The sequence below is a fragment of the Nonomuraea sp. B5E05 genome (assembly GCF_039880665.1).
GTDB lineage: Bacteria > Actinomycetota > Actinomycetes > Streptosporangiales > Streptosporangiaceae > Nonomuraea.
This window is the reverse complement of record NZ_JBDPMJ010000008.1, coordinates 171,279-369,049: the sequence shown is the minus strand read 5'-3', so window position 1 is coordinate 369,049 and position 197,771 is coordinate 171,279. Positions and strand designations below refer to the sequence as shown.

Here is a 197,771-nt window from a genome sequence, read left to right as displayed (position 1 = left end):
CCCGCGCCGACCCCGCTCAGCGGAACGTCTGCTGGAGACCCAGCAGCCGCCGGGCGCCCACCTTGTCCAGATATTCCTGGTGGTCCTTGACCCCGAACACGTACTCGTCCAGGTACTCCTTGGTACGGTCCTGGGCGGCGAGATCCCGGTACTCCACCAGCCGCTCCCGGTCGTAGGCGTAGTGTCCCGGGGAGGACAGCGGATAGGAGCCGTAGGGCGCGTGGGCGACGTGGTCCACGATCGCGCCGGGGATGGACACCAGGCGCGGGTCGGGGGCCGGAGCGTACTCGTCGAGGATCTCGTCCGAGCTGATGATGACGTGGTCGCTCGCCTTCGCCATCACGTCCTCGAACCGCCGCTGGCCGAAGATCTGCGCGTTGCCCTTCCGGTCGGTGACCTGCGCGTGGAACAGTCCGTAATCCGCCCGCAGCGCGGGAATCGTGGTCACGGTACGCCCGGTGTACGGATCGGTCGTCGTCCGGACGTCCTTGTTGACCTTGGGCAGGTCGGTGCCCTCGTACAGCGGGGGAAGCGGCAGGAACGGCAGCATGCTCGCGCCGGCGCGGAAGCCGTAGACGATGTACGCCTCGTCCCCCTCGACGATCTCGATCGACTGGCTCTCCGCGGCCCGGCGGTAGTTCGGCGCCATGCCGAGGAACTCCAGCCCGACATAGGACACGTGCAGCCGTTTGACACAGCCGGCGGCGATGAGCATGTCCACGGGCGGACCCGCGCTCGGCGTCGGGATCAGCTCCAGGTCCCTGGCCCCGCGCCGGATCAGCGCGTTCACCAGCGCCATCGGGCCGTTGTGGGAGTGCACGCCGCCCAGCGCGATCGTGGCTCCGTCGGGGATGCCGGCGACCGCTTCCTCGGGGGTCGTCACCTTGTTCGCGCTCATCGCCTGAACTCCTTAGCCGCGGCGTCGCCGCCGGTGGTCGCCTCGCCGAGCAGCCGCGTCCCGGTGACGCGCTTCAGCTCGGCCCTCCTGATCTTGCCGCCCTCGTCGACCGGCAGGTCGCTCACGAACTCGACCTCGCGTGGCCGCTTGTAGCCGGCCAGCCGTTCGGCGCAGTAGTCGAGGACCTGCTGCTCCGTCAGCGCCGCATCCGGCGCCCGCTGCACCAGCGCCTTGACCGACTCGCCGAACCGCTCGTGCGGCACGCCGATCACCGCGGCGCGGGCCACGCCCGGGCAGGCCTGCAGCACCGCCTCGACCTCACCGGCGTACACGTTCTGCGCCCCCGACCGGATGACGCCCTGCGCCCGGTCGGCGAGGTAGATGTAGCCGCGCTCGTCCCGCCAGGCCATGTCGCCGAGCCGGAGCCAGCCGTCCTTGAGCACCGCGCGGGTCACCTCCGGCTGACTCCAGTAGCCGGAGAACACGCTGGCCGCCCGGATCCGCATCTCGCCGGTCTCCCGTTCGGCCACCTCGCGGTCCTCGGCGTCGAAGATCTTGACCTCGGCGAACGCGGCGGGCCGGCCCACCGGGACGATCGAGGTGGCCTCGGTGCGCAGGAAGTTACGGTGGTCGTCCGGGGTGAGCAGCGCCACGAAACCCCCCGCCTCCGTCGCCCCGAACGCGTGGTAGAACTCCAGGTCCAACGCCTCCGCCAGGGACCGGATGAGGCTCCACGACACCGACGCGCCGCCGTACCCGACCAGTTTGAGCGCGCTCGCGCGCGTGAGGTCGAGCTCGGGCAGCGCCCGCACCAGGTCGACCAGCATGGTCGGCACCAGGAAGGCGTGCTCGACCCCGAACCTGTCGATGTCGTCGACGAACGCGGCCGGGTCGAAGCGCCTGCGCAGCAGCAGCGGGACGCCGAGGTAGGCGGTGGTCGTCACGAAGGACGCGCCGACCCCCAGCGTCAGCGGCACCGAGATCCAGGTGGGGCCGCCGCGCGGCACGTTGACCTCGCACAGGTAGTTGGCCGTGCTGGCGAGCTGCTGGTCGTGCGTGGCCATGCAGCCCTTGGACGCGCCGGTGGTGCCGCTGGTGTAGCGCAGCGAGCGCAGCTCGTCGCCCGTGCCCGTCTCGGGCACCTCGCCCGGGTCGCCGGAGGCGACCAGGTGCGCGAATGATCCTTGCTCGTCGTCGCCCAGGCCGATGCTGTAGATGCCGCGAATGCCCGGCACCTGCGTGGCCGCCTCGACCGCGGCGGCGGTGTCACAGATGATGGCGGACGCGCCCGAGTGGGTGAGGATGCGGGCGATCTCGGGTGCGGTCAGCCGGGTGTTGATCCCCACGGTGACCAGGTTGGCCTTCCACGCGCCGTGGAAGGCCGTCACGATGTGATGGCAGTTGGACATCACCAGCGCGATCCTCTCCTGCGCGCGGTATCCGAGCCCGATCAGCGCGTTGGCCAGCCGGTTGGTCTCGATGTCCAGCTCGGCCCAGGACAGCTGGGCCTGGTCGCAGATGACTGCGGGCAGCGGGCCTCGTCGTACCGCGTTCTGCCGCAGCAGGTTCTCGATTCGCATGCGTGTCCGTTCGTCGGTCAGCGGCCGAGTGCCCGCTCGACCAGGTCGGCGATGAGGTCGGGGCGCTCGATGTGGACGTTGTGCCCCGCGCCGGGCAGTACGGTGACCGAGTGCCCGAGCACCTCGGCCATGTCCGCCGGGTCGATGCCGGGATCGCGGTCACCGCAGGCCAGCTCGACCGGGCAGGTCACCCGGCGCATGCGGGCGGCCAGCTCGGGACCGGTGGCCGGGCCGGCCTTGGCGATGCCCGGATCGCCGGAGAGCCCGTAGCCGCCGTCGCGGGCCGTGACCCCGGTGGCGCGATCCTCGTCGGTGAACGGGGGCCCGGTCATCCCGGACACCCGCCCGAACAGCTCGCGCGCCTGCTCCTCGCCGGGGAAGACCCGGACCGGCCGCTCGGCCGTCGCGGCCCGCCGGGCCAGCTCCTCCTCGGTCCAGGCGACCTTCATCGCGACCACCGCGAGGGAGCCGACCGTGATGCCGCGGGTCCGGTCGGCGAGGGTCATCCCGATCATCCCGCCGAGCGAGTGGCCCACGACGGTCACCGGGCCCTGGACTCCGGTGAACGCGCCGGCCACGGCGTCGACTACCGCGTCGGCGTAACTCTCCGGCGAGTAGTCCTGACGATGGCCGGAGCGGCCGTGCCCCGGCAGGTCGGCGACCAGCCACCGGCATCGGGTGCCGCGCTCGCCGAGCCGCTGCAGCACCGGTCTCCAGACGGCTCCGGACGCGCCGGAGCCGTGCAGGAAGAGCACCGCGGGGCCGTCCTCGCCGCCGGACTCCAGATATACGTCGGCCATCACGCCTCCGCCTTCGTTCGCGCGAGAAACTGAAGCGCCACCTCGACGAACTCGGCCGAGCGCTCGATCTGCGGATAGTGACCGCTGCCGTCGATCGTCTCGGTCCGCACGTCAGGGATCTGCGCCGCCAGTTCCTGCCAGGTCAGCGGCGGCACCAGCCGGTCGTGCTGCCCCCGGACGAGGAGGGTGGGCACGGCGACGCGCCCGTAGTCGCGGGCGGGCGGGCGCACATGCGGCCGTCGTTCGCCGCTGTCACGTCCCGGCGCGCGCAGGCTGCCCGCCGCGGCGGTCTCCCACGCGCCCGGCACCATGCAGTACTCATGACGGCGGCGCAGGTAGTCCTCGTTGTGCTTCCAGCGCGGGTCGTGGAAGAGCACGTCCATCGACGGGCGCAGGCCGTCGATGGTGCCGTCGAAGTTCTCCAGTACGGCGCGGGCCTGCGCCACCGGGGCGGCCAGTCCGGTGCCCACCACGACCATCGAGCGGATCGGCCACTGGGGCGACGGCCGGTTGGCGACGTCGAGCAGCATCCGCCCGCTGAGTGAGGTGCCGATGAAGTCGGCCGAGTCGATGCGCAGGGTGCGCAGCACGCCGGCGACCTGCCGCAGCATGAGCCGGCGCTGGCCGCCGAAGTCGCGCAGCTTGTCGCTGTGCCCGAAGCCGACGAAGTCGAGCGCCAGCACGCGATGGTGCTCGGCCAGCGCCGGGACGCAGTTCTCCCAGGTGAGCCGTGCGGAGGCGCCGTACTCGCCGCCGTGCAGGAGGATCAGCGGAGGACCGTCCCCGGCTTCCAGATAGTGGGTCGTGCAGCCGTCGGCGACGACGTACCGATCGTTGAAGCTCATGAGCGCTCAGACCACGGCGGGGTAGCGGCGCAGCACACCATCGCGATCGACCTGGGTCCGGAGCAGGGTGAGCTCCTCGTCGCTGGGGGCGCCGACGGTCTGTACGTCGTCGGCGACCAGCAGCTCGAATCCGGTCGCCGCCTGGATCTTCTCGATGCTGCTCCACGGGTGGACCTTGATCAGGCGCATCCGCTTGCTCTCCGGCTCGAAGTCGAACACGCCCAAGGGGGTGAACACCCGCCGGGGACCGTCGGACTCCGGGCGGAAGACCTTGGAGCGGGCGTCGCCGCCGTCGAGCCAGCCGGCGCCGCTGACGAAGTCGACCTTGTCGACGAAGATCTTCGGCGTGTGGTGCTGGGTGTAGATGTAGCTGGTCTTGAAACCGCCGAGGAAGATCAGGCCGATGGTGCCGGGGCCGCGCACCTTCGGTCTGTGCCAGTCGCCGATCATGGCCATGTTCAGGTTGCCGTGCTTGTCGATCTGCATGCCGCCGAGGAACGCGAAGTCGAAGCGCATCGCGGTCTCGAAGTCCACGACGTCGTCGAGGCTGAAGTGATATTCGCTGGTCACGAGGTTGCGGTAGTCGGCCGAGGACTCGGTCAACCGCTGGATCTTCGGGTTCATGGCGCCGCTGCCCCCGCAGAAGAAGGACAGGTTGGGCGCGTGCGTGAGCTGCGCCAGGCGCAGCCCGGCGGCGGGAATGTGCGATGCGGCGCCCACGGAGCCGAAGGCACCGTCGGCCATCTCGTGCGAGATGGAGATCGCCATCATCTCCGCCCAGGTGTAGGTCGCCTCCGGCACGTGGCCCCCAATCGGGTTCAAGCGACAGCGCAGCGCATCGCGCTGGACATCTCGCCGCGACAAGTACTTGTCAGAGCGGCGAGTCGCATTTATCGTACAGTAAGTCCGTAATTTGTAACAATGCTCTCGTGGCGGTGGTCCTGTCAAGGGTCATCGCGCCCTGGCCGGTGGCTACCGCGCAGGAGGAAGAACGATGACCCGACCCGCTATCGAGCGAATCCTGCACGGCCTTGTCGACCTGCACTGCCACTCCGGGCCCAACCCGCTGCCACGCGCGTTCGACCACGTCCAGGCCGCCAAGGACGGCGAGCGGCTGGGCATGCGCGCCTTCCTGGCGAAGTCCCATCACCACAACACGGTGATGGACCTCCTCGCAATGGGTGACCGCCTGGCCGGCGTGAGCACCGCCGTCTACGGCGGCATCGCGCTGAACAACCAGGTCGGCGGCATCAACCCGCACGCCGTGGAGATGTGCCTGCGGATGGGCGGACGATGCGTCTGGTTCCCCACCATCTCCTCCCGCGCGCACGTCGCACACCACAAGGCCGGCGGCGGCTTCCCCAAGCCGACGATCCCGCTGACCACGACCCAGGTCGACGTCCGCGGCCCCGACGGCGAGCTGATCCCCGAGGTCGGCCAGGTCATCAAGGTCGTCGCCGAGACTGGGGCGCTGCTCTCAGCCGGGCACATGGCCCCCGACGACATCCGGGAGGTCTTCACCGCCGCGCGCGACGCGGGAGTCCGGCGGCTGGTGGTCAGCCATCCGAACTTCGTGATCGGCTCCGACCCCGCGCAGTGCAAGGACTTCATCGAACTCGGCGCCTACATCGAGCACGAGACCAGCATGTACGACTCCGAGGTCGCCCAGGCGCGCGGCGGCCCGGACCTGCTGATGGACTGGATCGAACGGATCGGGCCTGAGCACACCGTGCTCGCCTCCGACCTGGGCCAGGTCGGCCGCCCGATGCCCGTCGACTCCTTCATCCGGGTCGGGTCCGCCCTGCTGGATCTCGGGCTGCCCGAGAAGGACCTGCGGCAGATGGTCCGCGTCAACCCGTCGTACCTGCTCGGCCTGGACGACTGACCGTAAGGACGAATCACATGTACAGCCCCAACGATCCTCGTGCGGCACTCAACACGAGCACGACCACGAGCACGACGGATCCGCACGCCCCCATCGCCGCGCTCGCCACCTACGAGTTCCTGGCGCTGCCGCCGGACGAGGTCACGGAGCTCGGCAGCAGGACCTGGTACGTGCGCGCCCAGAACTTCGTGCTCGCCTTCACCCGCCTGGTCGCCGGTGACACGCTGCGCCGCGACGCGACCGCGCAGCGGGAGGAGTACGTCATCGTCCTGCCCCATGACGACATCACGATCGACGTGACGGCCGGCGCCGAAAGCCAGGAGATGACCGGGCGCGGCGTGGTCATCGTGCCGCCCGGCGACAGCCACCTCAGCTCCCACGGCGACGCCGACCTGGTCCGTCTGTTCGACGTGCGGACCACCGACCTCCTCGCGCGCTGCGGCAACGCTGCGGCGTACGCCGAGGACCATCCGCGCGTCGCCCTGCTGGAGCCGTGGCCCGACCCGCCCGCCGGACACCGCCTGCGCGTCTACCGGAACGCCGACTTCCCGCTGGAGCCCGGCCGGTTCGGCCGCATCTTCCGGTCCAGCGCGTTCATGGTCAACTTCGGCGACCCCAGGAACGGCCCGCGCAATCCCGACCGGCTCTCCCCCCATCACCACGACGACTTCGAACAGTGCTCGCTGACCGTCGCCGGCGACTACATCCATCACGTCCGCACGCCCTGGACGTCGAAGCGCTCGCAGTGGCGCGCCGACGAGCACGCGGCCCTCGGCAGCCCCTCGGTCGCGATCATCCCGCCGCCCACCGAGCACACCAGTCAGGCGGTCGGCGAGGGCGACCACCTGCTCATCGACATCTTCAGCCCACCGCGCGCGGACTTCTCCGCCAAGGCCGGATGGGTGCTCAACGCCGATGAGTACCCCGCCCCCGAGCACATCTCGCCGGCATGACCTTCTTCGCGAACGCCTCCGCGCAGGCACCACGGCTGGGCACCTGGATCAAGCTGGCGACCACCGAGAGCGTCGACATCATGGCCGACGCCGGATTCGACTTCGTGGTCATCGATCTCGAACACGCCCCGCTCGATCTCACCCTCGCGGCCCGGATGATCGACCTCGCCACGGCCCACGGCGTCGACCCCCTGGTCCGCGTGCCCGATCACCAGGGCTCGACCATCCAGCGGGTCCTCGACGCCGGCGCGCGGGGCATCCTGGTCCCCCACGTCGACTCAGTGGCCGACGCCGAACGGGTGGTCGCGGCCACCCGCTTCCCGCCCCTCGGCCGGCGGGGCGCGGGCGGAACCAGCCGAGCCGGCCGATGGGGGCTGACGCCCCGGGACGAGTACATCCGGGTCGGCAACGAGGACGTCGTCTGCATCCCCCAGTTGGAGAGCCCGGACGCCATCGACGCCGCCGCCGGCATCCTCGCGGTGCCGGGGATCGACGCGGTGTTCCTGGGCGCCGGCGACCTGTCCGTCTCCCTCGGGCTCCGCGTGAACGATCCCGTGGTCAAGGAGTCGCTCGACCGGGCGCGGGCCGCCGCCGCGGCTGCGGGCAAGCCCTGCGGCGCGGCCTGCGTGGACGCGCCCTCGGCCGTCCGGACCGCGGCGCTCGGCCACCAGTTCCTCATCATGGGCAACGACGCCACCATGCTCGCCCGCACGGCCCATTCGATGGCGCGGGCGTTCCGTGAGCAGATCGGCGGCGATTCATGATCGTCGGTAGCTGGCGGCTGGTCGACTACGTGATGGAGGGAGAGCCCGACGACGGCGCGCGCCCCCTCGGGGACAAGCCCCTCGGCCTGCTCATCTACGGGCCCGACGGCCACATGTCGGTGCAGTACATGGCCGGCGACCGTCCGCCGCTGGCGTCGGCCAACTGGCGCTGGGCCACCGACGCGGAGAAGCTCGCCGCCGTACGGACCTACGGCGCGTACGGCGGACGCTACGAATGGGCCGGCGACCGCGTCGTCCACCAGGTGGAGGCCGCCATCTACCCCAACTGGATCGGCGCCGAGCTGGTCCGGCTCGCCGTCGTGGACGGGGACCGGCTGATCCTGCGCGCCGAGCGAACCCCCGGCCGGCCGCCCACCCCCATCCTCACCTGGGAGCGCATCCGATGACCCTGATCGACGGCCACGCGCACCTGGTGACCGACGACCCGGCCTACCCGTTCGACCCGCCCGGCGGCACGGTCGCCGAAGCCGTACGGAAGGACCCGATGACCGCGGAGCGGCTGCTCGCCGCGCTGCGGGAGCACGGGTTGTCGGGCGCGATCGCCGTCCAGCGCGCGCACGTGTACGGCTACGACAACAGCTACGTGGTGGACTCGGCGGCCCGGTACCCCGACCGGCTCGCCGCCATGTGCGTGCTCGACGCGCAGGCGCCGGACGCGGCGGAGATGGTGCGCCACTGGGCGAAGCGCGGTGCCGTGGCCGTCCGCCTCACCTCGCCGGGCGGTAACCAGCACGGCGGCACGCCCGGCACCGGGTGGTTCGCCGGCGCGCAGGCCCGCCGGGTGTGGCGGCAGGCGAGCGAGCTGGGGCTGTCGATGTGCCTGCACATCTACCGCTGGAACCGCGACGTGAGCCTGCGGGCGCTCGCCTCGGTGACCCGCGAGTTCCCCGGCACGCCGGTCGTCGTCGATCACATCGGGAGCGTCGAGACGGACCGCGCCGCCCCCTACCCGGGGGCCGACGGGCTGCTCGCGCTGGCCGACCTGCCGCAGGTCCTCGTCAAGGTGACGACGCTCAACCTCGCGAGGAACATCTCGGCGGGGATCAAGCCGTCGGTCGTGGTCGAGTGGCTGGTCTCCCGGTTCGGCGCCGAGCGGGTGCTGTGGGGGTCGGACGTCACCCAGACCCCCGGCGCGTACGCGGACATGGTGCGGATCGCCCGCGAGTCGGTCTCCGGCCTGTCCGACCGGGACGCCGCCCTGGTCCTCGGCGGCACGTCCGCCTCGCTCTACCGCGTCGGAACACCATGACGGGCGGCCGCGTGCCTCTCGTGGACACTCATGTCCACCTGTTCACCCGCGCGCTGCCTCTCGCGGCGCGGGCGTGGACCCGGCCCGAGGGCGAGCTGACGGCGCAGACGTTCCTGTCGATGATGGACGAGCACGGCGTCGGCTACGGCGTGGTCTCCGCGATGAGCCTGCTCGGGGACCTGAACGACTACACGATCGGCGCGTTGCGCGAGCACGGGCGGCTGCGCGGGACCGTCATCGTCGACCCCGCCACCGATCGGTACGTCCTGGAACGGATGAAGGCGGACGGCGTGGTGGGCGTGCGGTTCCAGTGGCGGCGGCTCGCGGACCTGCCGGATCTCACCGACCCGGCGTACCGGCGGCTGCTGTTCCGGGTCGCGGACCTCGACTGGCACGTCGAGGTGAACATCGAGGGCGAGCGGTTGCCGCCGGTGCTCGACCGGCTGACCGCCTCCGGGGTGAAGGTCGTCGTCGACCACTTCGGCGATCCTGACCGGGAATCCGGCTACGCCGGAGCCGGTGGCGCGGCGCTGCTGCGGGCCCTCGGCACCGGCAGGGTGTGGGTGAAGCTGTCCGCGGGCTACCGCTTCGGCGTCGGCCCCGACACCCTGGCCGGCCACGCGGCTACCCTGATCGAGGCCGCCGGGCCGGAGCACGTCTTCTGGGGCAGCGACGCCCCGTTCGTCGGCGCCCGCCGGCAGGTCACCTATCGCGACGCCGTGAACTCCTTCGCCCACCTCGTGCCCGACGCCGGACTGCGCCGCCGGATCTCACTGGCCGCGCACGCCTTCTACTTCGGCTGAGCACGTACGGCGTCCGAGCCGAACGAAGCCGAGCCGCCCCGGCACCGGCCGGGGCGGCTCTCGCCGGTCACTTCGGGGGCGGGGTGTGGCTCTGCAGATGCTCCGAGAACCCGGCGAAGTCGGCGGCGAGTTGCTCGGCGCTCCACCCACCGTCGCGATACGTGACGAACGCCTCCTTGGGATGCGCCCAGATCGCGAACCGGTCGCCGCCGAACCCGATGTACTGCCCGGTGACGCCGGCCGACTCGTCGGAGGCCAGGTAGACGACGAGCGGCGCCACGTCCTCAACCTTGCCGATGCCGCGCCGGCGCAGGTCGGCCGGGACCGGCCCGCCGGCCTCGACCGAGGCGACCACCTCGGTCAGGGCCGGGATGGTCGCGGCCATCCTGGTCAGCGCGGTGGGCACGATCGCGTTCACGGTCACGCCCAGCTTCGCCGTCTCGATCGACCACACCCGCACCATGCTGATGATGGCCGCCTTGGACGCGGCGTACGCCGTCTGCCCGAAGCTGCCGTACTGACCGGCCGGTGAGCCGACCAGGATCAGCCGGCCACCGCCGCCCTGCTCACGGAACCGGCGCACCGCGGCGCGACCGCAGGTGAAGGTGCCGCGTACGTGGCTGTCCACCACGAGGTCGAACTCCTCGTCCGTGACCTTGGCCAGGGTCCGGTCACGCAGCGCGCCGGCGTTCGTGCACATCACGTCCAGGCGGCCGAACTCGGAGACCGCCCGCCGCACCAGCGCGTCGGCCGACTCCGTGGGGCCGACCGCGCACACCTCGGCGACGGCACGACCTCCGGCTGCGGTGATCGCCTCGACGGTCTCCTTGGCGACGTCGGCGTCGATGTCGTTGACCACCACGGCGGCACCGGCCGCGCCCAGCGCCTCGGCGTACGCGCGGCCGAGGCCACGCCCTGATCCGGTGACGATGGCCACCTTGTCGTTGAGCCGCATGGGCTTCCTTTCTGCGTTATTTGCTGATCTTCACTGAGGCGAAGTCATAGTCACCGATCACCGGCGCGTCGAGTCCGGTCACTCCCTTGCGGTAGGCCGCCACGTAGGTCACGCCGCACACCGGAATCACCGGCGGCCCGGCCTCCACGACCTTCTTGATGATCTCCTGCATCGGCGCCTTGCGTTCCTCGACGTCCTCGCTGGCCCGCGCCTTCGCCAGCAGCTCGCCGACCCCGTCAAGGGAGAAGCCGCCCGGGTTGTACGAGCCGCCCTTCATGTAGAAGTCCTGGACGAACTGGGTCGGGTCGGGCCGCCCGGCCTGCACCAGCGCCACGGTGGCGGTGAACTTGCCGGTCCGGCGGGCGCTGATCATCTGCTGGAACTCCAGCACCTTGATCGTGGCCTTGATGCCCACCTCCTTCAGCTGTGCCTGCAGCGCCTGGGCCAGCACCTGGTACGACGTGTTGGGGCCGACCTCCAGCGTCAGCTCCATGCCGTCCGGGAAGCCGGCCTCGGCCAGGAGCTGCTTGGACTTCTCCGGGTCGTGATAGGAGGACACGTCGTTCAGCTCGGGCACGTTCGCCCAGAAGCCCTCCTGGAACGGCTGCACCACGCCGACACAGGTGTTCTCGAACAGGTTCTTGTTGAGCGACTCACGATCGATGGCGTACAGCAGCGCCTGCCTGACCTTCGGGTTCTTGAGCTCCGGCTGCTTGGTGTTCAGCAGGATCCCGTTGAAGGTGGTGTTGGGGGCCTTGATCACCGTCATGCCCGCCGCCTCGGACTCCTCGATCTGGTCCGGCTTGATCGAGGTGCCGTCGGCCTGCCCCGATTTCACCGCACGCAGCCGGGTCGTCTCATCGGAGTAGACGGTCATCTCCACGCCGCCGATGGTCGTCTCGGCGGCGTTCCAGTAGTCCTCGAACTTCTTGAAGGAGACCTTTCCCTCCTCCAGCGAGGTGAGCTCGAAGGCTCCGGTGCCGACCGGCTTGGACGGGAGACTCGGATCGTCGAGCGCACCGGGCGCGACCACGATGCCGGCCTCACCGGCGAGCACGCTGATCATGTAACCGGCAGGCTCGGAGAACGTCAGTTTCAGCTCGGTCGGGCTGACCGCCTCGACCTTGTCGAGGACCGACAGCGCCGACGCGAGGTTGCCGCTCTTCTTGAACGCCTCCAGCGACGCCTTGGCGGCCTCGGCGTTGAAGTCCTCACCGTTGTGGAACTTCACCCCCTCGCGCAGCTTGAGCGTGATCACCTTGTTGTCGTCCGAGAACGTCCACTCCGTCGCCAGACCCGGCTCGATCTCACCGGCCATGCTCCGGCCGATCAGGGATTCGTAGACCACGTCGAGGAACACCGGGTCGAGCGGGGCGGCCTTACGGGGGTCGAAGGAGGTGGGGTTGCCCGGCACGGCCCAGCGCAGGACGGCCGCACCGTCGGGAGCGCCGGCGGCGTTCGACGACGGCTGGTCGGTCGTCCCGGCGCCACAGCCGGAGAGGGCGAGACCGGTGGCGAGGACCACGCCGGCCGATTTGACTGCTGCTCGTTTCACGGCTTTGCCTCCATATTTCAGAAGCGAGCTTGGCTGGTTTGACTGGTGACCCGCCCGCACCAGGTCCTCCGTTGTGAGCCGCGGGCTAGTCGGCCCACAAGCGCTTGCTGGCGATCGCGGCGCCTTCGGACAGCGCGGCGAGCTTCGCCCACACGATCTCCTCGTGGCCCACGCGCGATCCGATTCCGCAGTCGGTCCCCGCCTGCAGGTTCTCCTTGCCCACCACGCCGGCGAAGTTCGTCAGCCGTTCGGCGATCAGTTCCGGATGCTCGACCAGGTCGGTGGCGTGGCTGACCACGCCGGGCACCAGGATCTTGCCCTCGGGCAGTTTGATGTCCTCCCACACCCGCCACTCATGTGCGTGCCGGACATTTCCTGACTCGATGGCGTAAGCCTGTGTGTTGACCTTGATCAGCAGATCCGCGATGTGTTCGAGGCCGATGTCGTGCGTGTGCGGCCGGTGACCGCTGCCCCAGCAGGTGTGCATCCGGATCTGCTCGGCCGGCAGCCCGTCGATGCTGTGGTTGATCACCTCGACCGCGAACTCGAGGTAGCGGCGCAACTCCTCGACCGTCCACTCAGGATGGAACTGCCAGGTGGTCGCGAACTCGGGCTCGTCGATCTGCAGCACCAGCCCGGCGTCGGTGACCGCCCGGTACTCCTCGCGGAGCGCCTCCGCGACCGCGAACATGTACTCTTCCTCGCTCGCGTAGTGCTCGTTCCGCGCGCCCGCGCCCAGGCTGAGCGGCCCCAGCGCGGCGATGAAGCCGTCCACCTCCTTGCCCTCGACGGCCGTCTTCATCGCTGCGATGTCGGCGGCGATGGCGTCCTGGCCGATGTACGTGATCGGCGAGGTGCACACCCGGCCCGACGTCGGCATCTTCGGTACGGCGCCGGGGGTCGCGAAGCCGGGCCTGACCGGGCCACCGGATCCCGACAACCACAGGCCGGAGGCGTAGGTGCCCGGGAAGTCCGCCTTGTCGCGCGCGGCGACGTACTCGCGCTTCGGCGGGACACTCGGGTCGATGGGCAGCACCTCCCAGCCCGTCACCCGGGCGTGGATGTAGCCGCTGTAGCCGGCCATGTTCGCCGCCTTGACGTACTCGCCGTCGTTGACGGTGTCGATGCCGCACTCCATCTGACGGGCGACGACCTCGGCCACCGCGCCCGGCAGGCGCGCGTCGATGGCCTCCCGATCACCCTGGGCGATCAGATCGTCCAGGTCCCCGGGACGCGGCAGATTGCCGCCGTGCGAGGTGAGGATCCGGTTTTCGCGCCTCATGCGAGTCTCCTAGCCACGATGTCTTCTCCCGCGCCGACGCGCAGGAACTTCTGCAGTTGGTGCCGGGCGCTCGACTGCGCGACCCAGCCGGGTCTGATGGCGAAGCTGTACGTCACCTCCGCGACGTACAGGTCACCGTGGGAGTCCAGGGCGATCCCGTGCGGTGCGATGAAATTGCCGGTCGCCGTACGATCCGTCGTGGAGTCCCCCCACCGCTCGGCCACGCGCCCGTGCGGATCCAGCACGGTCAGGCGGGCGGGCTGGTCCTGCTCCGCCTCCCCGTGCACGAAGGAGCGCTTGCCCTCCGGCCGCCACAGTTCGACGACGTACACCGAGCCGTCCGGGGCGATGGTGAGGTCGCACGGGCGCCGGAGGTCCGTCCACTCCTCGATGAAGCGGCCCTCGGGGGTGAAGATCTGGATCCGGTCGTTCTCCCGGTCGCCGACGAACACCCGCCCGTCCGGCGCGATGTCCAGGCAGTGCGGCAGATGGAACTGCCCGGGGCCGGTGCCGGGCTCGCCCCACGAGCCGATCAGGTCACCGGACGCCGTGAACCTGTGCACCCGGCTGTTGCCGTACCCGTCGCTCACGTAGAGGTCGCCGTCCGGGGCGACGGCCAGGTTGGTGGGGCGGTTGAACGGCCCGCCCGCGTACCGGACGCCCTCGACGCTGTGCACGCGCACCGGACGGCCGGATGCGAACCCGGTGTCCGACGCCACGCCGGCCGTGCCCAGCGTCATGAGCAGGTCACCCTCGGGGGTGAACTTGCGGACCGTGTGGTCGCCCGCGTCGACGCAGTAGACGCCGCCGTCCGGCCCGACGGTCAGCCCGTGCGGCGTGGTGAACAGGCCCTTTCCCCAGCTGCGTACGAAGGTGCCGTCGCGCTCGTACACGATGACCTGGCCGTCGAAGCGGGTGAACAGGTAGACGCGGTCGGCGGCGTCGACGTCCACCGCGGCCACGTCCGCGTGCTGGAGGCCCTCCGGCAGCCGCTCCCAGTCGCCGTCGACCTCGAACCGGCGCGCGTGCCCGCGCGTCACCGCCGTCATGACGCCGCCCCGGAGCGCGGCGCCGGCAGCCAACCCCACGGGTGTGTCCCCCAGCCGGGCGCGATCAGCGCGCCGGCCCGTACGGTCTGCACCGGCCGCAGGCCGAAGCCGCCGTGGAACACCTCCTGCCTGGTGTCGACGAACTCGAAGTCGCCCTCGACCAGGTCGAGCACCGTCAGGTCGGCTTCCCGGCCGACCGCGATCGCGCCGAGCTCATGCTCGGCGCGGATCGCCCGCGCCGCGTTCGCCGTGGTCATCCGGACCACCTCGGACAGGGTGTAGCCCACGGCCATGAACTTCGCCATGCACTCCAGCAGGGAGTGGAAGGTCTCGCCCGCCGCCGTCAGGTCACTGCTGATGGTGTCGGGCAGGAGGCCGATCGCGCGTTGCTCGCTCGCGACCCGGTAGCCGAAGTTCCCCCTGCCCAGCGCCGAGTCCAGGGTGATGCCGCGCTCCCGGGCGGCGAGCAGGGCGGGCATCATCCGGTCCGCCGCGTCCATCACGCCACCGTGGTTCGGCGTGCACAGATGGGTGAGGATGTCGCCCGCGTCGAGCTGTTCGATGGCGAAGCGGGTGGCCGGTTCGAGCAGGTGCGGATCGGGCCGCCGCCGCGCGGACAGGTCGCCGATGTGCACCATCAGCGGGACCCCGTGCTCCCTGGCCACCGCCTTGGTCGCGGACACGATGTCCTTGCCGTGCGTGGCGACCAGCGGTCCGACCAGCCGCAGCTTGATCCCCTGGACCAGCTCCGGGTTGGCGGCGACGCACCTGGCGATCGCGACCGGGTCGATCTCGGCCAGGTCGTTGACATCGATCATGGTGGGCATGGTGTGCGCGTAGCTGCCGATGTTCAGGTACGGGATGACCCGCGTCCTGGCGTTCGGCTGGATGTAGGCGGAGAAGACGCCGATGTTGGCGACGCCGACGGATCCGGCGTCGACCAGCGTGGTGACTCCCGAACGCACGCCGATGTCGTCGGGGTCGCAGCCTTCCATGCCCACGCCGGGGGTGATCGCCCCGTGCGCGACGTGCGTGTGGATGTCGATCAGGCCGGGGACGACGTAGCGCCCGGAGCCGCTCGCGTCGATCACCCGGCGCGCCGAGTCCGCCGGGATGTCCTCCCGCACCGCCGTGACCCGGCCGCCGGTCACGGCGATGTCCATGACGCCGTCAAGCCCCTGCCCGGGGTCCAGGACCCGGCCGCCCTTGATCAACAGGTCGCACCGGGTGGCCTGGTCGTCGCTCATCAGTCCTCCTGTCAGTGCCGCGGATCGCGGCGTGTCCCGCTCAGCGGGCCGGTGATGTGCTGTTGGCTTGCTCGTCAGGGGTGTGCCGGGTCAGAAGTGCTCCCAGCCCGAGGGCAACGCGGACATCTGCACGGCCCAGGCCTGTTCCAGCGTCTCGGCCGAGCCGGCGAGCCCGATCCGGTCCAGCACCTCGTGGGCGTCGGCGCCGGGCCGGCGTACCGGATGGCCCAGTCGTGGCGGGTTGCCGTGCACCCGGATGGCGATGCCCGGCATCACCACCTCGCCGGCCTCCTCGGAGATCTGGGTGACGGTGAGCCCTTGGGACCGGGCCCACGGGTCGGCCATCAACTCCGCGAGCGTCGTGACCGGGTGCGCGCCCAGCCCCGCCTCGGTGAGGCGGCCGGTCCACTCGCTTGCGGTGGCGGTACGGAAGGCGGTCTGCAGGGCCGCCGCCACCGCGTCGTCGTCGGACCCGTCGAGGCCGGACAGCGCCTGCTCCAGGCCGGGAACCTCGCGGAGCACCGGCAGGGACCGCCGGGTCGCCCCGAGGAAGAACCATCGATCGGCCGCCTGGTAGAACCGGTGCCACGCACTGAGCCCGAGAGCCTCCGGCCCGCTCGGCTCTGCCGCGCGCTCACCTCCAGGAACGTTCCCACCTGGTGTGACGGCCCGGAGCTCGTGTGCGGGGCGCACCGCGAAGCTCGCCTGCTGGTAGCCGCCCGTCTGGGTGAGTGAGGTGCGCACCTGCTGGCCTGCGTCGGTCAGCTCGCGATGATAGATGCCCACTGCCGCGGCGAAGGCGGCCATGGCGCCGGTGCCGTAGTCGAGGACGTTGTAGGGGCCCAGCACGGCCGGCCGGCCGTCGCCGCCCGCCCGGGTCATGATTCCGGTCGCCGCCTGGCCCTGGGTCTCGTACCCCCGGCGGCCCGCCCATGGCCCGCCGTAGCCGTAACAGCTGACGGAGACGTAGACGATGTCCGGGCGGCGGGCCCGGACGTGCTCGTAGCCCAGGCCGTAGCGTTCGGCGGTCCGCTCGGGGAAGTTGTGGGTCAGGACGTCCGCTTCGTCGATGAGCCGCCAGAGAATCTGCTGGCCCTGGCTCGACTTCACGTCCACGAGGATCGTCTGCTTGCCGCGGTTGACGAACCCGTGCGCGCCGACGCGCCGCTGCGGCGAGTTGATCTTCACGACGTCGGCCCCGAACTCGACCAGGATCCGTCCCGCGCTCGGCCCGGCCAGGATCTGGGTGAGGTCGACGACCCGCCGCCCCGCGTAGGGCAGCGCGACGGGACCAGCAATCGAATCGGCAACCGGACCAGCCTCGACGCGCGGCGGGTGAGCGGGGGACGCGCCGCCAGGCGACGCGACTTCGGCACTCGGCGGGTCGGCGGGCGACGCGAGCTCGGCGAGGATCTCGGCACGGTCCGCGTCGGGCAGGTGCCGGGGCCTGCCGGGCAGCGCGGGGGTGGCCGACAGCCACACCGCCGAGCCGGGCATCGCCGTCGCGCCCAGCTCAGGATCGTCGACCACGACGACCTGTCCGGAGGCGCGCGCGTGGTCGTTCTCCAGCCATTCGGCGAGCGTCCGGACGGCGGCGAGCGGAACGCCCGCCACCCCGGCGAGCTCCTCCCACTCGCCCGCCGGGCGAGTCAGGAACAGCGCGGTGAGCCGGTCGTGCAGCAGCCGGCGCAGCTCCGGGTCGCGATCCAGCCGGGCGCGGTCGGTCAGGCCCTCGCCCACCCAGGCCGTCACCCCCGCCGCGTCGAGGAACCAGACGAGGAATCGGGGCGTCGCGCCGATCGGGTTGAACTGCACGTACCTGCCGTCCGAGCAGCGGTACGTGCCGCTGCCGTTGGAGCTGATCGCCCGCTCCGGGGGCAGTCCCCGAGCGACCGGGTAGGCGCCGCTCCCCCCGATGGCCTCGAACATCGCGTCGAACAGCGGGACCTCGACCCGGTCGCCACGCCCGGTGCGCTGCCGGGCGGTCAGGCTCGCCACGATGGCGAACGCGCCGCAGAACGCCGCGAAGTTGGACGCCACGGGAATCGCGGTGTAGGTCGGCCGGGTGTCGTCCCAGCCGTCCGGCGCGTGACCGGCCCGGATCCGGCAGTTGCCGGTGGCGGCCGCGATGACGCCCTCCCAGCCGGGGACCCCGGCACGCGGATCGTCGGCCGCGAAGCCCGGCAGGGAGCAGTAGACGAGCCGGGGGTTGGCGGCGCGCAGCTCCTCCCAGCCGAGCCCGAGCCGGTCCATCACCCCCGGCCGGAAGTTCTCGATGAGGACGTCGGCCCGCCGGACGAGGTCGCGGGCGACGCCGAGGTCCGCCGCGTCCTTCAGGTCAAGGCTGATGCGCCGCTTGCCCCGGTTGAAGAACGCGTCATCTACCGGGGGTGTGACGCCAGGACGGTCGACGTGCACGACGTCGGCTCCCTGGTCGGCGAGCATGACCGCGGCCAGCGGCCCGGCGACGTGGTGACCGAAGTCGACGACACGGATCCCTTGGAGAGCTCCCGGCCGTTGCTTGGAGGTGCTCATCGCGATGTCTCCTGGGGCTCGGTGACCGGCGCGACGGCCGGCTGGTGCAGGACACAGGCCACGCTGTGCTGGGCGCCGATCCGCAGCAGCGGCGGGTCCTGGTGCGCGCACTCGTCCTGGGCGACCGGGCAGCGGGTGCGGAAGCGGCAGCCCGTCGGGGGGTTCGCCGGATCGGGCAGCTCGCCGCGCAGCACGGTGCGGCGCCGGGACCGCTGCACCTCCGGGTCGGGCACGGGCACCGCCGACAGCAGCGCCTTGGTGTACGGGTGCCGCGGGTCGGTCGCGACCTGCTCCGCGGTGCCTTCCTCGACGATCCGGCCCAGGTACATCACCGCGATCCGGTGCGACAGGTGCCTGACCGTGGCGAAGTCGTGGGACACGAGGACCATCGCCTGCCCGGTGTCCTGCTGGATCGACAGCAGCAGGTTGAGGATCTCCGAGCGGGTCGACAGGTCCAGCGCGGAGGTCGGTTCGTCGGCGACGAGGACGCTCGGCGAGAGCGCCAGCGCGCGGGCGATGCAGACCCGCTGCCGCTGCCCGCCGGACAACTCGTCCGGATATCTGTCGACGAACGCCGGATCGAGGGTGGCCCGGCCGAGCAGCTGGGCGGCGCGCTCGCGCATCTCGCCCCGGCCGATCCTGCCGTGGACCAGGAGTGGCTCGGCGACGGCGTGGCCGATCGTCTTGGTCGGGTCGAGGGCGCCGTACGGATCCTGGAAGATGACCTGGAGCCGGCCGCGCATCTCCTTGAGCTCGCTGCCGCGCGCTTTGCTGACGTCCTTGCCCTCCACCTCGACCGTGCCCTGGTCGGGCTTGAGCAGCCGGGCCATCAGCCGGCCCACCGTCGTCTTGCCCGATCCGGACTCGCCCACGATGCCGACCGTGGTGCCGGCCCGTACCTCCAGGTCGACTCCGTCGACGGCGCGGACGCTCTCCAGCGTCCGGCCCAGCATGCTGCGGCGCAGCGGGAACGACTTGGTCAGGCCGCGCACGCGCAAGACCACTTGATCCTCAGCCACGGACGGCCCCCTTCAGAATCAGGTCACCGGAGGCGACGCGCCCGCACCGGGTGCGGCGATCGTCGCCGATGGTGGTGTCGGCCTGTGGTCGCCGGCAGACGTCGTCGACGCTGTGCACGCAGCGGGGCTCGAACCGGCAGCCGCCGGGGAACTGCCCCGCCGACGGGACCCTGCCCGGGATGACCGTCAGGCTGGTCCTGGCCCGGCCCGCCTGCGGCACGGCGGCGAGCAGCGCGCTGGAGTACGGGTGCCGCGGCTCGTGGAAGAGCCGGTCGACGGGGGTCCGCTCGGCCATGTGACCGGCGTACATGACGACCACGTCGTCGCAGAAGTCCGCGACCACGCCGAGATCGTGGGTGACCAGCAGGACGGCCAGATCGAGGTCGCGCCGCAGATCGCGCAGCAGCTCCAGGATCTCGGCCTGGATCGTGACGTCCAGGGCGGTGGTCGGCTCGTCGGCGATCAGCAGCTTCGGGTCGCAGGCGATGGCGGCCGCGATCATGACGCGTTGCTGCATGCCGCCGCTCATCTCGTGCGGGTAGGACCCGAGCCTGCGTTCGGCGTTCGGGATGCCCACCCGGCTCAGCAGCTGTCCTGCCTGCTGGAGTGCCACCGACCGCCGCTCACCCAGGTGCAGCCGGCGCGCCTCGGCGATCTGGTCGCCGACGGTCATCGTCGGGTTGAGGCTGCTCATCGGCTCCTGGAACACCATGCCGACCGGCCCGCCCCGGATCCGGCGGAGCTCCCGCCGGCTGCAGTTGAGCAGGTCGACCCCGTCGAAGCGGATCGAGCCCGCCGCGACCCGGACGGCCGCGGGCAGCAGGCCCAGGATCGCCATGGAGGTCAGCGACTTGCCGCAGCCGGACTCGCCGATCAGGGCGACCGCCTGCCCCCTCCGTACCTCGAAGGTGACGTCCTCGACCAGCCCCGGCTGCCCGGCACCGCCGGGCAGATCGATGGTGAGGCCCTCGACGGACAGCAACGGCTCGGCGGCGTCGCTTCGTTGTCCCGGTCGTGCTGTCATGTCCGCCTCCTGACTCCGACGGCGTCGCGGATCGAGTCACCGATCGTGTTGAACGCGAGCACGGTCAGCACCATCGCGATTCCGGGCGGCACCACCGAGAAGGGCGAGTGGAACTGGTTGGTGTACGCGGATTTGAGCATCGAGCCCCAGCTGGCGTCGGGTGGCTGGACGCCCAGGCCGATGAAGCTCAGGCTGGCCTCGGCCAGGAGCGCGACGCCCATCAGGATCGTGACCTGAACCAGCAGCGGAGCGGCGATGTTGGGCAGGATGTGCACCCACAGGGTGCGCCGGGTGGACGAGCCGATGGCCACCGCCGAGTCGACGAAGGTCTCCTCCGCGACGGCCAGCGTCGCGCCGCGTACGACTCTGAACAGGCCGGGCGCGAAGATGATGCCGACCGCGAGCATGGCGTTGACCAGCCCCGGGCCGAGCACCGCGACGATGGCCAGCGCCCCGACCAGCGCCGGCAGGCTGAGGATCGTGTCGGCCAGCCGGCCCGCGACGGCGTCGACGACACCGCGGCGCAGGCCGGCCCACAACCCGAGCGGCAGGCCGATGAGCAGCGCCACGCCCACCGAGATGAGCGGGGCGATGACGGCGATGCGCGAGGCCTGGATGATCCGGCTCGCGACGTCGCGCCCGAACTCGTCGGTGCCGAGGGGATGCGTCCAGCTGAGCTCGGCGAACCTGTTGCCGAGGTTCTGCGCCTCCGGGTCGTGCGGGGAGACGAACGGACCGGCGATCGCCAGGAAGACGAGGAGGGCGATGAAGGCGACGGCGACCGCGCCGGCCGGCCGGCGCAGAATCGTCAGGACGACGTGCCGCGCGGGGCGCGAGCTCTTGGCGGCGGCGGGCGTGGGAGTCGTGGTCGTGGTGGTGGTGGTCATGCCGTACGCACCTTCGGGTTGATCCAGCCGTAGGCCAGGTCCACGATGAGGTTGATCGCCACCACGACCACGGCGCTGAACAGGACGTAGCCCTGGATCATCGGGTAGTTCCGTTGCAGCACCGAGTTGATGGCCAGGGAGCCGAGGCCGGAGATGCCGAACACGGCCTCCACCACGATGACTCCCCCGAGCAGTCGTCCGGTCTGCAGGCCGAGTACGGTCACGACGGGGATGGCCGCGTTGCGCAGGATGTGCCTGCGGACCAGCCAGGGTCCCGACGCGCCCCGGGCCCGTGCCGTGCGTACGTACGGGCGGGTGAGCACGTCGGCGACGCAGCCCCGGGTGTGTCTGGCGAGTTCGGCCGAGGTGGCCAGGCCGAGTGACGTGGCCGGGAGGATCACGTGGGAGAGCCACACCCCGAATCCCTCCCTGATGTCGACGTATCCGGTCGCCGGTAGCCAGGGGTTGGCCAGGGCGAACAGCGATACGAGCACCATCGCAAGCCAGAAGCTGGGCATCGCGATGCCGAGCGTGGCCAGGGCCGACACGGCCCGGTCGATCCAGCTGCCCTGGGTCAGGCCCGCGATGATCCCGGCCGTCACGCCGATCACGACCGCGACACCCATCGCCATCAGAGTGATGATCACGGTCGGCGGCGCCGCCTCGAGGATCGTCGAGGCGACCGGCCGGTTGCTGAACAGCGAGTTACCGAGGTCTCCTTGCAGCACGCCGGAGAACCAGCTGACGTACTGCTCCAGGACGGGCTTGTCCAGGCCGAGCTCGGCGCGGATCCTGGCCACTTCGGCCACCGTGGCGTTCTCACCTGCGATCACCTCGGCGACGTCGCCGGGGATCATCTGGACCAGCAAGAAGGTGAGTATCGAAACAAGCCACAAGACCAGCAGACCGCCGCCGAGCCGACGCATCACCATGCCTGCGCTCACCGCCACCTCCGTCCAGCACCGCGCGGAACGAAGACTGTGCTGGAGCCGGGCGAGACACTCGCAGGGTCCGTTGGTGTCACATGCATTCACCGCGCCGTTGTCCGATAATGGGACAAAATGTGCAATAGTTGTAAACGCCATGCTGCCCTGCGGCTACGTGGGCGTCAAGAGGGAGCCGTTGCGTAAATGGGCGGTTTCGGGATCGTTACCGGGCATCCGTCGAAGGCGGTGACCACCCGAAATGCCGGTCCCTCGGATGGCGGCGGGCGCAGGCCGGTTTCCACGTATAGCCGACCGGACGAGGGAGCACCCTGGGCCACACCACAGCATGGACACGTACTCTTTGTCCTCACACACATGGCAACCCCGGCGTTCGACCTTAGGATTCGCTCATGGCCGCAGAGTCACCCTTCACCGGCCTGACCAGTGTCACCAGCGGTTCCACCGTGATCACCCAGGAGAACCGGACGCTCCGCGACCTGGTGGAGATCTACCGTCACCTGTCCGGCCTGGCTCTCCAGGACGCCGACATCGGCACGGTCGCCCACCTCGTCGCCCACCGGACCGACGTCACGGTGGCCGTCATCAGCCAGAAGATGGGCATCCTCGCCGCGGCCTCCCCCGGCGAGAGCCACGAAAGCGCCATCCAGTACGTCCACGACCATCTGATCCATCCACGGCTGGCGCACATGCTCGCCGACGCCGGAAAGTCCCGCCACCCGCTCCGGCTGCCGGACCCGGCGCGCGGCCGGGCCCGCGTCGTGGCCCCGATCCTGGTCGGCGGCACCGTGCCCGCCTATCTCGTCTCGCTCGTCGGAGCGGCACCGGACCAGGGCGAGGACATCGACCTGATGATCGCCGAGCATGCCGCGACGATCTGCGGGGTGATCCTGGCCCGCGAGCGCGTCATCTTCTCGGCGGCCAGCCAGGTGCGTGACGACCTCATCGAAGGGCTGCTGTCCGGGTCCGGCCGGGACCACGACGAGGTCGTCCGCTGGGCGCAACATCTCGGCTACGACAGCGAGCGCGACCACCGCGTCCTGTCGATCATCATCGAACCGCCCGCGGGCGACACCCAGCGCAGCGCCCTGGTCGCCGAACGCGCCGCGGGCGCGACCGCGCGCCTGTTCACCGCCCAGTCCCCGGACGCGATCACCTCCGTCCGTACGGACGAGGTGGTCGTGGTGCTGACCGAGAGCACCACCCCGGGCTCCACCACCAGGGCCGAGCAGCTCGGCACCCTGTGCGTGCAACGCCTCGGGGCGCTGTTCCCCGACGTCGGCGTGTCCATCGGCGTCGGCGGCGCCTTCCGCGAACCGGCGCACATCGCCCGCTCGTACGAGGAGGCACGCAGGACCACCGAGGTGATCCGGCGGCTCGGCCAGCGCGGCGCCGTGGTCGCCTTCGACAAACTGGGCATCGGTCGCCTGCTGCTCCAGGTGCCCGACATCGAGACGCTGCGCGAGTTCGCCACGGACATCCTCGGCGAGGTGCTGCGCCACGAGAGGAAGCACCATTCGGAGTTCATCGCCACGCTGATGTGCTACTTCAGGGAGAACAACAGCCCGCAACGGGCGTCGAAGCTGCTGCACGTGCATCCCAACACGGTCACCTACCGGATCCACCGGATCGAGGAGATCACCGGACTGGACCTGAACGCCTATCGTGACCGCCTCGCCGCGCAGGTGGCCCTGGAGATCATCGACGCCCTCGACGTCAGTGCTTGACCTCGGGGGACGAATCGCCCGCCGTCACGACGGCCGCGGCGGAGTAGACGATGCCGGCGCCGGTCGACGAGTCGATGTAGCGCGGAATCCAGCCCTCGTCGTCGTCGACCGGGGTCGCACCCCACCCGTAACAGACGTGGAAGCCGGTCGAGGTGCTGACCCGGAACAGGAACATGTTGTCCGACAGCCGGCGTCCGGGGCTGACGAAGGCGTCCATCTCTCTCCTGGCCAGGTCCCAGGCGATCTCCACCTCCTCCAGCGTCGTCACCTCGATCATCAGGTGTTCGAGCCGGAGGTCGTCGCCCCCTTCGAGCAGGGCGATGCTGTGGTGGCGGGGATTGCACCGCAGGAACCACATCTCGCCGAGGTGCGCGCCGAGATTGATCGCGTCGGACACCTTCATGCCCATCACGCCGGCGTAGAAGTCGAGCCCCCGCTGGAGGTCCGGCAGCCGCAGCACGACGAAGCCCAGGCCGAGCGCGCCGGTGACCGTCCGCGACGTCGGCCGCCGGCCCTGGTAGGAGCCCGCCCTCTCCTCCTGGCCGACGAAGAACTCGTGCCGCAGGCCGAAGGGGTCGTCGAAGAAGATGAGCCGCTCGACGGAGCGCTCGGCCGCCAGCCGCGCCGAACCCTCCGTCACCTCGAACCCGGCGGCGCTCAGGTGGGCCGCGACGCCCTCCAGTGACTCCTCGGCGCCGATCTCCCAGCCGAGGTAGAGCAGCCGGTCGGAGTCTCCCGGGTGGATCGCGAGGCGGTGGGACCGGTCGCACCAGCGCACCCGGACCGTGCCGTCGGGCAGCCGGTAGGTCTCGAAGCCGAAGACGCGCGGGCCGAAGCCCAGCCAATCCTCCCCCGACGCGGACTGAACGCCGAGGTATCCGATGCTTCGCATGCCGCATCTCCTCGCACTTCGCGCACACAAGGTGCGCCACGACAAGAATACGCGGCCGGGGAAACGCGGCACCGCCGCTCAGGTCAGGGCGGCGCACAGCACCGGCTCGATGTCCGCCGCCGCCTCCTCCCCGTAAGCCTCGCGCAGGCGGGCCACGTCGGTGTCGGCGTCGATGACCCACTCCTGGGCGCCGTTCGTCTCCAGCACCAGCGTGGCGACGAGCGCCCCGAGCTGGGCGGCCCGCTCCAGCCCCAGCCCGCCGTTCCCGCCGGCCAGGAAACCGGCCCGGAACCCGTCGCCGACGCCGGTCGGGTCGGCGATCGTCCGGGCCGGCACCACCCCGACGTGCAGCGCGGTGCCGTCGCGGCCGACGATGTCGACGCCTCGGTCGGACAGGGTGGTCACCCGCAGGCCGACCCGGCCGGTGATCTCGTCGGAGTCCCAGCCGGTCTTGCGGATCAGCAGTTCCAGTTCGTACTCGTTGGTGAACAGGTAGGTGGCGCCGTCGACCAGAGAGCGGCACTGGTCACCGTCGAGGCGGGGCAGCTGCTGCGACGGGTCCGCGGCGAACGGCACACCCAGCGACCTGGCCTCCTCGGTCTGCGCGACCATCGCGTCCGGATCGCTGGCGCACACCATGACCAGCTCGGTGCCGTACCGCTCCACGATGGGGGCGAGTGCGATGTTCTTGGTCTCCGTCATCGCCCCCGGGTAGAAGGACGCGAGCTGGCACTGGTCGTCATCGGTCGTGCAGGTGAAGCGCGGGGTGTGGGCCGACTCCACGGTGAGGACCCCGCCGCAGTCGACGCCGTGCCGTTCGAGGATCGCCCGATAGCCGGCGAAGTCGGCGCCGACGGCTCCCACGAGCACCGGGCGTTGTCCCAGGACTCCCATGCCGAAGGCGATGTTCGCGCCGACCCCGCCCCGGTGGACGACGAGATCGTCGACCAGGAAGCTCAGTGACACCCGGTTGAGCCGGTCGGCCACGAGATGGTCCGCGAAGCGGCCCGGAAAGTGCATCAGGTGGTCGGTGGCGATCGATCCGATCACCGCGGTCGTCCCTGCGGGCACGGTTACTCCTCAGTGGATGTGGTCAGAAGACGATCGTGGTGCGGCCGTTCACCAGGACGCGGTCCTCGCAGTGCCAGGCCACGGCTCGCGCCAGCACGGTCCGCTCGATGTCCGCGCCGCGCCGCGTCAGCTCGCGCACGCTCGCGCGGTGCGACACCCGGACGACGTCCTGCTCGATGATCGGCCCCTCGTCGAGCTCCTCGGTGGCGTAGTGCGCGCTCGCCCCGATGAGCTTCACGCCGCGCTCCTTCGCCTGTTCGTACGGCCCGGCGCCGGCGAACGCGGGCAGGAAGGAATGGTGGATGTTGATCACCGGGACGCCGATCCGGTCCAGGAAGTCGCCCGAGAGAACCTGCATGTAGCGGGCCAGGACGAGCAGATCGACCCGGCCCCGCAGGAGGTCGAGCTGGCGCCGCTCGGCCTCCGGTTTGGTCGCCCTGGTCACCGGGACGTGCTCGAACGGCACCCCGAAAGCGGCCACCTCGCCGGCGAGGTCCGGATGGTTGGAGACCACCTGGCACACCTCGATGGGCAACTCACCCCGACGGGCCCGCCACAGCAGATCCAGCAGGCAGTGGTCGTACCGTGACACGAAGAGCGCCACCCGGGTCGGCGCGGAGACGGCGCGGAAACGGAAGTCCGCGCCGAGCCGGACCGCGACCTCCTCCCGGAACTCGCGCTCCAGCCGGGGCAGCTCCTTGTCCAGTCCGGGCAGGTGGAACACGACGCGCAGGAAGAACCGGCCGCCCGCGGGCCCGGTGGAGTCCTGGTCGGACTGCACGATGTTGGCCCCACGCCGATACAGGAACGACGAGACGCAGGCGACGATGCCCGGCCGGTCGGTGCAGGAGACGACCAGCCGGCCGACGTCGGGGGCCGTTCCGGTCACAGCGTGGCGGGGACGGCGTCGGCGGACAGCGCGGCCGCCCGGCGGAGCACGTCGGCCCGATCGGTCCGCTCCCACGGCAGGTCGAGGTCCGTACGCCCGAAGTGCCCGTAGGCGGCGGTCTGGCCGTAGATGGGGCTGTGCAGTCCGAGATACGTGCGGAACGCGGCGGGGCGCAGGTCGAAGTGCTCGGCCACCAGGGTCCGGATCAGCGACCGGCTCACCCGCTCGGTGCCGAACGTCTCGACGAGCACCGAGACCGGCCTGGCCACCCCGATGGCGTACGCGACCTGCACCTCCACCCGGCGGGCGAGGCCGGCGGCGACCACGTTCTTGGCGACGTGACGCGCCGCGTAGGCCGCGGACCTGTCGACCTTGGAGGGGTCTTTGCCGGAGAAGGCGCCGCCGCCGTGCCGGGCGAATCCCCCATAGGTGTCCACGATGATCTTGCGTCCGGTGAGGCCGGCGTCACCCACCGGGCCGCCGATCACGAACCTGCCGGTGGGGTTGACCAGCAGGCTGCGGTGGAGCGCGTCGGCGTCGTACAGCTCGGCCGGCAGCTCCGGGATGACGACGTGCCGCCAGAGGTCCTCGCGGATCCGCTCCAGCGTGGCCTCCTCGGCGTGCTGGGTCGAGATCAGCACCTGCTCCACGCCGACCGGGACGTCACCCTGGTAGCGGACCGACACCTGGGTCTTGCCGTCCGGGCGCAGGTAGCCGAGCGTCCCGTCCTTACGCACGGCGGCGAGCCTGCGGGACAGGCGGTGCGCCAGCGCGATCGGCATCGGCATGAGCTCGGGCGTCTCGTCGGTGGCGTAGCCGAACATCATGCCCTGGTCACCGGCACCGGCGCGGTCGAACTCGTCGCCCGAGCGGTCGCTGCGATGCTCGTGCGCCAGGTCGACGCCCTGCGCGATGTCGGGTGACTGCTTGTCGAGCGCCACGAGGACGGCACACGAGTGACCGTCGAAGCCGTAGGCGCCGTCGTCGTAGCCGATCCTGTTGACGGTGTCCCGGACGATCTGCGTGTAGTCGAGCAGCTTCGGCGTGGTGATCTCCCCTGCCAGGACGACCATGCCGGTGGTGATCAGGGTCTCGCAGGCGACCCGGGAGCAGGGATCGAGGGTCAGGGCCGCGTCCAGCACGGCGTCGGAGATCGCGTCGGCGATCTTGTCCGGGTGGCCCTCGGTCACGGACTCGGAGGTGAACACGTAGTCGTCGTCGATCATTGCGCGGGCTCCTCGTGCGATGGGTTGAGCAGGTTCAGGGGGTGGGCGCCGGTCAGCTCGGACCGCACGGCGGCGGCTCCGGCGACCATGGCCGCGAGCTTGGCCCTGGCGACGGGCGCGGAGATGTTACGCAGCCCGCAGTCGGGGTTGATGACCAGCCGTTCGGCCGGGACGAGGCCGAGCGCGGTGCGGATCCTGGACGCGACCGCCTCCGGGGTTTCCACGTCAGAGGACTTGACGTCGATGACGCCGAGCCCGATCGTGCGGTCCCAGCCGAACTTGTCGATCACCGGCAGATCCGCGTAGCCCTTGCGCGCGAACTCCAGCACGAGCTGGTCCACCTCGGCGTCGAGCACGGCGGGGAACAGGAAGTCGTAGTGCCCCTCCCACGAGGGGCGCGCGTAGCGGTTGCCGTAACAGACGTGCAGCGCCCAGGTGACGTCGACGCCCTCGGTGACGATGTTGACGGCCTCGATCGCCGTCTTCACCTCGCCGGGGTAGCCGGCCAGGAAGGGCTCGTCGATCTGCAGCAGCCGCGCACCGCGCGCGGCCAGGGCGCGCGCCTCTGCGTTGAGCACGCGCGCGATCGCCGGCACGAGCTCGGCGGGGTCGTCGTACGCCTCGTTCCGCACCCGCCGCGACAGCGAGAACGGCCCGGTGAAGGAGAACTTGACCGGGTCCGAGGTCTGCTCGGCGGTGAAGGAGAAGTCGTCGGCCAGCATCAGCGGCGCCGTGTCCGTGACCGACAGCCGCTCGGTGACCCTGGCGTCGTAGTAGTCGAAGTAGAAGTCCTTCGCCGTCTGCGGGATGTCGATGCCCGGCATCCTGGCGAGGAAGTAGTCGATGTCGTTGTCGCGGCGCAGCTCGCCGTCGGACACGATGTCGATGCCGGCCAGCTCCTGGTCCCGGAGCGCCGCCTTGATCGCCATGTCGTGCAGGTCCCGGAGCTGCGCGTAGCTCATCCGGCCGCGGTAGTAGTCGGTTTTCAACCGTTCCATCCACTCCGGGACGGGGTAGGAGCCGACGACGCTGGTGGGGAGCAGCGGCAGCCCGCTCATCAGGTCGGACATCAGTCCCTCACCTGCGCCGTCATCGTGACGATGTTGCCGCCCACCCGGTGTGCGAAGGGCACGTAGCGCACGTCGAAGCCGTTGCGCCGGCCCACGTGCGCCAGCAGTGGCCCGTTCACCCAGTTGACGACGGACCCCTCGTACTTGCCGGGGCCCCGGAAGTTGGTCCGGTACGCCTGCACGTCGGTGACGAACAGGTCATGGCAGACGAGCCTGCCGAACGGATGCAGCAGTTTCAGGCTGTCGGCGAAGCTCGCCACCGCCCCGTTGTTGACGTGCATGCGGATGTCGGCGCCTGATTCGAGCAGCGGCCGCAGCAGCTCACCGCTCATCTCCGGCGCGAGGGCGTAGAGGTCGAGCCCGGCCAACGGGACGTACCTCTCCTCCAGCCTGACCAGGTCCCACACCGCCCGCCAAAAGGCGACGGCGGCGTCCACGTCGGCGAACCGGGCCGGATCGACCTCGGCCAGCAGCCCCGGCCCGAGCCGCAGCAGCTTGTGCACCAGGACCGGCAGCTCGTCCACCGCGGCCCCTGCCGACTCGGCGAGCCCGGCCACGCCGGCGTCGTCGAGGTAGGCGCGGACCTGCACGCCGTAGGTCCGCCCGCCCAGCTGGGCGACCTCGTCGGTCGGCAGGTTGTCATAGACGTTGGAGACGTAGACGAGGAAGACCTTGTACTTCAGGAAGCCGAGCGAGGTGCACGGCGCCGTAGCGTCCAGCACGAACGAGCTGATCCGTGCCCGGTGCTCGCCCACCGCCTCGCGGGCCAGGTCGAGCACATGCTGGGAGTAGTCGCACATCATGTAGTGCAGGCGCCGGTAGTAGTCGCGCCCGTGCTCGACGTCGAGAGCGCGGAACTCGTCGAGGAAGACCTTCGCCTGACTGCCGTTGCCCACCCCGAGCTCGACGACGTAGAGCTCCTCGGGCAGGGCGTCGCCGTCGGCCAGCGCGTCCCAGACCTCGAAGAGGTCACGGATCACGTCCCGCGCGGCGTCGTGGTTGTGCGCGTCGCTCTCCCCGCCCGGCAGCGCCTGCTCGTATCCCCGGCCAGTGGACTTCTCCCAGAGGTCCAGGTCCTTCCAGTAGCGGGCGTTGAACTCCCAGACGCAACTGCCGCTGCCCGGCCCCCAGTCCTCCAGCGGGACCCGGCCGCTCTCCCGCTCCCGCCGCAGGGCGGCGGTGACCTCCTCAAGGGACATGCCGGCACTGCGTCGTACGTCGACCGCGATCTCGATGGCGTCGTCCCGGACGCCCAGGGGCACGATGGCGGGGCCGGGTCCCGCGCTCAGTTGTGGGCACAGCAGGATCGGCCTGACGTCGACCACCTCGCGGAAGTTCGACTTGTACTGGACCCAGTCGCACACGAGCCGGACTTTGCCGAGGTCCGTGACCTCCCGCAACGCCTCGACAACGGGCGCGAGCGAGGTCATGAGGTCCAGGGGACTCGTACCGCTGAGTTTGGCGTGGGGCCGGAAGTCAACGAGCATGACCGATGCCCTCCATGGGGTGGTGGTGGTTGTGATCGGGAAGCGCGGCCGGCGGCTGGGGGATGCCGGCCCGCCGCAGGATGTCGGGCACGCCGTGCTCGAAGCCGAGCGCCATGAGGTGCACGCCCGCGACGCCGGGGATCGTGGCGAGCCGCTGGACGGCCTCCACGCACATCCGGATCCCCTCCTCGGCGACCCGATCGGTGGGAACCCCGCGCAACCTCCGGTCGACCTCGTCGGGAACGTGCACGCCGGGCACGGCGGTGCGCATGTACTCCAGGGCACGCAGCGAGCGGATGGGGCCGACGCCGGCGATGACCTTGCAGTGGTCGGTCACGCCGAGATCCCGCAGGCCCGCCATCCAGCGCTCGAACACCTCGAAGTCGAACACGTACTGCGTCTGGACGAAGCCCGCGCCCGCGCTCACCTTCTTGGCCAGCCGGCGGGCCCGGAACCGCAGCGGCGGTGCGAACGGGTTCTCCACCGTGCCGATCAACCAGGCCGGGCGGGCGGAGACGGCCTCGCCGGAGATGAGCACGCCGTCGTCCCGAAGGGTGCGCGCGGTCCAGACGAGTTGCACCCCGTCGAGATCGAAGACCGGCTTGGCCTCGGGATGGTCGCCGAACCGGGGATGGTCGCCGGTCAGCAGCAGCACGTTCGGGATGCCGAGGGCGCCCGCCGCAAGCAGGTCCGACTGCAGGGCCATGCGATTACGGTCGCGGCAGGTCAGCTGCATCACCGGCTCGACGCCGGCGCGCTGGGCGAGCAGGCTGCCGGCCAGGCTCGACATCCGGACGTTCGCCCCCTGGTTGTCGGTGACGTTCGCGGCGTCGACCCAGCCCCGCAGCAGATCCGCCTTACGCGTGACCGCCTCCGCGTCGGCCCCTCTGGGCGGGCCGATCTCGGCGGTGACGGCGAACCTGCCGGCTTCGAACGCGGCACGCAGCCCGCTCATCGCGGGCTCAACCCCAGCTCGCGTCGCAGCAGCGGGCGGGGTTCGTCCTCGCTGTACGCCACAGCCAGCCCGTCGTCACGCCCCTGCCAGTAATTCACCCACGAGCTGCGGTCCCATTCGCGGTGATCGACCGGGCGCTGCAGCAGATCCAGGTCGGCGCCGTGCCCCGCGCCCTGCGCCCGCTCGATCGCGGTCACCCAGACGCAGACCAGATCGGGATGCACCTCACAGCGGCCGTCGGCCGCCACGCCCCCGCAGGGGCCGTTGCGCAGCTGCTTCGGGCAGGTCATCGGGCAGGTGTAGCCGGTGTCGGGCAGCGCGCACTGGCCGCACATGCGGCATCCGTACAGCTGCTCCTTCGCCACCCGCTCCACCCGGGTGAACCACCCGTAGGCCGGCCGCCTGCGTTCGAGCCAGGCCGCGAGCCTCCGGTACAGGTGGTTGGCGGCGAGGACACGGTGCAGGCCGTAGCTGAGCCGCGCCCCGGCCCGGGGGACCACAGGGCGAGGCCAACCGCCACCGCCCGCACACTGCTCGCCGAAGCCCACGATCTACTCCCTCTGGCTGAACGGCTCACCGCCGACGCCGGTGAATGTCGTTCAACCGCTGAGATCGAGGCTGCCAGAGCGCTCAACGCGTGTCTTAGGCCCGCGCACCAACGCTGAAGGGCCGTTCATTGTGACGACCCACAGGGCAGCTCAGGAGTCGAGCACCGCGGCGACGGCCTCGGGCGGGGAACGCCGCCCGGGATTCCCTCTCGCGGGCGACGGCTCGATCACGATTGCCGGCTTCTGAGCACCATGCCGGGGGTGACGCCGCGGAAGTTTCCTGATTCCACGGTGATGACGCCGTTGACCAGTACGTAGTCGATGCCGCTTGGCGCGGCGGGAGTGGCGAAGGTGGCGTTCTCGCCGATGGTTGCCTCGTCGAAGATGACGATGTCGGCGTGGTTGCCTGTTCGCAGCACTCCTCGGTCCGTCAGGCCCATGATCGCTGCCGGTACCGCGGTCATCTTCCTCAGCGCGGTCTCCAGCGGCAGCGCCTGCTTGTCTCTGACGTACTCACCGAGGACCTTGGGGAACGCGCTGTAGTTACGCGGATGACAGGGCGCGAGCCACGGCTGGTTGAAGCCGTCGGTGCAGATCGAGACGTACGGCAGGGCGAGATAACGCTTGACCGACTCGTCGCTGGAACTGATGTCGGTGCCCATCAGGGTGTCCTGGCTCTCGAAGGGGAGCATTTCCAGGATGAGGTCGGCGACGCCTTCCGGTGTCGCTTCAACGCCGCGGGCTTTCAAGATCCCCGACAGCGTTATGCCTTGCCAGCGCTTCTGAGAGGTGTCGGTCCAGTCGAAGACGACTACGAGGTCGCCGTTGCCGTTGTGGTAGCGGGTGATGCGGTCGAGGATGGCGGCTTTGATCTGTTCCGGGTCCTGGCGGTCTTTCTCGATGAGGAGTTCGCTGGGGATGAAGATGGACGGGTTCCAGCCGAAGAACGTGTAGGGGTACTGGTCGCCGGCGACGTCGAGGCCGTCGGCCCTGGCTGCTTCGATCGCGGCGATGACCGCTGCGGTCTTCCACTGGTTACAGGCGCCGTCGGTCTTGAGGTGGGACAGCTGGATCTGGACGCCGGAGTCGCGGCCGATCCTGATGGCCTCCTCGACCGCGGCGAGCAGGTCGTCCCCCTCACTGCGCATGTGGCTGGCGTAGAAGCCGCCGTGCCCGGCCACCACGGATGCGCACGCGGTCAACTCGGCCGTCCTGGTGGAGAGGCCGGGGATGTACTCCAGCCCGGTCGACATTCCGAACGCGCCGTCCGCCAGTCCCTTCCCGACCATGGCCAGGAGGGTCTGGAGCTGGGCCTCGGTCACCTTGCGCCGGCCGTCGGGGATTCCGCACGCCATACGGGCATAGCCGTGTGCCACGAGCGTGCCGAAGTTCACCGCGGGCGGCTGGGCATCGAGGCGGGCGAGCAGCTCGCCGGGAGGCATCTTGGCCATGCCGCAGTTCCCGGCGAGCACGGTCGTGATGCCCTGCCGCAGATAGTTCTGAAACAGCAGGTAGGAAGGGTGGTCGAACAGGTCGAGATCGGTATGTGTGTGCAGATCGATGAACCCTGGGCAGACGATCCGTCCCGCCGCCTCGATCACCTCCGTATCGGGTCCGATCTCTACAGCGTCATCGCCCACATAGCTGACCCGGCCGCCGGTGATCACCAGAGTTGTGCCGTACGGCCGGGCGGGGTCCATGGTGATGACCTTGCCGCCGCGGATGACGATGTCCGTCATGTGAGCTCCTTAGCTGGGATACCGAGTTGTTCCGCGGTGAAGCGGGCGAGCACCTCGCGTGCCGTACTCGACGACTTGTAACCGAGGGTCGTGCGAAGGGCGAGGCTCTCGGCGATCGCGGTGAACCGTTCGCGCACCTCGGGGAGCGGCGCGACCGGGTGCAGCGTGCCGTTCTCGACACCGGCGGTGAACACGGCGAGTACGGCATCGGCCCAGCGCTGCGACATCCGGACGCACTCGTCGAGGAAGGCAGGATGACGCCTGACTCTGCCCCAGACCTCCAGCCACAGCAGGTACTCCTCGAAGGTGCCCTGGTCACGGGGGATACTGAGCTCGAGCAGATGGCGTACGTGCTCGACGGTTCCCGCGTCGTCATCGAGGAGCCGCTGCAGGGTGGCGTGCAACTGATCGCCGGCCCAGCGGAACGCGGCCAGAAGCGCCTCGTCCTTGCTTCGGAAGTAATAGTGGATGCTGGCCTTGGAGACGCCTGCCTCGCGAGCGATGTCGGCGATGCGGGTGGCGTCGATCCCGCGCTGAGCCATGATCTTGCAAGCGGCCCGCCGGATCCGGTCCTCTGGACTGTCAGGAACGGGGTCGAGGCTGCCCTGCCCCTTCCAGGCCGCCGCGAGTTCGTGGAGCAGGGCCGCGTCCTCACCGCCCGCATGGAGCGTGGTTTCTATCCGCTTGGTCATCCGCCAGGCCCTGCGGTAGCCGGTGCCGAGCGCCTCCGCCACCCGGTTTGGCCTGGTCTTTCCCGGTGCGTCCACGATGAGGACGACCGCGTCCAGCCAATCTTCGAGGGGTACGGGCGAGCCGGCGAACGGCGTGCTCGCGGTCGGGTAGACGTGCGCGCCGCAACTGTCGCACGCGTAGGCGCGGCGGCGTGAGATGCGATGGAAGGAGCGTTCGGCGTCGCATCGCCTGCAGCGCGGCTTGCCGCCGCCGGGTGCGTGGACCGTGGCCCAGAGCAGCGCCAGCGCGGCATCCCCCTTACTTGTCTCTAGTGAAATCTGCACTCACCGTTCTCTAGGCAAATACAAGGAGATTTATCCCTTGACATGCCATATTTCCGAATGGAACTGTTTGCCGCATTAAACATGTACCTGTAGAAGCATCACAAGGGGGACCCGAATGAGTGAGGCCCCGGCCGCGCGGTTCATCACCGAGCTCACCTGGGACGCGCTGCCCCCCGAGGTGATCGAACGGGCCGTCATGTGCCTGACCGACACGCTCGCCGCCATGATTGCCGGACGTACGACCACGTCTTCGCTCGTCGCCGACGACCTCGCGCGGACCTGGTGGCCGGCCGGCTCCGCGACCTCGGTCATCAGCGGGAAGCGGCTGGGCACCCCCGGCGCCGCGTTCGCCAACGCGGTCGCGGCCAACGCCGTGGACGTGGACGACTGCGGCATCTACACCTGGGGACACCCGGGCGCCCAGATCGTACCGACCGCGCTGGCGCTGGCCGAAGAACACCACCTCACCGGTCGCGAACTCATCACCGCGATCGTCGTCGGCTACGAGATCGCCTTCCGCGCCGGGCGCTGCGTCAACAAGGAGCAGAGCGAGGTCCGCTCGGCGGAGCGCACCTACCGGGCCTGTGGTTCCTGGGGTGCCGTGGCCTGCGCCGCGATCGCCTGCCACGTCCTCGGTCTCGACCAGAAGACGACGACGCACGCGCTGGGCATCGCGGAATACGACTCGCCACACCTGCCGATGATGCGCGCGATCGACACTCCCGGCATGGTCAAGCACGGCGTCGGGTTCGGTGCGCTCACCGGCCTCCTGTCCACCGAACTGGCCAAGCGTGGCTTCACCGGCATCCAGCCCAGCCTCGACCTTGAGGAGTTCCGCCCGTTCACCGACGACCTGGGCGCGGACTACTACCTGCCCCGCGGCATCACCTTCAAGCGGTACTCCAGCTGCGCCTGGACCCATCCGGCGCTGCTGGCGGTCGAGGAACTACACAAGAAGAACCCGCTGACACCGGAGACCATCGAACGCGTCGTCGTCGAGACCTACCCCGATGCCGTACGGCTGGGCACCCGGATGCCGGAGACGACCGAGGAAGCACAGTTCAACATGGCGTGGCCGGTCGCGGCGATGCTGGCGGACGGCCGGGTCGGCCCTGATCAGATGGCGGACGCACGGCTGGCCGATCCGCTGATCGGGGGCCTGGCCAGGCGGGTCGAGGTCGTCGTATCAGAGGAACTCAGCCGCCTCTACTACCTGTCGGAGGTGAACGATCCGGAGGGCAGCGACTCGGCGATCGTCACGGTCACGCTGACCGACGGCACCGTGCTCACCTCCGGCCGGGTCGACCACGTTCTCTACCCGGAACCTGGGTGGACGCCGGAGGAGATCCGGGAGAAGTTCACCTGGCTGGCCACCGACCGGCTGGAACCCGCGTCGATCCCGCGGCTGCTGGAAGGTCTGACGAACGTGGAGTTCGCCGACGACAGCGCCGCCCTCATGGGCGACCTGGCGTCGTCTTTGACACCGCAGCGAGGAGCCCTCTGATGAAGCCGGCGAAGATTCTCACCACCGTTGCCGGGCTGATCGTCGCGCTCAGCGCGTGCGGCGGCCTGGCGTCCAGCCCGCCCGCTCCCGAAGTGGCCGCATCTTCTGCCGCGCCCGCAGGAGCAGCCGACCCCGAGGCGCAGAAGCTGCTTCCCGAGCGGATCAAGTCGGCCGGCGTACTCAAGGTCGCCAGCAACATCCCGTATCCACCGTGGGAGATGTACACCACGGCCGGAGGGAAGCAGCCGACCGGCATCGACTACGACCTGAGCCAGGCGATCGGCGCGAAGCTCGGTGTCAAGGCATCTTTCGATCAGACCGCGTTCGACGCGATCATCCCGTCGCTGCTGGCCGGTAAGGCCGACATCATGATGGCCGGCACCTTCGACACCCCCAAGCGGCGCGAATCGCTGAACTTCGTCGACTACGCCAAGGACGGGTACTCCATGCTCGTCGCCAAGGGCAACCCGCAAGGGCTGAAGGACGTTGCCGACCTGTCAGGTAAGACCGTGGCGGTGCAGTCCTCCACCTCGGAGGAGGCCTCGATCGACAAGCTCAGCAAGAAGTTCAAGGCCGAGGGCAAGCCGGGTGTCGAGGTCCTCCGCTTCCCCGGCGACAGTGAGGCGTTCCTGGCCATCAAGAGCGGCAAGGCGGCGGCCAGGGTCCAGGCGACCTCCGCCGCCGCGTACGCGGTCAAGACCTTCGAGAACGGCGCCGCCTTCGAACTCGTCGACGCCCCCTCGGTCACCGCGGAGTTCGGCGGCGGCATGGAGGGCATCGGCGTCAACAAGACCGACACCGAACTCCTCAAGGCCGTCCAGGCCGCACTTCAGTCGCTGATCGACGACGGCACCTACCTCAAGATCCTCACCAAGTACGGCGTGCAGGACATCGCCGTACAGAAGGCAGAGGTCAACCAAGGTGAGTAGCTCAGGAGACCGGCCGCCACCCGCGGCCGTAGTGCCGATCCGCCGTTACGGCCGGTGGGCGGCGGCGATCCTCATCGCGTACCTCCTGTTCTCGCTCGGCTGGTCGCTGCTGCGTAACCCCAACCTCGACCTGCCGACGATCGGGCAGTATCTCTTCGCGCCCTCGATCATGTACGGGCTCGTCGTCACGATCCAGCTAACCGTCATCGCGATGGTCATCGGTGTCGTCGGCGGTGTGGCTCTCGCGGTGATGCGGCTGTCGGGCAACCCGGTGCTGGCCGCGGTCGCCTGGGGTTACATCTGGTTCTTCCGCGGCACACCACTGCTGGTCCAGATCATCTTCTGGGGATTCCTCGGCGCGCTTTACCCCAACCTGGTGCTCGAAATCCCGCTCACCGGCATCGTGTTCGCCTCCGTGCCCACGAACGCGGTCGTCGGCGCGGCCACCGCGGCCATCATCGCGCTGGCCACGCACGAGGCGGCCTACTGTGCCGAACTCGTCCGCGCGGCGATCATCTCGGTCGACTCCGGGCAGCGCGAGGCGGCCATGTCGCTCGGCATGCCAAGTGCGCGCCGCATGCGGTTCGTCATCCTGCCGCAGGCCATGCGGGTGCTCATCCCGTCCCTGGGCAACGAGTCGATCTCCATGCTCAAGATGACCGCGCTCGTCTCCGTCATCTCCGGTCTCGACCTGATGACCAGCGTCCAGCAGATCTACCAGCAGAACTTCAAAATCATCCCGCTGCTGGTCGTCGCGTCCCTCTGGTATCTGCTGCTGACCTCGGTACTCAGCGTCGGCCAGCACTACGTCGAGCGATACTTCGGCCGCGGCTTCAGCGATGCCGCCGTCCGCCGTAAACCGCGCCGGCCGGTCGAGGACGCGCCCGTTGTCGTAAGAGAGCCGGTTCATCCTGATCAACCGATGGTCCGGGCCGAGCAGGTTTGGAAGTGGTTCGGCGCCACCGACGTGCTCAAAGGCGTCGACCTCACCGTCTACCCACGGCAGACCTTCGTCCTCCTCGGTCCGTCGGGAAGCGGCAAGTCGACCCTGCTGCGCTGCGTCAACGCCCTGGAGCAGATCGACGCCGGCGTACTGGAGGTCGAAGGCGACCGGATCGGCGTACGGCGTGACGGGGAGCGCCTGCATGAGATGACCGAGGCCCAGATCTGCGCCCAGCGGGTACGCATCGGCATGGTCTTCCAGCGGTTCAACCTGTTCCCGCACATGACCGCGATCGAGAACGTCACTCTCGGCCCCCGGCGCGTACTCGGCCTGTCCCGCGACCAGGCCGAGGCCGAGGCCGTCCGGCTGCTGACCCGGGTCGGCCTCGCCGACAAACTGGACAACTACCCGGCCCAGCTCTCCGGCGGCCAGCAGCAGCGCGTCGCCATCGCCCGTGCCCTGGCCATGAAGCCGCACCTCATGCTGTTCGACGAGCCCACCTCGGCCCTCGACCCCGAACTCGTCGGCGAAGTACTCGACGTCATGAAGGTCCTGGCCAGGAACGGCATGACGATGATCGTGGCCACGCACGAGATCGGCTTCGCCAAGGAAGTGGCCGACCAGGTCGCCGTACTCGACGGCGGCGTCATCATCGAGTCAGGCCCACCCGCGGAATGCCTGGTCAACCCCAAGGAAGAGCGCACCAAGGCGTTCCTGTCCAAAGTCCTGGAGCTGTAGCCGTGCCTGAAATCCTCATCGTCGGCGCCGGAGTAGTGGGCGCGTCCACCGCGTTCCACCTGGCCGCACAGGAGTCTGTGAAGGGAAGCTCGGTCACCGTGCTCGACGCACGGCACGCCGGCGAGGGCATGAGCAGCCGCTCATCGGCTCTGGTCCGCATGCACTACACCTTCGACCAGGAGGTACGGCTCGCCGTCGACAGCCTGACCTACTTCCGCGAATGGGCAGAGCGGATCGGCCGTCCCCCGGTCTTCCGTGAATGCGGTTTCATCCGGATCGTCGGCCCAGGCGAGGAGGAGCAGCTCAGGAAGAACGTCGAAATGCAGGTGGCCTGCGGAGCGGAGGCCGAGGTCATCACCGCTGCCGACGTCCTGGAGCTCGAGCCCGGCTGGCAGGTGGACGACGTGGTGGCCGCCGCGTACGAGCCCAGGGCCGGGTACGGCGACGGCGCCGTTGTCGCCGGCGACTTTCTTGCCAGAGCCAGGGAACTGGGCGTCGGTTACCGCCCCAACACCCCGGTCCGCGCCCTCATCGAAGAAGGCGGCCGAGTACGCGGCGTCACCACCGACGACGGTGACATCCTGGCCGACCTCGTCATCCTCGCCACCGGCGTCTGGACTCGCCCGCTTCTCCAGGGCATCGGTGTCGACCTGCCCATCGAATCCGAGTACCACGAGGTGGCCGTCCTGCGTGACGGCGGCAACGGCGCCGCCAGCCGTACGGCCTGCATCGACTCGGGGACCGGTACCTACTTCAGACCGGAGCCCGGGGCGGGCCTGCTCCTCGGCGAGTTCACCGGCCCCAGGGACGGCATCGACCCGGACGACTTCCCTCAGGTACCCGGTGACCTGGCCGTCGAGATGGTCGGCCGCGCCGCCCGCCGCATCCCCGCCCTGGCCGAGGCCGGCATCGCCGGCGGGGTCACCGGCGTCTACGACCTCACCCCCGACGCCCGCCCCCTGCTCGGGCCCACGTCAGGGCTGGAAGGACTGATCGTCGCCGCGGGCTTCTCCGGCATGGGCTTCAAGATCTGCCCCGCCGTCGGCCGCGCCCTCGCCGAACTGGCCCTGGACCGGACCCAGACCATCGACATCTCCGCCTTCAATCCCGACCGCTTCGCTGAGGGGAAGCCGATCACGCCGCTGTACGGATACTCCGACGACTGACCGGACCGACGTCGGCTTCGCCAAGCTGACACTCTGCGATCGTCGCCGGCGCGGTCTGTACCTTCGACCACGTGACTTCGTCGACCCGGCCCCTCGTCTCTCGGATGGTCATGGCCTCCTCGATAACGAAGCCCACTCCGATCATGCGGGCCAACACGGCGTCCTTCTGGGCGCGCAGCACATCGTCGACCTTCTCTTCGATCGTGACGAGATAGTCGGTGATCTCGTTCATGGTCAGCTGCATCGCAAGCTGCGCCATAACCGCTGCAGCAGTAGCCAGAAGCGCCGGGTTGGGCGCAACCGATCCGGGCCCCTTCGCGATCTGGAGCCACGACTTGATCGAGCCCGGCCGCCCCACCATGGCATGGCTGACGCCTGGAGTCTTGCTTTCCATCAACCCGCATCTCTCGGCAAGCTACGCGGACTCCTTGGTCAGCTTCACCCAGCGACCTGAGTTGGCGGCAATCTCGGAACCTGCCTGTGCGGCTCCAGCCCCGATACCGAGGACGCCGCCCGCTACGACGGGCGGCCACTCGACTCTTCTGGCGCCGACGCTGGGCCCGCGGCGTTCGGTGTTCCCCTCGAGTACGTTCCCGGGGCGATCGGACGGCCGCCGCGTCCGCAGGTCCAGAAGGCGGGGCAGGTCAGCGGCGGCGGGAGGCGCAATTCACACAGGTCTTGATGGCCGGGAGGACTTTCAGGCGCTCGATGGGGATGCGTTGCCCGCACCTCGCGCAGGTCCCGTAGGTGCCATCGCGTAGCCGCTCGGAAGCGAGGTCCAGTTCGGCGAGGTGTGTCAGGGCCTGATCGAGAAGGGCCTGGACGTGGGCCCGCTCGAACGCCGTGGACGTGCCCTCTGGGTCGTGCTCGTCGTCGGAGGCCGTCAGCGCCGACGATGTGACGATCCCGTCCCGGTCGCGGCCCAGCAGGGCGATACGGTCCGTGGTTCTGCGGCGGTCGGCGTCGAGCAGTTCGTGTATGGTCGCCTGCTCGGAGAGGGAAAGCGCGGCGTCCCGACGGTGTTCGGTCATCACGGCTCCTCACCTTCCCCACCAGATTATTCGCCGCCCTTCCCTGGAGATGACCTGGGCAGGGGTGGTCCTGGGCCTTTCGCCCGCGAATGCCACGGCCGCGGCCGAAACGCCCCAGAGCTCGGCCGCCAGGTCACGGCCAGCGCACCTCCGGGGTGCGTTCCACGAACTGCGCGTACCGCTCGAACGCCCGCTCAACCTCTGCCCGGTCGCTTCCGCGGAGCGGTGAGAGCGGCTGCACGGCGATCCGTACCCGGCTCTTCGTGAGGGTGCGTTTCCAGATGGCCACGACCCGGCCGGCGCGCACCACCGTGGACTGGAAGATCCCGTTGTTACCGGGGATGATGGCCGCCTTGTGCTCGTCGGCGACCATGAGTGAGCGGTCTTTGTAGCCCAGCAGGTATTCGTCGAACCCCGGCAGCACGAGCACCTCGTCGTCGCCCGCCGGGGAAGGGGCGGTGTCGAGGAGCGCCGCGTCGACGTACGTCTCCACCCCGTCGACGGTCACCCGGGCCAGCGCGTCGCCGGCCACGGCGATGCCGCGTTTGGCGTCGGCCGCGGTCAGGCCGGCCCAGCCCGCGAAGTCTTGCCTTGTGGTCGGTCCACGGCCGCGGAAGTAACGCAGGGCGATGGTGCCCAGCGCCTCGTCGCGCTCTGGCCGGTGCGGGTCGGGAACCCACTCGTCGAGCAGCACGAAGCTCTGCTCGTTGCCGATGTTGGGGGCGATGCACAGCAGGCCCCGCTGGCTGGCGTACCACAGCAGGTGGTAGCCGCGCTGGCCACTGGTGTCGATGCCCTTGCCGGCCAGCACGGCCAGGCACTCCGACCGGCTCAGCCGCCCGCCGCCGGTCAGGGCCGCGCCCAGCACCTCCATGGCCTGAACGGCGGTCTCCTCGGAGAGGCCGAGGTATTCGCGCCGCCGCGCCGCACCGCTCAGCACCCGGACGCCCATCAATTCGACCATCCAGCGGGCGTCGCGGGACGGGACGAAATGGATGGTGCCGCGCATCGGCCACGTGCGCAGCGCCTCACGCCGCTCCAGCGCGGCGGTGACGTCGGCGGCGGTGCATCCGGGCAGTCTCACGCCGAACGACCACAGACCGCTGGCCAGGTCTTGCGCCTGCATCGCCCCGAGCCAGCTCACCACCTCGGCCACGCCCGTCGCCCGCCCGGCACCACCGGGCGACGCTCGTAGCAGCAGGCTGGACATCCGCAGGCCGAGCACCTGCTGGGGGGAGAGTTCCACGGGTCAACCGTATCCTTCGCCGCCGACAATCCCGCCGATGTGATCGCCTGTCGTCTCACCAGGAAGGGGGTGTGCGGGCGGGTCTTACGGGCGGGCGGCCTGAACCCCTGGGTGTACGTCAGGCCGCCCGCGGCCCCGCCGGCCGGGCTCGACCCCCGACCGGCGGGACTGCTCATCGAGCCTGGCCGACGAGCAGGCGGCGCCACCACTCGTGCGCCTCCTCACGGCGCCACCATTCAGCCGTCCAGGACACGGGCGGCACGCCCCGGCGGGAAAGGGTCCGGCGGCGGATCTGGTAGACGCCGGCGCAGGAGACCAACTCGTAGGCGGTCATCTGGCAGGAGCAGGTGTGCGCGACGACCCGGCCGGGCCCGAGACCCTGCCCGATCCACCGCAGCGCCGTACACCCGGAGCGCGGCACGGCCGGATGCGGCGAAATCCCCGGGCAGTCCTCGTCCGTGAGGACATCAGGCGGAGCGAGATCGACGGCGGACGCGGTCACCGCATGGTCCGTACGAACCGGCACCTCTGCTCGGCGATGCCCTCCTGGGCCGCGATGGCCTGGCACAACCCCACCAGATCGTCGGCATCGACCGTACGGTGCGCGCCCGCGTCCTCAACGGCCCGGGGAAACGGCCGCTCGCGCGTCGCCCACAACCGCCCGGCGTCGCTGCGCATGATCCGCCACCCGGCGAACACCGGACGAGCGGCGGCTACGGCCCTATCCTCTCGAGTGGCACTCAGCACGATTGTTCGTGCGAGATCGTGCCGGTCGGCGTATCCGCTCTTCGGTTTCGAGAATCTGGAGCGCCGCTATATATCCTCGGCCCTCTCTCCGATGTTCAACCCGCGGTTGATGGCGAGCTTCGTACGAACGGGCGGGACTCCGATCTCACGGAGTCCCGCCCGTTCTCGTTGCCGCTCGCTGGTTGTGGACCAGTCGTAGATCGTGATCGAGGTCAGGGGGTCATGAGGCGCTCGCTTTCCGGTTGCTGGGGTCCTGGAAGCCGGTCAGGCCGGGGGTGTCGTCCGTGGTCAGGACGATCTGGTTGAGCACCAGCCCTGCCTCACGAGGCGCCAGCGAGATCGTGTGCTCGCCCGGCTCGAGCGCCAGCGCGGCGGCGGCGACGCTCGTGCTGCCGTACCAGGTCTCGAACCCGGTCTCCGGCCCGGACTTGCTCGAGTGGTATCTCCACTTCCCGTCGACGAGCACGTGGTAGGAGTCGGCGTCGGGGTTCGGGTTGCTGGTGTTGGCGAACAGGTAGTACGTGCCACCGGTCCGGATGTCGACGGTGAACTCGAGCCGCGGTGGTGCTCCCGCCGCGGAGCTTCCGTTGACCTTCTCCGCCGGGCCGGCCTTGAACAGCGCCTCGGCCTGGGCCGTCGTGGTCGCCAGCCAGTTCGCCTTGGCGCCGGCGTCGGCCGGCGGGACGACCTGGAGGCCGTTACGGGCCAGCGCCCAGGTGTGCGTCCCGTTGTTGCTGTCGGTGGCGCGAGCGGCGGCACTGTTCTCGAGCGCGTCGGCCGCGTCGATGACCGCCAGGCCGTCCTGCTCCTGGTACGGGCCGGTCGGCGCGTCGTCGGCCCTGCCCACCGTGACGGGCGCCACCCAGGCCTGCCCGCCACCGGCGGTGATGGAGAGTTCGGCCTTCCCCACCCTGTGCCCGGTGACCTGGATGCGACCGTCCTTCACGGCGACCGACGCGGCGGTCGTGTTGTCGGACTCCGCGGCCTCCACGTCCCGCACGCCCTCGACCGTGCTCGTCTCGCCCACCGACGTCTGGATCGCGGGCAGCCGGTGGAGCTCCGGCATCGTGCGCGGAAGGGGCGCCACGATGGCCTTCTGGGGTGCGGCGATGTTGTTCGGGCTCTCGGGCGGGCCGACCAGGCCGTCACCGGCCGCGCCGGCGCGGGTCTCGATGATGATCCGGTCGAAGAGGATCGCCGCGTCCGAACGGTAGACCACGAGGTCGTGCCAGCCCGGTGTGGTCACGTCGACGGTGAACTGCAGGGGTTCGATGGCATGCATGATGTTGAATCCCCAGGGGCTGGTGCTCGTGCCGGCGACGGAGTTGCCGCGCAGCAGGCTGGGGGTTTGCTTGTCGAGCCCGATCGCCGTGCGTGCGGTTCGCGGCGTGCCCTCGTCGTCCGTGCCTTCGTTCAGCGTCGGAATGCGGTAGAAGGTCCCGGTGAACTTTCCGGTGGAGGTGAAGTGGACCCGGTATCTCAGGCGGGCGGTCGTCTCGAAGCCGGAGTCGACCCGGGGCGCGATCTCCGGGAAGCTGCCCATCGATGCCCCGCGCTGGCCCACGCCCTCGAGTGGCGCCCAGCGGCTGCCGTCGGCGCCGGGCACGTTCTCGGAGAAGTGCTCGGCCTCGATGGCCACGTATCCGCCGGCCTCCAGGTGCGCCTTCTCGGCGGCACGGTGCAACTCCACGGCCGCCCGCTCCGCCTTGACCGTGAACGTCGCGACCGGGTCGCCGACCTTGGCCCCGTCGACGGCGTTGAAGACCCGGATCGTCCCCGTCGTGGCCGGGTTCTTCTCGGCGACCGTCACCGTGACGCGTTGCTCTGTCGCGGTCTTGCCCGAGCGCCGGGAAAGGGTGATCCACGGAGCGTCCGCCTCGGCGACCCACTCCTGCGGGGCGGCCACGTCGTCCCGGGAGAACACGTCGAAGAACCGCTTGTCGTCGGGCGCGGCCGAGTTGAACGTCAGCGTGCCGCGGCCAGGCTCCTTGCTTCCCTCGGCGGCGGCGCCCACCGCGTCGGTCGGTGTGGCCACCCGGGCATACCGGTCGTTGGTGAGCATGACGGCGCCCTCGTTCGGGAAGCCTTCGGGATGGCTGTGGCCGATGGCGTCGTCCCACTTGCCGTCGCTGATCGTGTTCCAGTAGTCCTCGTCGGTGAAAATGCGCTGACGGGCCTGCTTGGAGAGCAACTCGTAACTCCCCGCGCTGGCGTAACGGCCTTGGGCGGCGGCGAGCTGGTTCTTCCAGTAATAGCCGATCTGCTCGGCCATGTTGCGGTAGGACCGGACTCGGTGGAGCACCTGCTGATAGAACGCGGAGCGATGGCGGGGGTCGAGTTTCGCGGAAACGCGCTCGAGAATCGCCACCAGTTCGTTGGACTCGTTGATGTAGCGCTGGAGCTCATCCCCGTCCGAGGTGGCGCTGAACGGGAAGACCTGACCGTTGTGGATCCTTCCCGAGTCGGCGTTGGACGAGTTGACCTCCCCCCACGACTCGGCGCGCTTGGTGCTCTCGAGCACGTCGAACCGTTTCAGCGCGTCGACGACCGCGGCGGCGTCGCCGCCCCTCAGCCGGAAGTCTCTCTGCACGTGCTCGGTGAGGAACTTCTTGCCGATGTTCGTGTCGTCGTAGCCCTCGACGTGCCACGCGAGCTTGGCGAACAGGTCGAGCTTGATCTCGCCGGGCTTGATGTCCCCGACGTTGAGGATCCAGTAGCGTCCCGCACCGGAATTCCACGCCCGACGCAGTTGCTGCACCATCAGGGACATGGGCGTCGAGTTCAGCCACAGGTAGCTCTTCGGCTCGCCCCAGTAGGAGTTGTGATAGTAGACGCCGTTGCCGCCGGACCTGGCCGCTTCGGCCCGCGTGGGCACCTGGCGCAGATAACCGTGGTTGTCCTCGGCCCACATCAGGGTCACGTCGCCGGGGATGTGCTCCTTCAGCCCGGCGTTGTAGAGATCGTTCATCTCCTTGTAGGGGATGAACACCTGCGGCACGGCGTCGGCTCTGCCATAGATCTCTGCGATCAGCTTGCGCTGCTCGCGAATGACGTCGGCCAGCATCTCGATCTTGTCCTTGAACCCGTACGGGTTGCCGGGCGTGAACACCGGATCGCTGTCGTGCACACCGCGGATGCCCAGGGCGAGGATGTTCTCGAATGCGGCGTTGGCGACCACGCGCTGGCGCCAGTACTCCAGGATCGCGGGTTTGTTGATCGAGTAGTCGAAGGCGGCCACGGCGTCCGGGCCCTTGATGTCCCACGCGTCCTTGTTGCGGTCGTACCACTGTCGCCACTCGCCCTCGTTGTTGCGCAACATCAGCTCCGCGTGGGAGGAGGACGCGACCACGCCGAACGCCGCCGCCTCGCGAGCGTTGACCGGTGTTCCGTTGTCGTACGTCCCGGTGTCGGTGACCGCGTTGAACGCCGTCGACGCCAGGTGCATCGCCGGCCAGAGCGTGTTCAGCCTGAGCCGCAACATCAGCTCGAAGACGTGCCGGTAGTAGTTGACCTCAGGCGTGCCCTTGCCGGTGGGGAACTTCTTCTTCGCCCACGCGACGGTGCGTTCCTCATCGTTGACGAAGATTCCGCGGTATTTGACGTCCGGCCCGTCGTCGACCCTGGCCTTGCCTTTGACCTTGATGTCGTCGCGCTGCCTGACCGGCACGTCGCCGTACCAGTACCACGGCGAGACCCCGATCTCCTCGGAGACCGAGTAGATCCCGTAGATCGTCCCGCGGGCGTCGCTGCCCGCGATCACCAGGGCCTTGCCGACCCCGGGGACCGGGTTCTTGACGGTCTTGGCCGCGTACGCCTCCCACCTGCCCTCGATCCCGGCGGCCTCGTCGAATTTGCCGGCTTCTACGATCTCGTCGATCAGCCGGCTCTGACCGAGCTGGCCGACGATGATCGCGGTCTTCTGGCCCGCGGCCTCGGTCAGCAGGGCCGGCGTCTTCCTCCGGTCGGCCTTCGCCAGCCGTGCTTCCTTGGCCGGCTCGTCGTCGACGAACAGGCTCTGCACCTCACCGGGATCGATCGCCCCGGTCACCATGGCGACGTCCTGACGTAAGTCCTGGACCGCGCGACGCACCTGCTTGTAGTCCCGATCGGCGTGGTCGCCGCCATAGGACGGGTCGATCAGGATCGGCGCGGTCGTGCGGCCGTCGAAGATGGTGAAGTCGGTCGATGCCGCCTGTGCCGGCGTCACCGCCACCGACGTCAGCGACGCGGTCAGCAGAGCGCCGGTCGTCACAACCGCGGACCACCGCCTGACCCGACTGCCGATCGTGTGCTGCTCGTGCTGCACAGCTTGACCTTTTCGCCCGGGCTGCGACATCCCTCGCTCCTCTCGCCCGACACGTCACCGTGTGGCCGGCATGATCGCAACGTAGGTATGACGCGACAATTTCTGCAAGGTGTTGCCAGAATTTCCATATTCGTGGCTAGATGCGTTCGTGCAGCCCACCATCTTCGACGTCGCGCAAGCCGCCGGCGTGGCCGCGTCGACGGTCTCCCGGGCGTTCAACAAGCCCGGCCGGGTCAACGAGGCGACGCGACAGCGGATCGTCGCGGCCGCCGCGCAGCTCGGCTATCAGCACAGACCGCAGAACCGCGCTCTTGCGGGTCTGCGCCACCGCACCATCGCCATGGTGCTGTCCGACATCACCAACCCCCACTTCTTCGAGCTGATCCGCGGCGCCGAGCAGCGCGCGCGGGCGTCCGACGCCACTCTGGTGATCGTCAACGCCGAGGAATCCCGGCGCATCGAGGAGAACCAGATCCGCGACCTGGCCACCGGCGTGGACGGGTTCGTGCTGGCTTCCAGCCGGCTGGGCAACGAGGTCCTGCGCGACCTCGCCAAAGTGCACCGGATCGTCCTGTTCAACCGAGAGCTGCCCGGGTTGACCAGCGTGACGTTCGACACCGTCACCGGCTGCCAGCAGATCCTGGAGCACCTGGCCTCGCTCGGGCACCGGAGCTTCACCTACTGCGCCGGGCCACCCGGCTCCTGGATGGGTGCGACGCGCTGGGCGGCGCTGAGCGGCGGGGCCGAAGCGCAGGGTCTGACGGCCCACCGGATCGGTCCGTACGCCCCCAACGTCGCGGGCGGCGGGGCCGCCGCCGACGGAGCACTGCGCACCGAGGCGACGGCGGTCATCGCTCACAACGACCTCCTGGCGATCGGCATCATCAGGCGCCTCGCCCAGCGCGGTGTTCGTGTCCCGGCCGACATCAGCGTGATCGGGTTCGACGACATCTTCGCCGCCGACTTCGTCCATCCTTCGTTGAGCACTCTGGCCGGGCCCGGCTCGCACGCCGGCCGGCTCGCCGTGGAGCTCCTGATCGAGCAGCTCGCCGCACGATCACCACGCGAGGGCGAGGCGATCCGCCTGCCCACCGAGCTGGTGATCCGCGGGTCGTCCGGCCCGGTGGAACGCCGCGACTGAGCGGCCCGGCCGTGGCAGGCCGACGCTAGCCGGTCAGCACCGACTGCACGGACTTCGTCACCATGTCGGCGGCGTCGTGTGCGGGCAGGCGTCCCGCGCGTACCTCGCTCGCCGCTCCGTGCAGGATGTAGTGGACGAGGCTCACCAGCCAGGTGGTGGGAAGATCGGCGCGGAAGACGCCTTGTTCCTGGCCGCGGCGGATGAGGTCGGCCATGCGCCGGGCGGGTTCTGCGTGCAGTTCGCGCACCCGCCCTGCGGGGAGGACCGCCTCGGCGGCGGCCAGCAGCGCCGCTGACTCGGCCACGATCTCCCAGCTCGACGCCAGCAGGCGGGTCATGGCTTCGTGGGCGTCCCCCGTCAGGTCGAGGGACGACAGGGTTTCGTCGCCGGCTCGCAACGCGTCCATGAGTGCCGCTTCGACCAGGTCGGCCCGGGTGCGGAAGTGCCCGTAGAGGGTCATCCGCCCGACTCCGGCGGCCTGCGCGATGTCGTCCGTGGTCGTGTTCGGGTCCGAACTCAGCGATGCGCGCGCCGCGGACACGATGCGGGCGATGTTGCGCTCGGCATCGGCGCGACGTCTGGAGCGCGCGGAGGGTGCAGCCATACCACCAGTTTAACTCGTATGCGCATATACAGGTTATAGTGACGGCTAGATCTCGTATATGAGAGTACGAGTTGTTCTCATGGAGGAAACCGATGGCCCAACCAGCGGTACGCCAGACCTCATCCCACGAGCCGCATCCGGCGCGGTGGCGCATCCTCGGCTTCCTCGGGGTGGCCCAGCTCATGCTGATCCTCGACGTCACCGTCGTGGCCATCGCACTGCCCCACATCGGGACGGACCTCGAGCTCAGCCGCGAGGCGCTGACCTGGACGGTCAGCGCCTACACGCTCACCTTCGGCGGACTGATGCTGCTCGGCGGACGCATCACGGACCTCGTGGGAGCCAAGCGGGTCGTGCTCGCCGGGCTGCTCCTGTTCGCCGCCGCTTCGCTGGTCACCGGGCTGGCCGGGTCCGCAGGCATGCTGGTGGGCGGTCGCGTGGCGCAGGGCGTCGGGGCGGCGCTCCTGTCGCCCTCCGCCCTGTCGCTGGTGGTGGCGCTGTTCGACGGAGAGGAGCGGAACAAGGCTCTGGGTGTCTGGTCCGCGCTCGGCGGCGGCGGCGCCGCCCTCGGCGTCCTCCTCGGCGGCCTGCTCACCGCGGGCCCAGGGTGGTCGTGGGTCTTCTACGTCAACGTGCCCATCGGGCTCGTGATCGCCGCAGTGCTCGCCACTCTGCTGCCGGCCCGGCCGGCCGCGTCCGCCGACCGGCCACGGCTCGACGCCCTCGGCGCGATCCTGGTGACGGCCTCGTCCGCGTCGTTGATCTACGCCCTCATCGCCGCAGGCGAACGGGGTTGGCTCAGTGCGCTCACTGGATGGCTCGTCCTGGCGGCCGCCGTCGGCTACGTGCTGTTCGTGCTGTGGCAGCGGCGGGCCCGCTCGCCCCTGATGGACGTCCGGCTGCTGGCCAGGCGGCCTGTGGCGACCGGCGCTTTCCTCATCCTGCTGGCCACGGCGCTGATGATCGCCGTGTTCTTCCTGGGCACCTTCTACTTCCAGCACGCCGTGGGGTACGGCGCCCTGCAGGCAGGGCTGCTGTTCCTGCCCGTGGCACTGGCGACGATGCTCGGCGCCAACCTGACCGGACGCCTGCTCGGCCGGTGGGGTGGACGCCGGCTGGCCGTCACGGGCCTGACGGTCGCGGCGATCGGCATGGCCGTGCCGGCGGTCTCGATGAACACGGTCACCGTCGTGGTCGGCGTGGCCGTCGCGGCGGCGGGCACCGGCGCGATGTTCGTCATCGCCTCAGCGACCGCACTCGGCCAGGTGGCGCCCCACGAAGCCGGGGTCGCCTCCGGCATCGTGAGCACCTTCCACGAGTTCGGCGCCTCCATCGGAGCCGCGGTCGTGTCGAGCGTCGCAGCCGCGAGCCTGGTCGGGACCACGTTGAGCGGCTTCACCAACGGGTTCATCGTGGCGGCCGTCTCAGCAGCGGTCGGCGCCGTCGCTGTCGCGCTGCTGACACCCGGCCGCACGGACCGACAGGCCTGAATCCTGCCGGAAATCGCCTCGACGCCGGGTGAATACCGTGGCCTCTGCGGGCAAGAGCCTTCGAGACGAAGGTAGTGACCGACGTCAGCTCATATCCGCGACGGAGGCCGAGCCGGGTCGTACACCCAAGTGAGGGAGCATCTGCCGCGGAGTGGCTTGCGCTTCAGGGGGCCGCTCATGAAAACGGACCGCACACCCGCACGTGCGGAGCATGACGCACGCCCGTCCCTGACGCTGGGTGTGGAAGAGGAGTTCGTCCTGCTGGACCGCTCCGACGGGCGTCCGGCCGACCGGGCGCCCGCGATCCTGGCCCTGCTCGACGGCGAGCCGCGGGTCAAGCATGAATTCCTGCGCTACCAGCTGGAGACCGTCACCGGCGTGTGCACGGATCTGGGCCAGGTGGGGCAGGAACTGGTGCGGACTCGACGGCTGGCCGCCCGCGCGGCGGCCGAACTGGACTGCCATCTGGTCGCCACCGGCATGGCACCGCAGCCTGGTCCCTGCCCGTGCCCGGTCACGGCCGATCCCCGCTATCTGCGGCTGATGGCCCGCTACGGTTCCCTGGTCGAGGGGCCTGGCACCTGCGGTTGCCATGTGCACATCGGCGTGCCTTCACGGGAGCTGGGCGTGCGGGTCCTGGCGCGGTTGCGGCCCTACCTCGCCACGCTGCTGGCGCTCAGCGTCAACTCTCCCGTCGCCGACGGCCGCGACACCGGCTGGGCGAGCAGTCGCTACCCCTGGTGGACCCGCAGACCCTCGGCGGTGCCTCCCCGGGTGTGGCGATCCGCGGCCGCCTATGACGCCACCGTACGCCGCCTGATCCTCCACGGGGATGCGCTGGACGAGCGAGGTGTCTACTTCCACGCTCGCCTGTCACCGCGCTACCCCACGGTGGAGGTGCGCATCATGGACGTCTGCCTCACGGTCGAGGACACCGTCCTGGTCGCCGGACTGGCACGGGCCCTGGTCGCGTCGGCGATCGACGACGAGAGGCGCGGCGTGCCGGTCAGGGTCGTCAGCGGCCGGCGGATCGCCGCCGACCTGCGCGCCGCCGCCCGGCACGGCCTGGCCGCGCGCGCCGCCGATCCGTGCACCGGATTCCCGGCGCCGCACCACCATCTGGCGGATGCCGTCCTGAACCGCCTGCCCGAACCCGAGCCGATCGCCGGCCTGCTCCGCTGCCTCGCCCTTCGCGGTACGGGTGCCGACAGACAGCGCGCGATGCTGGCCCGTGCCGACACGCCACAACGCTTCGCCCAGTTCCTCGCCGAGGCCACCCTGCGGTGAATCCGCGCCGTCCACGGACCCGGCCTGGGCATCTTGCTTGCGGCACATCGCGCCGCACACGACGGCGCATGTGCCGCGGCCTATCTCAGGCCACCGACGGACAGCCCTCCGCGCCAGTGCCGTTGAAGGGTGAAGAAGGCGATGACGAGGGGGACGACCGACACGAGCGCGCCCATGATGATGAGGCTCCAGAGGGAGGTGCTGCCCGCATTGTTCGCCGAGGCGATTCCCTGCCAGAGGCCGAGTCCGACGGTGACGGGGAAAAGGCGGTTGTCGGAGAGCATGGCCAGGGGCAGGAAGTAGTTGTTCCAGGATGCCACGGCGGACAGGAGCAGCACGGTGACCACCGCAGGCCGCATCAGCGGGAACGCGACCTGGACGAACGTTCGTATCTCACCCGCGCCATCGGCCCGCGCCGCGTCCAGGATCTCGTCGGGAACCGCGTCGCGCGCGTACACGTGCATCAGATAGACCCCGAAGGGGTTGAGAAGTGAGGGGAGGATCACCGCCCAGATCGTGTTCGTCAGTCCGAGCTGGGAGAACATCATGAAGGTCGGAATCACCAGGGCCGTTGCGGGCACCATCAGCGCGCCGAGCACGAGTGCGAAGCTGAAGCGTCTGGCGGCGAATCGGTATTTGGCGAATCCGTAGCCGGCCATGACGGCCAGGATCGTGGCGCCGACCCCGCCCGCGAATGCGTACAACGTGGAGTTGAGTATCCACCTGCCGTAGATCCCGTTGTCGTAGGTGAACAGCTGCCGGAGGTTGCCGAGATAGTCGATCTCGGTGGCGAACCACAGGGTGTTGCCGCCGCCGAACAGGCCGGGGGCGTCTTTGGAGCTGTTGACGATGACCCACCAGAACGGCACGAGAAAGTACACGACCAGAAAGCCGAGAAGCACCTGCAGAGGGAGATGGCGTTGTGGCCGGCGGCGGGCGGCGGCGCGGGAGCGGTCATTCGTCACAGGAAGCTCCTTCGCTTGCGGGTGAAGAACAGGAAGGCGTAGACGCCGACGAACACGATCCCGCCGAGAGCGAAGGAGATCGCCGATCCGTAGTTGAAGTTCGCGAGTGAGAACGCCTGCTGATAGGCGTACATGTTGGGGGTGAAGTCCGGTCCGATCGTGCCGGCCGCGAGCGACCGCAGAATCTGTGGTTCGTTGAAGAACTGCAGGGTGCCGATGAGCGAGAAGACCAGGATCAGGATCAGCGCCGGGGCGATCAGCGGAATCTTGATCCGCAGCGCGATCTGCCATTTGCCGGCGCCGTCCATGCGGGCGGCCTCATAGAGTGCCGGGTCGATGCCCTGGAGCGCCGCGTACAGGATGATCATGTAGTAGCCGGCCCACTGCCAGGTCACGATGTTGACCAGTCCGTAGAAGATCAGGTTGCTGCTGAGGAAGTCAGGCGGGGTGGCGCCGAACAACCCGAAGACGTCGGTGAGCGGCCCGAAGCTCTTGCTGTACAGGAACCCCCACATGACGGCCCCGATGACCGTGGGAATCGCGTAGGGGAGAAAGATCATGAGGCGGGAGAAGCGGGTGAACAGGGAGGTCACCGCATCGAGGATCAGGGCCATCGCGAGTGCGGCGATGATCTGTATCGGAATGGAGACCAGCGAGAAGCGGACGACGAACCACGATCCTGACAGGAAGCTCGGGTCGCTGAACGCCTTCACGTAATTGTCGAGGAAGACGAAGCTGGTGCCGCCGATCAGCTTCTTCTGAAAGAGACTGAGGTACAACGCGTACCCGAGCGGCGCGATGAGCAGAGCGAGGAAGACGATTCCGAATGGCCCGACGAAGAGCCACCCCATCAGATGCTCGCGGAGGCGTACCGTGCCGCGGGTTCTGCGTGTCTTCTCCTGGGCGGGTGGTGTGCTCTTCTCGATCAGAATGGTCACGTTGGGCTCCGGAATGTCGGTGCTGGCAGATCACGGGTGGGCCGGCCGGCCGAAGACGGGCCCGGCCCACCCTGCTCGTCACTTGACGGTGAAACCTTGTTCCTGGGCGTAGCCCGCCACGTCCTCCTGAAGCCGGTCGGCCGCCTGCGCACCCGTGTCGGAACCCTTGATGAGGGCACTGACCTGCTTGGTCATGGCGTCGAAGTAGTACTGGCCGAACGGGCTGTAGGTGACACCCTTGTAGGCGTTCGCCGCGGGGACGTAGACCTCCTTGTTCGCCTGCTGGCCATCGAAGAAGGCCACCTTCAAGTTCACGAACTCGGGGTCGTTGAGCGCTTTGAGGTTCAGCGGGAAAATGATCTGGTTGGTCCAGCCGTGGGTGAGCGACTCCTTGTCGGCGTAGAGGCCGTACGCCGCCTTCGCCGCGAGTTCGGGGTTCTTCGCCTGGCTCGTCACGGAGAAGGCTGACCCGCCCCAGTTCACCTGCACCGGGTTGTCGGCATCCCACTGCGGCAGCGGCGCCACCGCGAACTTGCCGGTGTCCTCGCCCTTGCCGACGCCCGCGCCGGTGAGGTAGCCGGGCGCCCAGGCCGCCGAGATGTACGTCGCGTACTTCCCGTTGATCACTCCGGAGATGTACTCGGGCGTGAACTGGTCCTGTGTCCCGACCAGCCCCTTGCGCGCGAGGCCCGCCCAGTAGTCGAGCACGTCCTTGGAGGCCTGGTCGTTCAGCGCGATGCCGATCGTGCTCTGCTGCGCCGGGTCGTAGGTGAACGGCACGGCGCCCTTCTGGATCTGCAGCGCCATCGTGAGGGCTGACACGTTCGCGGCGAAGTCACCGAACTGCGGGCCACCCGCGTCCTTCATCTTCTGGGCCGCCTGCTCGTACTCGGCCCACGTCTTCGGCGGCTTGATGTCGTACTTGTCGAAGATGTCCTTGCGGTAGATCATCGCCATCGGGCCGCCGTCGACCGGGACGCCGTAGACCGCGTCACCGACGGAGACGTCCTTCCACGCGCCCTCGCTGTAGTCGGCCTTGACGCCGTCGAAGCCGTACTTCTTGATGTCGACGAGCGCGTTCTGGATCTGGAAGGTCGGGATCCGGTCCATCTCGATCATGATCACGTCGGGTGCGCCGGTGCCCGCCGAGATGGCCGTCTGGAACTTGTCGTACTCGTCACTGCCCTGGCCGACGTTGGTCCAGCAGACCTGCACCTCGCTGTTCTGCTTGTTGAAGTTGTCGACGACGAGTTGCATGTTGGGATACCAGCCCCACATCGTCACGACCGGCAGGTCCTTCTTGGGGATCGTGTTCGTGCAGTTGCTCGCGCCGCTTCCGCTCGCGTCGCTTGCTCCTCCTTGCTCGCTGGAGGAGCAGGAGGCGAGCGCGGTCGCGGCGGCGAGCATGGCTGCCGCGACAAGGAGCCTTTTCTTCTTCATTGGCATGTTTCCCTCTGGATCGCAGCGCACGGAGGTTCCTGCGCTGCCGCTGAGATCGAGCGATCGACCGGGACGGGGCACAGGTGACGCGACCTGCGCCCCGCCCGTTCGTGTCGCCCCTTTGTGAGCGCTAACATCATCGACGTCCGACGGCGCCCGGGAAGGCCGGCCTAGCGCTTGAACAGGCGTGGCGCCAGGTCGATGAGGTTCTTCTGCCACACGTCCCAGCCGTGCGGCCCCGGGGTGACCCCGTCGAACTCGTACCTGATGCCGAGGTCGTTCAGGGTGGCCAGGGACGTCGCGAACGACGGGTACACGAAGTCCGTCTGGTCGCCGACGTACAGGCGCAACAGCTTGGTCCCGTTGTTGATCGCCTCCGCGTCGACGCCCGCGCCGCTGCCGAAGCCGGCCGAGAACGCCGCCACATAGGCGAACCTGCCCGGGTGTGCCTTGAGCACCCCGAACGTCTGCCCGCCTCCCATCGACAGGCCGGCGAGGGCCTGCTGGGACGGGTCGCTGGAGACGTTGTAGCGGTCACGGACAGCAGGAACGATGTTCTCCAGCAGTTCCTTGTTGAAGTCGGACACGTTGCCGTTGCCCATCACGACCACCATCGGCACCAGGTCCCCGTCGAGGAACTGGTGGTCGAGGATCTGCTTGGCGCGTCCCATCTCCACCCAGTCCGTGTAGTTCTGTCCGCCACCGTGCTGGAGGTGGAAGACGGGGTACGGCTCCGCGCGGTCCGGGTCGTATCCAGGCGGGGTCCACACCAACGCGGTCCGGTCCTCATTCGCCACGCCGCTCCGGTACGTCATGCTCTCGACCTTGCCGCCCTTGCCGGCGGGAACGTCCGAGAGCAGGCGCGCCCTCTCGCCAGGGACGAAGAAGGTGCTCCACGTCGGCTCCGAGGTCACCTTCGTCGGGTTCGACGCGTCCTTGACCGCGACCCGATCCACCATCAGCCGGTAGTAGTAGAACCACGGGTCGAGCGGGCCCACGGTCGCTCGCCACCGGTCTCCCGCGCGGGACAGCGGGATGCGCAGCCAGCTCCCGTTGGGAGCCCAGTTCGCCCACACCGTGACGTGCTGGGCGTCCTGGAAGTCCGTGGTGGTCTCGAAGGTGACGAAGCCGTCCTCGGCCACGAACGGCGTCGGAGTGGTGCCGGGCGCCGGCGGGGTGAACTCGCCCTTCAGCCGGCCGTGACCGTCGCTCGGGCCGTGATCCGACACCTTACGGAACAACCGCGGCACGAAGTCGATCAGGTTCTCCTGCCAGGCGTTCCAGTTGGCCCCGGCGTCGGGGTTGACACCGTCGAACTCGTACCTGACATGGGCGCGGTCCAGCGCCTTCGTCAGGCGGTTGGTCGCGTTGTACGCGGGATCCGTCACGTTCCCCGTGTACAGGCGCAGCAGCTTGACGTGGCGGTTGATCGTGTTCGCGTTCGCCCGGCCGACGCCGTCCGCCAGGAGGCCCGAGAACGAGCCGGCGTAGGCGAACCGGGTCGGGCGGGTCAGGGCGGCACGCAGCGCCCGCGTCCCACCCTCGGTCACACCGGCGATCGCCTGATGCGCGGGGTCGTGGTGGACTCGGTAGCGGTCCGCGACCGCCTTCCGGAGATCCTCCACCTCCTTGTCACCGGCGGACCCGTGACCGTCGCTGATCACGACCACCATCGGCTCCATGTCCCGCTGAGCCGACAGATTGTCGAAGATCTGCTTGGCCCGGCCGAGGTCGAGCCAGTCGGTCGCGCTCACACCGTCGCCGGACTGCAGGAAGAGCACCGGATAGGCCTTGGGGCCCTGGGCCGGGTAGCCCGGCGGCGTCCACACCAGAGCCGACTTCTCCTGCTTCCCGGCCCGGTAGGTCAGGGTCTCGACCTTGCCTCCCTGGCCCTCGGGCACGTCCGCCAGCAGGCGCACAGCGTCGCCCGGCACGAAGAAGGTGCTCCAGAGGGGCTTGGACGCCACCTTGGTGTTGTTCGTCGGGTCCTTGAGGCCCGTGTCATCGGCCGTGACCTGGTAGGAGTACAGGCCTGGCTTGAGCGGGCCGAGGACTCCCGAGAAGACGTCGCCCCTGCGGGTCAGGCCGAACTCCGCCCAGGTGGCTGAGGGGCCGAAGTTCCCCTCGATGACGACCTGCCCCGCGCCGGCCTCGATGGCGGCAGCCGGGACGCTGAACGACGCGTAGCCGTCCTCGGAGACGGTGAGCCATGGCGTGTCGGCCGCCACCGGCCCCGGCGCGAGCAACACCGCCGCGATCGCCATGACGCCGGCGGCGATCGCCGAGGTGAGCCGGCGCACGCCCAGGGGGCGCGACCTGCCGTGATAAGGTAAAAATGGCATGCAGAAACTCCCTTGATGGCCTGGCCACGGATGGTTACCTGCGGGCCGGCCTAGATCAGCGATGGCTGTGTTATGGGTCTGTTTCCACCACCTCCGTCCGTAATGGGGGTCAGCTTGCCCACCTGACGTTCGTTGCCGCGAACGTCAGGTGCGCCGAGACGTCACACCTGTGGGTGGCGTCACGCTTTCACAAACTTCTCGGTGCCGCGGTCGAGCCGCGCACCACCAGGCGGGTCGGGAGCACGATCTGGCCGGGGCCCTCCCAATCGCCGCGCACCAGCGACTTCAACATGCGCGCGGCCTCGTTCCCGAGCAGATACATCGACTGGTCCACCGTGGTCAGGCCCGGCTCGGCCAGCGCGGAGTCCGGGATGTTGTCGAAGCCGGCCACCGACAGGTCGCCGGGAACGTCGAGCCCCAGGTCTCTTGCGACCTCCAGCGTTTTCAGCGCCATGCCGTCGTTCGCCGCGAAGATCGCCGTCGGGCGGTCCGCCCTGTCCAGCAGCGCCCGCGCGAGCGGCGCCGCCGACTCGGGAGTGAAGTCCCCTCTCGCGATCAGCTCCGGATCGACGGGGATGCCGGCATCGGTCAGCGCCCTCCGGTAGCCCTCCTCGCGCGCCACCGCGGAGGCCAGGCTGGAGCGGCCGGCGATGAAGGCGATCCGCCGGTGCCCCAAGTCAAGGAGATGCTCGACCACCGCGGTGGCACCGGCGAGATTGTCGGCCGTCACCGACGGCGCCGTCGAGCCCATCGCCGGATCGATGACCACGACCGGGGTGCCGCTCCGCACCTCGCCCGAGGGTGTGACGACGATGGAGCCGTCCGTGAGCGTGCCCGCCAGGCGGGCCAGATGCCGCTGCTCCCAGCCCTCGGAATAGGACCCGTAAAGGTCGCTGTTGGCGTAGATGATCAGGTCGAAGCCCGACTGGCTCAGCTCGTCCATCACGCCCTTGAGCACCTCGGCCGTGTAGGACTGGAAGCTGTGGGTCACCAGCCCCAGGACGTTCGTACGGCTCCGCCGCAGGCTCGTCGCCACCAGACTCGACTCGTAGCCGAGCTGCTCGATGGCCGAACGGACCTGTGCGATCGTTCTCGCGCTGACGCCGTAGCGCCCGTTGACCACCCGCGACACGGTGGCGGTGGAGACGCCCGCCGATCGTGCGACATCGCTCATCGTCACCGGTGCGCCACCCTCGGCCATGCCGCCCTCACCAGTTGCAATCGTTATCGGTTACGTTTGCAGCGTCACGGTAAGCGATCAGGATTGCAGAAACAAGACCTTTTCGGACGGCCGTACATCAGGTATAACGTTGGCCGGATCGCACGGGCGCCCTGGGCGGTGATGTCGCTGCGGCAGTCGAGGACGGCGGCCGGGCGCTAGCGTTGCAGGCGCACGGGAGCGCTCGGCGCGTTGCGCCGGACGAGCCAGGCCTCGGTGATGTGTGTGAACATCGCTTCGGCGGCGCCGTCGGGGTCGTGGGCGGCGATGCGCTCGTAGATCCGGCGATGGCCCTGATTGGACGCCACGCACAGAGCGCGTTCCGGCTTGCCCATGTAGCGGGCGGTGTTGATCACCTGGCTCTCCAGCGCTCGCACCACGCCCCGGGCGATGCGGTTGCCGGACGCCTGCATGATCACGTCGTGGAAGGCACGGTCGTGGTCGGCGTAGGTGACGTGGTCGTCCACGAGGTCGTCCATCCGGTCCACGAGCGCGCGCAGCCGCTCGACGGTCTCCTCGCCGGCCACGCGGGCGGCGAGGTGGGCCATGTCGGACTCGAGCAGCCGGCGGGTGACGACGAGGTCGTCGAGGATGCCCAGGCTCTCGTCCATGTCGATGGTCGCGGCGAGCACGAGCTCGTCGAGCATGTCCCACTTCGTGGGCGGGGTGACCATGGTGCCCGCGCCCTGGCGGACCTGGACGAGCCCTTTCTCCTGGAGGATCTTCACGGCCTCGCGCACGACGGTCCGGCTCACCGAGAAGGTCTCGCACAACACGGGCTCGGGGGGAAGGGGCGTGCCCGACGGGTGCACGCCGCGGACGATGCGCTCGACGAGCTCCGCCGTCACCGCCTTGGCGAGGCTGGCCGGCCGCCGGACCCATGCGGGCGGGGCGGAGGCGCTGCCGGGCGATTCCTGCGATGTCGTCATGGCCCCCTCCAGTGCCTCGACCGGCGCCAGTATAGGGCATTCCTGTTGACGTCATACGTCATACGAGTTACGTTTCCGTGGCAGACGGCCGAGGACGCCGGCCGCGTTCTGGAGAGTGAACAGCCATGAAGCAGCGAAGACTATGGGCGGCCGTCCTCGTCACAGGACTGGCCGTGACCGGCTGCGGGAGCGCCGCACCGACACAGCCCTCGTCCGGGGACACCACGAGCACGATCGTGGTCTGGGACTGGAAATCCGGCGAACCCGGCGTGGCCTCCTACCTGGAGAAGGCCAAGGCCGATTTCGCCAGGAAACATCCCGACGTCACCGTCGAGTTCGTGGCCCAGCCGTTCGACCAGTACTACACGCTCCTCGGGGCGGCCACCCAGTCGGGGAAGGGCCCCGACGTCATGCTGTTCAACGGCGGCGGGCAGATCCGCGACCGGGTGAACACGCTGCTGCCGCTGGACCGGTACGTCGCCGACGACAGGCAGCGGCTGGCGGGCTGGGACGCCTTCAGCAAGGACGGCACGATCTATGCCGCCCCGGTGACGTTGCAGGGCCACCCGATCTACTACAACAAGACGATCTACCAGAAGGCCGGGCTGGACCCCGCGAACCCGCCGAAGACGTGGAACGAGTTCGTCAGCGGCTGCGCAGCCGTCAAGAAGACGGCCGGCGCCAGGTGCCTCGCCCTCGGCAACAAGGAGGGCTTCGGCATCCAGTTCTTCATGTCGGGGCTCGGACCGGGCATCCTGACGCCCAAGGAGTACGACGACTGGATCGCCGGGAAGCGCGACTGGACCTCTCCCCACGTGAAGGAGATCTTCAACCTGTGGAAGAAGGTCAACGACGACGGCCTGAACAACGACGGGCCCAACTCCACCGCGCTGTTCAACGACGCCTTCGCCCTCTTCAACACCGGTAAGGCCGCCACCATCATCGGGCTGATGTCGGATGTCGGGCATTGGAAGGACTTCGGCGAGTTCCTGGGCGCCGGCCAGGTCGGCGTCATGACGGCCCCGGTGGTCACCGGCGAGGCCACGCCCGTCCTTCCCTACGACGGAGGCATCGGCTACGCGGTCGCCAAGTCGGCCAAGAACCCCGCGCTGGCAGCCGACCTGGTGCGGTCGCTGACCTCGACCGACGCTCTGACCGCCTTCTACACCGGCGCCGGCGCGATCACCTCCGACACCACGATCGACGTGTCGCAGGGCGCTCCCGCCGTGGCGGCGATCGTGCCCCAGATCAAGACCGGCAAGCCCGCCCTGCACGTCGCGCTGTCCAGCAAGACCCTGGAGCTGATGGGCAGGTTGTCCCAGCAGCTTCTGAGCGGGTCGGCGAGCGTCGACGACGTGGTGAGGCAACTGGCCGCCTCGGACAAGGCGAGTTGATCGCGTGCCGATCGGAGGTCCCCCGGGGGCGCGGGCCGAGCGTTTCGCGCCCTTCGTCCTGGTGGCTCCAGCCGTACTGATCATCGTGGCCCTGCGGTTGTGGCCGCTGGTGCTGGGCGTCAACTTCTCCTTCACCGGAGACGGCGAGCGCAACGGGATGCCCGTCGGCTTCGACAACTACGCCGAACTGCTGAACGACCCGTTGTTCCGCACCGCACTGGGCAATGTCGGACTGCTGGTGCTCCTGCTTCCCTTCGCGGTCGCGATCCCCGGCCTGCTGGCGACGTTCATCTATCTGCGGGTGCCCGGGCATCGGCTCTTCCGCGGCGTCTACTTCTTCCCCGCCGTGCTCTCACCGGTGATCGTCGGTGCCATCTTCAACCTGATGCTCGGCTTCGACGGCCCGTTGAACACCGCCCTGGGACAGATCGGCCTCGGCCCCGTCGACTGGCTCGGCGACCCGGGCCTGGCCATGTTCACGGTCATCGGCGTGCACGTCTGGGCGACGTTCGGGATGGCCCTGGTGGTCTTCCTCGCCGGATTCTCCACCCTGGACGCCGCGCTCCTGGACGCCGCCCGGATGGACGGCGCGTCACTTCCCCAGACCATCTGGCATGTCATCGTCCCGGGCCTGTCGCGCACCATCCAGTTCGTCTTCGTGACCACCATGATCGGAATGCTGACCTCGATGTTCGGCCTGCTGTACGTGATGACCAGCGGAGGACCTGAAGGTTCGACGTACCTGCCGGAGTTCTACGTCTGGATCCAGCAGGGACAGATGAACCGCCCGGCACTCGCCTCGGCCGCGTCGACGGTGTTGTTCCTCATCATGCTCGTGGTCGGAATCCTTCAGGTGGCGGTGCTGCGCCGGGCGGGGAGGGAGGACTGATGCGCGGCATGCGCCTGGGCAGGTGGCTGGCCGCCGTCCCGATGGCGCTCCTCGCGCTGGCGACCGTCTACCCCCTCGTGTTCACCACCAACGTCGCCATGAAGACCCGGCGGGAGTACATCTTCGACCGGTTCTCCCCGGCGAGCTCACTGCACCTGGAGAACATCGCCGCGGCGTGGAACAGCGTCGGCATGGCGCGCTACTTCGCCAACTCGCTCTTCGTGGTGACGGCCGCGGTCATCCTGCTGCTGCTCTTCGGGTCGATGGCCGGCTTCGCACTGGCTCAGTTGCGTTTCCGCGGCTCCTCAGTGTTGTTCCTCGGCTGCCTGGCGGCGTTGTTCGTCCCGTTCCAGGTGATCATGGTGCCGCTGACCCGGGTCATGGCGGCCGGAGGCCTCATCGACACCTACCCCGGACTGATTCTGACCTACGTCGCGCAGTTCCTCCCCTTCACCGTCTTCCTGATGACCAGCCACTACCGGACCATCCCCGTGGAGATCGTCCACGCCGCGAAGATCGACGGGAACTCCACCTACGGCGTCTACCGGCGCATCATGATCCCGCTCGGCGCTCCGGCCCTGCTGTCGGTCGGCATCCTCGACGCCCTGTTCTGCTGGAACGACGTGCTCATCTCCCTGCTGATGACGCCGTCCCCGGAGCATCGCACCCTCATGGTCGGGGTCACCGCGCTACGCGGCCAGTACTCGGACAACATCCCCCAGTTCGCCTCGGGAGTCCTGATCGCCGCGGTACCCGTCCTGTTGATCTATCTCTTCCTGCAACGCCAGATCGCCGACGGTGTCACCGCCGGTTCCACGAAGGGCTGACATGCGCATCTCGGGGTATCGGACGCTCACGACAGTGCATGAATGGGGCCGCACCGTCGGCGACGCCAACGGCGTCCACGCCGACGGGAACGTGCCGGTGCCGATCATCATGGTGGACACCGACGAAGGCATCACCGGCGTCGGCCTCGGGCCGCACGCGCACCTCGACACCGTCTTCGCCGCCATCGAGGGAGAGGATCCGCGCGGCGTGACGGCGCTCTACGACCGCATGCTGCGGCAGACGTTCAAGGCCGGTCACGCGGGCGCCGTGTTCGGGACCATCGGCGCACTCGACACCGCTCTGTGGGACATCAAGGCACAGGCCGCCGGCGAACCGCTCTGGCGTCTGCTGGGCGGTCGCGACAGGCGGGTCCCCGCCTACGCCTCCGGCCTCGACATCAGCCTGACCGACGAGGAACTCGCCTCCCTCTACCAGGGGTACGCCCGGCACGGGCTGCGGGCGGCCAAGCTCAAGGGCGGCCTCGACCTCGAACGCGACCGGCACCGCCTCACCCTCGTACGAGAGGTCCTGGCCGAGGCCGGGCACGGATCGCGGCCGGGTCTGATGCTCGACGTGAACGAGTCCTGGACCCGCAAGCAGGCGGTCCGGCACGTCTGCGAGCTGGAACGCACCCTGGACCTGGTGTGGATCGAAGAGCCGGTCCGGCGGTGGGACGCCGAAGGTCTCGTCACCGTCGGCCGCGGGATCCGCGCCTCGGTCGCCACGGGCGAGAACCTCACCGGGCTCGATCAGTACCGGCCGCTGCTGGCGGCGGGGGCCGTCGACATCGTCCAGACGGCCGCCGTCTGGGGGATCACCCATTTCCTGCGCGTATCCGCTCTGGCGCACGCCCACGACCTGCCGGTCAGCCCGATCGGCACCACCCCGATCGGCCTGCTGCACTCCGCGACGTCGGTGCCGAACCACCTGGTCAGCGAACTGCAGGACCTGCGGCCACCGCTCGGGGTGTCCCTCGATCTGACCGTCGAGGACGGCGCGTTCATCCTCGGCGACTCCGCGGGGCTGGGCCTCACGATCGACGAGGACACCATCGCCTCGCTCACCCGCCGGTCCGGCGACGCCTTGGAGGCCGACACCCCCAACGTCCGGCCCGAGCACGCCGGAAGACGCCTGCTGACCGTGGCCGATCACGGCGCCGGCCCACCCTCCAGCCCTTGACCCCGCACGACCGACGAGCCTCAGGTGCGGGTCCGCCGTTGGTCGGCGCCGCCATCGCGGGACCGGCCGACGGAGCCTGGCTCCGTCGGCCGGTTGACCTGCGTGCCCGCGGCACCTGGTCAGGAGGCGTCGCAGGAAAGGGTGGGCGTGGCCGGGGAGCCGCCCGCGGTGAAGCCGAACGTGGTGGTGCCGTTGGGGGCGATCGAGCCGTTGTAGGCCTCGTTGCGTACGGTCACGCCGGCTCCGGAGCCGGAGCGGACGCCGTTCCACAGGCTGCTGATCGTCTGCCCGCCCGGCCAGGTCCAGCCGACCGTCCAGCCGTTGACGGCGCTGCCGCCGGCGCGGACGGTCACGGTGGACTGGAAACCGCCGGACCAGGAGTTGACGGTCTCCATCGTGGCCGTGCATCCACCGGGTGCGGGGGTCGGCGATGAGGAGCTCCCGAACTGGGAGAAGAATTTCCACACCTCCGCCTTGGTCCAGGTCGTGACGCCGTTGTCGGTGTAGGTGCCGTCCACGGGGGCCGGCGTGTGGCCGTTGTCGAACGCGGCCCAGACGACCGGATAACCGGCCCGGCACCCGGAGTAGGTGGTGACGATGTGGCCGCGGCTGCCCGAACTCGGCTCGGGCGGGTTCTGCGCGGTACAGCCGTTGTTCCGGACGAACCTGTCACGCAGCGCCCGTCCCTGCGCGATGCCGAGCACGGTGTCTCCGAGGCCGTGCAACCCCATGTACGCGACCGGCTGGGTTCCGCCGCTGCACCCGCTGAGCTGCGCGCCGGAGAAGACCGCGACCGCCCGGAAGACCTCCGGCCGCGAGCACGCGAGAGAGAAGCTCATGCCGCCGCCGTAGCTGAAACCGGTGGCGAAGCGCTGCGAGGTGTCGACGCAGAGGTCCGCCTCGATGAGCCGGATCAGGTCGTCGACGAAGGTGACGTCCTCACCGTTGTTGTTCGCCCAGCCGTTGTTGAAGCCCTGGGGCGCGACGAAGATCGCGCCGTTGCCCGACAGCTGCCTGAGGCCGTAGAAGGACCAGGGGTATCCGCTGGCTCCGCCGGAGTCGACGTCGGCGGCGGTGCCGCCCAGCCAGTGGAAGCCGAAGATCAACCGGTAGGGGGTGCCGTTGTCGTAGCCGTCGGGCAGCCTGAGGATGTAGGAGCGGTTCTTGCCGCTGGTCTGGATCGAGTGCGTGCCGCTGTTCAGCGTCGGGGTCTTGCCGCATCCGGCGGTCGTCGCGAGGGCGCCGGCGGGCGCCGCGGCGGCGCCGGCGTCGCTGCTCATCGCCGCACCGCCCGTGGCCAGTACGAGAAGCGCCGCGGCGGCGACCGCGATGGTGGTGAAAAGGGAGCCGCGTCCTGACATCACGTAACTCCGTTCTTGGTGCGGATGGCGATCCGTGTGGATGGGGGAACCATTCGCTGCTCCCTTGTCCGGCGAGAGCATCGGCCGGTTCGGGACTACTGGAATGAGGAGCCGCCGGTGAACTGCCACCAGTTCACGTTGAACAGGTAGCCGCTGCCGCCGGTGTAGCTGAAGTACAGGTCACGGGTGCCCGTCGCGCCGTTCACCGGGCAGGTGACCGTCGTCCACGCCTGCCAGCCGCCGGTGCCCGGCACGGTGCACGTCCCCACCAGCGTGCCGTTGACCCCGTCCAGGCGGAGCTCCATGCGGCCGCCGCTGGTCGCCGAGGCCACCCGCGCGCTGAAGGACCTCGCGCCGGAGCCGAAGGCGACGCCCTTGACCTTGATGTGGTCCCCGTTCTCGATCCACCCGACGTTCATGCCGCCCTCGCCGGCGGGTTCGGTCTCCACGCCGGACGCCCAGGCGATCGTCTCGGCCTCCTGGCGGGCGTAGGGGTTCAACGTGCCCACCTGGGGCGCTCCGGCCGTGGTCATGGTGATCGTGGGGATGCTTCCGTCGGCGTTGTAGGTGAACTTCTCGACGGCCACCGAGCGGGTGAAGCCGCCACCGCCCGGCAGGGCGCCGTTGTGGTAGAAGAAGTAGGATCCGCCGTTGTAGTCGATGACACCGGGGTGGTTGGTGAAGCTGCTGCCCTGGGTGGGCATGACGGTCCCGCGGTAGGTCCAGGGGCCGGTGGGGCCGGGCGCCGTCGAATAGGCGACGAACTCCGAGCAACATCTCGCGGCGAAGACGTTGTAGTAGAGGCCGTTGCGCTTGTAGACCCAGGGGCCCTCCTCGTACAGGGTGGGACGGTTGCTGTCGCCGGTGCGGGTGCCGAAGCCCGCGGTGGTGAGCGGGATCTGGGTGGGGCTGCCGGAGTAGGAGATCATGTCGGCGTTGAGCCTGACGTACCAGAGGTTGGGGTTGCCCCAGTACAGATAGGCCTGCCCGTTGTCGTCGATGAAGACGCTGGGGTCGATCTCGCCGTTCCTGACGAGGGGGCGGCCTATGGCATCCGTGAAGGGCCCGGTGGGGCTGGTGGAGACCCCGACGCCGATGGCCATCTGGCCGCTCGCCCGGTCCTTCACGGGGACGTACCAGTAGAACTTGCCGTTCCTGTGGACGGCCTGGCCCGCCCACGCGTCCGCGCTCGCCCAGCTGAAGGTGGCCACGCTCATCGGCGAGCCGTGGTCGGTCCAGTTCACCAGGTCCGCGGACGACCAGACCCGCCACTCCTTCATGGTGAACCACGTCGAGCCGTCTTCGTCGTGTCCCGTGTAGAGGTAGACCCGGCCGTTGTGCACCAGCGGAGCGGGGTCGGCGGTGTAGATCGTCTGGACGATCGGGTTGTCCGCCCTGGCCGTGCCCGGGATCGCCGTCACGACGCAGAGCAGCGCCACGATCGCCACCGCACAGCGCCTCGCCATGACGCCGAACCGAAGGGGGGATGCGACTTTCATGGTCACCTTCCGAAGTCGGGCGGGCATGGGTACGAGGCGCGGTGGGTCAGGTCATGGGTACGCCACGTTCACTGTTAGCGCTAACAAACCGTCGAGCTCTCCCTGGGGCCGTGGGAAGTGGTGGCGCAACGGAGCAAATACGAGACGGAAAGCTACTGTCAAGAGCGCCTTAACGTGCAGCTGACCGGCGGAGGCGGCGCCCCAGCGCACTCACCTCGGACGATCGGGTCCGGGCGCAGCCCAGCAGCGAGAGCGTCGCCATGAAACTTTCAGCCGAGCCCCCACCCGGGCGGACCGAAATCATCGAGGCCGCGAGTCACACGTTGAGCCAGGATGACCGGCGCGGACGCGGGCAGGCGTTCCCGAAACATTTCACTACATCCTTGACAATTTTCGGAGAGCTTCCCACACTGAGTGCCCAAGGTGATCTCCCTGACCAGGTCGGTGACCCTCAGCAGGGGGACTGCCGTCCGACGCCTGTGGTGTGCGTCCCCACCGGGGCGCGGCGTCGGTCCCGCGGGATTCCTTCCCCATGGTTCGCTCTTGGAGGCTCAAGCATGCGTGTCAACGCCATGTCCCCACCCCCCGCCAGACGGTCGCCCGGCGCGCGCCGCCGGGCACTGATCACCGGTGCGATCGGCGCGATCGGCCTGGCCACAGCCCTGACGACGGCGATTCCCGCCAATGCCGCGGAGAGCACGCTGGGCGCGGCCGCCGCGCAGAGCGGCCGCTACTTCGGCACCGCCATCGCCGCGCAGAAGCTCGGCGACTCCCAGTACACGTCGATCGCCAACCGCGAGTTCGACATGGTGACGGCCGAGAACGAGATGAAGATCGACGCCACCGAGCCCAACCGGGGGCAGTTCAACTTCACCAACGGGGACCGGATCTACAACTGGGCCGTGCAGAACGGCAAGCGGGTGCGCGGGCACACCCTGGCCTGGCACAACCAGCAGCCGGGTTGGATGCAGGCGCTTTCGGGCGGCTCGCTGCGCCAGGCGATGATCGACCACATCAACGGCGTCATGAATCACTACAAGGGCAAGATCTACGCCTGGGACGTGGTCAACGAGGCCTACGCCGACGGCAACTCCGGCGGCCGGCGTGACTCCAACCTCCAGCGCACCGGCAACGACTGGATCGAGGTGGCCTTCCGCACCGCACGCGCCGCCGACCCGGCCGCCAAGCTGTGCTACAACGACTACAACATCGACAACTGGTCCTGGGCCAAGACGCAGGGCGTCTACAACATGGTCAGGGACTTCAAGGCCCGCGGCGTGCCGATCGACTGCGTCGGCCTGCAATCGCACTTCAACAGCAACAGCCCCTACAACAGCAACTACCGCACGACCATCCAGAGCTTCGCCGCGCTGGGGGTCGACGTGCAGATCACCGAGCTGGACATCCAGGGCGGCTCGGCCACCACGTACGCCAACGTCGTCAACGACTGCCTGGCGGTGCCGCGCTGTACCGGCATCTCGGTCTGGGGGGTTCGCGACACTGACTCCTGGCTCGGCTCCGGCGCCTCCGCGCTGCTCTTCGACGGCAACGGCAACAAGAAGGCCGCCTACACCGCGGTGCTCAACGCGCTGAACGGCGGCGACACGACGCCGCCTCCCGGCGGGGGCGACGAGGGGCAGATCAGGGGCACGGCCTCCGGCCGCTGCGTGGACGTACCCAATTCCAGCACCACCGACGGCACCGCGGTGCATCTGTGGGACTGCCACGGTCAGAGCAACCAGCAGTGGACACAGACCTCGTCCGGAGAGCTGAGGTCCGGCGGCAAGTGCCTGGACGCCGGAGGCTCAGGCAACGGCGCCAGGATCCAGATCTACTCCTGCTGGGGTGGCGACAACCAGAAGTGGCGCGTCAACTCCGACGGCACGATCGTGGGCGTGCAGTCCGGGCTGTGCCTGGACGCCGCCGGCTCCGGCAACGGCGCGGCGCTGCAGTTGTACAGCTGCTGGGGCGGCGACAACCAGAAGTGGACCTACAACGCGGGCACCGCGTGAGCCTCACCGACCAGCAATCTGACGTCTGGGCCTGCTGACCCGGACCGGCTCCACCTGCTGGCCGCACTCCTCGTGCGACCCTTCCTCGGCCCCGGTGGGGAGGCCGAGGAAGGCTGAGCCACGCCCGGCCGAGGCGGCCGGGTGTGGCTCGACAACGTTCGGCGCCCCGAGGCGGCAATTTAACCCGCGTTCCGCCGCAACTTACCGTGGCGGCAACCATGGAGCCTGTGAAACTTTCACCGGCACGTGCAGCGCGAAACCGCAGGCGGGAAGGGGCTTCAATGGCATCGCCCCGGCCGGCGAGGCCCGCCCCTCGTTGACGCCGTGCCGGACCGTCGGCTGTACTCCGCGACAACGTGCTCAACGGATCCGTCCACCGCTTTCCGCGGAAGGATGTTAACGCTAACAGACGTGACCGGCGGCGGCCGGTCACCACCCCCCTCCAAGGAGCCCCATGTCCTTGAGCCGCCGTCAGCTCTTACAGGCCGCAGGAGCGACCACCGCGCTCACGGTCGCCGGCCAGGTAGCCGGCGCCTCCCCCGCCCTGGCCGCTCTCCCATGGGCCAGATCCGACATCGGCGTCTCGGCCCACGCGTTCGACCTCGGCCAGGTCCGGCTGACCTCGGGCCGCCTGCTGGACAATCAGAACCGCACCCTGAACTACCTGCGCTTCGTCGACGTCGACCGGCTGCTGTACGTCTTCCGGGCCAACCACCGCCTGTCCACCAACGGGGCGACGGCCAACGGGGGCTGGGACGCGCCCAGCTTCCCGTTCCGGTCCCACATGCAGGGCCATTTCCTGACGGCGTGGGCGCAGGCCTACGCCGTGCTCGGCGACACCACCTGCCGGGACAAGGCCGAGCACATGGTCGCCGAACTGGCCAGATGCCAGGCCAACAACGGCGCCGCCGGGTTCACCAGCGGCTACCTGTCCGGCTTCCCCGAGTCCGACATCACCGCCGTGGAGAACCGCACCCTGACCAACGGCAACGTGCCCTACTACTGCATCCACAAGACCCTGGCCGGGCTGCTGGACGTGTGGCGGCTGATCGGCGACACCCAGGCCAGGACCGTGCTGCTGGCCCTGGCCGGATGGGTGGACACCCGCACGTCGCGGCTCGGCTCAAGCCAGATGCAGGCCATGCTCGGCACCGAGTTCGGGGGCATGAACGCCGTGCTGACGGACGTGTACCAGATGACCGGCGACTCCCGCTGGCTGGCCACGGCCCAGCGCTTCGACCACGCGGCCGTGTTCAACCCGCTGGCCGCGAACCAGGACCGGCTCAACGGCTTGCACGCCAACACCCAGGTGCCCAAGTGGATCGGGGCGGCCCGGGAGTACAAGGCGACGGGCACCACCCGTTACCGCGACATCGCCGCCAACGCCTGGTCCATCACCGTCGGCGCGCACACGTACGTGAACGGCGCCAACAGCCAGGCCGAGCACTTCCGCGCCCCCGACGCGATCGCCGCCCACCTGACCAGGGACACCGGCGAGGCGTGCAACACCTACAACATGCTCAAGCTGACCCGGGAGTTGTGGCTGCTGTCGCCGACCCGGGCCGACTACTTCGACTACTACGAGAACGCCCTGCTCAACCACCTGATCGGGCAGCAGGATCCGACTGACGCACGCGGGCACGTCACCTACTTCACTCCGCTCAACCCGGGCGGACGCCGCGGTGTCGGCCCGGCCTGGGGCGGCGGCACGTGGAGCACGGACTACAACTCCTTCTGGTGCTGCCAGGGCACCGGGATCGAGACCAACACCAAGCTGATGGATTCGATCTACTTCCACAACGGCACCACGCTGTTCGTGAACCTGTTCGCGCCCTCCACACTCGACTGGAGCCAACGCGGCATCACGGTCACGCAGACCACCTCCTATCCGGTCAGCGACACCACGTCGCTGCGGGTCACCGGTGACGCGAGCGGATCGTGGACGATGCGCATCCGCATCCCGGCCTGGACCCAGGGCGCCACCATCAGCGTCAACGGCGTGCAGCAGAACATCTCCGTCACCCCCGGCGCGTACGCCGATCTCACTCGATCGTGGACGCCGGGCGACACCGTGACCGTACGACTGCCCATGCGGGTGGTCATGAAGGCCGCCAACGACAACCCGAACGTGCAGGCCGTCACCTACGGCCCGGTCGTGTTGTCAGGCGACTACGGCAACAGCAGCCTGTCGTCGGCCCCCACCCTGGCCCCCTCGTCGATCAGCCGGACCAGCACCTCGTCCCTGGCCTTCACGGCCACCGCCGACGGGGCGTCGGTGCGGCTGGGGCCGTTCTACGACGCCCATGACCACAACTACGTCGTCTACTGGAACACCGGTGGTCACGGCGGCACCGGCGAGGCCACCTTCCGGCTGCTCAACGCGGCCAGCGGGCTGGCCCTCGGCATCCAGAACATGTCCACCGCCGACGGCGGCCTGGCCCTCCAGTGGACGGACAACGGCACCGCCGACCACGACTGGGTTCCGGTCGTCGACGGCAACGCCCTGCGACTGCGCAACGCGCACAGCGGCAAGGTGCTCGGCGTCGAGAACATGTCCACCGCCGACAACGCCCGGGTGCTCCAGTGGGGTGACAACGGCACCGCCGACCACCGCTGGACGATCTCGGACGTCGGCGACGGCTCCGTCAAGATCCGCAACGTCCACAGCTCCAAGCTGCTCGGCATCCAGAACGGATCGACCGCCAACGGCGCCCAGGCGGTCCAGGACTCCGACAACGGGAGCGCGGACAACCAGTGGCGCTTCGTGCCCAACGGCGCGCGGCGCATGCAGAACGTGGGCACCGGGATGGTGCTCGGCGTCACCGGCATGTCCATGGCCGACGGCGCGCTCGTCATCCAGTGGGGCGACACCGGCACCGCCGACCACCTGTGGACGGCGATCGTCGACACCGGCGGCTACCTGCGGCTGCGCAACTCCAACAGTCAGAAGGTGCTGGGCGTGGAGAACATGGGCACCGCCGCGGGGTCGCGTGCCGTGCAGTGGGCCGACAGCGGCACCGCCGACCATCGCTGGCGGCTGCGCCACGGGTCGGCAGCCGCCTTCCGGATCCAGTGCGCCAACGGCGGCCGGGTCCTCGGTCTCGCCGGCACCTCCCAGGGCGCGCAGGTCGTGCTCGCCGACGACAACGGCTCGAACACCAACCTCTGGAGGTTCCTGTGAGACGCGTGCTCGCGGTCCTCTCGTCCCTGCTTCTTCTCGTGGGCGTGCTCGTCACACCCCCGGCGTCAGCGGCGACGGTCGACACCAACGCGTGGTACGTCCTGGTCAACCGCAACAGCGGCAAGGCCCTCGACGTCTACAACCTCGCCACCAACGACGGCGCCCGCATCACCCAGTGGTCCCGCAACAACGGCAACCAGCAGCAGTGGCAGTTCGTCGACTCCGGCGGCGGCTACTACCGCATCAAGTCCCGCCACTCCGGCAAGGTCCTGGACGTCCACAACTGGTCCACCGCCAACGGCGGCGCGATCGTGCAATGGGCCGACCACAACGGCACCAACCAGCAGTGGCGGCTGGCCGACAGCTCCGACGGCTACGTGAGGTTCATCTCGCGCCACAGCAACAAGGCCCTCGAAGTGCAGGGCGCCTCCACCGCCGACGGCGCCAACATCGTCCAGTACGACGACTGGGGCGGCGCCAACCAGCAGTGGCAGCTCGCCCGGGTCGACGGCGGCAACCCGGACCCTGGCGGCACCTACACCAACCCGGTCGTCTGGCAGGACTTCGCCGACGGCGACATCATCCGGGTCGGCGACGCCTACTACTACTCGGCCTCGACGATGCACTACTCGCCGGGCGCGCCGATCCTGCGCTCCTACAACCTGGTCGACTGGGAGTACGCCGGCCATTCGGTGCCGAGGCTCGACTTCGGCTCGGGCGCCTACGACCTCAACGGCGGCCGGGCGTACGTGAAGGGCATCTGGGCCTCGACCCTGAACTACCGGCCCAGCAACAGCACCTACTACTGGATCGGCTGCGTCGAGTTCAACAGGACCTACGTCTACACCGCCTCCGCCGTGGACGGCACGTGGACCAAGCGCTCGCAGATCAACAACTGCTACTACGACGCGGGCCTGCTGGTCGACACCGACGACACCATGTACGTCGCCTACGGCAACGGCACCATCAGCGTCGCCCAGCTCTCGGCCGACGGGCTCAGCCAGGTGCGCGCCCAGCAGGTGTTCCAGACCCCGAGCAGCGTCGGCACGCTGGAGGGCGCCCGCTTCTACAAGCGCAACGGCTACTACTACATCTGGCTGACCCGCCCCGCCAACGGCCAGTACGTGCTCCGCTCCACCTCGCCGTGGGGCCCGTACGAGATGCGGCAGGTCCTGCTCGACATGCCCGGCCCCATCTCCGGAGGCGGCGTGCCCCACCAGGGCGGGCTCGTCCAGACCCAGAACGGCGCCTGGTACTACATGTCGTTCGTCGACGCCTACCCCGGCGGCCGCGTCCCCGCACTCGCGCCGATCACCTGGACCAACGACTGGCCCACCGTGCAGACCGTCAACGGCGGCTGGGGTGTCAACTACCCGAAGCCGGACATCCAGACCAGCAGGACCGTGGCGCCCATGATCGGCCCCGACACCTTCACCTCGGGCGGTCTCGGCCACCGCTGGGAATGGAATCACAATCCCGACACCAGCCGCTTCTCCACCGGCAACGGCCTGCGTCTGCAGACCGCGACCGTCACAGGCGACCTCTACAACGCCCGTAACACCCTGACCCACCGCATCCAGGGCCCGTCGTCGACGGCGACGATCGAGCTCGACTACTCGCAGATGGCCGACGGCGACCGCGCCGGGCTCGCCATGCTGCGCGACCAGTCGGCCTGGATCGGTGTCAAACGCGACAACGGCGCCAACCGGGTCGTGATGACGAACGGGCTGACCATGAACAGTTCGTGGCAGACCACCGGCACCGGGACCGAGGCGGCGAGCGCGAACGTCTCAGGTGGCCGGATCTGGTTGCGGGTCAACGCGGACATCCGGCCCGGTTCCGGCAGGCAGGCCCGCTTCTCCTACAGCACCGACGGCAGCACCTTCGTCAGCCTCGGGCCGGCCTTCACGTTGAACAACGCCTGGCAGTTCTTCATGGGCTACCGCTTCGGGATCTTCAACTACGCGACCCGGTCCCTCGGCGGCGCGGTCACCGTGCGCCGCTTCGATCTCACCACCCCCTGACGCAACACGTCGACACACAGGAAGGCACCAACCACCCATGGCGAAATCCAGATCACTGTCCGTTCTCGCGGCGGTGGCCACCTTACTGGCGAGCCTGCTCGTCGCCCTTCAGGCCCAGTCAGCCAACGCGGCCACCGTGGACACCAACGCGTGGTACGTCCTGGTCAACCGCAACAGCGGCAAGGCCCTCGACGTCTACAACCTCGCCACCAACGACGGCGCCCGCATCACCCAGTGGTCCCGCAACAACGGCAACCAGCAGCAGTGGCAGTTCGTCGACTCCGGCGGCGGCTACTACCGCATCAAGTCCCGCCACTCCGGCAAGGTCCTGGACGTCCACAACTGGTCCACCGCCAACGGCGGCGCGATCGTGCAATGGGCCGACCACAACGGCACCAACCAGCAGTGGCGGCTGGCCGACAGCTCCGACGGCTACGTGAGGTTCATCTCGCGCCACAGCAACAAGGCCCTCGAAGTGCAGGGCGCCTCCACCGCCGACGGCGCCAACATCGTCCAGTACGACGACTGGGGCGGCGCCAACCAGCAGTGGCAGCTCGCCCGGGTGGACGGCGGCGACCCCGGCGACCCCGGCGACCCCGGCGAGTGCGACCTTCCGTCGAGCTACCGCTGGACCTCGACGGGAGCGCTGGCGACGCCGAGGTCGGGCTGGGTCTCGCTCAAGGACTTCACCGTCGCCCCCTACAACGGCAGGCACCTGGTCTACGCGACCACGCACGACACCGGCACGCGGTGGGGCTCGATGAACTTCAGCCCGTTCAGCAACTGGTCGGAGATGGCCTCGGCCAGCCAGAACGCCATGTCCTCCAGCACCGTCGCGCCCACCCTGTTCTACTTCGCCCCGAGGAACATCTGGGTGCTCGCCTACCAGTGGGGCAGCACACCCTTCTCCTACCGGACCTCGACCGACCCCACCAACCCGAACGGCTGGTCGGCGGAGCAGCCGCTCTTCACCGGCAGCATCTCCGGCTCCGGCACCGGGCCCATCGACCAGACGCTCATCGGTGACGGCACGAACATGTACCTGTTCTTCGCCGGCGACAACGGCAGGATCTACCGGGCGAGCATGCCGATCGGGAACTTCCCCGGCAACTTCGGCTCGTCCTCGACGGTGATCATGAGCGACTCGACGAACAACCTGTTCGAAGGCGTTCAGGTCTACAAGCTGCAGGGCCAGAACAAGTACCTGATGCTCGTCGAGGCGATCGGCTCGCAGGGCCGCTACTTCCGCTCGTTCACGGCGACCAGCCTGAACGGTTCGTGGACGCCGCAGGCCGCCAGCGAGGGCAACCCGTTCGCCGGCAAGGCCAACAGCGGCGCCACCTGGACCAACGACATCAGCCACGGCGAGCTGGTCCGTGCCAGCGCCGATCAGACCTTCACCGTTGATCCCTGCAACCTGCAGTTGCTCTACCAGGGCCGCAGCCCCAACTCCGGCGGCGACTACGGCCTGCTGCCCTACCGTCCGGGCCTGCTGACCCTGCAGCGCTGACGGCGTGACCCGGGCTCGGATGGTCCTGGCGTTCACGGCCCCATCGGATGGGCGCCGTCACGGCACACGATCAGGACCATGAGGGCCCGGGCGGCGGGCTCGGTGCACGGCCGAGCCCGCCCGGGTCCCCGTACCCCGTGATTAGACTGCCGCCATGACCACGGAGTCGTCCCCCCTCACCATCGCCCAGCTCGCCGAGCTGGCGGGCGTGTCCACCGCGACGGTCTCCAAGGTCGTGAACGGCCGGTCCGAGGTGTCGTCCGAAACCCGCGCCGCCGTGGAGGAGCTCATCCGGCGGCACGGCTACCGGCGACAGCGCCGCCGCTCCACGCCGACGGCCCTGGTCGAGCTGGTCTTCCACGCGCTGGAGGGCGACTATCCCGTCGAGATCACCAAAGGTGTGGCGCGGGTCGCGCGGGAGCACGAGCTCACGGTGGGGATATCGGACCTGTGTTGTGACCGCAGCGCCGCGGACGCCTGGCTGGAGGGCGTGTTACGACGCCGCCCGAGTGGTGTGATCGCGGTGTTCTCCGGCCTGACGGAAACCCAGCACGAACAGCTCGCGCGCCGCGAGATCCCGCTCGTCCTGCTGGATCCGGCCGACGCTCCCGCGCGGAACATCCCCTCGGTGGGCGCGGGCAACTGGAACGGCGGGCTCACGGCCACCCGCCACCTCCTGGAGCTCGGGCATCGCCGCATCGGCATCATCACCGGGCCCGACTCCGCGCTGTCCAGCCGGGCCCGTCTCGACGGCTATCGCACCGCCCTGGACATGGCCGGCGTGCCCGTCGATCCGGAGCTGGTCGGCCGGGGGGACTTCCTGATCGAGGGCGGCCTGGCCGAGGCGCACCGCATGCTGCGCCTGCCCGACCGGCCGACTGCGATCTTCGCCACGAACGACGGCCAGGCCATCGGCGTCTACCACGCGGCCCACCAGCTCGGCCTGCGCGTCCCGGACGATCTCAGCGTGATCGGCTTCGACGACATGCCTTCGATGCGATGGGCCATCCCACCGTTGACCACCGTTCGCCAGCCCCTCGCCGAGATGGCCGCCGCGGCCACCTCCATGGTGCTGAAGCTGGCCGGCGGCGAGCAGCCGGCACGAAGCCGCGTCGAACTGGCCACCGACCTCGTCGTACGCGAGAGCACCGCGCCTCCCCCGCGCCCGCCCGCCTAGTCCTCCGGCGGCGGCGCGGCACGGTCGAAGTACCAGGCGGCGATCTGGGTGCGCGAGGTGAAGCCGAGCTTGGTCAGGATGTGTTCCACATGTCCCTCCGCTGTGCGGGTCGAGATGACCAGCCGGGCGGCGATCTCCTTGTTGCGCACACCCTGCGCGATGAGGCCGGCCACCTCCAGCTCGCGCGGAGTCAGCTCCGTCGTCTCCACCCGCTGTCTCGGCGCGGCCTCCTTATCGGCCTCGACGTCGGCCTCGACCGGATCTGCCGGGTCCTCCAAGGCGTAGGCGACGGCCTCGTCGAAGTCGAGACCGGCCCCCTGCTCGGCAGCCGCCTCGAACGCCGCTTCGCCCAGCCGTTCGCGCACCGCCGCCTCGCACTCCCGATGCGCGCCGGCGTAGAGCTGAAAGCCGGGCAACAACAACCCCAGCATCTCGCGGATCGACGCGGCGGCGCCGAGCAGGCGGGCGGCCCGATCATCGCGTCCTTGCGCGGCCGTCGCCCAGGCCAGGGACTCGATGGCCCATGCCGCGCCGTAACGGTATCCGATGGCGCGGCCGATGCGGATGCTCGTACGGAACAACTCCAGCGCGGCCGCCGTCTCCCCCGCCAGCCACCGTTCGACGCCGCTGACCCACACCCCCATGGAGATCTCTCCCTGCGCCCCGGCGTCCTCCGCCGTCTTCCGGCATCGGGCCGCGAACGCGGCGGCACGTGGGTCACGTCCGAAGGCGGCGGCCAGGGCCAGGTAGAAGGCGGGCAGGAACGGGCCCTGCAACACGTCCTGCTCGGGGAGTGCGCCGGCATTCTCCTCGTACCAGCGGACGGCCTCGTTCAGCTGGTCGACCGCACCGCGATAATCGCCGAGCAGGAAGGCGACCCGGCCCGACAGGCACTGCTCCATCGCCCGCGCGCTGCCGTCATGCCAGTCACGGGCCAGCGCGGAGCAGTCGGCGATCAGCGGGGTCGCCACGTCGACCTTCCCCTGCATCAGGGCGAACAGTGCTGCCGTCGCCAGTGCCCTGAACCGCGCCGGTCGCGCGCCCCGCACCAGCTGGAGCGCGCGGTCGAGCCAGTAACGCGCCTCGTTGAAGCCGCCCGAGTAGACCCAGTAGCCATAGAGATTGGTGATGATCTCCAGCCCGGTCTCGGCCAGGGCGGGATCGCCGAGCGAGGTCTCCAGCGCCACCCGGAAGTTGGGCATCTCGCGGACCACGCTGGCGTAGTGGTCGACCTGCAGAGGGGTGAACCAGCCGGCCTGCGTGCGCTCGCTCAGCCGCCGGTAGTGATCCAGGTGGCGCCGGCGGACCTCCGCCTCGGAACCGCCGGCGAGGTGTCGCTCCAAGCCGTACTGGCGGAGCAACTCCAGCATCCCGTAGCGCAGCTGAGCGCCGCTGCGCTCAGAGGTCAGCACGGACTTGTCGATGAGCGCCGCGAGCAACGGCAGGAGCTCCTCACGTGCCAGCCCGTCGCCCGAGCACACCTCCTCGGCCGCGTCCAGGTCGAAGCCGCCGGAGAAGACGGTGAGACGCTGCCAGAGCGTCTGCTCCTGGGGCGAGCACAGCTCGAAGCTCCAGGCCACCGTCGCGCCGAGCGTCTGGTGCCTGGGCACGGCGGTCCGGTAGCCCCGCGTGAAGAGATCCAGGTGATCGCCCAGCCGCTCGACGATCTGGTCGAGGGAGAGGACCCGCAGTTGCACCGCCGCCAGTTCGATGGCCAGCGGGATGCCGTCGACGAGGCGGCACAGCTCGGCCGCACCGTCGTGGTCGGCCACCAGCTCGAACGACGGGTCGATGCCTCTGGCGCGTTCCAGGAACAGCGCTACGGCCTCGCACCGGCCCGTGCCGGCGGCCGCCGGCCCGTGACCGTCCGGCGGCAGTGACAGTGGTGGCACGACATAACGGACTTCGGACGGGACGCCCAGCGCTTCCCGGCTGGTCGCCAGGATCCGCACCTCGGGGACCGCTCTTATCAGCGCGTCGGCGAAGGCGGCGCACGCGTCGATCAGGTGCTCGCAGTTGTCCAGCACCAGCAGCGTCTGCTTACCACGCAAACGGCCGACCAACGCGTCCAGGGAGGTACGTGACGTGCTGTCATGCACGCCCAGGGTTTCTGCCACCGCGCGGGCCAGCAGCTTGCCATCCTGCAGCGAGGCCAGTTGCACCAGCCACACGCCGTTGGAGAAGGCCCGGCGCATGGTGGCCGCCATGTAGACGGCCAGGCGGGTCTTGCCCACCCCGCCAGGGCCCGTGAGCGTCAGCAGCCGCGTGGACGACAGCAGCCGCTTGATGTCGGCGGCCTCGCGTCGGCGCCCGACGATGTCCTTACTGTCGGCCGGAAGGTTGTCGGTCGCCCGCCTCGACGCCGTCCGTGAAGCCACGATTCATCCTATCAATGCAGTTCAGCTACGCTTTTTCCGCAAACCGCCCTGTCCCGCCGCACTACCCGGTACGCGGTCCCCTACATACGTAGACGGGACCCAAATAGGCAATTCCACCGTTATGCCCCGTAACGGGCCGACGGACGATGGAGATGTCAGGAATCCGTACAGGTCACAGGGAGTGGGCGCCATGGACAGGTTCGAGAGCGAGGCGCCTCGCCGCATCCGGAGAGAGAAGCGGCGTCATGCCACGTACCGGCCATCGCATCGTCACCCGCGAACGCTGCCCCTGCGGGTCTGCGCCGGCTGCGCCCAGCGCGGCGGGCGCCGCCAGGCGTCGTGGCTCTTCCCCCCCGTCGTCGCTTCGGTGCCGCAGGCGCGGCACAGCGTGGGCGCCCAGGCGCGGCAGTGGGGATTCGCCGATGAGAGCACCACCGCCGAACTGCTCGTCTCCGAGGTGCTCGCCAACGCGCTCGCCCACACGGAGGAGCCGGTGCGCGTCCGCATGAGCGAGGGGGACGGCACTCTGCGGGTGGAGGTCGAAGAGCACGGCGCGTCCACGCCGCTGCCTCCCGCCCGGCTGTCCGGTCCTGACGAGGAGAGCGGGCGAGGCCTGTTCCTGCTGGAAACGTTGTCCCGCGAGTGGGGCGTCGACGGCACGAGGACGGGCAAGGTCGTCTGGTTCGAGGTCGCCGGCGAGTTCGGAGCCGAAGCCGCCGCGTGAGAAAGCCGTGGCGTATGCGTATTTCCACGGTGTCGGGAGCGGCTTCGCGACCGGCATGCTGAGATTCAGGATCAAGTGGAGGATTTCATGACCACAGCTGATGACTGCGGCGAGATCGTCACCCTCGTCGCGCGGATGGAACACCTGGTGAAGCGGATGCGGGCACAGAATCGGCAGTTCGTCACCGATGCCTCGCACGAGCTGGGCACTCCCCTGGCCGGCCTCCGGTTGCGGCTGGAGGAAGCGCGCATGCATCCCGGCCAGACCGACCTGGGCGACCTCGTCCGCCACGCCCTGCGGGAGGTGGACCGGATCCAGGCCATCATCGGCGACATGCTGATGCTCGCCAGGCTCGACGCCGGATCCCCGGAACCGCTCCTCGCCATCGACGTGGCCGATCTCGTCAAGGAGGAGGTCGGCAAGCGGCCCCATGTCCTGCCCATCCACCTCGACCTGGAGGAGGGCCTGATCGTGGGAGGCGTCAGCGGCACCCTCGCGCGCCTGCTCGGCAACCTGCTGGACAATGCCGAACGGCATGGCAGGTCGGCGGTGCGGGTGTCGGTTCACAGCGAGGGCGGCGAGGTCATGGTCATGGTCGACGACGACGGCCTGGGCGTTCCTTCGCAGGAGCGCGAACGGGTCTTCAACCACTTCGCCAGGACCGACAGCGCCCGCAGCCGCGGCCACGGCGGTTCCGGGCTCGGCCTGCCCATCGCCCTGGCCATCGCCGAAGCCCACAGCGGCACGCTGACCGCCCAGGAATCGGACATGGGCGGCGCCCGGTTCGTGCTGCGCCTTCCCCTGCTGTGCGTCGACGCGATGACGAGCGAAGTGGCATGAGAGCCTTTGCCGGCTTGACCGCATACGACGTTTGTTCTCCATAGCAGAATTAGGTACGCCTCCGCGGAACAGGCGGCTTAACGTGTCCCCATGTTGAGCGCATCTACGCACGTAGACGGCTCGATCCACGGCCCGGACCACGCCGTGGAGCCGTGATGGGAGGCAAGCCATGGACCCGTTCGTGTCCGCGGTGCGGCTAGCCGGAGCGATCCGTGCCCGCGAGCTCAGCCCGGCCGAGGTCGCCACCGTCTACCTGGACCGGATCGACCGGCTCGATCCGGAGATCAACGCGATCGTCTGGCGCAACGACGAGGAGGTCATGACCGCCGCCCGCGCGGCCGAGCGAGCGCTGATGTCCGGCGACCGGATCGGACCGTTCCACGGGGTCCCGATACCGGTCAAGGACCTGACGTCGGTGGCGGGACAGCCCAACACGATGGGGTCGCGAGGCGTCTCCGACGCCCCGAGGACGGCGAACGACCTGGTCATCGACCGGCTCCTCGACGCCGGCTTCATTCTCATGGGGCGGACCAACACCCCCGAGATGGGCACCCTGCCCGACACGGAGAACGCCCGCTACGGGCGGACCGCCAATCCGTGGGACCTCACCCGATCTCCCGCGGGTTCGAGTGGCGGTGCGGCCGCCGCCGTGGCGGCGGGCATGGCCCCCGTGGCCCACGGCAACGACGGCGGCGGATCGCTCCGCATGCCGGCCTCCGCCTGCGGCCTGGTCGGGCTGAAGCCCAGCCGGGCGCGGATCCCGCAACACGCCCAGTCATGGTGGGAGTACTGCACCACCGAGGGGGTCATCTGCCGCTACGTCGAGGACGCCGCGACGATACTGGACGCGCTCTGCGCCCCCGATCCGCTCGCCTGGTTCCAGGCGCCCGTCCACGACCGCCCGTTCGCGGCGGAAGTGGGACGCGGGACGGAGCGGTTGCGGGTCGGCCTGCTCCTCGACGCCCCCACCGGGCTGCCGGTCGATCCCGAATGCGTCAACAGCGCCCTGGCTGCCGGCGCCCTGCTCGAAGAGCTGGGTCACGAGGTCTTCCCCGTCAGTCCGTTCCTCCTCAGCCCTGAAGGCGCGCATGCCTACGTGGAGAAGGTCATCGCCGCCTCGCTCTATGTCCACCCCTTCGACGACCCGGAGGCCGCCGAGCCGTACAACCGGCACCGGTGGGAACGTGTGCGGGGCATCGACGCCGGCCAGTACGTGCAGGCGGTGGCGCGGCTGCAGGCCGAATCGCGGCAGGTGGTCGCCCAGTGGCGACGCGACTTCGATGTGCTGCTCACTCCCACCATGGCCGGCCCCCCACCACGCCTCGGCACTGTGCTGGACGACGCCAACCGGCATCCGGAAACGGCGATGCCCAGCGCCCTGGCCATGGTCTCCTTCACCGCGGTGGCCAGCGTCACGGGCCTGCCGGCGATCAGTCTTCCTGTCCACGTCGCCGCCGACGGGCTGCCCATCGGCGCGCAGTTGATCGGCGCGCCGTTCGACGAGGCCACGCTGATCCGCCTGGCCGCCGGCATGCAGGCGATGGCGGGCTGGCCCGCCGTCCGCCCACCCCGCTACAGCTCCTGAACCGCTCTCCCCCACGCTCAACCGTCTCCCCGACGGAAGCATGGCCACATCAAGGAATCACCGACATGGTCAACACTCCAAGGTATTCCCGCACCTCCTTCCTCGGCCTCCTGCTCACCGCCTGCCTCGCCCTGGCGGCATGCGGCACGACCACTGCGCGAAGCGGCGCGGACACCTCGTCGAGCACGTCCGCCGCCGTGCTCGACGCCGCCACGAAAGCCGTCGAAGACGGCTACGCCGGGGACTACTCCGAGCCGCCGACGTCGGGACCGAAGCCCGCGACAGGCAGGAACATCTGGGTGATCACCGCGTGGCAGCAGGTCCGCGCGCTGGCCTACCAGGCCGAACAACTCACCGAGGCGGCCACCGCGCTGGGGTGGAAAGCACACACGTGCGACGGCCTGAACAACGTCAACGGCGGCATGGCCACCTGCGTCCGCCAGGCCACGGCGGCGGGCGCCGACGGCATCGTGCTGGTCTCGGTGGACTGCGCCCCTGTACGGCAGGCCCTCGTGGAGGCGAGGAAGGCCGGCGTGAAGATCGCCTCTTTCAGCGGGTTCGACTGCGACGACCCGACGCAGGACGGCAGCTCACCGCTCTTCGACGCCCCGGCCGGCTACAGCGCGGCCATGCCGGACCTGGCCGCCTTCTACACCCGGCTGGGCACGATGAGAGCCGATCTGGCCATCGCCGAGACCCAGGGCAAGGCCAAGGTGCTGCACATCGCCTTCCACGGCATCGCGTTCGGCGAGTACGTGGCCAAGGGGTTCGCGGACCGGATCGCCGCCTGCGGCGGCTGTGAGATCGTCAGCACGGTCAAGATCGCGCCCGCGGACGTCCCGAACATCCGGCAGAAGTTCGAGACCGCGTTGGTGCAGGTGCCGCAGGCCAACGTCGTCGCGGTCGACGTCGACCACTTCTTCGTGGCGGGCATCCAGCCCGCGTTGGTGTCCAGCCCCCGCAAGGACCTGGTGGTGATCGGCAACGAGTGCCAGATCGACAACCTGGACTACATCCGCGCCGGCAAGGGCCAGCAGTTCTGCCTCGGCGCGTCGAACGCCTACCGCGCCTACACGACGATCGACGCCCTGAACCGCGTCTTCAACGACGAGGACCTCGTCCCCGGAGGCGTCGGCATCCAGATCGTGGACAAGGAGCACAACCTCCCCGCCCCCGGCTCCGAGTACGTCGGCCCCGTCGACTACGCCGGCCTGTACGGCAAGACGTGGAACGGCTCGTCGCGGTGAAAGGCGGCCCGTCCACGACAGCCATCCGGCTGACCGGCATCAACAAGAACTTCGACGGCGTACAGGTGTTGCGGAACGTGGACTGCACCATCGCGCCCGGATCCGTACACGCTCTCCTCGGCGGCAACGGGTCCGGCAAGTCGACGCTGCTGAAGATCCTCGCCGGGGTCCACCCGGCCGACCAGGGCGGCACGATCACCATCCACGGCCGGGCGCACGCCGCGGGCTCCTACGGCCCGGCGATCGCGCGCCAGTCCGGGCTCCGCTTCGTGCACCAGGACCTGGGGCTCGTCCCCGACCTGACGGTCAGCGAGAACTTCGCGCTCGAAGGCGGCTATCCACGGCGGGGCGGGCTGGCCATCTCCTGGGGCGGGCTGCGCCGTTCGACCCGTCAGAGCCTGGAACGCGCGCACGTCGACGTCGATCCGCAGACCCTGGTGCGAGATCTCCGGCCGAGCGATCGCACGCTGGTGGCCATCGCGCGGGCGCTGCGCGACAGCGACGAGGGCAGTCACCTGACGCTCGTGCTCGACGAACCCACCGCCAGCCTGCCGCAGCACGAGGCCGAGGTCCTCCTGGAGGCGATCCGCCGGTGCCAGAGCCGGGGCCAGACGATCGTCTACGTCAGTCATCGCCTGTCGGAGGTGCTCGAGATAGCGGATCGCATCTCGGTGCTCCGCGACGGGGCCGTGGTCGCGGAGCGCTCCACCGCCGGCCTGGACGAGGCCCAGATCGTGGCGCTCATGACCGGTCAGGAGGCGCGAACGCCGCTTCCCCGCGGCGTGCCGGAGGCCGGCGCGAGAACCGTCATGAAGGTCAGCGGCCTCGCGGCCGGCCCGCTGCGCGACGTCGACCTGACCGTGCGGCGCCATGAGATCGTGGGGGTGGCCGGCCTGCTGGGGTCGGGCCGTTCCACGCTGCTGCGGGCCCTCTTCGGCACCGCTCGCATGCGGCGCGGCGGACTCGAGGTCGACGGGGCGCCCGCCCGGCTCCGGTCCCCCAGGGACGCCATCCGCCGAGGCATCGCCCTGGTGCCCGAAGATCGCGGCAAGGATGCCGCCTTCGCCGGCCTGCCGCTGTGGGAGAACGTCTCCGCGACGGCCATCAGCGCGTACTGGTCGGGCTGGCGGATGGCGCGCGCGTCCGAGCGGCGCGATGCCACGCGCCTGATCAGGATCTTCGGCATTCGCACGGCCACCCCGAACGCCCCCTTCGCCCACCTGTCCGGGGGCAACCAGCAGAAGGCCGTGCTCGCGAGATGGCTGCGGCTCGACCCACGCCTGCTGTTGCTCGACGAACCCACCCAGGGCGTCGACGCGATGGCGCGGGCCGACATCCACGAGCTCATCAGGCAGCACGTGGCCAAGGGCAACGCCGCGCTGGTCGTGTCGTCGGACTTCGAGGAGCTGGAGTCGTTGTGCCATCGCGTGATCGTGCTGCGCGACGGTTCACCGATCGCCGAGCTCACCGGCCCCCGGCTCACGGAGGCCGCCATCGCCGAACTCACCCAGACCACTCCCAAGGAGCCGGCCCATGACTGACGCTTCCCCCCACTCGGCTGTGCTGCCGGACCAGGCCCCGGCCTCGCGCGGGACGCCTGTCGCGGAGGCCGGCCGTGTCCGGTCCGTGTCCGGTGTCGTCGAACGCTACGGCCTGCTCCTGTTGCTCGTCGGGATGGTCGTGTTCTTCGCTCTGCTGCCGTCCTCGGGAGAGGCGTTCCGCAGTGCGGCGAACATCACTTCGGTGCTGGCCAGCCAGGCGGTGGGCCTGACCGTGGCGTTGGCCCTGCTCTTCCCCATGGCGGCGGGGTCCTTCGACTTCTCCGTGGGCGCCGTCACCGCGACATCGTCCGTCATGGCGGCGGCCTCGGTGTCTCATTTCGGGCTGCCCCTCGTCGTGGCGATCCTGCTGGCCGTCGCGTCCGGCGTCGTCGCCGGCGCCGTGCTCGGTCTCCTGGTGGCCAAATACGGGATCAACCCGTTCATCGCGACCCTGGGCATGGCGACCCTGCTGGGCGGTGCCATCTTCGCGTACACGAACGGGTTGCAGATCAGCAAGGACATCCCCGAGACGCTCACCGACCTGGGCTCCCTGTCCGTGTTCGGCATCCCCCGGATCGTGCTGGCGGCGGCGTTGATCGCCGTGGCGGTGTGGTTCGTGATGCGGCACACTCCGCTCGGCCGGCACCTGTTCGCCGTCGGTTCCAACGCGAGCGCGGCACACCTGGTGGGCCTGAACGTGACGAGGATCAAGTTCCTGTCGTTCGCGCTGTCGGGCCTGGTCTCGGGTGTCGCCGGCGTGCTGCTCCTGGCCCGGCAGGGCGCCGCGACCTCGGACAACGGGATGAACATGTTGTTCCCCGCGCTGACGGCGGTGTTCCTCAGCACGATCGTCATCGAGGTGGGACGGCCCTCCGTGCTGGGGACCGTCATCGGGGTCCTGTTCGTCGCCGTCAGCGTCAGCGGCCTGACCCTGGTCGGCGCGCCCTCCTGGGTGAGCCAGGTCTTCAACGGCGCGGCACTGCTCATCGCCGTCGGCCTCGCCGGGGTCAGCCGCCGCGGCGCCGACCCCGCGCGGCTCTGAGCTCCGGCCGAAACGACGGTGCGGGCCGATGAACCTTCCATCGGCCCGCACCGTTCCCGACGTCAGCCGGCCACCTCGTTGCTCTGCCGGCCGGCCTGGGCGAGGATCTCGTCGGCATCGTCGAGCGGAGGGTGGATCACCTCCAGGATCGTCCCCTTCAGCTCCTTGGCCTGCTGTCCGGTCAGCGCCACCGCGCGGTCCCATCCGGTCGTGAACACGGCGCCGGCGGCGCCGAGGTCGAGGCACGTGACGTACGGGTCGGGAGCGAATTCGACGAGCGGCAGGCCGAGCAGGTCGGCGGCGGCGTTGTGACCTGCCACCTTCCCCATGGGGGTGGCGAACTGGCAGCTCTGCACCACGTGGTGATCGGCGTCGGCCAGGGCGGCGGCGACGTCCCCGGCGGCGAAGACGTCGCCTGAGACCCGCAGATGGTGGTCGACCGCCAGCCGGCCGAGCCGGTCGCGTTCCGCGGGGATCTGCTCGGTCATGGGGTGGGCCCGCATCCCCGCCGTCCAGATGACGGCGTCGGCCGGGATCTCGCTGCCGTCCGTCAGGACGACGCCCCGGCCGCTGACCGACGCCGTGCTCACTTCGAGGCGTACGTCGACGCCCAGCTCGGCCAGCGCCGCCGTGATCGCGGGACGAGGGCCCGGGCCCAGTTCGGGCGCGACAACGTCGGCGCGCTCCAGCAGGATCACCCGCCCGCGGGCGGCCAGCTCGGTGGCGATCTCCACCCCGGTGAAGCCGGACCCGATGACCACGGCGGTGAAGCCCGTACGGTCGCCGAGGTGAGCGTTGAGCCTGGCCACGCCGTCGGCGGTGTCGATGTCGAAGAGGTGCTCCGCGCCCGGCAGCGCGGCCCGGACAAGCCGGCTGCCGGCCGCCAGCACCAGCCGGTCATAGCCGATCGAGCGTCCCCCGGCGGTGACGGTCGAGCCTGCCACGTCGATGTCCGTGACCTCCGCCCTCAGGTGGGTCACGCCGATCGGCTCCAGTACGCGCTTGAGCGCGACCCGCGACCAGCCGGGATCGAGCTTGTGCAAGCGTGGCCGCAGGACCATGTCCTCGTTGGGCGCGACGAGCGTGATGCGCAGATCGTTGTCACCTCGCGCGCGGGCGGCGGCGGCCGCGCTCCACACTCCGGCGAAGCCGCCGCCGACGATCAGGACTTCCGACATCATGTTCCTTTCATCATGGCCGGGCTCGGTGCGCGCCCGGGTGTTCGTTCGGCCGGCGGAGCCGCTGGACGTCGTTTCGCACGGCGACGGCCCGTCACCGCAGCCTGTCGCGGTGGATCTTGCCGGACCCGGTCCGGGGCAGTTCGTCCACGAACCGCACCGTCTTGGGGATCTTGTATCTGGCCAGCCTGCCGTCGAGGAAGACCAGCAGTTCGTGTTCGGTGACCCGGTGGCCGGGACACGCGCGGACGAAGGCCCGCCCCACCTCGCCCCACCGGTCGTCGGGCACCCCGATGACCGCGCACTCCTCCACCGCGGGATGGCGCAGCAGAGCCGTTTCGACCTCGGCGGGATAGACGTTCTCCCCGCCGGAGATGTACATCTCCTTGAGGCGGCCGACGACGAAGTAGTAGCCGTCCTCGTCGACACGGGCCACGTCGCCGGTCCGGATCCAGCCGTTCTCCGTGATGGCCGCCGCGGTGGCGTCGGGCCGGCCCCAGTAGCCCGCCATGACGGTCGGGCCCTGGATGAGGAGCTCGCCCTCCGTGGCGCCGGATCCGGTCGCGTCGGAACGTGCCACGCGGACGTCGGAGAAAAAATGGGGAACGCCCGCCGAGCCGACCTTCGCCGTGCTCATCTCCGCCCTGACGATGAGCGCTCCCGGAGCCGCCTCGGTGAGCCCGTACCCTTGCAGGAATCGCAGCCCTCGCTGCTGGTAGGCGGTGATCAGCGAGGTCGGCACGGGCGCTCCCCCGGCGAGCAGGGAGCGGATCGACGACAGGTCGGCCGAACTCCAGCGGGGTGAGCGCGTCAGGTCCGCGAACATGGTCGGGACGCCGAACATCCAGGTGACCCCGTGCCGCTCGACCAGGTCGAAGCATTCGTCGACGTCCCAGCCGGTCATGAGCACCGCGCAGCCGCCCTTGAGCAGGGTCGGCAGGAGCGTCATGTTCAGCGCGGCGACGTGGAACAGCGGCGCGCTGATCAGGGTGACCTCGTCTCCGGTGATGTCGAGCTCGACGAGCACGTTCATGCAGTTCCAGATGACGTTGCCGTGCGTGAGGACCGCGCCCTTGGGGCGTCCGGTGGTGCCCGAGGTGTAGAGGATCATCGCCGGGTCGTCGTATCCGACCGGTTCGTCGATGGGGTCGGCGGGCGAAGCCCTCAGCCGTTGCTCGAAGTCGAGGGCGGACGCGCCGTCGCCGCCGACGGGGACGAGCACGGGGGAGGCGGCCACCTGCAACCGCTCCACCACCCCGGTGTGGCCGGTGGCGTGCACCAGCACGGACGCGCCGCAGTCGTCCAGCTGGAAGCTCAGCTCCGCCGCCGTGAGGCGGGTGTTGAGCGGCACGAACACCGCCCCCAGCAGATGGGCGGCGAACATGGTCTCCACGAGCGATGCCGCGTTCGGCCCGAGGTAGGCGACCCGGTCGCCCTGCGCCACGCCCATCGAGCGCAGCGCATGCGCGAACCGCGTGGTGCGCTCGACCAGGCCGGCGTAGGTCTGTACGTCGGCGCCCGCCACGAGAGCACGCCGGTGCGGCGAGGAGCGGGCACGCCTGAGGGGCCATGAGCCCAGACCCTGGTTAAGCATCCGAGATCGCCACCCTGTCCGGACGGCCCGGGTCAGAGCCGTCGAGGGCCAGGTTTCTGAGGATCGTGAGCAGCTGGCCCCGCTCGTCGGGCGTCAGCTTCGCCAGGAAATCCTGACGTGCCGCGGCGACGTCGGCCCGCGCCCGGTCCCGCATGGCGCGCCCGTCGGGGGTGGCCCGCACCTCACGTGCCCGGCGGTCCGACGGGTGGGGACGCCGCAGGACCAGGCTCCTGGCCTCCAGCGTGTCGATGAGCGACACCACCGGGCTGGGATCCATGCCGAGGAACTCGGCGATGTCGCGCTGGGACAGGCCGTCGCGGTCGCACACCAGCGCCAGGACGGAATAGTGACGGACCCGCAGGTCGAGGTGGGCGAGCCTGGCGTTGGTCATGCGTACGATCACGCCGCTGGCGTGCGCCAGCAGAAACCCGGTGTCATCAAGCAACCCGTCGTCTTGTCCACTCACGGCGACCCTCTCGTCGAAGCATTCAATGATCGAACTCTTCAATCATTGACATTATCATCCATTTCCGCGTACGGTCCAGCCTCAGACCCAACGAGAGCAGCGACAACGGGAGCGAGCCCATGGCCGATCTGAGAGGAAAAGTGGCCGTCGTCACCGGCGCCGGACGCGGGCTGGGCCTGGCCTACGCCAAGGACCTGGCCGCCGCGGGGGCGCACGTGGTGGTCAACGACATCGACGAGGCGGCGGCCGAGGCCGGGGCCGAGTCGATCACCCGGGCCGGTGGCAGCGCCGTCGCCCAGGCCGCGGCGGTGGGCACCGGCGAAGCCGCCCAGACGCTCGTCGACCGCGCCGTCTCCGCCTTCGGGCGGCTCGACATCATGGTCGCCAACGCCGGAGTCCTGCGCGACACGGTGTTGTGGAAGATGAGCGACGAGGACTTCGACACCGTCGTCCACGTCCACCTTCGCGGCACCTTCACCTGCGCCCGCGCGGCGGCCGTACGCATGCGCGAGCAGGGCGGCGGAGGGCGCATCATCAGTGTCGGATCGCCGACCGGCCAGCGCGGCACCTTCGGCCAGACCAACTACGCCGCGGCCAAGGCCGGCATCGTCGGCATGGTCCGCACGTGGGCCATGGAACTCGCCCGGGCCGGCATCACCGTCAACGCCGTCATCCCGGTGGCCGCCACCGAGATGACCAGGACGGTGCCCTTCCTGCGTACGCACATCGAGGCGCTGGACCGGGGCGAGAAGCTCACGCCCTTCGCGCGCCGTGCCCTCGCCCTGGGCACGCCCGAGGACGCCGCCGGCGTGGTGACGTTCCTCGCCTCCGACGCCGCGGCCGGCATCACCGGGCAGGCCATCGGCGTCGGAGGCGACCGGGTCAGCCTCTGGTCCCATCCCAGCCAGATCGCCAGCGCGTTCGCCGACGACGGCTGGAGCGCCGACGCGCTGGCCGAGACCTGGCCGACGGCGTTCGGCCCGCACGTCCAGTCCGTAGGGGAGCCGGTCCCCCAGCCCGAGGAGCAGCGCGCATGACCCACCTGATCAGGCTCGCCTCGCTCACCGCCATAGACACGCATGTGCACGTGGAGGTGGATGACGAAGGTCATCCCTCCCTCGGCGGCGAGCTGATGGAGGCCTCCGCCGCCTACTTCCGATCGGAGCACCGCACGCCGACGGTGGACGAGATCGCCCAGACCTACCGCGAGCGCCACATGGCCGCGGTCATCTTCACCGTCGACCACCACAGGGCCACCGGCCACCCACCCATCAGCAACGAGTATGTGGCCCAGGCGGCCGCGCGCCACCCCGACGTGCTCATCCCCTTCGCCAGCATCGACCCCCTCCGCGGCAGAGCGGGCGTCGCCGCCGCCACACGGCTGGTCGGCGAGCACGGCATACGCGGCTTCAAGTTCCACCCCAGCCTGCAGGGCTTCGACCCGACCGACCCCGCGGCCTTCCCGCTGTACGAGGCCATCGCCGCACTCGGTGTCCCGGCCGTCTTCCACACCGGTCAGACCGGCATCGGAGCCGGGCTCCCAGGAGGTGGCGGCATCCGGCTCGGGCTGTCCAACCCGATGCTCCTCGACGAGGTCGCCGCCGCCTTCCCCGACCTCCAGATCGTGCTGGCGCACCCGTCCTTCCCCTGGCAGGACGAGGCGCTGGCGGTCGCCACCCACAAGTCCAACGTGTGGATCGACCTGTCGGGCTGGTCGCCCAAGTATTTCCCGCCCAACCTCGTCCGCTACGCGAACACGCTGCTGAAGGACAAGGTGCTCTTCGGGTCGGACTTCCCCCTCATCACCCCGGACCGGTGGATCGCCGACTTCGACCGGCTCGACATCAAGCCCGAGGTCCGTCCCAAGATCCTCAAGGAGAACGCGGGCCGGCTGCTCGGCCTGCCGCAGTGATCGGAGATCCTCCATGACCAGACCCGTCACCGTCTCCGAACTCCCCGGCCTGGCCGGCCAGGATCTCGGACACAGCCCGTATCTCACCGTCGACCAGAAACGCATCGACGGCTTCGCCGAAGCGACGGACGACCGGCAGTGGATCCACGTCGATCCCGTCGCGGCGGCCGCCGGCCCCTTCGGCACCACCATCGCCCACGGCTACCTGACCCTGTCGCTGGTCATCCCGCTCTGGGGCGATCTGCTCGACGTCCGGGACGCCACCACCAAGGTGAACTACGGGCTCGACAAGGTCCGCTTCCCCGCCCCCGTACCGGTGAACGCCCGGATCCGGCTGCACGCGCGGGTCGCCGAGGTCACGGAGATCGCCGGCGGCGTGCAGCTCGTGCTGGACGTGACCATCCACGCCGACGGGGTCGGCAAACCCGTCTGCGTGGCCCGGCCGGTCTTCCGCTACTACCACTGACCGTCGGAAGGGCGAGCAACTGATGAGCCACTACCGAAGCAATGTCCGCGACATCGAGTTCAACCTGTTCGAGATGCTGGGCATCGACCGATTCCTCGGCTCCGCCCTCTTCCCCGACCTGGATCACGAGGCCTGCCGGCACGTCCTCGCGGAGGTGGCGCGGCTGGCCGAAGGGCCGCTGGCCGCCTCGTTCTCGGATGCCGACCGCAACCCTCCCGTCTTCTCCCCCGAATCCGGCGGCGTCACGGTGCCCGGTTCGCTGAAGAAGGCGTACGCGGCCCTGCGCGCCGCGGAGTGGTGGCGGCTGGAGGCTCCGCCGGAGCTGGGCGGCGTGGCAGCCCCGCGCACGCTGGTCTGGGCGGTGGCCGAGCTGATCCTCGGGTCCAACCCCGCGGCCCACCTGTACGGCACCGGCGTGCCCTTCGCCGGCGTCGTCCATCGCGAGGGCACCGCGGAACAGCGCAGGATCGCCGCGCACATGATCGAACGAGGCTGGGGCTCCACCATGGCCCTCACCGAAGCGGACGCCGGGTCGGACGTCGGCGCCGGCCGTACGAAGGCCGTGCGGCAGGACGACGGCACCTGGCACATCGAAGGGGTCAAACGCTTCATCACCTCCGGCGACCACGATCTCACCGAGAACATCGTGCACCTCGTGCTGGCCCGCCCGGAGGGGGCCACGGCCGCCGGCACGAAGGGGCTGTCGCTCTTCATCGTGCCGAAGCTCCTGTTCGACCTGCGGACCGGCGAGCCGCTCGGCCGCAACGGCGTGCAGGTGAGCAACCTCGAACGCAAGATGGGGATCAAGGCCTCCACCACCTGTGAGCTCCGGTTCGGCGAGCGGGAGCCCGCCGTCGGCTACCTGCTCGGCGACACGCACAACGGCATCGCCCAGATGTTCCACGTGATCGAGCACACCCGGATGCTGGTCGGCGTGAAGGCCATCGCGGCCTTGTCGACGGGCTATCTGCACGCGCTGGACCACGCCAGGACCCGGATCCAGTCGGCCGACCTCACCCGGCTGGGCGACAGGTCCGCCCCGCAGGTGGCCATCATCAGCCATCCTGACGTCCGCCGCAGCCTCATGCTGAACAAGGCCTACGCCGAAGGGCTGCGGGCGCTGGTCCTCTACACCGCCGGCTGGCAGGACAAGGTGGCGGCCGGTGAGCACGCGGGCTCCGACGTCACCACGGCCAGGGCCGTCAACGCGCTCCTGCTGCCGATCGTCAAGGGTGTCGGCTCGGAGCGTGCGTACGAGCAGCTCGCCCACGCGCTGCAGACCCTCGGCGGCTCCGGCTACCTCCAGGACTACCCTCTCGAACAGTACGTGCGCGACACGAAGGTCGACACCCTGTACGAGGGCACCACCGCGATCCTGGGCCAGGACCTGTTCTTCCGCAAGATCGCGAGAGACGGCCGGCGGGCGCTCGACGTCGTCCTGGCCGAGATCGGCGACTTCCTGCAGACCCTGGCCGGCGACGACCGTCTGCGGCGCGAGCGCGAGGCCGTGTCGAGGGCCAGGGACGCCGTCACGGGCATGGCCGAGGCGATGCTCGGCCATGCCCGGCGCAGCAGCGAGGACCCGCGCGAACGCTACAAGGCCGGCCAGAACACCACCCGCCTGCTCATGTGCGCGGGTGACCTCATGGTCGGCTACCTGCTCCTGCGGCAGGCCGACACGGCCTGCCGCAGGCTTGACCAGGGGCACCTCTCCCCCGCCGACCGCGCCTTCTACCGGGGCAAGACAGCGGTCGCCCGGTTCTTCGCGCTCACCGTGCTTCCGCTGCTGGACGCCCACCGCACCATCGTCGAGACCACGGACAACCACCTGATGGACGTCCCCGAAGCGGCGTTCTGACCGTGAGACCGCCGCCCTGGCCCGCCGCCCTACGTGCGCACGGCGTACAGATCGTCGACGTAGGTGTAGTCGCGGGGGTCACGGCGGCGGAACAGCTCGTTGCGCAGCAGCCTGCCGACGCCGTCCACGTGCCACATGTCACCCCATGTCCTGGCCGTCTCCTGGATCCAGGCGGTGCGCGCGGTCCGCGCGGCCTCGTAGCGTTGGAGCGCCTCCGCCCAGCGGGGCCGGCCGGCCGCGGTGAGCTCCGCGGTCAGGTGGTACGCGTCCTCGATCGCCTGGCAGGCGCCCTGAGCCAGATACTGCAGCATGGGATGGGCCGCGTCCCCGGTCAGCACGACGCGGCCGTCCGTCCAGTTGACGATCGGCAGCCGGTCGTACATCGGCCAGCGCCGGTCGCGCCACAACGACGTCAGACCCTCGCGAACGCCGGGAGAGCAGCGCGCGAAGGCCGCGTCCAGCTCCTCGGGCCCGCCCCAGTCGCTTTCCCCCCGCTCGTAGGCGGGGGAGCGGAAGACGGCGACGGTGTTGAAGATCTCGCCCCGGCGCAGCGGGTACTGGACGAGATGGCAGCCGGGTCCGACGTGCACGACCACGTCGGAGGCCAGCTCGGGATCCAGCTCGCGGCCGAGCCGTTCGACGGGGATGGCGCCGCGGTAGGCGACGTAGCCCGAGCAGACGGGCCGGTCGTCGCTGAAGCGTGCCCGCAGCCGCGAGTGCAGCCCGTCGGCCACGATCACCAGGCGCGCCCGGTGCTGACCGAGCGAGGTGCGGACCACGGCCGCGTCGGGCCCGTCCACGACGTCGTGGACCTCACAGCCGGGCACCATCTCTACCCCGGCGCGCTCGCAGGCTCGGGCCAGGATGTCGAGCAGGTCGCTGCGGTGGATGACGACGTACGGCGCGTGGTAGCGGCCGGTGAAGTCCTCGTCCAGAGCGAGATGGGTCAACGCGGAGCCGTCGAGGGCGTCCTTGAACAGCAGCCTGCGGGGCCTCACCCCGGCCGCCAGCACCTCGTCCAGGAGACCCCACCCCGCGAGGACGCGGGTGGCGTTGGGCGCCATCTGCAGGCCCGCGCCGACCTCGGCGAACTCGGCCGCCCGCTCCATGACCCGGACCGTGAACCCGGCCGACGCAAGGGCGTAGGCGCTGGCGAGCCCGCCGATGCCCCCTCCGGCCACCACGACGTCCACGGGATCGTCCATCGTCACCATCCCCAATCCTTCGTCTACAGCCACGGCCCGAGAGCGGGCGGCTGCGCGTTCCGGCCGGTCAACCATGCCGCCAGGCCGGCGGCGGCCTCGCCGCCTTTTGCGTGCGTGTCCAGGGCGTCCGCGATCAGTGCGGCGTTGACCTCCTCGGGCAGGTCGGCGAAGCCGACGCCGTTGGCCAGGTCCACGGCGTGCACGGTGACCTCCCGGGTGCGCATCCAGACGATCTCGGCCGCCGGGACCGTGCGGCCCCTGGCCGTCACCACGAGGGCGTTCCACGCCTGCTCGGGCAGCCGGTCCATGTCGTCCGCCAGGTCGTGCGCCGACTGCGCGACCAGAGTGCGCAGGGTGCGGGCGGGCAACGCCGAGGCGGACTCGATCTCCTCGGCCCGCTGACGGGGGCCGGCGTACATGCGCTGTTCGACGCCGGTGGCGGCCCAGCTCAGCAGCCGGCGCAGCGCCTCGGCGTTGCCGTGGACGTGGGCGATGACGTGCCGCCGGGTCCAGCCGGGCAACGCCGACGGCCCGGAGAGCTGGGCGTCGTCCAGGCGATCCACGGCGCGCAGGAACACCTCGGTGCCCAGATCCATCCATGCGCGCCTGCTCATGCCGTCCTCGCGGTGTTCTCCAGGCGGCCGACGCCCTCGACCTCCGTCACCAGGGTGACGCCGTCGGTCAGGTAGCGCGCGGGTGTGCGGGCGTGGCCGACGCCGCCGGGGGTGCCCGTGGCGATGACGTCGCCAGGTCGCAGGGTCATGATCGTGGAGGCGTACCTGACCAGGTCCACGGGCCCGAAGACCAGGTCGGCGGTGTCGGCCAGCTGCGTCTGCTCGCCGTCCACGAGGCAGCGGATCGGCAGCGCCGGGCGTACGCCGCCAGGCAGCTCGTCAGGGGTGACCAGCACGGGGCCGAGCGGCGTGGTGCCCTCGAACGTCTTGCCCTGCAGCCACTCCTTGGTACGGAACTGCCAGTCGCGCATGGTGACGTCGTTCATGACGGTGAACCCGGCGATGGCGGCCGCCGCCTCCTCCGGCGAAGCCCGGCGCACCGTGGCGCCGATCACCAGGGCCAGCTCGGCCTCCCAGTCCACGGCCGAGGACTCGGGCGCGAGCTGGACGTCGTCGCGCGGGCCGATCAGGGCCTCGGCGAACTTGGCGAACAACGTGGGATGGTCCGGCAGCTCCCGGCCCATCTCCAGGATGTGCGTACGGTAGTTGAGCCCGACGCACAGGATCTTGCCCGGCCGCGGGACGACGGGCGCGAGGTCGTCGTCCCGCAGGGCCGGCCCGCCGGCACGGGCGGCAAGCTCGGGCCAGTCATCGCGGGCCAGCAGGGCTCCCACGTCGGGCAGCCCGAGGTCCACGTACCCGTCGCCGGTGAGCCTGGCCGCGCGGGTGCCCTCGGCGGTGCGGACAGTGGCCAGTCTCATGGTCGGTCTCCCTCGGTCTGGACGCGGTGCTGGTGCAGCCGCTCGAAGATCGGTGTGTCGCTGAACCTGAACAGGTCCAGGCCGTCCTCGGTGGTCATCGTCAGCGGCTGCCACGACGGCACCACGAACAGGTCGCCGCGCTCGACGCGCCAGCTGTGCTCGGCCACGGTGATCTCGCCTGTGCCCTCGAACACCTGGAAGACCGACGACCCGACCTCTCGCGTGGCGGCGGTGGCGGTGCCGGGCGCGAGCCGGTGGAAGTCGGCGCGCAGGGTCGGCATGATGTCGCCGCCCGTGGTCGGGTTGACGTAGCGTACGGCGGCGTGGCCGGGCTCGATCGTGGCCCGGCAGCCCTCGGACTCCAGGGCGAGCTGCTCGTTCAGCGCGCGGTCGGTGTGCTCCCAGCGGTAGGCCAGCAGCGGGGTGGCGGGTGTCGGCTGGAGGTGGGTGAGGGGCCGCAGCCCAGGATGTCCCCACAGGCGCTCGGAGCGGGAGCGGTCGGGCGCCTCACGGGTCTCCACCTCGTCAGGTCCGAACTCGAAGAACGTCGAGTCCGCGAAATGCTGGAACGGGATGTCCAGGCCGTCGATCCAGGCCATCGGCCGATCGGTGACGTTGTGGTGGCCGTGCCAGTGCCAGCCGGCCTGGGGCAGGAAGTCTCCGCGGCGCATCGCGACCGGGTCGCCGTCCACCACCGTCCAGACGCCCTCACCCTCCACGACGAAGCGGAAGGCGTTCTGGGTGTGCCGGTGCACGGGGGCGTCCTCACCGGGGTTGAGGTACTGGATCGCCGCCCACAACGTCGGGGTGGCGAACGGCCGGCCGCCGAGCCCCGGGTTGGCCAGCGCGATGGCCCGGCGCTCGCCGCCGCGGCCCACCGGCACCAGCTCGCCGGCCTGCTCGGCCATCGGCAACAGCCGATTCCACCGCCACAGATGCGGCACGGCCCTCGATCGGGGGGAGAGCGGCATCAGGTCACCGATCTGCGTCCACAGCGGGATCAGCAGCTCCGACTCGAAGCCGTGGTAGAGGGCCTCCAACGCCGGTGTGCGCTCGGGCTGGTCCTCGGCGTCGGTCGCGACGATGGACACCGCCGGTGGATCAATGGGGGTCATGAGAGCCACCCTGCACTATTTTCTGTTCTCCAGATAAACTCTTTCTGCCATGAGGAATAAGCCGCCCTACGCGCTCTCGTCCGTGGACCACGCGCTCCATCTCGCCGCGCTGTTGCAGCAGGAAGGCCCGATGCGGGTGACCGACGCCGCGGAACGGCTCGGGGTGGCGGTCTCCACCGCCCACCGGCTCCTGGCCATGCTGGTCTACCGGGACTTCGCCGAGCAGGGGCCCGACCGCCGCTACCGGCCGGGCAAGGTGCTGCGCCCGGCCGCCGCCTCCGCCGCGCCCGTCGCCCTGCTGCGCGAGCTCTGCCTGCCGGAGCTGCGCACCCTGGTGGAACGGACCCAGGAGTCGGCCAACCTCATGGTCCCCGCGGGCACGGAGGTGCGCTTCATCGCCACCGCGGAGTCCCCGCAGGTCCTGCGGGTGGGCGACCGGGTGGGGCGCTCTCTGCCGGCGCACTGCGTGTCGGGCGGCAGGACGATCCTGGCCGCGCTGCCCGCAGAAGAACTGGACGCCCTCTACAGCGAGGACGACAGCGTTGACCTTCCCCGCCTGCGCCGCGAGCTGGCGCTGGTGCGCGAGCGCGGCTTCGCCATCAACGACCAGCTCACCGAGACCGGTCTGACGGCCGTCGGCATGGCCATCAAGGACGCGGACGGTCTTCCCGTGGCCGCGCTGTCGCTCGCCCTGCCGACCGCCCGCTTCGACCGCGAACGGCTGCCGGGCTGGGTCGGCGCGCTCTCGTCGGCCGTGGCCAAGGTCGAGGCGGCCCTCTCCGCCCGGTGAACGGCCTTTCCCGGACCTCCTCGACATCGATCCGCGAGAACTCCGCTGAAGCTCCCTCACGTGCGAGAACGGGGCTGGTGACGGCCGTCCTGGCCGATCGGGCGGAGGTGCCGGAGCAGCGTCAGCGAGATCACGGCCAGGCCGAGCGCCAGCACCGCGCTGATGGCCGCGACGACGAGCAGGCCCTGGGCGAAAGCGGCCCTGGCCTCCGCCACGAGAGCCGCGGCCGCCTCCGGTGGCAGGCCCGCGGCGGCGTCGAGCGCCTCATTGAGCGAGGAGCCCGCCTGCGGCAAGGTGACCCGGCTGCCGTAGACGGCCGTGCCCACGCTGCCGAGCAGCGCGACACCGAGGGCGATCCCCAGTTCGCCGCCGCTCTCCGCCAGGGCGGAGGCGGACCCGGCCCGCTCCCGCGGCGCTGATCCGACGATGAGGTCGAGTCCCAGCGCGCCGACGGGAGCCATGCCGAGAAAGGCGACCGTGACGCCGGCGACCAGCGTGGGGAGGCCGCCGTCCGCCACCACCACGGCGAACCCGGCGGCCGCCACCACCAGCCCCACCCCCACGACCGTCCCCGGCCGGAACGCCCCGGCGATGGCCGGGGCGGCGAGCGAACCGCCCACCAGACCCAGGGCGGGAACGGCCATCCAGAGCCCGGCCGCCATGGGCGAGAGTCCTTCGACGAGTTGCAGGTGCTGGCTGACGAACAGGTAGACGCCGCCCTGGATCACCATGGCGAGCGCGAGGATCAGCAGGGCCGCCCTGAACGATCGGTTGGCGAACAGGCCCGTCTCCACCAGCGGCTCGGCCAGCCGGCGCTGCCGCCGTACGAACACCACGCCGGACACGAGGCCGGCCGCGAGCATGGCGTAGGCCGTCCCTTGGGCGGGGTCGTCGGCCAGCTCCTTCAGGCCGCTGACCACCGGCAGGATCGTGGCCAGCGACAGCACCACGCTGGCCAGGTCGAGCCGGCCGGAGCCCTCGGCCGCGGTCTCCGGCAGCAGGATCAGGCCGGCCGCCACGACCAGGACCATGATGGGGACTCCCATCAGGAACACCGATCCCCACCAGAAGCTCTCCAGCAACAATCCGGCGATCACCGGCCCGGCCGCGGCCCCGCCCATGAAGCAGGCGGTGAACACGCCGATGGCCATGGCCCGCTGCCGGGCATCGGTGAACAGTCCGGTCACCAGCGCCAGAGCCGACGGCCCCATTGCCGCGCCGGCGATGCCCAGCAGCACGCGCGCGGCGATCAGCATCGTCGTGGTGGTGGAGTAGGCGGCCAGAACGGAGACGGCGCCGAACACGACCGCGCCGATCAGCAGCAGCTTCCGCCGGCCGATCCGGTCGCCGAGCCATCCCATGGTGATCATGAAACCAGCGATCATGAATCCGTACACGTCAGTGATCCACAGCAGCTCGGTGGCACTGGGACCCAGGTCTGCGGCCAGATGCGGGAGGGCGAGCACAAGCACCGTGTTGTCCACGGCGAGCAGGAGCGTGGCCAGGGCGAGCACGGACAGTCCGAGCCAGGCGCGCGCCCCGGCGCGGGTAGCGGCGATCGTCATGTGATCAGCCTCGGGGACAGGCGTTACGGTTTGTTTCTGGCCTGTTTAGGGTGAGGTTCATGCACTTCGCCGTACTGGGCCCGCTCGAGGTGATAGCAGCCGACGGCTGCTCCGTGAGGGTTCCCGAGCGCAAGGTGCGGGCGCTGCTGGCCGGTCTGCTAGCCCACAACGGGCGGGTCGTGTCGGTGGAACAGCTGATCGAGAGCCTGTGGGGTCCGGAGCCACCGGGCAAGCCGGTGGGGGCGCTGCGCGCCAAGGTGTCGCAGCTGCGCCGGGCGCTCGACGACGGCGAGCCGGGAGCCAGGAAACTGGTCGTCACCCGGCCGACCGGCTTCTCGATCGACGGCGACACCGACGTGCGCCGCTTCCAGGAAGCGGCCGTCCACGCCCGGTCCGCCGACGACCCGGGCGAGCGGGCCGCGCTGCTGGCCGAGGCGCTGGAGTGGTGGCGGGGCCCGGCCTACGCCGACTTCGGCGACCTGCCCGGCGAACCGCTCGTCCGCAGGGCCGCGGATCTCCTTGAAGAACAGCGGCTTGCCGTACTTGAGGACTATGCCGAGGCACGGCTGGCACTCGGCCAGGATGCTTCGCTGGTCGGCGAGTTGGCCGGGCTGGCCGCGCAGCACCCGCTGAGGGAACGCTTCCACGGGTTGCTGATGCGCGCCCTCTACCGGTCCGAACGGCAGGTCGAAGCGCTGAAGGTCTACCGGGCGCTCCGCGAGCGCATGCGCGACGAGCTGGGTCTCGACCCGGGCCCCGAGCTTGCCGCGCTGCACCAGGCGATCTTGGAGCAGCGGCCCGGCCTGCGCCGCCCGCCGGTCCCTCCGGCTCCCGCGCCCGGCCGGCTGCCCGAGCCGCTGACAGACCTCGTGGGCCGGGAGGAGGCGCTGGGCGAGTTGGTCGCCCTGCCCGGCACGGCCCGGCTCGTGACGCTCACCGGCACCGCCGGGGTGGGCAAGAGCCGCCTGGCGCTGGAGGCCGCCCGGCGGCTGGCCGGCGCCTTCCCCGACGGCGCGTATTGGGTGGATCTGCTGGCCGTGACATCGGACGTGGCCGAGGCGATCGAGGCGGCGCTCGGCCTGCGCGACGACGGCGGGGCGGGCCTCCCGGGCGAGCGGATCGCCTCGGCCTTCGGCACCCGCCGGGCGCTGCTGGTCCTCGACAACTGCGAGCACGTGGTCGAGCCGGTGGCCGGGCTCGCCGAACTGCTGCTGCGCGCCGGCCCCGGACCGCGGGTCATCACCACCAGCAGGGAGCCGCTCGGCGTGGCAGGCGAGGTCGTGCGAGAGGTCGCACCACTGGACGCCGACGCGGCGGCGCGGCTGTTCTCCGTCCGCGCCGCCGACGCGGGGCGGGGTCCGGCGGTGTCGGCCGCGGACGCCGCCGCCGTCGAGGTGATCTGCCGCCGCCTCGACGGCATCCCGCTGGCGCTGGAACTGGCCGCGGCCCGGGTCCCGTCGCTGGGCGTGAAAGCCCTGGCCGAGCGACTCGACGACCGCTTCCAGCTGCTGTCGGCCGGACGCCGGGCCGGCCCCGCGCACCAGCGCACTCTCAGGACGGCGATCGACTGGAGCTGGCAGTTGCTGACCGAGCCGGAGCGCGTCGTCCTCCGCCGCCTGTCCGTGCAGATCGGAGGATGCACGCTGAGCGCCGCGGAACGGGTCTGCGCCGTGCCCATGCCCATTCCCGGCGGTCCGCCCGGCGACGCCGCGCCGGCCGCCGTCCTCGATCCCGGCATCGACCCGGCCGACGTCGCCGGCCTCCTGGCCCGCCTGGTGGACCGCTCCCTGGTCGTGCGGTCGGACGGCAGATACCGGCTGCTGGAGTCCGTGGCGATCTACGCGCTGGAGCGGCTGCGCGAGGCCGGCGAGCACGACCTCGTCCTGCGGTGGTACGCCACCTACTACACGCAGCTTTCCGAGTGCGCCGAGTCGTACCAGGCCGGGCCCGCGCGGCACCGCTGGATACGGCGGCTGGACGCCGAGACCGCCAACCTGCACGGGGCGCTGGAGGCCGCCATGCGGCTGGGCGACACGCGGCTGGCCACGCGGCTCACCGGCTCACTCGGGTGGTACCGGGCTCAGGCCGGCCGGGCCTGGCCGGGGCCGTCGGAGGCCCGGCCGCCGCATGGTGGCCGGCCCAGGCAGGCAGGCGGGTCAGATCATCCGCCGCAGGGCGGTCTCCACGGCGTCGACGAGCGCATCGCCTTCGGTACGGGGGTGGCGGGCGAGGCCTAGTTCGACGTCCGGCAGGGCGGGCAACGCGGCCGGGTCGTGGCAGGCCATGGCCGGCTCCAGGTTGGCCGGCAGGAGCGCCGCGACTCCGAGCCCGGCCCGTAGCGCGGCGAGCACTCCGGCGAGACTGTTGCTTTCGAACGCCACCCGCCAGGGCCGCCCCGTGCCTTCCATCGTCTCCAGCACCGACGTTCGCCAGGAGCACGCGTTCGAGAACAGCACCACCGGCAGCGGATCGGTGTCGACGGCGACGCCCTGCCCGACCGCCCAGACCAGGGGCAGGCGCACCGTCCAGCGCGGCGCCCAGGGAAGGTTCGGGACCTCGTCGAGCACGAGTTGCACACGGCCGGAGTCGTACGCCTCCCGCATCGCCGCGGTGGAGAGGCTGAGCACCTCCAGCGTCGCGTCGGGGTGCAGCCGCGCGAGGTCGGCGAGTGCCTGAGGCAGGCGGGAGGCGGCGAGATCTTCGTGGAGCCCCACCCCGCAGTGCCCGGTGAGAGCACGTCCCGTCTCGGCGAGCGCCTGTGCCGACAGCGCGAGGATGCGCTCGGCGTAGGGCAGGAGTTCCTCGCCCACCCGGGTCGGCGAGACGCCGGACGGCGCCCGGTGCAGCAGCGGACTGCCGACAGCTCTCTCGAGCTTGCGCAACTGCTGGCTGAGCCCGGGCTGGGTGCGGCCCAGCGCCGCCGCCGCACGGCTGATGCTGCCCGCACGCACGGTGGTGACGAACGACCGCAGCAGTGCCGTCTCCAGATCAGGTGCCATAAGCGTTCATTATGCCTGGTCCAACAGATTGACGACTTCCTATGGCTTTCCGGGTGGCCTAGCGTCGCATCGGTGACCAGATTTCGACAGGTGCTGGCCGTGCCGGGGATGACGCCACTGCTGGTCATCTCGCTGTTCGCTCGTACCGCGATCACGGCGGACGCGATGGCGCTGACGATGTACGTCGTCGTCGCCCTCGACATGAGTTACGCGGCGGCGGGAGCCGTGGTGGCGGCGCTCACCGCCGGCGTCGCGCTGGGCGGGCCGCTGCTGGGCCGGATGATCGACCGGCGGGGCCTGCGTACCGTGCTGCTGGTCACCCTCGTGCCGCAGCTCGTGTTCTGGCTGGCCGTGCCCGTCCTGCCGTACGCGATCGTGCTGGGCGCCTCCTTCGCCGCCGGGCTGCTGATGGTGCCGGTCCAGTCGGTCACCCGGCAGGCGATCGCCGCGATGACGGCGGCAGAGCAGCGGCGGGCGGCGTTCGCGCTGGAGTCGGTGGTCGGCGAGCTGTCGTACATGGTGGGGCCGGCGGTGGTGATCGTGTGCGCGGCGCAGGTTTCCCCCGGCGTGGTGGCCTGGGGAGTGGGCGCCGCGATCGTCGCCGGCGGGGCGGGCATCGCCCTGCTCGATCCGCCGCTACGGAGCAGCGACGAGGCGGGCGGCGAGGCGGCCGGCCGGCCCCTGCGGCGGGAGTGGCTCGGAGCGCGCATGGTCGCTGTCCTGACGATGGGATTCGGCGTCGCGATGTTGCTCAGCGGCGTCGACCTGGCCATCGTCGCCACTCTTCGAGAAGCCGGTCAGGTCTCGTGGGCGGCCGTGGTCATCGCCGTGTTCGGGGTGACGTCCGTCGTGGGCGGTCTGGTGTACGGAGCGCTGCCCCGGCCGATGCCCACCTGGCTGCTGCTCGGCCTGCTCGGGCTGGCGACGGTCCCGGCCGGGCTTGCCCATGACTGGCCCTGGTTGTGCGTGGCCGTCATCGGCGCCGGGCTGCTCACCGCACCGACCCTCTCCACGGTCTCCGACGCCGTGAGCCGGCTGGCGCCCGCCGGGGTGCGAGGCGAGGCGACCGGCCTGCACTCCTCGGCGGCGAGCGCGGGGTTCGCGCTCGGTGCACCGGTCGTGGGAGTGGCGATCGACGCGTCCGTGCCGGCGGGCGGCTTCGCCGCGGCCGGCCTGGCGGGCCTGCTCGCCGCGCTGACGGGATATCTGCTCCTGCGGCGCTCACCGGCCGCCGCACCCCCTCCGCCGCCCTCGTCGTCCTGCTTGTCCCCGTCCTCAACCATTCCTTGCTCCCGTGCGGGCTCGCGGGCCGTCTGTGAGCACGCGGCCGATCGCCTGATGTGAGCCGTGACCGCCGGCCTCCTGCGGTCGTTGACCAGCCGCCAGACGTAGTGGAACGCGAGCATGACGTTGCTCTGCACCGTTAAGTACGCCCACGGGCGACCGACCGACGCCGCCAGGCTCGCCAGGCCCGCGATGGCGGCGGTGACCAGCAGGATTCGCCACGCCGTCATCCGGGCCTCCTTGACGCGCTCCCCGGCCTGAAGGCCGGGGAGCGCGTCAAACGGCGACCGCCTGCTCCTCGTCCCGGGGGAAGAAGGGCAGTTCGATGAGGACACGGCCGGCGGCGGCGAGGATCTGCGCGGCATCGTCGACCGGCGGATGGATCCACTGGTTGATCATCAGCTTGACCTCCTTGGCCGCGGCGCCCGAGGCCATCACCTTGCGGTCCCAGCCCCTGGTGAAGACCCCGCCGGCGGCGCCCAGGTCCAGGCAGGTGACGTAGGGCCCGGCGGTGAAGTCGCGCAGCGGCAGTCCGAGCAGGTCGGCGGCGGCGTTGTACCCGGCGATCTTGCCCATCGGGGTGGCGTGCTGGCAGGCCTGCATGACCGTGTGCTCGGCGTCGAACGCCGCCGCGGCCGTGTCGCCGGCGGCGAACACCTCGGGAAGGGCGCGCAGGCGCCGGTCCACCGGCACCCGGCCGAGGTGGTCGAGCCGGCCGGAGATCTGCCGGGTGAGCTCGCTGGCCCGCATGCCCACCGACCAGACCACCGCGTCCGCCTCGACCTCGGCGCCGTCGGAGAGGACGGCGTAGCCGTCGCCGACCTGGGTCACCGTCGTGCCGAGCCGGCGTTCGACGCCCAGCTGGTCAAGCGCCGCCTCGATCTCCTCGCGCGGGCCGGGGCCGAGCTGGTCCGCGACCACTTCTGACCGGTCCACCAGCAGCACCCGGCCTCCGGCGGCCAGTGCGGTCGCCGCCTCCAGGCCGGTGAAGCCCGCGCCCACGACCACGGCGGAGTAGTCCTCCCGTCCGCGCAGGTGGCCGGTGAGCCGCCGGGCCCCCTCCAGGGTGTCGATGTCGAAGAGCCGTTCGGCGCCGGGCAGGCCCTGGGGCCGTACGAGCTTGCTGCCCGCCGCCAGCACCAGGCGGTCATAGCCGATCTCCTCGCCGTCGGCCACCACCACCCGGCGGCCGGTGTCGACCGTGCTCACCGAGGCGCGCAGGTGCCGGACGCCGATCGGATCGAGGATCCTGCGCAGTTCCACCTTGGCCAGGTCCGGCTCCGGCTCGTACAGGCGGGGCCGCAACACCAAGTGCTCGCCCGGCGCGACGAGCGTGATGCGCAGATCCGCGTCCCCACGTGCCAGCGCCGCTCCCGCCGCGCTCCACACGCCCGCGAAACCGCCTCCGATGATCACCACGTGTGCCATCGTCCATGTCCTCTCTCAGCCTTCGCTCCCCGAAGTGTCCGGGGGCGGCAGGGAGACAAGACGGCGGGCTCAGATGTGACCGATCCGGAGAAGTTTCTCCGGATTGGCCAGCCTCCGGAACACCGTGATCCGGCCGTCGGCGACCTCCAGGGTGTCGAGCCAGACCAGCTCGCCGCCGCGGTAGGTCGCCAGGGCCGGACAGCCGTTCACCTCGATGATCTCGGACGCGTCGGGGCGCCTGATCTGGATCTGCCTGACCGCCAGCAGGGCGATCGTCTCGGCGCCCCGCACCGGCCTGCGCGCGGCGGTCGCCTTGCCGCCACCGTCACCGACGTAGACGGCCTCAGGAGCCAGCAGCGCGACGAGCGCGGCCATGTCCCCCGCGTCGGCGGCCGCCTTGAACGCCCTGAGCACGCGTTCGGTCTCGGCCCTGGACGCCCGGGGCCGCTCCTTGACGGCGGCGACCCGCGCCCGCGCGCGGGAAGCGAGCTTGCGGCTGGCCGCGGACGTGTTGCCGAGCACCTCGGCGATCCGGTCGAACGGGAAGTCGAAGACGTCGTGCAACACCAGGGCGACGCGTTCGGCGGGGGTCAGCCGCTCCATGACCACCAGCATCGCGGTGCTCACCGACTCGTCCATGAGGACCTGGGCGGCGGCGTCGGGGCCGGTCAGCAGCGGTTCGGGCAGCCAGGGCCCGACATAGGACTCGCGCCGGACGCGGGCCGAGCGCAGCACGTTGTAGGACGTACGGGCTGCCAGGGTCACCAGCCAGGCCCGCAGGTCCCGCACCTCGGACAGATCCGCGGCGCAGGCGCGCAACCAGACCTCCTGCGTCACGTCCTCCGCCTCGGCCACGGTGCCCAGGATCCGGTAGGCCGCCCCGAAGACGGCGGGCCGATGCGCGTTCCAGTCGGCCTCCGCCGGCGCGCCGGTGGGCTTCATCCTCGACCTCCTGCCTCCGTGCCCGACCGCCGATGATAGGCAACCCGATTCGTGCCCCTGATCGTGGGCGGGGTCGGTGACCGGTGCACGACCGCGTCAGGGCCGGCTGTCGAGCCGCTCCTGGAAGGCGGGGCCGGCCGAACGCCGGGCCGAGGTGGCGACGAGGAGCCCGCATGCGGCGTAACCTGCGCCGAGCAGGCCGGCGGCGGGCCATCCCGCGGCGCTGTAGGCCCAGGTGGTGGTGATGGCGCCGAGTGCGGAGCCGAGGGAGTAGAAGGCCATGTAGGCGCCGATGACGCCGCTGCTCCGGTCGGGGCGGGCGGTGGTGAGCAGGTGCTGGCTGCTGACGTGAACGGCCTGCACGGCGAAGTCCAGGACGATGACGCCGACGATCAGCAGCCACAACGATGACCCGGCTTGGGCGATCAGCAGCCACGAGGCGGTGAGCAGGGCCAGCGACCAGCCGGTGACCGACGGCGCGAGGCCCCGGTCGGCCCATCGGCCGGCCCTGGCCGCGCCCAGTGCCCCGGTGAGACCGGCCAGGCCGAACCATCCGATCTCGGTGGTGCCGAGGTGCCACGGCGCGTCGCCGAGCGGGAGCGCCAGTCCGCTCCACAGCGTGCCGAAGGAGGCGAACAGGAAGAACGCGACCAGTCCGCGGCTGAGGAAGAGCCGGTCGCCGGTGACCAGACGACCCAGCGATGCGAGCGAACGTCCGTACCGGGCTCTGGGGCGGCGGATGTCGGGCGCGAGAGTGAACCGGGTGGTGAACGCGAGCGCCACGCAGAGCGCGGCGATGACGAGGTAGACGGTGCGCCATCCGGTCAGCTCGCCCAGCGCGCCCGCGACCACCCGCACCCCGAGGATCCCGATGACCACGCCCGAGGTGACCGCTCCGATGTTGCGGCCGCGCTCGCCGGCCGGTGAGACGGCGGCGACGTAGGCCACCGTGATCTGGACGACCACGGCGAACAGTCCGGCCAGGGCCAGGCCCGCGATCGCGACGCCGCCGCCGGGCGCGCCCGCGGCCACCATCGCGCCCGCCGCTGTGAGCAGCAGGTGCACCGTGATGAGTCTGCGGCGGTCGAACAGGTCCCCGAGCGGCACCAGCAGCACCAGCCCGGCGAGATAGCCGATCTGGCCGGCGGCGACCAGCCACCCCAGCGTTCCTTCCCTCAGCCCGAGGTCCTCGCCCGCGGTCTCGAGGATCGGCTGGATGCCGTAGATGGCCGACACCGCCACCGCGCACACCAGCGCGAGCACGGCCCGCTGCCTCCCGGTCAAACCTGACGACATGTCACCCTCCGATGAGTTGCAAAGTGCAACCTATCTGAAGGTAGGGCATAATGGTTTCAGATTGCAACTCATCAGAGAGAGGGACAGTGGACGTCACACTCGCCTCGGGAAGCGCTTGGACCGACCCGGCCTGCCCGGTCGCCAGGACCGTCGACCTCATAGGCGACCGGTGGAGCCTGCTGATCATCCGCGACGCGATGGACGGGGCGACGAGCTTCACCGAGTTCCGTCAGCGGCTGGGCATCGCCCGCAACATCCTCACCGACCGGCTTCGCAAACTCGTCGAGCACGGCATCCTGGACAAGAGCGCCGACACCGACGGCAGACGCCACACCTACCGGCTCACCAAGGCCGGGCAGGACCTCTTCACGGCCGTGGTCGCCCTCCGCCAGTGGGGCGAGCGCCACGCCTTCGCCCCGGACGAGCCGCACTCCGTTCTCGTCGATGATCGAGGGCGGGAGCTTCCCCCGCTCCGCCCGCTCGACCACGACGGCGCGCCGCTCTCCGTCGAGGCGTCGCACGTCCGCAAAACCGCCTGAGCCCGCCGCGCCAGATCGGCGGCACCTGGCCGCCGTACGTGCCGCGTTCGCCTGAGCGAGCGTTTTGGGGCGTCAAAGCCTGGCCCTGGAGTCCGTTTTGCGCAGATTGTCGCATTAGCGCCCCGGGTAGCTCCCCATGTCGAGGTTGCACCCGCAGCCGCACCGATCGCTCCACCACGTTAGGAGCAGCCACATGAGAACGCCGAGCCGCCTGACCGCAGCCAGGATCCTGCCCCTGCCTCGCTTCAGCGTGCCGACGCCGTTCCCGGATGACGACGATTCCTCCAGCCGTCGCCGTCGCCGTCGCCACCGGCGCTGATCGGCGGCAGGACCGTACGGCTGAAGGGTCCTGCCTCGGGCCCTTCAGCCGCACGCCTCATCCCCCAGAAGACGGAGTCTCCCTGGCCGGAGCCCGCCAGTGGAGCCCGTCACTCACCTACGCGCACTGCTTCCTGATGTAGACCGAGCAGTCGCTCCTCCAGCACTTGAAGACGGAGCAGCAGATGCTGCCCGTACAGGTCGTGTGGTCGAGGATGCACCGTGCCGTGCAGGCGGCCTGCGCGTCGCCGGTCGGCACGACGAAGGCGACGATCCGGTCCGCCAGAGCAGTCATGAGTTTCATCTGTCCCACCTTCTCCGGCGACTATTCGCACAGGGTGACCAAGCGGTAGCTGCAGTCGGTGTTGTAGCACCTCATCTTGTAGCACCCGGTGTTCGGGTCGTAGCTGACCTGCACGCACCTCGGGGTGCACGCCGCGTCGGCCTTGACCGTGGGAATCAACCGGTCAATGAGCTTGTCGAGCATTCTGTTCTCACCTCCTTCGCTGCCTCGCAGTCGCTGGGCGCGGTTTCATCGAGAGTCATCTCGTGATAGCCGCGGGCTTGCAGGCGGAAGAAGCGGGCGTAGGTGCCGTCCACCGCCATGAGGTCGTCGTGGCCTCCCCGCTCCGCGACGACCCCGTCCTCAAGGACGACGATCAGGTCGGCGTCCCGCACGGTGTTCAGCCGATGGGAGATGAGCAGGCTCGTCTGGCCCGCGCGGTGCCGGCGCATCCGGGCGTGCACGTCCGCCTCGGCCTCCGGATCGAGACCCGAGCTCGGTTCGTCGAGGATCATCAGGTCCCGTCCGTCGCGGAGGAACGCTCTGGCCAGGGCGGTCCGCTGCCACTGACCGCCGGAGAGCACGACGCCGGTCGAGGAGTCCTCGCGGTCCTCCTCGCTGGTGAACATCCGGGTGAGCAGCGTGTCGTAGCCGCGGGGAAGGGACGCGAGCAGCTCGTCCACCCCTGCCTTCCGCGCGGCGGCACGGATCCGGTCCAGGTCGTCACGGGCGCCGACGTCTCCCACGCCGATGTTGTCGCGGGCGGAGAAGTCGTAGGTCATGTGGTCCTGGAAGACGCCGCTGATCCGATCCCGCAGCGCGTCCGGCCGGACGTCGCGCAGGTCGACTCCGTCCCAGAGGATCGCTCCCCGGCTCGGGTCGTAGAAGCGGCAGAGCAGTTTGACGAGCGTGCTCTTGCCGGCGCCGTTGAGCCCGACCAGCGCGACGGCCGCGCCGTACGGGATGAACAGGTCGACGCCGCGCAGGATCCAGGGATGGTCGTCGCTGTAGCGGAACCACACGTCACGCAGCTCGATCCCGCGCCGCAGCGGCGGCAGCGGCCCGGGATCGGCCCGCACGACGAGGTCGGGCTCGGCCCTGACCACCGCCACGTAGTGGCCGAAGAGCCGCAGGTTGTGATCGGCGATCGCGATGCCGGTGACCAGGGTGTTGAGCCCGCCCTGGACGGCGACGACGGCGGCGGTGAACATCGACACGTCCCCGACGGTGAGCGCGCCGGACCTGGCCGCGGCGATGGCCCAGACGAGTCCGCCCCCGGCCACCACGGCGGACAGCAGGGCGAGCACCCCCTCCGCCGACAACTCCTTGCGGTCCATCCGGCGCTTGCCCTCATGGGCCGTCGACAACTCCGTCATGAGGCGGCCGCGCAGGAATCCGCCGGAGTTGAAGAGCCTGATCTCCTTGGCCGCCTCGATCGTGCTGAGCAGGTTGCTGTAGAAGACCTGCCGGCGCTCGGCCGGGCCGATCTCCCACATCATGCTCGTACGCTGCCGCGACAGTTTCAGCTGCGCGACCAGCGCCGGCACGGCGGCGCACAACACGATCAGCGTCATGACCGGGCTGATCACCAGCACGGCCCCGACGAAGCCGATCACGGTGACGGCTGAACGGACCAGGCCGAAGGACTCGGTGACGATGCCGTCGGCCCTGGACGCCCCCTCCTGGGCCAGGCGCAGCCGGTCGAGGAAGCGCGGATCCTCGAAGGGCCGCAGCCCCGGGAACCGTGCCGTGGCCGCGAAGAGCCGGTCCGTCGTGGCGGCCACCATGGCCCGGCCGACCTGGTTGCCGAGGTACCTCGACCAGTGCGGCAGGACTGCGGCGGCGACGCCGATGCCGGCCAGTCCCGCGGCCAGGCCCAGCAGCTCGGCCAGGGAGGCCGCCCCGGTCAGGCCGTCGATGACCAGCTTGGTCAGCCAGGCCGCCGCGACCGGCGCCGCGGCCGTGCCCAGCAGCGTGACCGCGTACCCGATCGCGGGAACGGCGGCGGCGCTCCAGGCGGTTGCCGCCGCCTCACGCGCGGAGGCGGTCAGGCGCACCCCCTCAACGGCCATGCCGCGCCACCAGCTTCCTGATGGTGACGGCATGGAGGTCGTCGGCGTGGAAGAAACCGTGCTCGCGGGAGTCGAAGCTGGCCTCGGTGTTGTCACCGATCAGGACGAACCTGCCGGCCGGGACGACGTCGTCGTCGACGGCCTTGCGTACGTCCTCAGGGACCGGATCGCCGGGCAGGGCGGCGATACGCTTGATCAGATATCTGCTGCCGATCGGGTGAGGACTCAGGACGACGGCGATCTGCCCGGTGCGCAGCGCCGCGAGACGCGTGCGCCGGGACAGGAGCCGGTCCCCATCGGCCAGCGACGGGGCCATGCTGTTGCCGTGGACGCGGATCACCATGTACGTCGCGCGCAGCCGTACGGCCAGCAGGGCCAGGCCAGCGAGCCCGCACGCCGCCGCGAGGAACGCCCGCCTCATGGCGTCCTGACCTCGGCGGGCATGGTGTGGCCGCTGCCGGCGACCGTGCCCCCGGCGTCGATCGTGATGACCGTCGGGTACGCGCTGACCTTGAACGCCGTCTGGAGCGGCCCCTGCGGCGTCTCCACGACGACATGTGCCACCTCCGCGAGGCGTTCGACGTAGGCCGCGGAGTCCTCTCCTGGGCCGGTGTCGACCACGGCGAGCACGGGGTCCGACGTGCCGCGTGCCCGTTCCACGAAGAGCGGGAGCAGGTCCTTGCAGGGCTGGCACCCCTGGGAGAAGAAGCCGACCAGCGCGGGTGCGCCCAGAAGCTCGTCGGAGATCGGCTCACCGCTCGTGGTCATGGCGGCGAACCTCGGGACCCTCGCTCCGGGCGAGAGGCCTTCCGCCATCGCCGGCGGCGGCATGCTCTTGCTCTGGCTGCGCAACCGGCGGATCACACCGACGGTCAGCAGCAAGTTCACCATGCACAGCAGCCCGACCAGCACGACCGCGGCGACCAAGTACTGCAACACGCCCTCCCCCGGCCTGTCCATGAGCAACGTCTGGATGCCCGTGGCGGCGGACGCGGTCCCGGTCAGGACCTGACACGCGACGCGCAGGAGATCCACGAACCGGATGTTGCACGATCCCGCTAGCCCGGCCCTCGCGCGCCACTAGCCCGGCGCCGCCGCATGTCGTGGGCCAGGTGCTGGAATGGCTCCTTCCGCACGTCCGTACGGGGCCCGGATTCCGCGCGGGCGGCGAAGGTGACCGGCACAGGGACGGGCTCGCGACGCGGCATGGCCCCGTCCGCCGCTGCGCCGAGCTAACAAGGATGAAACACACGCGGGTGTTCCATGAAGCTCACCAGACCGGCGCACGCGTGCTTGGAGCGAACGTGCCTGGCTGCCTCCGCTCGACCGACCCGAGGAGACGTCATGGACACCAACCCGCCCCGCGAGCATGACTCTTACGGCCGGAACCAGGTCGGCAACGCGCAGCCCACCCGTGAGGGCTTCCACCCGCCGGGACCGGTGTTCATCCCGCCCGGGTTCCCGCCGCCTCCTCCCCCGCCTCCCCCCGCCCCGCAGCGGCGGACGGGGATCGTCCTCACCGGCAAGGTGGCCGCCGGACTGGCGCTGGCGACGTTGGTCACCCTCGCAGGGGCGGCGCTCGGAGGCGGCGCCGTGGGCGCGCACCTGGCCGCGGCCGGCCGGCCGGCCGCGACCGCCACCGTCGCCGGCCCCAACCCGGTGTTCCGTACGGCCTCCGCCCCGTACACGGTCGCGCAGGTCGCCGAACTCGTGCAGCCGTCGGTGGTGATGATCCAGGGCCAGACCGCCGGAGGCTCCGGGGTGGTGCTGTCGGCGGACGGGCTGATCCTCACCAACAACCACGTCGTGGCCGGGCAGGATCGCCTGGCGGTGAAGTTCAGCGACGGCAGGACCGCCCAGGCCGGCGTGGTGGGCACCGACCCGGCCACCGACCTCGCCGTCATCCGCGCCGAAGGCGTGAGCGGGCTGGCCAGAGCCACGCTGGGTGACAGCGACCAGCTCAAGGTCGGTGACGACGTCCTGGCCATCGGGAGCCCGCTCGGCCTCGACGGCACGGTGACGGCGGGCATCGTCAGCGCGCTGGACCGTACCGTGACCGCCGGGAACGGTCCGGACGGACGGCAGCCACCCCCGGGCATGGGCGGGCAGGAGCAGGAGAGCGGGTCGACCACGCTCGGCGGCATGATCCAGACCGACGCGGCGATCAACCCTGGCAACTCCGGCGGCGCCCTGGTCAACGCCGCCGGCGAGCTGGTCGGCATCAACAGCGCCGTCGCTCCCGAAGGGGTCAACCTGGGCTTCGCCATCCCGGTGAACACCGCCGAGCAGGTATCCGAGCAGCTCATCAGCAAGGGCAAGGTGAGCCACGCGTACCTGGGAGTGAGCGTCACCGACGCGACGGGCCAGGTGGCCGGCGCGCTGGTCCGGCAGGTGGTTCAGGGCAGCCCCGCCGACAAGGCGGGACTGAAGCAGGGCGACCTCATCACCAAGATCGGCGACACGCCGGTCACGGGCGGCGACACGGTCGTCGGGCAGGTCCGCGGCTTCACGGTCGGCCAGCGGGTGCAGATCACCTACGAGCGGGACGGCGAGCCGAACACCGTGACCGTCGTGATGGCGGAGAAGCAATAGCCCGAAGCCGGCCCGGCGCGCGGGCCGGTGTCTCCATGCCGTTTCCGGCCGGTCCGCGGGTGCGCCCGACTTGCCTGGCTCACTGTATAGCTGTTATACAGTTAGCCATGTCGATTCACACGGTCACCGTGGCGGACGCGGTCGCCGACCAGCTGCGCCGCCGGTTGTTGTCCGGGCACTACCGGGGCGGAGATCAACTGCGCGACACCGACCTGTCGCAGGAGTTCGGCGTGGCCCGGCCCACGGTGCGCGCGGCCGTGCAGACGCTGGTGGCCGAAGGGCTGCTCGATCGCGGGCGTGGACGCAGCGCGCAGGTCCGGTCGTTCACCGCCGAGGACGCCGTCGACCTGGGCCGGCTGCGTCGCCCGATCGAGACGATCGCCGTCGAGATGATCATGTCGCAGGCCCGGCCGCTCACCGGCATCGCCTCGGCGGCGCGGGCGTTCTCCGCGCTGGGCGACGACGTCTCTTGGGACGTGGTCGCCGGCCATGACGTGGCCTTCCACCGGGCCGTGTTCGCAGCCGCGGGTTCGCCCCGCCTGCTGCGCACCTTCGACGAGCTCAGCGCCGAGCTGCGCCTGCTCATCGCCCAGCTTCGCCCGACCTACGACAGCGTCTCCGACCTGGCGCACGAGCACGAGGTGCTGCTCGATGCGCTGCGCTCCGGCGACGTCCAGCAGGCCAAGGCCGCCTGGAACGCCCACTGCGACGACTCGGAACGTTTCTACCTCGACCTCATCCAGGAGCACGCACGGTGAACTTCAACGACTTCGACGCCCTCAGCTTCGACTGCTACGGGACCCTCATCGACTGGGAGGCCGGCATCGCGGCCGTGCTGCGCGCGTGGGCCGGCGCGCACGGTCTGCGGATGAGCGATGAGCAGCTGCTGACGGCATATTCGGCGCACGAGGCGCAGGCCGAGGCCGACCACCCCGGCGACCTCTACCCGCGGATCCTCGCGCGGGCGATGCGTGGCCTGGGTGCGCAGCTCGGCGTGCCGGTCAGCGACGGCGAGGCCGAGTCGCTGGCGGTCTCCGTGCCCGACTGGCCGGCGTTCCCCGACTCGGCGGAGGCGCTGGAGCGGCTCTCGCGGCGCTATCGGCTCATCATCCTGTCCAACGTCGACCGTGTCTCCTTCGCCGGCTCCAACAAGCGCCTCGGCACCACCTTCGCCAGCATCCTCACCGCCGAGGACGTCGGCTCCTACAAACCCGATCCCCGCAACTTCGAGGCGCTGGCGCGCGAGGCCGAGCGGCTCGGAGTGGCCGAGGGCAGGCTGCTGCACGTGGCGCAGAGCCTGTTCCATGACCACGTGCCGGCCAAGGCCGCGGGCCTGCCCACCGTGTGGATCAACCGCCGTCACGACAACGCGGGCTGGGGCGCGACACCGGAGCCGTCGGCCGGCGTCACCCCGGACTGGACCTTCACCTCCATGCGCGCGTTCGCGGACGCGGTCGACGCCGGCAACGCCTGACGACCCGGACCAGCATGCCGGTCGCTGCTCGGCATGTCCCGCCTCATACGATGATCGACGCCCCGGCGCCGACATTGGAGGCTGAACGTTGCTGGATCGAGAACGCGTGCGCGCTCTCCTCGCCAACCCGCGCTTCGAGCGGGCGATCATGGCGGTCATCGTGCTCAACGCGATCACGATCGGCTGTGAGACCTCCTCCTTCGTGATGGGGTGGATCGGCGAGCCTCTTCACGTCGTGGACCGCGTGGTGGTGGGCGTGTTCGTCCTGGAACTCGCCGCCCGCCTCTACGCCCACCGGGGCGCGTTCTTCAAGGATCCGTGGAACTGGTTCGACACGGCCATCGTGGGGATAGCGCTGGTGCCCGCCTCCGGGCCGGCCTCCGTGCTCCGCACCTTGCGGATCATGCGGGCGCTGCGCCTGGTCACCGCGGTGCCCAGCATGCGCAGGGTCATCTCCGCGCTGATGGCCGCCATTCCCGGCATGGCCTCCATCCTCGGCCTGCTGATCATCATCATGTACGTGGCGGCGGTGATGGCCACCCAGTGGTTCGGGCGGACGGCGCCGGCGTACTTCGCCGAGATTCCGACCTCGCTGTTCACCCTGTTCCAGGTGATGACCGGGGAGGGCTGGCCGGACATCGCCGACCAGATCATGGATGCGCACCCCTGGGCATGGATCTTCTTCGTGGCCTACATCCTGGTGTCCTCCTTCGTGGTGCTGAACCTTTTCATCGCGGTCGTCGTCAACGCCATGGACGACGAGAGCACCTCCGCGGAGGAGCAGCGCACCGATGACCGGCTCATGGCGATCACGGAGGAGCTGGCGCGCCTGCACGCCAAACTGGACGCCCTTTCCCCGCAGGCCGAGACCAGGGCCGGCGGGCAGGAGGACGACCCCGAAGCGTCGCCCAGCCTGTCGAACGCGAGCTGACCGGCTGCGTCAAGGAACGTGAGCGCATCGACCGCATGATCGGCGACCTCGTCCGTTCCCGCGACGTGCTCGACGACGTCATCAGGGAAGCCTTCAAGCGCTGAGCGTCACCGGCCTCTGCGGTAGGCAGGGAAGCCGGGTCAGTGCGGGCGGCGGCCGCGGTACGTACGGCGGTACGCCGTGGGAGTGGTGGACGCGTCGCGTGACAGGTGTTGCCGGAGGTTGGCGGCCGTACCGAGGCCGGAGCGCCGGGCCACCTCATCGACCGGCAGGTCGGTGCCCTCCAGCAGCCTGCGCGCTTCGAGAAGCCGCTGGGCGGCCAGCCAGCGCAGCGGGGTGGTGCCGGTCTCCGCGGCGAAGTGGCGGGCGAACGTTCGCGGCGCCAATCCCGCCTGGCGGGCGAGGTCGGCGACGGTGACGGGTTCGGCCAGGTGGTCCAGCGCCCAGGCGCACACCGCGGCCATGCCCTCGCCGCTGGGCGGCAGCGGTCGTTGCAGGAACTGGGCCTGACCGCCCTCCCGGTGTGGCGCGACGACCAGCCGCCGCGCGACCCGGATCGCGGCCTCAGGGCCGTGGTCGGTGCGCACCAGATGCAGGCACAGATCGATGCCCGCGGCGAATCCGGCGCTGGTCAGCACGTTGCCGTTGTCGGCGTACAGGGTGTCGGGGTCGACGTCGACAGCGGGGTAGCGGGCGGCGAGGTCGGCGGTGTCCATCCAGTGAGTGGTCGCCCGCCGGCCGTCCAGCAACCCCGCCGCGGCCAGCGCGAAGGCGCCTGTGCAGACGGAGACGATCCGGGCACCGCGTGCGCAGGCGGCGCGCAACGCGTCGAGCACCGGCAAGGAGGGCTCCACCAGGGGTGCGTAGCCTGGCACCACGATCGTGCCGGCGGTGTCGAGAGCGTCGAGCCCCAGCGGCGCGTGAAGGTCGAAGCCCGTGGTCGTCGGGACCGGCCCCGCCGATTCGGCGCAGACGGCGAACGAGTACTCCTCGCCGCCGAACACCTCCGCGGGGATGGCGAGGTCGAAGGCGACCACCTTCGGCAGGGCCAGACCCACAACACGGTGCATGGCAGGATTCTTACGGTAATAGGCCTTTCTGTCACTCGTCACCGGTCCGTCGCCCGGCAAGGATGACGATGCACGTCAAGGCAGGGAGAAGCCATGTTGTTCCTCGACGCGTCCTCGTTCACCGCCGATCGTCCATGGGGCGCCCTCGACATCACCGAGATCGACAACGCCACCGTCCGGCTGCACTGGACCGACGAGCCCTACGTCTGGCACGTGAACGACGGGCCGGAGGTCTTCGCCGTCATGGACGGCGCCGTCGACATGCACTACCGCCGCGACGGCCGGGAACACGTCGAGCGGCTCACCCCCGGCCGCATCTGCTACGCCGAGCCGGGCGACGAACACCTCGCGCATCCCGTACCCATGGCCCGCATCCTCGTCATCGAGCGCAAAGGCAGCATCTAGCCGGTTCCCGCCCGGGTTGCGACGCGGCGGTTGCGCTGGATGACAAAGGCCGCCCTGCTCCTGTCAGGGCACTTTGACATTTGTCACGAGGACACCTCCGCCGTCTCCAGACAAGCTGTTGCTGCTTGCCGGCACGCCGGTGAACGCAGGCGGCAAGGGTCGCCTGAAAGGCCGGCACAACTCGATGGAGGAGCACCCAATGCGAGGACGGATCACGAAAAAGGTCGCCTTACTGATCGGGTTCGCGACAGCGGCGGCCATAGCTGTCGGCCCGGCGGGAACCAGTCAGGCGGCAAGCTCGCAATCGGCCGCGGCCCCCTCGCTGCGGGCGTACGGGATCACCGACGACGGCAGGTTGATGGCCACGTTCACCACCGACAAGCCGGAAGAGCTCAACTGGGTCAGGCGCATCACCGGGCTGGTCACCGACACCTTCGTGATCGGTATCGACTTCCGCGTGCAGGACGGCAAGTTCTACGCCGTCGGCAACCACGGCGGCATCTACACGATCTCGCTCCCGACGGGCAACCAGGACGTCGTGGTCTCGAAGGTCTCCCAGCTCAAGGTGGGTCTCAAGGGCACCGCGTTCGGCGTCGACTTCAATCCCGCCGCCGACCGGCTGCGCGTGATCAGTGACAACGGCCAGAACCTGCGGCACAACCTCAACGACGGCACGACGGTGTCGGACACCGTGCTGAGCAACGGCCCGGGCTCGCCGGCCAGCGGAGTCACCGCCGCCGCCTACACCAACAACGACCTCAACGGCGACACCGCGACCACGCTGTTCGACGTCAACACCACGACCGCGCAGGTCGTCGTCCAGTCACCGGCCAACAACGGCCTGCTCGCCCCGACCGGCGCGCTCGGCATGCCCGTCGCCCTGAACGCGGGTCTCGACATCTACAGCGACCTGAGCAACGGGAAGACCGTCTCGAACTCGGCCTTCGCCACCCTCGTCGTGAACGGTGACGCGACGCTCAACACGGTCGACCTGCTCACCGGCGCCGCCACCCCGATCAGCGACCCGTTCCCCCTGACCATCACCGACATCGCCGTCGCTCTCGACACCCACTGACAGTCCCCGTCCGCCCCCGAGGTGAGCCCGTGCCGCCCTCCGCACGGGCTCACCTCAACGTGTTGTCCAGCCGCCCGGCCGGCCCACGAGCAGGACCGGCGTCCGCCCTCCCCGATGCGAGGGCCGGGCCTGGGTCATTCATCGCGGTTCCGGCGGGCGATGGCGGTGTTGAGTGCGGTGGCGAACACCGTCCATCCCGCGTACGGCAGCAGGAACAGCCCCGCGCGGCGGTCGGCCGTCCATCCCCGCCGGACGAGCATCGCGTTGGACGCGTTGAGGACAAGGATCTCGGCGAGCGCCAGCCGCGGGTTGCGCGCCCGGAAGAACAGGGCCGGCCATGCGGCGTTGAGCACCAGGTTGCCGGCCAGAGCACTCCGGAACGCCCGGCTTTCGGCCTGGTCACCACGAGAGAGGGCCCGCGTGCCCGCATAGGTGATGAGCACGTACAGAGGGGTCCAGACCAGGCCGAAAGCCTGTGGTGGCGGCTGCCACGACGGCTTCTTCAACCGCTGGTACCAGCTGGAGCGCGCGTCGGTGGCGAGCGCTCCGGCGACGGCGGTGGCGGTCACCGCGAGAGCCGTCTTCAGGAGGAGTTTCCCTTTCATCGCCGTCTCCTGCCCGGGAGCGACGCCACCGCACATGAAGCCCGCGCGGTCAGCGCACGTAGACGTTGGGCCGGGGCGGGGTGCTCATGGCGTTGCCGATGAAGAAGCTGGGGTGCGGCGGCTGGTTGTAGGCGGTGTTCTGCCAGGCGAGGGCCACGCGGTACTGCGGGTCGTGCAGCAGGGTGTGGATCTTGGTGGTGGTCGCGTGGGGTGTGGCGTAGATGCGCAGGGCGCGGTCGTCGGTGGTGGGCCAGATGACCTCCTCGCGCCAGTCGCCGAGGATGTCGCCCGACAGTGACGGAGTGGCCTTGGTGCCGTTGTTGCTGTGGACGCCGGAGGCGGTCAGCAGGCGGGTCTCGCCGCCGGTGCCGTACTTGTCGATCCTGGTCTGGTCCAGCAGCTCGCGCACCGGGTCGGCGTCCCACCAGGACAGGAAGTTGGCCGAGGACGGCTGGCGGCCGACGACCGTGCCGGAGGTGTTGCGCAGCCCGTTCTGCCCCGCCCCCGCGGCCCAGGACTCGGCGCCAGGGCTGCCGGCGTAGATGTCGCCGGCCACGCCGCGCCCGGGCCCCTCGCCGTCGGAGCTGCCGGTCTGCCACAACACCTGTCCGGTACGGGCGTCGACCATGTACAGGCCGGGCCGGTCGGCCGGCTCGGAGATCTTCACGTACTCCTGGCCCGCGCGGCCAGGGTCGAGGTCGCCCAGGTGGGCGGCGTCACCGTGGCCCCATCCGACGTTCCACAGGCGGCCGCCGTCGTCGTCGATGGCGGCGGCGCCGTAGACGATCTCGTCGCGGCCGTCGGCGTCCACGTCGCCGACGGTGAGGCTGTGGTTGCCCTGGCCGGCGTACGAGCCGTTGCCCGAGGCGTTGCTGTCGAACGTCCAGCGCTTGACGAGCCGGCCGTCACGGAAGTCCCAGGCGGCGATCACGGCGCGGGTGTAGTAGCCGCGGGCCATGATGAGGCTCGGCCGCTGCCCGTCCAGGTACGCGGTGCCGGCCAGGAAGCGGTCCACCCGGTTGCCGTAGGAGTCGCCCCAGGAGGAGACGTTGCCGCGGGGCGGGTCGTAGTTCACCGTGGACAGCGCCGCGCCGGTCCGGCCGTCGAACATGGTGAGGAACTCGGGCCCGGACAGGATGTAGCCGGAGGAGTTGCGGTGGTCGGCGCTCGCGTCGCCGATGACGGTGCCGCGGCCGTCGACGGTGCCGTCGGCGGTCTTCATGGCGACCTCCGCCCTGCCGTCGCCGTCGTAGTCGTAGACCTGGAACTGCGTGTAGTGGGCGCCTGCCCGGATGTTGCGGCCCAGGTTGACGCGCCACAGGCGGGTGCCGTCCAGCTTGATGCCGTCGATGTAGACCACGTCGGTGGTGCCGGACTGGGAGTTGTCCTTGGAGTTGTCGGCCTCCCACTTCAGCACCAGGTCGAGGCGGCCGTCGCCGTCCAGGTCGCCGACGGAGGCGTCGTTGGCGTGGTGGCCTGCGCTGGGCGGGGAGATGGGCACGTCGAGATGGCCGTTCGCGAAACGGAGCGAGGGTTCGGAGGCCGGGCCCTCGGCGCCGCCGGTGACCGGGCGGACCGTGTAGGAGGCGTCCGAGGCCGCCCCGGAGTCCAGGTAGTTGGTGGAGTCGGTGACGGTCGCGACGCGGGTGCCGCCTCGATAGACGGTGAAGGACGTGTCGCGGGGCTCGGTGCCCAGCAGCCGCCAGGAGACCAGGTTGCCGTCGCCGGAGCGGACGCTGATCAGGCCGCGGTCGAGGTCTTCCGCCTGCTTGGCGTCCGCGGGGCCAGTGGGTGTGACCGTGGGGGTGACCGTGGGGGTCGGCTCGCCGGGGTCGCCGGTGCAGGTGACGCCGTTGAGGGCGAACGAGGCGGGCGCCGGGTTGGCGGAGCCGTTCCATGAGGCGTTGAAGCCGAACGTCGTGCTGCCGCCCTGCGGGATCGCGGCGTTGTAGCCCGCGTCCTCGGCCCTGACGGCGGAGCCGTTCTGCGTGGCGGTGGCGTTCCACGCCTGGGTGATCCGCTGTCCGTCGGTGAACGACCAGTCCAGGCGCCAGCCGTTGACGGCTTCGCCGACGTTCCTGATGGTCACGTTGCCGGTGAACCCTTCGGACCACTGGGCGGCGACGGCGTAGTCGACCTCGCAGGCCACCGCGGCGGAGGCCGGCGACTGCAGGCCGACGGCGGCCGCGGCGACCAGGCACACGGTGCTGCCGAGCGTCGTGAAGAGCAGCGCTGGACGGGATAAACGTTTCATTGAACGTCCAATCGGTGTACGGATCCCGATGAGGTGCCGAGCGCCCACACGGTAGGAAGGCACTGACCAGGGTGTCAACGAAACACCGCCGTCCAGCGGGCCGGTGATTGTTACCTTTCAGGTCAGCAGCGGAAAGCGCCTTCCATGGCGCTGAAAGTTTCGTGACCGGAACGGATCAGCGGCAGGGCGGCGCGGTGGACTCGCGGACGACCAACCGCGGCCGGTAGACCAGCTTCTGATGGCGGTGCCCCGGCCGGGTCTCGTCCAGCAGCAGCTCCGCCGCGATCCGGCCCAGCTCGCGCTTCGGCTGCCACACGGTGGTCAGCGACGGGGCCAGCTGCGCGGCGAACGCCACGTCGTCGTACCCCACCACCGACATCTCCCCCGGCACCGCGATCCCCCGCTCCTTCAGGCCGCCGATCACCCCGAGCGCCGCGGTGTCGTTGAGGCAGATGATCGCGGTGGGCGGATCGCCCGCGCCCAGGACGTCCTCAAGCGCCGCCGCGGCGGTCACCGTGATGTCGGGCGACGGCACGCGGACGTCCAGCACGCCCCGGTCCGGGTCCAGGCCGGCCTTCAGGAACGCCTTACGCACCCCGGCGTGGCGCTCGGCCGTCTGCTGCACCTCGATCGACGCGCTGAGCAGGGCGATCCGCCGATGCCCCAGCGCGATCAGGTGCGCCGCGACCTGCTCACCGCCCCACTGGTTGTCCATCGACACCGAGCACAGCCGGCCGTCGGACCTGTGGTCGAGCAGCACCACCGGGACACCGCGCCCGGCCAGGGAGACCAGCGGATCCAGGTCGGCCTCGACCGGGGTGATGAGCACGCCGCGCACGCGCTGCTTCTCCAGCTCCTGCAGGTAGTGCCGCTCCCGCCCCGGCTGCAGGTCGGTGCTGCAGGTCATGAGCATGCAACCGTCCTGGAGCAGGCGGTCCTCCACCCCGCGGCACACCTCGGTGAAGAACGGGCCGGCGATGTCCAGCGTCACCGCGCCGACCAGCGGGCTGGGCATCCCTCGTAACCGCCTGGCGGCGTTGTCGGGCAGGTAGCCCATGCGTTCCATCGCCGCGTGCACGCGCCGGCGGGTCTCCTCGGCGACGAGCTCGGGACTGTTGAGGACGTTGCTCACCGTCGTCGGCGAGACCCCTGCCTCTCGCGCGACCTGGCGCATGCCGGGGCGGCGCGGCTCGCTCGAAGCGTCCACCGCAGCACCATATCCGGCCCGCGGCCGCTCGTCGGTGCGCAAGCTCCCCGCGGGGGCTGTCAGGTGGAATCAGGTCTCGGCACGCGCGCATGGCGCGTCGGGCTCCTGGACGCGACACGCTGAAAGCCGTCAGACGGCCTCCCACACGAAGCCGTCCGGATCGGTGAAGGGCCCGGCGTCGCTGCCGATGGCGAGCCGGTGCGATCCGGTGCCGTCGGGCGCGACGCCGACGGCCTTGGCGAGGGCACGCCGCTTGGAGAGGGAGAGCTTGACGGGGCTGGACGGAGCAGCGAACTCGACGTACCTGCGGCCGTAGCTCTTCGTCACGGCGAAGCCATGGTCGACGTAGAACTGCCTGCTCGCGGCCACGTCTGCGACACCCAGCTGGAGCACGATCTCGTCGATCTCCCGGGTGGCCGGGCCGGTGTCCTTCTTCGACGAGGACGCGACCGTCCAGAGCGTCCCGTCCGGGGCCTGGACCACGCCGCCGTAGCCCCACAGCGACTTCGCGGCCGGCTTCAACGCCGTGGCCCCGGCGCCGACAGCGGCGTCGACGAGTGCGTTGACGGTGGCCGGCTGGGACACGATGAGCGACAGGGTGAACCCTCGGAAGCCGGTCGTCGGCGCCGCCGGGGACCGCAGCCGCACCTGGTCGCCCAGATCGAAGGCAGTGGCGTAGAACTGACCCGCAGCCGCGGCGTCGGCCACCTCAAAGGTGACGCATTCGATGGAAGCCATGACGTCACGTTAACCACGGTCCGCGGGCCCGCGCTTCTCGATTCCTGACCGCTCGTCACGCCGGGGCAGGGCTCGTTCCGATCGCGGCGATGAGCAGGGTTTCAGCCTGTTCGCGGGCATGGGCGATGGGGTCCGCGAAAATGGTGAGGCCCTGGGCGACGAGCGCTCCTTCGTGGAGCAGCATGAGCGTGCGGCCCAGGTGAGCGGCCCTCTCCGGGGCGAGGTCCCGGGCGAGGTCGGTGAACAGGGCGAGCATCCACTGCTTCTGCCCCGTGATGATCGGATAGGCCGGGTGGGACGGATCGCTGATCTCAGCGTGGGCGTTGACCATGCTGCATCCCTTGTGGCTGTGCTGCGCGGCCCACTCGCGTGACGCGTCGAAGACGGCCAGGACGCGCGCCGCCGGCGCCGGCTCTGCGGCGTCCAGGTGGCCGGCGAGGAAGGCGCGCCAGCGTTCGTCGCGATCCGCGAGATACTCCACGACGATCTGCTCCTTGCAGCCGAACCGGTCGTAGAGGGTCTTCTTCGTCACCCCGGCCTCGGCGGCGATCAGATCCACCCCGACGGCATGGATGCCGCGCTCGTAGAACAGCCTCGCGGCGGCCTCCAGGACGCGCCGTGCGGCGGGCGTCATCGTGATCCGCTGGAGCTTGTCGCTGCTGCCCATGACATTGATTATACCGATCTGTATAGTGAAGGGGAAGGTATACAGATCGGTATAGTTAAGGACGCCGTCGTGAATCTCCTGCTCTCGATCGCTTTCGTGCTCTGCTGGAGCTCCGGCTTCATCGGGGCCAAGCTCGGCGTGGGCACCGCCTCCGCGGTCACGATCCTGATGTGGCGTTTCCTGCCTCTGGCCGTCGTCCTGATCGCCATCGCCGCCCTCTCGGGAACGTCGTGGAGAGGCCTCACCGCGCGCGACGTCGCCCGGCAGGCCATGATCGGCGTGCTCTCGCAGAGCGGCTACCTGCTCACCGTCTACTACGCGATCCAGCTCGGGGTCTCAAGCGGCACCACGGCGCTGATCGACGGCGTCCAGCCGCTCGTCGCCGGAGCACTCGCCGGACCGTTGCTGCATCAACCCGTCGCACGCAAGCAGTGGCTCGGCCTGGGCCTCGGAGTGGCCGGCGTGACCGTGGTCACCCTGGCCGATGCCACGTCCGGCGCCGGCGCGGCCTGGTGGGCCTACCTCATCCCGCTCCTCGGCATGTTCTCGCTGGTGGCGGCCACGCTGCTGCAAGGCCGCTCCCGTACGCAGATCGCCCCCGCGGTGTCGATGACCGTGCACTGCGCCACCAGCGCCGTCATCTTCACCACACTGGCCGTGAGCGCGGGAGCCGCGCGGCCGCCCGCCGACACCTCGTTCTGGATCGCGATCACCTGGCTGGTGGTCCTGTCCACCTTCGGCGGGTACGGGCTGTACTGGCTCATCCTGAGGCGCTCCGGAGTCACCAAGGTCAACACGCTCATGTTCCTCATGGCCCCGGTCACGGCGGTGTGGGGAGCCCTCATGTTCCGTGAGCCCTTCCACGTGCAGACCGCTCTCGGCCTGGCCATCTGCCTCGCCGCTGTCGTCATCGTCTACCGCGGCGAGGTCTCGCCGGCCCGCCCGCGCCCGCTCGCGTCGAGCGCACGCGGGTGAAGGTGAGGCCCAGGGCCGCGCGCCGCCGTGGTCAGGGATTTTTGCCCATCGCCTGGCGGACCACGTCGCGGACGCGGTCCATCATCGCGACCGGTGTCCCGACCAGGACGTTCTTGACGGCCGACTCGGTGCCCGGGTGCGGATGCGTGGGGGCCATCGCCTCTGCGGCCTTGACCCCGGCGGCCATGCTGCGCCGCTCGGCCGAGCTGGTGTGGGCCAGGAGCTGGAGGAACTCGTAACGTTCCTCGCTGCGGGCGTGCGCCTCGACGGCGGCGCGCAACATCGCCAGGTTCTGCATGAAGTCGGGGGCGTCCGGGCCCGCCTCGTCCATCCGCGACAACATCTCCTTGGCTTCGTTCTCCTCGGCGAGCCGGTCGTCGACCACGGCGTCGCCACCGTCGATGGCGCGGCGCGCGTAGGGATGGACGATCTCCTCCTCAGCGGTCTCGTGCACGGCCAGCATCCGCACCAGCCGGCTGAAGGCCTCGCCGCGCCCGCCGGCGGGCGCCTGCTCGACCTCGTCGAACAGGTCCCGGATCATTCCATGCTGGGCCTGCAGCAGGTCGATGACGTCCGTCTCGTCCATCGTCTCCGGCGCCGTCCTCTGGTCGGTCATGGCGATCCTCCTCCGAGTCCAGGCGTGGCCTACCCAGCGGAAGGACCGGCACGCCGTCCACGTCAAGGACGGCGGAAATGCTTACCGAATCCGGAATCTCGGGCGGGAGCGCGCAGAGACTGGGCCGGGAAGCCTCGGGTAGGGCGGGCACGCCGCACCTCTCTCACCAGCGCGAAGGAGCGCACGCACATGACCTTCAATCCGCTTCAGGAGCGGGGCATCCCGCTGGACAAGCAGCTGCGCAACTGGCGTGAGCTCAACGTCACACCGACCGATCCCGATCACGCCGACCCGTACACGCGGTGCCGGATCATCACGATGAACGGCATCGAGGTGGAGGCGATCATGTTCAGCCACCACCTCGCCCGCCACTGTCCCGACGTGGAGCTGAAGCAGCAGCTGGCCCGCGTGCGTTACATCGAGGCGCAGCAGCAGAAGGCGGTCAACTGGCTGCTGCCCGGCCTGGCGTCGGTGCTGGAGACCACCATGGCGTACGAGCAGGTGGCCGTCGACCTGACCGCGTGGGTGGCCCGGATGGAGCCGGACGCGTATCTGAAGCAGGCCTACCAGTTCGGCGTGCTGGAGGACTTCGACCACCTCTACCGCTACGCCAACCTCTACGAGATGATCGAGCACCGCAAGGCCGAGAAGATCGTCGACCAGCTCACCGAGGTGATGCCCGGCCGGCCGACCTACCTGCACCACCGCGACCCCGTCGACAACGTACGCGAGCCCTACGACCGGCGCTCGGCCGCGCCCATCTCCAAGCTGCACGCGCTGACCATCATGTCGGCCGAGCAGCAGACCATGAACTTCTACATGAACGTCGGCCCCATGTACATGGAGCCGATCGCCCGGCAGCTCTACCAGGAGATCGGCCTCGTCGAGGAGGAACACGTCACCCACTACGAGTCGCTGGTCGACCCCGGCGAGAGCTGGTGGGAGATGCTGCTCAACCACGAGTACAACGAGTGCTACCTGTACCACTCGTTCATGGAGACCGAATCCGACCCCAAGGTGAAGAACATCTGGGAGCTGCACCTCAACATGGAGCTGGAGCACCTGCGGCTGGCGGCCGAGCTGTTCAAGCGGCACGACGGCCGCGACCCGGAGCAGGTGCTCGCGCCCGAACTTCCCGCCCCGGTGACGTTCGAGCCCAACAAGCAGTACGTGCGCGAACTCATCGCCACCCAGATCGACTACACCACCCTGGGCACCGGCTACGTGCAGGAGGCCCACGAACGCTTCGAGAAGATGCAGGAGGCGATCATGGGCGGTGAGAAGGCGCCTTCGGAGCGGGTCATCGACGACAACCGCGCCAAGTCCGGCCACGAATACCGGCTGCAGACCGAGGGGGAGCACCCGGTCCACAGCCTGGCGTACAACCGTTGACGCCCTTCGATGCAACGGCGGCTGCCCGGCCGTCACGCCGGGCGAGAGCTCGGGAGCCGGGGCCGCGCAGGCCCTGGCGACCGACTCCTCCAGGTCGTCCGGCAGGGGGAGCCGGCAGGGCGCCCCGGGTTTCGGCGGGTCAGGCGCTGGCGGCCGCTCGCCAGCGCGCCAGGATGCTCTCGTCGTCAGTGCTGCCGTGCCACGCGGCTCCCTCGGGAATCACGTAGGGCAGCCAGGTCGCGTAGTCGGGGGCGTCAGGGGCGATGTCGCGCGTGCCGTCCACGCGGGTCCCGTCCGGCAACACGCTCGACTCGGGCACCCGCAGGACTCCGCCGGCCAGCATGATGGCGGTCATGAGCTGCGTCCCTCCCGTCTCACCGGTCACCGGTTCCCTCCTCAGGATAGCGCGCACGTCCAGCAGGGCAAGGAGATCCGGTCAGCCCATCCCATAGCGGCCCGAAACCCATAGATAGGCGCGCTGAGCGGCGTCCTCGTCCCCGAATAAGCTGATCAGGCGGCGGGCTCTCCCGGTGAGCACGCAGGCGAAGGCCTCGGCATAGAGCTCGGCCGGGTCCTGCCGGAAGGGCGGCGCCAGCTGCGGCGCCCGCGACGCGTGCAACCGTGACCAGAACACGCCGCGCGACGGCATGCCTTCCAGGTGATCCGTGGCGTGCCCCAGCTCGTGCCCGGCCACGCTGACCGACGGAGACGGCACGCTGCCGACGCCGACACGCCGCCGGTTGGGGTCGTAGACACCGGCGCTGCGCTCCCAGCCGCCCTGCTGGACCGGCAGCGCGACACCGCGAAGAGCCTCGAAGCCGGGCAGGTCGGGCACGGCGCCGGGCCCGACCACGATGCCGCCGTCCAGGTGCGCGGCCAGGCGGGCCCCTAATGCTCGCGGCACGGCGGACAGCGTCATGATGGACAGGAGGACCTCAGCGGGCGGGAAGGTGCCGGGATTCCAGGCCCGGGTCAGCCGGCGCTCGAGCGCGCCCACGTGGAGCCAGCCCGGCCGCCCTCTGCTCTGGCCGGCCAAACCCATCTCCCCCGGTGTCCACGCTGCACGACCGCCCAGCCGTGCCCGCAGCCCCACAGGGCGAGAGCCATCGATGGCGCGATCAACGTTGATGATCGCAAAGAACTCTAGCGAGGGTTGCGGTGCCGCGCATCCGCGCTACCCAGGTCCCCATCCGGGTGGCCGCAGGTCTACAACCGGGGCGGCGGGTCCAACCCTGCGCCGGGCCGCACTCGACCCAGGTTGGATGACCCGGTGACCGAGCGTCCTGTGGACTTGACGCGTGATCGAGTTCGACCACGTCAGCCAGTTCCCCAAGGACGTGAAGGCACCCGACGGCGTGCCCTTCACCGCCGGACGGGCGTTCCCCGGACGTCAAGGAAGTGAACCCGCATGAGCCGCAAGCTCGCCCGAACGCTCGCCGCTCTCTCCCTGTTCGCCCTGCTGGCCACCGGCTGCGGAGGCGTGGACACCTCCCGGGTGACACCCGACTCCGTGGTCCCCCTCGACCGGGCCCCGCTCTCCGACGCCGCCGGAAAACGGGTGGTCGGGATCGGCGAGGCCACGCACGGCAACAAGGAGTTCGTCCGGACCCGCGCGCTCATCATCAGGAAGCTGGTCACCGACCACGGCTTCCGAGCGGTCGCCCTGGAGGCCGACTTCGGCGGCACGGCGGCGGCCAACGACTATGTCATGAAGGGCGAGGGCAGCGCGCGGGCCGCAGCCGCGGCGCTCGGCTTCGACATCTACCGGACCCGCGAGATGGCGGATCTGATCGAATGGATCCACGACCACAACACCGCTCTCCCCGACGCGGACAAGGTGCGCCTCTACGGCTTCGACATGCAGCGCTACGACCGCAACAAGGACCGGCTGCTGCGCTATCTCGCCACGGCCGACCCCGCCCGGGTCCGCCCGGTCAAGGAGTCGCTGGCCGACCTCACCGATGCTACGAGGTCCGACCAGGACAAGGCGAAGGTGACCGCGGCCGCCACCGCCGCCGAACGGCTCGTCGCCCACATGAAGGACAATCGCGACACGTACGTGAGCCGCAGCTCCAAGGGATCGTTCGTGCTCGCCGTGCACCACGCCGAGACGATCCTGCGCGGCGCGCGGTTGCAGGTGTCCGGGGCCGACTACGCCGGCAAGCGGGACGCCTGGATGGCCGAGAACGTCGGCTGGATCGCCGACCTGGAGAAATCCCGGGGACGGAAGAAGATCATGGTGTGCGGCCACAACGGCCACATCGACAAGAGCGGTGCGGCGTTCACGTTCGCGTCGATGGGGCGGCGGCTGGCCAAGACGTACGGCAAGGACTACTTCACGATCGGCACGGAGTTCGGCGAGAGCACCTTCGTGGCCAAGGACGAGGATTCCGGGCAGCGCAAGCGGTTCACCGTGAGCCACGACTCGCCCCTGGCCAAGCTGTTCGGCGACGAGCGGATGGGCTACGTCAACGTCGCGCGGGCCTCCGCCCGGCCCGGCAACCGCGAACTGCTCACCTCGGAGATCCCGATGGGCAGCGTCGGCGACGCGTTCCGGTCGATCTACAGCCACCTGCGCTCGGCCTACACGGTGACGATGACGCCCGCCCGGGCCTACGACGCCCTGGTGTACGTGCCGGAAGCCGGCCCGGTCACGCCGTTGTGACGGACGGGCGTCATCCGCCGGCGGATGACGCCCGTCAACGCGCTCACCAGGTCTTGCCGGCCTGCCGGCGTACCGTGCGGTTGGGCGATGAGCCTGCCTGCTCCCGTGTGAGTTCGCCGCCGGGGCGGAAACGGCCCATCTTCCGAGCACGCCAGGCGAGGCGGTCACGGCTGACAACATCATCCTCACATAGGGTAACCGGCAATCACTTTCCGTTACTGCCTGTGGAGGCATCATGAAGTCCACCGCCCGTATGACCGCCATCCTGGCCACCGGCGCCTTGCTGACCGTCGTGCTCGCCACTCCCGCCGCCGCCGCTGCGGCCCCGTCAGAAGACCTGCTCAGCTCGCTGCTCGCCTTGGTGGGCGAGCTCCTCGGAGGGATCCTGGGCGGCGGAGTGTCGCTCGGCATCCTTCCCGGCCTCCTCGGCTGAGCGTTCACGGCCGTGCCGGGCGCGACGCGGCCGGGTCGGCTCCGGGCCTCAGGGACGCGAGGCGGCCGGGTCGGCTCCGGGCCTCAGGTGGGCGGCGAGAAGTTCGGCCAGGTGCAGCGGGCGGCGTTCGGGCGCGGTGTGGTTGATCTGGGTACGGCAGCTGAAGCCGTCGGCCAGGATCACCGTGTCCGGGCCGGCGCGGCGGATGGCGGGCAGCAGCTCGTGCTCGGCGCAGGCCAGTGACACCTCCAGGTGCCCGGCGGTGAAGCCGAAGTCGCCCGCCAGGCCGCAGCAGCCTCCCACGGTGCTCAGCCGGGCCCCGGCGCGGGCCAGCAGGTCCTGGTCGGCCTGGTGGCCGAGGACGGCGTGCTGGTGGCAGTGCGGCTGGCCGAGGACGTCACGGTCGATGGCGGGCGGCTGCCAGCCGTCGGTGCGCGTCAGCAGTTCGGCCAGCGTCGTGGTCTGCTCGGCCAGGCGGACGGCGTCGCGGTCGTGCGCCAGCAGGGCGGGGGCGTCGTCGCGGAAGACCGCCGTGCAGCTGGGTTCGAGGCCGACGACGGGGATGCCCTGCCGCAGCAGCGGCGCGAGCGTGCGCAGGGTGCGGCGCAACATCCGCTTGGCGATGCCGAGCTGCCCGGTGGAGATCCAGGTGAGCCCGCAGCACAGGGTGCGCGGCGGGATGAGCACCCGGTAGCCGGCGGCTTCGAGCACGTTGGCGGCGGCGGCGATGCCCCGCCAGGCTCGTGCCGCCGCCACGTGAGGTGATCGGCGCGCGGTGCTCGCGGCAGACGGTCACGGCCTCGACGGCCGCCTCCACGGTGCGGGGCACGACCACGCCGAGCGGGACCATCCGGTAGTTGGAGCCGTCGGTCGAGTAGGCGCCGCGGCTGCCGGGATCGAAGCGTACCTCTCCGTCCACGCGGGACCTCAGGTCCCGCTCGAGGTCCCGCACGCGCACGTACGGCCGGCCGTCGCGGCGGCGTACGGGGGTGGGAAGGTGCTCGGTCCTGGCCATGGCCATCTCTTCCCCCGCTGGGACGACGTGTCATCGGATTGCCGCCTGCCCCCTCGTGCGGGCCTGAATCCCGGCCATTCGGAAGATCACTTCTTTACGCCCGGTCCGCTCCCAGGACTCACCTATGCTGCGTCAACAGGGGGACGACATCGCGGGCCCGGGCGACGCCGGGGAAACCTCGTACGAGAAGTTCCGGCGGGGATGTCAAGGCGACGGCGGCGGCTCCGACCAACCGGTCGAAGGGGCCCAGCCGGGGCTCCGCGCGACAAGAGGAGTACGACATGAAGTTCCTGATCGGCATGCACATCAACCCGGCCGTGCTGGACGCGCTGACCGACGAGGAGAAGGCGGCGATCGGCGAGGGCCACGCGAGGTTCATCGAGGCGCTGAAGGAGTCCGGCGAGCTGATCAACACGCAGGCGCTGGTCGACCCTTCCCAGGCGGCCGTGGTGTCCGTGCGCAACGGCCAGCCCGTGGTCACCGACGGCCCTTTCCTGGAGTCGAAGGAATTCCTGGGCGGCTTCTACCTGATCGACTGCGAGAACAAGGAGCGGGCGATCGAGCTGGCGGCGCGGATCCCGGACGCCGCGATCCAGGGGCTGGGGGTCGAGGTGCGGCAGGTCATGTTCGCTGACGGGCCGTCGGAGGCATGACGGCGCCGGCCGTCGAGGACCTGCTGCGTGAGCTCGCGCCGCAGGTCCTCGGCACGCTGGTACGCCGGCACGGCCAGTTCGAGGGGTGTGAGGACGCCGTGCAGGAGGCCGTGCTCGCGGCCACCGTGCAGTGGCCGGCCGAGGGGGTGCCGGACAACCCGCGCGGCTGGCTGGTGACCGTCGCGTCCCGGCGGCTCATCGACCAGATGCGCAGCGACCACGCGCGCCGCGAGCGGGAGTCGGCGACGGCCGCCGAGGTGGCGCCGCAGGACGTGCCGGACACCGACGACACGCTCCTGCTGCTGTTCCTGTGCTGCCATCCGACGCTGACCGCGGCCTCCCAGACCGCCCTGACGCTGCGGGCCGTCGGGGGCCTCACCACCGCCGAGATCGCCCGCGCGTTCCTGGTGCCGGAGGCCACGATGGCGGCCAGGATCAGCCGGGCCAAGCAGCGCATCAAGGCCGCGGGAAGCTCGTTCAGCCTGCCGGATGGCCCGGAGCGGGAGGAGCGGCTGCGGGTCGTCCTGCACGTGCTCTACCTGATCTTCAACGAGGGTTACACCGCCTCGTCGGGCGGCGAGCTGCACCGCGTCGACCTCGCGCACGAGGCGATCCGGCTGGCCAGGATGGTCCACGCGCAGTTGCCCGGCGACGGCGAGGTGACCGGGCTGCTCGCGCTGATGTTGCTGACCGACGCCCGCAGGCGGGCGCGTACGACGGTGGCGGGAGACCTGGTGCCGCTGGCCGAGCAGGACCGCACGACGTGGGACCGCGCCCTGATCGACGAGGGCATCGAGCTGGTCAAGGCGTCGCTGGCCGCCCCGGCGCTGGGGCCGTACCAGTTGCAGGCCGCCATCGCCGCGACGCACGCCGACGCGGCGACGGCAGAGGAGACCAACTGGCCGCAGGTGCACACGCTCTACCTGATCCTGGAACGGATCGCGCCCAACCCGATGGTCACGCTGAACCGGGCGATCGCGCTCGCCGAGACCGAGGGCCCGGCCGCGGGACTGGCCCTGCTGTCCACGCTGGACGGTGACGAGCGGCTGGCCGGGCATCACCGGCTGATGTCCGTACGGGCCCACCTGCTGGAGCAGACCGGCGACACGGCCGGTGCGTACGAGCATTACCGGCGTGCCGCGAAGGCCACCGCGAGCATCGCCGAGCAACGCTATCTGGAGTCCCGGGCCGGGCGGGTGCGGCCCTAGCCCTCGTTGACCGTGCGGAACCTCGTGCGGCTCGTCCGGCTCGGGCTCGCTCGTCATGGTCACGCAGTTTTCCACAGGGCTCCCGGGACCGGTACCGAGCCGTTTCAGAGCGCTTTCAGCGGCGGTTCACCGCACCTCCTGACGATGGTCGCCCGATGGTGTGCGATCGAGCGAACAGGGGGAAGCGCATGCCCCGTGAGACGACCACCGTCCCTGCGGGCGTGGCGTCCGGCGGAGCGGCCAGGGCGGCGACCCCGTGACAGGGACGCGGCTGCTTCGACTCGGCGGGCTGACCCTGGTGGACGACCCGGAGGTCCCGGCCATGGAGGAGGACGCGTACGCGCTGGTCGTCCCCCCGGGGCGGCGGGAGGACGGCGCGTTGTTCCTGTACGGCACCGCGCGCGGGACCCGGTGGGCGTCCGGGAGCGCCTGCGTGATCATCCCGAAGTCCCTCGTGCAGCCGCCGGCCGAGCCGCCGTGCCGGGAGCTTCCCGCCGCGAGCGGAATCGCCCGGCTGCTGGCCGACTTCGTCAACGACGTGTGGAACGACCGGGAGAGCTTGCGGCCCGACGACGGCCCGCGGGTGGGCATGGCGCTCCTGGGGCTGGTCTCCGCGCTGCTCCACCACCTGATGGAGGACGGTCACGGCGGCATGCGGCAACGGTCCGGCCGGGACGTGCTCAACCGGCGCGTCCGTGCCTTCATCCAGCGGCATCTCCGCGATCCCGATCTGACGCCCGGCCGGGTGGCCGCCGCCCATCACATCTCGCTCAGCCACCTGCACGGGGTCTTCGCCGAGCAGGGCCTCACGGTCAGCGCCTGGATCAGGCGGCAACGGCTGGAACGCGCCCGCCGTGACCTGGCCGATCCGGCGCTGCGGGGCGTCTCCATCGAGGACGTCTCCGCGGCCTGGGTGTTCTCCCACCCGGCTGACTTCAGCCGGGCTTTCCGCCGCGCGTTCGGCCTGTCGCCCAGCGGCTTCAGGCGCCGGGCGCTGGCGGAGCCGGGGTGAGTTTCGCCCCGGCCGGCACCTCCTGACCTGCCCCTCCTGCGCGGCAGGGCGTGCGCGGCGAGGTGCGGAGGCTTGATGCAGCTTGCTGGCAATTGCGGCATATGTGCAAAATGAGGTCGTTCGTCGCACCATCGCTCGACCTCTCACCTCCGGAGACTCATCACATGAGCCGCACCCCAGCCATGCCGATCACTCGCGACAGCGTGCCGACGAGGGCGGTCGCCGGATCATGAGAAGGTTGCTCGTCCTGGCGGCGGCCCTGACACTGACCGCCTGCGGGCAGGCGCCCGCCACCCAGGAGACCGGCTCCGCCGCGGCGCCACCGCCCGGTTTCCCCGTCACGGTCGAGAACTGCGGGCGCACCCTCACCTTCGACCGGCCGCCCGCCAAGGTCGTGACCGGCTATCACCCGTCTCTGGAGACGCTGCTCGCCCTCGGCCTGGGTGACAGGATCGCCGGTCGCACGAACTTCTCCGAGAGCGCGTTCCTGCCCGGCCAGAAGGAACCGTACGACAAGATCCCGGAGATCTCACCGACGATCATGCTCCCCCAGAAGGAGGTCATGCTCGCCCAGGGAGCCGACTTCGTCCTGGACAACGCGATGGCCTCCTTCGACGCCGGCGGCGGCTACGCCACCGTGGAGGAGCTGGATGCCGCGGGCTCCCCGGTGTACATCCTGGGCGGCTGGTGCAGCCCCGAGGAGACGCTCGAGTTCACCCTCGAGGACACCTTCACCGACCTGCACAACCTCGGCAAGATCTTCGGCGTGTCCGACCGCGCCGGCAAGCTGGCCGCCGAGCTGCGCGGCCGGCTCGACGACGCGCGCGAGCGCGTCTCCGGCCGGCCACCGGTCAAGGTGCTGGCCACCGACGGCGGCAAGGGCCCGGTCAACGCCTACGGCGGCGCCGGCATCACCAACCAGATGATCACCGCCGCCGGCGGGGTGAACGTGCTGGCCGGCGTCAAGGGCGACTACACCGAGGTCAGCGTGGAGCAGATCAGCGCCGCGCAGCCCGACGCCATCCTGGTCAGCGAGTACGCCACCCTGCGGGGCGAAACGATGCCGACCGTGCGGGCCAAGACCGCTGACGCCCTCGCCATCGCGAGGAACAGCCCCGCGGCCAAGGCCGAGCGGGTGCTTCCCGTGCCGGTCGCGGCCCAGCATCCCGGCTACCGCAACCTTCTGGCCATCACCGACATCGCCCGCTTCCTCCACCCCGACGCGTTCCCCTCTTGACCAGCGAGACACGGCAGGCGCCGGCCAGGGCCGCGAACGCCGGAACGCATCGCCGGCGCGGCGGCCGGTTCGCGGCGCTCGTCGTCGCGCTGGCCGTGGCCGTGGTCGCCGCGACGTGGCTGGCGGTGAGCATCGGCGCCGTGCACGTCGCGCTGCCGCAGGCGTGGGGCATCGTCGCCGACCGGCTGGTGCCCGGCCTTGTCCCGCGCACGTGGACGCCGGTGCAGGCGCAGATCGTGTGGGAGTTCCGCCTGCCGCGCGCGCTGCTGGCGCTCCTGGTCGGGGCGGGGCTGGCGGTGGTCGGAGCGGTGCTGCAGGCGCTGGTGCGCAACCCGCTGGCCGACCCGTTCCTGCTCGGCATCTCGTCCGGCGCGTCCTTCGGCGCGGTGCTCGTGCTCATTCTGGGCGCCTCCACGCTGGGCGGGCTGTCGTTGTCGGGCGCCGCCTTCGCGGGCGCGCTCCTGGCCCTGGGCCTGGTGTACGCGCTGGCCCAGCGCTCGGGCCGGCTCACCCCGTCACGGCTGGTGCTGGCCGGGGTCGCGCTGGCGTACCTCTTCCAGGCCCTCTACAGCTTCGTGCTGCAGCAGGCGCAGAGCGGACGGGCGGCGCAGCAGGTGCTGTTCTGGCTCATGGGCAGCCTGGGCGGGGCCCGCTGGCACATGTTGCCGCTGCCGACCGTCGTCCTGGTCGCGGGCCTGGTCTACCTGCTGCTGCAGCACCGCCAGCTGAACGCGCTCACCGCCGGCGAGGAGACCGCCGTCTCGCTCGGCGTGAACGTGCACCGCCTGCGGATCACACTCTTCGTCCTCACCTCCCTGCTGGTCGGCGTCCTGGTGGCCACCAGCGGCGCGATCGCGTTCGTCGGGCTGATCGTGCCGCACGCGGCCCGCCTGCTCGTCGGCGCCGACCACCGCAGGGTGCTCCCGGTCACGGCGCTGCTCGGCGCGGCGTTCCTGCAGCTCGTGGACGTCGCCGCGCGGACCGTCAACGCGCCGCAGGAACTGGCGCTCAGCATCGTCACCGCGCTGTTCGGGGTGCCGTTCTTCCTGTGGCTGCTGCGCCGGCGCTCGGTCGACCGGGCGGTGACCGTCGCATGATGCTCGACCTGCGCGGCGTCTCCGTACGCCTCGACGGCCGCCCGATCGTGCACGAGGCCGATCTCCTGGTCGACGCCGGCGAGTTCGTCGCCCTCGTCGGTCCGAACGGATGCGGCAAGTCCACCCTGCTGCGCACGATCTACCGGGCGCTGCGTCCCTCGGCCGGGCTCATCAGCGTGGACGGCGACGACGTGCACGGCCTGTCCTGGCGCGAGTCCGCCCGGCGCACCGCCGTGGTGGCCCAGGAGACGCCCTCCGAGCTGGACTTCACCGTCGGCGAGGTCGTGCTGATGGGGCGCACGCCGTACGAACGGGTCACCGCCGCCGACGAGGAGCGGTGCGCGCGGGCCCTCGACCGCGTCGGGCTCGCGGGCGCGGAGGAACGCGTCTACGCCACCCTGTCCGGCGGCGAGAAGCAGCGCGCGCTCATCGCCCGCGCCCTGGTCCAGGAGACCCGCCTGCTCCTGCTCGACGAGCCCACCTCCCACCTGGACATCCGCCACCAGCTGGAGATCCTGCACCTGGTGCGCGAGCTGGGCGTCGCCACGCTGGCCGTGCTGCACGACCTCAACCAGGCCGCCGCGTTCTGCGACCGCCTGTACGTCATGAGCGCCGGCCGCGTCCTCGCCGGCGGCCCGCCCGGCCAGGTCCTCACCCCCGACCTGATCGCCGAGGTGTACGGCGTGCGCGCCGTCCGCCGCACCCAGCTCGTCTTCGAACGACTCAAGGAGGAGGAGTGATACGGCTTGAGGCTTTCCGCCGTTCCAGCGGGCATTGGCGCGGAAAAGTCTCCACATAAGGTTCAGCCGTTTCATCGCGCCCGAGTCCCTCGGGGACTTGATGGGGCGGCAGTGGATGGAACTGCAGCGGTGGATCTTCCCGCAGCGGTTCTTCCGGGAGAACCTGAAGCTCGGCGGGGGCGGCGAGGAAGGGCGCGACAACGACATCGTGCGGGAGACGTTCGAGCGCACCGGCGCGAGCGTGATGGGCAAGCGCATGTTCGACGCCGGCGAGCAGATGTGGCCGGAGGAGGCGCCGTTCCACACGCCGGTCTTCGTCGTGACGCACGAGAAGCGTGACCCCTGGGAGCGGCCGGGTGGCACCACGTTCCACTTCGTCAACGACGGCATCGAGAGCGCGCTCGACCAGGCCCGCGAGGCCGCCGGCGACCGGGACGTCCGCATCGCGGGCGGCGGCGCGACGATCCTGGAGTACGTGAACGCCGGCCTGGTCGACGAGTTCTCGATCGCGCTCTCACCCGTGCTGTTCGGCTCCGGAATCCGCCTGTTCGAGGGCGTGGACGCGGGCCGCGTGGCCCTGGAGCCGGTCCGCGCGGAGCCGACGCAGCGGGTGACCCACCTGACCTACGCGGTCCGGGGGCGGTGACGGCACACTCCTCCTGATCCAGGAAACAGCGCTCAGGCCTTCGGGGCCTGCGCGATGCGCACCATGGTGCCCGACGGGTCGCGGAACGCGCAGTCGCGCGTGCCCCAGGGGTGGTCGATGGGCTCCTGCAGCACCTCGGCGCCGGATGCGCGGACCTTTTCGAAGGTCGCGTCGAGATCGTCGGCACCGAAGACGATCATCGGCAGCGCTCCCTTGACGAGCAGGTCGTGAAGGTCGTCGCCGTCGGCCTTCGACCGGCCGGAGTGCGGGGTGGAGAGCACGTATTCGGGCGCCGGCAGGCCGGGGCTGCCGAGTGTGACCCAGCGGCCCTCGCCGGAGGGCACGTCGTTGCGTACTTCGAGGCCGAGCGCGTCGCGGTAGAAGGCGAGCGCCTCGTCGACGTCGTGGACGGTGATGTGGCAGTTGTGAAGTGAGATGGTCATGCGGACAACGCTAGGCAACCGGCTCGCTGTCCGCTTCTTCGATCCTGCTCGGCGCGTCCTTGGTCGGCCGGGTGTGCACCTTCGCCACGCACGGGGGCATCTCCGTCACGGCGCGATGCTCCCGCGCCCGGTAGGCGCTCGGCGTCTCCCCCACGAGCTGGGTGAATTTGGAGCTGAACGAGCCGAGCGAGGTGCAGCCCACCGCCATGCACGCGTCGGTCACGCTGACCCCCGCGCGCAGCAGCGCCATCGCGCGTTCGACGCGGCGGGTCATGAGGTAGTTGTACGGCGTCTCGCCGTAGGCCGCCCGGAACTGCCGCGAGAAGTGCGCCGGCGACATGAGCGCGTGGCGGGCCAGCGTCGGCACGTCGAGCGGGCGGGTGTATTCGCGGTCGATCAGATCCCGAGCCCGCCTCAGGTGCACGAGGGTGGAGAGGTCCTGCCGGGTCATGGGGAAAGGGTATACCGCCCCTACCGGACCTGCGGGAACGGCGGTACGTCACCGGCGGGGCTCCCAACGGAAGACGCGGGAGGCCAGCGTGACGGCCACGATGACGTCGGCGTCTGCGCCCTCTTCGACCGGCTGTCCGCCGAAGAGCGGACGTAGGCCGGTCCCGAGGCCGCGGACCTCACGAGATGCTGCGTCCTTCCACCGCGTCAAGCTCCAGCGGGCCGGCCCCCGCGTCGCCGCGCACGCCGAATCCGTACCGGTAGCCGGCCCTCACCTCCGGGTCCGACAGCGCGGGCAGGTGCTCCAGCGTGGCGGCGGTGACGAGTTCCCAGCCTGACCCGGTGTCGGCGTAGACGGCGGCGCGGTCGCCCACCAGCGACAGCGCGAACCGGCCGCCGTCGGGGATGCTCACGCCCTGCTTGACACCGAAGACCGCGAGCCCGCCTGGCACCTGGGGTCCGCGCACCTCGAAACCCACGGACTTCTGGGTGTTCACGTAGAACGCCACCACGTCCGTCCTGCCGTCCTTGACCAGGCCCGTGTAGACGGTGTCCATGTCGGTGGAGTCGCCCTGGAACTTCCTGATGGTGATCGCCGTGCTGAACGCCGGGTTACGCGGCGACACGCTCGACGGCATCAGCCCGAACCAGTCCGCCGACGGGTGGGCGGCCGACAGCGCGCCGTCCGCGTACGTCACTTGCGGCAGCTCCTTGTTCTCCGGCTCCGCCCGGTGCACCGGGTAGTCGCCGGCGCTGTCGAAGGTGTCGTCGAGCTCCAGGTTGGCGAAGGCGTCAGGGGCGGGCGGAACGGACCCGGCCTCCGGCGGCAGCCGGAACGTCACCCGTTGCTCCTGGCGCGAGTAGGACGCGCACACGACCGGATACTCCTGGTCCGCCGGCTCGTACGCGGTCAGCTTGGTCTCGAACGTGCGGCTCTCGCCGGTGCGCAGGCCGGTCACGCGCAGCGCGTCCGGGTCGACGGTCACGCCGTCGCAGGAGCTGAGCCGGACCTTGCCCGCCATGGGCAGCACGTCCCGGTTGGTCACGGTGAAGGTGACTGTGGAGCCGACCTGGCCGCGCTCGCCGGTGACGGCGGTCACGTCGATGTTGCGCCGGTCCGGGCCGGGCAGCGCGGCCACGGCCAAACTGAGCCGGTCGATCTCGTACGAACCCGCCCAGTCGGAGCCCACCGAGCCGCGCACCCACACCTTGACCCTGGAGATCGCCGCCCGCGGAGCCCAGCGGGACAGGTCGAGCGTGAGCCGGTTCCAGCCGAGCGCGGGGTCGATCGCGCCCACGCCCTCCGCCACCGCGCCGTCGCGCCCGTACACGCGGATCTTGGCGGAGAAGGCGTTGCCCGGCTTGAAGCCGTCGTCGGCGTTCTCCGGCACCCTGATCGAGACCGAGAGCCGCGACGTGCGCGTGGCGTCGAGCGGCTCGCCGAACACCACGTCGGCGCCCTTGTACGACTTGGCGTACTGCGACCAGCCGGGCAGGTCGCGGTCGAAGCGGACGCGCAGCGCGTGCCCGTCGCCGGCGGCCACCCGCTCCACGGCGGCGGCGTTGTCCGAGGGCCGCCAGCCGCCGGTGTCCGTCTCGAAGCCGGAGATCACCCGCTCGGCCACCGGCTTGGCGCCGAGTCGCACCCCGACGGTGGCGGGCGGCTTCCTGACGGCGAGCTCGGCCGGGTCGAAGCCGGGGATGACGTCCTTCCAGTCGGAGATCCCGATGATCTCCTTGGCGAACTCGGTCACCTCCAGCGACCGTTCGGTGTCGATCCCGGCGAACACCTCGTGCACCGGCTTGCGCTCGCCGGCGTTGGACGCGGCCTGGTGCTCCTCGTCCCACGTCCAGAGGCCGAGCCGGAGCCCGCCCTCCTGCTTGTGGTCGACGTGCCGGTGCAGGATGAAGGAGTCGATGCCGTCGGCGAAGGCCACCTTGTAGTAGGCGTACGCGTAGGCCGCGGCCTGGAGCCTGAGCTCCTCGTCGGAGTAGTCCTGCGAGTTCAGCCCCTGCTCGGAGAGGATCACCCGCCGCCGCTCGCCGCCGTACGTCAGGTGGTCCTGGGCGAGGTAGCGCGGCAGCAGCTCGATGTTCTTGAAAGTGATCCGCATCGTGTCGAAGCTGTCCGTGGCGGTCTTGTCGTTCCAGAACGCGGCGTTGAACAGGTTCTCCGGGTACGGGTGGTAGGCGATGTTCCAGTCGAAGTCGCCCTGGCGTTTGGTGAGCGCGTTGAGCCCGTCGACCACGTCGCGGCCCTTGTAGGTGTATTTCGGGTCGTCGTTGGCCGTGCCGGTCCAAAAGTGCGTCAGCGAGGTGTAGACGCGCGCGGCAGCGTCGGCCTTGCGCACGGCCTGCCAGGTCAGCCGCATCGCCCGGGTGTACTGCTCCAGGAAGACGTCCCGCTCCTGCGGGCCCATGTTGTACCAGAACTGCTGGGCGTCGATCTCGTTGCCGACGATCCAGCCCCATGCCCTTCCGTACCGGCCGTCGGCCCGGCTGTAGCGCTGGGCGAAGAACTCCATCGCGGCCGTGAAGTGCGCCTCGCCCTCGGCCGTCCTGGTGTTGAACGCGTAGACCGTGCCCTTGCCGAGCTCGGCCTCGGGGTGGATGAGGGTGCGGGCGGCGGAGTTGGGAGCGGTGCTGTTGTAGACGAGGACGATCAGGTTGACCAGCATCCCGTTGTCCGACAGCGGCTTGACCTGGGCGTCCAGCCCGGCGACGGCGCCGCGGTCGAAGTAGTAGGTCGTGCCCTGGGAGACGAACTCGATGGTGTTGCCTGGGTCGCCGGGCCCGGCCATCATGACCGAGTCGAGGGCGAGGTTGATGCCGGCGTGCTGGACGCCGATCTCCTCGGCGTCGTCGGACATCTGCACTTGCAGACCCTTTTTGCCCGACATTTCTGGGTATGGGGCTTGGCTGGTGGACGCGAAGCCCAGCCGGTCGGCGTAGTGCACCTCGCCCAGCGGCCCCTGCGCGCCCACCGCGAGGAACTTGTCGTAGAGCCGGTCCTGGTCCCCGTCCATGCGCGGCACCTCGACACGGAACTCTCCCGCCTCGACGGTCGCGACCGGCGTCTCCCCGGTGTGCGTGTCCTGCCACGTGTCGAGCGCGTACAGCTCGGCCGGCACGGACGCGGTGCCCGTGATGGTGACCGCGTTCTCGCCGACCTCGACGCCGGTCACCCCGCCGGTCATCTCGTCTGGGGTTGCCGCGTGCGCGGGCAGGCTCACGAACATGGCCGGTACGGCCAGCGCCAGGGCGATCAATAACCGCATTGTCAGCTACCTCCTACTTGGCCCAGTCCTCGTCGCCCCAGGCGTTCTTCTTGATTCCGGCCTCGATGCCCCGCTCCCACCACTTCGCCAGGTCGGTCAGCTCCTCCTCCAGCGAGCGCTCGCCCAGCAGGTAACCGTCGAACACGTCGCGGAACGAGGTGCCCTCGGGGCCGCCGGGCAGCGCGGTCACCCGGAACGGCCTGCCCCACTCGCCCTCCAGGAGCCCCGCGGTCTCGGCCGACGGCTCGACGCCCTCGACAGCGGGCAGGCCGCCGGTCGCGTCCAGCCACGGCTTGATCGCCGGCGAACTCATGTACTGCAGGAACTTGATCGCCGCCGCGTACTTCTCGTCCTTGACCGTCGACGGGATCATGTAGCTGGTGCCGCCGATCGACGCGCCGTAACGGGCGGGGGCGTCCGTCGACAGCGGCGTGGTGGCCTTGGTGATCGTCGGGAACGGCATCGTGCCGAGCGGGAACTTCGCGTCCGCCTTCAGCGCTTCGACGGCGAAGTCGGTGCCCCACGACATGGCCGCCTTGCCGGAGACGAAGTCGCGGTAGCCGACCGTCGCGCCGCCGTCGGCCACGCCCGTCCAGTTGGGCGTGCCGCAGTCGAAGAACTCCTTGTAGATCTTGAGCGACTCGGCCACCTCGGGCGTCCTGGTGGTGAGCGTGCCCTCCTTGATCACCTTGCTCATCGACTTCTCGGTCACGGTCGGCGCCCTGCCGGGCTCGCCGGCGGCGTCGAACTGGTTCCACTCGTCGTAGTACTTGTCGATGAGCTGGGTGCTGACCGCCTCCCACGTCCAGCCCGCGGCCAGACCGCCCTTGTCGAGCGCGACCGGGTCGAATCCGGCGTCCTTCAGCTTGGCGCAGGCGGACCTGAAGTCCTCCCAGGTGGCCGGCGGCTGCTCGATGCCCGCCTTGGCGAAGGCGTCCTTGTTGTAGAACAGGCCGATCGCGACCAGGTTGAACGGGATGTACTCCAGCTTGCCGCTCTCCTTGCTGAGGGCCTTGGAGACGCCGGGACCGTAGTACTCCTTCCTGAACACGTCGATCCAGCGCTGGTTGCCCGGCACGTACGGGTTGGGCTTCTGCAGCTCGGCGTCGAGCGCGTGCACCTCGTGCGCCTTGTGCGGCGGCTGGTTGAAGACCAGCTCGGGCGCGGTGCCGGCGGCGAGCTGGGTGGTGATCGTCTGGGAGAATCCGTCGAGGGGCAGCACCTGGGTCTTGACCTCGATGCCCGGCTCGCGCTTCTCGAAGGAGTCGACGAGCGCCTCCCAGGCCGGGCCGAAGCTGCTGCCGCTGGCGTTCCACTGGTTGGGGCCGGCCAGGGTGATGGTGACCCTGCCGCCGGCGCCGGTCGCCGACGTGTCGCCGGTGCCCAGCAGGCCGCAGCCGGTCAGCGCGAGCAGCAGGGCCGAGGCCGCCAGCCCGCGCTTGGGGGGTGTTCTCATGGGGAGCCGGTTCCTTTCTTGGTTGATACGTTTCAACGAACGGCGGCCCTCACCTGCCGGAGACGATGCCGCCCTGGATGCCGGCCAGGAACCACCTGGACAGGAACGTGAACAGCACCACCAGCGGAAGGCTGGCCAGAACATAGCCCGCGAACAGCGGACCCCACTGCTGCGCGTTCTGGTTGGCGAAGAACGCCAGCCCGGCGGGGATCGTCCGGTACGCATCGGTCTGCACCGTGAGCAGCGGCCAGAAGTAGTCGTTCCACACGCCCAGCACCGTCATCAGCGCCACGGTGCCGATGACGGGCCGGGACAGCGGCAGCATGAAGGTCAGGAACAACCGGGTCCCGCCCGCGCCGTCGACCCGGGCCGCCTCGAAGATCTCCTCAGGGATCTGCGCCATGTAGGTGCGCATGACGACGATCCCGAACACCGTGTTCGCGGTGACGTGCGGGACGATCAGCACCAGCCGGCTGTCCAGGATGCCCAGATCCCGCATCAGCACGAAGAGCGGGACCAGGCTGGTGATCGAGGGCACCATGAGCAGCGCCGCGATCAGCCCGAACAACGCGCCGCGACCGGGGAAGCGGAAGCGGGCGAAGACGAAAGCCGCGGCCGGGGCCAGCACCAGCGTGCCGGCGATGGCCAGCCCCGCCACCACGAACGAGGTGAACAGGTAAGGGCTCACCTGCTCCCAGGCCACCGCGTAGTTGTCCAGGTGCAACGGCCAGGCGGGCGACCAGTAGCCGGCGAAGAACTGCTCGTTGTCCTTGACCGAGGCCGCCAGCATGAACAGGTAGGGGAACAGCCCCGCGAACGCCAGCACCGCCAGCACGGCCCCCGCCACCAGGTCGGTCCTGCGCGTGCGGCTCATGCGTCCGCCTTCCTGCCCAGCGTCAGCGCGACCAGGCTCACCGCGAGGGTCAGCACGAACAGCACGGTGCCGAGCGCCGCCGCGTAACCCCAGCTCGTGTCCACGAAGGCCGAGTCGAGCATGCGCAGCACCGGCACCTGCGTGGCGTTGTCGGGCCCGCCCCCGGTCATGATGTGCGCCTGCATGCCGTACTGCAGCACCGAGATCACCGCCAGCACGAACAGCAGCTTGACGTCGCGGAACATCATCGGCAGGTCGATGGTCCAGAAGCGGCGCAGCCGGCCCGCTCCGTCGACCTCGGCGGCCTGGTAGATCTCCGCCGGCACGTTCTGCAGCGCCGACAGGAAGACGAGGAAGGGCAGGCTCGCCACCCACGGGAAGCCGATCGTCATCAGCGCGACGAGCGCGGTGTCGGGGTCGCCGATCCAGTTGCCCGCCAGCCCGTCCAGCCCCATCGCGCGCAGCGCGCTGTTGATGACGCCGTCGCGCGGGTCGTACATGAACTGCCACAGCAGCACGTTGACCACCGCGGGGAAGGCCAGCGGGAGGATGAGCAGCGTGCGGAACACGAAGCGCAGCCGCTCGCTCGACAGCGACATCACCAGCTCGGCCGCCAGCAGGGGGAACACCCACATGAGCGTCACCGCCCAGACGAAGATGATCCCGATGTTGCGGAACGAGGCCCACCACAGGTCGTCGCCGAGCATCGTCAGATAGTTCTCGAAGCCGACGAAGGGCGACTCGAAGCCCGGCCGCCACTCGAAGAGCGAGTGGACCATGCCGTTCAGCGCCGGATAGTACGCGAACGCCGCGAGCAGGGCGAACGTGGGGAGGAGGACGAGGTAGACGCCCCACGGGGGCCGGCGGCGCACCTTTGTACTGGTCACGATCGAACTGCCTCTCAGCTCGCCGTGTCCTGCGCCCGGAACGCGTACGAGCCCGAGCCGACCCGGTAGACCGCTCCCCCGCCGTCCAGCCGGTCGAAGGTCACGCACTCCGCCTGGCCGGCCGGCACGCCGCCCTCGGTCACCCGCTCGGGCGGCGCGGGCACGTGCACCTCGGCGCGGGTGTTGGGCGGGACGACGACGTCCAGCGCGAAGCGGTCGCCCTCCAGCCGCCAGGCGACCTCCACCCGGCCGTGCCGGGTGCGGTGCGCGGTCGTCGCCCAGGTGATCCCGCCGCCGGGCCGCGGCCGCACCACGACGTCGGCGTAGCCGGGCGACCCCGGGGCGAGCCCGCCGACCGTCCGGTACATCCAGTCGCCGACGGCGCCGTACGCGTAGTGGTTGAAGGAGTTCATGCCCGGGTCCTGCAACCCCCGGTGGTGGCTCCATGAGTCCCAGCGCTCCCACATGGTCGTCGCCCCGCCGTGGACGACCGGGTAGAGCCAGGACGGGAAGGTGTCCTGCGCCAGCAGCCGGTAGGCCACGTCCAGCCGCCCTGTCGACGTGAGCGCGTCCAGCAGGAACGGCGTGCCGAGGAATCCCGTCGACAGGTGGCCGCCGCGGGCCTCGATGTCGCCGGCCAGCCGGGCGGCCGCCCTGGGCAGCTCGTGCTCCTCGAACAGCCCTGCCGTGACGGCCAGCACGTAGGCGGTCTGCGTGCCCTCCGCCAGCACGCCGGGGCCCTCGACGAAGGCCGCGCGGAACGCCTCCCGTACGCGGCCGTACAGCTCCAGGCAGGCTTGCTCGTCCGCGTCGCGGCCGAGCGCGGCGGCGAGCCCGGCGAGCTGCCGGGCGGACAGCGCGAAGATCGCGGTGCCGACGAGCCGTCTGGACGTCTCGGCGCCGATCGACAGCCAGTCGCCGAACCCCTCCTCCGGGAAGATCCCGCCGTCGGAGCGTTTGTCCAGGTACGCCAGCCAGCGCGTCATCGGCTCGAAGCAGGCCGCCACCACACCCGTGTCGCCACGCAGCCGGTGCAGCGCCCACGGCAGCATCACCAGCGCGTCGCCCCAGCCGGGCGAGCCCGCCTCCTTGGCGGCGGGCGACAGCCCGCGACCGGACAGCACGTCGGGCACCACGTGCGTGACGGCGCCGTCGTCGCCCTGCGCGGCCACCACGTCGTCCAGCCAGCTGCGCAGGAACCGGGCGACGTCGTAGTTGAACAGCGCCGTGGGCGCGAACGCCCAGATGTCGCCCGTCCAGCCGAGCCGCTCGTCACGCTGCGGGCAGTCGGTGGGGACCGCCAGGAAGTTACCCCGCTGCCCCCACACTATGTTGCGCTGCAGCCGGTCGAGCCGCTCGTCGGAGCAGGTGAACTCGCCGGCCGGCTCCATCGCGGCATGGGCGACCCTGGCCGTGATCCGCTCCGGGGCCGCGCGCAGCCCCGACACCTCGACGTAGCGGAAGCCGTGGAAGGTGAAGCGCGGCTCGAACGTCTCGGTCCCGTCTCCGCTCGGCAGGAACTCGTCCATCGCGCGGGCCGAGCGCAGGTTGGCCAGGTGCGGCCCGCCCTCGTGGTCGAGGACCTCGGCGTGGCGCAGCACCACCGGGCGGTCCCGGCCGGCGCGGCCGGTGAGCCGGACCCAGCCGACCAGGTTCTGCCCGAAGTCGGCGATCCACCGGCCGGGGCTCCGCTCCCACACCGCGACCGGCTCCAGCTCCTCGTGCACCCGGATCGGCGGCGCGACGGCGGCGGTCAACCGGCCGGCGGGCGGGCTCACGCGCACAGCGGGCGCCCAGCGGGAGTCGTCGAACCCGGCCTCCGTCCAGCCGAGCGGCTCCGCGGCGAGGTCCTGCCGCTCGCCGTTCTGCAGGTCGGCGTAGCGGATCGCGCCGGTAGCCGCCCGCCACCCGGGGTCCGTGCACAGCCGGGTCACGCTGCCGTCGTCGTGCAGGATCTCCAGCTCGGCGCGGAAGGCCGGCCTGCGGCCGTACTGGAAGGGGCCGAACCAGCTGATGTGGCCGGCGTACCAGCCGTCGGCCAGGATCGCGCCGATCGCGTTGCGCCCCTCCGACAGCAGCTCTGTGACGTCATAGGTCTGGTACGTGATCCGGTGGCGGTAGTCGGTCCAGCCGGGCGCCAGGTGGTCGGCGCCCACCCGGCTGCCGTTCACGTGCACCTCGTAGACGCCGAGCGCGGTGGCGTAGAGCCTGGCCCTGCGCACCGGCGACGGCACGTCGAACTCGCGCCGCAGGTAGGGGCTGGGCCGGTCGGTGATCGGCTCGCGGCCGTGCGGCGGGTCGCCGTGCAGGCCCACCTCCTCTGCCAGCGACCACGCCGAGTCGTCGAAGCCGGGCTGCTCGAACCCGTCGCCTGGTGAATCGTCGGCCCGCCACCTGCCGCCGGACGTGACGGTCACCCCGCCCGCCGCCGCCACGGGCACGAGCTGCGCCAGCACCGGCCGCCCCTCGACCACGACCTCCAGCCGCACGCACAGCCCGGACCCGCCGGCTCTGATCGCCAGCACGTTCTCGCCCGAGGCCACCAGGTCACCCGCGTCGGCCACGAACGCGCCGTCCCGCGTCTCGCCGGCGACCGGCACGCCGTTGACGTACGCCCTCACCTCGGAGCCGCCGCCTATCACCAGCCACGCCGACAGCGGCCGCGCCCCGCCCGGCACCTCGAACCGCGTGCGGAACGCCCCGACCGGCGAAGGGGACGGCCCGAGCCGGCCGGCGGCCCACATGCGCGGCACGTTCTCCAGCGACGGCAACCGCTCCGAGCCGGGCACCACGGGCGTGCCGATCCAGCCCGCCGTCCAGCCGGCGGCGTCGCCGAGCCCGGTCTCGAACCAGCGGGCGGGACCCCACTCCGACCACGTGCCGCTCTCGTCGGCCACCTTGACGCGCCACCCGTAGCGGGTCCGCGGCCGCAGCTCCGCCCCGCCGTACGGGATGTCGTACGTGGCAGCCGAGGTCACGGCATCGCTGTCCCAGACCAGCTCGGCCCTCTCGCCGGCCGGATCGCCCTCCCGCGCCACGATCACCCGGTACGCGCTCTGCGCGCGCCCGCGCCCGTCACCGGTGATCTGCCACGAGAACAGTGGAGCGCTCGTGTCCAGGCCCAGGGGCTCGGCCAGCCCTTCGACCCGGGGATCGGTCACGGCCAGCTGCATGCAAGGGCTCCCAACTATTTGAAACATTTCAATCCCGCGCACCGTAAGCAGGTGGAGGTACTCGCGTCAATGCCTGCCCCGATACCTGATGCGTTGACGTCACACAGATGAAACATTTCAATGGCTACACTGGGTGCTCCTGACAGGTGACCAGAAGGGCTGTCCGCCGGTGACCGACATCCACAAGCCGGCCGAGCGCCGCCGGCTCAGCATGGTCGACGTCGCCGCCCACGCCGGCGTGTCCGTGGGAACGGTCTCCAACGTGCTCAACCGGCCTGAGCTGGTCGCCAAGCCGACGCTGCGCCGGGTGCGCGCCTCCATCAAGGCGCTGGGGTTCGTGCCCAACGCTCCCGCCCGGCAGCTGCGCGGCGGTGCGAGCCGGTCCGTGGGCGTCATGGTGCGCGACATCGGCAACCCGTTCTTCACCGAGGTGCTGCCCGGCATCGAGACCAGGCTGTCGCAGGAGGAGTTGCTGCTCGTGCTCTGCAGTTCCAGCGACTCGGTCGAGAAAGAGGCCTACTACCTGCAGATCCTGGAGCAGCACCGGGTGCCCGGCATCCTCATCACGCCCGCGGGCGACGACATCTCCCACCTGGTGGAGCTGCGCCGGCGCGGCATCGGCATGGTGCTGCTCGACCGGCCGGGCGCCGACTCCCAGCTCTGCGCCGTCGCGGTCGACAACGTCAGGGGCGGCGAGCTGGCCGGCGCCCATCTGCTTTCGCTCGGCCACCGGCGCATCGGGTTCCTCAACGGGCCGCCGATCGTGCGCCAGTGCGCCGACCGGCGCAAAGGGCTGGACAACGCGGTGCGCGCGGCCGGGCTCGACCCCGGCGAGGTGGTCACCGAGGTCACCCTGCCCGCGCTCACCCCGCGCGAGGGCGAGGCCGCGCTGGAGCGGCTGCCCCTGCGCGAGGGGCCGACGGCGCTGTTCTGCGTCAACGACACGGTGGCGCTGGGCGCGCTGCGCGGGCTGGAGCAGCGCGGCATCAGCGTCCCGCACGACATGGCGGTCATGGGTTATGACGACGTGGAGTTCGCGGCCGCGCTGTCACCGTCGCTGACCTCCATCCGCCAGCCGAAGCACCAGCTCGGTCACGCCGCCGCGGAGCTGCTGCTCACCGACTCCAGGGGCGACGCGGGCCACTGGCACCAAGAGATCGTCTTCCAGCCGGAGCTCATCATCAGAGCGTCGACCGGCGCCTCCCTGTCCCGGCCGGGCCAGTAGGCGGTGTCCGGCATCGTCGTGCGGCGGGTTGTTCCACGACGAAGGCCGGCCCCGAGCGGTGCGCTCCGAGCCGGCCGCCGTGCTGTCTGAAGCGGCGCAGCCGCCCATGGATACGCGGCCTCGGCGGCGCCCCAGTACGCTTCCCCGTCAAGGACGACGGAGGGCGCCGGTGACGTGGCGTCTGCACCTGTCGCAGGACAAGTTCGTGACTCCTCCGCTCCCTGAAGGAAGCGGCTTCTCGCCCCGCTTACGCCGGAGACGACGGCGCGGCCGCGTACGCCGGCGGCGGCACGATGCGGCTGAACCCGATGGAGACCCTGAAGGCCCGCTGGTGCGCCCCCGACGACCTGCCGAAGGGCCTGCTGGCTTCGGCACCGGCGGCTGATCGAAGCGTCACCCCCGTAGGGGAGGCGGCGACTCCGCGATCACGCCGCGCCGTCACCGCGTGCGCCTGTCGCGTCCCCGTCGAGCGTGTCCCTCCTCCGAAGGGCCCGCCGGACGGCGAGCCCGACGCCGCTCGCGGCCAGGATCCCGGCGGCCATGACGGGCACCCAGTCCCCCAGCCGGACGTACGGTGTGACCTCCAGAGAAAGCGGCACGTCGATCACGAAGGCGCCCCGGTACCCGGGGCCGTACCAGGCCAGCGGCCTGCCCCGGGCGTCGAACGCGGCCGAGGTCCCGTCGGCTTCCACGAGCACGGCCGGACGGCCGGATTCGACCGCGCGCACGGCTTCGAGGCCGGCCTGCTGCGCGTGCGCCCAGCTGCCGTGAAACGTCGTGAGCGAGCCCTGCACGAGCGTGAGGTCCACGCCCATGACGGCCAGCCGGCGCCGCATGTCGGGAAAGGCGGACTCGTAGGAGATGAGCGGGCCGACCCGGTGACCTGCGACGTCCAGGACGGTGAGCCGGCCGCCGGTGAGCCGGTCCTCCGTGGCCGCGTCGGTGTGATCGGCCAGCCAGCCGAGCAGCGGCCGCAGCGGGATGTACTCGCCGAACGGCACCAGCCGCTGCTTGACATACCTGTTCACTACGCCATCCGGGGTGTACTGGTACGTCGTCTTGGTGATCTGCCCGGACGAGTCCCTGGCGTCCACGTTGACCAGCAGATCGCTGCCCACCTCGGCGGCGGCCGTCCGCAGCCGGCGATCCACGTCGGGCCGCCGCGCCGGGTCGAACGCGACGCTGCTCTGCCCCCAGACGACGACGTCGTGATCGCGGCCGGCGAGCTCGCGGGTCAGGCGCAGATTGGCGGCCAGGCGCCGGGCCGGGCCGGGCACATCGCCTGTCTGCACACCGGCAACGCGCATGGTGCCCGTCACGGCGGGCTCCGGCCGTACGAGCCCGTAGCCGACGGCGAGCACGGCCAGCGCGACGGCGGCGCCCGCGCCCACCAGCCGGGTTCGCGGCCCGGAGCCGGGCAGCACGGCGGCGGAGAGCCCGGCGTTGACAGCGACCAGCACGAAGCTCAGCAGCCACACGCCGCCGAGCGCGGCCGGCGCGAGGACGGACGGCACGCGCCACTGACTCGAGCCGAGCACCCCCCACGCACCGGCCAGATGTTCCCACGAACGCAGGACCTCGACGACCACCCAGGTGGAGGGCAACACCAGCAGCGCCGCGACGACCCGGGCCACGGAGACCCGGCGGAGCAGGCCGTACGCGACAAGCCCGAACGGCACCCAGGACAGGCCCGCGATCCCCAGCACGAGCGGCGCGAACACCCCCAGGGAGTGGAGCACCCAGTGGTTCAGGACCGCGAAGAAGCCCACGGCCGCGAACCAGCCGCGCCATGCCGCTTCGACGTACGATCCCGCCCTCGCGGCGAGGACGACGAGCGGAACCAGCCCGGCCCACGCCCACCACCAGGCGCCGACGGAGGGAAACGCCGCCGCCAGGCAGGCCCCCGCCGCCAGGGCGAGGACACGCCCGCGCAGACGGACCGCCCGGGTGGCCCTCGCGAGAAGGGCGGACCTGGCCTGCACAGGAGCCCTCTACCCTCCTGCCGGATCGCCTCACCACCTGGCCGGCGGGCATTGGATCCCGCGAAGCCTGCGGGATAGGGTGTCGTCCGGTGGTTTGCGCCACTTCATCTCCGAGGATCCTCGTCGAGGCGTCGCCCATCCGGGCTTGAGGATCGGGCCGGCTCGCCGGTCGCGTCTCCCGACTTGTGGGAGGTGCGTGCCCGATGAGCATTCGTACGGTCGTCACCGTGGTGGCGGCAGGTGGAGCGGCCAGTATGGCCTTGGGGGAATTCGTCCCGTTCCTGACCTCTGTGAGCGTGGAGTTCGATCTGTCGCTCACCGCCGTGGGCCTGCTGTCCTCGGCCATCACGCTGGTCGCCGGGCTCACCTGCCTGCCGCTGGGGTTATGGGTTGATCGCTACCCGCTGCGCGGGGTCTTCGTGGCCGGTCTGGTGGCTCTGGCGGTGGCGGGGCTGGCGGCGCCGTTCGCCGGAGGGGCGGCGGCGCTGTTCGCCTTGCGGGCCATCCAGGCCGCCGGCTACGCGCTCGTGGTGATCACAGGGCCGAGCCTGCTGGCTCGCTTGCTGGAGGGCAGGTCACGGCAGACGGCCCTGGCGCTGTGGGGGCTGTGCGTCCCGTCCGGGCTGGCGCTGGCCGGCGCCGGCGGCGGGCTGGTCCCCGGCTGGCGCGCCGAGGTCGCGGGAGTGGGCGCGATCACCGTGGTGGTGGCTGCGCTGGCCTGGACGTTGCCGCGCGACGCCCGCCCCGGCCGGAAGGTCGGTTCCTGCGCCGCCCGGACGAACGGCCGGGGCAGCGACCAGGAAGCCCGCCGAGAGGACGGCCGGGTCGGCTCGCGTCGCGGACCGGGCACGACGTGGCCGGTGGCCGCCCTTGCGGCAGGGTTCGCGATGATCGCACTGGTGGGGGTCAGCGTGGTGACCGTGCTCCCGGCGTATCTGACGGCCGAGCTGGGCGTGCCGGGGTCGCAGGCGAGCCCGCTGGCCGGGCTGGTGTCCGCGGCCAGCGTGCTGGGCAGCCTGGCGGCCGGAGCGGCACTGCGCGCGGGGACCCGGCCGGGGCCGCTGATCATCGCGGCCCTGCTCATGATGCCCCTGACGGCCGGGGTCTTCCTGCAGGCTCCGGTGGCGGTGGCGACCGTCTGTGCGGCGGGGGTCCTGGCGGTCAACGGGCTGGCCGTCTCGGCGGTGTTCGCGGCGCTTCCCGCGGTGACCGGCGATCGTATCGCCTGGGGGGTCGGGGCGGTGACGCAGGCGGGTAGCTTGGGCACGCTGCTCGGAGCTCCGACGTACCTGTGGGTCGTCGAGATGGGCGGCTGGAGCTGGGTGACGGGGTTGACGTCGGTGATCGTGACCGGCGGAGTCTGTTGCGCCACGGCGGCCCTCGGCGACCGGCTGCGGTAGCCCTACCCACGCGGGACGCCCGTGATCCGCCGGAGCGTCCCGCGTGGGCATACGATTCGGCTTCTGCCGTCGAGACGTCGTATGGGCGTACGTCCCGATCGTCTTGTTCAGTGAGGGTTCGCGCTGCGGCGAGGTCGCCGGAACCCGCCACCCGACGAAGTTTCGAGGAGGACACGCGTGAAGTACGTGCTGATGTTCGTGGAGACCGAGGAGTTCGCCAAGCAGTTGGAGGACATGGGCGAGGGGGAGCGGCAGGCCGCCTTCGAGGCGGTGGGCCGCTGGTTCGCCGAGCACGCCGGAAAGATCACCCACCACACCCACCTGGCGCCGGTGCACACCGCGACGACGGTGCGGCTCGGCCCCGGTGAGCCGGTGGTCACGGACGGGCCGTTCGTGGAGGGCAAGGAGGTGGTCAGCGGGTTCGCCGAGGTCGAGGTGGCCGACCTGGACGAGGCGCTGGAGCTGGTCCGCTCGTGGCCGGCCTGCCCGATCGTGGAGATCCGCCCGATCTCGTGAGCGGGCGTTCGCCCGCGACCGCGCGGCCGGAGATCGGCCGCGCGGTCCTCCTCGCGGTCACTCGTGCTCTGCTGGAGGAGGGTCTTGGCCTGCGTGCGGAGCCGTTGGGTGTCGGGATTGTCGGGCAGGCGGTGGATGGGCACGTCGCCTCGGAGGCTCGCGCAGGTCCGCGACCGGTCGGTTGCCCTGGACACGATGGCCTTTCTCCAAGGCGAGGGAAATTTGCCCCCAACCTCATCCCCCTACATGCCGTTACGTCCCTTTATGTCGTGATTACCCGATCGGCGAGGGAAGCAACATCACCATCCACACGGAAACCAGAGCTCAGAGGGAGGGTTCTCGATGACCTACCACCATGCGCGGCAGGTGACCGGCTGGGTCGGCTGGATCTGGTTCGGCGGCATGATGATGGTCCTGGCCGGACTGTTCAACATCATCACCGGTCTGTCCGCCGTCCTCGCCAACCGGATCTACGTGCAGACGCCCAACCGGCTGCTGCTCTTCGACGTCACCACCTGGGGCTGGCTCCATCTCTTCCTGGGCGTGCTCGTCCTGGCCACGGGCATCGCCGTCACCGTCGGCCAGAGCTGGGCCCGAGTGGTCGGCGTCATCCTGGTGATGCTGAACGCCCTCACACAACTGACCTGGATCGCCGTCAACCCCTGGTGGTCGCTGGCCGTCATCGCGGTCGACGTCCTCGTGCTGTACGCGCTCATCGTCCACGGCAGCGAAGCCCAGGCCGACCGGCCGTGAGGATGCGGTCAGGCGGAGCCCCTCGCCCGGCACTGGCTGATCACTGAGGTGAACGGTTGTGGAAGGTGACCTCCGGGTTGGCGGCGGACGGGCCGTCCAGCAGCGGCCGGTGCCTGCCGCGCAGATGCCGGTCGAAGAAGGCGCCCACGTACGCCGTGGTGATCTCGCCCGAACGTTTGCCCGGCAGCGGCGCTGAGGGGTCGGTCATCCCGACCTGGCCGCCCAGGACGGGCAGGTCGATGAAGGTGAAATGGCCGGAACCGGCCACGGTCAGCCAGCGTTTCCAGCCGTCCAGCCGCCGCCAGTCCCGAGGCCAGCTCGTGTCGTCGCCGCCGGGCGAGTGGGCCTCGGTGCCGAGCATGAGGAACGGCCGTTCGCCGAGGCCGGCCTTCGGCACCGGCGCGAAGAACGTGCCGTCCATGTTCGCCCCGGCGCGGACGCGGCGGTCCCGGGCCATGACGCTCGCCGCGGCGTTGCCGCCGAGCGAGTGGCCGGCGGCGCCGATCCGCCGCGGGTCGATCATCTTCGAGCGCTTCCAGGCCGTGCGGGTCAGCTCGTCGATGACGAAGGACAGGTCCGCCGCCCGGCCGGCGGCGGCCTTGGCGAGCAGCTTCTTGCTCACCGCGTCGGAGGGTGCGCTCTCCACCTTCTCGCACGCGACGCAGGTGAGCATGCGTCCGCCAGGAAAGCTGGTGCCGTACGACTCGTAGGCGTGGTCCACGAGCGCGACGACGTACCCCTTCGAGGCGAGCTCCTCGGCGAGCGTGGTCAGGGTGGCGCGGTTGAGCGTGAAGCCCGGGGAGAGCACCACCAGGGGGTGGCGGCCGCCGGCGGGGGCGGCGCCGGCGCGGGCGTTCGTACGGACCCCGGCGAGCAGTTCCGCCTCGAAGCGGGTGTCGAGCTTCTGGCCCTTGAGCAGGAGACGGGCCTCGCCGATGGTCATGTACGGGGCGGCGCTCCCGCCGCCGCGGGCCGGGTAGTACACCGACACCATCAGCTCCCGCGCGCCCGCCTCGGGCTTCCACGGGTCGCGGCGCTCGCGGTCGACGAGGTGCAGGACGTCGCGGCCGACCTTGTGGCGACCGGTGGGGGCGGGGATGGCGATGCGGGCCGGGGAACCGTCCGCGGCGGCCGCCGCGGCGGGCGGCGGCGCCGACAGCGGCAGGGTCAGGGTGAGCACGGCGGCCGCGGAGACGCGGATGGCACTGATCATGCGTAGCAGCGTAGGAAGAGCGGCGCCCTGCCCGGCATGCCCGAAAGACCAGCCTCATCCCTGACTTTCGTCAGGGGTGACGCGGTCAGCGCCGTAGCCGTACAGGAAGACGTGGACGCCGGAGGCGATCATCTGGTCGGCCTCCCGCCGGCTGGGGGTGGGAGCGTGGTGGGACGGACCGGCGGCTGAGATGAGCACCATGAGCTGGACGGCCGCACGCTCGGGGTCGTCCGCATGGAGCAGGCCCCTGGCCGTCCACTGCCGCAGGTGCTCGGCGAGCCGGCGCAGGACGCGCCGGGGACCGAGCTCCTGCCAGGCGTCGATGGCGGCCTGGGGGATGTGCCCGGCCTCGGCGTTGACCTGGCGGACGAGCGCGAAGTGCTCCGCGTGCTCGGTGGCCATCGGGGCGGTGAGGGCTCGGCCGAACTCCACGAGATCGGCCTCCAGATCGGTGATCCTGTGCAGGTGCCGGTCGATGACGGCGATCTGGGCGTCGGCCGCCCGGCCCGCGCTTTCCTTGATGACGGTCTGGAAGAGCTCGGCCTTGTCGGTGAAGTGGTTGTAGATCGTCCGCGTGGACACCCCGGCCGCCGCCGCGATCGCGTCGATGCCGGCACGGGTGTAGCCGTCGCGGGCGAACACGGTCAGAGCGCCCGCGACGATGGCCCTGCGTTTGTCGGCCAGGCCTCCGTGGGGGCGACGTTTCGCCCTGTTATCGCTGGTCATTTCACCTCAATTACAGTCATCGTTTTACATGTTGCCATACACGTTGTACTTTACCCTGCATAAGGCACCGACAGGAGAGACCCATGATCAGAATTGGCATCATCGTCGGCAGCACCCGCCCGCACCGCAGGACGGCCGTCGCGGCCCAGTGGGTCGCCGAGGTCGCCGCGCGACACACCGCCGTCACGGCGGGCCAGGCCTCATTCGACGTCGTCGATCTGGCCGAGCACGGGCTGCCCCTGCTGGACGAGCCCGTGCCCGCGATGTTCGGCGACTATCGCCACCCGCACACCCGGCGCTGGGCGCGGACCATCGCGTCCCTGGACGGATTCGTCTTCGTCACGCCGGAGTACAACCACGGCACGCCCGCCGCGCTGAAGAACGCGATCGACTACCTGTTCGCCGAATGGAGCAACAAGGCGGCCGGGTTCGTCAGCCACGGCGTGCACGGCGGCACCCGAGCCGTGGAGCACCTCCGGCTGTCCATGACCGAGCTCCAGGTCGCCAACGTCCGCACCCAGGTCGCGCTGTCGGCGTTCACCGACTTCGAACTCACCGGCCCCACCGACCCGGGCGTGATCACCCCCGGCCCCCACCAGGAGGAGACCCTCGTCGAACTGCTCGACGAAGTCATCAGCTGGTCACGGGCACTCAGGCCGCTGCGCGCGGACACCCCGCAGGAGGCACTCCGCTGACGCCGGGCGGTCAGGGGCGCGGCGAAGGGGTCGCCGGTGCCTGCGTCACCTGGGGTCTCGCGATCTTCCGCCCGCCGGCCCGCACGTCCAGCGGGCCGAGGACGCCGAACCAGAGATCAGCCACCGGTTGCCACCCCGCGAGAAGTTCACATCAAGCGAAGTTCCATGTTACCGACCGATAGCACACTGAGTCAGGACATTTGCCTACACCGACGACACGACCGCTCGGAATCGGGCGCCCGGCGCCGCGGGCGCGGGCGGCACCCCCGGTCAGCCTGACGGCACGAGGCGGCGTTCGGCGCGCAGCCCGAGCAGGGCCAGCAGCAGCGCCATGAGCACGGCGCAGCCGACCAGACCCACGCGGTCGAAGGTGGTCGTGGCCATGACGGCGGCGCCGAACAGGGTGTGGGACACCAGCGCCCCTCCGGCCAGCCAGACCCGGTGCGTGTCCGTCCAGCCCGCGCCGGACCAGCGATGGAGCAGCACGACGGCGGCGACGGCGACGGCGGCGGCCGGGATCATCCCCAGGACCGCCCACCAGCCCCTGCCACCGACCGCCGGGACGATCGGGATGAGCAGGCCGAGAAAGGCGACGGTGGCGAGCGCGGCCAGCAGGCCCACGACGGCGGGCTTCGGCGCCCTCGCGCCGGCCGGGGGCGCCGGCGTACGGCCGGGAAGCACCTTCAGGGCGAGTACGGAGAGCACCACGCCCGCCACGACGAACGCGGCCAGCGCCGGCAGCGGCGCCTGGTAGCCCGGATCCATGACCGGCGGGATGAGCACCCGCAACATGGCCACACCGAGGAGCGCGACGACGCCGACGCCGATCAGTCCGCCCCGCCGCAGGTAGGGGCGGTCGCGGTGGGCCGGGTGCAGGAGATCCGTGAGCATGATCGGGATCAGCACGCTGAACACGGCGTGGTAGCCGATCTGCGACTCCCAGTAGGTCGTGTTGAGGCCGAACACGCGCGGCCCCCACTCGGCGGCGTGGTAGAGGTTGGGGCTGGTCAGCGCCTGCAGCCCGATGCCGTCCTCGGCGAGTTCGTACACCAGGGCGAGGACGAGCAGGCTCGGCCAGCCGCCGCCGGTGCGGCGCACCGCCTCCCTGATCAGCAGCACGCCCGCGCCGTACATCGGCACCAGGAGCGGCAGCAGCCAGATCATGCTCAGCGGAAGCGCGCCGAACGTCATCTCCGCGCAGATCGGCGCCAGCGCGACCAGTGTCCACGCGGCTCTCTTGCGCCCCTTCGTTCCCGTTCTTGTCATGACATGGCTCCCGCCCTTGAATGATTACTTGGATGGGTAAAAAGTAACTCAGTCAAGTAAAATTGGCAAAGTCGCGGTGCGATCGGCAGGCCCTGAGGGCATCGGCGGGGCGAGGAAGAGCACCAGCCCGGACATATGCCGATAACGGCGCTCCCGTACGATGATCAGTCCAGCCCCAGGTCGATGAAGGCGTGAGATTCCATGCGTGACGGCGATCAGGCCACAGGATGGGACGAGACGCACCCGGAAGCGTCCAAGATCGCCGAGGAGGCCGTCCTGGCCGGGCTCGGCCGCGAGCCATGACGGCCGGACAGGTGAGGCTGGAACGGCTGACCGGCGAGCAGGCGCGGGCCCGTGCCGCCGAGCTGATGGACATCTACGGCGTCGCCTTCAGCGAACCGCCGTGGAACGAGGACGGATCCGGCGTCGCGGACTTCGCCCGGCGCCTGGCCACCGACACCGAACGTCCGGGGTTCGTCGCGGTGCTGGCCGTACAGGACGGCAGGCCGATGGGCTTCGGCACGGCGTGGCCCACGCGCGGCCCCTTCCCCGCCGGCCGCGCGTACGACAGGGTGCGCGCCGAGCTCGGCGACCAGGCCGAACGGCGTCTGGTCGGCGCTTTGGAGGTCGACGAGCTGGCGGTCGGCCCGCACGCGCGCGGACGAGGACTGGCCGGCCGGATCCTCGACCTGCTGTGCGAGGGCGCGGAGCGCTGCTGGTTGCTGACCTCGCCCCAGGCCTCCGGCGCGATCAGGGTGTACGAACGACTCGGCTGGGAGCGCCTGACCGGCCCGGAGGCGAAGGTGGCGGTGTTCGCGAGAGAACGGCGAGCCGGAGATATATAAGCAGATGATATAAAAGGCTTATGGATTCCGCACCCATGAGCCACCTGGAGCTGGCCGCCGGGCTCGGTCGGGTCAGGACGATGATGCGCCTGATCGACGTGCCCAGAGATCTGTCGATCACCGCGCTGTCCACGCTGGCCAACCTCGAACGCCTGGGCGCTCGCCGCCTCACCGACCTGGCCGCGCTCGAAGGCGTCACCCAGCCCGCCATGACCCAGCTCGTCTCCCGGCTGGAGCGCGAGGCGCTGGCCGAGCGGCGGGCCGACCCCGCGGACGGGCGGGTCGTGGTCGTCGCCATCACCGAGCACGGGCGGGCCGAGCTGGCCAGGCGGCGGGGCACGCAGGCCAAGCGGCTGGCCGAGCTGCTCGCCGAGCTCTCGGAAGCCGACCGCGCCGCCATCGCCGCCGCCCTGCCCGCCCTCGAACGGCTCACCACCCGCGCCCTCGGCGCCACACCGCCGGCCCAGGGAGCGGCCGGATGACGCAGGCCACCGCGGCGGGCAGCCCGTTCCGCCAGCCCAGGGCCGTGTGGGCGGTGGCGTTCGCGTGCGTCATCTCCTTCACGCCCTCGCCGTCCCCGGCACCCACGAGTGGCGGCCGGTGAAGCCCAGACGGTGAATTCCTTGCAGGCCTCGACGTTCAGGCAGTCGGTGAGCGCCCGGCGGTAGTAGTCGGCCTGGGTGTGGGCCCAGCGGAAGGCGTCGGCGATGTAGCCGGGGCCGAGGTTCGTCAGCCAGATGTTCTGCCGCAGGCTGCCGTCCTCCTCCACCACCTCGTCTGCAGCCCTTCGTCAACACCCTGTCCACGCCGGGCACACCGCGCTCTTCACCCCATACGGAGAAATATTGATCTTTGCGGTGATACGGGTGAGGCGTGAGGTTACGGCGTTGCTGTCTGTTCTTAATGGTGCACCGATGCTACGGTTTGTCCCCAGCCTGCTACGCGATCAGTCGCGAGGCGGCAACACAGCGTTCCCCCGCGGGAACACCTGGTTCGACTCGCTCGCCTGGCCGTCACGGCCTTGAGGACCACCGATGTCAGCACTTGCCCCTCCCCCCGCTCCGCGAACGTTCACCCCGCGGCACCACGCCGCCCTCGCGTTACTCGGGGGACTGGTCGTCACGGTGCCGGCCTGGCTCTGGGTGCTCTCGCTGGCCCCTTCCGGCGCCACGGGACTCGTGGCGGCCGTCGGCGGAGTGGCGGCGGTCCTGCTGTCCTGCGCCGCCGCCGCGCTCGCTCACCAGCAGGCGGCCACCCGCGCGCTCCGCGAGCAGGCGGACCGGGACGGCCGGCGGGTCGCCCTGCTGGAGCGGGAGGCCCTGCGACTGACCGAGAAGACCCTGCCGGAGCTCGGCGGCCAGGTACGCGAGGGCGTGCCCACGGTCGACGCGCTCGCCAAGGTGGCGCAACCGTCCGACGACCTGCTCCAGCGGCTGGTCAAGGCGGCCGGCCACGAACTCGACCTGCTCGCCCGCGAGGCCGCCGCCGCCCGCGCGGCAGGCGCGTCGCTGGAGGCCGAGGTCGTCAGGCTGGCCGACGAGGCGCTGCCCGAGCTGGTCAAACGGGTACAGACGGGCCACCAGCCGGTGGACGCCGCCCTGAAGGAGGTGCGCCAGCCGGTGCACGGCCCGCTGCGCGGGCTGCTGAGCGAGACGGCGCGGCAGATCGGCGAGGGCGAGCGTAAGGGCACGGCGGCGATGCGTGCCTGCGCCGGCGCCGCCGCCCGCGTCCAGGCCCAGGCGACCAGCCTGCTGGCCCGGCTGCGCGAGCTGGAGGAACGGTACGGCGACCAGGAGGACGTCTTCGCCGACCTGCTCGACCTGGACCACCGGGTCTCCCAGATGGGTCGGCTGGCCGACAACATCGCCCTGCTGAGCGGCGGCCGTTCCGGACGCAGGTGGACCAGGCCGATCACGATGGAGAGCGTGCTGCGCGGCGCCATGGGCCGCATCGGCGCCTACCGGCGCGTCCGGCTCCACTCGACCAGCACGGTCGCGGTCGCCGGGTACGCCGCCGAGGGCGTGATGCACGCGCTGGCCGAGCTGATGGACAACGCGGCCGCCTTCTCCGCCCACGGCACCGAGGTCCACGTCTACGTCGAGGAAGAGGACAACGGCGTCGTGGTCACCATCGAGGACAGCGGCCTCGGCATGCGTTCCCGGGAGCGGCACCGCGCGGCCAAGCTGGTGTCCGAGCCGCTCGACCTGCGCATGTTGTCGGGCACCAGGCTGGGCCTGGCCGTGGTGGGCCGCCTGGTCGACAAATATGGTCTGATGGTCAGCTTCCGGCCGTCGGCCAGAGGCGGCACCGGCGTCGTGGTGCTGATCCCGCGCCGCCTGATCACCCGGCCGCGCCCGGACGACGAGCCGCCGGGCGTCGCGCCGGGCGTCGAGCCTGCCGCGGGGCCCGCCGAGTCCGCCCCCGCGCCGCCGGCGCCCGAACCGGATGACGAGACCCAGGGTCCGCTGCCCAAGCGGCGCCGCGGCCAGACCCTCGCCGAGGCGACCAGGGACAGACCCGCCCCGGCCGCCGAGCCCATACGCGACGGCGGCGACCCGGCCGCCAGGTTCGCCGCGTTCCGCCAGGCCGGCGGGCGCGGGCGCACCGCGAGCCCCGACTCCTGACCGGCTTTTCGATTCACAGATAGGAGGCAGGGGCCGACGTGCGGGACGCGCGCCCCCATCTTTCCCGATGAACTCTACGGACGCCTTGACGACCACGGACAGCAGCCTCGACTGGCTGCTGGAGAACCTCAGGGAGAAGACCCCGGGCATCGCCCACGTGCTGGTCCTGACCAGGGACGGGCTCAAGCTCTGCCACACCTCCGGGCTCGAACAGGACCGCGCCGACCAGCTCTCCGCGCTGGCCTCCGGGATCCAGAGCCTGTCCGTGAGCGCGTCGGCCGAGTTCGGCACCGCCATCGGGTCGGGGCAGGCGATGGTGGAGTTCCCCGGCGGCCTGCTGCTGATCGTGCCCGCGGGCGCGGGCGCCCATCTGGCCGTGATCGCCGCGGAGGACGCCGACGTCGGCCTGGTCGGCCACAACATGAACGAGCTGGTCGAGCAGATCGGCACCTACCTCAGCGCGGCGCCGCGGCCGGCGGCCGGCGGTTCCAGATGAGGCAGCGGCCCGTCGACGACGAGGCACCGGACCGGCTCTACATGGTCACCGGGGGACGCACCCGCGCCGACGAGAGCACCTTCGATTCGGTGTCGCTCATCGTCAGCGAGTGCGAGCCCGCCCCGGGCATGCAGTCGGAGCACGTGAAGATCCTTCGGCTGACACGGCGGCCCATGGCGGTGGTGGAGCTCTCCGCGCAACTGCGGCTGCCGGTCAGCGTGGTGAAGATCCTGCTGTGCGATCTGCTGGACACGGGCCGGATCACCGTACGCCATCCGTCCGCGCTGCGGTCGGCCGGCCCGCCGAGTCCTGAGCTGCTGAAGGAGGTGCTGGTTGCCCTCCAGAACATCTGAGCGCGCACCACTGCGCGCGACCGCCGCGGACGCGCTGAAGATCGTGATCGTGGGCGGCTTGGGAGTGGGCAAGACGACCATGGTCGGCGCGGTGAGCGAGATCCGCCCGCTCAGCACCGAGGAGGTCATGACCGAGGCGGGCGCCGGCATCGACGACACCCGCCCGGTGCGCGGCAAGACCACCACCACGGTGGCCTTCGACTTCGGCCGGATCACGCTGACGGAGAGCAAGGTGCTCTACCTGTTCGGGGCGCCCGGCCAGCAGCGCTTCTGGTACGTCTGGGACCAGCTCTTCTCGGGCAGCCTCGGCGCGGTCGTCCTGGTGGACACCCGCAGGCTGCAGGACTCGTGGTATTCCATCGACCGGCTCGAACACCACCGGATGCCCTTCGTCGTGGCCGTCAACCGGTTCACGGAAGGGCCGGGCGTGGACGCCGTACGCGATGCCCTGTCGCTGCCGCCCTCGGTGCCGCTCGTCGACTGCGACGCCCGGCTCCGGCACTCCTGCAAGGACGTGCTGGTCACGCTGCTGCGCCACCTCACCACCTGGTACGCCCCCGCCCAGGAGACCCTGTCATGACGGAGAAGGCCGCGCTGTCCGGCTATCCCGACCACGCCGACGCCGTGCCGCTCTACGGGCCGGCCCTCGACGAGGAGCCGGACGAGCTCTACCAGCGGCTCCGGCGCGAGCACGGCGCCGTGGTGCCGGTGCTGCTCGACGACGGCGTGCCCGCGTGGTTCGTGATCGGCTACCGCGAGCTGCACCACGTGTTCGGCATGCCGCACCTGTTCGGCCGCGACTCCAGGCGCTGGAACGTGTGGGAGCACGTGCCCCCTGACGGGCCCCTGATGGCGACCTTCCGCTGGCAGCCGTCGGTGTTGTTCGCCGAGGGCGCGGAGCGGCAGCGGCGTACGGGCGCGATCGGCGACGCGATGGACGGCGTCGACCGCACGGAGCTGGCTCAGCTGGCGGAGCAGGTGTCCGACCAGCTGATCGACGGCTTCGCCGGCGACGGCAGTGCCGACCTGGTCACCCAGTACGCCAGACGGATCCCGGCCCAGGTCATCGCCCGGCTCATGGGGATGCCCGAGGCCGACATGGACGACGTGGTCACGAACATCAACGCGGTGCTCGACGCCACCAGCGAGGCCTACGCCGCCTACACCTGGCTCAGCGACAGGATGAGCACGCTCATGGCCGCCAAGCGTGAGGTCCCCGGCGACGACATCGCCTCGCGGCTGCTCGCCCACCCGGCGCAGCTCGGCGACGAGGAGGCGGACATGGATCTCGGGGTGCTGCTCGTCGTGGCCAACACCCCGACCGCGGGCTGGATCAGCAACACGCTCCGCCTCATGCTGGTCAACGACCGGTTCTCGATCACCCTGCAGGGCGGCCGCAGCAGCGTCGGGCAGGCCATGAACGAGGTGTTGTGGCGGGATCCGCCCCTGCGCAACTCGTCGGGGCGCTGGGCGACCCAGGACTGCGAGCTGGGCGGGCGCCGCATCCGCAAGGGCGACCTGCTGGTGCTCGGCCTGGCCGCCGCCAACGCCGACCCGCAGGTGCAGCCGGCCGACGAGTCGGATCCCGGCGCCAACCGGGCCCACATGTCCTTCGGGCACGGCGAGTACAGCTGCCCCTATCCCGCGCCGGAGATCGGCGAGGTCATCGCCGAGACCGCGGTCGAGGTGCTCCTCGACCGGCTGCCCGATGTGGACCTCGCGGTCTCGCCGGACGCGCTGCGCTGGCGGCGGTCGATGTGGATGCGGAACCTGGAGACGCTGCCGGTGGTCTTCAGCCCGACCGCTCCCCGGCAGGGCTCCTGGGACGCGGTGTAACGCCGGAGGCGGGCCATACCGGGTGAATCCCGACTCAATTGGGATATTGACGAAAAATCCTTACATGGTACTCATAGATCGAGTCGGAAAGTTTCAGTACCTCCTCAAGGTTCGTCCGGAGCCCACCCCCTAGGAGGACGCGCATGGCGCGTAACCCATCCACCGACCCGCCCGCCGACTTACTCGGCCCCGTCCAAGGAGAAGTCTCCTGGTTCTGCTGCGGAACCGCATGGGGACCGTGCAGCAGCACAGGAAAGGGCGCCTGCGGCACCTGCAACTCGGGAAGCCTGCAGCACGCCTGGCCGAACGCCTCCGACGCCTGCTGGTCGATCACCCGTCCCGACAGATGCGGCGTCAGCCTCTCCCGCAGGACCTGCGGATTCCGGCACCGCACCACGTCCCTGTGCGGCGGCGCCAGCGTCGTCACCGCGATCGCCGACTGCGGCCCGCAGACCGACCTGTTCTGCGGCGAGCGCAGCTGCTGCGGCTCGACCTGCGCGAACAACCGGCTGATCGACCTCACCCCGGCGGCCTACAGCCGCATCGCCAGCCTGTCCACCGGCCTGCGGCCGTGTGAGATCGCGACCGGGTAGGGGGCCGACGATGAGAAGCAGAAGAGACCTGCTCAAGTCCGCCGTGCTCGGCGGCGGCGCCGGCGTCGTCGCCGCCACCGCGCTGGGCTCGCTCGGCCCCGAGGCCGCCTTCGCCACCACGTCAGGCCCCGACCTCGAACCCGGCGCCCCCGACCCCGACTTCGCCGAGGGCCGCATCCGCTCGATCAAGGACAACACGCTCCTCGTCCTGGGCTCGAACGCGGTGTTCCACCGCATCAGGGTCGTCGACGGCACGAGCCTGTGGAAGCTAGGCCCCGTACCGTTCGACGAGGCCAAGCCCGGTGACGGCCTCTACGCCCGCGGCGTGCGCATGCCGGACGGCGAGCTCGCCGCCGAGTCCGTGTGGCTCAACATCGTGAACATCAAGGGCCACATCACCAACATCAAGGACCAGACCCTCCACCTCGACCACCACGGCAAGGAAGTGCTCTGCCACGTCGTGGCCGGGAAGTCGGTCGCCATCCGGTCCGACGCGCCTCCGTCCGCGGACCTGTCGATGCTGAAAGTGAGCCAGCACGTGCAGATCCTGGGCGCCTGGCGGCCGGACACGAACGAAGTCGACATCGCCACCGTCTTCTCCCCGCACTAGGAGCGTCCACATGCACGGGATCGCCGCGTCGCAGCCGTACGTGATCGCCCTCTTCCTGGTCTGGGCGGGCCTGATGAAACTGCTCAGCCGGCGGATGCGGGCGGGGGCCGGGCACACCGCCCTGGCCCGGCTGGTCGGCCCGGCGCGCGCGGTCCCCGCGTTCCGGCTCGTGGCGCTCGCAGAACTCGCGGTGGCCGCCGCGCTCCTGCTCCCACCCCTCCTTCCGCTGGAGGCCGCGGCCGCCGCGGCGCTCTGCGCCGGCTTCCTCGCGTACCTGGCCTACGCGCACGTCGCCGCGCCCACCGCGTCGTGCGGGTGCCTCGGCGCCCACTCCCGCCCCGTGGACCTGCGCGCCTTCGCCCGCGCGGCGTTCCTGCTCGTCGCGAGCCTCCTCGCGATCCCCACCGACCCCGGCCCGCCGCTCGCGGCGCTCGTCCTCGCGCAGGCCGCCGTCGTGCTGGCCCTCTCGGCGGAGCTGGACCGCCACTGGCTCGTCCCCTTGCGGCGCCTCCTGGTACGGCTGCGCCGCCCCCTCACCGCTCCCCCGCCGGCGCAGGTCCCGCTGGCCACCTCGCTGCACCTGCTCTACCGCAGCCCCGCGTACTGCTCGGCGTCCGCGCAGCTCACCACGGACGTCCAGGACACCTGGGACGAGGACGGCCTGCGCTTCGTCGTCTACGGGGCACGCGAGCGGACGGCGGTCTTCGCCGTCCCCCTCACCGGCGACGACCCCTCGGCCGTCCGGGTCAGCCTGGTCCGCGAGCCGACCGGCGTCTGACCGGGCACACATTGCCGGGGCAGCTGGTACAGAAGGGATGAATGCCACCACAATGGGGTGATGGGATTTCCTCCGCAGCCTCAGGAACCACAGCCCGGCTACGGTCCCCCGCCCGGTCAGGGCGAGTACGGGCCTCCTCCGAGCCAGGGCGGCTACGGATCTCCTCAGGGCGGCGGTTACGACCCGCCGACGGTCCCGTCCTCACCGTACGGCCCGCCCGGCTACTCCGGCCCGATCCCGTACGGTTCCCCGCCCGAGCAGCCCAACAAGGTGCTGATCATCGGCGTGGCCGCGGCCTTGGCGGTGATCCTGCTGGCCGGCGGCGGGTACGGCGTGTACGCGTACATGGGCGCCCCGGACCCGGTCCCCACCGTCGCCCTGCAGACCCCTTCCCCGTCGCAGTCGGATGCGCCGTCGAGTTCCGCGTCCGGCGAGCCCACCTCCAGCCCCACATCCGAGCCCAGCGCCGATCCCACGTCGGAACCCTCAGCGCGACCGAGCACCAACCCCGGCGAGTCGAACAACCCTGAGCCGGGTTCGCCGATCACGCACGGTGAGTTCCCTGACTGGAAGTTCAGCCTGGAGGGCGTGAGCTTCACCGCCGACAAGGTGGGCGGCTGGACGTACGACACCTGCGCCACGCTGGACGGGCAGGGCGAGCTGGCCAGGAACAAGTGCGAGCGCGCCGTCGAGCTCGCCTACTCGGCCTACTCGGGACACCTCAGGGCGGTCCAGGTCATCATGTCGTTCCCGAGCGAGGCTGCCGCCAAGACCGCCGCGACGCGCCTGGCCAAGCTCTCCTCCAAGGCCGTGAAGTGGCGCCGGGACCAGGCGCTCGACAAGTTCGTCTACGGGAAGATCCGCTCAGGAGCGGTCGAGAAGTACGTCGTCGTCACGGTCGTCACCGCCGACAGGACGGCCCGTGCCAAGGCCACGAAGTTCCACCACTACCTGCAGGCCGACCACAAGAACTACTTCCTCTTCCGCGACCTGTGAGTCCCCGGGCCGAGCCGGTGGTCGGCGACCACGGCGGCACACCGTGCCGTCCGAGACCCCCGGTCAGCGGCGGCGGCGCACGCCGATAGCGTCAGCATCATGTTCGACTCACACCAGGCCACGGGGCTTCGATGATCGGCGCCATCGCGGACGACTTCACCGGTGCGGCCGACGTCGCGGTGGCCCTGCGCCGCCGTGGCATCCGTACCGTGCTGTTCTTCGGGCTTCCGCCGGAGGCGGCGGAACCACCCGAGCACGACGCGGTCGTGATCGCGCTGAAGACCCGGACCGCCCCCAGGGCGGACGCGGTCGCGCAGTCGCTGGCCGCGCTCGGCCGGCTGCGCTCGCGCGGCGTCCGCCAGGTCTACGTCAAATACTGCTCCACGTTCGACTCCACGGCCGAGGGGAACATCGGGCCGGTCCTCGACGCCCTGGCCGGTGCCGTGGACGTGCCCGTGGTCGCCATGACGCCCAGCTCGCCCGAGCACGGGCGCACGCAGTACAACGGCTATCTCTTCGTCGGTGACGTGCTGCTCAGCGAGTCGCACATGCGGCACCATCCCCTGACCCCGATGACCGACTCGTACCTGCCGCGCCTGATGGAGGGCCAGAGCGCGCACCGGGCGGCCGTCGTGACGCTGGCGCAGGTCCGGGAAGGGGCCATCGGGCGGCGGCTGGCCGAGCTGCGGGCGGAGGGCGTGCGTTACGCCCTCGTCGACGCCGTGGACGACGCCGATCTCGTGACCGCGGGGCGGGCGCTGGCGGACGCGCCGCTGGTCGCGGGCGCGGCCGGGCTCGCCGGCGGGCTCGCCGCGGCGCTCGCGCGGTCCGGGCACGACAACCCGCCCGCCCCCGCGCCGCAGGGTGCCGCGGCGGTGCTGGCGGGCAGCTGCTCGGCCCGTACGCTGGAGCAGGTCGCCGCCATGATCGAGGCGGGCAGGCCGGCCTACCGGCTGGACGCGCTGGCCGACCAGGACCCCGAGTCGCTCGCCCGGGACGCGCTCGCCTGGTACGACACGCTGGACGTCGAGGCCGGAGCGCCCCTCGTCTACGCCTCAGCCGAACCCGCGGTGTTGCGCCGCGTGCAGGAGATCGTGGGCGCGGAGCGGTCGGCCGCGATCCTGGAGTCGGCGCTGGGCCGCGTCGCGCAGGGGCTGGTCGAGCGTGGTGTCAGCCGCGTGATCTCGGCCGGCGGCGAGACCTCGGGGGCCGTCGTGAGCGCGCTCGGCGTGCCGGGCGGGCTGATCGGTGCGGAGGCGGCGCGCGGCGTGCCCTGGATCCACACGACCTCCGGTCTCGCACTGCTGCTCAAGTCAGGCAACTTCGGCGACCCCGGCCTGCTGGTGGACGCCTCACGATAACCGGCCAGCCAGGATCCGCCGGCCGAGCCCTCACGACCACCCACAAGCCCGAGCCGCCGGCCGAGCTCTCACAAGGACCCGCGAGCCGGTGGAGTCGGAGGGCTGGGAGGCGGCGCAGGGGCGGATTCCTGATCGACCACACGCTCAGTCGAGCATCCCTCGGCGGCGGGCCGCCGCCGCGGCCTGGGTGCGGGTGGACACCTCCAGCTTGGCCAGGATGTTGGAGACGTGCACGCTCACCGTCTTCTGCGCGATGAACAGCCGCTCAGCGATCTCCCGGTTGGTGAGCCCCTCCGCGACCAGGCGCAGCACCTCGGACTCGCGGGCCGTGAGCCCTCCGTCGCCCGCCCCGTGGCCACCGCCGGAACGACCCCCGCGTCCCTGACCGCCGGAACGACCCCCACGCCCTCCGTCGCCGAAGCGGGCCCTGCGGCCGAACTCGTGCAGCGCGTTCTCCAGCGGCGCGGCGCGCAGCTTGCCCGCCGTCTCCCTGGCGAGATCCCACTCCGCCTGGGCGGCCTCGCGGTCACCGGCGGCGAGCAGTGCCTCGGCCAGCCGCCAGCGGGCACGCGCGGTCTCGTAGACGAACCCGTAGTCGAAGGTCTCCACCACCTGCCGCCACAGGTCCACGTCGAGCCGGCCGTGCACGCGGTGCCACTCGGCCTCCACGCGCAGCCCCCACGCCTGGCCTTCGGGGCCCAGGTGGCCGCCCTCGCCGGCGGGGCCGACGTCGAGAGCGGCACGGGAGCGGCGGCGCAGCTCGTCGGCGCCGTCGGTGCTGCCGAGCTCCGCCAGCGCCCACAGCCCGACGGCGGCCATGCGTACGTTGCCCGACTCGCCCTCGACCAGCCGGTCCATGACCGCGTGCACGTGGTCGAGCGCGGCCCGGGGGTCGCCGTTCCACAGGGCGTGCTCGGCGGCCAGGCCCCGGGACATGTAGGCGGCCAGCTCGTCGGACCAGAACGGCCGCAACCAGCCCAGCCGGCTCTCCACCGTCGGCAGACCGCGCGCCACCTCGACGAACAGCGCGAACGACGACAGGATCGCCTCGGGCACGGTGCCCACCCGGGCGGGGAAGCCGGCCGCGACCGTCTCCGCCTGGTCCCACTCGCCCGCGACGTAGTGGATGAGGAAACGCAGGAAGCGCAGGTCGGTGCCGTAGGTGCTCCACTTGAGGCCGGTCTCGAACGCCATGCGGATGCCTTCGTCGGCCACCTCCGCCGCGTGGCCGAGCAGGCCGCCCTCGTAGTGGATGCGGGCGTGGTGGAAGCGGGCGCGAAGGTCCATCGCCAGGTCGCCTGAGGCCTCGGCGGCAGCGGTTTTGATCAGCTCGTGGGCCCGGCCGACGTCACCCCGGTATTCGGCGTAGGTGGCCAGCGTGAGAAGCGCCCCGACCTCGGCGTCCCTGGCCCCGCAGGCGCGGGCGACGTCGAGCGCGCGGGCGGTCAGGCCCTCGATCTCGCGGCGGCGCGGGCTCCAGAGCAGCGTGCGGGCCTGGGTGGCGAGGGCACGGGCGAGCTGCGGCCGGTCGTGCGCGGTCTGGACCGCGCGCTCGGCGGCCGCGATCGCGGCCGCCTGGTCGTCGGCGTCGTAGAGGTAGTAGCCGAGCCGCTCGAGCACCTCGGAGGTCTGCGGCAGGGCCCTGAGCCGGTTGATCGCGCGGTGGTTGTCGCCGGCGCCGGCCGCCATGACGGCGCTGCGGAACGCCAGCTCCTCTCGGCTCTCCCCGGCCAGCTCCGCCGCGCCGTCGACCCGCTCCCACAGGCCGAGCGCCCGGTCGTAGTGGTCGTGAGCCTCGGCGGGGGCTCCGAGGAGCGCGGCCTGGCGGCCCGCCTCGACGGAGGCCGCCAGCGCCCCGGTCAGGTCGTGGCCGGCGAGATGGTGGTGGGCCAGCTCGGCGGGAGAGGAGAGCAGCCGGGCGAAGGCGGCGTGCAGCCTGGTGCGCTCGCCGGGCAGCAGGTCGGTGTAGACGGCCTCCTGCAGCAGAGCGTGGCGGAAGGTGTAGCCGTAGCCGTCGACCCTGAGCAGCCCGCGCGAGACGATCTCCCGCACCGCCTCCTCGAACTCCGCCAGCGGCAGCCCGGACACCTCCCGCAGCAGCTCGTCCTCCACCCTGCGCACCGCCACGGCGGCGGCCCGCAACACGCGCTGCCCGGCCTCCGACAGCACCTCGACCCTGGACATCAGCAGGCTGGCGAGCTCATCGGGCAGCTCGTCGCCCTCGGCCATGGCCGCGAAGAGCTCCTCCGCGTAGAACGGGTTGCCGTCGGCCCTGGACACGATGAGCCCGAGCTCCCGAACGCCCACCTCACCCATCGTGGCGACATAGTCAGACATGTCACCCTCGCTCAGCGGCCCCAGCTCGACGTGCGTCACCGTCGGGAGCCGCTTCAGCTCCGCCAGCACCGAGCGCAGCGGATGGCGGCGATGGAGATCGTCGGTGCGATAGGTGCCGACGACGCAGACCCGCTCGGTCTGCACCATGCGGCTGAGGAAGACCAGCAGGTCACGGGTGGACCGGTCGGCCCAGTGCAGGTCTTCGATGACGAACAGCACCGGCTGCACGTCGGCCAGCAGCCCGAGCAGCGACCCGAACAGCCGCTGCTGGGTGAGCCCCGCCGACTGCGCGCTCTCCATGCCGGGGAGCAGCTGGCCCAGCATCGGATGGGCGGCGGCGGCCTCGCGCACCTTCGGCTCCGCGCCGCGCAGCGCGTCGGCCAGCGGCAGGTAGGGCAGCGCGTCGCCCAGCTCGGCGCACTGGCCGGCCAGCACGTGGAAACCCCAATCGCGGGCCTCGGCGACCAGCTCGGTGACCAGCCGGGTCTTGCCGATGCCGGCGTCGCCGCCGACGAGGGCGACGCCCGCCGTGCCGTCGGCGGCCGACCGCACCACCCGCACGAGCCTGGCCAGCTCAGCAGAGCGCCCGACGAGGAGACCTTTCACGCCAGAAACGATGCCACGCCCCTCCGACACTTTATTGGTCCGGGGAAACGGCCTCCGATTGGCCCTGATCTCCCTACCAAAAGCATTTTACGCTGCTCATTCGTGATTCCTCCAACAACGTATGCCCTCTTCGTGGCCGCCTCGCTCGCCCTGATCCTCATCCCGGGACCGAACCACCTCTACATCACCGCCAGAGGCCTCGCCCAGGGCCGGGCGGCCGGCCTGGCCAGCGCGCTCGGCGTCGAGATCGGCACACTCGTGCACATCGCGGCGGCCGCCGCGGGCCTGTCGTACGTGATCTCGCAGTCGGCGACGCTCTTCGCGATCGTCAAGTGGGCGGGCGTCGCCTACCTCGTCTACCTGGGCATCCGCGCGTTCATGGGCAAGGACGCCGAGACCGGGACACCGCTTCGGCAGCCGCTGCGCAAGGTGTTCCTCGAAGGCGTGCTGGTCAACGTGCTCAACCCCAAGGTGGCGCTGTTCTTCCTGGCGTTCCTGCCGCAGTTCGTCGACCCCGGCGCGGGCTCCCCGACCGTGCAGGTGGTGGTGTTCGGGCTCACGGCGCTGCTCCTGGGGCTGGTGTCGGACGTCGTGTACGCGTTCGCCGCCGGCGCGCTGGGCCGCCGCCTGCGCCGCAGGGCCAGGGCGCTCCGGTACGTCAGCGGCGTCGTCTACCTCGGTCTGGGAGTGGCCACCGCGTTCGCCGGAAGAAGATGATCCGTACCGATGCCGGAGCCGCGCCGCGAGACGGGTACGGCGATTCAGAGGGCCAGCGCCGCCGGGATGCGGTCGAGCACAGGGCGGGGCGCCAGCCCGTACGCGTAGAAGTCGACCGCGAGCGCCCCCGCCGCCTTGGCGCCGCGGGCCTTGGCCACCAGCCGGTCGGCCGAGTCGCTGTCGGGATGGCCCGGCCGCAGCACGGCACGCACCTCACGATCCTTGCCCACGGACCGCAGGTAGGCTCCCACGTCGTCGGCCACCCTGGCCGCGTCGCGCGCGTAGGCCAGCACCCCGAAGGCGGGCACCAGGTCGCCGAGCGCCACCAGGTCGACGCCGAGCTGCCAGGCGTCATGGGCGGCCGGCCCCGGCGTGGGCAGCCCGTCGGTGCAGCCCTTGACCGCGCCCGTGGAGTCGATGAACACCAGCTTGGAGCCCTCGTCCGCCACGGCGGAGGCCACCTCGGACACCAGCGTGGTCACGGTCTCCGACCGGGCCCTGGCGTAGGCCACGACCTCCGGCCCCGCGTACGCGGTCAGCGCCGCCCTGGTCACCTCGCCCTGCGCGGCCGGGTCGCCGTCGAGCACGCCGCCCACGATCCTCGCGCACTCGTCGCGCGCCCCGTCGGCGTTCACGCCCAGGTCGGTGGCCCTGCGCATGCAGTAGTCGCAGAAGCAGAGCCCGAACAGGTAGGTGTCCATCGGCCCGAGCGGCACGAACGAGCGCTGCGGCCTGAGCGGCCTGAAGTGCAGCGACTCGGCCACCACGCTGTCGACTCCGAGCCTGGCCACCGCCCTGGCCAGCGCGACCGCGTATTCGCGTACGTCGGGGTGGGCGGGGCACAAGTCGGTGAGCGAGCCACGGTCGCCGAAGCAGTCGCGGACCGTCACGTCCGGATGTTTCACACCGAGCGTGGCGTTACGCAGGAAGACTGTCCATCCGTGGAGCTTCATGGAGCGTTGCGCACAGGCTTCGCGAAGCCCATCGAAAGCATCCTGGTAGCCCGGCACGGGAGCGAGCCGGAGCCCGGCGAACAGGTCGGGTGGCGGGGTGAAGTGGGCACCGTCGTGGCGGATGGTCAGCCGGGACAGTCCGTGCGGGGTGACGTCGCGTGAGGCGTGGTGCACGGCGCCGACGGTGACGCCGCGCACGCCGTACGCGCTGATGGTGTCGAGCACCCGCTCGACGCCCTCGCCGCGCAGGTCCTCGACGAAGGCGTATACCGAACTGTCCACAAACAGACCTTAAGCGCTCTTGTGCGCGACGAAGTCGATCTCCACCAGGATGTCCATCAGCTCGGACCCCACGGTGGTGCGTACGGGGAAGGGCGGGTTGAAGTACGACTTGTACACCTCGTTGTACGCGGCGAAGTCGCGCTTGAGGTGCTGCAGGTGGACCGTGGCCTTGACCACGTCGTCGAAGCCGAGGCCGTGCGCGGCGAGGATGGCGCCGAGGTTGCGCATGACCCGGTGGGTCTGGGTGGCGACGTCGTCGCCGTCGACCTCGCCGGTCTGCGGGTCGATCGGCCCCATGCCGGAGGTGTAGACGAAGTCGCCCACCACGAGCCCCTGGGAGTAGGCGCCGATCGGGGCGGCGCCCTCGGTGGTCCTGAGCTCCTTCTTCACGATTTCTCCCTAGAAGTTGGTGTGTATCGTGCCAACGACACGGTAGTCCTGGTCCACCAGAGGCAGCTCGCGCCACTTGTCGAACGCGGTGCAGGGGTGCGAGATGCCGAAGGCCATCAGGTCACCGACCTCCAGCCCGTCGCCGCGCACCAGCGTGTGCTGGTCCTGCATCTTCGTGACGGTGACGCCGGCTCGCCGCGGGATGGGCAGCCCTTCGTCGTACGGTGCGTCACGCTTGCCCATGCCGACGACCGCCAGCCCCGGCTCGGGCGTGGAGAGCACGTGCGCCCACACCTCCAGCGCCGGCCGCAGCTCGCCCTGGATGCGGGTGAACGGCGTGCGCTCGCGGTAGTAGCCGTCGTCGTGGGTGACGTAGGCACCGCTGCGCAGCAGGATGCGGGCCTGGGTGGCGACGAGTTCGCGCCCGATCACGTCGAACCACTGGCTGCCGCCCACGGTCAGGATCGGGTCGCGGACGCGGAGGTAGGCGAGCGCCTCCTGCAACGAGCCCAGATATTTCCGGACATCGTCGGCGGTCTTGAGCGCGCCCTCGTACCCCGCGATCCCCGCCGGCTCGACCCCGGGCGTCTCCTGCGCGCAGGCCACCACCGCCAGCAGGTCGTCCAGCGAACGGCACCCGGCACGCCCGCCTTCGTGCCCCAGCTCCACCAGCACCCGGAACGGCCGCGACCCCGCGTGGCGGGCCAGGATGCCGATCCCGGCCACCGAGTCGGCGAAGCTCAGGAACTCGAACGCGGGATCGCGCTCCAGCTCGCCGGCCGCCCAGGCCAGCCCCGCCGGGTCGACGATCTGGTTGGCGACCATGATCCGGCTCGCCCCGAACCCCCTGGCCGCCTCGGCCTGGCGCGACGTGGCGACGGTCAGCCCCCAGGCGCCCGCTTTGAGCTGGAGCGCGGCGATCTCAGCGGACATGTGCGTCTTGACGTGCGGCGCGAGCTCCATGCCGTGGTCGCGGGCGAAGGCCGCCATCGTCGCCACGTTGTGCTCGAGCGCGTCCTGGCGCACCACCATCAGCGGGAAACCGAGCGCTCCGTCGAAGATCGACCGCCCGAGCGTCTCCTGCACAAGCTCCCTTTCCCTCAGCGTCCGACGCCATCCTGACATCTCTGACATCCCGGCCCATCCCGGCATCACGGCTTGAGCGCCCGCCCGGGTGTGGCGCCGGTCAGCTCTCCCCCGGCCAGCACGCGCACCCCTGACACGAGCACGTCGTCCACGCCGGACGCGAGCGTGCGCGGAGCGGCGTACGTCGCCAGGTCGGCCACCGTGCCGGGATCGAACACCACCACGTCGGCCGCGAACCCGCCCCGCACCAGCCCCCGGTCGGCCAGCCCGAACCGCCGGGCCGGATGCGCGGCCAGATGCACCGCGGCCTGCTCCCACGTCCAGTCGCCGAGCTCCCTGACATGCCGGCCAAGGAACCGGGCGAACGCCCCGAACCCGCGCGGATGCGGATGACCGCCCACATAGATTCCGTCGGAGCCGCCGGTCTGGGACGGATGGCGCAACATCCGGCGTACGGACTCCTCGCCCTCGGGGCCTTCGTCGGGGCGGGCGGACACCACGCCCGCCTCCAGCCGCGTCTCGCTCAGGAGGCGGCGGCAGAACGCGGCCGGCTCCAGCCCCGCCCGCTCGGCCGCCGCCACCATGGTCAGGCCCTCCGCCCACTCCAGCCCGGGCGCGTGCGAGACGGTCAGCCTCGGCCAGGTGCCGGCCAGCGTCGGCCACCAATCGTCCAGCCCGTCAGAGGCGATCATCTCCAGGGCGCGGTCGGTCTCGGCCCCGGGCACGGACGGCGGCAGCACGACTATGGCCAGGATCGTGTTGCCGCGCAGGTAGGGGTAGGTGTCGAAGGTCAGGTCGACGCCCTCGCCGAGCGCCTGCTCGACCAGCGGCAGCAGCACGCCGGCGGGGCCGTGCAGGTGGGAGACGTGCACCGCGGCGCCGGAGCGCCGGGCGATGTCCACGACCTCGGCCATGCCGACCCCGGCCTGCGGACCGTAGGCGCGCATGTGGGTGACGTACGGGAGGCCGCCGAGCGGGGCGCACAGCGCCGCCAACTCCTCGGCGGAGGCGTAGCGGCCCGGCAGGTATTCGAGCCCGCTCGACAGGCCCGCCGCGCCCTCGGAGAGCCCGCGCTCGACGTGCCGCACCATCGCCGCGAGGTCGCCCGCCGAGGCGGGAGCGGGCGACGGGCCCATGACGTCGTAGCGGATGGTGCCGTGCGGCAGGAGGTAGGCGGTGTTCAGCGCCACCGCCCGGTCGTAGCCGTCGAGCAGCTCCCCCACGGTCAGCGGCCCGCCCTGCGGCGCCCGGCCGGACGGGGACCCGTCCTGCGGCGCGCCGTTGGACAGTGGCCCGTTGACGGCGGCGAAATAGCGGGCGGCGTAGGCGACGGTCGCGGCCGAGCCGGGCGCGAAGGACAGGCCGTCCTGCCCGAGCACGAACGTGGTCACCCCCTGCCGGAGCGCCGCCCGCTGCACGACCGGGTCGAACACGGCCGCGTCGCCGTGGGCATGGCAGTCCACGAAGCCGGGTGCGACGAACCGGCCCGACGCGTCGATCACGGTCTCGGCCTGCGCATCGTCCAGCCTGCCGACCGCCGCGATCCTGTCGCCGGAGACCGCCACATCCGCCCGGAACGGCGGGGCGCCCGTGCCGTCGAGCACCCTGCCGCCGCTGATGACTACGTCGAACCTCACCCAAGGATTCAATCAGAGCCGCGGTACGGCTTCGGGCCGCACTCCACGGACTCGTTGACCGGATGTTCGGCCAGCAGGTCGCGGGCCTGCGAGCGGGCGAGGTTCCAGCCGTTCCACGGATCGGGGCGGTCCAGCCCGTTGGCCTCGACCACGTCGGCGAGCACGCAACTGCGCTGCGGCTCGGGCAGCCGGTCCAGGGCCGGCACGGCCTCCGCGCCGAGATCGCCCAGATAGTCGGAGTCCAGCTGGGTGCCGCCGCGCACCTCCAGCTGCGAGTACGCGACCTGCAGGTCCGGGTTCACCACCGCGAACGCGCCCAGGCCGAGCGCGGTGACCAGCACGACCGTACGCGGCAGCCAGCCGGAGCCGCGCCCCGCGAACCGTACCGCCCCGGCCAGCAGCACCAGCACGAACAACGCCCCCAGCCACCAGACCGTGGCCTGCACCGACAACCGCAGCCTGGACAGGCCGTAGGCGTCGGTGTAGAGGTTCATGCGGTGCAGCGCCGAGATCAGCACCACCATCGTCAGCCCGCACAACATCGCGAGCAGCCCCGCCAGCACCCAGCGCTCGCGCCGCTCGGCCCTGAGCAGCCCGCCCGCCACGGCCACGATGCCCAGCACGAACACGCTGACCACGACCAGCTGGAAGAACCCCTGCCTGGCGTACTCGGCATAGGTCAGCCCCGCCGTCCTCAGCACCCAGGCATCGCCCCCGAACAGCGCCGTGATCTGCACCGCCACGAACGACGCGAACAGCAGGTTCACCGCCGTGAGCGGCACCAGCCAGATGGCGCTGCTCACCTTGAACTTCTTCTGCGGCCCCACGGGATCGTTCACCGGCCGCAGCGCGACCAGCACCACGGCGGCCAGCAGCACGGCGAAGAGCCCGAACAGGAAGATCCGCAACGGCGCGGACTCCGCCCAGTCCGGCGTGGCGGTCACCCGCTCCAGGTAGGCGGCGAACACCGCGTCCGCCGAGGCGAACAGCAACCCGAACACCACCAGCAGCACCGCCGTGATGCCCAGGGCGGCCAGCGTCGGCATGACACGCCGCCTGGCCGTCAGCTTCTTCAGCGGCCCGGCCAGGAACCAGTGCACGGGGCCCAGCGCGAGCACCACGGACACGCCGCCTCTGATCACGCCCAGCCAGCCCGTGCCCGCCCCGGAGACCGCCAGCGCGCCCAGCCCGGCCCCCGCCACGAGCAGGATCCCGACCAGCCAGTCGGCGTCGCGCACCGCCGCCATGGAGATCAGGAAGTACGCCAGCACCCCGAACGCCACCGTCCACGGCGTCATCCGCCGCGTCACCGCCGGGAACGCCCCCGCGCCCAGCACCAGCGCCACCAGCACGAACCCCAGGCCCACCTGGGCCTGCGGCAACGCCACCGCCGCGAACACCCCGGCCCCCACCGCCGCGGGCAACAACCAGCGGGGCGCGTCGGGCAGGTCGGGCTTGGGGAACAGCGGCGGCGGCACGTACGGCGGCGGCCCCACCGGCCCACCCCCCGTCCCCACGTAGGCACCCGGCCCCGCGGGGACGCCTGGTCCGGCCTGGCCGCCTGCGGGACGTGCCGGTCCGGCCGCCGCGCCGCCGTGGCCGGTCATCGCCCCCGCCTGCCAGCCCGCGACTCCTGCCTGCCCCTGGTAGGGACCCACCCGGTACGCCGCCTCAGCTGTGCGCCGCGCTGACCCCGCCCCCATGGCCACGCCCACGGCACCCATGAGGACCACGCTCACGACGAGCGTGACCAGGGCGAATCCGGCTCCCACGGCAATGCTGGCGAACACGGCGGCGAACAGCCCCACCGCGAAGCCGACCAGCACCCCGACGACCCCGCCGCCGATCATCCTGGCGTAGCTCGCGCCGACGGGCGGTGACCCGCCGGGCACGGTCGCGTCCACGGCTCTCCCCCCAGCCGTCGCCACGACGCCACCGGCCGCATGACCCGCCGAGGCCGCCGCGACGGCACCGGCGTCCGCCGCAGTAACGCCCTCGACACCACGGCCGGCCGTCCCTGCCCCCGCCGGCGAACCAGCCCCGACACCACGGCCGGCCGACACGACCGGAGCAGCACCATCATCACGAGCCGACGCGAGCGGAGCAGCCCCGTCACCACGACCGGCCTCCGGTGCGGACCATGCCGTGGCGCCTTCGGCAGACGCCGGCTCCCCGCTGTCACCTGGGGCGGTCGCGACGCTCATCACGGCACCGGCACCGGCGGGAGCGGCCTGAGTCCCCTGCGATCCCGGCTGTGCCCTTCCGTCGTCCGCCGTGGCGACCGCGCCCTCCACAACGTCGTTCCCCCGTCCCGCGACGATCCCCGGAACGGCCCCCGATGCAGGAACGGCTCCCGGTGCGGAAGCGGCCGCAGGTGTCGGGGCGCCCCCCGGTGCGGGACCGGCCTCGGGCGCCGATGCGGCGTCCGCGCCAGGATCGGCGACAACCCTTTCCAGCGCCCTGCTCTCAACGGCCGGCGACCGTTCGTCCCCCGTGCTTCGTTCGTGTTCCAATGGCGTGTCCGCCATCGTCGTCCTCCCTGGTAATTCGACGACCATCCGGCACCCCGGCCAGTCGTCGATGCGGATGGAACCCCCGTGCAGCTCGACGATCTCCTTCACGATGGCCAGCCCCAGTCCCGCGCCCCCCGCGTCGGCGGTGCGTCCCGCGTCCAGCCGGGAGAAGCGTTCGAAGACGCGTTCCCTGGCCGCCGCCGGGATGCCGGGCCCCGGGTCGGTGACGGCGAGCCGTACCGCGTCGCCCTCTTCGGCGCCGCTGACGGTGACCACGCCGCCCGGCGGGCTGTGGCGTACGGCGTTGTCGAGGAGGTTGGACAGGACCTGGGCGAGCAGGTCGGGGTCGGCGCGCACCCCCAGCCGGCCCGGGACCGCCGACCGGATGGTGACGTCGTCGCGGGCCAGCGACGCCTCGCGGACCGCCTGCTCGACGAGCCGCGCCAGTTCGACGGGCTCGGGCTCGATGAGGCGTACCCCGGAGTCCAGCCGCGACAGGTCGAGCAGCTGGGCGACGAGCCGTCCGAGCCGCTCGGTCTGGGCGAGCGCGGTGGACATGGTGACGGGGTCGGGCGCGGAGACGCCGTCCACGACGTTCTCGAGGATGGCGCGGAGCCCGGTGATGGGCGTGCGGAGCTCGTGGCTGACGTTCGCGACGAGCTCGCGCCGCTGCCGGTCGACCTCGCCGAGGTCGGCCGCCATCGCGTTGAACGCCCTGGCCAGCTCCCCCACCTCGTCGCGCGAGGTGGCGCTGACGCGCAGCGTGTAGCTGCCCTTGGCGATCGTCTGGGCGGCGCTGGCCATCTGGCGCAGCGGCTTGGTCATGCCCATGGCCAGCACCTGCACCATGATCAACGCCAGGACGACGGCGACCGCGATGCGCACCTCGCCGGCCAGGCCGGAGGCGATGCCGACCTCGTTCACCACGAACGCCGTGCCCACGGCCAGCACGATGACGATGCCGAGCTTGACCTTGATCCGGCCGAGGAAGTCGAGCGGCCTCATTGGCGCACCAGCGCGTAGCCGACGCCGTGGACGGTGCGCACCACGTCGGAGCCGAGCTTGCGGCGCAGCGCCCGTACGTGGCTGTCGACGGTCCTGGTCGCGGCGGCTTCGGAGAAGCCCCACACGTCGGACAGCAGCCGGTCGCGCTCGAAGACCTGTCCCGGCCGCTCGGCCAGGCGCCGCAGCAGGTCGAACTCCGTCCTGGTGAGCTGCGCCTCCGCGCCGCGCACGAACACCCTGCGGGCCGCGGTGTCGATCTCGACCTCGCCGACCCTGATCACGGTGTCCTCGACGGCGAGCTGGGAGGCGCGTTCGACCCTGCGCAGCAGCGCGTGGATCCGCGCGACCAGCTCGCGCATGCTGAACGGCTTGGCCAGGTAGTCGTCCGCCCCGACGCCGAGCCCGACGAGCACGTCGGTCTCGTCGCCGAGCGCGGTCAGCATGAGCACGGGCACCGGCCTGGCCGCCTGCATCCGGCGGCACACCTCCAATCCGTCGAGACCGGGCAGCAGCCGGTCGAGGATCACCAGGTCGGGTTCGGCCCTGCCGTACTGGACGAGGGCGTCCTGCCCGTCGCCCGCCGCCCTGACGTCGAAGCCCTCGGCCGCCAGCCTGTTCCTGACGGCCAGGGCGATCGTCACATCGTCCTCGACCACGAGGATGCGCCGCTGCTCTGCCACGTACGGAAGCCTAGAAGCGCGCTGTGCAGACGACACTGCTGAATCTGTGCACATCCGGTGCAGACTGGGCGGGTGAACACCGCCGCATATCTGCGCCGCCTCGGCCTGCCCGGCCTGCTCGGCGCTCCCGTCAGCGTTGAGAATCTGCGGGCTCTGCACGCCGCGCACGTCGAACGGGTCTCGTACGAGGTCCTGGAGATCTGGCTGGGCCGCCCCACCACCGTCGATCCCGCCGAGTCGGCCGAGCGGATCATCCGCGGCCGGGGCGGCTACTGCTACCACCTCAACGGCGCGTTCTCCGGGCTGATCGAGGCGCTCGGCTACGACGTGACCCGGCATGTCGGCGGCGTCCAGAACCGGGGCGCCGAGCCGGGCATCACCGGCAACCACCTGGTGCTCACCGTGCGCGGCCTGCCCTCTGACGGCAACCCGGGCGGCGAGTGGCTGGTCGACGTCGGGCTCGGCGACGGCCTGCACGAGCCGCTCCCGCTGGTCGCCGGCTCCTACCGGCAGGGCCCTTTCACGTACGGGCTGCGCCCCTCGGAGGTCGCGCCCGGCGGCTGGCGGTTCGACCACGATCCGAGTGGTTCGTTCGAAGGTATGGACTTTGATCCGGCGCCCACGGATATGTCGGCCTTCGTCAGCATGCATGACCATTTGACGACGTCCCCGACGTCCGGGTTCGTCCGGGTCGCCGTCGTGCAACGGCGCGACGGCTCGGGCGTCGACCTTCTGCGCGGGCTGGAGCTGCGCCGCGTGGGGACGGGCGCACACACGATCATCCTGGACACGGCCCGCGACTATTTCGCGGCCCTGGCGGACGTGTTCGCGCTGCCGCTCGACGACGTGAGCACCCAGGAGAAGGAGAAGCTCTGGCGCAAGATCGACGAGGCGCACAGGGCCTGGCTGGCGGGCGATCACGCGTGATGGCCACGCGTGCGCACGGGCGCTATCGTGCACCTCGAGATGGGTGAGACCAGCAGGCTGGCCGGCCGCTACCGGCTGCTCAACCCCCTGGGCGCGGGGTCCGTCCTCCTGGCCTTCGACGAGGTGCGCCATCGTGACGTCGCGGTCAGGCGGCTGCGCGTGCCCGCCGAGCTGCGCGACGCCGCGCTGCACGAGGCCCGCCGGGCCACCACGCTGCGGCACGCCTCGATCGTGCGGGTGCTGGACGTCGTGATCGAGGATCGCACGCCGTGGCTGGTGATGGAGTTCGTCTCGGGCGCCTCGCTGGAGCAGGCCGTGCGTTCCCGCCGGCCGCTGCCCGTCCAGCAGGCGGCGAGGGTCGGGGTGTGCGTCCTGTCGGCGCTGGCCACCGCGCACGAGGCGGGCGTCGTGCACGGGCGGGTCGATCCCGGCAACGTGCTGCTCACCACGACGGGCCGGGCGGTGCTCACGGGGTTCGGCTTTCCCAGCCTCAGCATGCTGCCGTCCGCCGACCTGTGGTCGATGGCCGCCACGCTGCACTTCGCGATCGAGGGCCGCCCGCCCGGCCAGATGCCCGCGGAGGGCGCCGACCCGCTCAGGTCCCTGGTCAGGGCGATGTTGCACCCGGCGGGGGCACCGCCGATGGACGTGGTACGCGAGACGCTCGACCGGCTGGCCGTGGACCGCCCGCTCGACGCGGTGCTCGCGGCCTCGGGCCCGCTGCCGCCCCCGGGCGCGGCCGCGATCGGGGTGGCCCTGCTCGACCGCCTGCTGGCCGTCGGCGAGTTCCACGGCGGGGTGCAGCCGGGCAACGTCATGATCGACGGCGGCGGGCGGGCGCGGCTCCTGCCGCTGCTGCGCGCGGGCACGCTCCCCGCCTACACCGCCCCCGAGGCCGCCCAGAGCCAGGAGGCCGATCTGTGGTCGCTGGGCGCGACGCTCTTCACCGCGGTCGAGGGTGCTCCCCCCGCCCCTGGTGCGCGGCTGACGAGGGCGGGAGCGCTGGCGCCTGTCCTGTTACGGCTGCTGGCGGGGCATCCGCAGGACCGTCCGACCCCCGACGAGCTCCGCTCCGACCTTCTCGCGATCATGGCTCAACAGGGGTGAAAGCCTGCGCAACGATTGCGATACATCGCGAGCGGAACAACGACGGCGGCCCCACTCGTTGGACAGGCGACGCACAATGTGGAAGAGGCGGGGCGCGCGCTCCGCGTTCGGAGGATGTTGAGGATGTCGCCAGTCCAGAAGTACGCCATCGGTGCGGGCGCCGCGGTCCTGCTGTCACTGATGATCTTTGGCGCCGGCTTTGTCACCCTGCTGGTCGTCCTCGGCGTGGTCGCAGCTCCGGTGATCGGTTACCTGATGCTCGACCCGTCGCAGCGCGAGCGCCTCAAAAGGGCGCGCAAGCGCGGCATCGGCCGCTGAGCCCGCCCGGCGGAGGCCTCAGGCCTCCGCCGTGGTCAGCGCCGCCTGCACCCGCTGGGTCACCCTGCGCTCGACGTAGAACGACAGGAACGGCACCGTGCCGCCCAGCATGACACCGAGCATGTACGGCCACGTCCAGCGTGCCTTCATGCCCAGGTTCATGACGGTGACGAGATAGATCATGTAGAGCCCGCCGTGGATGGGGGCAATGATCTTCGACAGGGCCGCCTCGTCGAAGCCGTAACGCAGCACCATGCCGACGCACAACACCAGCAGCATGACGCCGACCACGTATGCCAGCACCCGGAAGGGCTTCAGAGCCGATTCCACGATTTAACCTTCCAGAGCCATCTCAGGGGACTTGCCACGTTCCCGATCCGCTCGTACGGCGTCGCGCACGAAGTGGAACCACATGAAAACGGCGAATCCGGCAAAGATCCACCAGTTGGCGGCGTAAGCGAGGTTACGCCAGGTGAGCGTGCCGCCGACCACGGGCGGGGCGACCTTGACCTGTGCCAGCGAGCCCGACGGCGGTTGCGCCACGACATAGCCGGCGCGCACCTTCTGCCCCGTCCACAGGTTGATCAGCTCGCCCGTGGACACCGTCTGCACCTGACCGGCCGGCAGCCCCTCGCCGCGGCGCTGCACGCTGTCGGTGCCCTGCTGCGGGCGCAGCCTCCCCGACACCGCGATCCGGCCCTCGGGAACGGCCGCCACCGCGGGGTCGCCCGGCGTCTTCACCCAGCCGCGCACCACCGGCATCAGCGTGCCGTCGTCGAGCCGGAGCGGCGTGAGCACCCAGTAGCCGTGGTCGCGGGAGACGTTGCCGCCGGGGGCGTCGACGTCGGGCCGCCGGTCGGCCACCAGGAGCTGGCGGCCGGCGTCGTAGGAGCCCTCCGCCGTGACCCTGCGGCCGACGGCCTCGCCGTTCAGCTGGGAGCTCACCTGGGTGAGCGTGGTGACCGCGACAGGCGCGGGGTCGGTGGAGGCGCGCGGCTTCCCCGAGTCGTGAAAGACGCCGAGCTGCCAGCGGCCGAGCAGGATGAACGCGATGAGGACCCCGATGGTCAGCAGGTGCAGCCCCAGCATGCGCGGGGAGAGCAGGGTCCTCAGCATGGTGTCAAAACTATCCGCCGGGTGGGGTGGTCCCCTAATCAGGCCGCCCCTGCGGCAGGGCGTGCCCACCCCTACAGATCCCGCCAAACTCCGCAAATGTCACAGGCGCTCACGCTAAGCTGCTGCTCATGTCTGACCAGCATATCGACCCGGCGGGCAACACCCAGCAGTTCCGCGCGTTCGCACAGCGGCGCGAGCAGGAAGCCAAGGTCCCGCCGAAGAAGTCGCCCATCGTTCCCATCATCGCCGTCGTCGTCGCGGTCGTGATCGTCGGCGTCGTCGCCTTCCTCCTGCTCCAGTAGGCATCCGGCCAGGACGACCCGCCGCGGAGGCCGTGGCGGGTTTTCGTCGTTCCTGTGATGTTTTCACCCTGGACCCGATCGTCGATCGCTCCGTACATTGGACTTACCGTCCAATAGGTGCGCCGCGGAGGTCACATGGCTGGAATAGTGATCGTCGGCGCCGGCCTCGCCGGCGTCTGCATGGCCATCAAACTCAAAGAAGCCGGCCACCACGACTTCGTCATCCTGGAGAAGGCCGGCGACCTGGGCGGCACCTGGCGCGACAACACCTATCCCGGGTGCGCGTGCGACGTGCCGTCGCACATGTACTCCTACTCGTTCGACCTCAATCCGGACTGGTCGCGGATGTTCGCGCCGCAGCAGGAGATCCACGACTACCTGCGGTCATGCGCGGACAGGCACGGCGTGACCCCGCACATCCGGTACGGCAGGCACGTCACCGCCCTCGAGTACGACGACGCCCGCCGCGACTGGACGGTCACCACGGACGACGGCGCCACGCTGCGGGCTAACGCCGTGGTCTCCGCGATCGGTGCCCTGCACATCCCCAAATATCCCGAAATTTCGGGACGCGAGTCGTTCGCCGGACCCGCCATGCACTCCGCCGCCTGGGACCGTGCCGTCGACCTGACCGGCAAGCGGGTCGCCGTCATCGGCACCGGCGCCTCCGCCGTGCAGTTCGTCCCCCAGATCGCCCCCATCACCCGCGAGCTCACCGTCTTCCAGCGCACGGCGCCCTGGCTGCACCCCAAACCCGACCTCACCATCCCGCCCCGCGCGCGCGACGTCCTGCGCCTGCCCGGCATGGCGAGGACGCTGCGCACCGCCCTCTACTGGGCCCTGGAGTCGCGCGCGCTCGGATTCGCCGTCGACCCGCGCCTGATGAAGGCGCACGAGAAGCTGGCGCTCAGGCACCTGGCCGCCCAGGTCCCCGACCCCGACCTGCGCCGCAGGCTCACCCCCGGCTACCTCATCGGCTGCAAGCGCATCCTGATCTCCAGCGACTACTACCCGGCCCTGATGAGGGACGACGTCAACCTGGTCACCGACGAGATCACGCAGATCAGGCCGCACTCGATCGTGGACGCCGCCGGCCACGAGCACCCCGCCGACGCGATCATCTACGGCACCGGCTTCCGGGTGCTGGACTCGCTCGCCGAGCAGCACATCGTCGGCAGGGGCGGCGTGAAGATCCAGGAAGCCTGGCAGCACGGCATCCAGACCTACTACGGCATCACCACCTCCGGCTTCCCCAACCTGTTCTTCCTGCTCGGCCCCAACACCGGCCTCGGGCACAACTCCGTCGCCTTCATGATCGAGTCGCAGGTCCGCTACGTGATCGACTGCCTGCGCCTGCTGTCCAGGACCCGGGCCAGAGCCCTCGACGTCAGGCCGCAGGCGCAGCGGGCGTTCGACCGGAGGCTGCGCCAACGGCTCGACCCGCTCGTGTGGAACGCGGGCGGCTGCCGATCCTGGTATCTGGACGAGCACGGAGTGAACAGGACGATCTGGCCGGGCTTCACCTTCGAGTACTGGGCACGTACGCGGAAGGTGAAACCCGGCGCCTACCAGCTCATCTTCTAGCCGGCTGCACGACCATCGCGCTGCCGCCGCCCCGGCGGCTCGGCTCGGCCACGGCCTGGATGCGGCCCCTGCCGAGGAACTCCAGCGCCGTGGCGGCGCCGATCTCCGGGTTGAGGGCGAAGCCGTGCCCCCTGGCCTCCAGCTCGGCCCCGTGCTCGTCCAGGAACGCCTGCTCGGCCTGCGTCTGCTCGGTGTTGCGCTGGGTGGCGCGCGGCGCGGCCAGCGCGTCCGGCAGGCTCATGCCGAACTCGTACCGGTTGACCAGGATCTGCAGCACGGTCGTGATGATGGTCGAGCCGCCCGGCGAGCCGGCCGCCAGCACCGGCCTGCCGTGGTCGAACACCAGCGTCGGCGCCATCGACGAGCGCGGCCGCTTGCCGGGGCCCGGCAGGTTCGGGTCGCCGGGCGCCGGGCCGAACGTGAAGTCGGTCAGCTCGTTGTTGAGCAGCACGCCACGCCCCGGCACGACGATGCCGTTGCCGCCGGTCGACTCGATGGTCAGGTTGTAGGCCACCACGTTGCCCCAGCGGTCGGCGACGACCAGATGGGTGGTCTCGGGGCCTTCCTTCGCGATCGGCGCGGCGCTGCCCGTAGGTTGCGGGCACGGCTCGTACGAGCCGTCAGGGTTGCCGGGCGCGGCCGGGTGCGCCATGGCCGTGTCGCCGATCTGGCAGGCCCGCTCCTTGGCGAAGCCGTCGGACAACAACTGCTTGAGCGGCACGCCGGGGATGTCGCCGACGTACGCGCCGCGGTCGGCGAAGGCCAGCCTGGACGCCTCCAGATATTCGTGCAGGCCGACCTCGGGCAGGGCCTCCAGGATGTTGAGCGCCTCCCCGACCGTGGAGCCGCCGGAGGACGGCGGGGCCATGCCGTACACGTCCATGCCCCTGTAGGAGACCTTCGTGGGCTCGCGCAGCAGCGCCCGGTAGGCGCGCAGGTCGGACAGCTCCATCAGGCCGGGCCGGACGTTGCGGGTGCTGCCGGGGGCGACCGGCGGGCGCTTGACGGTGGCCACGATCTCCTTGCCGAGCTGCCCGCCGTACAACCAGCGGGGGCCGCGCCTGGCCAGCTCGCGGTACGTGGCCGCGAGCTCCGGGTTCCTGAAGACCGAGCCGACGGGCGGCGGGGCGCCGTTCGGGAGGTACAGCTTGGCTGTGGAGGTGAAGTCCTTGAAGCGGCCGGCGTTGGCGGCGGTCTGGTCGTGGAAGGTCTGGTCGACGACGAAGCCCTTCGACGCCACCTCGATGGCCGGGCGCAGCGCCTTGCCGAGCGACATCGTGCCGAACCTCCGCAGGGCGAGGTCCCAGTTCGCGACCGTGCCCGGCACTCCGGCGGACAGGCCGCTGGTGACGCCCTCCTCGAACGGGATGCCCTCCAGCGTCGTCGCGGTCATCGCCCGGGGCGCGGTCTCGCGGCCGTCGATCGTGAAGACCTTCCGCTTCCTGGCGTCGTAGTAGACCATGAAGCCGCCGCCGGCCAGGCCCGAGGAGTACGGCTCCGTGACGCCCAGCACCGCGCCGGCGGCGACGGCGGCGTCCATGGCGTTGCCGCCCTTCCTGAGCACGGAGACGGCGGCCTTGGAGGCGTCGAGGTCGACGGTGGCCACGGCGCCGCCGTACCCCTCCGCGACCGGCGCCTTCTGCGGGGGCTGTGCCGGCGCGGGCGCCGCCGGCACGAGCAGGACGAGGACTGTTGCTGCGGGAACGATCGCTCGGCGCATGGTGTCCACGATGACCCAGGTACGCCCGTCATGGTAGGGCCCCCTCACACACAGGGATGATGCGCTGGTCAAAACGTTGATCTAGCGTGTATGACGTGCGCAGGAAGTACGGATTCGACCCCTACCTCGCCCTGATCGTGGCCGCCGCCCAGTTCGTGATCGCCAAGGGCGCGTCCTGGGGGCAGCGGTCCTTCAGGGAGCCGCTCGACCCCTACGCCTACGGGCTGCTGCTGGTCGGGCCGCTTGCGATCCTGCTGCACCGGCGTTTCCCGCTGCTCACGACCGCCGTCACGCTGGCCGCCAACGACCTGTTCCTGATCGCCGGGTACGCCTACGGCCCCAGCTTCATCAGCCCGGCCGTCCTGCTGTTCCTGCTCGTCACGCGGGGCCGGCGGCTGATGGCCTGGATCATGGCGGGGGCGACGCTGGTGTCGTTCCTCGCCTACGCCTGGCTGATGGGCAACCGCGACCTTCTCCACAGCGTGTGGATCCTGACCTTCATCATGTTGCTCATGGTGCTGGCCGAGCTGGTCAGGATCGTCAGGGAACGCCGGGCCGAACGCGAGCGCACGGCCGAGGAAGAGGCCAGGCGGCAGGCCAGCGAGGAGCGGCTGACCATGGCGCAGGAGCTGCACGACGTGCTCGCGCACAACATCTCCCTCATCCACGTCCAGGCCTCCACCGCGCTGCACCTCATCGACGCCAACCCCGAGCAGGCGCGGACCGCCCTGTCCACCATCAAGACGGCGTCGAAGGAGGTCCTCGGCGAGATGCGCTCGGTGCTGAACGTCCTGCGCGAGGGCGCCCCCCGTGCCCCCACCTCCGGGCTCGACCGCCTCGACGACCTGGTGGAGCGCTCCGGAGTGAAGGTGACGCTCGAACGCGTCGGCTCCCGTCCGCTGCCGTCCCAGGTGGAGCGGGCCGCGTACCGGATCGTGCAGGAGTCGCTCACCAACGCCGCCCGGCACGCCCCCGGCTCCGACGTCACCGTGCGCCTGGAATACGGCGAGCACGAGCTGGTCGTCGAGGTGGCCGACACGGGCGCGACGGACGTCCCCCTCCTGTCCGAGGCCGGCAGCGGCAACGGCATCCCCGGCATGCGCGAGCGGGCCTCCGCCCTCGGCGGCACGCTGGTCGCAGGCCCGTCAGGCACCGGCTTCCAGGTCGAGGCCCGGCTCCCCCTACCTGAGGAGACCACATGATCAAGGTGCTGCTGGCCGACGACCAGGCACTGGTGCGCGCGGGCTTCAAGGCGCTGCTCGACGCCCAGCCCGACATGACCGTGGTGGCCGAGGCCTCCGACGGCGCGCAGGCGGTGCGGCTGGCGGGCGAGCACCAGCCCGACGTGGTGCTGATGGACATCCGCATGCCGGGCACCGACGGGCTGACCGCCACCCGCCAGATGCCGCCGGGGCCGCACATCATCATCCTGACGACGTTCGAGCTGGACGAGTACGTCTTCGAGGCGCTGCGCGGCGGCGCCAGCGGCTTCCTCGTCAAGGACACCGAGCCGGCCGAGCTGATCCAGGCCGTCCGGGTGGTCGCGGCCGGCGAGGCGCTGCTGTCGCCCAGCGTGACCCGCCGCCTGATCGCGGAGTACGCCACCCGCGCCAAGGCCCCGGTCGCCGTCGACGGGCTCGACCAGCTCACCGAGCGCGAGCGGGAGGTGCTCGCCCTGGTCGGCACCGGCATGACCAACGACGAGATCGCGGCCAAGCTGTTCATGTCGCCGGCCACGGCCAAGACGCACGTGAGCCGGGCCATGATGAAGCTGCACGCCCGCGACCGCGCCCAGCTCGTCGTCATCGCCTACGAGTCAGGCCTGGTGAAGCCAGGCTGGGCCTGAGAACGGCTAGCTGAAATCGAGTTAGGCTAACTCAGTTTTGGCTAACATCACTTCCATGGAGGTCACCAAACCGAGCGCGGTGTTCGATCGGGTCGACGAATGGAACGATCTAGCCCACTTCGCCACCGATCCCACACCAGGTCTGCGCATCGGCGTCGTACGCGGACGCCGCCGTCACGGCAAGTCGTTCCTCCTGGAACACCTGTGTGAAGCGGCGAACGGGGTCTACACCGTGGCTCTCAGGCAGAGCAGAGCCGCGGCGCTGACACGGTTCTCCGATTCCCTGTCACAAGCCCTCGGTTATCGCCTCGGCGCCTTTCCTGACTGGGTGACAGCGCTCGACACCGCTGTGGACGCCCTGTCCAGCAGAACAACAGGCCGTCCGCCGCTGCTGGTCATGGACGAGTTTCCGTATCTGGCGGATCATTCACCGGAGCTGCCCTCCGCCATCCAGGCTCTCTACGACAAACGCGGACCTCGCAAGGGCCATCCGCCCTTCAAGCTCATCCTGTGCGGCTCGGCGATCTCCATCATGTCCTCCCTGCTCGCGGGTGATCAGGCGCTGCGGGGAAGAGCGGTCCTCGACCTGCGCATCGGCCAGTTCCGCTTCCGAGACGCCGCGAAATACTGGGAAACCGACCCGCGGACCGCCTTTCTCATCGACGCCGTGCTGGGAGGCGCGCCGGGCTACCGCGACATCGTGGGCGATCCGCCGGAACCTGGCGCGGAAGGGCTTTTCCACTGGCTGGAGCGGACCATACTCAACCCATCACACGTTCTGTTCACCGAACCCGACTACCTCCTCGCGGAGGACCCGCGCATCCGTGACCGCGCCATCTACAACGCCATCTGGTGGGCGGTCGCCATGGGAGCGACCTCCCCCACCCAGATCGGCGGCCTGGTCGGCATGGACGCCAAGGCTCTGACGTACCACCTGAACGTCATGAAGGACGGCGGCTTCCTCCGGCACGAGCAGGACCTCCTACGGCAGCGCCGCCCCACGATCACCATCGCCGACCCGACAGTGAGATTCCACAACCTGATCGTCCAGCCGAACGTCAGCGCCCTGGAGATGCGCCAGGCCCGGGTGGTGTGGGACCGTTCGCGCAAGACCTTCTCCGACAAGATCCTCGGCCCGCATTTCGAGGAAGCAGCCCGCACATGGGTGCGCTGGCACGGCGCGGAGACAGGGCTGGACGACATCGGCCACGTCGGCACGACGGAGGTCGCCTGCAGGGAACACCGTGGCCACGAGGTGGACATCATGGCCGTCAGCCGGACGGCGCTGCCCCGGTCGAAAAGCGCGCGCATCACCCTGATCGGTGAAGCCAAGTGCACCAACAAGACCCGTACGATGGCCGACCTCCACAGATTGCGGCACATACGCGAGCTGCTCTTGTCGCTCGGCTGGGATGCTGGAGACGCCTCATTTGTGCTCTTCTCGCGGGACGGATTCTCCTCCGACCTGGAGACGGCCGCTTCGGACGGGCAGGTGCACCTCCTGGACCTCGAAACCATGTACGCGCTCTAAGGGGTGAACCAGGTGCGCGACGGTACGCGGCCGCCTCGCATGACGAAATATGGTTGAACGCCGGGCTCCGCCCCTGACAGGGTCGGAGGATGCGGCGCACGTATGACGACCTCGTCCAGGACGCGGCCGGCGTCTCCGTGGACGGCTGGGACTTCTCCTGGCTCGACGGCCGGGCCACCGAGGAGCGCCCGTCATGGGGCTACGCCAGGCTGCTCGGCGAGCGGCTGGCCACGGTCGGGTCCGCGCTCGACATCCAAACGGGCGGCGGCGAGATCCTGGCCGGGGTTTCCACGCTGCCTCCGGTGACCGTGGCCACCGAGTCGTGGCCGCCCAACCTCACGCTGGCCGCCTCCCGGCTGCGCCGGCGCGGCGCCTGGGTGGTGGCCGACGACGAGGAGCCGCGCCTGCCGTTCACGAGCAACGTCTTCGACCTGGTGACCAGCCGTCACCCCGTGCAGACGTGGTGGAAGGAGATCGCCCGCGTGCTGCGGCCCGGCGGCTCCTACCTCTCCCAGCAGGTCGGGCCCAGGAGCGTGTTCGAGCTCGCGGAGTTCTTCCTCGGCCCGCTCGACGGCTCGGCCCGCGACCCCGAGCAGGCGAGGCGGGAGGCCGAGTCCGCCGGGCTGGAGGTGGTCGACCTGCGGTCCGAGCGGTTGCGCATGGAGTTCCGCGACATCGGCGCGGTCGTCTACTTCCTGCGCAAGGTCATCTGGATCGTGCCGGGCTTCTCGGTCGAGCGCCACCAGGAGAGGTTGCGCGCGCTGCACGACCGGATCGAACGCGAAGGGCCGTTCGTGGCCCACTCCGCCAGGTTCCTGATCGAGGCGAGGAAACATGATGGCCAGGTTGCGTGACGTGGTGGTCGACTGCCGGCACCCGGCCTCACTGGCGAGGTTCTGGGCGGCGACGCTCGACGGCTACGCGGTGGCCCCCTACGACGAGGCCGAGCTCGCGCGGCTGCGCGCCAACGGGATCGACGACCCGGAGGACGACCCGACGGTGCTGGTCGAGGGCGGGCCGCCCCGGCTGTGGTTCCAGCACGTGCCGGAGCACAAGGTGGTCAAGAACCGGCTCCACCTCGACATCGACGCGGGCGACCCCGACGCCGAGATCGCCCGCCTCACCGGGCTCGGCGCCACGGTGGTGGCCACCCGCGACGACTGGGTGGTCATGGCCGACCCGGAGGGCAACGAGTTCTGCGTGTTCTGATCCCGGGCTCGCGGACGGCGGAGCGCCACGTTTCCCTCATCGGGTCGCGGACAACGGACCAGGCGAAGCACCGCGCCGACCTCCGCAGATCGCGGACGTACGGACGAGGCGACTCCGCGGGCGGACGAGCGGACGAGGTCAGGCGCCGCGCCTACCTCTGCGGGCGTACACCGGCCTGCCCTGAGCACTCCCTCGGGCGCAGGGGAAACAGGACCCGGCGTGCGATTCACCGGACGGCCCCTTGGCCGATTCTGGAGGCAACCGTCAAGGAGGATACATGAACACCATCGCACTGCTGGCGCCCCACTGGGGCGGCTCCGGCGCGTTCTGGCCGATCATCCCGCTGTTCTGGGGCCTGTTCTGGGTCGGCGTCGTGGCGCTCGCCATCACCGCCCGGCGCAAGGGCTGGTGGGGCCCTCGGCCGGCTCACCACGCCGGGCCTGCCGGATATGCCGGGCCCGCCGGGTCGCCCACCGCGTCCGCGGAGCGGATTCTCGCCGAGCGGTACGCCCGCGGCGAGATGGGCGACGACGAATACTACGAGAAGCTCTCCGTCCTCAAGGGCGGGGCATCGTGACTTGCTCCCCGGCCTGAGATCCGGCGATTCCCGGTGTCGCTCAAGCGGCGGTTCGTGTGCCGAGCGCGACCCCACCCCGCAGTGGCCCGAACCTCCGCAACCCGGGCCTTGCGTCGCTTCCACCCAAACATCACCGTCGGTGCGACAACTGTCACTCGCCGCATGCGGCTGGCCGGGTTACGTTGCGTGTACGGGCTTCGTAGAGAGTGGGGACAAGAATGCGGTCCATCACCGATTTCCGCCGTACGCTCGCCGGCCGCGCCGCGCACGCCCGCTGAGCGTGAACGCCGCCGCCCTGCTCGCCGGTGGGGTCGCCGCCGGGCTCGTGGCCGGCACCGCCTCGTGCACCGCCGCACAGGGCGGGCTGCTCATGGGACTGGCCGGCGGCCGCCACGGGCGTGATCCCGCGCTCGTGGCGTGGTTCCTCGCCGGCCGGCTGGCCTCCCACACGATCGCCGGCGCGCTGCTGGGGCTGCTCGGCTCGGCCGTCACCCTGCCGCCGCGGGCACGGGCCGTGCTGCTCGTCATCGCCGGCGCCACGGTGATCGTCTTCGCGGTCCGCCTCATACGGCGCGGGCACGCCGGTTGCGCGGCGGCTCCGCCGGGGGCTCCGCCGGAGCCGCCGTCCGAGGCTTCGCCGAAGTCTCCGTTCGGGGTTCTGTCCAGGTACAAGGCGCCGCTGCTGGGCGCGGCCACCATTCTGGTGCCCTGCGGCGTGACGCTCGGCGTGGAGCTGGTCGCGGTCTCCAGCGGGTCCCCGGTGGCGGGGGCGGCGGCCATGGCGGGGTTCGTCATCGGTACGGCGCCGGCGTTCGCGCTGCTCGGCTACGTGCTCCGGCGCGTCTCCCGCACCCGGCTGGCCAGGCTCACCGGGGTCGCCGCGATCGCCGCCGGGCTCTGGACCGCCGGCTCGGGGGTCAGCCTCGGCGGCTGGCTGCCCGCCCCCGATCCCGCGCAGGCGGTCACCGGGCCCGGAGGCCAGACCGTCACGGTCTGGGCCACCCGCGACGGCTACCGCCCGGCCATCGTCTCGGCCCGCGCGGGCGTGCCCGTCGAGGTCGTCTTCAAGGTGGCCGAGCACGGCTGCACGGACACCGTCGTGATCGACGGCCGCGACGTCGCGCTGCCGGCCACCGTACGCCTGCCGCCGCAACGGCCGGGAAGCCTGCGCTACGTCTGCGGGATGGGCATGTACTCAGGGATCCTCACCTTCTCCTCACCCGGGCAGTGACGAGCGATGATCACCGGCGCTGCTTCAGTCCAGGATGCTGAGCCCCCAGGGGTAGTTCGGGGGACCCACCTCATCACAAGCCCACGCCCTCGCGCCTTGAGCACCCACGTACGCCACCCCCGCGTCGCGGCACTCCTGCCAGGTCATGTAGTAGCCCTCGCACCACCACACGGATGGCGATGACAGCCCGGCTGGCGCCACTCCGTCGCAAGCTGCCGCGGCGGCGGTTCCGGGGAAGGCCAGGCACAGCCCGGTCGCAGCCACGACGGTAGCGAGGAGGCCCGTGACAGTTCTCTTGCGCATCATCGTCTTTCTCTCCTTCGGTTGTGCTCCCGCGTCGAGCTCCAGGAGCGAGCGGCGTTACTCTGTGCGATCTTCATCGTCATGCGCCCGGACGGACCGGGCCAGGGCATCATGAGGACTTTCAGCGGACACAAGGGCGCGAGAGCGGAAACTGCCCGGCCCGGCGTTCCCCCTGGAGCACATGTCGGCGATTACGGTTCGCGATCGCGTGATCACGTGCCACTCTGTCGCCATGGCCTGGCAAGGAGAGGTGACGGCGCCGGCCGTACCGGCGCCACGCGTGGGAGACGAGCACGAGCTGCTGGCCGCGGCGCGGGCGGGCGACGCGCAGGCCGCGCACCGGCTCGGCAAGCTCTACGCCCAGCACGGTGACCGCGCGGCCGCCAAGCACTGGTGGGAGCGGGCCGCCGCGGGCGGCAACGTCGACAGCGCCTACAACCTGGGCATCTGGCACGAGAAGCACGGCAGCCTGGAGGAGGCCGTCTCCTGGTACGAGCTGGCCGCGAGCACCGGCGACGCCGAGGCCGCGGCCAATCTGGCGACGCTGCTGCTCGAACAGCGCGGCGACGCGGAGGCCGCCAGGGGCTGGTTCGAGGCCGCGGCGCGCAACGGGTCGAGGGCGGCCGCCCGCAGGCTCGCCCTGCTGTGCGAGGACGCGGGCGAGCTGGCTGCCGCCCGCGAATGGCACCGCCAGGCGGCCGCCGGCGGCGACGTGGCCTCGGCGCACGACCTGGGGTTCCTGGCCTATTCCGCGGGCGACGATGAGGAGACCGTGCACTGGTGGGAGCGCGGGGCCAGGGGCGGCCACGCCGAGTCGGCGCACTGCATGGGTCTTTACCTGCACGCCAGCCGCGACCCTGAGGGGGCGGAGGGCTACTACCGGCTGGCCGCCAAGCACGAGCACGCCGGCTCCTCGTCCCGGCTCGGCGGTCTCGCGCTGTCCAGGGGCGACCTGCGTACGGCCCGCGCCTGGTTCGAGCGGGCGGCGGGCGCCGGGCGGGTGGAGGACCAGCGGATGGCCGGGTTCGTCTGCGTGGAGCTGGGCGACAGCGCGGCGGCCAGCCACTGGTTCGGCCGGGCGGCGGCGGGCGGCGACCCCGAGTCGGCCTACGACTACGCGCTGCTGCTCATCGCCGAGTTCGGCGATCTGGCGGGCGGGCAACACTGGTTCAGGCAGGCGGCGCTGGCCGGGCACCACGCGGCCGCGGTCGAGCTGGGCGGGCTGCTGTCGGTGGCGGGAGAGCACGGCGAGGCGCGCGAGTGGCTGTCCGACCCGCCGCCGCCCGCCTGGGGCCGCTCCGCCGAGCCGGAGCTGACGGCGAGGGCGGAACTGGCCTCCGCCGCGACCGGGCGCAGGGGCGGAGTGCCGCTGGACGTGGCGGACCTGGCGGAGGTGCTCGGCACGTGGGATCTGGTGACCAGGCCGCTGCACGACCATTCCGAGGTGGTCGGGTGGCTGGTGGAGCGGAGCGGGGTGCACGTGAGCGCGATCGAGCATCTGGCCTCGGTGCGCGGCACGCTGCTGCGTCCCGGCAGCGCGCCGTGGCCGAGCCCGGGCGAGCTCCGGCATGTCCTGGCCACCGCACGCGACCTGCGCAGGCGGTTGGGGGTGCGCTGACCGGCCGCTGGGCCGCAGCCCACCCCGCCGCGTGGACGACTAGACGACTTCGGTCAGCGGCGTGTACGCCAGCCCGAGCGCCTCGGCCACCGGCTGGTTCGTCAGCCGGCCGCCCTGCGTGTTGAGCCCGCCCGCGAGCCCCGCGTCGGCCTTGACGGCCTCCCGCCAGCCCATGTTCGCCAGCTTGACCGCGTACGGGAGGGTCGCGTTGGTGAGGGCGTGGGTGGAGGTGTTGGCGACGGAGCCCGGCATGTTGGCCACGCAGTAGAAGACCGAGTCGTGCACCCGGTAGGTGGGCTCCGCGTGCGTGGTCGGGCGCGAGTCCTCGAAGCAGCCGCCCTGGTCGATGGCGATGTCGACGAGCACCGAGCCCGGTTTCATGCGGGACACGAGGTCGTTGGAGACCAGCGTCGGTGCCTTGGCGCCGGGGATCAGCACCGCACCGATGACCAGATCGGCATGCAGGACCTCCCGCTCGATCGCGTACGACGTCGAGACCAGCGTCTTGAGCCGGCCCTGGTAGATGGCGTCGATGAAGCGCAGCCGGTCGACGTTGGTGTCGAGCACGGTCACGTCGGCGCCCATGCCGACGGCGATCTGCGCGGCGTTCAGCCCCGACACACCGCCGCCGATCACGACCACCTTGGCCGGGGCCACGCCGGGCACGCCGCCCGGCAGGACGCCGCGGCCGCCGTTGAAGCGCATCAGGTTGTACGCGCCCACCTGCGGCGCGAGGCGGCCGGCGACCTCGGACATCGGGGCGAGCAGCGGCAGCGCCCCGCCGACCTGCACCGTCTCGTACGCGATGCCCGTGGTCCTCGCCTCGAGCAGGGCGTCGGTGCACGGGCGGGAGGCGGCCAGGTGCAGGTACGTGAACAGCACCAGCCCGTCGCGCAGCCGGTGGTACTCCTCGGCGATCGGCTCCTTCACCTTGAGCACCAGGCTCGCCTCGCCCCACACCTCGTCGGCGCTGTCGACGATCTTGGCGCCCGCCGCCAGATATTCCTCGTCCGTGATGGACGAGCCCAGACCCGCACCCTGCTGGACGGTGACCTCGTGGCCGTTGCGCACGAGTTCGTGAACGCCCGAGGGGGTCGCCGCGACCCGATATTCGTGGTTCTTGACCTCGGCGGGAACGCCGATCTTCATCCGTGGATCCTTTCGCGCGCCGGCACGTCGTACCGGATGGTGTGACGGCGAGCGGCCCCTAGAGGCGCGCCCATGCTTCGGTGAGCACGTTGCGGAGGATAGACCCGATCTCGGCGAACTCCTCGGGTCCCGCGATCAGCGGGGGCGCCAGCTGGATGACGGGGTCGCCGCGGTCGTCGGCGCGGCAGTAGAGGCCGGCTTCGTACAGCGCCTTGGACAGGAAGCCGCGCAGCAGCCGCTCCGACTCCTCGGCGTCGAACGTCTCCTTGGTGGTCTTGTCCTTGACCAGTTCGATGCCCCAGAAATAGCCGGAGCCGCGCACGTCGCCGACGATGGGGAGGTCGCGCAGCCCTTCGAGGGTCTCCTTGAACAGCGGCTCGTTCCTGGTGACGTGGCCGAGCAGGTCTTCGCGTTCGAAGATGTCGAGGTTGGCCAGCGCGACGGCAGCGGAGACG

At 70.6% G+C, this 197,771-nt stretch carries 178 protein-coding genes and 1 pseudogene (1 of these 179 only partly in view); 87 read left to right on the top strand and 92 right to left on the bottom strand.

Features of this window, described 5'->3' with window-relative positions; translation table 11 throughout:
• Nucleotides 1-16: 16 nt before the first annotated feature.
• From ABGB01_RS18160 to ABGB01_RS18140, 5 genes are read right to left on the bottom strand one after another with little or no spacing between them, the layout of a single operon-like run.
• Nucleotides 17-898 (bottom strand): CoA-transferase, encoded by an 882-nt coding sequence (locus ABGB01_RS18160; RefSeq protein WP_132630226.1) that lies wholly within the window; start codon nucleotides 896-898, stop codon nucleotides 17-19.
• On the bottom strand, nucleotides 895-2,478 hold the full coding sequence (locus ABGB01_RS18155; RefSeq protein WP_347774609.1) for an AMP-binding protein: 1,584 nt from the start codon (nucleotides 2,476-2,478) through the stop codon (nucleotides 895-897). Before ABGB01_RS18155 ends, ABGB01_RS18160 begins: the two co-directional genes overlap by 4 nt.
• 17 nt (nucleotides 2,479-2,495) lie before the next feature.
• Nucleotides 2,496-3,278 (bottom strand): alpha/beta hydrolase, encoded by a 783-nt coding sequence (locus tag ABGB01_RS18150; protein ID WP_347774608.1) that lies wholly within the window; start codon nucleotides 3,276-3,278, stop codon nucleotides 2,496-2,498.
• The gene (locus ABGB01_RS18145; protein WP_347774607.1) at nucleotides 3,278-4,123 is read right to left on the bottom strand and encodes an alpha/beta hydrolase; all 846 of its coding nucleotides are present in this window, start codon (nucleotides 4,121-4,123) and stop codon (nucleotides 3,278-3,280) included. The genes ABGB01_RS18150 and ABGB01_RS18145 overlap by 1 nt, the downstream gene beginning before the upstream one ends.
• A 6-nt stretch (nucleotides 4,124-4,129) precedes the next feature.
• Nucleotides 4,130-4,924 (bottom strand): CoA-transferase, encoded by a 795-nt coding sequence (locus tag ABGB01_RS18140; RefSeq protein ID WP_347774606.1) that lies wholly within the window; start codon nucleotides 4,922-4,924, stop codon nucleotides 4,130-4,132.
• A gap of 193 nt (nucleotides 4,925-5,117) precedes the next feature.
• Here ABGB01_RS18140 and ABGB01_RS18135 point away from each other — a divergent pair, with 193 nt between their 5' ends.
• Genes ABGB01_RS18135 through ABGB01_RS18110 form a run of 6 tightly spaced genes read left to right on the top strand, consistent with a single transcriptional unit; the run spans nucleotide 5,118 to nucleotide 9,798 of the window.
• Complete coding sequence (locus ABGB01_RS18135; protein ID WP_347774605.1) at nucleotides 5,118-6,008, top strand: DUF6282 family protein; 891 nt, start codon at nucleotides 5,118-5,120, stop codon at nucleotides 6,006-6,008.
• 17 nt (nucleotides 6,009-6,025) lie between these two features.
• Nucleotides 6,026-6,961: a hypothetical protein gene (locus ABGB01_RS18130; protein WP_347774604.1), complete on the top strand. Its 936-nt coding sequence runs from the start codon at nucleotides 6,026-6,028 to the stop codon at nucleotides 6,959-6,961.
• Nucleotides 6,958-7,725: an aldolase/citrate lyase family protein gene (locus ABGB01_RS18125; protein WP_347774603.1), complete on the top strand. Its 768-nt coding sequence runs from the start codon at nucleotides 6,958-6,960 to the stop codon at nucleotides 7,723-7,725. The genes ABGB01_RS18130 and ABGB01_RS18125 overlap by 4 nt, the downstream gene beginning before the upstream one ends.
• Complete coding sequence (locus tag ABGB01_RS18120) at nucleotides 7,722-8,132, top strand: lipocalin-like domain-containing protein (RefSeq protein WP_347774602.1); 411 nt, start codon at nucleotides 7,722-7,724, stop codon at nucleotides 8,130-8,132. The genes ABGB01_RS18125 and ABGB01_RS18120 overlap by 4 nt, the downstream gene beginning before the upstream one ends.
• Complete coding sequence (locus tag ABGB01_RS18115; RefSeq protein ID WP_347774601.1) at nucleotides 8,129-8,995, top strand: amidohydrolase family protein; 867 nt, start codon at nucleotides 8,129-8,131, stop codon at nucleotides 8,993-8,995. Before ABGB01_RS18120 ends, ABGB01_RS18115 begins: the two co-directional genes overlap by 4 nt.
• A gap of 20 nt (nucleotides 8,996-9,015) precedes the next feature.
• On the top strand, nucleotides 9,016-9,798 hold the full coding sequence (locus ABGB01_RS18110) for an amidohydrolase family protein (protein WP_347774600.1): 783 nt from the start codon (nucleotides 9,016-9,018) through the stop codon (nucleotides 9,796-9,798).
• A 67-nt stretch (nucleotides 9,799-9,865) separates the two neighbouring features.
• Here the strand turns inward: ABGB01_RS18110 and ABGB01_RS18105 are convergent, their stop codons facing one another.
• The 10 genes from ABGB01_RS18105 to ABGB01_RS18060 form a co-directional block, all read right to left on the bottom strand.
• Complete coding sequence (locus tag ABGB01_RS18105) at nucleotides 9,866-10,753, bottom strand: SDR family oxidoreductase (protein ID WP_347774599.1); 888 nt, start codon at nucleotides 10,751-10,753, stop codon at nucleotides 9,866-9,868.
• Between the two features lie 16 nt (nucleotides 10,754-10,769).
• Complete coding sequence (locus ABGB01_RS18100) at nucleotides 10,770-12,308, bottom strand: ABC transporter substrate-binding protein (RefSeq protein ID WP_347774598.1); 1,539 nt, start codon at nucleotides 12,306-12,308, stop codon at nucleotides 10,770-10,772.
• Nucleotides 12,309-12,393: 85 nt separating this feature from the next.
• A complete protein-coding gene (locus ABGB01_RS18095) occupies nucleotides 12,394-13,590 on the bottom strand; it encodes a cobalamin-independent methionine synthase II family protein (RefSeq protein ID WP_347774597.1) in 1,197 nt (398 codons plus the stop codon).
• Nucleotides 13,587-14,678: a peptidyl-alpha-hydroxyglycine alpha-amidating lyase family protein gene (locus ABGB01_RS18090; protein WP_347774595.1), complete on the bottom strand. Its 1,092-nt coding sequence runs from the start codon at nucleotides 14,676-14,678 to the stop codon at nucleotides 13,587-13,589. The genes ABGB01_RS18095 and ABGB01_RS18090 overlap by 4 nt, the downstream gene beginning before the upstream one ends.
• Complete coding sequence (locus ABGB01_RS18085; protein WP_347774594.1) at nucleotides 14,636-15,886, bottom strand: amidohydrolase family protein; 1,251 nt, start codon at nucleotides 15,884-15,886, stop codon at nucleotides 14,636-14,638. The genes ABGB01_RS18090 and ABGB01_RS18085 overlap by 43 nt, the downstream gene beginning before the upstream one ends.
• A gap of 90 nt (nucleotides 15,887-15,976) precedes the next feature.
• Nucleotides 15,977-18,421 (bottom strand): CoA transferase, encoded by a 2,445-nt coding sequence (locus ABGB01_RS18080; RefSeq protein WP_347774593.1) that lies wholly within the window; start codon nucleotides 18,419-18,421, stop codon nucleotides 15,977-15,979.
• Nucleotides 18,418-19,440 carry an ABC transporter ATP-binding protein gene (locus ABGB01_RS18075; RefSeq protein WP_347774592.1) on the bottom strand — a complete coding sequence of 341 codons (1,023 nt, stop codon included), beginning with the start codon at nucleotides 19,438-19,440 and terminating at the stop codon, nucleotides 18,418-18,420. Before ABGB01_RS18075 ends, ABGB01_RS18080 begins: the two co-directional genes overlap by 4 nt.
• Nucleotides 19,433-20,464 carry an ABC transporter ATP-binding protein gene (locus ABGB01_RS18070; RefSeq protein WP_347774591.1) on the bottom strand — a complete coding sequence of 344 codons (1,032 nt, stop codon included), beginning with the start codon at nucleotides 20,462-20,464 and terminating at the stop codon, nucleotides 19,433-19,435. Before ABGB01_RS18070 ends, ABGB01_RS18075 begins: the two co-directional genes overlap by 8 nt.
• Nucleotides 20,461-21,351 (bottom strand): ABC transporter permease, encoded by an 891-nt coding sequence (locus ABGB01_RS18065; protein WP_347774589.1) that lies wholly within the window; start codon nucleotides 21,349-21,351, stop codon nucleotides 20,461-20,463. Before ABGB01_RS18065 ends, ABGB01_RS18070 begins: the two co-directional genes overlap by 4 nt.
• Entirely contained in the window at nucleotides 21,348-22,277 is a 930-nt protein-coding gene (locus ABGB01_RS18060) for an ABC transporter permease (protein ID WP_347774613.1), read from the bottom strand. Before ABGB01_RS18060 ends, ABGB01_RS18065 begins: the two co-directional genes overlap by 4 nt.
• Nucleotides 22,278-22,687: 410 nt before the next feature.
• On the opposite strand from ABGB01_RS18060, the gene ABGB01_RS18055 reads away from it, so the two are divergent.
• Nucleotides 22,688-24,022, top strand: a complete 1,335-nt coding sequence (locus ABGB01_RS18055; protein WP_347774588.1) for a helix-turn-helix domain-containing protein — start codon at nucleotides 22,688-22,690, stop codon at nucleotides 24,020-24,022.
• On the opposite strand, the gene ABGB01_RS18050 is transcribed toward ABGB01_RS18055, so the two are convergent.
• The 10 genes from ABGB01_RS18050 to ABGB01_RS18005 all read right to left on the bottom strand — a co-directional run bounded on the left by ABGB01_RS18050 (nucleotide 24,012) and on the right by ABGB01_RS18005 (nucleotide 34,915).
• Nucleotides 24,012-24,914 carry a VOC family protein gene (locus ABGB01_RS18050; protein WP_347774587.1) on the bottom strand — a complete coding sequence of 301 codons (903 nt, stop codon included), beginning with the start codon at nucleotides 24,912-24,914 and terminating at the stop codon, nucleotides 24,012-24,014. The genes ABGB01_RS18055 and ABGB01_RS18050 overlap by 11 nt on opposite strands.
• A 78-nt stretch (nucleotides 24,915-24,992) precedes the next feature.
• Nucleotides 24,993-25,985: a PfkB family carbohydrate kinase gene (locus ABGB01_RS18045; RefSeq protein ID WP_347774586.1), complete on the bottom strand. Its 993-nt coding sequence runs from the start codon at nucleotides 25,983-25,985 to the stop codon at nucleotides 24,993-24,995.
• A gap of 22 nt (nucleotides 25,986-26,007) precedes the next feature.
• Nucleotides 26,008-26,874 carry a formyltetrahydrofolate deformylase gene (gene purU, locus ABGB01_RS18040; RefSeq protein WP_347616189.1) on the bottom strand — a complete coding sequence of 289 codons (867 nt, stop codon included), beginning with the start codon at nucleotides 26,872-26,874 and terminating at the stop codon, nucleotides 26,008-26,010.
• On the bottom strand, nucleotides 26,871-28,100 hold the full coding sequence (gene metK, locus ABGB01_RS18035) for a methionine adenosyltransferase (protein WP_347774585.1): 1,230 nt from the start codon (nucleotides 28,098-28,100) through the stop codon (nucleotides 26,871-26,873). The genes purU and metK overlap by 4 nt, the downstream gene beginning before the upstream one ends.
• Nucleotides 28,097-29,170 carry a hypothetical protein gene (locus tag ABGB01_RS18030; RefSeq protein ID WP_347774584.1) on the bottom strand — a complete coding sequence of 358 codons (1,074 nt, stop codon included), beginning with the start codon at nucleotides 29,168-29,170 and terminating at the stop codon, nucleotides 28,097-28,099. Before ABGB01_RS18030 ends, metK begins: the two co-directional genes overlap by 4 nt.
• On the bottom strand, nucleotides 29,170-30,657 hold the full coding sequence (locus ABGB01_RS18025; RefSeq protein WP_347774583.1) for a hypothetical protein: 1,488 nt from the start codon (nucleotides 30,655-30,657) through the stop codon (nucleotides 29,170-29,172). The genes ABGB01_RS18030 and ABGB01_RS18025 overlap by 1 nt, the downstream gene beginning before the upstream one ends.
• A complete protein-coding gene (locus ABGB01_RS18020) occupies nucleotides 30,647-31,612 on the bottom strand; it encodes a methylenetetrahydrofolate reductase (RefSeq protein ID WP_347774582.1) in 966 nt (321 codons plus the stop codon). The genes ABGB01_RS18025 and ABGB01_RS18020 overlap by 11 nt, the downstream gene beginning before the upstream one ends.
• Nucleotides 31,609-32,112 carry a methylenetetrahydrofolate reductase C-terminal domain-containing protein gene (locus tag ABGB01_RS18015; RefSeq protein WP_347774581.1) on the bottom strand — a complete coding sequence of 168 codons (504 nt, stop codon included), beginning with the start codon at nucleotides 32,110-32,112 and terminating at the stop codon, nucleotides 31,609-31,611. The genes ABGB01_RS18020 and ABGB01_RS18015 overlap by 4 nt, the downstream gene beginning before the upstream one ends.
• 275 nt (nucleotides 32,113-32,387) lie before the next feature.
• On the bottom strand, nucleotides 32,388-33,860 hold the full coding sequence (locus ABGB01_RS18010; protein WP_347774580.1) for an amidohydrolase family protein: 1,473 nt from the start codon (nucleotides 33,858-33,860) through the stop codon (nucleotides 32,388-32,390).
• Between the two features lie 35 nt (nucleotides 33,861-33,895).
• Nucleotides 33,896-34,915: a TetR family transcriptional regulator gene (locus ABGB01_RS18005; protein ID WP_347774579.1), complete on the bottom strand. Its 1,020-nt coding sequence runs from the start codon at nucleotides 34,913-34,915 to the stop codon at nucleotides 33,896-33,898.
• Between the two features lie 115 nt (nucleotides 34,916-35,030).
• On the opposite strand from ABGB01_RS18005, the gene ABGB01_RS18000 reads away from it, so the two are divergent.
• The 5 genes and pseudogenes from ABGB01_RS18000 (at nucleotide 35,031) to ABGB01_RS17980 (ending at nucleotide 40,195) form a co-directional block, all read left to right on the top strand.
• Nucleotides 35,031-36,419 carry an MmgE/PrpD family protein gene (locus tag ABGB01_RS18000; protein WP_347774577.1) on the top strand — a complete coding sequence of 463 codons (1,389 nt, stop codon included), beginning with the start codon at nucleotides 35,031-35,033 and terminating at the stop codon, nucleotides 36,417-36,419.
• Complete coding sequence (locus ABGB01_RS17995) at nucleotides 36,419-37,348, top strand: ABC transporter substrate-binding protein (protein ID WP_347774576.1); 930 nt, start codon at nucleotides 36,419-36,421, stop codon at nucleotides 37,346-37,348. The genes ABGB01_RS18000 and ABGB01_RS17995 overlap by 1 nt, the downstream gene beginning before the upstream one ends.
• A 169-nt stretch (nucleotides 37,349-37,517) precedes the next feature.
• Nucleotides 37,518-38,153, top strand: a pseudogene (locus tag ABGB01_RS17990) (amino acid ABC transporter permease); the annotation flags it as partial.
• A 117-nt stretch (nucleotides 38,154-38,270) separates the two neighbouring features.
• Complete coding sequence (locus ABGB01_RS17985) at nucleotides 38,271-39,029, top strand: amino acid ABC transporter ATP-binding protein (protein ID WP_347774612.1); 759 nt, start codon at nucleotides 38,271-38,273, stop codon at nucleotides 39,027-39,029.
• A gap of 2 nt (nucleotides 39,030-39,031) precedes the next feature.
• A complete protein-coding gene (locus ABGB01_RS17980; RefSeq protein WP_347774575.1) occupies nucleotides 39,032-40,195 on the top strand; it encodes an FAD-binding oxidoreductase in 1,164 nt (387 codons plus the stop codon).
• Here ABGB01_RS17980 and ABGB01_RS17975 read toward each other — a convergent pair.
• From ABGB01_RS17975 to ABGB01_RS17950, 6 genes are all read right to left on the bottom strand, one after another.
• Nucleotides 40,164-40,589 carry a hypothetical protein gene (locus ABGB01_RS17975; RefSeq protein ID WP_347774573.1) on the bottom strand — a complete coding sequence of 142 codons (426 nt, stop codon included), beginning with the start codon at nucleotides 40,587-40,589 and terminating at the stop codon, nucleotides 40,164-40,166. The genes ABGB01_RS17980 and ABGB01_RS17975 overlap by 32 nt on opposite strands.
• A 250-nt stretch (nucleotides 40,590-40,839) precedes the next feature.
• Complete coding sequence (locus tag ABGB01_RS17970) at nucleotides 40,840-41,226, bottom strand: TraR/DksA C4-type zinc finger protein (protein ID WP_347774572.1); 387 nt, start codon at nucleotides 41,224-41,226, stop codon at nucleotides 40,840-40,842.
• Nucleotides 41,227-41,359: 133 nt separating this feature from the next.
• On the bottom strand, nucleotides 41,360-42,472 hold the full coding sequence (locus ABGB01_RS17965) for a winged helix DNA-binding domain-containing protein (RefSeq protein WP_347774570.1): 1,113 nt from the start codon (nucleotides 42,470-42,472) through the stop codon (nucleotides 41,360-41,362).
• Nucleotides 42,473-42,644: 172 nt separating this feature from the next.
• Nucleotides 42,645-42,974: a hypothetical protein gene (locus ABGB01_RS17960; protein WP_347774569.1), complete on the bottom strand. Its 330-nt coding sequence runs from the start codon at nucleotides 42,972-42,974 to the stop codon at nucleotides 42,645-42,647.
• Nucleotides 42,971-43,150 (bottom strand): hypothetical protein, encoded by a 180-nt coding sequence (locus ABGB01_RS17955; protein WP_347774568.1) that lies wholly within the window; start codon nucleotides 43,148-43,150, stop codon nucleotides 42,971-42,973. The genes ABGB01_RS17960 and ABGB01_RS17955 overlap by 4 nt, the downstream gene beginning before the upstream one ends.
• A gap of 289 nt (nucleotides 43,151-43,439) precedes the next feature.
• Entirely contained in the window at nucleotides 43,440-47,471 is a 4,032-nt protein-coding gene (locus ABGB01_RS17950) for a glycosyl hydrolase 115 family protein (RefSeq protein ID WP_347774567.1), read from the bottom strand.
• A gap of 202 nt (nucleotides 47,472-47,673) precedes the next feature.
• Here ABGB01_RS17950 and ABGB01_RS17945 point away from each other — a divergent pair, with 202 nt between their 5' ends.
• On the top strand, nucleotides 47,674-48,666 hold the full coding sequence (locus tag ABGB01_RS17945) for a LacI family DNA-binding transcriptional regulator (RefSeq protein WP_347774566.1): 993 nt from the start codon (nucleotides 47,674-47,676) through the stop codon (nucleotides 48,664-48,666).
• Between the two features lie 25 nt (nucleotides 48,667-48,691).
• On the opposite strand, the gene ABGB01_RS17940 is transcribed toward ABGB01_RS17945, so the two are convergent.
• Nucleotides 48,692-49,270 carry a TetR family transcriptional regulator gene (locus ABGB01_RS17940; RefSeq protein ID WP_347616224.1) on the bottom strand — a complete coding sequence of 193 codons (579 nt, stop codon included), beginning with the start codon at nucleotides 49,268-49,270 and terminating at the stop codon, nucleotides 48,692-48,694.
• A 92-nt stretch (nucleotides 49,271-49,362) separates the two neighbouring features.
• Between ABGB01_RS17940 and ABGB01_RS17935 the strand changes: the two genes are divergently transcribed.
• A complete protein-coding gene (locus tag ABGB01_RS17935; protein ID WP_347774565.1) occupies nucleotides 49,363-50,760 on the top strand; it encodes an MFS transporter in 1,398 nt (465 codons plus the stop codon).
• A gap of 177 nt (nucleotides 50,761-50,937) precedes the next feature.
• Nucleotides 50,938-52,047, top strand: a complete 1,110-nt coding sequence (locus ABGB01_RS17930; protein WP_347774564.1) for a YbdK family carboxylate-amine ligase — start codon at nucleotides 50,938-50,940, stop codon at nucleotides 52,045-52,047.
• 80 nt (nucleotides 52,048-52,127) lie between these two features.
• On the opposite strand, the gene ABGB01_RS17925 is transcribed toward ABGB01_RS17930, so the two are convergent.
• The 6 genes from ABGB01_RS17925 to ABGB01_RS17900 all read right to left on the bottom strand — a co-directional run bounded on the left by ABGB01_RS17925 (nucleotide 52,128) and on the right by ABGB01_RS17900 (nucleotide 59,880).
• A complete protein-coding gene (locus ABGB01_RS17925) occupies nucleotides 52,128-53,012 on the bottom strand; it encodes a carbohydrate ABC transporter permease (RefSeq protein WP_347774563.1) in 885 nt (294 codons plus the stop codon).
• A complete protein-coding gene (locus ABGB01_RS17920) occupies nucleotides 53,009-53,950 on the bottom strand; it encodes a sugar ABC transporter permease (protein WP_347774562.1) in 942 nt (313 codons plus the stop codon). The genes ABGB01_RS17925 and ABGB01_RS17920 overlap by 4 nt, the downstream gene beginning before the upstream one ends.
• 78 nt (nucleotides 53,951-54,028) lie before the next feature.
• Nucleotides 54,029-55,390, bottom strand: a complete 1,362-nt coding sequence (locus ABGB01_RS17915; protein ID WP_347774561.1) for an extracellular solute-binding protein — start codon at nucleotides 55,388-55,390, stop codon at nucleotides 54,029-54,031.
• Nucleotides 55,391-55,560: 170 nt separating this feature from the next.
• Nucleotides 55,561-57,732 (bottom strand): alpha/beta hydrolase-fold protein, encoded by a 2,172-nt coding sequence (locus ABGB01_RS17910; RefSeq protein ID WP_347774560.1) that lies wholly within the window; start codon nucleotides 57,730-57,732, stop codon nucleotides 55,561-55,563.
• Between the two features lie 187 nt (nucleotides 57,733-57,919).
• Nucleotides 57,920-58,906: a LacI family DNA-binding transcriptional regulator gene (locus tag ABGB01_RS17905; RefSeq protein WP_347774611.1), complete on the bottom strand. Its 987-nt coding sequence runs from the start codon at nucleotides 58,904-58,906 to the stop codon at nucleotides 57,920-57,922.
• A gap of 203 nt (nucleotides 58,907-59,109) precedes the next feature.
• Nucleotides 59,110-59,880, bottom strand: coding sequence for a FadR/GntR family transcriptional regulator (locus tag ABGB01_RS17900; protein ID WP_347774559.1), 771 nt, complete (start codon nucleotides 59,878-59,880; stop codon nucleotides 59,110-59,112).
• A 125-nt stretch (nucleotides 59,881-60,005) separates the two neighbouring features.
• Here ABGB01_RS17900 and ABGB01_RS17895 point away from each other — a divergent pair, with 125 nt between their 5' ends.
• From ABGB01_RS17895 to ABGB01_RS17880, 4 genes are read left to right on the top strand one after another with little or no spacing between them, the layout of a single operon-like run.
• A complete protein-coding gene (locus ABGB01_RS17895) occupies nucleotides 60,006-61,274 on the top strand; it encodes an extracellular solute-binding protein (protein ID WP_347774558.1) in 1,269 nt (422 codons plus the stop codon).
• 4 nt (nucleotides 61,275-61,278) lie between these two features.
• On the top strand, nucleotides 61,279-62,163 hold the full coding sequence (locus ABGB01_RS17890) for a sugar ABC transporter permease (protein WP_347774557.1): 885 nt from the start codon (nucleotides 61,279-61,281) through the stop codon (nucleotides 62,161-62,163).
• Nucleotides 62,163-62,990 (top strand): carbohydrate ABC transporter permease, encoded by an 828-nt coding sequence (locus ABGB01_RS17885; RefSeq protein ID WP_347616234.1) that lies wholly within the window; start codon nucleotides 62,163-62,165, stop codon nucleotides 62,988-62,990. Before ABGB01_RS17890 ends, ABGB01_RS17885 begins: the two co-directional genes overlap by 1 nt.
• A gap of 34 nt (nucleotides 62,991-63,024) precedes the next feature.
• On the top strand, nucleotides 63,025-64,170 hold the full coding sequence (locus ABGB01_RS17880; protein ID WP_347774556.1) for a mandelate racemase/muconate lactonizing enzyme family protein: 1,146 nt from the start codon (nucleotides 63,025-63,027) through the stop codon (nucleotides 64,168-64,170).
• A gap of 119 nt (nucleotides 64,171-64,289) precedes the next feature.
• Here the strand turns inward: ABGB01_RS17880 and ABGB01_RS17875 are convergent, their stop codons facing one another.
• Both ABGB01_RS17875 and ABGB01_RS17870 read right to left on the bottom strand, forming a co-directional pair.
• Nucleotides 64,290-65,531 (bottom strand): cellulose binding domain-containing protein, encoded by a 1,242-nt coding sequence (locus ABGB01_RS17875; RefSeq protein WP_347774555.1) that lies wholly within the window; start codon nucleotides 65,529-65,531, stop codon nucleotides 64,290-64,292.
• A 95-nt stretch (nucleotides 65,532-65,626) separates the two neighbouring features.
• Nucleotides 65,627-66,997: a glycoside hydrolase family 43 protein gene (locus ABGB01_RS17870; protein WP_347774554.1), complete on the bottom strand. Its 1,371-nt coding sequence runs from the start codon at nucleotides 66,995-66,997 to the stop codon at nucleotides 65,627-65,629.
• 590 nt (nucleotides 66,998-67,587) lie between these two features.
• Between ABGB01_RS17870 and ABGB01_RS17865 the strand changes: the two genes are divergently transcribed.
• The 5 genes from ABGB01_RS17865 (at nucleotide 67,588) to ABGB01_RS17845 (ending at nucleotide 76,934) form a co-directional block, all read left to right on the top strand.
• Nucleotides 67,588-69,042 carry an endo-1,4-beta-xylanase gene (locus tag ABGB01_RS17865; protein ID WP_347774553.1) on the top strand — a complete coding sequence of 485 codons (1,455 nt, stop codon included), beginning with the start codon at nucleotides 67,588-67,590 and terminating at the stop codon, nucleotides 69,040-69,042.
• 454 nt (nucleotides 69,043-69,496) lie between these two features.
• Nucleotides 69,497-72,223 carry a beta-L-arabinofuranosidase domain-containing protein gene (locus tag ABGB01_RS17860; RefSeq protein WP_347774551.1) on the top strand — a complete coding sequence of 909 codons (2,727 nt, stop codon included), beginning with the start codon at nucleotides 69,497-69,499 and terminating at the stop codon, nucleotides 72,221-72,223.
• Entirely contained in the window at nucleotides 72,220-74,247 is a 2,028-nt protein-coding gene (locus tag ABGB01_RS17855; RefSeq protein WP_347774549.1) for an RICIN domain-containing protein, read from the top strand. Before ABGB01_RS17860 ends, ABGB01_RS17855 begins: the two co-directional genes overlap by 4 nt.
• A gap of 37 nt (nucleotides 74,248-74,284) precedes the next feature.
• Complete coding sequence (locus ABGB01_RS17850; protein ID WP_347774548.1) at nucleotides 74,285-75,757, top strand: non-reducing end alpha-L-arabinofuranosidase family hydrolase; 1,473 nt, start codon at nucleotides 74,285-74,287, stop codon at nucleotides 75,755-75,757.
• A 154-nt stretch (nucleotides 75,758-75,911) separates the two neighbouring features.
• Nucleotides 75,912-76,934 carry a LacI family DNA-binding transcriptional regulator gene (locus tag ABGB01_RS17845; RefSeq protein ID WP_347774547.1) on the top strand — a complete coding sequence of 341 codons (1,023 nt, stop codon included), beginning with the start codon at nucleotides 75,912-75,914 and terminating at the stop codon, nucleotides 76,932-76,934.
• Here the strand turns inward: ABGB01_RS17845 and ABGB01_RS17840 are convergent.
• Nucleotides 76,931-79,312, bottom strand: a complete 2,382-nt coding sequence (locus ABGB01_RS17840; RefSeq protein ID WP_347774546.1) for a LuxR C-terminal-related transcriptional regulator — start codon at nucleotides 79,310-79,312, stop codon at nucleotides 76,931-76,933. The genes ABGB01_RS17845 and ABGB01_RS17840 overlap by 4 nt on opposite strands.
• Before the next feature lie 190 nt (nucleotides 79,313-79,502).
• Between ABGB01_RS17840 and ABGB01_RS17835 the strand changes: the two genes are divergently transcribed.
• From ABGB01_RS17835 to ABGB01_RS17810, 6 genes are all read left to right on the top strand, one after another.
• Nucleotides 79,503-80,036, top strand: coding sequence for an ATP-binding protein (locus tag ABGB01_RS17835; RefSeq protein WP_347774545.1), 534 nt, complete (start codon nucleotides 79,503-79,505; stop codon nucleotides 80,034-80,036).
• An 87-nt stretch (nucleotides 80,037-80,123) separates the two neighbouring features.
• On the top strand, nucleotides 80,124-80,876 hold the full coding sequence (locus tag ABGB01_RS17830) for a HAMP domain-containing sensor histidine kinase (protein ID WP_347774544.1): 753 nt from the start codon (nucleotides 80,124-80,126) through the stop codon (nucleotides 80,874-80,876).
• Between the two features lie 169 nt (nucleotides 80,877-81,045).
• Complete coding sequence (locus tag ABGB01_RS17825; protein ID WP_347774543.1) at nucleotides 81,046-82,461, top strand: amidase; 1,416 nt, start codon at nucleotides 81,046-81,048, stop codon at nucleotides 82,459-82,461.
• A 65-nt stretch (nucleotides 82,462-82,526) separates the two neighbouring features.
• On the top strand, nucleotides 82,527-83,708 hold the full coding sequence (locus ABGB01_RS17820; RefSeq protein WP_347774541.1) for a substrate-binding domain-containing protein: 1,182 nt from the start codon (nucleotides 82,527-82,529) through the stop codon (nucleotides 83,706-83,708).
• Nucleotides 83,687-85,249: a sugar ABC transporter ATP-binding protein gene (locus tag ABGB01_RS17815; protein WP_347774539.1), complete on the top strand. Its 1,563-nt coding sequence runs from the start codon at nucleotides 83,687-83,689 to the stop codon at nucleotides 85,247-85,249. Before ABGB01_RS17820 ends, ABGB01_RS17815 begins: the two co-directional genes overlap by 22 nt.
• Complete coding sequence (locus tag ABGB01_RS17810; protein WP_347774538.1) at nucleotides 85,242-86,291, top strand: ABC transporter permease; 1,050 nt, start codon at nucleotides 85,242-85,244, stop codon at nucleotides 86,289-86,291. The genes ABGB01_RS17815 and ABGB01_RS17810 overlap by 8 nt, the downstream gene beginning before the upstream one ends.
• A gap of 62 nt (nucleotides 86,292-86,353) precedes the next feature.
• Here ABGB01_RS17810 and ABGB01_RS17805 read toward each other — a convergent pair whose 3' ends face one another.
• The 3 genes from ABGB01_RS17805 to ABGB01_RS17795 all read right to left on the bottom strand — a co-directional run bounded on the left by ABGB01_RS17805 (nucleotide 86,354) and on the right by ABGB01_RS17795 (nucleotide 89,529).
• Nucleotides 86,354-87,469, bottom strand: a complete 1,116-nt coding sequence (locus ABGB01_RS17805; RefSeq protein ID WP_347774537.1) for an FAD-dependent oxidoreductase — start codon at nucleotides 87,467-87,469, stop codon at nucleotides 86,354-86,356.
• Nucleotides 87,470-87,563: 94 nt separating this feature from the next.
• On the bottom strand, nucleotides 87,564-89,063 hold the full coding sequence (locus ABGB01_RS17800; protein WP_347774535.1) for a long-chain fatty acid--CoA ligase: 1,500 nt from the start codon (nucleotides 89,061-89,063) through the stop codon (nucleotides 87,564-87,566).
• Nucleotides 89,056-89,529, bottom strand: a complete 474-nt coding sequence (locus tag ABGB01_RS17795) for a MarR family transcriptional regulator (RefSeq protein WP_347774534.1) — start codon at nucleotides 89,527-89,529, stop codon at nucleotides 89,056-89,058. Before ABGB01_RS17795 ends, ABGB01_RS17800 begins: the two co-directional genes overlap by 8 nt.
• A 119-nt stretch (nucleotides 89,530-89,648) precedes the next feature.
• Between ABGB01_RS17795 and ABGB01_RS17790 the strand changes: the two genes are divergently transcribed.
• The 4 genes from ABGB01_RS17790 to ABGB01_RS17775 are packed head-to-tail and all read left to right on the top strand — an operon-like array spanning nucleotide 89,649 to nucleotide 93,765.
• Nucleotides 89,649-90,566 (top strand): SDR family oxidoreductase, encoded by a 918-nt coding sequence (locus ABGB01_RS17790; protein WP_347774533.1) that lies wholly within the window; start codon nucleotides 89,649-89,651, stop codon nucleotides 90,564-90,566.
• On the top strand, nucleotides 90,563-91,441 hold the full coding sequence (locus ABGB01_RS17785; RefSeq protein ID WP_347774532.1) for an amidohydrolase family protein: 879 nt from the start codon (nucleotides 90,563-90,565) through the stop codon (nucleotides 91,439-91,441). Before ABGB01_RS17790 ends, ABGB01_RS17785 begins: the two co-directional genes overlap by 4 nt.
• Nucleotides 91,442-91,454: 13 nt before the next feature.
• Complete coding sequence (locus ABGB01_RS17780) at nucleotides 91,455-91,907, top strand: MaoC family dehydratase (RefSeq protein ID WP_347774531.1); 453 nt, start codon at nucleotides 91,455-91,457, stop codon at nucleotides 91,905-91,907.
• Nucleotides 91,908-91,929: 22 nt separating this feature from the next.
• Nucleotides 91,930-93,765 (top strand): acyl-CoA dehydrogenase, encoded by a 1,836-nt coding sequence (locus ABGB01_RS17775; RefSeq protein WP_347774529.1) that lies wholly within the window; start codon nucleotides 91,930-91,932, stop codon nucleotides 93,763-93,765.
• A gap of 29 nt (nucleotides 93,766-93,794) precedes the next feature.
• On the opposite strand, the gene ABGB01_RS17770 is transcribed toward ABGB01_RS17775, so the two are convergent.
• From ABGB01_RS17770 to ABGB01_RS17755, 4 genes are read right to left on the bottom strand one after another with little or no spacing between them, the layout of a single operon-like run.
• On the bottom strand, nucleotides 93,795-94,979 hold the full coding sequence (locus ABGB01_RS17770; protein WP_347774527.1) for an FAD-dependent oxidoreductase: 1,185 nt from the start codon (nucleotides 94,977-94,979) through the stop codon (nucleotides 93,795-93,797).
• Between the two features lie 14 nt (nucleotides 94,980-94,993).
• The gene (locus ABGB01_RS17765) at nucleotides 94,994-95,584 is read right to left on the bottom strand and encodes a maleylpyruvate isomerase family mycothiol-dependent enzyme (RefSeq protein ID WP_347774526.1); all 591 of its coding nucleotides are present in this window, start codon (nucleotides 95,582-95,584) and stop codon (nucleotides 94,994-94,996) included.
• Nucleotides 95,581-96,405 (bottom strand): fumarylacetoacetate hydrolase family protein, encoded by an 825-nt coding sequence (locus tag ABGB01_RS17760; RefSeq protein ID WP_347774525.1) that lies wholly within the window; start codon nucleotides 96,403-96,405, stop codon nucleotides 95,581-95,583. The genes ABGB01_RS17765 and ABGB01_RS17760 overlap by 4 nt, the downstream gene beginning before the upstream one ends.
• Complete coding sequence (locus ABGB01_RS17755; protein ID WP_347774524.1) at nucleotides 96,402-97,520, bottom strand: cupin domain-containing protein; 1,119 nt, start codon at nucleotides 97,518-97,520, stop codon at nucleotides 96,402-96,404. Before ABGB01_RS17755 ends, ABGB01_RS17760 begins: the two co-directional genes overlap by 4 nt.
• Before the next feature lie 49 nt (nucleotides 97,521-97,569).
• On the opposite strand from ABGB01_RS17755, the gene ABGB01_RS17750 reads away from it, so the two are divergent.
• Complete coding sequence (locus ABGB01_RS17750; RefSeq protein WP_347616261.1) at nucleotides 97,570-98,310, top strand: IclR family transcriptional regulator; 741 nt, start codon at nucleotides 97,570-97,572, stop codon at nucleotides 98,308-98,310.
• Nucleotides 98,311-98,366: 56 nt separating this feature from the next.
• Here the strand turns inward: ABGB01_RS17750 and ABGB01_RS17745 are convergent, their stop codons facing one another.
• A complete protein-coding gene (locus ABGB01_RS17745; protein WP_347774522.1) occupies nucleotides 98,367-99,875 on the bottom strand; it encodes an MFS transporter in 1,509 nt (502 codons plus the stop codon).
• 59 nt (nucleotides 99,876-99,934) lie between these two features.
• On the opposite strand from ABGB01_RS17745, the gene ABGB01_RS17740 reads away from it, so the two are divergent.
• Nucleotides 99,935-102,112 (top strand): BTAD domain-containing putative transcriptional regulator, encoded by a 2,178-nt coding sequence (locus ABGB01_RS17740; protein WP_347774520.1) that lies wholly within the window; start codon nucleotides 99,935-99,937, stop codon nucleotides 102,110-102,112.
• Here ABGB01_RS17740 and ABGB01_RS17735 read toward each other — a convergent pair.
• Complete coding sequence (locus tag ABGB01_RS17735; protein WP_347774519.1) at nucleotides 102,032-102,874, bottom strand: LysR family transcriptional regulator; 843 nt, start codon at nucleotides 102,872-102,874, stop codon at nucleotides 102,032-102,034. The genes ABGB01_RS17740 and ABGB01_RS17735 overlap by 81 nt on opposite strands.
• Before the next feature lie 72 nt (nucleotides 102,875-102,946).
• Between ABGB01_RS17735 and ABGB01_RS17730 the strand changes: the two genes are divergently transcribed.
• Nucleotides 102,947-104,218: an MFS transporter gene (locus ABGB01_RS17730; RefSeq protein ID WP_347774517.1), complete on the top strand. Its 1,272-nt coding sequence runs from the start codon at nucleotides 102,947-102,949 to the stop codon at nucleotides 104,216-104,218.
• 216 nt (nucleotides 104,219-104,434) lie between these two features.
• Here the strand turns inward: ABGB01_RS17730 and ABGB01_RS17725 are convergent, their stop codons facing one another.
• From ABGB01_RS17725 to ABGB01_RS17715, 3 genes are all read right to left on the bottom strand, one after another.
• Nucleotides 104,435-105,577 (bottom strand): FAD-dependent oxidoreductase, encoded by a 1,143-nt coding sequence (locus ABGB01_RS17725; protein WP_347774516.1) that lies wholly within the window; start codon nucleotides 105,575-105,577, stop codon nucleotides 104,435-104,437.
• 78 nt (nucleotides 105,578-105,655) lie between these two features.
• Nucleotides 105,656-106,528 (bottom strand): RNA polymerase sigma factor SigJ, encoded by an 873-nt coding sequence (gene sigJ, locus ABGB01_RS17720; RefSeq protein WP_347774514.1) that lies wholly within the window; start codon nucleotides 106,526-106,528, stop codon nucleotides 105,656-105,658.
• Between the two features lie 96 nt (nucleotides 106,529-106,624).
• The gene (locus ABGB01_RS17715) at nucleotides 106,625-107,824 is read right to left on the bottom strand and encodes an MFS transporter (protein ID WP_347774513.1); all 1,200 of its coding nucleotides are present in this window, start codon (nucleotides 107,822-107,824) and stop codon (nucleotides 106,625-106,627) included.
• Nucleotides 107,825-107,910: 86 nt separating this feature from the next.
• Here ABGB01_RS17715 and ABGB01_RS17710 point away from each other — a divergent pair, with 86 nt between their 5' ends.
• Nucleotides 107,911-108,363, top strand: a complete 453-nt coding sequence (locus ABGB01_RS17710; protein WP_347774512.1) for a helix-turn-helix domain-containing protein — start codon at nucleotides 107,911-107,913, stop codon at nucleotides 108,361-108,363.
• A 436-nt stretch (nucleotides 108,364-108,799) separates the two neighbouring features.
• On the opposite strand, the gene ABGB01_RS17705 is transcribed toward ABGB01_RS17710, so the two are convergent.
• From ABGB01_RS17705 to ABGB01_RS17685, 5 genes are read right to left on the bottom strand one after another with little or no spacing between them, the layout of a single operon-like run.
• Nucleotides 108,800-108,985, bottom strand: a complete 186-nt coding sequence (locus ABGB01_RS17705; protein WP_347774511.1) for a hypothetical protein — start codon at nucleotides 108,983-108,985, stop codon at nucleotides 108,800-108,802.
• 21 nt (nucleotides 108,986-109,006) lie between these two features.
• Nucleotides 109,007-109,168, bottom strand: a complete 162-nt coding sequence (locus ABGB01_RS17700; protein WP_347774510.1) for a hypothetical protein — start codon at nucleotides 109,166-109,168, stop codon at nucleotides 109,007-109,009.
• Nucleotides 109,141-111,036, bottom strand: a complete 1,896-nt coding sequence (locus ABGB01_RS17695; protein WP_347774508.1) for an ABC transporter ATP-binding protein — start codon at nucleotides 111,034-111,036, stop codon at nucleotides 109,141-109,143. The genes ABGB01_RS17700 and ABGB01_RS17695 overlap by 28 nt, the downstream gene beginning before the upstream one ends.
• Nucleotides 111,026-111,457, bottom strand: a complete 432-nt coding sequence (locus ABGB01_RS17690) for a S26 family signal peptidase (RefSeq protein WP_347774506.1) — start codon at nucleotides 111,455-111,457, stop codon at nucleotides 111,026-111,028. The genes ABGB01_RS17695 and ABGB01_RS17690 overlap by 11 nt, the downstream gene beginning before the upstream one ends.
• The gene (locus ABGB01_RS17685) at nucleotides 111,454-112,071 is read right to left on the bottom strand and encodes a TlpA disulfide reductase family protein (RefSeq protein WP_347774504.1); all 618 of its coding nucleotides are present in this window, start codon (nucleotides 112,069-112,071) and stop codon (nucleotides 111,454-111,456) included. Before ABGB01_RS17685 ends, ABGB01_RS17690 begins: the two co-directional genes overlap by 4 nt.
• 309 nt (nucleotides 112,072-112,380) lie before the next feature.
• Between ABGB01_RS17685 and ABGB01_RS17680 the strand changes: the two genes are divergently transcribed.
• From ABGB01_RS17680 to ABGB01_RS17665, 4 genes are all read left to right on the top strand, one after another.
• Entirely contained in the window at nucleotides 112,381-113,628 is a 1,248-nt protein-coding gene (locus tag ABGB01_RS17680) for a trypsin-like peptidase domain-containing protein (protein ID WP_347774503.1), read from the top strand.
• 107 nt (nucleotides 113,629-113,735) lie between these two features.
• Entirely contained in the window at nucleotides 113,736-114,386 is a 651-nt protein-coding gene (locus ABGB01_RS17675; RefSeq protein ID WP_347774502.1) for a GntR family transcriptional regulator, read from the top strand.
• Entirely contained in the window at nucleotides 114,383-115,102 is a 720-nt protein-coding gene (locus ABGB01_RS17670; protein ID WP_347774501.1) for a haloacid dehalogenase type II, read from the top strand. The genes ABGB01_RS17675 and ABGB01_RS17670 overlap by 4 nt, the downstream gene beginning before the upstream one ends.
• A 106-nt stretch (nucleotides 115,103-115,208) precedes the next feature.
• Nucleotides 115,209-116,033 (top strand): ion transporter, encoded by an 825-nt coding sequence (locus tag ABGB01_RS17665; RefSeq protein WP_347774500.1) that lies wholly within the window; start codon nucleotides 115,209-115,211, stop codon nucleotides 116,031-116,033.
• A gap of 140 nt (nucleotides 116,034-116,173) precedes the next feature.
• On the opposite strand, the gene ABGB01_RS17660 is transcribed toward ABGB01_RS17665, so the two are convergent.
• The gene (locus ABGB01_RS17660; RefSeq protein ID WP_347774499.1) at nucleotides 116,174-117,103 is read right to left on the bottom strand and encodes a helix-turn-helix domain-containing protein; all 930 of its coding nucleotides are present in this window, start codon (nucleotides 117,101-117,103) and stop codon (nucleotides 116,174-116,176) included.
• A 93-nt stretch (nucleotides 117,104-117,196) separates the two neighbouring features.
• Here ABGB01_RS17660 and ABGB01_RS17655 point away from each other — a divergent pair, with 93 nt between their 5' ends.
• Together ABGB01_RS17655 and ABGB01_RS17650 are read left to right on the top strand one after the other, a co-directional pair.
• On the top strand, nucleotides 117,197-117,508 hold the full coding sequence (locus ABGB01_RS17655; RefSeq protein WP_347774498.1) for a hypothetical protein: 312 nt from the start codon (nucleotides 117,197-117,199) through the stop codon (nucleotides 117,506-117,508).
• A gap of 199 nt (nucleotides 117,509-117,707) precedes the next feature.
• Nucleotides 117,708-118,583 (top strand): DUF4394 domain-containing protein, encoded by an 876-nt coding sequence (locus tag ABGB01_RS17650; RefSeq protein ID WP_347774496.1) that lies wholly within the window; start codon nucleotides 117,708-117,710, stop codon nucleotides 118,581-118,583.
• Nucleotides 118,584-118,717: 134 nt separating this feature from the next.
• On the opposite strand, the gene ABGB01_RS17645 is transcribed toward ABGB01_RS17650, so the two are convergent.
• From ABGB01_RS17645 to ABGB01_RS17625, 5 genes are all read right to left on the bottom strand, one after another.
• On the bottom strand, nucleotides 118,718-119,188 hold the full coding sequence (locus tag ABGB01_RS17645) for a TspO/MBR family protein (RefSeq protein ID WP_347774495.1): 471 nt from the start codon (nucleotides 119,186-119,188) through the stop codon (nucleotides 118,718-118,720).
• A gap of 49 nt (nucleotides 119,189-119,237) precedes the next feature.
• Nucleotides 119,238-121,442, bottom strand: a complete 2,205-nt coding sequence (locus ABGB01_RS17640; RefSeq protein ID WP_347774494.1) for a cellulose binding domain-containing protein — start codon at nucleotides 121,440-121,442, stop codon at nucleotides 119,238-119,240.
• A gap of 175 nt (nucleotides 121,443-121,617) precedes the next feature.
• The gene (locus ABGB01_RS17635; RefSeq protein WP_347774492.1) at nucleotides 121,618-122,649 is read right to left on the bottom strand and encodes a LacI family DNA-binding transcriptional regulator; all 1,032 of its coding nucleotides are present in this window, start codon (nucleotides 122,647-122,649) and stop codon (nucleotides 121,618-121,620) included.
• A 129-nt stretch (nucleotides 122,650-122,778) separates the two neighbouring features.
• Nucleotides 122,779-123,387: a glyoxalase gene (locus tag ABGB01_RS17630; protein ID WP_347774491.1), complete on the bottom strand. Its 609-nt coding sequence runs from the start codon at nucleotides 123,385-123,387 to the stop codon at nucleotides 122,779-122,781.
• A gap of 55 nt (nucleotides 123,388-123,442) precedes the next feature.
• A complete protein-coding gene (locus ABGB01_RS17625; protein WP_347774490.1) occupies nucleotides 123,443-124,054 on the bottom strand; it encodes a helix-turn-helix domain-containing protein in 612 nt (203 codons plus the stop codon).
• Nucleotides 124,055-124,123: 69 nt separating this feature from the next.
• Here ABGB01_RS17625 and ABGB01_RS17620 point away from each other — a divergent pair, with 69 nt between their 5' ends.
• On the top strand, nucleotides 124,124-125,029 hold the full coding sequence (locus tag ABGB01_RS17620) for a DMT family transporter (protein ID WP_347774489.1): 906 nt from the start codon (nucleotides 124,124-124,126) through the stop codon (nucleotides 125,027-125,029).
• Nucleotides 125,030-125,060: 31 nt separating this feature from the next.
• Here the strand turns inward: ABGB01_RS17620 and ABGB01_RS17615 are convergent, their stop codons facing one another.
• On the bottom strand, nucleotides 125,061-125,645 hold the full coding sequence (locus ABGB01_RS17615) for a hemerythrin domain-containing protein (protein WP_347774488.1): 585 nt from the start codon (nucleotides 125,643-125,645) through the stop codon (nucleotides 125,061-125,063).
• A gap of 189 nt (nucleotides 125,646-125,834) precedes the next feature.
• Between ABGB01_RS17615 and ABGB01_RS17610 the strand changes: the two genes are divergently transcribed.
• Nucleotides 125,835-127,037, top strand: a complete 1,203-nt coding sequence (locus ABGB01_RS17610; RefSeq protein WP_347774487.1) for a hypothetical protein — start codon at nucleotides 125,835-125,837, stop codon at nucleotides 127,035-127,037.
• A gap of 139 nt (nucleotides 127,038-127,176) precedes the next feature.
• Here the strand turns inward: ABGB01_RS17610 and ABGB01_RS17605 are convergent, their stop codons facing one another.
• Nucleotides 127,177-127,422, bottom strand: a complete 246-nt coding sequence (locus ABGB01_RS17605) for a hypothetical protein (RefSeq protein ID WP_138207895.1) — start codon at nucleotides 127,420-127,422, stop codon at nucleotides 127,177-127,179.
• A 51-nt stretch (nucleotides 127,423-127,473) separates the two neighbouring features.
• Entirely contained in the window at nucleotides 127,474-128,073 is a 600-nt protein-coding gene (locus ABGB01_RS17600) for a hypothetical protein (protein WP_347774486.1), read from the bottom strand.
• A 372-nt stretch (nucleotides 128,074-128,445) separates the two neighbouring features.
• Here ABGB01_RS17600 and ABGB01_RS17595 point away from each other — a divergent pair, with 372 nt between their 5' ends.
• Together ABGB01_RS17595 and ABGB01_RS17590 are read left to right on the top strand one after the other, a co-directional pair.
• A complete protein-coding gene (locus tag ABGB01_RS17595) occupies nucleotides 128,446-129,702 on the top strand; it encodes an erythromycin esterase family protein (RefSeq protein WP_347774485.1) in 1,257 nt (418 codons plus the stop codon).
• Nucleotides 129,703-129,937: 235 nt separating this feature from the next.
• Entirely contained in the window at nucleotides 129,938-130,135 is a 198-nt protein-coding gene (locus tag ABGB01_RS17590; RefSeq protein ID WP_347774483.1) for a hypothetical protein, read from the top strand.
• A 48-nt stretch (nucleotides 130,136-130,183) separates the two neighbouring features.
• On the opposite strand, the gene ABGB01_RS17585 is transcribed toward ABGB01_RS17590, so the two are convergent.
• Complete coding sequence (locus ABGB01_RS17585) at nucleotides 130,184-130,891, bottom strand: (Fe-S)-binding protein (protein ID WP_347774482.1); 708 nt, start codon at nucleotides 130,889-130,891, stop codon at nucleotides 130,184-130,186.
• A 540-nt stretch (nucleotides 130,892-131,431) separates the two neighbouring features.
• Between ABGB01_RS17585 and ABGB01_RS17580 the strand changes: the two genes are divergently transcribed.
• The 7 genes from ABGB01_RS17580 to ABGB01_RS17550 all read left to right on the top strand — a co-directional run bounded on the left by ABGB01_RS17580 (nucleotide 131,432) and on the right by ABGB01_RS17550 (nucleotide 137,743).
• Nucleotides 131,432-131,803 (top strand): YciI family protein, encoded by a 372-nt coding sequence (locus ABGB01_RS17580; protein WP_347774481.1) that lies wholly within the window; start codon nucleotides 131,432-131,434, stop codon nucleotides 131,801-131,803.
• Complete coding sequence (locus ABGB01_RS17575; RefSeq protein ID WP_347774479.1) at nucleotides 131,800-133,011, top strand: DUF6596 domain-containing protein; 1,212 nt, start codon at nucleotides 131,800-131,802, stop codon at nucleotides 133,009-133,011. Before ABGB01_RS17580 ends, ABGB01_RS17575 begins: the two co-directional genes overlap by 4 nt.
• 256 nt (nucleotides 133,012-133,267) lie before the next feature.
• Entirely contained in the window at nucleotides 133,268-134,023 is a 756-nt protein-coding gene (locus ABGB01_RS17570) for a helix-turn-helix domain-containing protein (RefSeq protein WP_347774478.1), read from the top strand.
• A gap of 229 nt (nucleotides 134,024-134,252) precedes the next feature.
• On the top strand, nucleotides 134,253-135,260 hold the full coding sequence (locus ABGB01_RS17565; protein WP_347774476.1) for an ABC transporter substrate-binding protein: 1,008 nt from the start codon (nucleotides 134,253-134,255) through the stop codon (nucleotides 135,258-135,260).
• On the top strand, nucleotides 135,257-136,357 hold the full coding sequence (locus tag ABGB01_RS17560) for an iron ABC transporter permease (RefSeq protein WP_347774475.1): 1,101 nt from the start codon (nucleotides 135,257-135,259) through the stop codon (nucleotides 136,355-136,357). The genes ABGB01_RS17565 and ABGB01_RS17560 overlap by 4 nt, the downstream gene beginning before the upstream one ends.
• Entirely contained in the window at nucleotides 136,357-137,097 is a 741-nt protein-coding gene (locus ABGB01_RS17555; protein WP_347774474.1) for an ABC transporter ATP-binding protein, read from the top strand. The genes ABGB01_RS17560 and ABGB01_RS17555 overlap by 1 nt, the downstream gene beginning before the upstream one ends.
• Nucleotides 137,098-137,212: 115 nt before the next feature.
• Nucleotides 137,213-137,743, top strand: coding sequence for a dihydrofolate reductase family protein (locus ABGB01_RS17550; RefSeq protein WP_347774473.1), 531 nt, complete (start codon nucleotides 137,213-137,215; stop codon nucleotides 137,741-137,743).
• Between the two features lie 32 nt (nucleotides 137,744-137,775).
• Here the strand turns inward: ABGB01_RS17550 and ABGB01_RS17545 are convergent, their stop codons facing one another.
• The 7 genes from ABGB01_RS17545 to ABGB01_RS17515 form a co-directional block, all read right to left on the bottom strand.
• Nucleotides 137,776-138,186: a VOC family protein gene (locus ABGB01_RS17545; RefSeq protein ID WP_347774471.1), complete on the bottom strand. Its 411-nt coding sequence runs from the start codon at nucleotides 138,184-138,186 to the stop codon at nucleotides 137,776-137,778.
• Nucleotides 138,187-138,196: 10 nt separating this feature from the next.
• On the bottom strand, nucleotides 138,197-138,637 hold the full coding sequence (locus ABGB01_RS17540; protein WP_347774469.1) for a helix-turn-helix transcriptional regulator: 441 nt from the start codon (nucleotides 138,635-138,637) through the stop codon (nucleotides 138,197-138,199).
• 178 nt (nucleotides 138,638-138,815) lie between these two features.
• Entirely contained in the window at nucleotides 138,816-141,914 is a 3,099-nt protein-coding gene (locus tag ABGB01_RS17535; protein ID WP_347774467.1) for a DUF5722 domain-containing protein, read from the bottom strand.
• Nucleotides 141,915-141,927: 13 nt separating this feature from the next.
• A complete protein-coding gene (locus ABGB01_RS17530; RefSeq protein WP_347774465.1) occupies nucleotides 141,928-143,370 on the bottom strand; it encodes an extracellular solute-binding protein in 1,443 nt (480 codons plus the stop codon).
• A 49-nt stretch (nucleotides 143,371-143,419) separates the two neighbouring features.
• The gene (locus ABGB01_RS17525; protein ID WP_347774464.1) at nucleotides 143,420-144,244 is read right to left on the bottom strand and encodes a carbohydrate ABC transporter permease; all 825 of its coding nucleotides are present in this window, start codon (nucleotides 144,242-144,244) and stop codon (nucleotides 143,420-143,422) included.
• The gene (locus ABGB01_RS17520) at nucleotides 144,241-145,131 is read right to left on the bottom strand and encodes a sugar ABC transporter permease (RefSeq protein WP_347774463.1); all 891 of its coding nucleotides are present in this window, start codon (nucleotides 145,129-145,131) and stop codon (nucleotides 144,241-144,243) included. Before ABGB01_RS17520 ends, ABGB01_RS17525 begins: the two co-directional genes overlap by 4 nt.
• Before the next feature lie 14 nt (nucleotides 145,132-145,145).
• Nucleotides 145,146-148,304: a family 78 glycoside hydrolase catalytic domain gene (locus ABGB01_RS17515; RefSeq protein ID WP_347774462.1), complete on the bottom strand. Its 3,159-nt coding sequence runs from the start codon at nucleotides 148,302-148,304 to the stop codon at nucleotides 145,146-145,148.
• A 169-nt stretch (nucleotides 148,305-148,473) separates the two neighbouring features.
• On the opposite strand from ABGB01_RS17515, the gene ABGB01_RS17510 reads away from it, so the two are divergent.
• A complete protein-coding gene (locus ABGB01_RS17510; protein ID WP_347774460.1) occupies nucleotides 148,474-149,529 on the top strand; it encodes a LacI family DNA-binding transcriptional regulator in 1,056 nt (351 codons plus the stop codon).
• Nucleotides 149,530-149,776: 247 nt separating this feature from the next.
• Here the strand turns inward: ABGB01_RS17510 and ABGB01_RS17505 are convergent, their stop codons facing one another.
• A complete protein-coding gene (locus ABGB01_RS17505) occupies nucleotides 149,777-149,926 on the bottom strand; it encodes a hypothetical protein (RefSeq protein WP_347774459.1) in 150 nt (49 codons plus the stop codon).
• 28 nt (nucleotides 149,927-149,954) lie between these two features.
• Complete coding sequence (gene lnt, locus ABGB01_RS17500) at nucleotides 149,955-151,511, bottom strand: apolipoprotein N-acyltransferase (RefSeq protein ID WP_347774458.1); 1,557 nt, start codon at nucleotides 151,509-151,511, stop codon at nucleotides 149,955-149,957.
• A 203-nt stretch (nucleotides 151,512-151,714) separates the two neighbouring features.
• Here lnt and ABGB01_RS17495 point away from each other — a divergent pair, with 203 nt between their 5' ends.
• The 3 genes from ABGB01_RS17495 (at nucleotide 151,715) to ABGB01_RS17485 (ending at nucleotide 154,180) form a co-directional block, all read left to right on the top strand.
• Nucleotides 151,715-152,911 carry an MFS transporter gene (locus tag ABGB01_RS17495; RefSeq protein WP_347774457.1) on the top strand — a complete coding sequence of 399 codons (1,197 nt, stop codon included), beginning with the start codon at nucleotides 151,715-151,717 and terminating at the stop codon, nucleotides 152,909-152,911.
• Nucleotides 152,912-153,088: 177 nt separating this feature from the next.
• Nucleotides 153,089-153,427 (top strand): YciI family protein, encoded by a 339-nt coding sequence (locus ABGB01_RS17490; RefSeq protein WP_347774456.1) that lies wholly within the window; start codon nucleotides 153,089-153,091, stop codon nucleotides 153,425-153,427.
• Between the two features lie 342 nt (nucleotides 153,428-153,769).
• On the top strand, nucleotides 153,770-154,180 hold the full coding sequence (locus ABGB01_RS17485; protein WP_347774454.1) for a hypothetical protein: 411 nt from the start codon (nucleotides 153,770-153,772) through the stop codon (nucleotides 154,178-154,180).
• Between the two features lie 40 nt (nucleotides 154,181-154,220).
• On the opposite strand, the gene ABGB01_RS17480 is transcribed toward ABGB01_RS17485, so the two are convergent.
• A complete protein-coding gene (locus tag ABGB01_RS17480; protein ID WP_347774453.1) occupies nucleotides 154,221-155,393 on the bottom strand; it encodes an alpha/beta hydrolase in 1,173 nt (390 codons plus the stop codon).
• Nucleotides 155,394-155,447: 54 nt separating this feature from the next.
• Nucleotides 155,448-156,119: a TetR/AcrR family transcriptional regulator C-terminal domain-containing protein gene (locus ABGB01_RS17475; RefSeq protein ID WP_347774452.1), complete on the bottom strand. Its 672-nt coding sequence runs from the start codon at nucleotides 156,117-156,119 to the stop codon at nucleotides 155,448-155,450.
• Between the two features lie 83 nt (nucleotides 156,120-156,202).
• Between ABGB01_RS17475 and ABGB01_RS17470 the strand changes: the two genes are divergently transcribed.
• A complete protein-coding gene (locus ABGB01_RS17470; RefSeq protein WP_347774451.1) occupies nucleotides 156,203-156,814 on the top strand; it encodes an NAD(P)H-dependent oxidoreductase in 612 nt (203 codons plus the stop codon).
• Between the two features lie 270 nt (nucleotides 156,815-157,084).
• Here the strand turns inward: ABGB01_RS17470 and ABGB01_RS17465 are convergent, their stop codons facing one another.
• Nucleotides 157,085-158,080 carry a hypothetical protein gene (locus ABGB01_RS17465; protein WP_347774449.1) on the bottom strand — a complete coding sequence of 332 codons (996 nt, stop codon included), beginning with the start codon at nucleotides 158,078-158,080 and terminating at the stop codon, nucleotides 157,085-157,087.
• A 299-nt stretch (nucleotides 158,081-158,379) separates the two neighbouring features.
• Here ABGB01_RS17465 and ABGB01_RS17460 point away from each other — a divergent pair, with 299 nt between their 5' ends.
• From ABGB01_RS17460 to otnK, 13 genes are all read left to right on the top strand, one after another.
• Nucleotides 158,380-158,925 (top strand): GNAT family N-acetyltransferase, encoded by a 546-nt coding sequence (locus ABGB01_RS17460; protein WP_347774448.1) that lies wholly within the window; start codon nucleotides 158,380-158,382, stop codon nucleotides 158,923-158,925.
• 20 nt (nucleotides 158,926-158,945) lie between these two features.
• Nucleotides 158,946-159,407, top strand: a complete 462-nt coding sequence (locus ABGB01_RS17455; protein ID WP_347774447.1) for a MarR family transcriptional regulator — start codon at nucleotides 158,946-158,948, stop codon at nucleotides 159,405-159,407.
• Nucleotides 159,404-159,529, top strand: coding sequence for a hypothetical protein (locus ABGB01_RS17450; protein WP_347774445.1), 126 nt, complete (start codon nucleotides 159,404-159,406; stop codon nucleotides 159,527-159,529). Before ABGB01_RS17455 ends, ABGB01_RS17450 begins: the two co-directional genes overlap by 4 nt.
• A 430-nt stretch (nucleotides 159,530-159,959) precedes the next feature.
• Nucleotides 159,960-161,549: an ATP-binding protein gene (locus ABGB01_RS17445; RefSeq protein WP_347774444.1), complete on the top strand. Its 1,590-nt coding sequence runs from the start codon at nucleotides 159,960-159,962 to the stop codon at nucleotides 161,547-161,549.
• An 85-nt stretch (nucleotides 161,550-161,634) separates the two neighbouring features.
• Nucleotides 161,635-162,045, top strand: coding sequence for a roadblock/LC7 domain-containing protein (locus tag ABGB01_RS17440; RefSeq protein ID WP_347774442.1), 411 nt, complete (start codon nucleotides 161,635-161,637; stop codon nucleotides 162,043-162,045).
• Nucleotides 162,042-162,398, top strand: a complete 357-nt coding sequence (locus ABGB01_RS17435; protein ID WP_347774441.1) for a DUF742 domain-containing protein — start codon at nucleotides 162,042-162,044, stop codon at nucleotides 162,396-162,398. Before ABGB01_RS17440 ends, ABGB01_RS17435 begins: the two co-directional genes overlap by 4 nt.
• Complete coding sequence (locus ABGB01_RS17430) at nucleotides 162,379-162,978, top strand: ATP/GTP-binding protein (RefSeq protein ID WP_347774440.1); 600 nt, start codon at nucleotides 162,379-162,381, stop codon at nucleotides 162,976-162,978. Before ABGB01_RS17435 ends, ABGB01_RS17430 begins: the two co-directional genes overlap by 20 nt.
• Nucleotides 162,975-164,234, top strand: a complete 1,260-nt coding sequence (locus ABGB01_RS17425; RefSeq protein ID WP_347774439.1) for a cytochrome P450 — start codon at nucleotides 162,975-162,977, stop codon at nucleotides 164,232-164,234. The genes ABGB01_RS17430 and ABGB01_RS17425 overlap by 4 nt, the downstream gene beginning before the upstream one ends.
• A gap of 143 nt (nucleotides 164,235-164,377) precedes the next feature.
• Nucleotides 164,378-164,827: a hypothetical protein gene (locus ABGB01_RS17420; RefSeq protein ID WP_347616316.1), complete on the top strand. Its 450-nt coding sequence runs from the start codon at nucleotides 164,378-164,380 to the stop codon at nucleotides 164,825-164,827.
• Between the two features lie 10 nt (nucleotides 164,828-164,837).
• Nucleotides 164,838-165,437, top strand: coding sequence for a cell wall protein (locus ABGB01_RS17415; RefSeq protein WP_347774438.1), 600 nt, complete (start codon nucleotides 164,838-164,840; stop codon nucleotides 165,435-165,437).
• A gap of 10 nt (nucleotides 165,438-165,447) precedes the next feature.
• Nucleotides 165,448-166,215, top strand: coding sequence for a MauE/DoxX family redox-associated membrane protein (locus ABGB01_RS17410; protein ID WP_347774436.1), 768 nt, complete (start codon nucleotides 165,448-165,450; stop codon nucleotides 166,213-166,215).
• 60 nt (nucleotides 166,216-166,275) lie between these two features.
• A complete protein-coding gene (locus tag ABGB01_RS17405; protein ID WP_347774434.1) occupies nucleotides 166,276-167,211 on the top strand; it encodes a hypothetical protein in 936 nt (311 codons plus the stop codon).
• Between the two features lie 131 nt (nucleotides 167,212-167,342).
• Nucleotides 167,343-168,572, top strand: coding sequence for a 3-oxo-tetronate kinase (gene otnK / locus ABGB01_RS17400; protein ID WP_347774433.1), 1,230 nt, complete (start codon nucleotides 167,343-167,345; stop codon nucleotides 168,570-168,572).
• A 144-nt stretch (nucleotides 168,573-168,716) separates the two neighbouring features.
• On the opposite strand, the gene ABGB01_RS17395 is transcribed toward otnK, so the two are convergent.
• Nucleotides 168,717-171,515 carry an AAA family ATPase gene (locus ABGB01_RS17395; RefSeq protein ID WP_347774431.1) on the bottom strand — a complete coding sequence of 933 codons (2,799 nt, stop codon included), beginning with the start codon at nucleotides 171,513-171,515 and terminating at the stop codon, nucleotides 168,717-168,719.
• A 102-nt stretch (nucleotides 171,516-171,617) separates the two neighbouring features.
• Between ABGB01_RS17395 and ABGB01_RS17390 the strand changes: the two genes are divergently transcribed.
• On the top strand, nucleotides 171,618-172,232 hold the full coding sequence (locus tag ABGB01_RS17390) for a LysE family translocator (protein ID WP_347774430.1): 615 nt from the start codon (nucleotides 171,618-171,620) through the stop codon (nucleotides 172,230-172,232).
• Between the two features lie 44 nt (nucleotides 172,233-172,276).
• Here ABGB01_RS17390 and ABGB01_RS17385 read toward each other — a convergent pair whose 3' ends face one another.
• The 6 genes from ABGB01_RS17385 to ABGB01_RS17360 form a co-directional block, all read right to left on the bottom strand.
• Nucleotides 172,277-173,467 carry a hypothetical protein gene (locus tag ABGB01_RS17385; RefSeq protein WP_347774428.1) on the bottom strand — a complete coding sequence of 397 codons (1,191 nt, stop codon included), beginning with the start codon at nucleotides 173,465-173,467 and terminating at the stop codon, nucleotides 172,277-172,279.
• A gap of 9 nt (nucleotides 173,468-173,476) precedes the next feature.
• Nucleotides 173,477-173,860, bottom strand: coding sequence for a Rid family detoxifying hydrolase (locus ABGB01_RS17380; protein WP_165975130.1), 384 nt, complete (start codon nucleotides 173,858-173,860; stop codon nucleotides 173,477-173,479).
• A gap of 6 nt (nucleotides 173,861-173,866) precedes the next feature.
• The gene (locus tag ABGB01_RS17375) at nucleotides 173,867-174,943 is read right to left on the bottom strand and encodes an alanine racemase (RefSeq protein WP_347774427.1); all 1,077 of its coding nucleotides are present in this window, start codon (nucleotides 174,941-174,943) and stop codon (nucleotides 173,867-173,869) included.
• Between the two features lie 65 nt (nucleotides 174,944-175,008).
• Nucleotides 175,009-176,580: an amidohydrolase family protein gene (locus tag ABGB01_RS17370; RefSeq protein ID WP_347774425.1), complete on the bottom strand. Its 1,572-nt coding sequence runs from the start codon at nucleotides 176,578-176,580 to the stop codon at nucleotides 175,009-175,011.
• A gap of 8 nt (nucleotides 176,581-176,588) precedes the next feature.
• Complete coding sequence (locus ABGB01_RS17365) at nucleotides 176,589-180,098, bottom strand: DUF4153 domain-containing protein (protein ID WP_347774423.1); 3,510 nt, start codon at nucleotides 180,096-180,098, stop codon at nucleotides 176,589-176,591.
• Nucleotides 180,095-180,754: a response regulator transcription factor gene (locus ABGB01_RS17360; RefSeq protein WP_347774610.1), complete on the bottom strand. Its 660-nt coding sequence runs from the start codon at nucleotides 180,752-180,754 to the stop codon at nucleotides 180,095-180,097. The genes ABGB01_RS17365 and ABGB01_RS17360 overlap by 4 nt, the downstream gene beginning before the upstream one ends.
• A 96-nt stretch (nucleotides 180,755-180,850) precedes the next feature.
• Here ABGB01_RS17360 and ABGB01_RS17355 point away from each other — a divergent pair, with 96 nt between their 5' ends.
• The 3 genes from ABGB01_RS17355 (at nucleotide 180,851) to ABGB01_RS17345 (ending at nucleotide 183,130) form a co-directional block, all read left to right on the top strand.
• Nucleotides 180,851-181,705 carry an arylamine N-acetyltransferase gene (locus ABGB01_RS17355; RefSeq protein ID WP_347774421.1) on the top strand — a complete coding sequence of 285 codons (855 nt, stop codon included), beginning with the start codon at nucleotides 180,851-180,853 and terminating at the stop codon, nucleotides 181,703-181,705.
• Nucleotides 181,706-181,744: 39 nt separating this feature from the next.
• Entirely contained in the window at nucleotides 181,745-182,812 is a 1,068-nt protein-coding gene (locus ABGB01_RS17350; RefSeq protein WP_347774419.1) for a protein kinase, read from the top strand.
• 123 nt (nucleotides 182,813-182,935) lie between these two features.
• Nucleotides 182,936-183,130, top strand: a complete 195-nt coding sequence (locus ABGB01_RS17345; RefSeq protein ID WP_347774417.1) for a hypothetical protein — start codon at nucleotides 182,936-182,938, stop codon at nucleotides 183,128-183,130.
• 18 nt (nucleotides 183,131-183,148) lie between these two features.
• Here ABGB01_RS17345 and ABGB01_RS17340 read toward each other — a convergent pair whose 3' ends face one another.
• Nucleotides 183,149-183,460 (bottom strand): DUF3817 domain-containing protein, encoded by a 312-nt coding sequence (locus ABGB01_RS17340; protein ID WP_347774416.1) that lies wholly within the window; start codon nucleotides 183,458-183,460, stop codon nucleotides 183,149-183,151.
• 3 nt (nucleotides 183,461-183,463) lie between these two features.
• Nucleotides 183,464-184,246 (bottom strand): SURF1 family protein, encoded by a 783-nt coding sequence (locus tag ABGB01_RS17335; protein ID WP_347774415.1) that lies wholly within the window; start codon nucleotides 184,244-184,246, stop codon nucleotides 183,464-183,466.
• A gap of 128 nt (nucleotides 184,247-184,374) precedes the next feature.
• On the opposite strand from ABGB01_RS17335, the gene ABGB01_RS17330 reads away from it, so the two are divergent.
• Together ABGB01_RS17330 and ABGB01_RS17325 are read left to right on the top strand one after the other, a co-directional pair.
• A complete protein-coding gene (locus ABGB01_RS17330; RefSeq protein ID WP_347774414.1) occupies nucleotides 184,375-184,548 on the top strand; it encodes a hypothetical protein in 174 nt (57 codons plus the stop codon).
• A gap of 135 nt (nucleotides 184,549-184,683) precedes the next feature.
• Nucleotides 184,684-186,132 (top strand): NAD(P)/FAD-dependent oxidoreductase, encoded by a 1,449-nt coding sequence (locus ABGB01_RS17325; RefSeq protein WP_347774412.1) that lies wholly within the window; start codon nucleotides 184,684-184,686, stop codon nucleotides 186,130-186,132.
• Here ABGB01_RS17325 and ggt read toward each other — a convergent pair.
• Nucleotides 186,122-187,852: a gamma-glutamyltransferase gene (ggt, locus tag ABGB01_RS17320; RefSeq protein WP_347774411.1), complete on the bottom strand. Its 1,731-nt coding sequence runs from the start codon at nucleotides 187,850-187,852 to the stop codon at nucleotides 186,122-186,124. The two genes, ABGB01_RS17325 and ggt, sit on opposite strands and share 11 nt — an antisense overlap.
• 95 nt (nucleotides 187,853-187,947) lie before the next feature.
• On the opposite strand from ggt, the gene ABGB01_RS17315 reads away from it, so the two are divergent.
• From ABGB01_RS17315 to ABGB01_RS17280, 8 genes are all read left to right on the top strand, one after another.
• Entirely contained in the window at nucleotides 187,948-189,054 is a 1,107-nt protein-coding gene (locus tag ABGB01_RS17315) for a histidine kinase (protein WP_347774410.1), read from the top strand.
• Nucleotides 189,051-189,698, top strand: coding sequence for a response regulator transcription factor (locus ABGB01_RS17310; RefSeq protein WP_347774408.1), 648 nt, complete (start codon nucleotides 189,051-189,053; stop codon nucleotides 189,696-189,698). Before ABGB01_RS17315 ends, ABGB01_RS17310 begins: the two co-directional genes overlap by 4 nt.
• Before the next feature lie 55 nt (nucleotides 189,699-189,753).
• Nucleotides 189,754-191,229 (top strand): ATP-binding protein, encoded by a 1,476-nt coding sequence (locus ABGB01_RS17305; protein ID WP_347774407.1) that lies wholly within the window; start codon nucleotides 189,754-189,756, stop codon nucleotides 191,227-191,229.
• 89 nt (nucleotides 191,230-191,318) lie between these two features.
• Nucleotides 191,319-192,083: a class I SAM-dependent methyltransferase gene (locus ABGB01_RS17300; protein WP_347774406.1), complete on the top strand. Its 765-nt coding sequence runs from the start codon at nucleotides 191,319-191,321 to the stop codon at nucleotides 192,081-192,083.
• A complete protein-coding gene (locus tag ABGB01_RS17295; protein WP_347774404.1) occupies nucleotides 192,067-192,438 on the top strand; it encodes a VOC family protein in 372 nt (123 codons plus the stop codon). Before ABGB01_RS17300 ends, ABGB01_RS17295 begins: the two co-directional genes overlap by 17 nt.
• A 277-nt stretch (nucleotides 192,439-192,715) precedes the next feature.
• On the top strand, nucleotides 192,716-193,015 hold the full coding sequence (locus ABGB01_RS17290) for an SHOCT domain-containing protein (protein WP_347774403.1): 300 nt from the start codon (nucleotides 192,716-192,718) through the stop codon (nucleotides 193,013-193,015).
• A 280-nt stretch (nucleotides 193,016-193,295) separates the two neighbouring features.
• Nucleotides 193,296-194,246, top strand: coding sequence for a sulfite exporter TauE/SafE family protein (locus ABGB01_RS17285; protein ID WP_347774402.1), 951 nt, complete (start codon nucleotides 193,296-193,298; stop codon nucleotides 194,244-194,246).
• 535 nt (nucleotides 194,247-194,781) lie between these two features.
• Nucleotides 194,782-196,167 carry a sel1 repeat family protein gene (locus ABGB01_RS17280; protein WP_347774400.1) on the top strand — a complete coding sequence of 462 codons (1,386 nt, stop codon included), beginning with the start codon at nucleotides 194,782-194,784 and terminating at the stop codon, nucleotides 196,165-196,167.
• A 39-nt stretch (nucleotides 196,168-196,206) separates the two neighbouring features.
• On the opposite strand, the gene ald is transcribed toward ABGB01_RS17280, so the two are convergent.
• Both ald and ABGB01_RS17270 read right to left on the bottom strand, forming a co-directional pair.
• Complete coding sequence (ald, locus tag ABGB01_RS17275; protein WP_347774399.1) at nucleotides 196,207-197,316, bottom strand: alanine dehydrogenase; 1,110 nt, start codon at nucleotides 197,314-197,316, stop codon at nucleotides 196,207-196,209.
• Nucleotides 197,317-197,374: 58 nt separating this feature from the next.
• A protein-coding gene (locus ABGB01_RS17270) for an aspartate aminotransferase family protein (protein ID WP_347774398.1) crosses the window boundary here: on the bottom strand, nucleotides 197,375-197,771 show its 3' end. Its footprint extends 986 nt past the window's final position; only the last 397 of its 1,383 coding nucleotides appear in the window; the start codon falls outside the window, past its right edge; it ends in the stop codon at nucleotides 197,375-197,377.

Coding starts and splice junctions, on each gene's coding strand:
- ABGB01_RS17420 (WP_347616316.1), top strand. CDS start 164,378: ATGGCGCGTAACCCATCCACCGACCCGCCCGCCGACTTACTCGGCCCC.
- ABGB01_RS17905 (WP_347774611.1), bottom strand. CDS start 58,906: ATGAGCGATGTCGCACGATCGGCGGGCGTCTCCACCGCCACCGTGTCG.
- metK (WP_347774585.1), bottom strand. CDS start 28,100: ATGATCGACGACGACTACGTGTTCACCTCCGAGTCCGTGACCGAGGGC.
- ABGB01_RS18080 (WP_347774593.1), bottom strand. CDS start 18,421: ATGAGCACCTCCAAGCAACGGCCGGGAGCTCTCCAAGGGATCCGTGTC.
- ABGB01_RS18150 (WP_347774608.1), bottom strand. CDS start 3,278: ATGGCCGACGTATATCTGGAGTCCGGCGGCGAGGACGGCCCCGCGGTG.
- ABGB01_RS18105 (WP_347774599.1), bottom strand. CDS start 10,753: ATGCGGCTCAACGACAAGGTGGCCATCGTCACCGGATCAGGGCGTGGC.
- ABGB01_RS18025 (WP_347774583.1), bottom strand. CDS start 30,657: ATGCTCGTTGACTTCCGGCCCCACGCCAAACTCAGCGGTACGAGTCCC.
- ABGB01_RS17550 (WP_347774473.1), top strand. CDS start 137,213: ATGGAACTGCAGCGGTGGATCTTCCCGCAGCGGTTCTTCCGGGAGAAC.
- ABGB01_RS17485 (WP_347774454.1), top strand. CDS start 153,770: ATGACCTACCACCATGCGCGGCAGGTGACCGGCTGGGTCGGCTGGATC.
- ABGB01_RS17300 (WP_347774406.1), top strand. CDS start 191,319: ATGCGGCGCACGTATGACGACCTCGTCCAGGACGCGGCCGGCGTCTCC.
- ABGB01_RS17290 (WP_347774403.1), top strand. CDS start 192,716: ATGAACACCATCGCACTGCTGGCGCCCCACTGGGGCGGCTCCGGCGCG.
- ABGB01_RS18145 (WP_347774607.1), bottom strand. CDS start 4,123: ATGAGCTTCAACGATCGGTACGTCGTCGCCGACGGCTGCACGACCCAC.
- ABGB01_RS18125 (WP_347774603.1), top strand. CDS start 6,958: ATGACCTTCTTCGCGAACGCCTCCGCGCAGGCACCACGGCTGGGCACC.
- ABGB01_RS17700 (WP_347774510.1), bottom strand. CDS start 109,168: ATGCTCGACAAGCTCATTGACCGGTTGATTCCCACGGTCAAGGCCGAC.
- ABGB01_RS17735 (WP_347774519.1), bottom strand. CDS start 102,874: ATGGCACCTGATCTGGAGACGGCACTGCTGCGGTCGTTCGTCACCACC.
- ABGB01_RS17295 (WP_347774404.1), top strand. CDS start 192,067: ATGGCCAGGTTGCGTGACGTGGTGGTCGACTGCCGGCACCCGGCCTCA.
- ABGB01_RS17765 (WP_347774526.1), bottom strand. CDS start 95,584: ATGAGCAGGCGCGCATGGATGGATCTGGGCACCGAGGTGTTCCTGCGC.
- ABGB01_RS17695 (WP_347774508.1), bottom strand. CDS start 111,036: ATGGCCGTTGAGGGGGTGCGCCTGACCGCCTCCGCGCGTGAGGCGGCG.
- ABGB01_RS17405 (WP_347774434.1), top strand. CDS start 166,276: ATGGGATTTCCTCCGCAGCCTCAGGAACCACAGCCCGGCTACGGTCCC.
- ABGB01_RS17525 (WP_347774464.1), bottom strand. CDS start 144,244: ATGAGCCGCACGCGCAGGACCGACCTGGTGGCGGGGGCCGTGCTGGCG.
- ABGB01_RS17690 (WP_347774506.1), bottom strand. CDS start 111,457: ATGAGGCGGGCGTTCCTCGCGGCGGCGTGCGGGCTCGCTGGCCTGGCC.
- ABGB01_RS17535 (WP_347774467.1), bottom strand. CDS start 141,914: ATGCGGTTATTGATCGCCCTGGCGCTGGCCGTACCGGCCATGTTCGTG.
- ABGB01_RS17565 (WP_347774476.1), top strand. CDS start 134,253: ATGAGAAGGTTGCTCGTCCTGGCGGCGGCCCTGACACTGACCGCCTGC.
- ABGB01_RS17515 (WP_347774462.1), bottom strand. CDS start 148,304: ATGCAGCTGGCCGTGACCGATCCCCGGGTCGAAGGGCTGGCCGAGCCC.
- sigJ (WP_347774514.1), bottom strand. CDS start 106,528: ATGAAGCCCACCGGCGCGCCGGCGGAGGCCGACTGGAACGCGCATCGG.
- ABGB01_RS17860 (WP_347774551.1), top strand. CDS start 69,497: ATGTCCTTGAGCCGCCGTCAGCTCTTACAGGCCGCAGGAGCGACCACC.
- ABGB01_RS17655 (WP_347774498.1), top strand. CDS start 117,197: ATGTTGTTCCTCGACGCGTCCTCGTTCACCGCCGATCGTCCATGGGGC.
- ABGB01_RS17870 (WP_347774554.1), bottom strand. CDS start 66,997: ATGGCGAGGCGCTGTGCGGTGGCGATCGTGGCGCTGCTCTGCGTCGTG.
- ABGB01_RS17610 (WP_347774487.1), top strand. CDS start 125,835: ATGACCTTCAATCCGCTTCAGGAGCGGGGCATCCCGCTGGACAAGCAG.
- ABGB01_RS17675 (WP_347774502.1), top strand. CDS start 113,736: ATGTCGATTCACACGGTCACCGTGGCGGACGCGGTCGCCGACCAGCTG.
- ABGB01_RS17895 (WP_347774558.1), top strand. CDS start 60,006: ATGAAGCAGCGAAGACTATGGGCGGCCGTCCTCGTCACAGGACTGGCC.
- ABGB01_RS17820 (WP_347774541.1), top strand. CDS start 82,527: ATGGTCAACACTCCAAGGTATTCCCGCACCTCCTTCCTCGGCCTCCTG.
- ABGB01_RS17335 (WP_347774415.1), bottom strand. CDS start 184,246: ATGCTGAGGACCCTGCTCTCCCCGCGCATGCTGGGGCTGCACCTGCTG.
- ABGB01_RS17935 (WP_347774565.1), top strand. CDS start 49,363: ATGGCCCAACCAGCGGTACGCCAGACCTCATCCCACGAGCCGCATCCG.
- ABGB01_RS17580 (WP_347774481.1), top strand. CDS start 131,432: ATGAAGTTCCTGATCGGCATGCACATCAACCCGGCCGTGCTGGACGCG.
- ABGB01_RS17995 (WP_347774576.1), top strand. CDS start 36,419: ATGAAGCCGGCGAAGATTCTCACCACCGTTGCCGGGCTGATCGTCGCG.
- ABGB01_RS17455 (WP_347774447.1), top strand. CDS start 158,946: ATGGATTCCGCACCCATGAGCCACCTGGAGCTGGCCGCCGGGCTCGGT.
- ABGB01_RS17305 (WP_347774407.1), top strand. CDS start 189,754: ATGGAGGTCACCAAACCGAGCGCGGTGTTCGATCGGGTCGACGAATGG.
- ABGB01_RS17345 (WP_347774417.1), top strand. CDS start 182,936: ATGTCGCCAGTCCAGAAGTACGCCATCGGTGCGGGCGCCGCGGTCCTG.
- ABGB01_RS17755 (WP_347774524.1), bottom strand. CDS start 97,520: ATGACCCCCATTGATCCACCGGCGGTGTCCATCGTCGCGACCGACGCC.
- ABGB01_RS17350 (WP_347774419.1), top strand. CDS start 181,745: ATGGGTGAGACCAGCAGGCTGGCCGGCCGCTACCGGCTGCTCAACCCC.
- ABGB01_RS17835 (WP_347774545.1), top strand. CDS start 79,503: ATGGACAGGTTCGAGAGCGAGGCGCCTCGCCGCATCCGGAGAGAGAAG.
- ABGB01_RS18010 (WP_347774580.1), bottom strand. CDS start 33,860: ATGGACCCCGCCCGGCCGTACGGCACAACTCTGGTGATCACCGGCGGC.
- ABGB01_RS17555 (WP_347774474.1), top strand. CDS start 136,357: ATGCTCGACCTGCGCGGCGTCTCCGTACGCCTCGACGGCCGCCCGATC.
- ABGB01_RS17590 (WP_347774483.1), top strand. CDS start 129,938: ATGAAGTCCACCGCCCGTATGACCGCCATCCTGGCCACCGGCGCCTTG.
- ABGB01_RS17660 (WP_347774499.1), bottom strand. CDS start 117,103: ATGCACCGTGTTGTGGGTCTGGCCCTGCCGAAGGTGGTCGCCTTCGAC.
- ABGB01_RS17310 (WP_347774408.1), top strand. CDS start 189,051: ATGATCAAGGTGCTGCTGGCCGACGACCAGGCACTGGTGCGCGCGGGC.
- ABGB01_RS17530 (WP_347774465.1), bottom strand. CDS start 143,370: ATGAGAACACCCCCCAAGCGCGGGCTGGCGGCCTCGGCCCTGCTGCTC.
- ABGB01_RS18055 (WP_347774588.1), top strand. CDS start 22,688: ATGGCCGCAGAGTCACCCTTCACCGGCCTGACCAGTGTCACCAGCGGT.
- ABGB01_RS17785 (WP_347774532.1), top strand. CDS start 90,563: ATGACCCACCTGATCAGGCTCGCCTCGCTCACCGCCATAGACACGCAT.
- ABGB01_RS17930 (WP_347774564.1), top strand. CDS start 50,938: ATGAAAACGGACCGCACACCCGCACGTGCGGAGCATGACGCACGCCCG.
- ABGB01_RS17875 (WP_347774555.1), bottom strand. CDS start 65,531: ATGTCAGGACGCGGCTCCCTTTTCACCACCATCGCGGTCGCCGCCGCG.
- ABGB01_RS17740 (WP_347774520.1), top strand. CDS start 99,935: ATGCACTTCGCCGTACTGGGCCCGCTCGAGGTGATAGCAGCCGACGGC.
- ABGB01_RS17790 (WP_347774533.1), top strand. CDS start 89,649: ATGGCCGATCTGAGAGGAAAAGTGGCCGTCGTCACCGGCGCCGGACGC.
- ABGB01_RS17540 (WP_347774469.1), bottom strand. CDS start 138,637: ATGACCCGGCAGGACCTCTCCACCCTCGTGCACCTGAGGCGGGCTCGG.
- ABGB01_RS17850 (WP_347774548.1), top strand. CDS start 74,285: ATGGCGAAATCCAGATCACTGTCCGTTCTCGCGGCGGTGGCCACCTTA.
- ABGB01_RS17775 (WP_347774529.1), top strand. CDS start 91,930: ATGAGCCACTACCGAAGCAATGTCCGCGACATCGAGTTCAACCTGTTC.
- ABGB01_RS17280 (WP_347774400.1), top strand. CDS start 194,782: ATGGCCTGGCAAGGAGAGGTGACGGCGCCGGCCGTACCGGCGCCACGC.
- ABGB01_RS17810 (WP_347774538.1), top strand. CDS start 85,242: ATGACTGACGCTTCCCCCCACTCGGCTGTGCTGCCGGACCAGGCCCCG.
- ABGB01_RS17450 (WP_347774445.1), top strand. CDS start 159,404: ATGACGCAGGCCACCGCGGCGGGCAGCCCGTTCCGCCAGCCCAGGGCC.
- ABGB01_RS18085 (WP_347774594.1), bottom strand. CDS start 15,886: ATGAGCGACGACCAGGCCACCCGGTGCGACCTGTTGATCAAGGGCGGC.
- ABGB01_RS17650 (WP_347774496.1), top strand. CDS start 117,708: ATGCGAGGACGGATCACGAAAAAGGTCGCCTTACTGATCGGGTTCGCG.
- ABGB01_RS17825 (WP_347774543.1), top strand. CDS start 81,046: ATGGACCCGTTCGTGTCCGCGGTGCGGCTAGCCGGAGCGATCCGTGCC.
- ABGB01_RS17780 (WP_347774531.1), top strand. CDS start 91,455: ATGACCAGACCCGTCACCGTCTCCGAACTCCCCGGCCTGGCCGGCCAG.
- ABGB01_RS17865 (WP_347774553.1), top strand. CDS start 67,588: ATGCGTGTCAACGCCATGTCCCCACCCCCCGCCAGACGGTCGCCCGGC.
- ABGB01_RS17915 (WP_347774561.1), bottom strand. CDS start 55,390: ATGAAGAAGAAAAGGCTCCTTGTCGCGGCAGCCATGCTCGCCGCCGCG.
- ABGB01_RS17595 (WP_347774485.1), top strand. CDS start 128,446: ATGAGCCGCAAGCTCGCCCGAACGCTCGCCGCTCTCTCCCTGTTCGCC.
- ABGB01_RS17625 (WP_347774490.1), bottom strand. CDS start 124,054: ATGGGCAGCAGCGACAAGCTCCAGCGGATCACGATGACGCCCGCCGCA.
- ggt (WP_347774411.1), bottom strand. CDS start 187,852: ATGCGCCGAGCGATCGTTCCCGCAGCAACAGTCCTCGTCCTGCTCGTG.
- ABGB01_RS18155 (WP_347774609.1), bottom strand. CDS start 2,478: ATGCGAATCGAGAACCTGCTGCGGCAGAACGCGGTACGACGAGGCCCG.
- ABGB01_RS17615 (WP_347774488.1), bottom strand. CDS start 125,645: ATGACCGACCAGAGGACGGCGCCGGAGACGATGGACGAGACGGACGTC.
- ABGB01_RS17425 (WP_347774439.1), top strand. CDS start 162,975: ATGACGGAGAAGGCCGCGCTGTCCGGCTATCCCGACCACGCCGACGCC.
- ABGB01_RS17470 (WP_347774451.1), top strand. CDS start 156,203: ATGATCAGAATTGGCATCATCGTCGGCAGCACCCGCCCGCACCGCAGG.
- ABGB01_RS17760 (WP_347774525.1), bottom strand. CDS start 96,405: ATGAGACTGGCCACTGTCCGCACCGCCGAGGGCACCCGCGCGGCCAGG.
- ABGB01_RS17910 (WP_347774560.1), bottom strand. CDS start 57,732: ATGCCATTTTTACCTTATCACGGCAGGTCGCGCCCCCTGGGCGTGCGC.
- ABGB01_RS17745 (WP_347774522.1), bottom strand. CDS start 99,875: ATGACGATCGCCGCTACCCGCGCCGGGGCGCGCGCCTGGCTCGGACTG.
- ald (WP_347774399.1), bottom strand. CDS start 197,316: ATGAAGATCGGCGTTCCCGCCGAGGTCAAGAACCACGAATATCGGGTC.
- ABGB01_RS17715 (WP_347774513.1), bottom strand. CDS start 107,824: ATGTCGTCAGGTTTGACCGGGAGGCAGCGGGCCGTGCTCGCGCTGGTG.
- ABGB01_RS17415 (WP_347774438.1), top strand. CDS start 164,838: ATGAGAAGCAGAAGAGACCTGCTCAAGTCCGCCGTGCTCGGCGGCGGC.
- ABGB01_RS17645 (WP_347774495.1), bottom strand. CDS start 119,188: ATGAAAGGGAAACTCCTCCTGAAGACGGCTCTCGCGGTGACCGCCACC.
- ABGB01_RS17940 (WP_347616224.1), bottom strand. CDS start 49,270: ATGGCTGCACCCTCCGCGCGCTCCAGACGTCGCGCCGATGCCGAGCGC.
- ABGB01_RS18120 (WP_347774602.1), top strand. CDS start 7,722: ATGATCGTCGGTAGCTGGCGGCTGGTCGACTACGTGATGGAGGGAGAG.
- ABGB01_RS17830 (WP_347774544.1), top strand. CDS start 80,124: ATGACCACAGCTGATGACTGCGGCGAGATCGTCACCCTCGTCGCGCGG.
- ABGB01_RS17955 (WP_347774568.1), bottom strand. CDS start 43,150: ATGCGCAGCGACGCCGGGCGGTTGTGGGCGACGCGCGAGCGGCCGTTT.
- ABGB01_RS17900 (WP_347774559.1), bottom strand. CDS start 59,880: ATGACGACATCGCAGGAATCGCCCGGCAGCGCCTCCGCCCCGCCCGCA.
- ABGB01_RS18030 (WP_347774584.1), bottom strand. CDS start 29,170: ATGTCCGACCTGATGAGCGGGCTGCCGCTGCTCCCCACCAGCGTCGTC.
- ABGB01_RS17480 (WP_347774453.1), bottom strand. CDS start 155,393: ATGATCAGTGCCATCCGCGTCTCCGCGGCCGCCGTGCTCACCCTGACC.
- ABGB01_RS17435 (WP_347774441.1), top strand. CDS start 162,042: ATGAGGCAGCGGCCCGTCGACGACGAGGCACCGGACCGGCTCTACATG.
- ABGB01_RS17845 (WP_347774547.1), top strand. CDS start 75,912: ATGACCACGGAGTCGTCCCCCCTCACCATCGCCCAGCTCGCCGAGCTG.
- ABGB01_RS17495 (WP_347774457.1), top strand. CDS start 151,715: ATGAGCATTCGTACGGTCGTCACCGTGGTGGCGGCAGGTGGAGCGGCC.
- ABGB01_RS17640 (WP_347774494.1), bottom strand. CDS start 121,442: ATGAAACGTTTATCCCGTCCAGCGCTGCTCTTCACGACGCTCGGCAGC.
- ABGB01_RS17630 (WP_347774491.1), bottom strand. CDS start 123,387: ATGGCTTCCATCGAATGCGTCACCTTTGAGGTGGCCGACGCCGCGGCT.
- ABGB01_RS18095 (WP_347774597.1), bottom strand. CDS start 13,590: ATGAGGCGCGAAAACCGGATCCTCACCTCGCACGGCGGCAATCTGCCG.
- ABGB01_RS17410 (WP_347774436.1), top strand. CDS start 165,448: ATGCACGGGATCGCCGCGTCGCAGCCGTACGTGATCGCCCTCTTCCTG.
- ABGB01_RS17885 (WP_347616234.1), top strand. CDS start 62,163: ATGCGCGGCATGCGCCTGGGCAGGTGGCTGGCCGCCGTCCCGATGGCG.
- ABGB01_RS18020 (WP_347774582.1), bottom strand. CDS start 31,612: ATGAGCGGGCTGCGTGCCGCGTTCGAAGCCGGCAGGTTCGCCGTCACC.
- ABGB01_RS18060 (WP_347774613.1), bottom strand. CDS start 22,277: ATGCGTCGGCTCGGCGGCGGTCTGCTGGTCTTGTGGCTTGTTTCGATA.
- ABGB01_RS18000 (WP_347774577.1), top strand. CDS start 35,031: ATGAGTGAGGCCCCGGCCGCGCGGTTCATCACCGAGCTCACCTGGGAC.
- ABGB01_RS18160 (WP_132630226.1), bottom strand. CDS start 898: ATGAGCGCGAACAAGGTGACGACCCCCGAGGAAGCGGTCGCCGGCATC.
- ABGB01_RS17805 (WP_347774537.1), bottom strand. CDS start 87,469: ATGTCGGAAGTCCTGATCGTCGGCGGCGGCTTCGCCGGAGTGTGGAGC.
- ABGB01_RS17770 (WP_347774527.1), bottom strand. CDS start 94,979: ATGGTGACGATGGACGATCCCGTGGACGTCGTGGTGGCCGGAGGGGGC.
- ABGB01_RS18065 (WP_347774589.1), bottom strand. CDS start 21,351: ATGACCACCACCACCACGACCACGACTCCCACGCCCGCCGCCGCCAAG.
- ABGB01_RS17705 (WP_347774511.1), bottom strand. CDS start 108,985: ATGAAACTCATGACTGCTCTGGCGGACCGGATCGTCGCCTTCGTCGTG.
- ABGB01_RS17575 (WP_347774479.1), top strand. CDS start 131,800: ATGACGGCGCCGGCCGTCGAGGACCTGCTGCGTGAGCTCGCGCCGCAG.
- otnK (WP_347774433.1), top strand. CDS start 167,343: ATGATCGGCGCCATCGCGGACGACTTCACCGGTGCGGCCGACGTCGCG.
- ABGB01_RS17680 (WP_347774503.1), top strand. CDS start 112,381: ATGGACACCAACCCGCCCCGCGAGCATGACTCTTACGGCCGGAACCAG.
- ABGB01_RS17460 (WP_347774448.1), top strand. CDS start 158,380: ATGACGGCCGGACAGGTGAGGCTGGAACGGCTGACCGGCGAGCAGGCG.
- ABGB01_RS17365 (WP_347774423.1), bottom strand. CDS start 180,098: ATGAGGCCGCTCGACTTCCTCGGCCGGATCAAGGTCAAGCTCGGCATC.
- ABGB01_RS18130 (WP_347774604.1), top strand. CDS start 6,026: ATGTACAGCCCCAACGATCCTCGTGCGGCACTCAACACGAGCACGACC.
- ABGB01_RS17325 (WP_347774412.1), top strand. CDS start 184,684: ATGGCTGGAATAGTGATCGTCGGCGCCGGCCTCGCCGGCGTCTGCATG.
- ABGB01_RS17970 (WP_347774572.1), bottom strand. CDS start 41,226: ATGACCGAACACCGTCGGGACGCCGCGCTTTCCCTCTCCGAGCAGGCG.
- ABGB01_RS18115 (WP_347774601.1), top strand. CDS start 8,129: ATGACCCTGATCGACGGCCACGCGCACCTGGTGACCGACGACCCGGCC.
- ABGB01_RS18070 (WP_347774591.1), bottom strand. CDS start 20,464: ATGACAGCACGACCGGGACAACGAAGCGACGCCGCCGAGCCGTTGCTG.
- ABGB01_RS17545 (WP_347774471.1), bottom strand. CDS start 138,186: ATGACCATCTCACTTCACAACTGCCACATCACCGTCCACGACGTCGAC.
- ABGB01_RS17445 (WP_347774444.1), top strand. CDS start 159,960: ATGTCAGCACTTGCCCCTCCCCCCGCTCCGCGAACGTTCACCCCGCGG.
- ABGB01_RS17975 (WP_347774573.1), bottom strand. CDS start 40,589: ATGGAAAGCAAGACTCCAGGCGTCAGCCATGCCATGGTGGGGCGGCCG.
- ABGB01_RS18050 (WP_347774587.1), bottom strand. CDS start 24,914: ATGCGAAGCATCGGATACCTCGGCGTTCAGTCCGCGTCGGGGGAGGAT.
- ABGB01_RS17800 (WP_347774535.1), bottom strand. CDS start 89,063: ATGCTTAACCAGGGTCTGGGCTCATGGCCCCTCAGGCGTGCCCGCTCC.
- ABGB01_RS17750 (WP_347616261.1), top strand. CDS start 97,570: ATGAGGAATAAGCCGCCCTACGCGCTCTCGTCCGTGGACCACGCGCTC.
- ABGB01_RS17465 (WP_347774449.1), bottom strand. CDS start 158,080: ATGACAAGAACGGGAACGAAGGGGCGCAAGAGAGCCGCGTGGACACTG.
- ABGB01_RS18135 (WP_347774605.1), top strand. CDS start 5,118: ATGACCCGACCCGCTATCGAGCGAATCCTGCACGGCCTTGTCGACCTG.
- ABGB01_RS17475 (WP_347774452.1), bottom strand. CDS start 156,119: ATGACCAGCGATAACAGGGCGAAACGTCGCCCCCACGGAGGCCTGGCC.
- ABGB01_RS17330 (WP_347774414.1), top strand. CDS start 184,375: ATGTCTGACCAGCATATCGACCCGGCGGGCAACACCCAGCAGTTCCGC.
- ABGB01_RS17985 (WP_347774612.1), top strand. CDS start 38,271: ATGGTCCGGGCCGAGCAGGTTTGGAAGTGGTTCGGCGCCACCGACGTG.